The sequence below is a fragment of the Bacillus sp. JZ109 genome (assembly GCF_053903135.1).
Genome location: NZ_CP096388.1, coordinates 864,051 through 1,094,736, shown reverse-complemented (window position 1 = coordinate 1,094,736; position 230,686 = coordinate 864,051). Strand labels below are relative to the sequence as shown.

The 230,686-nt window shown below is 45.2% G+C and carries 222 protein-coding genes, 22 tRNA genes, 3 rRNA genes, 2 pseudogenes and 3 riboswitches (2 of these 252 only partly in view); of the genes and pseudogenes, 70 read left to right on the top strand and 179 right to left on the bottom strand.

Translation table 11 applies throughout. The features are described from left to right. The 6 genes from menC to M1D94_RS05580 form a co-directional block, all read right to left on the bottom strand. A protein-coding gene (menC, locus tag M1D94_RS05605; protein ID WP_103803288.1) for an o-succinylbenzoate synthase crosses the window boundary here: on the bottom strand, positions 1–353 show its beginning. 763 nt of this gene lie to the left of the window's left edge; 353 of the gene's 1,116 nt are visible here — the first part of the coding sequence; the start codon lies at positions 351–353; the stop codon falls past the left edge of the window. Next, a complete protein-coding gene (locus tag M1D94_RS05600) occupies positions 350–1,810 on the bottom strand; it encodes an o-succinylbenzoate--CoA ligase (RefSeq protein WP_165634478.1) in 1,461 nt (486 codons plus the stop codon). Before M1D94_RS05600 ends, menC begins: the two co-directional genes overlap by 4 nt. A 90-nt stretch (positions 1,811–1,900) precedes the next feature. Next, entirely contained in the window at positions 1,901–2,716 is an 816-nt protein-coding gene (gene menB / locus M1D94_RS05595; RefSeq protein WP_003229054.1) for a 1,4-dihydroxy-2-naphthoyl-CoA synthase, read from the bottom strand. Positions 2,717–2,750: 34 nt separating this feature from the next. Beyond that, positions 2,751–3,575, bottom strand: a complete 825-nt coding sequence (gene menH / locus M1D94_RS05590) for a 2-succinyl-6-hydroxy-2,4-cyclohexadiene-1-carboxylate synthase (RefSeq protein ID WP_041851135.1) — start codon at positions 3,573–3,575, stop codon at positions 2,751–2,753. After that, a complete protein-coding gene (gene menD, locus M1D94_RS05585) occupies positions 3,563–5,305 on the bottom strand; it encodes a 2-succinyl-5-enolpyruvyl-6-hydroxy-3-cyclohexene-1-carboxylic-acid synthase (RefSeq protein ID WP_456270449.1) in 1,743 nt (580 codons plus the stop codon). Before menD ends, menH begins: the two co-directional genes overlap by 13 nt. Continuing rightward, positions 5,302–6,717: an isochorismate synthase gene (locus tag M1D94_RS05580; protein ID WP_021480367.1), complete on the bottom strand. Its 1,416-nt coding sequence runs from the start codon at positions 6,715–6,717 to the stop codon at positions 5,302–5,304. Before M1D94_RS05580 ends, menD begins: the two co-directional genes overlap by 4 nt. 289 nt (positions 6,718–7,006) lie before the next feature. Here M1D94_RS05580 and M1D94_RS05575 point away from each other — a divergent pair, with 289 nt between their 5' ends. Beyond that, on the top strand, positions 7,007–7,726 hold the full coding sequence (locus M1D94_RS05575) for a yteA family sporulation protein (protein WP_003229046.1): 720 nt from the start codon (positions 7,007–7,009) through the stop codon (positions 7,724–7,726). A gap of 8 nt (positions 7,727–7,734) precedes the next feature. On the opposite strand, the gene M1D94_RS05570 is transcribed toward M1D94_RS05575, so the two are convergent. Then, the gene (locus tag M1D94_RS05570) at positions 7,735–8,553 is read right to left on the bottom strand and encodes a UTP--glucose-1-phosphate uridylyltransferase (RefSeq protein WP_038829931.1); all 819 of its coding nucleotides are present in this window, start codon (positions 8,551–8,553) and stop codon (positions 7,735–7,737) included. Between the two features lie 171 nt (positions 8,554–8,724). Between M1D94_RS05570 and M1D94_RS05565 the strand changes: the two genes are divergently transcribed. The 3 genes from M1D94_RS05565 to M1D94_RS05555 are packed head-to-tail and all read left to right on the top strand — an operon-like array spanning position 8,725 to position 12,184. Then, complete coding sequence (locus M1D94_RS05565; RefSeq protein WP_070547675.1) at positions 8,725–10,011, top strand: UDP-glucose dehydrogenase family protein; 1,287 nt, start codon at positions 8,725–8,727, stop codon at positions 10,009–10,011. After that, positions 10,008–10,958 carry an NAD-dependent epimerase/dehydratase family protein gene (locus tag M1D94_RS05560; protein WP_456270448.1) on the top strand — a complete coding sequence of 317 codons (951 nt, stop codon included), beginning with the start codon at positions 10,008–10,010 and terminating at the stop codon, positions 10,956–10,958. Before M1D94_RS05565 ends, M1D94_RS05560 begins: the two co-directional genes overlap by 4 nt. A gap of 2 nt (positions 10,959–10,960) precedes the next feature. Further along, on the top strand, positions 10,961–12,184 hold the full coding sequence (locus tag M1D94_RS05555; protein WP_015714581.1) for a glycosyltransferase family 4 protein: 1,224 nt from the start codon (positions 10,961–10,963) through the stop codon (positions 12,182–12,184). A gap of 73 nt (positions 12,185–12,257) precedes the next feature. Here the strand turns inward: M1D94_RS05555 and M1D94_RS05550 are convergent, their stop codons facing one another. From M1D94_RS05550 to cotSA, 3 genes are read right to left on the bottom strand one after another with little or no spacing between them, the layout of a single operon-like run. Then, complete coding sequence (locus M1D94_RS05550) at positions 12,258–12,689, bottom strand: hypothetical protein (protein ID WP_015714582.1); 432 nt, start codon at positions 12,687–12,689, stop codon at positions 12,258–12,260. Between the two features lies 1 nt (position 12,690). Continuing rightward, positions 12,691–13,746 (bottom strand): spore coat putative kinase CotS, encoded by a 1,056-nt coding sequence (gene cotS, locus M1D94_RS05545; protein WP_015714583.1) that lies wholly within the window; start codon positions 13,744–13,746, stop codon positions 12,691–12,693. Positions 13,747–13,760: 14 nt separating this feature from the next. Further along, positions 13,761–14,894, bottom strand: a complete 1,134-nt coding sequence (gene cotSA / locus M1D94_RS05540; protein WP_064670850.1) for a spore coat protein CotSA — start codon at positions 14,892–14,894, stop codon at positions 13,761–13,763. Between the two features lie 189 nt (positions 14,895–15,083). Between cotSA and cotI the strand changes: the two genes are divergently transcribed. Next, positions 15,084–16,157, top strand: a complete 1,074-nt coding sequence (gene cotI / locus M1D94_RS05535; protein ID WP_072175886.1) for a spore coat kinase CotI — start codon at positions 15,084–15,086, stop codon at positions 16,155–16,157. Positions 16,158–16,236: 79 nt separating this feature from the next. Further along, on the top strand, positions 16,237–16,704 hold the full coding sequence (locus tag M1D94_RS05530) for a TspO/MBR family protein (RefSeq protein WP_160244693.1): 468 nt from the start codon (positions 16,237–16,239) through the stop codon (positions 16,702–16,704). A 30-nt stretch (positions 16,705–16,734) separates the two neighbouring features. On the opposite strand, the gene glgP is transcribed toward M1D94_RS05530, so the two are convergent. The 29 genes from glgP to M1D94_RS05385 all read right to left on the bottom strand — a co-directional run bounded on the left by glgP (position 16,735) and on the right by M1D94_RS05385 (position 31,717). Next, positions 16,735–19,131 (bottom strand): glycogen phosphorylase GlgP, encoded by a 2,397-nt coding sequence (glgP, locus tag M1D94_RS05525; protein ID WP_153256999.1) that lies wholly within the window; start codon positions 19,129–19,131, stop codon positions 16,735–16,737. Next, complete coding sequence (glgA, locus tag M1D94_RS05520; protein ID WP_456270447.1) at positions 19,118–20,572, bottom strand: glycogen synthase GlgA; 1,455 nt, start codon at positions 20,570–20,572, stop codon at positions 19,118–19,120. The genes glgP and glgA overlap by 14 nt, the downstream gene beginning before the upstream one ends. Continuing rightward, a complete protein-coding gene (gene glgD, locus M1D94_RS05515) occupies positions 20,569–21,600 on the bottom strand; it encodes a glucose-1-phosphate adenylyltransferase subunit GlgD (RefSeq protein ID WP_077671471.1) in 1,032 nt (343 codons plus the stop codon). The genes glgA and glgD overlap by 4 nt, the downstream gene beginning before the upstream one ends. Positions 21,601–21,623: 23 nt before the next feature. Continuing rightward, entirely contained in the window at positions 21,624–22,766 is a 1,143-nt protein-coding gene (locus M1D94_RS05510; RefSeq protein WP_003229018.1) for a glucose-1-phosphate adenylyltransferase, read from the bottom strand. Next, positions 22,763–24,646 (bottom strand): 1,4-alpha-glucan branching enzyme, encoded by a 1,884-nt coding sequence (gene glgB, locus M1D94_RS05505; RefSeq protein WP_032726483.1) that lies wholly within the window; start codon positions 24,644–24,646, stop codon positions 22,763–22,765. The genes M1D94_RS05510 and glgB overlap by 4 nt, the downstream gene beginning before the upstream one ends. A 232-nt stretch (positions 24,647–24,878) precedes the next feature. Beyond that, positions 24,879–24,950: transfer RNA gene (locus tag M1D94_RS05500), tRNA-Glu, on the bottom strand. A 25-nt stretch (positions 24,951–24,975) separates the two neighbouring features. Further along, positions 24,976–25,066, bottom strand: a tRNA-Ser gene (locus M1D94_RS05495). A 3-nt stretch (positions 25,067–25,069) separates the two neighbouring features. Next, positions 25,070–25,144 (bottom strand) — tRNA-Asn (locus tag M1D94_RS05490). A gap of 10 nt (positions 25,145–25,154) precedes the next feature. Further along, positions 25,155–25,231 (bottom strand) — tRNA-Ile (locus M1D94_RS05485). Between the two features lie 15 nt (positions 25,232–25,246). Then, positions 25,247–25,320, bottom strand: a tRNA-Gly gene (locus M1D94_RS05480). A gap of 10 nt (positions 25,321–25,330) precedes the next feature. Then, positions 25,331–25,406 (bottom strand) — tRNA-His (locus tag M1D94_RS05475). Between the two features lie 17 nt (positions 25,407–25,423). Next, a tRNA-Phe gene (locus tag M1D94_RS05470) sits at positions 25,424–25,499 on the bottom strand. Positions 25,500–25,511: 12 nt separating this feature from the next. Continuing rightward, positions 25,512–25,588, bottom strand: a tRNA-Asp gene (locus tag M1D94_RS05465). An 11-nt stretch (positions 25,589–25,599) separates the two neighbouring features. Beyond that, positions 25,600–25,676, bottom strand: a tRNA-Met gene (locus tag M1D94_RS05460). 17 nt (positions 25,677–25,693) lie between these two features. Further along, positions 25,694–25,786 (bottom strand) — tRNA-Ser (locus tag M1D94_RS05455). A gap of 6 nt (positions 25,787–25,792) precedes the next feature. After that, positions 25,793–25,869, bottom strand: a tRNA-Ile gene (locus M1D94_RS05450). A 2-nt stretch (positions 25,870–25,871) separates the two neighbouring features. Next, a tRNA-Met gene (locus M1D94_RS05445) sits at positions 25,872–25,948 on the bottom strand. Positions 25,949–25,968: 20 nt separating this feature from the next. Next, positions 25,969–26,041: transfer RNA gene (locus M1D94_RS05440), tRNA-Ala, on the bottom strand. Positions 26,042–26,046: 5 nt separating this feature from the next. Continuing rightward, positions 26,047–26,123 (bottom strand) — tRNA-Pro (locus M1D94_RS05435). 15 nt (positions 26,124–26,138) lie between these two features. Beyond that, positions 26,139–26,215, bottom strand: a tRNA-Arg gene (locus M1D94_RS05430). A gap of 9 nt (positions 26,216–26,224) precedes the next feature. After that, positions 26,225–26,310: transfer RNA gene (locus M1D94_RS05425), tRNA-Leu, on the bottom strand. Positions 26,311–26,324: 14 nt separating this feature from the next. After that, positions 26,325–26,399: transfer RNA gene (locus M1D94_RS05420), tRNA-Gly, on the bottom strand. Positions 26,400–26,404: 5 nt separating this feature from the next. Continuing rightward, a tRNA-Leu gene (locus M1D94_RS05415) sits at positions 26,405–26,491 on the bottom strand. 10 nt (positions 26,492–26,501) lie between these two features. Beyond that, positions 26,502–26,577: transfer RNA gene (locus tag M1D94_RS05410), tRNA-Lys, on the bottom strand. Positions 26,578–26,614: 37 nt separating this feature from the next. Next, a tRNA-Thr gene (locus M1D94_RS05405) sits at positions 26,615–26,690 on the bottom strand. Between the two features lie 32 nt (positions 26,691–26,722). Continuing rightward, positions 26,723–26,798: transfer RNA gene (locus M1D94_RS05400), tRNA-Val, on the bottom strand. A gap of 22 nt (positions 26,799–26,820) precedes the next feature. Beyond that, positions 26,821–26,936: ribosomal RNA gene (gene rrf, locus M1D94_RS05395) — 5S ribosomal RNA — on the bottom strand. 133 nt (positions 26,937–27,069) lie between these two features. Then, positions 27,070–29,997 (bottom strand): 23S ribosomal RNA (locus M1D94_RS05390). A 170-nt stretch (positions 29,998–30,167) separates the two neighbouring features. Then, positions 30,168–31,717: ribosomal RNA gene (locus M1D94_RS05385) — 16S ribosomal RNA — on the bottom strand. Together the 16S, 23S and 5S rRNA genes with 21 tRNA genes alongside form the textbook arrangement of a ribosomal RNA operon. Positions 31,718–32,181: 464 nt before the next feature. After that, a riboswitch (TPP riboswitch) is annotated at positions 32,182–32,283 on the top strand. Between the two features lie 99 nt (positions 32,284–32,382). Here M1D94_RS05385 and thiT point away from each other — a divergent pair. Continuing rightward, on the top strand, positions 32,383–32,961 hold the full coding sequence (gene thiT, locus M1D94_RS05380) for an energy-coupled thiamine transporter ThiT (RefSeq protein WP_003228966.1): 579 nt from the start codon (positions 32,383–32,385) through the stop codon (positions 32,959–32,961). Positions 32,962–33,002: 41 nt separating this feature from the next. On the opposite strand, the gene M1D94_RS05375 is transcribed toward thiT, so the two are convergent. The 3 genes from M1D94_RS05375 to M1D94_RS05365 are packed head-to-tail and all read right to left on the bottom strand — an operon-like array spanning position 33,003 to position 35,616. Then, a complete protein-coding gene (locus M1D94_RS05375) occupies positions 33,003–33,524 on the bottom strand; it encodes a GNAT family N-acetyltransferase (protein ID WP_038828481.1) in 522 nt (173 codons plus the stop codon). A gap of 17 nt (positions 33,525–33,541) precedes the next feature. Further along, positions 33,542–35,071 carry a flotillin lipid rafts scaffold protein FloT gene (floT, locus tag M1D94_RS05370; protein ID WP_015384468.1) on the bottom strand — a complete coding sequence of 510 codons (1,530 nt, stop codon included), beginning with the start codon at positions 35,069–35,071 and terminating at the stop codon, positions 33,542–33,544. Between the two features lie 20 nt (positions 35,072–35,091). Beyond that, a complete protein-coding gene (locus tag M1D94_RS05365; protein WP_031315315.1) occupies positions 35,092–35,616 on the bottom strand; it encodes an NfeD family protein in 525 nt (174 codons plus the stop codon). Positions 35,617–35,783: 167 nt separating this feature from the next. On the opposite strand from M1D94_RS05365, the gene M1D94_RS05360 reads away from it, so the two are divergent. Further along, entirely contained in the window at positions 35,784–36,272 is a 489-nt protein-coding gene (locus tag M1D94_RS05360; protein WP_003242867.1) for a DinB family protein, read from the top strand. A 5-nt stretch (positions 36,273–36,277) separates the two neighbouring features. On the opposite strand, the gene M1D94_RS05355 is transcribed toward M1D94_RS05360, so the two are convergent. The 3 genes from M1D94_RS05355 to betB form a co-directional block, all read right to left on the bottom strand. Continuing rightward, a complete protein-coding gene (locus tag M1D94_RS05355; RefSeq protein WP_124047983.1) occupies positions 36,278–36,856 on the bottom strand; it encodes an MOSC domain-containing protein in 579 nt (192 codons plus the stop codon). Between the two features lie 87 nt (positions 36,857–36,943). Beyond that, positions 36,944–38,152, bottom strand: coding sequence for a choline dehydrogenase (gene gbsB, locus M1D94_RS05350; protein WP_014477776.1), 1,209 nt, complete (start codon positions 38,150–38,152; stop codon positions 36,944–36,946). A 16-nt stretch (positions 38,153–38,168) separates the two neighbouring features. After that, the gene (betB, locus tag M1D94_RS05345) at positions 38,169–39,641 is read right to left on the bottom strand and encodes a betaine-aldehyde dehydrogenase (RefSeq protein ID WP_277708925.1); all 1,473 of its coding nucleotides are present in this window, start codon (positions 39,639–39,641) and stop codon (positions 38,169–38,171) included. Positions 39,642–39,839: 198 nt separating this feature from the next. Here betB and gbsR point away from each other — a divergent pair, with 198 nt between their 5' ends. From gbsR to ktrB, 4 genes are all read left to right on the top strand, one after another. Next, positions 39,840–40,382 (top strand): transcriptional regulator GbsR, encoded by a 543-nt coding sequence (gbsR, locus tag M1D94_RS05340; RefSeq protein WP_015251366.1) that lies wholly within the window; start codon positions 39,840–39,842, stop codon positions 40,380–40,382. 197 nt (positions 40,383–40,579) lie between these two features. Continuing rightward, positions 40,580–41,125: a biofilm surface layer hydrophobin BslA gene (gene bslA, locus M1D94_RS05335; RefSeq protein ID WP_003243556.1), complete on the top strand. Its 546-nt coding sequence runs from the start codon at positions 40,580–40,582 to the stop codon at positions 41,123–41,125. A gap of 144 nt (positions 41,126–41,269) precedes the next feature. Beyond that, positions 41,270–41,418: riboswitch (cyclic di-AMP (ydaO/yuaA leader) on the top strand. Between the two features lie 72 nt (positions 41,419–41,490). Then, the gene (gene ktrA / locus M1D94_RS05330; protein ID WP_003228942.1) at positions 41,491–42,159 is read left to right on the top strand and encodes a potassium uptake protein KtrA; all 669 of its coding nucleotides are present in this window, start codon (positions 41,491–41,493) and stop codon (positions 42,157–42,159) included. A 6-nt stretch (positions 42,160–42,165) separates the two neighbouring features. Then, positions 42,166–43,503, top strand: coding sequence for a Ktr system potassium transporter KtrB (gene ktrB / locus M1D94_RS05325; RefSeq protein WP_103804294.1), 1,338 nt, complete (start codon positions 42,166–42,168; stop codon positions 43,501–43,503). A gap of 35 nt (positions 43,504–43,538) precedes the next feature. Here the strand turns inward: ktrB and M1D94_RS05320 are convergent, their stop codons facing one another. The 3 genes from M1D94_RS05320 to M1D94_RS05310 all read right to left on the bottom strand — a co-directional run bounded on the left by M1D94_RS05320 (position 43,539) and on the right by M1D94_RS05310 (position 46,455). Beyond that, on the bottom strand, positions 43,539–43,802 hold the full coding sequence (locus M1D94_RS05320; RefSeq protein WP_003222348.1) for a YiaA/YiaB family inner membrane protein: 264 nt from the start codon (positions 43,800–43,802) through the stop codon (positions 43,539–43,541). Positions 43,803–43,910: 108 nt separating this feature from the next. Then, positions 43,911–44,759 (bottom strand): exo-glucosaminidase LytG, encoded by an 849-nt coding sequence (gene lytG / locus M1D94_RS05315; RefSeq protein ID WP_031315317.1) that lies wholly within the window; start codon positions 44,757–44,759, stop codon positions 43,911–43,913. Between the two features lie 160 nt (positions 44,760–44,919). After that, positions 44,920–46,455, bottom strand: coding sequence for an MFS transporter (locus M1D94_RS05310; RefSeq protein WP_072175128.1), 1,536 nt, complete (start codon positions 46,453–46,455; stop codon positions 44,920–44,922). A gap of 502 nt (positions 46,456–46,957) precedes the next feature. On the opposite strand from M1D94_RS05310, the gene cdoA reads away from it, so the two are divergent. Then, positions 46,958–47,443, top strand: a complete 486-nt coding sequence (gene cdoA / locus M1D94_RS05305) for a cysteine dioxygenase (RefSeq protein ID WP_173614269.1) — start codon at positions 46,958–46,960, stop codon at positions 47,441–47,443. A gap of 106 nt (positions 47,444–47,549) precedes the next feature. Here the strand turns inward: cdoA and M1D94_RS05300 are convergent. The 3 genes from M1D94_RS05300 to M1D94_RS05290 form a co-directional block, all read right to left on the bottom strand. Then, a tRNA-Ala gene (locus M1D94_RS05300) sits at positions 47,550–47,622 on the bottom strand. 106 nt (positions 47,623–47,728) lie between these two features. Further along, the gene (locus tag M1D94_RS05295; RefSeq protein WP_014477785.1) at positions 47,729–48,559 is read right to left on the bottom strand and encodes an undecaprenyl-diphosphate phosphatase; all 831 of its coding nucleotides are present in this window, start codon (positions 48,557–48,559) and stop codon (positions 47,729–47,731) included. 92 nt (positions 48,560–48,651) lie between these two features. Further along, the gene (locus M1D94_RS05290) at positions 48,652–49,818 is read right to left on the bottom strand and encodes an AI-2E family transporter (protein WP_021480467.1); all 1,167 of its coding nucleotides are present in this window, start codon (positions 49,816–49,818) and stop codon (positions 48,652–48,654) included. A 181-nt stretch (positions 49,819–49,999) separates the two neighbouring features. On the opposite strand from M1D94_RS05290, the gene iolU reads away from it, so the two are divergent. Next, positions 50,000–50,986: a scyllo-inositol 2-dehydrogenase gene (gene iolU / locus M1D94_RS05285; protein ID WP_041850599.1), complete on the top strand. Its 987-nt coding sequence runs from the start codon at positions 50,000–50,002 to the stop codon at positions 50,984–50,986. A 40-nt stretch (positions 50,987–51,026) separates the two neighbouring features. On the opposite strand, the gene rhaA is transcribed toward iolU, so the two are convergent. The 9 genes from rhaA to mcpB all read right to left on the bottom strand — a co-directional run bounded on the left by rhaA (position 51,027) and on the right by mcpB (position 65,525). Continuing rightward, a complete protein-coding gene (gene rhaA, locus M1D94_RS05280) occupies positions 51,027–52,301 on the bottom strand; it encodes an L-rhamnose isomerase (RefSeq protein WP_172861345.1) in 1,275 nt (424 codons plus the stop codon). Between the two features lie 25 nt (positions 52,302–52,326). Further along, complete coding sequence (gene rhaM, locus M1D94_RS05275) at positions 52,327–52,641, bottom strand: L-rhamnose mutarotase (protein ID WP_021480470.1); 315 nt, start codon at positions 52,639–52,641, stop codon at positions 52,327–52,329. 17 nt (positions 52,642–52,658) lie between these two features. Next, positions 52,659–54,116: a rhamnulokinase gene (rhaB, locus tag M1D94_RS05270; RefSeq protein WP_070547688.1), complete on the bottom strand. Its 1,458-nt coding sequence runs from the start codon at positions 54,114–54,116 to the stop codon at positions 52,659–52,661. A 4-nt stretch (positions 54,117–54,120) separates the two neighbouring features. Beyond that, positions 54,121–54,897 carry a rhamnose catabolism operon transcriptional regulator RhaR gene (gene rhaR / locus M1D94_RS05265; RefSeq protein ID WP_009968057.1) on the bottom strand — a complete coding sequence of 259 codons (777 nt, stop codon included), beginning with the start codon at positions 54,895–54,897 and terminating at the stop codon, positions 54,121–54,123. A 56-nt stretch (positions 54,898–54,953) separates the two neighbouring features. After that, positions 54,954–57,023: a bifunctional rhamnulose-1-phosphate aldolase/short-chain dehydrogenase gene (locus M1D94_RS05260; RefSeq protein WP_038828462.1), complete on the bottom strand. Its 2,070-nt coding sequence runs from the start codon at positions 57,021–57,023 to the stop codon at positions 54,954–54,956. Between the two features lie 135 nt (positions 57,024–57,158). Then, positions 57,159–59,147, bottom strand: coding sequence for a methyl-accepting chemotaxis protein TlpB (gene tlpB / locus M1D94_RS05255; RefSeq protein ID WP_038828460.1), 1,989 nt, complete (start codon positions 59,145–59,147; stop codon positions 57,159–57,161). Between the two features lie 113 nt (positions 59,148–59,260). Beyond that, positions 59,261–61,246 (bottom strand): methyl-accepting chemotaxis protein, encoded by a 1,986-nt coding sequence (mcpA, locus tag M1D94_RS05250; protein WP_032726775.1) that lies wholly within the window; start codon positions 61,244–61,246, stop codon positions 59,261–59,263. 125 nt (positions 61,247–61,371) lie between these two features. Next, on the bottom strand, positions 61,372–63,360 hold the full coding sequence (tlpA, locus tag M1D94_RS05245) for a methyl-accepting chemotaxis protein TlpA (protein WP_003243846.1): 1,989 nt from the start codon (positions 63,358–63,360) through the stop codon (positions 61,372–61,374). Positions 63,361–63,536: 176 nt separating this feature from the next. After that, on the bottom strand, positions 63,537–65,525 hold the full coding sequence (gene mcpB, locus M1D94_RS05240; protein WP_003243461.1) for a methyl-accepting chemotaxis protein McpB: 1,989 nt from the start codon (positions 65,523–65,525) through the stop codon (positions 63,537–63,539). 157 nt (positions 65,526–65,682) lie between these two features. On the opposite strand from mcpB, the gene M1D94_RS05235 reads away from it, so the two are divergent. Further along, the gene (locus tag M1D94_RS05235; RefSeq protein WP_003228904.1) at positions 65,683–66,420 is read left to right on the top strand and encodes a protein-glutamine gamma-glutamyltransferase; all 738 of its coding nucleotides are present in this window, start codon (positions 65,683–65,685) and stop codon (positions 66,418–66,420) included. 13 nt (positions 66,421–66,433) lie between these two features. Here M1D94_RS05235 and M1D94_RS05230 read toward each other — a convergent pair whose 3' ends face one another. The 7 genes from M1D94_RS05230 to M1D94_RS05200 form a co-directional block, all read right to left on the bottom strand. Then, positions 66,434–66,688: a hypothetical protein gene (locus M1D94_RS05230; protein WP_003244393.1), complete on the bottom strand. Its 255-nt coding sequence runs from the start codon at positions 66,686–66,688 to the stop codon at positions 66,434–66,436. Between the two features lie 257 nt (positions 66,689–66,945). Continuing rightward, positions 66,946–67,344 (bottom strand): secondary thiamine-phosphate synthase enzyme YjbQ, encoded by a 399-nt coding sequence (locus M1D94_RS05225; protein ID WP_003243483.1) that lies wholly within the window; start codon positions 67,342–67,344, stop codon positions 66,946–66,948. Further along, positions 67,304–67,438, bottom strand: a complete 135-nt coding sequence (locus M1D94_RS05220; RefSeq protein WP_003243642.1) for a hypothetical protein — start codon at positions 67,436–67,438, stop codon at positions 67,304–67,306. Before M1D94_RS05220 ends, M1D94_RS05225 begins: the two co-directional genes overlap by 41 nt. 25 nt (positions 67,439–67,463) lie before the next feature. Then, positions 67,464–69,128, bottom strand: a complete 1,665-nt coding sequence (locus tag M1D94_RS05215; protein ID WP_456270446.1) for a glycoside hydrolase family 13 protein — start codon at positions 69,126–69,128, stop codon at positions 67,464–67,466. Between the two features lie 126 nt (positions 69,129–69,254). After that, positions 69,255–70,544 (bottom strand): hemolysin family protein, encoded by a 1,290-nt coding sequence (locus M1D94_RS05210; RefSeq protein WP_456270445.1) that lies wholly within the window; start codon positions 70,542–70,544, stop codon positions 69,255–69,257. Between the two features lie 43 nt (positions 70,545–70,587). Further along, positions 70,588–71,265, bottom strand: a complete 678-nt coding sequence (locus tag M1D94_RS05205; RefSeq protein ID WP_003228889.1) for a zinc metallopeptidase — start codon at positions 71,263–71,265, stop codon at positions 70,588–70,590. A gap of 41 nt (positions 71,266–71,306) precedes the next feature. Next, positions 71,307–71,570: a hypothetical protein gene (locus M1D94_RS05200; protein WP_003243434.1), complete on the bottom strand. Its 264-nt coding sequence runs from the start codon at positions 71,568–71,570 to the stop codon at positions 71,307–71,309. A 46-nt stretch (positions 71,571–71,616) separates the two neighbouring features. On the opposite strand from M1D94_RS05200, the gene mstX reads away from it, so the two are divergent. Together mstX and kbfO are read left to right on the top strand one after the other, a co-directional pair. Beyond that, the gene (gene mstX, locus M1D94_RS05195) at positions 71,617–71,949 is read left to right on the top strand and encodes a biofilm formation protein MstX (RefSeq protein ID WP_003228886.1); all 333 of its coding nucleotides are present in this window, start codon (positions 71,617–71,619) and stop codon (positions 71,947–71,949) included. Beyond that, complete coding sequence (gene kbfO, locus M1D94_RS05190) at positions 71,946–72,932, top strand: potassium channel protein KbfO (protein ID WP_003228881.1); 987 nt, start codon at positions 71,946–71,948, stop codon at positions 72,930–72,932. Before mstX ends, kbfO begins: the two co-directional genes overlap by 4 nt. On the opposite strand, the gene M1D94_RS05185 is transcribed toward kbfO, so the two are convergent. From M1D94_RS05185 to M1D94_RS05165, 5 genes are all read right to left on the bottom strand, one after another. After that, complete coding sequence (locus tag M1D94_RS05185; RefSeq protein ID WP_003228878.1) at positions 72,929–73,333, bottom strand: YugN-like family protein; 405 nt, start codon at positions 73,331–73,333, stop codon at positions 72,929–72,931. The two genes, kbfO and M1D94_RS05185, sit on opposite strands and share 4 nt — an antisense overlap. Positions 73,334–73,392: 59 nt before the next feature. Next, entirely contained in the window at positions 73,393–73,764 is a 372-nt protein-coding gene (locus tag M1D94_RS05180; RefSeq protein ID WP_124047990.1) for a hypothetical protein, read from the bottom strand. A gap of 58 nt (positions 73,765–73,822) precedes the next feature. Then, on the bottom strand, positions 73,823–75,175 hold the full coding sequence (locus tag M1D94_RS05175; RefSeq protein ID WP_003243401.1) for a glucose-6-phosphate isomerase: 1,353 nt from the start codon (positions 75,173–75,175) through the stop codon (positions 73,823–73,825). Positions 75,176–75,286: 111 nt separating this feature from the next. Further along, complete coding sequence (locus M1D94_RS05170; protein WP_032726782.1) at positions 75,287–76,459, bottom strand: iron-containing alcohol dehydrogenase; 1,173 nt, start codon at positions 76,457–76,459, stop codon at positions 75,287–75,289. Between the two features lie 102 nt (positions 76,460–76,561). Continuing rightward, a complete protein-coding gene (locus M1D94_RS05165; protein WP_003228869.1) occupies positions 76,562–77,725 on the bottom strand; it encodes an iron-containing alcohol dehydrogenase in 1,164 nt (387 codons plus the stop codon). Between the two features lie 229 nt (positions 77,726–77,954). On the opposite strand from M1D94_RS05165, the gene M1D94_RS05160 reads away from it, so the two are divergent. Then, entirely contained in the window at positions 77,955–78,191 is a 237-nt protein-coding gene (locus M1D94_RS05160) for a DUF378 domain-containing protein (RefSeq protein ID WP_003220771.1), read from the top strand. A 78-nt stretch (positions 78,192–78,269) separates the two neighbouring features. Here M1D94_RS05160 and yugI read toward each other — a convergent pair whose 3' ends face one another. The 3 genes from yugI to M1D94_RS05145 all read right to left on the bottom strand — a co-directional run bounded on the left by yugI (position 78,270) and on the right by M1D94_RS05145 (position 80,525). Then, on the bottom strand, positions 78,270–78,662 hold the full coding sequence (gene yugI / locus M1D94_RS05155) for a S1 domain-containing post-transcriptional regulator GSP13 (RefSeq protein WP_003228864.1): 393 nt from the start codon (positions 78,660–78,662) through the stop codon (positions 78,270–78,272). A 201-nt stretch (positions 78,663–78,863) separates the two neighbouring features. Further along, positions 78,864–80,024: an aminotransferase gene (locus M1D94_RS05150; RefSeq protein ID WP_003228862.1), complete on the bottom strand. Its 1,161-nt coding sequence runs from the start codon at positions 80,022–80,024 to the stop codon at positions 78,864–78,866. After that, positions 80,025–80,525 carry an Lrp/AsnC family transcriptional regulator gene (locus tag M1D94_RS05145; protein ID WP_009968070.1) on the bottom strand — a complete coding sequence of 167 codons (501 nt, stop codon included), beginning with the start codon at positions 80,523–80,525 and terminating at the stop codon, positions 80,025–80,027. It lies immediately after the preceding gene. Between the two features lie 147 nt (positions 80,526–80,672). On the opposite strand from M1D94_RS05145, the gene M1D94_RS05140 reads away from it, so the two are divergent. Then, positions 80,673–81,494: an alpha/beta fold hydrolase gene (locus M1D94_RS05140; protein ID WP_072173682.1), complete on the top strand. Its 822-nt coding sequence runs from the start codon at positions 80,673–80,675 to the stop codon at positions 81,492–81,494. 24 nt (positions 81,495–81,518) lie between these two features. On the opposite strand, the gene M1D94_RS05135 is transcribed toward M1D94_RS05140, so the two are convergent. Continuing rightward, positions 81,519–81,779, bottom strand: coding sequence for a YugE family protein (locus tag M1D94_RS05135; protein ID WP_032726785.1), 261 nt, complete (start codon positions 81,777–81,779; stop codon positions 81,519–81,521). An 86-nt stretch (positions 81,780–81,865) separates the two neighbouring features. Between M1D94_RS05135 and patB the strand changes: the two genes are divergently transcribed. The 3 genes from patB (at position 81,866) to kapB (ending at position 84,873) form a co-directional block, all read left to right on the top strand. Beyond that, positions 81,866–83,029, top strand: a complete 1,164-nt coding sequence (gene patB, locus M1D94_RS05130) for a cystathionine beta-lyase PatB (RefSeq protein ID WP_456270444.1) — start codon at positions 81,866–81,868, stop codon at positions 83,027–83,029. A gap of 125 nt (positions 83,030–83,154) precedes the next feature. Continuing rightward, positions 83,155–84,441 carry a sporulation sensor histidine kinase KinB gene (gene kinB / locus M1D94_RS05125; RefSeq protein ID WP_015714613.1) on the top strand — a complete coding sequence of 429 codons (1,287 nt, stop codon included), beginning with the start codon at positions 83,155–83,157 and terminating at the stop codon, positions 84,439–84,441. A gap of 45 nt (positions 84,442–84,486) precedes the next feature. After that, a complete protein-coding gene (gene kapB, locus M1D94_RS05120; protein ID WP_456270443.1) occupies positions 84,487–84,873 on the top strand; it encodes a kinase-associated lipoprotein KapB in 387 nt (128 codons plus the stop codon). A gap of 26 nt (positions 84,874–84,899) precedes the next feature. On the opposite strand, the gene kapD is transcribed toward kapB, so the two are convergent. After that, the gene (gene kapD, locus M1D94_RS05115; protein WP_014480688.1) at positions 84,900–85,517 is read right to left on the bottom strand and encodes a 3'-5' exonuclease KapD; all 618 of its coding nucleotides are present in this window, start codon (positions 85,515–85,517) and stop codon (positions 84,900–84,902) included. 75 nt (positions 85,518–85,592) lie between these two features. Beyond that, positions 85,593–85,796 (bottom strand): hypothetical protein, encoded by a 204-nt coding sequence (locus M1D94_RS05110; RefSeq protein ID WP_003243502.1) that lies wholly within the window; start codon positions 85,794–85,796, stop codon positions 85,593–85,595. On the opposite strand from M1D94_RS05110, the gene M1D94_RS05105 reads away from it, so the two are divergent. From M1D94_RS05105 to M1D94_RS05095, 3 genes are all read left to right on the top strand, one after another. Next, entirely contained in the window at positions 85,699–86,907 is a 1,209-nt protein-coding gene (locus tag M1D94_RS05105) for a multidrug efflux MFS transporter (protein WP_371929879.1), read from the top strand. The genes M1D94_RS05110 and M1D94_RS05105 overlap by 98 nt on opposite strands. A gap of 92 nt (positions 86,908–86,999) precedes the next feature. After that, positions 87,000–88,874, top strand: coding sequence for a transglycosylase domain-containing protein (locus M1D94_RS05100; protein WP_010886602.1), 1,875 nt, complete (start codon positions 87,000–87,002; stop codon positions 88,872–88,874). Positions 88,875–88,894: 20 nt separating this feature from the next. Further along, entirely contained in the window at positions 88,895–89,308 is a 414-nt protein-coding gene (locus tag M1D94_RS05095; protein ID WP_015384506.1) for a thiol-disulfide oxidoreductase DCC family protein, read from the top strand. A 223-nt stretch (positions 89,309–89,531) separates the two neighbouring features. On the opposite strand, the gene M1D94_RS05090 is transcribed toward M1D94_RS05095, so the two are convergent. Continuing rightward, complete coding sequence (locus M1D94_RS05090; RefSeq protein ID WP_003228837.1) at positions 89,532–90,089, bottom strand: YufK family protein; 558 nt, start codon at positions 90,087–90,089, stop codon at positions 89,532–89,534. A gap of 177 nt (positions 90,090–90,266) precedes the next feature. Between M1D94_RS05090 and maeL the strand changes: the two genes are divergently transcribed. From maeL to maeN, 7 genes are all read left to right on the top strand, one after another. Beyond that, a complete protein-coding gene (gene maeL / locus M1D94_RS05085) occupies positions 90,267–91,868 on the top strand; it encodes a two-component system sensor histidine kinase MaeL (RefSeq protein WP_003228835.1) in 1,602 nt (533 codons plus the stop codon). Further along, positions 91,861–92,568 (top strand): two-component system response regulator MaeM, encoded by a 708-nt coding sequence (gene maeM / locus M1D94_RS05080; protein WP_014477821.1) that lies wholly within the window; start codon positions 91,861–91,863, stop codon positions 92,566–92,568. Before maeL ends, maeM begins: the two co-directional genes overlap by 8 nt. Positions 92,569–93,041: 473 nt before the next feature. Next, entirely contained in the window at positions 93,042–94,121 is a 1,080-nt protein-coding gene (nupN, locus tag M1D94_RS05075) for a guanosine ABC transporter substrate-binding protein NupN (protein ID WP_015384509.1), read from the top strand. Between the two features lie 75 nt (positions 94,122–94,196). Beyond that, positions 94,197–95,729 (top strand): guanosine ABC transporter ATP-binding protein NupO, encoded by a 1,533-nt coding sequence (gene nupO / locus M1D94_RS05070; RefSeq protein ID WP_282627066.1) that lies wholly within the window; start codon positions 94,197–94,199, stop codon positions 95,727–95,729. Further along, positions 95,722–96,768, top strand: a complete 1,047-nt coding sequence (gene nupP / locus M1D94_RS05065; RefSeq protein WP_029725865.1) for a guanosine ABC transporter permease NupP — start codon at positions 95,722–95,724, stop codon at positions 96,766–96,768. Before nupO ends, nupP begins: the two co-directional genes overlap by 8 nt. Further along, positions 96,769–97,728, top strand: coding sequence for a guanosine ABC transporter permease NupQ (gene nupQ, locus M1D94_RS05060; protein ID WP_014480697.1), 960 nt, complete (start codon positions 96,769–96,771; stop codon positions 97,726–97,728). A 154-nt stretch (positions 97,729–97,882) separates the two neighbouring features. Next, positions 97,883–99,229, top strand: coding sequence for a sodium/malate symporter MaeN (gene maeN / locus M1D94_RS05055; RefSeq protein WP_021480493.1), 1,347 nt, complete (start codon positions 97,883–97,885; stop codon positions 99,227–99,229). A gap of 35 nt (positions 99,230–99,264) precedes the next feature. Here the strand turns inward: maeN and M1D94_RS05050 are convergent, their stop codons facing one another. Then, entirely contained in the window at positions 99,265–99,480 is a 216-nt protein-coding gene (locus M1D94_RS05050; RefSeq protein WP_015483630.1) for a hypothetical protein, read from the bottom strand. A 230-nt stretch (positions 99,481–99,710) separates the two neighbouring features. Between M1D94_RS05050 and M1D94_RS05045 the strand changes: the two genes are divergently transcribed. From M1D94_RS05045 to mnhG, 7 genes are read left to right on the top strand one after another with little or no spacing between them, the layout of a single operon-like run. Beyond that, complete coding sequence (locus M1D94_RS05045) at positions 99,711–102,116, top strand: Na+/H+ antiporter subunit A (protein ID WP_019712489.1); 2,406 nt, start codon at positions 99,711–99,713, stop codon at positions 102,114–102,116. After that, positions 102,109–102,540: a Na(+)/H(+) antiporter subunit B gene (locus tag M1D94_RS05040; RefSeq protein WP_003228819.1), complete on the top strand. Its 432-nt coding sequence runs from the start codon at positions 102,109–102,111 to the stop codon at positions 102,538–102,540. The genes M1D94_RS05045 and M1D94_RS05040 overlap by 8 nt, the downstream gene beginning before the upstream one ends. Next, on the top strand, positions 102,540–102,881 hold the full coding sequence (locus M1D94_RS05035; RefSeq protein ID WP_003220730.1) for a Na(+)/H(+) antiporter subunit C: 342 nt from the start codon (positions 102,540–102,542) through the stop codon (positions 102,879–102,881). The genes M1D94_RS05040 and M1D94_RS05035 overlap by 1 nt, the downstream gene beginning before the upstream one ends. Then, complete coding sequence (locus M1D94_RS05030; RefSeq protein WP_424934941.1) at positions 102,874–104,355, top strand: Na+/H+ antiporter subunit D; 1,482 nt, start codon at positions 102,874–102,876, stop codon at positions 104,353–104,355. The genes M1D94_RS05035 and M1D94_RS05030 overlap by 8 nt, the downstream gene beginning before the upstream one ends. Before the next feature lie 5 nt (positions 104,356–104,360). Then, complete coding sequence (locus tag M1D94_RS05025; protein WP_003228815.1) at positions 104,361–104,837, top strand: Na+/H+ antiporter subunit E; 477 nt, start codon at positions 104,361–104,363, stop codon at positions 104,835–104,837. Then, the gene (locus M1D94_RS05020; RefSeq protein WP_003228814.1) at positions 104,837–105,121 is read left to right on the top strand and encodes a Na(+)/H(+) antiporter subunit F1; all 285 of its coding nucleotides are present in this window, start codon (positions 104,837–104,839) and stop codon (positions 105,119–105,121) included. Before M1D94_RS05025 ends, M1D94_RS05020 begins: the two co-directional genes overlap by 1 nt. After that, a complete protein-coding gene (mnhG, locus tag M1D94_RS05015; protein WP_014477830.1) occupies positions 105,105–105,479 on the top strand; it encodes a monovalent cation/H(+) antiporter subunit G in 375 nt (124 codons plus the stop codon). The genes M1D94_RS05020 and mnhG overlap by 17 nt, the downstream gene beginning before the upstream one ends. A gap of 38 nt (positions 105,480–105,517) precedes the next feature. On the opposite strand, the gene M1D94_RS05010 is transcribed toward mnhG, so the two are convergent. From M1D94_RS05010 to degQ, 6 genes are all read right to left on the bottom strand, one after another. Next, entirely contained in the window at positions 105,518–105,898 is a 381-nt protein-coding gene (locus M1D94_RS05010; protein ID WP_424934940.1) for a hotdog fold thioesterase, read from the bottom strand. Positions 105,899–105,916: 18 nt separating this feature from the next. Continuing rightward, positions 105,917–106,561 (bottom strand): two-component system response regulator ComA, encoded by a 645-nt coding sequence (comA, locus tag M1D94_RS05005; protein WP_003220716.1) that lies wholly within the window; start codon positions 106,559–106,561, stop codon positions 105,917–105,919. An 80-nt stretch (positions 106,562–106,641) separates the two neighbouring features. Next, complete coding sequence (locus M1D94_RS05000) at positions 106,642–108,954, bottom strand: histidine kinase (protein ID WP_077671126.1); 2,313 nt, start codon at positions 108,952–108,954, stop codon at positions 106,642–106,644. Positions 108,955–108,969: 15 nt separating this feature from the next. Further along, positions 108,970–109,191 (bottom strand): competence pheromone ComX, encoded by a 222-nt coding sequence (comX, locus tag M1D94_RS04995; RefSeq protein ID WP_014480704.1) that lies wholly within the window; start codon positions 109,189–109,191, stop codon positions 108,970–108,972. A gap of 1 nt (position 109,192) precedes the next feature. Beyond that, positions 109,193–110,056 (bottom strand): polyprenyl synthetase family protein, encoded by an 864-nt coding sequence (locus M1D94_RS04990; protein ID WP_043858576.1) that lies wholly within the window; start codon positions 110,054–110,056, stop codon positions 109,193–109,195. Between the two features lie 184 nt (positions 110,057–110,240). After that, positions 110,241–110,381 carry a degradation enzyme regulation protein DegQ gene (gene degQ, locus M1D94_RS04985; RefSeq protein ID WP_003220708.1) on the bottom strand — a complete coding sequence of 47 codons (141 nt, stop codon included), beginning with the start codon at positions 110,379–110,381 and terminating at the stop codon, positions 110,241–110,243. Positions 110,382–110,602: 221 nt separating this feature from the next. On the opposite strand from degQ, the gene M1D94_RS04980 reads away from it, so the two are divergent. Together M1D94_RS04980 and M1D94_RS04975 are read left to right on the top strand one after the other, a co-directional pair. Beyond that, a complete protein-coding gene (locus M1D94_RS04980) occupies positions 110,603–110,728 on the top strand; it encodes a hypothetical protein (protein ID WP_161621781.1) in 126 nt (41 codons plus the stop codon). Positions 110,729–110,841: 113 nt separating this feature from the next. Then, complete coding sequence (locus M1D94_RS04975; protein WP_038828672.1) at positions 110,842–111,210, top strand: hypothetical protein; 369 nt, start codon at positions 110,842–110,844, stop codon at positions 111,208–111,210. Here the strand turns inward: M1D94_RS04975 and pdeH are convergent. From pdeH to M1D94_RS04940, 7 genes are all read right to left on the bottom strand, one after another. Further along, positions 111,186–112,415, bottom strand: coding sequence for a cyclic di-GMP phosphodiesterase (pdeH, locus tag M1D94_RS04970; RefSeq protein ID WP_003243525.1), 1,230 nt, complete (start codon positions 112,413–112,415; stop codon positions 111,186–111,188). The genes M1D94_RS04975 and pdeH overlap by 25 nt on opposite strands. A 136-nt stretch (positions 112,416–112,551) precedes the next feature. Next, positions 112,552–114,024 (bottom strand): nicotinate phosphoribosyltransferase, encoded by a 1,473-nt coding sequence (locus tag M1D94_RS04965; RefSeq protein WP_003228788.1) that lies wholly within the window; start codon positions 114,022–114,024, stop codon positions 112,552–112,554. A gap of 15 nt (positions 114,025–114,039) precedes the next feature. Beyond that, positions 114,040–114,591 (bottom strand): cysteine hydrolase family protein, encoded by a 552-nt coding sequence (locus M1D94_RS04960; protein ID WP_014477836.1) that lies wholly within the window; start codon positions 114,589–114,591, stop codon positions 114,040–114,042. A gap of 96 nt (positions 114,592–114,687) precedes the next feature. Continuing rightward, complete coding sequence (locus M1D94_RS04955; protein WP_014480710.1) at positions 114,688–115,086, bottom strand: YueI family protein; 399 nt, start codon at positions 115,084–115,086, stop codon at positions 114,688–114,690. Between the two features lie 71 nt (positions 115,087–115,157). Then, positions 115,158–115,406 (bottom strand): YueH family protein, encoded by a 249-nt coding sequence (locus M1D94_RS04950; protein ID WP_003228783.1) that lies wholly within the window; start codon positions 115,404–115,406, stop codon positions 115,158–115,160. Between the two features lie 72 nt (positions 115,407–115,478). Continuing rightward, positions 115,479–115,700: a spore germination protein gene (locus M1D94_RS04945; RefSeq protein WP_015384524.1), complete on the bottom strand. Its 222-nt coding sequence runs from the start codon at positions 115,698–115,700 to the stop codon at positions 115,479–115,481. Positions 115,701–115,759: 59 nt separating this feature from the next. Continuing rightward, on the bottom strand, positions 115,760–116,869 hold the full coding sequence (locus M1D94_RS04940; protein ID WP_014480712.1) for an AI-2E family transporter: 1,110 nt from the start codon (positions 116,867–116,869) through the stop codon (positions 115,760–115,762). Positions 116,870–116,983: 114 nt separating this feature from the next. On the opposite strand from M1D94_RS04940, the gene M1D94_RS04935 reads away from it, so the two are divergent. Then, positions 116,984–117,373, top strand: a complete 390-nt coding sequence (locus M1D94_RS04935) for a DUF2283 domain-containing protein (protein ID WP_015714629.1) — start codon at positions 116,984–116,986, stop codon at positions 117,371–117,373. A gap of 40 nt (positions 117,374–117,413) precedes the next feature. Here the strand turns inward: M1D94_RS04935 and M1D94_RS04930 are convergent, their stop codons facing one another. The 9 genes from M1D94_RS04930 to M1D94_RS04890 all read right to left on the bottom strand — a co-directional run bounded on the left by M1D94_RS04930 (position 117,414) and on the right by M1D94_RS04890 (position 129,569). Continuing rightward, complete coding sequence (locus M1D94_RS04930) at positions 117,414–117,650, bottom strand: YuzF family protein (protein ID WP_003220677.1); 237 nt, start codon at positions 117,648–117,650, stop codon at positions 117,414–117,416. Positions 117,651–117,827: 177 nt separating this feature from the next. Next, the gene (locus M1D94_RS04925; RefSeq protein WP_077671124.1) at positions 117,828–118,358 is read right to left on the bottom strand and encodes an HD domain-containing protein; all 531 of its coding nucleotides are present in this window, start codon (positions 118,356–118,358) and stop codon (positions 117,828–117,830) included. 197 nt (positions 118,359–118,555) lie between these two features. Next, positions 118,556–119,287 (bottom strand): (S)-benzoin forming benzil reductase, encoded by a 732-nt coding sequence (locus M1D94_RS04920; RefSeq protein ID WP_038828669.1) that lies wholly within the window; start codon positions 119,285–119,287, stop codon positions 118,556–118,558. A gap of 62 nt (positions 119,288–119,349) precedes the next feature. Continuing rightward, a complete protein-coding gene (essA, locus tag M1D94_RS04915; RefSeq protein WP_072175169.1) occupies positions 119,350–119,805 on the bottom strand; it encodes a type VII secretion protein EssA in 456 nt (151 codons plus the stop codon). Positions 119,806–119,836: 31 nt separating this feature from the next. Next, positions 119,837–123,052: a type VII secretion protein EsaA gene (esaA, locus tag M1D94_RS04910; protein ID WP_153257007.1), complete on the bottom strand. Its 3,216-nt coding sequence runs from the start codon at positions 123,050–123,052 to the stop codon at positions 119,837–119,839. Then, complete coding sequence (essC, locus tag M1D94_RS04905; RefSeq protein ID WP_456270442.1) at positions 123,049–127,536, bottom strand: type VII secretion protein EssC; 4,488 nt, start codon at positions 127,534–127,536, stop codon at positions 123,049–123,051. The genes esaA and essC overlap by 4 nt, the downstream gene beginning before the upstream one ends. 60 nt (positions 127,537–127,596) lie before the next feature. Then, positions 127,597–128,952 carry a type VII secretion protein EssB gene (gene essB / locus M1D94_RS04900; RefSeq protein ID WP_024573120.1) on the bottom strand — a complete coding sequence of 452 codons (1,356 nt, stop codon included), beginning with the start codon at positions 128,950–128,952 and terminating at the stop codon, positions 127,597–127,599. A 14-nt stretch (positions 128,953–128,966) separates the two neighbouring features. Further along, positions 128,967–129,206: an ESX secretion system protein YukD gene (gene yukD / locus M1D94_RS04895; RefSeq protein ID WP_003228763.1), complete on the bottom strand. Its 240-nt coding sequence runs from the start codon at positions 129,204–129,206 to the stop codon at positions 128,967–128,969. A gap of 69 nt (positions 129,207–129,275) precedes the next feature. Further along, complete coding sequence (locus tag M1D94_RS04890; RefSeq protein ID WP_003220661.1) at positions 129,276–129,569, bottom strand: WXG100 family type VII secretion target; 294 nt, start codon at positions 129,567–129,569, stop codon at positions 129,276–129,278. Between the two features lie 521 nt (positions 129,570–130,090). Here M1D94_RS04890 and adeR point away from each other — a divergent pair. The 3 genes from adeR (at position 130,091) to M1D94_RS04875 (ending at position 133,387) form a co-directional block, all read left to right on the top strand. Then, positions 130,091–131,359 carry a sporulation transcriptional activator AdeR gene (adeR, locus tag M1D94_RS04885; RefSeq protein ID WP_050496054.1) on the top strand — a complete coding sequence of 423 codons (1,269 nt, stop codon included), beginning with the start codon at positions 130,091–130,093 and terminating at the stop codon, positions 131,357–131,359. 102 nt (positions 131,360–131,461) lie between these two features. Beyond that, entirely contained in the window at positions 131,462–132,598 is a 1,137-nt protein-coding gene (gene ald / locus M1D94_RS04880) for an alanine dehydrogenase (RefSeq protein ID WP_032726798.1), read from the top strand. A gap of 111 nt (positions 132,599–132,709) precedes the next feature. Then, complete coding sequence (locus M1D94_RS04875) at positions 132,710–133,387, top strand: YukJ family protein (RefSeq protein WP_003228755.1); 678 nt, start codon at positions 132,710–132,712, stop codon at positions 133,385–133,387. 43 nt (positions 133,388–133,430) lie between these two features. On the opposite strand, the gene M1D94_RS04870 is transcribed toward M1D94_RS04875, so the two are convergent. The 8 genes from M1D94_RS04870 to M1D94_RS04835 all read right to left on the bottom strand — a co-directional run bounded on the left by M1D94_RS04870 (position 133,431) and on the right by M1D94_RS04835 (position 147,307). Beyond that, positions 133,431–133,640: an MbtH family protein gene (locus tag M1D94_RS04870; RefSeq protein ID WP_003228753.1), complete on the bottom strand. Its 210-nt coding sequence runs from the start codon at positions 133,638–133,640 to the stop codon at positions 133,431–133,433. A 15-nt stretch (positions 133,641–133,655) separates the two neighbouring features. Then, positions 133,656–140,792 (bottom strand): non-ribosomal peptide synthetase DhbF, encoded by a 7,137-nt coding sequence (dhbF, locus tag M1D94_RS04865; protein WP_456270441.1) that lies wholly within the window; start codon positions 140,790–140,792, stop codon positions 133,656–133,658. A 19-nt stretch (positions 140,793–140,811) separates the two neighbouring features. Then, complete coding sequence (locus M1D94_RS04860; RefSeq protein WP_070547710.1) at positions 140,812–141,750, bottom strand: isochorismatase; 939 nt, start codon at positions 141,748–141,750, stop codon at positions 140,812–140,814. Between the two features lie 27 nt (positions 141,751–141,777). Then, positions 141,778–143,397: a (2,3-dihydroxybenzoyl)adenylate synthase gene (locus tag M1D94_RS04855; RefSeq protein ID WP_070547711.1), complete on the bottom strand. Its 1,620-nt coding sequence runs from the start codon at positions 143,395–143,397 to the stop codon at positions 141,778–141,780. A gap of 28 nt (positions 143,398–143,425) precedes the next feature. Beyond that, positions 143,426–144,622 (bottom strand): isochorismate synthase DhbC, encoded by a 1,197-nt coding sequence (dhbC, locus tag M1D94_RS04850; protein ID WP_021480516.1) that lies wholly within the window; start codon positions 144,620–144,622, stop codon positions 143,426–143,428. 25 nt (positions 144,623–144,647) lie between these two features. After that, positions 144,648–145,433: a 2,3-dihydro-2,3-dihydroxybenzoate dehydrogenase gene (locus tag M1D94_RS04845; protein ID WP_031315322.1), complete on the bottom strand. Its 786-nt coding sequence runs from the start codon at positions 145,431–145,433 to the stop codon at positions 144,648–144,650. A gap of 194 nt (positions 145,434–145,627) precedes the next feature. Beyond that, positions 145,628–146,497 carry a ferri-bacillibactin esterase BesA gene (gene besA / locus M1D94_RS04840; RefSeq protein WP_032726802.1) on the bottom strand — a complete coding sequence of 290 codons (870 nt, stop codon included), beginning with the start codon at positions 146,495–146,497 and terminating at the stop codon, positions 145,628–145,630. Between the two features lie 213 nt (positions 146,498–146,710). Continuing rightward, positions 146,711–147,307, bottom strand: coding sequence for a sulfite oxidase-like oxidoreductase (locus tag M1D94_RS04835; RefSeq protein WP_003228739.1), 597 nt, complete (start codon positions 147,305–147,307; stop codon positions 146,711–146,713). A gap of 100 nt (positions 147,308–147,407) precedes the next feature. On the opposite strand from M1D94_RS04835, the gene M1D94_RS04830 reads away from it, so the two are divergent. Beyond that, the gene (locus M1D94_RS04830) at positions 147,408–148,010 is read left to right on the top strand and encodes a biotin transporter BioY (protein ID WP_003228737.1); all 603 of its coding nucleotides are present in this window, start codon (positions 147,408–147,410) and stop codon (positions 148,008–148,010) included. A gap of 53 nt (positions 148,011–148,063) precedes the next feature. On the opposite strand, the gene M1D94_RS04825 is transcribed toward M1D94_RS04830, so the two are convergent. Together M1D94_RS04825 and M1D94_RS04820 are read right to left on the bottom strand one after the other, a co-directional pair. Then, a complete protein-coding gene (locus M1D94_RS04825; protein ID WP_003228736.1) occupies positions 148,064–149,392 on the bottom strand; it encodes a Na+/H+ antiporter family protein in 1,329 nt (442 codons plus the stop codon). A 146-nt stretch (positions 149,393–149,538) separates the two neighbouring features. Further along, complete coding sequence (locus M1D94_RS04820) at positions 149,539–151,041, bottom strand: leucyl aminopeptidase (RefSeq protein WP_161986405.1); 1,503 nt, start codon at positions 151,039–151,041, stop codon at positions 149,539–149,541. Positions 151,042–151,198: 157 nt separating this feature from the next. On the opposite strand from M1D94_RS04820, the gene M1D94_RS04815 reads away from it, so the two are divergent. Then, positions 151,199–151,675, top strand: coding sequence for a divergent PAP2 family protein (locus tag M1D94_RS04815; protein WP_003244337.1), 477 nt, complete (start codon positions 151,199–151,201; stop codon positions 151,673–151,675). Positions 151,676–151,704: 29 nt separating this feature from the next. On the opposite strand, the gene spsC is transcribed toward M1D94_RS04815, so the two are convergent. The 4 genes from spsC to M1D94_RS04795 all read right to left on the bottom strand — a co-directional run bounded on the left by spsC (position 151,705) and on the right by M1D94_RS04795 (position 154,374). Then, positions 151,705–152,349: a stationary phase survival protein SpsC gene (gene spsC / locus M1D94_RS04810; protein WP_041850620.1), complete on the bottom strand. Its 645-nt coding sequence runs from the start codon at positions 152,347–152,349 to the stop codon at positions 151,705–151,707. Between the two features lie 114 nt (positions 152,350–152,463). Continuing rightward, on the bottom strand, positions 152,464–152,784 hold the full coding sequence (locus M1D94_RS04805) for a YuiB family protein (RefSeq protein WP_003243877.1): 321 nt from the start codon (positions 152,782–152,784) through the stop codon (positions 152,464–152,466). A 53-nt stretch (positions 152,785–152,837) separates the two neighbouring features. After that, positions 152,838–152,981 (bottom strand): YuiA family protein, encoded by a 144-nt coding sequence (locus M1D94_RS04800; RefSeq protein WP_003243733.1) that lies wholly within the window; start codon positions 152,979–152,981, stop codon positions 152,838–152,840. Positions 152,982–153,153: 172 nt separating this feature from the next. Beyond that, a complete protein-coding gene (locus tag M1D94_RS04795; protein ID WP_010886605.1) occupies positions 153,154–154,374 on the bottom strand; it encodes an NAD(P)/FAD-dependent oxidoreductase in 1,221 nt (406 codons plus the stop codon). Positions 154,375–154,705: 331 nt separating this feature from the next. On the opposite strand from M1D94_RS04795, the gene yumC reads away from it, so the two are divergent. After that, on the top strand, positions 154,706–155,704 hold the full coding sequence (gene yumC, locus M1D94_RS04790) for a ferredoxin--NADP reductase 2 (RefSeq protein WP_003220618.1): 999 nt from the start codon (positions 154,706–154,708) through the stop codon (positions 155,702–155,704). A 37-nt stretch (positions 155,705–155,741) separates the two neighbouring features. Here the strand turns inward: yumC and M1D94_RS04785 are convergent, their stop codons facing one another. Then, complete coding sequence (locus M1D94_RS04785) at positions 155,742–155,882, bottom strand: hypothetical protein (protein ID WP_456270440.1); 141 nt, start codon at positions 155,880–155,882, stop codon at positions 155,742–155,744. Between the two features lie 278 nt (positions 155,883–156,160). Between M1D94_RS04785 and guaC the strand changes: the two genes are divergently transcribed. Continuing rightward, positions 156,161–157,141, top strand: coding sequence for a GMP reductase (gene guaC / locus M1D94_RS04780; protein ID WP_041850572.1), 981 nt, complete (start codon positions 156,161–156,163; stop codon positions 157,139–157,141). 73 nt (positions 157,142–157,214) lie between these two features. On the opposite strand, the gene paiB is transcribed toward guaC, so the two are convergent. The 6 genes from paiB to M1D94_RS04750 all read right to left on the bottom strand — a co-directional run bounded on the left by paiB (position 157,215) and on the right by M1D94_RS04750 (position 161,724). After that, the gene (paiB, locus tag M1D94_RS04775; protein WP_014480733.1) at positions 157,215–157,838 is read right to left on the bottom strand and encodes a protease synthase/sporulation negative transcriptional regulator PaiB; all 624 of its coding nucleotides are present in this window, start codon (positions 157,836–157,838) and stop codon (positions 157,215–157,217) included. Positions 157,839–157,861: 23 nt separating this feature from the next. Then, on the bottom strand, positions 157,862–158,380 hold the full coding sequence (paiA, locus tag M1D94_RS04770) for a spermidine/spermine N(1)-acetyltransferase (protein ID WP_003244000.1): 519 nt from the start codon (positions 158,378–158,380) through the stop codon (positions 157,862–157,864). A gap of 337 nt (positions 158,381–158,717) precedes the next feature. Next, positions 158,718–159,080, bottom strand: coding sequence for a HesB/IscA family protein (locus M1D94_RS04765; protein ID WP_003244166.1), 363 nt, complete (start codon positions 159,078–159,080; stop codon positions 158,718–158,720). 78 nt (positions 159,081–159,158) lie between these two features. Then, entirely contained in the window at positions 159,159–160,013 is an 855-nt protein-coding gene (gene dapF, locus M1D94_RS04760) for a diaminopimelate epimerase (protein WP_085185920.1), read from the bottom strand. 123 nt (positions 160,014–160,136) lie between these two features. Then, the gene (locus M1D94_RS04755; RefSeq protein ID WP_003228710.1) at positions 160,137–161,351 is read right to left on the bottom strand and encodes a NupC/NupG family nucleoside CNT transporter; all 1,215 of its coding nucleotides are present in this window, start codon (positions 161,349–161,351) and stop codon (positions 160,137–160,139) included. A 136-nt stretch (positions 161,352–161,487) separates the two neighbouring features. Beyond that, a complete protein-coding gene (locus tag M1D94_RS04750; RefSeq protein ID WP_003222913.1) occupies positions 161,488–161,724 on the bottom strand; it encodes a YuzB family protein in 237 nt (78 codons plus the stop codon). A 262-nt stretch (positions 161,725–161,986) separates the two neighbouring features. Here M1D94_RS04750 and M1D94_RS04745 point away from each other — a divergent pair, with 262 nt between their 5' ends. After that, the gene (locus M1D94_RS04745) at positions 161,987–163,054 is read left to right on the top strand and encodes an NAD(P)/FAD-dependent oxidoreductase (RefSeq protein WP_003228707.1); all 1,068 of its coding nucleotides are present in this window, start codon (positions 161,987–161,989) and stop codon (positions 163,052–163,054) included. Positions 163,055–163,079: 25 nt separating this feature from the next. Here the strand turns inward: M1D94_RS04745 and M1D94_RS04740 are convergent, their stop codons facing one another. Beyond that, positions 163,080–163,406, bottom strand: a complete 327-nt coding sequence (locus M1D94_RS04740; RefSeq protein WP_021480530.1) for a YuzD family protein — start codon at positions 163,404–163,406, stop codon at positions 163,080–163,082. A gap of 99 nt (positions 163,407–163,505) precedes the next feature. Between M1D94_RS04740 and M1D94_RS04735 the strand changes: the two genes are divergently transcribed. Beyond that, on the top strand, positions 163,506–163,841 hold the full coding sequence (locus M1D94_RS04735) for a NifU family protein (protein ID WP_010886606.1): 336 nt from the start codon (positions 163,506–163,508) through the stop codon (positions 163,839–163,841). Positions 163,842–163,883: 42 nt separating this feature from the next. Here M1D94_RS04735 and M1D94_RS04730 read toward each other — a convergent pair whose 3' ends face one another. The 5 genes from M1D94_RS04730 to cotNH all read right to left on the bottom strand — a co-directional run bounded on the left by M1D94_RS04730 (position 163,884) and on the right by cotNH (position 170,471). After that, entirely contained in the window at positions 163,884–165,857 is a 1,974-nt protein-coding gene (locus M1D94_RS04730; RefSeq protein WP_282627072.1) for a S9 family peptidase, read from the bottom strand. A 108-nt stretch (positions 165,858–165,965) separates the two neighbouring features. After that, on the bottom strand, positions 165,966–166,895 hold the full coding sequence (gene thrB, locus M1D94_RS04725; protein WP_003228699.1) for a homoserine kinase: 930 nt from the start codon (positions 166,893–166,895) through the stop codon (positions 165,966–165,968). Beyond that, entirely contained in the window at positions 166,892–167,950 is a 1,059-nt protein-coding gene (gene thrC / locus M1D94_RS04720) for a threonine synthase (RefSeq protein WP_282627220.1), read from the bottom strand. Before thrC ends, thrB begins: the two co-directional genes overlap by 4 nt. Continuing rightward, positions 167,950–169,251 (bottom strand): homoserine dehydrogenase, encoded by a 1,302-nt coding sequence (locus M1D94_RS04715; protein WP_003228694.1) that lies wholly within the window; start codon positions 169,249–169,251, stop codon positions 167,950–167,952. The genes thrC and M1D94_RS04715 overlap by 1 nt, the downstream gene beginning before the upstream one ends. A 200-nt stretch (positions 169,252–169,451) precedes the next feature. Then, the gene (gene cotNH / locus M1D94_RS04710; protein ID WP_101501428.1) at positions 169,452–170,471 is read right to left on the bottom strand and encodes a spore coat-associated protein CotNH; all 1,020 of its coding nucleotides are present in this window, start codon (positions 170,469–170,471) and stop codon (positions 169,452–169,454) included. Positions 170,472–170,623: 152 nt separating this feature from the next. Between cotNH and M1D94_RS04705 the strand changes: the two genes are divergently transcribed. Then, entirely contained in the window at positions 170,624–171,124 is a 501-nt protein-coding gene (locus tag M1D94_RS04705; protein ID WP_003243814.1) for a phosphatidylglycerophosphatase A family protein, read from the top strand. A 26-nt stretch (positions 171,125–171,150) separates the two neighbouring features. Here the strand turns inward: M1D94_RS04705 and nucF are convergent, their stop codons facing one another. The 3 genes from nucF to M1D94_RS04690 are packed head-to-tail and all read right to left on the bottom strand — an operon-like array spanning position 171,151 to position 172,683. After that, entirely contained in the window at positions 171,151–171,921 is a 771-nt protein-coding gene (gene nucF, locus M1D94_RS04700; RefSeq protein ID WP_021480535.1) for a 5' nucleotidase NucF, read from the bottom strand. A 28-nt stretch (positions 171,922–171,949) separates the two neighbouring features. Then, positions 171,950–172,384 (bottom strand): DUF86 domain-containing protein, encoded by a 435-nt coding sequence (locus tag M1D94_RS04695; RefSeq protein WP_021480536.1) that lies wholly within the window; start codon positions 172,382–172,384, stop codon positions 171,950–171,952. A gap of 23 nt (positions 172,385–172,407) precedes the next feature. Then, positions 172,408–172,683: a YutD family protein gene (locus tag M1D94_RS04690; RefSeq protein ID WP_003228682.1), complete on the bottom strand. Its 276-nt coding sequence runs from the start codon at positions 172,681–172,683 to the stop codon at positions 172,408–172,410. 113 nt (positions 172,684–172,796) lie between these two features. On the opposite strand from M1D94_RS04690, the gene M1D94_RS04685 reads away from it, so the two are divergent. Next, positions 172,797–173,429, top strand: a complete 633-nt coding sequence (locus M1D94_RS04685; RefSeq protein WP_167568492.1) for a YhcN/YlaJ family sporulation lipoprotein — start codon at positions 172,797–172,799, stop codon at positions 173,427–173,429. A 15-nt stretch (positions 173,430–173,444) separates the two neighbouring features. Here M1D94_RS04685 and lipA read toward each other — a convergent pair whose 3' ends face one another. Further along, complete coding sequence (gene lipA, locus M1D94_RS04680; protein ID WP_003222888.1) at positions 173,445–174,341, bottom strand: lipoyl synthase; 897 nt, start codon at positions 174,339–174,341, stop codon at positions 173,445–173,447. Between the two features lie 234 nt (positions 174,342–174,575). Here lipA and lytH point away from each other — a divergent pair, with 234 nt between their 5' ends. After that, complete coding sequence (lytH, locus tag M1D94_RS04675) at positions 174,576–175,556, top strand: L-Ala--D-Glu endopeptidase (RefSeq protein ID WP_187001888.1); 981 nt, start codon at positions 174,576–174,578, stop codon at positions 175,554–175,556. Between the two features lie 27 nt (positions 175,557–175,583). Here lytH and yunB read toward each other — a convergent pair whose 3' ends face one another. The 7 genes from yunB to M1D94_RS04640 form a co-directional block, all read right to left on the bottom strand. Next, complete coding sequence (yunB, locus tag M1D94_RS04670; RefSeq protein ID WP_015483652.1) at positions 175,584–176,351, bottom strand: sporulation protein YunB; 768 nt, start codon at positions 176,349–176,351, stop codon at positions 175,584–175,586. A gap of 72 nt (positions 176,352–176,423) precedes the next feature. Continuing rightward, on the bottom strand, positions 176,424–176,729 hold the full coding sequence (locus M1D94_RS04665; RefSeq protein ID WP_019712942.1) for a YunC family protein: 306 nt from the start codon (positions 176,727–176,729) through the stop codon (positions 176,424–176,426). Positions 176,730–176,793: 64 nt separating this feature from the next. Beyond that, positions 176,794–178,182 (bottom strand): bifunctional metallophosphatase/5'-nucleotidase, encoded by a 1,389-nt coding sequence (locus M1D94_RS04660; RefSeq protein WP_456270439.1) that lies wholly within the window; start codon positions 178,180–178,182, stop codon positions 176,794–176,796. Positions 178,183–178,201: 19 nt separating this feature from the next. After that, positions 178,202–179,023, bottom strand: coding sequence for a sulfite exporter TauE/SafE family protein (locus tag M1D94_RS04655; RefSeq protein ID WP_003228670.1), 822 nt, complete (start codon positions 179,021–179,023; stop codon positions 178,202–178,204). Between the two features lie 17 nt (positions 179,024–179,040). Further along, positions 179,041–179,889: a DUF72 domain-containing protein gene (locus M1D94_RS04650; protein WP_003243895.1), complete on the bottom strand. Its 849-nt coding sequence runs from the start codon at positions 179,887–179,889 to the stop codon at positions 179,041–179,043. Positions 179,890–179,926: 37 nt separating this feature from the next. After that, positions 179,927–180,274, bottom strand: coding sequence for a YunG family protein (locus M1D94_RS04645; protein WP_014480757.1), 348 nt, complete (start codon positions 180,272–180,274; stop codon positions 179,927–179,929). A gap of 96 nt (positions 180,275–180,370) precedes the next feature. Next, positions 180,371–181,711: an allantoinase gene (locus M1D94_RS04640; RefSeq protein WP_456270438.1), complete on the bottom strand. Its 1,341-nt coding sequence runs from the start codon at positions 181,709–181,711 to the stop codon at positions 180,371–180,373. A 174-nt stretch (positions 181,712–181,885) separates the two neighbouring features. On the opposite strand from M1D94_RS04640, the gene pucR reads away from it, so the two are divergent. The 6 genes from pucR to yuzJ all read left to right on the top strand — a co-directional run bounded on the left by pucR (position 181,886) and on the right by yuzJ (position 188,669). After that, the gene (gene pucR, locus M1D94_RS04635; protein WP_456270437.1) at positions 181,886–183,481 is read left to right on the top strand and encodes a purine catabolism transcriptional regulator PucR; all 1,596 of its coding nucleotides are present in this window, start codon (positions 181,886–181,888) and stop codon (positions 183,479–183,481) included. A gap of 144 nt (positions 183,482–183,625) precedes the next feature. Then, positions 183,626–184,975, top strand: coding sequence for a uric acid permease PucJ (pucJ, locus tag M1D94_RS04630; protein ID WP_163182213.1), 1,350 nt, complete (start codon positions 183,626–183,628; stop codon positions 184,973–184,975). Positions 184,976–184,980: 5 nt separating this feature from the next. Continuing rightward, positions 184,981–186,273, top strand: coding sequence for a uric acid permease PucK (gene pucK / locus M1D94_RS04625; protein WP_456270436.1), 1,293 nt, complete (start codon positions 184,981–184,983; stop codon positions 186,271–186,273). A 12-nt stretch (positions 186,274–186,285) separates the two neighbouring features. Then, on the top strand, positions 186,286–187,770 hold the full coding sequence (gene pucL / locus M1D94_RS04620; RefSeq protein ID WP_101501434.1) for a factor-independent urate hydroxylase: 1,485 nt from the start codon (positions 186,286–186,288) through the stop codon (positions 187,768–187,770). Beyond that, complete coding sequence (gene uraH, locus M1D94_RS04615; protein ID WP_038829788.1) at positions 187,770–188,114, top strand: hydroxyisourate hydrolase; 345 nt, start codon at positions 187,770–187,772, stop codon at positions 188,112–188,114. Before pucL ends, uraH begins: the two co-directional genes overlap by 1 nt. Positions 188,115–188,537: 423 nt before the next feature. Continuing rightward, entirely contained in the window at positions 188,538–188,669 is a 132-nt protein-coding gene (gene yuzJ / locus M1D94_RS04610) for a YhzE/YjcZ family sporulation protein YuzJ (protein WP_038829787.1), read from the top strand. Between the two features lie 207 nt (positions 188,670–188,876). Here yuzJ and pucE read toward each other — a convergent pair whose 3' ends face one another. The 7 genes and pseudogenes from pucE to allC form a co-directional block, all read right to left on the bottom strand. Then, a complete protein-coding gene (pucE, locus tag M1D94_RS04605) occupies positions 188,877–189,398 on the bottom strand; it encodes a xanthine dehydrogenase subunit E (RefSeq protein ID WP_038829786.1) in 522 nt (173 codons plus the stop codon). After that, a pseudogene (gene pucD, locus M1D94_RS04600) lies at positions 189,389–191,625 on the bottom strand (xanthine dehydrogenase subunit D). The gene pucE and the pseudogene pucD overlap by 10 nt, the downstream one beginning before the upstream one ends. Further along, positions 191,626–192,459 (bottom strand): xanthine dehydrogenase subunit C, encoded by an 834-nt coding sequence (gene pucC / locus M1D94_RS04595; RefSeq protein WP_038829784.1) that lies wholly within the window; start codon positions 192,457–192,459, stop codon positions 191,626–191,628. Beyond that, a complete protein-coding gene (gene pucB / locus M1D94_RS04590; protein WP_021480548.1) occupies positions 192,456–193,073 on the bottom strand; it encodes a xanthine dehydrogenase accessory protein PucB in 618 nt (205 codons plus the stop codon). The genes pucC and pucB overlap by 4 nt, the downstream gene beginning before the upstream one ends. Then, the gene (locus M1D94_RS04585; RefSeq protein WP_120028548.1) at positions 193,070–194,062 is read right to left on the bottom strand and encodes an XdhC family protein; all 993 of its coding nucleotides are present in this window, start codon (positions 194,060–194,062) and stop codon (positions 193,070–193,072) included. Before M1D94_RS04585 ends, pucB begins: the two co-directional genes overlap by 4 nt. A 226-nt stretch (positions 194,063–194,288) precedes the next feature. Further along, on the bottom strand, positions 194,289–195,539 hold the full coding sequence (gene pucG, locus M1D94_RS04580; RefSeq protein ID WP_151870063.1) for a (S)-ureidoglycine--glyoxylate transaminase: 1,251 nt from the start codon (positions 195,537–195,539) through the stop codon (positions 194,289–194,291). Positions 195,540–195,555: 16 nt separating this feature from the next. After that, complete coding sequence (gene allC, locus M1D94_RS04575) at positions 195,556–196,794, bottom strand: allantoate deiminase (RefSeq protein WP_456270435.1); 1,239 nt, start codon at positions 196,792–196,794, stop codon at positions 195,556–195,558. Positions 196,795–197,016: 222 nt separating this feature from the next. Between allC and M1D94_RS04570 the strand changes: the two genes are divergently transcribed. After that, positions 197,017–197,154, top strand: coding sequence for a hypothetical protein (locus M1D94_RS04570; RefSeq protein WP_139020861.1), 138 nt, complete (start codon positions 197,017–197,019; stop codon positions 197,152–197,154). 81 nt (positions 197,155–197,235) lie between these two features. Then, positions 197,236–198,102 carry an endonuclease I family protein gene (locus tag M1D94_RS04565; RefSeq protein ID WP_042974677.1) on the top strand — a complete coding sequence of 289 codons (867 nt, stop codon included), beginning with the start codon at positions 197,236–197,238 and terminating at the stop codon, positions 198,100–198,102. Between the two features lie 33 nt (positions 198,103–198,135). Here the strand turns inward: M1D94_RS04565 and M1D94_RS04560 are convergent, their stop codons facing one another. After that, positions 198,136–199,239, bottom strand: a complete 1,104-nt coding sequence (locus tag M1D94_RS04560; RefSeq protein WP_064671609.1) for an ABC transporter ATP-binding protein — start codon at positions 199,237–199,239, stop codon at positions 198,136–198,138. Between the two features lie 181 nt (positions 199,240–199,420). On the opposite strand from M1D94_RS04560, the gene frlR reads away from it, so the two are divergent. Further along, positions 199,421–200,149 carry a transcriptional regulator FrlR gene (gene frlR, locus M1D94_RS04555; RefSeq protein WP_014480777.1) on the top strand — a complete coding sequence of 243 codons (729 nt, stop codon included), beginning with the start codon at positions 199,421–199,423 and terminating at the stop codon, positions 200,147–200,149. 24 nt (positions 200,150–200,173) lie between these two features. On the opposite strand, the gene frlD is transcribed toward frlR, so the two are convergent. From frlD to M1D94_RS04520, 7 genes are all read right to left on the bottom strand, one after another. Then, positions 200,174–201,028, bottom strand: coding sequence for a fructosamine kinase FrlD (gene frlD, locus M1D94_RS04550; protein ID WP_003228626.1), 855 nt, complete (start codon positions 201,026–201,028; stop codon positions 200,174–200,176). Between the two features lie 13 nt (positions 201,029–201,041). After that, complete coding sequence (locus M1D94_RS04545) at positions 201,042–201,944, bottom strand: carbohydrate ABC transporter permease (protein ID WP_046160823.1); 903 nt, start codon at positions 201,942–201,944, stop codon at positions 201,042–201,044. A 3-nt stretch (positions 201,945–201,947) separates the two neighbouring features. Beyond that, a complete protein-coding gene (locus M1D94_RS04540; protein WP_014477910.1) occupies positions 201,948–202,826 on the bottom strand; it encodes a carbohydrate ABC transporter permease in 879 nt (292 codons plus the stop codon). 57 nt (positions 202,827–202,883) lie between these two features. Further along, complete coding sequence (locus tag M1D94_RS04535; protein ID WP_038827818.1) at positions 202,884–204,152, bottom strand: ABC transporter substrate-binding protein; 1,269 nt, start codon at positions 204,150–204,152, stop codon at positions 202,884–202,886. Between the two features lie 80 nt (positions 204,153–204,232). Then, entirely contained in the window at positions 204,233–205,219 is a 987-nt protein-coding gene (frlB, locus tag M1D94_RS04530) for a fructosamine deglycase FrlB (protein WP_015251278.1), read from the bottom strand. Positions 205,220–205,434: 215 nt separating this feature from the next. Further along, on the bottom strand, positions 205,435–205,809 hold the full coding sequence (locus tag M1D94_RS04525; protein ID WP_003228617.1) for a nucleotide excision repair endonuclease: 375 nt from the start codon (positions 205,807–205,809) through the stop codon (positions 205,435–205,437). A gap of 102 nt (positions 205,810–205,911) precedes the next feature. Further along, on the bottom strand, positions 205,912–207,030 hold the full coding sequence (locus M1D94_RS04520) for an NAD(P)/FAD-dependent oxidoreductase (protein WP_070547734.1): 1,119 nt from the start codon (positions 207,028–207,030) through the stop codon (positions 205,912–205,914). A 158-nt stretch (positions 207,031–207,188) separates the two neighbouring features. On the opposite strand from M1D94_RS04520, the gene sspG reads away from it, so the two are divergent. Both sspG and M1D94_RS04510 read left to right on the top strand, forming a co-directional pair. Continuing rightward, positions 207,189–207,335 (top strand): acid-soluble spore protein SspG, encoded by a 147-nt coding sequence (gene sspG / locus M1D94_RS04515; RefSeq protein ID WP_015384584.1) that lies wholly within the window; start codon positions 207,189–207,191, stop codon positions 207,333–207,335. Beyond that, positions 207,335–207,607: a hypothetical protein gene (locus M1D94_RS04510; protein ID WP_072175944.1), complete on the top strand. Its 273-nt coding sequence runs from the start codon at positions 207,335–207,337 to the stop codon at positions 207,605–207,607. Before sspG ends, M1D94_RS04510 begins: the two co-directional genes overlap by 1 nt. 64 nt (positions 207,608–207,671) lie before the next feature. Here M1D94_RS04510 and glxB read toward each other — a convergent pair whose 3' ends face one another. The 21 genes and pseudogenes from glxB to M1D94_RS04405 form a co-directional block, all read right to left on the bottom strand. Beyond that, a complete protein-coding gene (glxB, locus tag M1D94_RS04505) occupies positions 207,672–208,055 on the bottom strand; it encodes a methylglyoxalase (protein WP_003240869.1) in 384 nt (127 codons plus the stop codon). 109 nt (positions 208,056–208,164) lie between these two features. Then, a complete protein-coding gene (locus tag M1D94_RS04500) occupies positions 208,165–208,443 on the bottom strand; it encodes an ArsR/SmtB family transcription factor (RefSeq protein ID WP_015251274.1) in 279 nt (92 codons plus the stop codon). 279 nt (positions 208,444–208,722) lie between these two features. After that, a complete protein-coding gene (gene sufB / locus M1D94_RS04495; protein ID WP_003228608.1) occupies positions 208,723–210,120 on the bottom strand; it encodes a Fe-S cluster assembly protein SufB in 1,398 nt (465 codons plus the stop codon). Between the two features lie 20 nt (positions 210,121–210,140). After that, on the bottom strand, positions 210,141–210,584 hold the full coding sequence (gene sufU / locus M1D94_RS04490; RefSeq protein WP_003222809.1) for a Fe-S cluster assembly sulfur transfer protein SufU: 444 nt from the start codon (positions 210,582–210,584) through the stop codon (positions 210,141–210,143). Then, positions 210,574–211,794 (bottom strand): cysteine desulfurase SufS, encoded by a 1,221-nt coding sequence (gene sufS / locus M1D94_RS04485; protein WP_015714668.1) that lies wholly within the window; start codon positions 211,792–211,794, stop codon positions 210,574–210,576. Before sufS ends, sufU begins: the two co-directional genes overlap by 11 nt. After that, entirely contained in the window at positions 211,794–213,107 is a 1,314-nt protein-coding gene (gene sufD / locus M1D94_RS04480; protein WP_014480787.1) for a Fe-S cluster assembly protein SufD, read from the bottom strand. Before sufD ends, sufS begins: the two co-directional genes overlap by 1 nt. Before the next feature lie 17 nt (positions 213,108–213,124). Then, positions 213,125–213,910, bottom strand: coding sequence for a Fe-S cluster assembly ATPase SufC (sufC, locus tag M1D94_RS04475; protein ID WP_014477918.1), 786 nt, complete (start codon positions 213,908–213,910; stop codon positions 213,125–213,127). A gap of 193 nt (positions 213,911–214,103) precedes the next feature. Further along, positions 214,104–214,241, bottom strand: a complete 138-nt coding sequence (locus tag M1D94_RS04470) for a hypothetical protein (RefSeq protein WP_003228600.1) — start codon at positions 214,239–214,241, stop codon at positions 214,104–214,106. 193 nt (positions 214,242–214,434) lie between these two features. Beyond that, complete coding sequence (locus tag M1D94_RS04465; RefSeq protein ID WP_014477920.1) at positions 214,435–214,812, bottom strand: carboxymuconolactone decarboxylase family protein; 378 nt, start codon at positions 214,810–214,812, stop codon at positions 214,435–214,437. A gap of 84 nt (positions 214,813–214,896) precedes the next feature. Continuing rightward, complete coding sequence (gene metQ, locus M1D94_RS04460) at positions 214,897–215,721, bottom strand: methionine ABC transporter substrate-binding lipoprotein MetQ (RefSeq protein WP_456270434.1); 825 nt, start codon at positions 215,719–215,721, stop codon at positions 214,897–214,899. A gap of 13 nt (positions 215,722–215,734) precedes the next feature. Further along, entirely contained in the window at positions 215,735–216,403 is a 669-nt protein-coding gene (metP, locus tag M1D94_RS04455; RefSeq protein WP_003228593.1) for a methionine ABC transporter permease MetP, read from the bottom strand. After that, the gene (metN, locus tag M1D94_RS04450; protein WP_003242531.1) at positions 216,396–217,421 is read right to left on the bottom strand and encodes a methionine ABC transporter ATP-binding protein MetN; all 1,026 of its coding nucleotides are present in this window, start codon (positions 217,419–217,421) and stop codon (positions 216,396–216,398) included. Before metN ends, metP begins: the two co-directional genes overlap by 8 nt. A 105-nt stretch (positions 217,422–217,526) precedes the next feature. Further along, positions 217,527–217,633: riboswitch (SAM riboswitch) on the bottom strand. A 114-nt stretch (positions 217,634–217,747) separates the two neighbouring features. Continuing rightward, positions 217,748–218,092, bottom strand: a complete 345-nt coding sequence (locus M1D94_RS04445; RefSeq protein ID WP_003228587.1) for an SCP2 sterol-binding domain-containing protein — start codon at positions 218,090–218,092, stop codon at positions 217,748–217,750. Positions 218,093–218,198: 106 nt separating this feature from the next. Further along, a complete protein-coding gene (locus tag M1D94_RS04440; protein WP_014480792.1) occupies positions 218,199–218,519 on the bottom strand; it encodes a thioredoxin family protein in 321 nt (106 codons plus the stop codon). A gap of 1 nt (position 218,520) precedes the next feature. Further along, positions 218,521–218,882: pseudogene (locus tag M1D94_RS04435) on the bottom strand (toprim domain-containing protein). Between the two features lie 77 nt (positions 218,883–218,959). Further along, positions 218,960–219,196, bottom strand: a complete 237-nt coding sequence (locus tag M1D94_RS04430) for a YusG family protein (RefSeq protein ID WP_003228581.1) — start codon at positions 219,194–219,196, stop codon at positions 218,960–218,962. 55 nt (positions 219,197–219,251) lie between these two features. Beyond that, positions 219,252–219,635, bottom strand: a complete 384-nt coding sequence (gene gcvH / locus M1D94_RS04425; protein WP_003222781.1) for a glycine cleavage system protein GcvH — start codon at positions 219,633–219,635, stop codon at positions 219,252–219,254. Positions 219,636–219,701: 66 nt separating this feature from the next. After that, a complete protein-coding gene (locus M1D94_RS04420; RefSeq protein WP_003222779.1) occupies positions 219,702–220,058 on the bottom strand; it encodes an arsenate reductase family protein in 357 nt (118 codons plus the stop codon). A gap of 109 nt (positions 220,059–220,167) precedes the next feature. Beyond that, on the bottom strand, positions 220,168–221,952 hold the full coding sequence (fadE, locus tag M1D94_RS04415) for an acyl-CoA dehydrogenase FadE (protein WP_095315018.1): 1,785 nt from the start codon (positions 221,950–221,952) through the stop codon (positions 220,168–220,170). Positions 221,953–221,966: 14 nt separating this feature from the next. Continuing rightward, entirely contained in the window at positions 221,967–223,142 is a 1,176-nt protein-coding gene (locus tag M1D94_RS04410) for an acetyl-CoA C-acetyltransferase (protein ID WP_029318441.1), read from the bottom strand. A gap of 10 nt (positions 223,143–223,152) precedes the next feature. Continuing rightward, on the bottom strand, positions 223,153–225,522 hold the full coding sequence (locus tag M1D94_RS04405; RefSeq protein ID WP_253137163.1) for a 3-hydroxyacyl-CoA dehydrogenase/enoyl-CoA hydratase family protein: 2,370 nt from the start codon (positions 225,520–225,522) through the stop codon (positions 223,153–223,155). Positions 225,523–225,696: 174 nt separating this feature from the next. Between M1D94_RS04405 and M1D94_RS04400 the strand changes: the two genes are divergently transcribed. Continuing rightward, positions 225,697–225,843: a YuzL family protein gene (locus M1D94_RS04400; RefSeq protein WP_003240817.1), complete on the top strand. Its 147-nt coding sequence runs from the start codon at positions 225,697–225,699 to the stop codon at positions 225,841–225,843. Between the two features lie 24 nt (positions 225,844–225,867). On the opposite strand, the gene M1D94_RS04395 is transcribed toward M1D94_RS04400, so the two are convergent. After that, a complete protein-coding gene (locus M1D94_RS04395) occupies positions 225,868–226,776 on the bottom strand; it encodes a proline dehydrogenase family protein (RefSeq protein WP_038827828.1) in 909 nt (302 codons plus the stop codon). A 93-nt stretch (positions 226,777–226,869) separates the two neighbouring features. Between M1D94_RS04395 and M1D94_RS04390 the strand changes: the two genes are divergently transcribed. The 4 genes from M1D94_RS04390 to mdtP all read left to right on the top strand — a co-directional run bounded on the left by M1D94_RS04390 (position 226,870) and on the right by mdtP (position 229,708). Beyond that, complete coding sequence (locus M1D94_RS04390) at positions 226,870–227,115, top strand: hypothetical protein (protein WP_277709017.1); 246 nt, start codon at positions 226,870–226,872, stop codon at positions 227,113–227,115. Positions 227,116–227,127: 12 nt separating this feature from the next. Then, complete coding sequence (locus tag M1D94_RS04385) at positions 227,128–227,460, top strand: spore coat protein (RefSeq protein WP_003222766.1); 333 nt, start codon at positions 227,128–227,130, stop codon at positions 227,458–227,460. Positions 227,461–227,618: 158 nt separating this feature from the next. Next, complete coding sequence (gene mdtR, locus M1D94_RS04380) at positions 227,619–228,086, top strand: MarR family transcriptional regulator MdtR (RefSeq protein ID WP_014480800.1); 468 nt, start codon at positions 227,619–227,621, stop codon at positions 228,084–228,086. Then, the gene (gene mdtP / locus M1D94_RS04375; RefSeq protein ID WP_003228559.1) at positions 228,083–229,708 is read left to right on the top strand and encodes a multidrug efflux MFS transporter MdtP; all 1,626 of its coding nucleotides are present in this window, start codon (positions 228,083–228,085) and stop codon (positions 229,706–229,708) included. Before mdtR ends, mdtP begins: the two co-directional genes overlap by 4 nt. 35 nt (positions 229,709–229,743) lie before the next feature. On the opposite strand, the gene M1D94_RS04370 is transcribed toward mdtP, so the two are convergent. Then, positions 229,744–230,127: a tautomerase family protein gene (locus M1D94_RS04370; protein WP_015251261.1), complete on the bottom strand. Its 384-nt coding sequence runs from the start codon at positions 230,125–230,127 to the stop codon at positions 229,744–229,746. An 18-nt stretch (positions 230,128–230,145) separates the two neighbouring features. Then, positions 230,146–230,686 carry the 3' portion of an SDR family NAD(P)-dependent oxidoreductase gene (locus M1D94_RS04365; protein WP_456270433.1) on the bottom strand. It continues 200 nt past the right edge of the window, so only the last 541 of its 741 coding nucleotides appear in the window; its start codon lies beyond the right edge, outside the window; it ends in the stop codon at positions 230,146–230,148.

Here is a 230,686-nt window from a genome sequence, read left to right as displayed (position 1 = left end):
CCCTTCTTTTTGGCATAGATATCCCAGACAGCCGATTCAAGTCCCGCTTTTGCCATCCGGTTTCCTTTATAACGCGCCAGGCTGTCCGGCACTTCTGAAGGGTGATTGAATTCACGGCCGACCACATTTGGGATAAAAAAATCTTTTAGCATATGCAAGCATGTTCCAATGGTTTCCTCGGTGTACCAAGGCGAAGAGAAAGCGGAAACTTCTCCCCAGCCTGTGACACCTGTTGTATCAATGGCTTCCACGATCAGAAATTTACGCTCTTGAAGCGTTTCGATACTGTTTTTAAACGGTTTCTTTAAGTTCATGCTCAAATGGTAAAGCGTGATTTTTTCTATTTCGATCATAGCAGTTCTCCTTTACGCGCATCCTTCAGCTGATTTCGCAAGAGCTTATTAGACGCATTGCGCGGCAGGCGGTCAAGCACAAAGAATTTTGCCGGAATTTTATACTTCGCCAAGCGTTCTTTGCAGTAGTCAGTCAATTCTTCTGCGCTCACAGGCTTGTGAAGGACAAGATAGGCGTGAGGCACTTTCCCCCATTTTTTGTCCTCAGCCCCTGAAACCCCGGCTTCGGCCACAGCGGGGTGTGAAAGCAGCACTGACTCCACTTCGGCCGGATAAATGTTTTCTCCACCGGATATGATCAGATCTGAACGTCTGTCTAATACATATAAAAAGCCTTCGCTGTCCAAATAACCAAGATCACCTGTTTTCAGCCAGCCATTTTGAAAGGAAGCTTCGTTTGCGCTCTCCCGGTTAAAATAGCTTTTCATGACATTCGGGCCTTTGACCATGATTTCACCGTGTTCAAACGGTTCACATGCCTGTCCGTCCCGCTCTATTTTGATTTCACACGAAAACAGCGGTTTCCCCGCAGATCCGAGCTTTTCCATACTGAATTCCGGCGACAGGGTAACAATTTGCGAGCATGTTTCTGTCATTCCATATGACTGAAAGACAGGGAATCCTTTCTCACGGCATTCCTCAAGCAATGGCAGCGGTGCAGGGCCGCCGCCGAGAAGAATGCATCTGATGGATTCAGGGCAGCGGCTTGTTTCTTCCAAAAGACTGGCCAGCATAGTCTGCACCGCAGATATCATTGTCACTTCATGCCTGTTGATAGAATCCAGCACATCACTTACGGAAAAACGCTGGTGAAGCACGACAGTCATTCCATAGATGACAGATTTAAATAATGCGGACAAGCCGCTGATATGAAAGAGCGGCAATGCGATAAGCCAGCGGTCTTGTTCTGTTATACCCAAATTAAGCGCGGACGACACCGCACTGAAATAGTGGTTTCCGAACGTTTGCTGAACTCCCTTGGGCTTTCCTGTCGTACCCGACGTATACATCAGCGTTGCCGTTGCATCCATTTGCATATAAGCTTGGATCTCAATTTCCTGTGCTGCTTCTTTCATCAATTCATCCACATCAATCGTTTGAACGATGTGTTCATACTCTTTCTTGTTAAAGCTTGAATCTGTCAGTAAAAAGCCGGATCCGGAATCCTCCAGCTGAAACAGCCTTTCATGTGTTGACAGCTTCGTATTCAAAAGCACCGCCTTAACACCAAGCAAAAAACAAGCGTGAACGGCGTATACCATTTCCGCACGGTTTTGGAGCAAAATAGCCGCAGTATCCCCTTTCCGAACCGAATGAGCGGCAAGCTGTGCCGCCATTCGTTTAGACGCGGCAAATAATTCTGCAAATGTCACGGTTTGGTCTCTATAAATGAGAGCGATTCTCTCAGGTGTCAGCTGTGCCCGCTGCATGAGCCAGTTGGGCTGTTCTGTCAGCATGTCATCATCTCCGAGGTAAAATGTCTGTATTGAAAAGAAAACAGCTTGGACCGCAAAGTCTCAAGCTGTTGGTTTACTAAGTATTGCTGATCACGGGAAACGAGGGAACTGTCCGAAATCAGGTTTGCGTTTTTCCTTAAAGGAATCACGGCCTTCTTTTGCTTCATCTGTTGTGTAGTAAAGAAGGGTAGCATCCCCTGCAAACTGCTGAATTCCAGCAAGTCCGTCTGTGTCCGCGTTAAACGCAGCTTTAAGAAAGCGCAGTGCGGTCGGGCTTTTTTCAAGCATTTCTTCACACCATTTAATCGTTTCTTCTTCAAGCTGTTCCAAAGGAACGACTGTGTTGACAAGACCCATGTCCAGTGCTTCCTGTGCGTTGTACTGACGGCATAGGTACCAGATTTCACGTGCTTTTTTATGTCCTACAATTCGAGCCAGGTAGCCAGAACCGTAACCTGCATCGAAGCTTCCCACTTTAGGGCCTGTTTGTCCGAAAATTGCGTTGTCCGCAGCAATTGTCAAGTCACATACGATGTGAAGCACATGGCCTCCGCCGATCGCATATCCGGACACCATCGCAACAACCGGTTTCGGGATGACGCGGATTAAACGCTGAAGATCCAATACGTTAAGACGCGGGATCTGGTCGTCTCCTACATATCCACCGTGGCCGCGCACTTTTTGGTCTCCGCCAGAACAAAATGCCTTGTCCCCTGCACCGGCAAGCACGATAACCCCAACGTTTTGGTCGTCTCTTGCGTCAGCAAACGCATCAATCATTTCAGCAACCGTTTTAGGGGTAAACGCATTATGTACCTCAGGTCGGTTGATTGTTATTTTTGCAATGCCATTATACGTTTCATACAATATCTCATCGTATGTCCGTTTTGTTTTCCATTCAGCCATATGATGACCTCCTTTTATTCTCTATGTGAATGAGTCAGATGCTTGTCAAAAACTCACTCACTATTTTACCAAACAATCGCGGCTGTTCCACATGGACTGTATGTCCTGCTTTTGGAACAATCTCTATTCTACTAGAAGGAAGCATCTTATGCACCTCTTGATTGATGGCGCAAAATTTTTCGTCCCACTCCCCGCAGATAAGAAGCACAGGAACATCTATTTCCTCTACACGGCTCCACAAGGAAGGCTGTGAACCGGTGCCCATGCCGGTTAAACTGTTCGCAAGCCCAATCTTATTGTTCCGCAGACGGCCCGATCGTATCCTGTGCCGAATATCTTCAGCCAGCCTCTGCTGAGATGAAAACAAAGGGATATTCTCCCAATACGCAACAAACGCTTTGAGCCCGTCTCGTAAAATAAAATCAGCAAGCTTCCGGTCCCGCATGATTCGTTCCCGCCGTTCCCCAAGTGTTTTGAGCCCCGGCGTCGTGCTTTCAAGCACAAGTGCCGATACCCGCTCGGGATATGTCATCGCAAAAGAGTAAGCAAGCCTTCCTCCCATAGAATACCCAATCAATTTCACTTTGTGAAGTTTTAATTGATCAAAAATCTCGGCAAGGTCAGAAACTTGCCGGCTTGTGCTGTATCTTTTCCCATTCAGCGGGGCATCGGTTTCCCCATGCCCTAAACAATCAATTTTGATCAAACGGGAATCAGGCAGCATTTCATCAAGAAAAGTCCATGATTGTTTGCTGCCGGTAAACCCGTGCAGACAGACGATGGCTTCGGAAGCATTCGGTCCCTCGTCTGCCACTGCATATCGGACACCATCTGATACCGTTATGTTTACAGTTCCCATTGTTTTTTCACTTCCCGCACAGCCTCATTCAGCATATCGCGATGAAGCTGGACTCTTGATTGGCGATCCGTTTTGATTTCAATCAAATGGAGTCCGGGCTTGTCTGCCTGCGGCGCGTAAGCTGTTTTGAATTCATCCCAAGAAGCCGGGCATGAATACGTTCCGCCGTAAAGTGCAGCCGCATGCTTGAAATCGAGCCCTGTCGGTGTGCCGAACAAATCTTCAAAGTGTGTCTTCTCAGAAGCCTGCGGCAAAAAGGAGAAAATCCCTCCTCCGTCATTATTGACAAGAATCACAGTAAGAGGAATACCCAGCTTTTTGGCCGCCAGCAGGCCGTTTAAATCGTGATAAAAAGATAAATCTCCAATCACAAGGGTAACAGGCGCTTTTGTTCCTTCACATACCCCCATGGCAGAGGAGACGACACCGTCTATCCCGTTTGCTCCCCGGTTTGAATAAATCCGGAAAGGGCGGTCCTGCTTTTCAAAAAACGTATCAACATCCCTGATCGGCATGCTGTTTCCCACAAACAGCGAGCTGTTTTCAGGCACAAGATGCTGAAGGATTCGATAGAGATTACCTTCAAACGAAACATCTTCACTGCTGATTGTTTGCAGATGCTCGCGGAACCGCCCATTGACAAACTGCCACTTTTCCAGCCACTCTGAGGATCTGGTGGCAGCAGTAAGGCCTGCCATGATCTCCTCAGCAAAAACAGACGCATTACAATGAATCATATGCGCGCTTGCCTGTGTCGGGTCTCTCCACCCTCCATCCTCGTCAATCACGATTTGCTGAATCGCCGGATCATCCTTAAGCCATAAGAAAACCGGTTTTGAAACAGGCATCGGCCCAAACCGAATGACAACATCAGGACGAAGTTTCCGCTTCAGCTCATCATCTTTTAAAAACGAATCATACGCATCAATAACAGTGCTTTTATCATGAACACCATTCCGCAGATTAGACAGCGGATCCGCTAAAATTGGATACTGAAGCGCTTTTGAAAGCGCAATAATGTTTTCCTTGTCCGCATCACTATGGAGCTCTCCGCAGACGATCATTCCTTTTTCAGCCTCTGCGAGCATCTCAGCCACATCAGACAGGGACTCGCGGTCAACAGACTGCGTACCCGTTTTCACAGACACATGACGCCCTGTTCTCATTCTTCCAAACGGCTCATCTGAAAGATCCGGCATCAGCGGTTCGCGCAGCGGCACATTCACATGGACAGGCCCCATTGGGCGCTTTTGTGTTTCTCCGGCAGCGCGGCTTGCCAGCGTTCGGATGTATCTCAGCATTTGCGGAGACTCTTCAGGAAGAGCAGAGTCTGTGAAAAACTTAACAAAGTTACCGAATAAGAAGTGCTGATTAATAGCCTGCGGTGCGCCTACTTCGCGCAGCTCATGAGGCCGATCAGCAGTTAACACAATAATTGGCACCCTTGAATAATGGGCTTCAACCACAGCCGGATAAAAATTGGCCGCGGCTGTTCCTGATGTGCAGATCAATAGTACGGGACGCTGCTTCGCTTTTGCCAATCCTAGTGCAAAAAACCCAGCCGATCTTTCATCAATTTGGACATGGACGCTAATATCGGGGTGCGCGGCAGCAAGAATAGCCAGCGGAGTGGATCTTGAGCCGGGACAAACGACGGCGTCCGTAATTCCGGAAAGGGCGAATTCATCAATAAAACTTCCGATGTAATGAGTAATCGGGTTGACAGTCAACGCCTCTCACCTCCTAATGCAGAGATCATCGGCTTCAATTTAATCTGTGTTTCTTCATATTCCGAGATTGGTTCCGAGTCTTCCACAATACCGCACCCGGCAAACAGCCTTGCTGTGCTTCCTTCGATGAGCCCTGAACGAATGGCTACCGCGAATTCCCCGTTATCCTGGCTGTCAATCCAGCCGATAGGGGCCGCATACCAGCCGCGGGACATCGGTTCAATCTCCCTGATCACGTCAACAGCTTTTTCCTGAGGTGCTCCCCCAAGCGCCGGAGTGGGATGCAGCTTCTCAATTAAGTCAAAAATCGATGCTGACTCGCGCAGCTGTCCGACAATCGGCGTAAACAGGTGCTGAACGCTTTTTGTTTTGTACAAAACAGGTCCATCAGGCTTTTCAACCTCTGAACAGCTTGATACAAAAGCATTATGAATCATACCTACCACAATATCATGCTCAAGCAGGTTTTTCTCATCGTTTAATAATTCAAGGCCTATCCGGCGGTCGTCTTCTTCATTCACGCCTCGTTTAATGGAGCCTGCCAGACAGGAAGACATGACAGTGCCGCCGTCTCTTTTAATCAGTCTTTCCGGAGACGCGCCGACAAAGGTTTTGCCTTCTTGTTCAATTGCAAAAACATAGCTTGTCTGCTGATCGTCCAGAAGGGTTTTAAGCACCGGTTCAATTTGGATTGGACCGTCAAACGTGAGCAGCAGCTCTCGGGCAAGAACAACCTTATCATATTGTTTCTCTTTAATTTGGCTTGTAGCTGTTTCGATTGCTTTCAGCCAATTATCCTTATCCAGCTCTTCGGCTGCTGCAATCACAGCCTGATCTTCTTGCTTGAAATCGGGAACCATAAATTCCGCCGCAAAAGCTTTTAAGCCTTCTAAAACAGCTTCTGCGTCTTCTCCTCCGCTTACCCATCTGTTAACTGTTAAGAACGGGCCTTCAGCAGTCATCGTCAGCATAAGCGCAGGCACAAAGAAATCCCCTTCCGAGAAATGGTCCCATTGTGAACCTCTTTCTTCGCAAGGGTCAAAAGAAAATCCTCCGAATAACACAGGTCCCACTGCAGAATGCTGCAGCTTTTCTTCTTCATAAATATGAAAAGCCGTCTTTTTAAAGCGCTCCCATTGTTCAAAAACCTCACGATACCGCTCGCTGTTTTTTTGATTTGTCTGGAAAACCGCTTCTTTGCCAAGACCGACTATTGTCAATTCACTTTCAGGATCTGACCAAAAAAATCGATTGCCTGTATATTTTTTTGCTCCGTAATTGAAAAATGATAGAGGGTCAAGAGACTCGATTTGTCTCGAATAGCTTATTAAGACAGCATGGTTGACTTCTTTGGCTTTATGTAATGCATGTAGAACTTCCTTTCGGAACGTACGCTGCACCGTTGTCACCATGAGACATTCCTCCATAATCCTTAAAATGCTTTTAATACCATACACCTGTGTCTCCTTTGTGTCAAACACAGATCATGCAGTCCAAATGGCCTGCCTTACCTATTATAAACCTAATTTCAGAAATGAAAAAGAAACAAAGCTTAAATTTCTTTCTACACTGATAGCAAAGGTTGTATCCGCTTACCATAAAAGGAAAACCTCCTATATTCCTCCACCCGCCATTTATGAAAGTTCTCAGGCGATCTGTTCATACTAAAGGTATGCATCACAGAGAAACGAGGCGATCACATTGCTTACGAAAGAACAGCTTCAGCATTTAAAAAATGAACTGGAACAAACGAAAAAAGATATCTTAAACCGTTTCAAAGACAATGATCATTTTCAGCTTAACTCAGCATTTCCTTATGATTCGTGGGGTGAGCTTTCGGCATACGACAACCATCCCGGCGATCAGGCGACAGAACTTTACGAGCGTGAGAAAGACATCGCTCTAGACTTGCATGAGCGAGAGCACCTTCGGGACATTGAGCATTCATTGAAGGCGATAGAAAACGGTACGTATGGCATTTGTGAAGTCAGCGGAAAGGAAATCCCTTTCGAACGACTTGAAGCGCTTCCGACTGCCACAACCCTCGCGGAGTATTCTTCACAGGACGTGGTTTCCAAAGACCGTCCGATTGAAGAAGAAACACCATTCGGGCAATTTGAATTTGATGATGATGAAGAAATCAGAGCGCCATATGACAGTGAGGATTCCTATCAGGATGTCGAAAAATATGGGAACTCACAAACGCCGCAGGATATGGAAAACCCTCCGCTCAGCTATGATGATATGACGATGAATGCCGAAGAGAATATCGGCAATACGGAGTCTTACGAAAATTTCATCGCTACAGATATCACTGGAAAAGAAATTACCGTTTATCAAAGCAGAGCCCATGAGCGCTATGAAGAAGAACTTGACGAAGAGGGAATCATGACCACATTCGGCGATCTCCACGCTGATTGAACCCCCGATTATTGGGGGTTCTTTTCCGTTTTCAGCATATCGTAAATCAGCTTCAGATAATCCTTTTGCAGGCCGATGTCATACCGCTCGCCCTCTAGCAATTTCCCGTATACGGTACATGCCCCGAGCGAAGCTTTTATCGCATCCGTTACCTGCACTTCTCCTCCGCTATCAGCTTCTAATGCCTCCAGCTCATTAAAAATATCCGGTGTGAAAATATAACGCCCTGCTGCGGCAAAATGAGACGGAGGGTTTTGTTTAGGTTTTTCCACAATATCCTGTATGCGATAAAGCCCTTTTTCAACAGACTCCCCCCTTATCACACCGTAATGATGTAAATCCTCCGTTTTTGTTTCTTTTAAGCCGATCACACTGGACTGATATTTCGTATACACTTCAATCAGCTGCCCCAAAGCCGGCTGATTGGCGGAAAAAATCAGATCATCAGGCAAAACGACGGCAAAAGGCTCTCCGCCTGCAAATTGCTTTCCGAAAGAAATGGCGTCGCCAAGACCCTTTGCATAAGGCTGCCGCACATAGTGAATCCGTATATCCGGAATGGGATGCTCACTAAGCAAATGCAGTTTATTCTTAGAGGCCAAAAAAGCCTCAAGTGCCAAAGAGGAATCAAAATAGTCGACAATCAGATTTTTATGGCTCGATACAACCATCAAAATGTCCTCAATGCCTGACTCCTTTAATTCTTCAACAAGATAATGAATCACAGGCTTAGATCCTACCGGAAACATTTCTTTCGGAATCACCTTCGTCACCGGCAGATTTCTCGTGCCGAATCCGCCTGCAGGAATGATCGCTTTTTTTATCATGTTATTTTCCCCTCAGCTCATGTTTATTACATGATATTCCAAGAGCGCATCCCGATGTTTGTACATCTGAAATTAGGCGGAAGCAACTGGGCAGAAAGCGGAATCACGAACCAGCCCTTTTTTAATAGGATATTGATATATGACCAGTAATCTTGTAAAGGAGCTCAGGTGATGAAAATTTGTGTGGTTGGCGCCGGGTATGTCGGTTTAACCCTATCAGCGGCACTGGCATCCATCGGACATGACATGATATGCACAGACAAAGACGTCAAAAAAATCGGGCAGCTGAAAAAAGGAGTCATTCCCTTTTACGAGCCTGGGCTTTCAGATGCAATACTTCGTTGCGGCAATCTCTCGTTTTCTTCTGAAGTGAAATCGAGCATGGAGGAATGTCCCGTTATTTTTATCGCAGTCGGAACCCCGCCGCGTTCGGACGGATCAGCTGATACGAAAGCCCTGCAGTCCGTCATCGGTGATTTAAGAGAGGCAATCCGATCGTATAAAACCATCATTACGAAAAGCACTGTTCCGCCCGGGACAAATGAAAACATAGCAAAACAGCTGATTGCCTCCGGAGTGTCTAAAAACCTCTTTAATATCGTATCCAATCCTGAGTTTCTGCGGGAAGGCAATGCCTTATATGACATGCTGCATCCTGACAAAACAGTCATCGGTGTTCAGGAAGAAGATCACGTATCGGCAGCCATCGTCAAATCCATTTACAAACACATTGATACCCCTTTTATCGTTACAAGCTTAGCGGGAGCGGAGCTGATCAAATATGCCAACAATTTCTTTTTAGCAGCCAAAATTTCGTTCATTAACGAAATGGCCCGCATATGTGAAGCCTATCAATCAGATATCTCAGATATTTCCCGCGCTATCGGTCTAGACCCAAGGATCGGGGAGCACTTTTTGCAGGCAGGCATCGGATACGGAGGCTCTTGTTTTCCAAAGGATCTGCAGGCGCTGCAATTTGCTGCCCAGAAAAAAAACACGGAGACCTTCCTGCTCCAAGCCGTGCAGCACATTAATGACACCCAGCTCGGCCTGTATATCAAAAAAATACAGTCATTCTTCGAAACACTTCAAGGCAAGAAAGCGGCTGTACTCGGCATTTCCTTCAAACCGAATACCGATGACATCAGGAATTCTCAGGCTGTCAGACTGATGGAAAGGCTGGCGGAGCTGGGATGTGATGTTCATGCATATGATCCTGAAGCTGTACTTCCAGAACATTTGCGGCAGCATGTAACTCAGCATTCTCAAGCTTTTGATGCGATCGAAGAAAGCGACTTTTTATTTTTGGCGACAGAATGGCCCGAGTTTTTAGCGTTTGATTGGAAAAAGGCTGCAGGCATCATGAAAGGGCGTCTTGTGATTGACGGACGCAACGTATTAAAAAAAGAACTGATCGAGGCTTGCGGCCTGATCTGTACGGGAGTTGGCCGTCCATGAAAATACTCGTCACAGGAGCAGCGGGCTTTATCGGCTCCCACCTCTGCGAAGAATTACTAAAAGATAAGAAACATAACGTTATCGGAATCGATGACTTTATCGGTCCTACTCCATTTTCCTTGAAATTAAAAAACCTTAAAAACCTGCTGCCGGAAAAGCGATTTACGTTCATAAAGGAAAATCTGCTGACAGCGGATCTTGCTCCCTTACTGGAAGGAGTGGACGTCATCTTTCATTTGGCGGCCATACCGGGTGTCCGCTCAAGCTGGGGCAGTCATTTTCACCCATATGCCGCACATAATATCCAAGCGCTCCAAAGGCTCCTCGAGGCGTGCCGGGAACATTCTATTCAAACGTTCGTCTTTGCATCCACCTCTTCCGTCTATGGTGAAAAACAAGGAAAAGTCAGCGAAAACACGTCGCTTTCTCCTTTATCTCCGTACGGGGTAACAAAGCTTACGGGAGAAAAGCTTTGCCATGTGTATCAACAAAGCTTTGGCATTCCAATTGTGATTCTCCGTTTTTTTACCGTATACGGGCCAAGACAGCGGCCGGATATGGCTTTTCACCGGCTCATTAAGCAGCACCTTCAGCAAAAGCCGCTTACCATCTTCGGTGATGGGCAGCAGTCAAGAGATTTCACTTATATCAGCGACTGTGTCAAAGGCATCACCGCTGTTCTTGGGAAACCCCACCTTATTGGTGAAACAGTAAATATCGGCGGTGCTGAGCGTGCCTCAGTCTTAAAGGTTGTCTCCCTCATTGAGGATATTTCCAGTAGAAAAGCAACACTGCACTTTTCGGACAAAATAGCAGGGGAACCGAGCAACACGTGGGCGGATATTTCAAAAGCAAAGCAGCTCTTGCATTATGATCCCGCCACATCCTTAAAGGATGGCTTGACCAACGAAATCGCCTATTTATCGTCGCTGTATCAGGGGGAATAAAAATGAAGCTTGCCTTTATCTGTACAGAAAAGCTGCCGGCGCCCGCAGTACGCGGCGGCGCTATTCAAATGATGATTGACGGTGTCACGCCCTATTTCAGCAGCAGGTACGACCTGACCATTTTTTCAATTGAAGATCCATCGCTTCCAAAAAGAGAAACAAAAGACGGCGTACATTATATCCATCTGCCAAAAGAACATTACCGCGAGGCGGTAGCCGAAGAGCTGCGAGCCTCTTCCTTTGACCTCATTCATGTGTTCAACAGGCCTTTAAATGTCTCTTTATATAAAAAAGCCTCACCAAACAGCAAGATCGTTCTGAGCCTGCATAACGAAATGTTTTCTGAAAAAAAGATGACCTTCGCGCAAGGAAAAGAAGTACTCGACAATGTCTCCATGATCACAACTGTGAGCGAATTTATTAAACAAACCGTCATTGAACGTTTCCCTGAAGCAGAGGACATCACAAAAGTTGTGTATTCCGGCGTTGATTTAAACTCTTATCCGCCCGTCTGGACGATGAAAGGCTCGGCTGTCAGAAAAACATACCGGAAAAAATACGGTATTGAAGATAAAAAAGTTATTTTATTCGCCGGCCGCTTAAGCCCGACAAAAGGACCTCACCTTCTCATTCACAGCATGAGACGGATTTTGCAGCAGCACCCTGATGCTGTACTGGTCATAGCAGGCGGGAAGTGGTTCAGCGATGACAGCGAAAACCAATATGTAACCTATCTGCGTACGCTGGCGCTGCCATACAGAGACCACATAATTTTTACAAAATTCATTCCCGCTGACGACATCCCAAACCTTTTTCTGATGGCAGATGTATTTGTGTGCAGCTCTCAGTGGAACGAACCCCTCGCCCGTGTGAATTATGAAGCAATGGCGGCCGGCACGCCCTTAATTACCACAAACCGGGGCGGAAACGGAGAAGTCGTAAAAGACGAAGTCACCGGCCTTGTCATCGACAGATACAACAAACCTTCTTCATTTGCAAAAGCAATTGACAGAGCCTTTACAGATCAAGAATTAATGAGCAAAATGACAAAAAACGCCCGACAGCATGTAGAAGCTTTATTTACCTTTACCCATGCGGCCAAAAGGCTCAATACTGTTTACCAATCCGTTCTCACTCCGAAAAACAAACAATTTCCGCCGCCTTTTCTGACGCAAAATTTTGATTTATCATCTATCAATCAGCTTTTTGTGAAAGCAAAAACATAAAACCTACAGCTCGTGTTGCAAAACGGGCTGTTTTTTTGCTGCAGAGAACATGAAAAAAGGCATAAATATGACTTTATGCCTTGCGCTTTACGGTTTGAGAAAACCATGGAGCTGGTTTAGATTCACTTGGAAGAATGATGATTTCCACTCTAGCTTCCTCCGCTAAGTCTGGTTCTTCATCTTCATCCTCTTCTTCATATGGGGGCACTGAGCGTTTCGAATCACGTTCCTCCTCAGGCTCTAGAATGGTTTCGAATTTCGTTTCTTCTTCATCATCGACGATTTTGTGATCTGTTTCCTTTTCCTTCGTTTCTTCTTGATATTCTTTCGGTGCATTGATGTGAGGGAGCTCTCGAATGCTGCCCACATCTAAATGCTTCTCCTCTTCTTCCTTCTCAGCTGAGATTGAGTCATGAGCCTGCCATCCCATCGGTCCAGGCGGTGTAAATACGAATTGGTCGAGATCCAGTTTAGAAATAGAGGCTTTTTGTCTCGATGACCTCATGTCAATTCGCCTCCCGATACGCTTTTATCTTTTTATACAGTTCCGGCAGTTTATCCAAAAACGAATCTTTAGATTCTTCAACAGAAATCATGTTTTGCAGCGCCCAGTTATACTTCTCATCTGACCACGTTTTCTTTTGCTTCAAATAATATTTGTGCCCGATTGCACAGAACAAATGCGGAAACGCGAGATCAATCCAAAGTACCTCGTACTGTTTTTCTGTGAGTGGATACACTGCGTCGTAGGACGCAAGCAGTGCAACCATGAAATCAGTATCCCATACAGAAAGCTTAACCATCACTTTATTCAGCAGAATACGAAGGTCTCTTGACGGCAAATCGTAGGTAATCGAGTGAAGCTCCTTTAAAAAAGGCTCCCCTTCGATCTCTGTCAAACGTGCCAATGTAAAATCCTGAAAACAGAATCCGCCATGCTCGAGCGTTTCTTTTGTCCAGGTTTCGTATTCTGAGTCATCAAGCGCCTGAAGAGCTTCTTTTCCTCTTGCCAGCATTTTATCAGCATGTTTTAAGAAAGTTTGCGAAAATACGTCATCAGGATAGGATGCCGCGATCTGCATATTCCCTTCAAGTTCCTGCAGCTTCCATCGGTACAATTTGTGCCATTTTCCCAGCCTGCTTCTCTTCTTGCTTTCATCTGTGCAAACATATCCTTTTGAGGCATGATGAAAATGGCCGGCAAATGACATGACTTTTTTCATTTGCTCTGCATCATAGTAAATCATTTCTTTTCCTGTCACTTTGTCATATAAGCTGTAAGAAACCTGATCCGTGCCCAAGCAGCTCCCGCCATTTTTTGTTTGATGAATCGGCGCTATCGGCAGCCCTTTCTCTTGTAAATGGGCGTGTGCCTGAGTGATAAAAAGCATCCGCTCCGGTTTCATTTGCGCTTCTTTTAGCAGCTTTGGGCCATGATCAGTTTCGACTTCCCAGATTTTGCGTCCGCTTTTGTTCGATTTCAGCGCCACATTGTCAATATGAAAAGGATAATAGCTGAGAATTTCGGACACAATCTGTTCTTCATGCTCTTTTTGGTACACTCTGTTCACCCCTTCTATCTGTTCTTTTCATAGACGCTGAGCAGATTTTCAGCCACCCTCTGCCAGCCAAATTTGTTTTCTGCCTCACGGCGGCTGTATTTCCCAAGCCGTTCCCGCTTTTCAGAGCTGCTCAGCAAATCATTGATGCGTTCGGCATATTGTTTAGGATTTTCAAAGTCATGAATGATGTAGCCGTTTTTCCCTTCCTCTATGACCTCTGGATTGCCTCCCCGATTGCTTGTAATAATAGGAAGTCCCGCAGCCATCGCTTCATAATGCACCCTTGCTAAAGGCTCCTGCCATTGCGAAGAGCATACAAATACATCTGACATGGTATAAAGGCGCGGAATGTCCTTTGGCTTCACAAATTGAATAAATGTGACATGATCCTTTTGCATCGCACCAAGGGTATGAAGATGTTTGACATAGTTATTTAATTCATTATCTCCGAACCATTTTGACCCGATAAACACCATCATGACATCGGGGTGCTCCTCAATGATGTCCGGCAAAGCCTGCAATAATATGTGCGGGCCTTTGACTTTGCTAAGCCGGCCGACAAACAAGACGATTTTTTTGCCGTGAAGCCCCAGCTCGCTTCGCATCTCTTCGCGAGCTCGCTGCCCTTCATTCGTCCAGTGAGGGTGGTACGTTTTTAAATCCACACCGGAATACACCGTTTTTGTTTTTGATCGTGCTGACGGAAAACGGCTTGTGATCGTCTGTCCGATATAATCGCTGACCGTAACAATCTGCGCTACGGAGTCGATGCAAATCTCGCCTTCCGCCTGGCTGATTTTATCGTAAGCGAACATTTCATTGTGAACGCTTAAAATAAAAACAGCATCCGGCGCCTGTTTCTTCAATTTCGGAACCCAGCTTGGGCGATTACAAACATGCACAAGATCAAAACGGCTCTTTTTCAGCTCTGCTCCAACGGCTTCTTCATAACGGTCTTCATCCAAATGCACATAATGGACACCGTCTACCTTCTCTCTATCAGCGAGATTCGGATCTTTAATAGAAAACACAGTCACCTCATGTTTTTTTGCAATTAAAGGGGCAACCGCTTCGAGGTAGATTTGAATGGCGCCTCCTCGAACCGATGGGACAGGAAGCTTCTCTGTGGCGATCAGTGCTATTTTCATACATAGCCTCCATTCCTGCATGATTTTTAACTAGTTAGAATCATGATACGGCTGAACAAGCAACTTGTGCGGAATGGGACTGCCCTAAAAACAAAACGGGTAAACAACCAGATTCATCTATTAAATATAGTCAAATAACTCAATCATTTTTTCCTTTTGATTCATAAGGTAGGAGTAAAACAGGTAAGGATGTGTCCTTTAATGGCAGAAAACCATGAAGTCATTGAGGAGGGGAATTCATCAGAGCTTCCTTTATCAGCAGAAGATGCAAAAAAATTAACGGAGCTGGCTGAAAATGTGCTTCAAGGATGGGATGTGCAGGCTGAAAAAATAGACGTCATTCAGGGAAACCAGATGGCGCTTGTCTGGAAGGTCCACACAGACTCCGGCGCGGTTTGTCTAAAACGAATACACAGGCCAGAAAAGAAAGCGTTGTTTTCCATTTTCGCGCAGGACTATTTAGCAAAAAAAGGCATGAATGTTCCTGGCATACTCCCAAACAAAAAAGGCAGCCTATATTCTAAGCACGGCTCATTTCTATTTGTCGTATATGACTGGATCGAAGGAAGACCGTTTGAGCTGACTGTAAAGCAGGACTTGGAGTTTATCATGAAAGGCCTTGCTGATTTTCATACAGCTTCCGTCGGATATCAGCCGCCAAATGGCGTTCCCATATTTACCAAATTAGGTCGCTGGCCGAATCACTACACGAAACGATGCAAACAGATGGAAACGTGGAAGCTGATGGCGGAGGCGGAAAAAGAAGATCCTTTCTCACAGCTTTATCTTCAGGAGATAGATGGCTTTATTGAAGACGGGCTGCGCATCAAAGACCGGCTTTTGCAATCGACCTATGTTCCATGGACTGAACAGCTGAAAAAAAGCCCTAACCTTTGCCACCAGGATTACGGAACCGGGAATACACTCTTAGGAGAAAATGAACAGATTTGGGTCATCGACTTAGATACCGTATCATTTGATCTGCCTATTCGCGATTTGCGCAAAATGATTATTCCGCTTTTGGATACGACGGGTGTTTGGGATGACGAGACATTTCATGTCATGCTGAACGCATACGAATCCAGAGCCCCATTAACTGAAGAACAAAAACAAGTCATGTTTATAGATATGCTGTTTCCTTATGAGCTTTACGATGTCATTCGCGAAAAATACGTCCGCAAGTCTGCTTTACCGAAGGAAGAATTAGAATCAGCTTTTGAATATGAACGCATTAAATCAAACGCATTGCAGCAGCTGATTTAACCCCATCATTTCCCCCGCATATCGGGGGTTTGATCTTTATAAGATAAAGGGTAAATAAATACATGCGGAGGTTGCAAATATGAAAAAGATTGTCGGCGCTTTAGCCGTTTTTGTGATTACATATGCGCTGTTTTCAGCCGCGGGCTACCTGTTTCCTGTGGACCAAGAATGGTACAATTCATTGAAAAAACCGGACTGGACGCCAAGCGGAACTGCGATCGGCATCATTTGGGCCATCCTGTTTGCCCTGATTTCCCTTTCAGCAGCCATTGTATATGCTGCGTTTTCATTTAAAGGTGCGAAAAGCTTTTGGTTTACACTTTTGATAAATTACGTGCTCAATCAAGCCTTCAGCTATTTTCAGTTTACGCAAAAAAATCTGCTGGCTGCATCGCTTGACTGCCTGCTTGTCGCCATCACAGCAATCGTATTACTGATCATTGCCAAAAAATACAGCAGAGCCGCAAGCTATGTTCTTTTGCCTTATTTTTTATGGAGTGCATTTGCGACGTTCTTATCCTTTACAATCAATTCAATGAATCTGTGAACAAAAAAAGCCGCTTATACAGCGGCTTTTTCACATCATCGGCTTGATGCCCCAAATGTCCTTCGCATATTCCCGGATTGTGCGGTCGCTGGAGAAATATCCTGAATGAGCAATGTTTACAATCGAACGCTCAGACCATTTCCTTCGCTCTCGATAATCAGCTTGAATTCGCTCCTGTGCATCTGCATATGAGCTGAAATCCTTCAGCACAAAATACTCATCATTATGCGGAAGCAGCGAGTCAAAGATCGATTCAAATTCATCTGCTTCTCCTTCAAAAAAACCATTGATCAGCTGATCAGCTACCTGCCTGATTCTTCTGTCATGCTGATAATATTCCCTCGATCTATAGCCGCCGTTTTCCTGATACGATAGAACCTCATCCGCCTTTAAGCCGAACGTGTAAATACAGTCAGGGCCCACCCGCTCAAGGATCTCGATATTTGCGCCGTCATGCGTGCCGATCGTCAAAGCCCCGTTCATCATAAACTTCATATTCCCTGTACCAGACGCTTCCTTGCTTGCGGTTGAAATTTGCTCACTTACGTCTGATGCCGGAAAAATTCGCTCAGCCATAGAAACTCTATAATTTTCTAAAAAAACAACTTTGATCAGCTGTTTGACCGCCGGATCATAATTGACTTTTTCTGCGACAGAATGGATCAGCTTAATGATTTTCTTGGCATAATAATAGCTTGGTGAAGCCTTTGCCCCGAAAATAAAGGTTTGCGGGTAGATTGAAAACCCCGAATCCTCCTTGAGGCGGTTATACAAATACATAATGTGAAGAACATTCAGCAGCTGCCGTTTATATGCATGAAGCCGTTTCACCTGTACGTCGAATATGCTCTCAGGGTTCACAACCACCCCGGCCGTGCAAAAAATCAAATCGGCAAGCTCTTGTTTTTTCTTGCTTTTGTTGTTTTGAAACTGTTCAATAAATGCAGGATCAGTGGCGTACGGTTCTAAACGGATCAGTGATTCCGGCTGTTTGACCCATTCATCGCCGATCGCCTCTGTAATGATGGCAGACAAGCCCGGATTCGCTTTTAACAGCCAGCGCCTGTGGGCAATTCCATTCGTCTTATTGTTAAAACGATTCGGAAACAGCAAGTGAAAGTCGCGCATCTCCCTTTCCTTTAATATATCGGAATGTATTTTTGCAACGCCATTTACACTGTAGCTGCCTACTATGGCCAGATGAGCCATTTTGACAACACCATGCGCTGTAATCGCCATGTTCTCTATCCTTTTCCAGTCTCCCGGATACTTTTCCCAAACTGCGCGGCAAAACCTCTCATTGATCTCTTCAATAATCATGTACATTCGCGGGAGCAGCGGCTTAAACAAATGAATCGGCCATTTCTCGAGCGCTTCTGACAATGTTGTATGATTTGTATAAGAAATCGTATGTACAGTGATATGCCAAGCTTCTTCCCAGCCCATGTTCTCTTCATCGAGCAAAATCCGCATCAGCTCAGGCACCGCAAGCGCAGGGTGAGTGTCATTAATATGAATGCTCACTTTTTTATACAGGCCGGATAAAGATTTATGTGTTTTACGGTAATTGTTCACAATGCTTTTTAAGCTTGCGCATACTAAAAAATACTGCTGCTTCAGCCGTAAAATTTTCCCCTCATCATGGGTGTCATCGGGATATAAGAATTCAGAAACCGCTTCTGTTTCCCGCTTATAAGACAAAATATTACCGCCGTGATAATGCGCATAGGGCTCGGCGTTCCAGAGCCTTAACGTGTTGACAGTGCCCGTTTCATAGCCGATGATCGGGATATCATAAGGAACAGCGGTAACAATTGTCGCTTGCTCGTGGCGAAAATGCAGGCGCCCGCTTTTTTCTGTCATATGGACTTCGCCCCAAAACGGCACGTCCACTGCTTGATCCGCATTCCTTACTTCCCATACGTTCCCGTTTTTCAGCCATTGCTCAGGCAGCTCCACCTGATGTCCGTCTACAATTTTTTGCTCAAACAAGCCATGCTTATAACGTATGCCCATCCCGTGCCCTGGCAGGTTCAACGAAGCAAGAGAATCTAAAAAGCAAGCGGCCAAGCGGCCAAGCCCGCCGTTGCCGAGACCTGCATCGTTCTCTATCTGAAGAATTTCCTCTAAATTGATGCCGATTTCCTTTAAACCAGCTTCTACAACATCACGAACACCAAGATTCATTAAGTTTTGCTCAAGGAGCTGACCGAGCAGAAATTCGATTGATAAATAATATGTCTGCTTCCCGGAATTTGATCTGCTTTTTTCATTCGTTTCGATCCAATCAGCGCTGATATACTCTCTGACCATATTGCCCAACGTTTTATATTGATCCAGCTTGGCAGAATCTTTAAAGCTTTTTCCGCACGTCATTTCCAGACGCTTTAAAAATAAGTCTGCAAAGCGTTCTTTACTCGAGAACATCCCGTCCACTCCTTGTCACCTGCTCGAAAATACGCTGATACTCTTTAGCCGACTTCCCCCAGCTGTAATCTGCATTCATAGCGGTCTTCACGATGCTCTTCCATACATCCTGTTGGCGATAAAACGACAGCGCCCTTTCTATCGTAAATTTCAGATCATGCGCATTAAAGGCGGAAAACGTAAAGCCATTGCCCGTTCCCTCTTCCTCCTGATAGGCACGGACAGTGTCGTAAAGACCGCCCGTTTCCCTGACAATCGGAATGGCGCCATATTGAAGAGCAATGAGCTGCCCCAAACCGCACGGCTCAAATTTAGACGGCATCAAAAACATATCAGAGCCCGCATAAATTTGATGGGCTAGCGGCTCATCAAACCCGATATAAGCCCGGCACTTCTCATGAAAAGCAAATTCTGCATACCGGAAATAATTTTCAAATTCACGTTCTCCTGTGCCTAGCACAACCAGCTGTATGTCTTGCTCCTCAAGAAGTTCGTGCATAATTCTGCGGACAAGATCAAGCCCCTTTTGTTTAGTGAGCCTTGTCACCATACTGATCAGCGGAATATCGTTTTTCTCTGGAAGCCCCATCCGCCGCTGAAGCTTCGTTTTGTTTTCCAACTTGCATGCAAGATCCCCTGAATCGTATTGCGCCTCTATATAAGGATCGCTTTTCGGCTGATAGAACGTATCATCAATGCCATTTAATATGCCGGTTACATCATCTTCCCTATATTGCAAAACCTGTTCCAGCTGCTCACCATAATACGGCGTCATGATTTCATTTCTGTAAGTGGGGCTCACAGTTGTCACATGATCAGCCGCAATGATGCCCGCCTTCATAAAATTAACAAATCCGTTGCATTCTAACCTTTCATAATGAAAATGATCCATCTCAAGACCCAGCAAGTCATGTGTGACATCAGGAGGGAATATGCCTTGAAACTGCAGGTTGTGGATCGTGAGCACGCTTTTCATACGTTCATAAAAAGGATGTTTTCTGTACTCCTCTTTCAGCAAATAATTGACCATCGCTGTATGCCAATCGTGAGTATGAACAATATCGGCTGGAACATTCACAACTTTGGCAGCCTCCAGCACAGCTCTTGAAAAAAAGGCAAACCGCTCACCGTCATCATAATGCCCGTACAACGAATCCCTGTTGAAATAGTACTCATTGTCGATGAAGTAATAATTCACATCATCTTCGTCCATATGTTCAATTCCGCAATATTGCTGCCGCCAGCCGACAGCTACGGTGCACTCAGCCTTTTTCTTCATACGCTTTTTCCACGGCTCAGGTATTTGGCTGTACTTCGGCAGCATCACATATACTTCATTGCCTAATCGCGCAAGCGCCTTCGGAAGAGCGCCTGCTACATCGGCAAGACCTCCTGATTTAACAAATGGGGTGCATTCAGACACAGCAAATAATATCTTCAAGAATTCATCAGCTCTCCTTGCACCAAACCTTTTCTTAATACAAGCGGCTGGTCAGCTGTTCCAGCAGCTTCCGTCGCCTTGCCGATTTTAACGTCCTTATCAGAAATGACCTGCTCAAGAAGGCAATCCTCGCCAATCTGCGTTTTTTGCATAATAATGCAGTTTTTCAGCTTCGTTCCCTTTCCGACATGGACCGCCCTGAACAAAATGCAGTTTTCAACCTCTCCTTCAAGCACACAGCCGTTTGCCACCAAAGAATTTTTGACAGTGCTGTGTTTTCCGTATTTCGTCGGCGGTTCATCCTTCACTTTTGTGTAGATAGGCTGCTGCGGCAAAAACACCTGCTGCCAAAAACGGGGCTGAATGAGTTCCATACTGTGGGTATAATATTTTTCCACCGAATCAATAACTGCGGCATAACCTGAATATTCATAAGGGCAAATGGTCAAGGCGGAAGATTCCTTTTCAACAGCCTCCTGAATGGTTTTATAGCCTTTTTCGCTATGTCCGTGGATCAGATCCTTTAAAAGCGTTGTTGACATGATATAGATTTGCAGCGACTGGCCGTCCTGAAATACCTCGGTGACGTCGCAGCCAACCTCCTGGTGGCGTTTCAGCACATATTGAAATTGAATGTTGCATACGGTATGGCTGTTGGAGATAACAGCATATTGCTGAGTGCTTCTGTGGAAGTAATCTAGATGGTCCGAAAACTGGCGAAAGGAACCGAATTCATCGTATTCGTGATGAAGATGGGGAGACGGGAAAAAAAAGAGGCCGTCCTTTTTCCGGTGCAAATCCCATTCCTTACCCGCCCCAAGGTGATCCATGAGCGAACGGTAACGATACTTCGGAAAAATTGCAACACTCCTAATATCCGCATTCACCATGTTGGAAAGCATAAAATCAATCAGTCGGTACCTGCCGGCAAAAGGGATCGCCCCGAGCGACCGCTGTGCTGTTAAATCCTGAAGAGAATGCTTATATGTGGTTTCATCTATAACACCTAACATTTGATTATTGAACACTGACTCTGCCCCCTCTTCAGTAATTAAATCAATTCTTTTTCTACAAATTCCTCTGAAACGAGCAGCACCTCTTCAATGTCTTTTTCGGAGCGAATCACTGCGCCATCCGGCAGCACCATCCCATTAGGAACAATGGCATTTTCAATGACTACATGCTCCCCAATCGTCACATCCGGCATTATGACGGATGATGTAACAGTCGTATGCTTACCGACAGTCACACCTTGAAAAAGAACGGAGTGAGACACATTTCCATATACAACACAACCTTCGTTCACAAGCGAATCTTGAACCTGCGCATCAGATGAAATAAATTGCGGAGGCTGATTTGGATTGACGGAGTAAATTTTCCATTTGCGTTCAAACAGCTTCAGCTCCGAGTCCTCTTTTAACAAATCCATATTGGCTTCCCACAAGCTCTGCACCGTTCCGACATCCTTCCAATATCCCTTGAACGGATAAGCAGAAAGCTTCTTTTTCTCCTCCAAAAGCAGAGGAATAATGTCTTTGCCGAAGTCGTGGCTAGAATAAGGGTTTTGATCGTCCATCTCAAGATACTGTTTCAAAAGCGGCCAATTGAATATATAAATTCCCATTGAGGCAAGATTGCTCTTAGGGAATTTGGGCTTTTCATCAAAATGTGTGATCGTCCCATCTGGATTGGCCTTCATGATGCCGAATCGGCTTGCTTCCTCCCAGCCCACTTCGATGACAGAGATGGTCACATCTGCTTTCTTTTCAATGTGATAATCAAGCATTTTGCCGTAGTCCATTTTGTATATGTGATCTCCTGATAAAATCAGTACATACTCAGGATCATACTGATTCAAATAATTGAGATTTTCATAAATGGCGCTTGCCGTCCCTTTATACCATTTGACTTCTGATGACTCGGCATAAGGGGGTAAAACCGTCACGCCGCCATTATATCTATCCAGGTCCCATGCACTGCCGATCCCAATATAGGAATTCAGCTCAAGCGGCTGATATTGTGTTAAAATCCCGACTGTGTCTATGCCTGAATTAGAACAGTTGCTTAGGGTAAAATCAATAATCCTGTATTTTCCCCCGAAAGATACAGCCGGTTTGGCCATATTTTTTGTTAATCCGCTGAGACGGCTGCCCTTCCCGCCGGCAAGGAGCATGGCTACACATTGTTTTTTCATCTTTTTATCTCTCCTCTTTTTTTAACCGCCCGTAAAATCGAGATGCCGTAAGGGGGGATGGTCATCGTGATATAACACGGTTTATGATGAAGTGCTCCCTTTTTAGCCGATAACGGCTTTTTGTTGATTTGCCCTGAGCCTCCATATGTTTCACTGTCACTGTTAAGCACTTCAATGTATTGAGTGAAAAAAGGAACTCCAACATCATATTGATGATAGACCACGGGTGTAAAATTACAAATGATGACAAGCGCCTCACCGTGCTTTTTGCCATAACGAATAAAAGAAAAGATTGATTGTTCGTCATTATGGACATCAATCCATTCAAACGATTGTGCACGATGGTCATGCTCATAAAGGATTTTGCTTTTTTGGTAAAAGCGGAGAAGATCTTGCGTAAAAACGCTGGCTTTCTGATGCATGGGGAAGGAGTCCAAAAACCAATCAAGCTGTTCTGTATCTTTCCATTCATCAAATTGGGCAAACTCTGATCCCATAAAGATCAATTTCTTTCCGGGATGCACTGTCATATAGCCCAGCAAAAGCCGATACTGGGCAAATTTCTGCCAGTAGTCGCCAGGCATTTTATTGAGAAGTGATTTTTTTCCGTATACGACTTCGTCATGAGAAAACGGCAATACAAAATGTTCACTAAACGCATATAGTAATGAAAAAGAGATAAGCTGATGACAATGCCGCCTTTCTTCGGGCGGCGTCTCCATGTATTTCAGTACGTCATTCATCCATCCCATATTCCATTTATAATGAAAACCAAGCCCCCCTTCCTCAACGGCACCTGTCACTTGAGGCCATTCTGTAGAATCTTCCGCAATCATCATCACATGTGGATATGCCTCTCTCATGGTTTGATTGAGTTTTTTTAAAAAATCAACAGCATATGGATTCGTGTGGCGTTCATCCTGATTTGGCCAATACAGGATATTAGCCACTGCATCAACCCTAAATCCATCTATATGATAGAATTCCGCCCAGTACAACGCATTCGAAATTAAAAAACTATGAACTTCCGGTTTCCCCAGGTCAAAGTTTGCCGTACCCCATAACCAGTTCTCCCGATCACGTTCTTCTTTGTATTCATAAAGCGGTTCTCCATCAAACATATAAAGGCCATGTGCATCTTTACAAAAATGTCCGGGGACCCAATCCAAAATGACTCCGATATTTTGTTGATGACATTCATCAACAAACTTCATCAGATCATGCGGCGGGCCAAACCTGCTTGTCGGGCTGTAATACCCCGTTCCTTGGTACCCCCATGAACGATCATATGGATGCTCATACACCGGAAGCAGTTCAATATGGGTAAACCCATGCTCCTTGATATAAGGGATAAGCGTCTGACTTAATTCTTTATAGGAATAATGCCTGCCATCAGAATGCTTCTTCCAAGACCCAAGATGCAGTTCATAAATGAAAACAGGTTTTTCATACAGCGTCTTAGCCTTCTGTTTCTTTTGCCATTTTTGATCTTGCCAGCTGTACCCTTCCAAATCGTAAGTAAGTGACGCTGTGTTTGGTCTGACTTCTGAATAAATAGCGTATGGATCTGCCTTCAGCCTGATCTCACCGTTATTCGTCACGATTTCATATTTATATCGTTCCTTTTCTCCTATACCTGGAATAAATAACGTCCAAATGCCATTATCATTCACTCTGTGCATCACATGCTCTTCTCCAGACCAGCTGTTAAAATCTCCAGCCACTCGTACTTCCGACGCATGAGGCGCCCACACACAGAATTCATATCCGCTTTTGCCATTCAGCTCGCGGTAATGCGAGCCAAACAGCTGATAGCTTTTAAACAGACTGCCTTCGTGAAAAAGATAAACATCATGTGCTGTCAGGCTGGCAGCGGCCATGTAATCATCCTTTCTGACATCATAGTTTTCATTTATAGTATTTATTCGAAGAAATAAAAAAAAGCCCTTTCCTGAAAGCGCTTATACTTATAGACAATTAACTTCATTTTCTGAAGAAAAACGAAATATATGGAGATTTTTGTAGTCTGTTTTTAAAATAAAGAACAAAATCTAAGACATATCATGATTTATAAAAACAAAAAAACCTTGCAGGATATGCAAGGCTTCTGGATGACCCGTACGGGATTCGAACCCGTGTTACCGCCGTGAAAGGGCGGTGTCTTAACCGCTTGACCAACGGGCCGATAATTATGATATCTGTAATCATATGGCGGAGAAGGAGGGATTTGAACCCTCGCGCCGCTTACACGACCTACACCCTTAGCAGGGGCGCCTCTTCAGCCACTTGAGTACTTCTCCATTTGGCTCCACAGGCAGGATTCGAACCTGCGACCGATCGGTTAACAGCCGATAGCTCTACCACTGAGCTACTGTGGAACAAAAGTCATGGTGGGCCTGAATGGACTCGAACCATCGACCTCACGCTTATCAGGCGTGCGCTCTAACCAGCTGAGCTACAGGCCCATGACGACATAGAAATGGAGCGGGTGATGGGAATCGAACCCACGACATCAGCTTGGAAGGCTGAGGTTTTACCACTAAACTACACCCGCAATTTTTATTTGGGGCGATTGATGGGAATCGAACCCACGAATGCCAGAGCCACAATCTGGTGCGTTAACCACTTCGCCACAACCGCCAAAATATATTGATAAATGGTGGCTCGGGACGGAATCGAACCGCCGACACACGGATTTTCAGTCCGTTGCTCTACCAACTGAGCTACCGAGCCTAAGTATTTAAATGGCGGTCCGGACGGGACTCGAACCCGCGACCTCCTGCGTGACAGGCAGGCATTCTAACCAACTGAACTACCGGACCATTTTAAAATTTGGTTGCGGGGGCAGGATTTGAACCTGCGACCTTCGGGTTATGAGCCCGACGAGCTACCGAACTGCTCCACCCCGCGATGATTAGGAATATGTATGGCGGAGGAAGAGGGATTCGAACCCCCGCGGGCTTTGACACCCCTGTCGGTTTTCAAGACCGATCCCTTCAGCCAGACTTGGGTATTCCTCCGTATAGTGGTGGACCTTGTAGGACTCGAACCTACGACCGGACGGTTATGAGCCGTCTGCTCTAACCAACTGAGCTAAAGGTCCATTGGTAGCGGCGGAGGGGATCGAACCCCCGACCTCACGGGTATGAACCGTACGCTCTAGCCAGCTGAGCTACACCGCCAAATATTTTTTGAAATCAAGTGGAGCCTAGCGGGATCGAACCGCTGACCTCCTGCGTGCAAAGCAGGCGCTCTCCCAGCTGAGCTAAGGCCCCAAGAATGGTCGGGAAGACAGGATTCGAACCTGCGACCCCATGGTCCCAAACCATGTGCTCTACCAAGCTGAGCTACTTCCCGATTTCATATAGATCATGGCGCGCCCGAGAGGAGTCGAACCCCTAACCTTTTGATCCGTAGTCAAACGCTCTATCCAATTGAGCTACGGGCGCAACACTTAATGCCGAGGGCCGGACTTGAACCGGCACGGTAGTCACCTACCGCAGGATTTTAAGTCCTGTGTGTCTGCCAATTCCACCACCCCGGCGTGGATGGTATAGTTGGAGCGGAAGACGGGATTCGAACCCGCGACCCCCACCTTGGCAAGGTGGTGTTCTACCACTGAACTACTTCCGCAGAAATGGTGCGGATGAAGGGACTTGAACCCCCACGTCTGTAAAGACACTAGAGCCTGATTCTAGCGCGTCTGCCAATTCCGCCACATCCGCAACATGTAAATGGTGAGCCATGAAGGACTCGAACCTTCGACCCTCTGATTAAAAGTCAGATGCTCTACCAACTGAGCTAATGGCTCTTCTTACAAGAGACTTGAATATTATATCATATAAAAGTGGTGCCGGCAAGAGGACTTGAACCCCCAACCTACTGATTACAAGTCAGTTGCTCTACCAATTGAGCTACACCGGCATATATGTAAAACCGATATGTATAATGAAAAATGGTGGAGGATGACGGGCTCGAACCGCCGACCCTCTGCTTGTAAGGCAGATGCTCTCCCAGCTGAGCTAATCCTCCATACTTGCACTAACGTGCAATTGCTTGGCGGCGTCCTACTCTCACAGGGGGAAACCCCCGACTACCATCGGCGCTGAAGAGCTTAACTTCCGTGTTCGGTATGGGAACGGGTGTGACCTCTTCGCTATCGCCACCAAACAAATGCCTTCAGGATGAAGGTACTGGGCGTTTCTCACAGGATGTGAGAGCCCTTAGCGGAGTTTCCTTACCTTCCGCCTTTAGAGAGGTGTTCTCTCAAAACTAGATAACAGGTGTGACATCATTCAAAAATATGGTTAAGTCCTCGATCGATTAGTATCTGTCAGCTCCATGTGTCGCCACACTTCCACCTCAGACCTATCAACCTGATCATCTTTCAGGGATCTTACTTCCTTGCGGAATGGGAAATCTCATCTTGAGGGGGGCTTCATGCTTAGATGCTTTCAGCACTTATCCCGTCCGCACATAGCTACCCAGCGATGCCCTTGGCAGAACAACTGGTACACCAGCGGTGCGTCCATCCCGGTCCTCTCGTACTAAGGACAGCTCCTCTCAAATTTCCTGCGCCCGCGACGGATAGGGACCGAACTGTCTCACGACGTTCTGAACCCAGCTCGCGTACCGCTTTAATGGGCGAACAGCCCAACCCTTGGGACCGACTACAGCCCCAGGATGCGATGAGCCGACATCGAGGTGCCAAACCTCCCCGTCGATGTGGACTCTTGGGGGAGATAAGCCTGTTATCCCCGGGGTAGCTTTTATCCGTTGAGCGATGGCCCTTCCATGCGGAACCACCGGATCACTAAGCCCGACTTTCGTCCCTGCTCGACTTGTAGGTCTCGCAGTCAAGCTCCCTTGTGCCTTTACACTCTGCGAATGATTTCCAACCATTCTGAGGGAACCTTTGGGCGCCTCCGTTACCTTTTAGGAGGCGACCGCCCCAGTCAAACTGCCCACCTGACACTGTCTCCCCGCCCGATAAGGGCGGCGGGTTAGAAGGTCAATACAGCCAGGGTAGTATCCCACCGATGCCTCCACCGAAGCTGGCGCTCCGGTTTCCAAGGCTCCTACCTATCCTGTACAAGCTGTACCAACATTCAATATCAGGCTGCAGTAAAGCTCCACGGGGTCTTTCCGTCCTGTCGCGGGTAACCTGCATCTTCACAGGTACTATAATTTCACCGAGTCTCTCGTTGAGACAGTGCCCAGATCGTTGCGCCTTTCGTGCGGGTCGGAACTTACCCGACAAGGAATTTCGCTACCTTAGGACCGTTATAGTTACGGCCGCCGTTTACTGGGGCTTCAATTCGCACCTTCGCTTACGCTAAGCGCTCCTCTTAACCTTCCAGCACCGGGCAGGCGTCAGCCCCTATACTTCGCCTTACGGCTTCGCAGAGACCTGTGTTTTTGCTAAACAGTCGCCTGGGCCTATTCACTGCGGCTCTCTCGGGCTTGCACCCTAACAGAGCACCCCTTCTCCCGAAGTTACGGGGTCATTTTGCCGAGTTCCTTAACGAGAGTTCTCTCGATCACCTTAGGATTCTCTCCTCGCCTACCTGTGTCGGTTTGCGGTACGGGCACCTCTCACCTCGCTAGAGGCTTTTCTTGGCAGTGTGGAATCAGGAACTTCGCTACTATATTTCGCTCGCCATCACAGCTCAGCCTTATGGGAAACGGATTTGCCTATTTCCCAGCCTAACTGCTTGGACGCGGATATCCAATACCGCGCTTACCCTATCCTCCTGCGTCCCCCCATTGCTCAAATGGTGAGGAGGTGGTACAGGAATATCAACCTGTTGTCCATCGCCTACGCCTTTCGGCCTCGGCTTAGGTCCCGACTAACCCTGAGCGGACGAGCCTTCCTCAGGAAACCTTAGGCATTCGGTGGAGGGGATTCTCACCCCTCTTTCGCTACTCATACCGGCATTCTCACTTCTAAGCGCTCCACCAGTCCTTCCGGTCTGGCTTCACAGCCCTTAGAACGCTCTCCTACCACTGTTCGAAGAACAGTCCGCAGCTTCGGTGATACGTTTAGCCCCGGTACATTTTCGGCGCAGAGTCACTCGACCAGTGAGCTATTACGCACTCTTTAAATGGTGGCTGCTTCTAAGCCAACATCCTGGTTGTCTAAGCAACTCCACATCCTTTTCCACTTAACGTATACTTTGGGACCTTAGCTGGCGGTCTGGGCTGTTTCCCTTTCGACTACGGATCTTATCACTCGCAGTCTGACTCCCAAGGATAAGTCATTGGCATTCGGAGTTTGACTGAATTCGGTAACCCGGTAGGGGCCCCTAGTCCAATCAGTGCTCTACCTCCAAGACTCTTACCTTGAGGCTAGCCCTAAAGCTATTTCGGAGAGAACCAGCTATCTCCAGGTTCGATTGGCATTTCACCCCTACCCACACCTCATCCCCGCACTTTTCAACGTGCGTGGGTTCGGGCCTCCATTCAGTGTTACCTGAACTTCACCCTGGACATGGGTAGATCACCTGGTTTCGGGTCTACGACCACGTACTCATGCGCCCTATTCAGACTCGCTTTCGCTGCGGCTCCGCATCTTCTGCTTAACCTTGCACGGGATCGTAACTCGCCGGTTCATTCTACAAAAGGCACGCCATCACCCGTTAACGGGCTCTGACTACTTGTAGGCACACGGTTTCAGGATCTCTTTCACTCCCCTTCCGGGGTGCTTTTCACCTTTCCCTCACGGTACTGGTTCACTATCGGTCACTAGGGAGTATTTAGCCTTGGGAGATGGTCCTCCCGGATTCCGACGGAATTTCACGTGTTCCGCCGTACTCAGGATCCACTCAGGAGAGAACGAAGTTTTGACTACAGGGCTGTTACCTCCTATGGCGGGCCTTTCCAGACCTCTTCGTCTACCTCGTTCTTTTGTAACTCCGTACAGAGTGTCCTACAACCCCAAGAGGCAAGCCTCTTGGTTTGGGCTAATCCCGTTTCGCTCGCCGCTACTCAGGGAATCGCATTTGCTTTCTCTTCCTCCGGGTACTTAGATGTTTCAGTTCCCCGGGTCTGCCTTCTCATATCCTATGAATTCAGATATGGATACCACTCCATTACGAGTGGTGGGTTTCCCCATTCGGAAATCTCCGGATCAAAGCTTGCTTACAGCTCCCCGAAGCATATCGGTGTTCGTCCCGTCCTTCATCGGCTCCTAGTGCCAAGGCATCCACCGTGCGCCCTTTCTAACTTAACCGTTAAAAAGAATCACTATGTGATATCTTGTCTTACTAATTGAATGTGATGTCTACTGTTATCTAGTTTTCAAAGAACACGTTTCGAAGGAATGATCCTTCAAAACTAAACAAGACAGGGAACGTTCTGTTTATAAGACCCAAGGTCTTATATTCCGTATAATATCCTTAGAAAGGAGGTGATCCAGCCGCACCTTCCGATACGGCTACCTTGTTACGACTTCACCCCAATCATCTGTCCCACCTTCGGCGGCTGGCTCCTAAAAGGTTACCTCACCGACTTCGGGTGTTACAAACTCTCGTGGTGTGACGGGCGGTGTGTACAAGGCCCGGGAACGTATTCACCGCGGCATGCTGATCCGCGATTACTAGCGATTCCAGCTTCACGCAGTCGAGTTGCAGACTGCGATCCGAACTGAGAACAGATTTGTGGGATTGGCTTAACCTCGCGGTTTCGCTGCCCTTTGTTCTGTCCATTGTAGCACGTGTGTAGCCCAGGTCATAAGGGGCATGATGATTTGACGTCATCCCCACCTTCCTCCGGTTTGTCACCGGCAGTCACCTTAGAGTGCCCAACTGAATGCTGGCAACTAAGATCAAGGGTTGCGCTCGTTGCGGGACTTAACCCAACATCTCACGACACGAGCTGACGACAACCATGCACCACCTGTCACTCTGCCCCCGAAGGGGACGTCCTATCTCTAGGATTGTCAGAGGATGTCAAGACCTGGTAAGGTTCTTCGCGTTGCTTCGAATTAAACCACATGCTCCACCGCTTGTGCGGGCCCCCGTCAATTCCTTTGAGTTTCAGTCTTGCGACCGTACTCCCCAGGCGGAGTGCTTAATGCGTTAGCTGCAGCACTAAGGGGCGGAAACCCCCTAACACTTAGCACTCATCGTTTACGGCGTGGACTACCAGGGTATCTAATCCTGTTCGCTCCCCACGCTTTCGCTCCTCAGCGTCAGTTACAGACCAGAGAGTCGCCTTCGCCACTGGTGTTCCTCCACATCTCTACGCATTTCACCGCTACACGTGGAATTCCACTCTCCTCTTCTGCACTCAAGTTCCCCAGTTTCCAATGACCCTCCCCGGTTGAGCCGGGGGCTTTCACATCAGACTTAAGAAACCGCCTGCGAGCCCTTTACGCCCAATAATTCCGGACAACGCTTGCCACCTACGTATTACCGCGGCTGCTGGCACGTAGTTAGCCGTGGCTTTCTGGTTAGGTACCGTCAAGGTACCGCCCTATTTGAACGGTACTTGTTCTTCCCTAACAACAGAGCTTTACGATCCGAAAACCTTCATCACTCACGCGGCGTTGCTCCGTCAGACTTTCGTCCATTGCGGAAGATTCCCTACTGCTGCCTCCCGTAGGAGTCTGGGCCGTGTCTCAGTCCCAGTGTGGCCGATCACCCTCTCAGGTCGGCTACGCATCGTTGCCTTGGTGAGCCATTACCTCACCAACTAGCTAATGCGCCGCGGGTCCATCTGTAAGTGGTAGCCGAAGCCACCTTTTATGTTTGAACCATGCGGTTCAAACAACCATCCGGTATTAGCCCCGGTTTCCCGGAGTTATCCCAGTCTTACAGGCAGGTTACCCACGTGTTACTCACCCGTCCGCCGCTAACATCAGGGAGCAAGCTCCCATCTGTCCGCTCGACTTGCATGTATTAGGCACGCCGCCAGCGTTCGTCCTGAGCCAGGATCAAACTCTCCGATAAATGGATCACAGATTAAGTTCACCGCTTCCTGCGGCGACACCTGTGTGACCTGCGTCGTGCAGGCCCTAGTTTGACTGACTACGCACATCGCTGTGCGATTTATAAAAATGAATTAACAGGTACGTTTTGTCTTGTTTAGTTTTCAAAGATCATTTCGTTACTTCTCAATGAAGCAGCTTTACTAATATAACATTCAGCTTCTTTTTTGTCAACAACTTTTTTCAAGTTGTTTTGAAGCATCTAGTTTGTGTCCGCTGTGCATCAGCGACGTTTAATAATATAACACCTGTATTTATTTATTGCAATAGTTTTTTTAAAAAATCTATAAAACAAATAAACTATAATCCTCGCCATGATTTCTAAAGCGTGTGTATCATATTACTTTCTTAAAAGAACATATACATCAGTCATGTGATCTTGTTGTTTTTTTCGTTTTCTTGTATAGTAGAAACGAACTAAATACTGATGACCACAAGGGGAGCATTAAAGCTGAGAGTGAGCGGTTTCGTTCTGACCCTTTGAACCTGTTAGTTAACGCTGGCGTAGGGATGTGGCAAAGTCAAATGAATTGCAGATCGTAAAGCAGTGCGTGGAACTTTTCTCATCCTTCCGCGTGCTGCTTTTTTGTTGTCCTTTTGGTTGTCTGTCAATGGAAGGAGATAGATATGAATCAATCTAAGCAACTAGTTCGCCTTATTGAAATTGCCATTATGACAGCGGCAGCCGTTATTTTAGACATTGTCTCAGGAATGTTTCTTAGCATGCCTCAAGGAGGCTCGGTCTCCATCATGATGATTCCGATCTTTTTAATTTCGTTTCGCTGGGGTGTCAAAGCAGGTCTTACTACAGGTTTGTTGACAGGTCTAGTACAAATAGCAATCGGAAACTTGTTTGCTCAACATCCTGTACAGCTATTGTTAGATTACATTGTCGCTTTCGCAGCAATCGGCATAAGCGGCTGTTTCGCTTCTTCAGTCCGTAAAGCCGCTGTATCAAAAACAAAAGGGAAATTGATTGTTTCAGTGGTCAGCGCAGTTTTTATCGGCAGTTTGCTGCGCTATGCCGCGCATGTCATTTCAGGAGCTGTGTTTTTCGGCAGCTTTGCTCCAAAAGGAACACCGGTATGGATTTATTCTTTAACTTATAATGCGACTTACATGGTACCTTCATTCATTATTTGTGCAATTGTCCTATGTTTATTATTTATGACAGCACCCCGTCTGCTTAAAAGTGACAAAGCGTAAAAGTAACAATCCCCCAGCGAATTCCGCTGGGGGATTGTTCGTTATCTGTTAAGAAGTGTTTTTAAAGCTGAAAGATCCGGCCAGCCAAGACCTACTTCTTTCAACCTTACTCCGGCAATTTCAAAGTTGTCCTCCGCTACTCTTTCAGGTGAATAGGCCTGATAAAATATAATCGAGGGATTCTGCTCAATAACCCAAACAAACATACTTGAAAAGCCATGTTGAAGCAAATACTCCGCTCCTTTTGCTAAGAGCGCCCTGCCTGCACCTTGCCGCTGGCGCTCTTCCAGAAGATAAATAGCGTATAACTCGCCGTCATAGCCTTCTTGTTCAGAGCGAATAGGTCCAAATGAAGCAAAGCCGAATACTGAACCCATTTCGTCCTGAGCAACAAATACTCCTTTTAACGAGCGACTTTTCCATTTGTCTTCAAATTCCTTATAGTTCAGGCTGTTTAAATAATCAATCGGGATAGTTTCGTGGTATGTTGTCCTCCAGCTGTCTACATGCACTTTTGCAATGTCCTTTATATCCTCTAACTTCGCTTCACGTACAGTTACCATACGGTTCTGCCCTTTCCTTACTCTGATTTTTGGATCGTTTTGGCTTCTTTGATTTCATTTGTTAATTCATTAATGCTTTGTTTTACGTTTCCTTTTCCTGAAAAGTTCTCAAGCATTTCTTTTACATCAATTCCTGAGGATGCTTTTAAACTTTCTTGCAAACTTGACATTAAGTTCGTCGCATAGCTGGTTACTTTGTTTGCTCCGCTTGATTCACCGCTTCCTCCTGTATCGACAACGGTGATTTTATCAATATTTGAAAGAGGTGCCGCTGCTTGTTTCGCGTATTCCGGAAGCATTTTGACAATCATATCGAAAATCGCCGCCTGCCCGTACTGTTCAAAAGCAGCCGCAATTTTCTCTTTTGCTTCCGCTTCTGCAAGACCTTTCAGGCGGATAACCTCTGCCTCTGTCTCTCCTTTCGCTTTTTCCGCTTCTGCTTTTGCTAGCCCGTCAATTCTTACTTTTTCCGCCTCAGCCTTTGCCATTGCTTCTATACTGTACTTCTTGGCATCGGCTTCCGCGAGCTGTTTGGCTTTCTCAGCTGCTGCGGACTGCTCAACAGAATAACGGTCTGCATCGGCTTTTTTCTTTACCTCTGAGTCGTATTGACGTTCACGGCGAAGAATTTCTTTTTCTTCTAGTTCTATTTGTTTTTGGCGTTCGATAATTTTAACCTGCATTTCCTGCTCTGTGACTTGCTGGCGCGCTCTGGCAGTCTCTAAATCATATGCTTGGTCGGCATTCGCTTTTGCCGTATCTTGTTCTCTGCGAAATTCAGCCATTTTGAGCTGATTGAGTTTTTCAGCTTCAGCGATTTCCGTCGCCCGTTCAAGTTCTGATTTTTTTGCGTCTTTATCGGCTTCTGCCCGCTTAATTCGGGTTTCTTTATCAGCCTCTGCTGTTGCGATATCAGCATCGCGTTTTACTTGGGCAATTCTCGGTTTCCCTAATGATTCAAGATAACCGTTTTTATCACGAACATCTTTAATGGTAAACGAGACGATTACAAGCCCCATTTTCGCGAGATCCTGTGAAGCGACACGCTGCACCTCTTGAGAAAATTTCTCCCTGTTTTTATAGATTTCTTCAACTGTCATTGAGCCGAGAATGGAACGAAGGTGGCCTTCTAAAACCTCCCGCGCTTCCTGCTCACGGTCGTCTTTTGATTTCCCTAAAAATTGTTCGGCTGCTGTAGCGATTTCTCCTATAGAACCGCCGATTTTAATAATCGCAGTTCCATCGGCCATTACTGGCACTCCTTGTTCTGTATAGACTTCAGGTGTCGAAACATCGAGTTTGCTTGATAATAGGCTTAGCGGCTCTGCCTGCTGGAAGACGGGAAGGACAAAGGTTCCTCCGCCGCGGACGATTTTAATACGGTTGCCGCCTTCATCGACATGAACATTTTTATTGCCCAGATAGCTCCCCGTTACAATTAACGCTTCATCAGGCCCTGCTGTACGATACTTCGTAATAAACACAGCTATTAGTGCAATTAATAAAAAGAATACAACTCCGATGATCATTATAATCGGCATTGTCATATCAAATTCCTCCTTGTATATTAAATGGGTTCATGCGGAGTAACCGAAAGAACTCCGTTGTTAATATCTACGACTAACACCGTTGTCCCGTAACTGATCTGCTGATTATCAAAACTGACCGCTGACTTTGAAATGGTCCCGCCTATCCCTTCTATGACCACTTCACCAAACCCGTCAACCGGCACAGCTGTAATCACTTTACCGAGTCTTCCTCTGAGATCATCTTCTCTATATGCCAATGATTCTTCTGCAGATGATAATGGTACCAGTACAAAGATGTGAAGCAATATCACCATCAGGATCGAAAGGATGCAAGATAAAAGCGCAATCAGCAAGCTTGACAGAGGCAATACAAGTTCACCTATATATCCGCCCGCTGAAAAACATGTGAAAAATGAGAGCACTAATGTCGGATTAAGAAACGGAATGCCTTCTGACAGTCCTGCAAATACATCTCCGAAAAACAGGAATAATAGCGTAAGGCTGCCCGCAATAATAAGCGTATAAAGATAAATTGTTTGTATAGGTACTCCAAATAACTCCAATTTCCTCATCCTTTCTTCATCAATGCATTGATGAACGGCCGCCGTTACCATTTATACGAGACACCACGGGAAAGGTTTCAAAATTTTAAGACAAATAACCCATTTGAAGTGCTTTATAAATGATAATTGGTTATATATATGGTAATGTCATTTTAGGAGGAGATATGATGAGTATCTTTAATGAAGCCAGATTAGAAACGTGGAACGAATTGAAAGGACTTTCTGACGAAAAGCTGAATCAAAAGCCTTCTGCTGAAGAATGGAGCATACGGGAAGTTCTTGACCATTTGAAAAAAATCGATATGACCGCACAAAAAATGTTGAAGGAACGTGTAAAGGACGCTCCGATTAAAGAAATTGAAGAAAAACCGCTTGAGGTAGCACAGGACAGAAATAATAAACGGAAAGCCCCGAGTCATCTTGAGCCTGCGCATGATTTTATTTCAGGCAGCCAAATGAAACGTGAGCTTGATGTGGTAAGAGAGCAGCTGACTGCTGCGATTGCCTCTCTGAAAGAAGAAGATTTTGAAAGAGTGCTTCCGCATCCTGTGTTTCAAGAGCTGACTGTCAGACAGTGGATCGATTTTATCGGCCATCATGAAAAACGGCACCTCAGCCAAATGAAAGAAATTAAAGAAAAGATAGAAAGGGCCTGATTTCATCAGACCCTTTCTGCTTTTCGTTTGACTTTTCGCTGATAGGAATGAACTTCTATTTCATCACCTGTGTAAACAGCACCAGGTCTTTCCACAATACAGACAATCCCTCTAATGCCCAGTGCGTGGCGGACGAAAGCCGGCGCCAGCTTCGGTTGGTCCGGATAATAAGACTGAATGACTTCTCCCGGCTGGATACACGGATCATTTTCGCCCTCACACAGCAGAGCCGCTCCGCTCGGAAAAATAATCCGGCTTCCTTCTTTTAATGAAGTAAGATCTTGCATACCGCTGACTGCCACATTCGCCCCGAGCCATTCCGGCAAAATTCTCGGCACTCCCATTTTTAAAGCGATTTCGTTGCATTCCTCTATTGAAACAATTGAAATTTGTCTGCGGTTGAAAATTTCAGTCCCTCTTGAAAACATTGGTTCTCTGGCTCCCGCTTTTTTGGTCAGGCCAAAATGCAAATCGCCGGGGATGCCGCCATAATCAAAATCAAGCTTGTCCATTTGCTTTGTTACGAAGCTTTCTGTATCTGCGATATATAAGCCTTCCGCTTTTGCAGTCATACGCTTCCACATCAGCTGGCACCTTCTTTCTTATCTAAAATTTCCACCTATGCTTCATTATCCCAAAAAATCCCGCTCTGTAAAGGAGCGGGATTTTGATTATACCGTTTTAGGCGTAAGGTTAAAGCAGCGCTTGTAGATCCAGTTGTATGCTTTTTCATTTAAATCTCTAGGGTTTCCGAAGGTTTGCGGATCTTTCATAGCTTCTTTAGACAAGCGTTCGATCATATCAGGTGATACTCCCTGCTCTTCTAAAGTCGGCACTTCTAAATCTTCGACCAGATCATACATCCAATTGACAGATGCTTTCGCAGCTTCTTCTGTTGTCATCTTGCTTGTATCAATACCGAACGCTTTCGCAATACGCGCAAACTTCTCAGGATAGCCCTTCCAGTTGTATTCCATGACAGGGCCCATCATCGCCGCTACACATTGGCCGTGAGCGACTGGGATAATACCGCCAAGCGTTTGGCTCATCGCATGAGCCGCGCCCGCTGATTCACTTCCGTAAGAAAGACCGGCAAGCATCGCAGCCTGCGCCATTCCGTACCTTGCTTCCAGATCCTCTCCGTCAGCAAATGCCCTCTTAATGTAATGAGCGGCATACTCAATCGCCATTAAGGCAACCGCATCCGTGATTGGCTGTGCAAATTTCATTGTATAGCACTCAATGGCATGGGCGAGCGCATCAATTCCCGTCATAGCTGTTACATGCGGAGGCATTGAAACATGAAGCTCAGGATCAATGATGGTCAAGTGCGCTGCAATCAGCGGACCGCCCGTGTTGAATTTGAATTCTCTTTCTTCATCTGTGATAACCGCCCATTGGGTTACTTCTGATCCTGTTCCAGCTGTAGTGGGAATTGTCGTCAGCGGAGGAATGCGGTTTTCCAGCGGTTTTTTCCCATCTGCCGCTTCATAATCAAGCACGCTTCCTTCGTGAGTTGCTTCTACTCCGATTGCTTTTGCTGTATCCATGGAGCTTCCGCCTCCGACTGCCACCAAACCATTACAGTTCTCTTTTTTGTAAAGCTCAGATCCTTCATTCACCAGACGGACAGGCGGGTTTGGCTCAACTTTATGAAAGAGCACCACTTCAATGCCTGCTTCTTTAAGTGATTCGATTACAGGATCAGCAACACCGGCTTTATAAATCCCTGGGTCTGTGACAAGGAGCGCTTTTGAAACACCCAGTGCAGCTACTTCCTCACCCGTATGCTTGATGGCTCCGATTCCATGCTTAATCACAGTCGGAATTTCAAATGTGTGGAATTTCTGCATGCTTTCTACCTTCATATTTAATGTCATCATCAATCTCCCCCTCTTATGAATTAAACCAGTTAACCGCTGCCGGTTTTGTATTGCGGTATACATGTTTGACTTCTGTGTATTCTTCAAGGCCTATTTTTCCAAGCTCGCGTCCGAACCCGGATTGCTTATATCCGCCCCATGGCGCTTGTGCAAAGTACGGATGAAAATCGTTGATCCAAACGGTTCCCATTCTCAAGCTGGCTGCTACCCGTTCGCACTTTTCAATGTCTTTTGACCATACCGCTCCAGCCAAGCCATAGATGGTATCATTCGCAAGCTCGATTACCTCTTCTTCAGAGCTGAAGGTTTCGACTGTCAATACAGGACCGAAAACCTCTTCCTGAACGATTCTCATGTCAGAATTACAGTTTGAGAAAATAGTAGGTTCATAGAAAAAGCCGTTTTGAAGCTCAGGATCTTCCGGGCGTTTGCCTCCTGTCTCCAGCTTCGCGCCTTCCTCTATTCCGATCTCAACATATTTTTCTACCTTTGCCCTGTGCTCCGCCGAAATAAGCGGACCGCTTTCTGTCTCAGCATGAAAACCGTTTCCGAGTTTTATGCGTTTTGCCCGTTTGACCAGCTCCGCCAAAAATTGATCATGAATGGCATCCTCAACAAGCAAGCGGGAACCTGCAGAGCATACTTGGCCGGCGTGGAAAAATACAGCGTTTAAGGCCTGATCAACCGCAACTTCTAAATCCGCGTCCTTGAAAACAATATTTGGGTTTTTCCCGCCAAGTTCAAGGGCGATTTTTTTGACGTTTCCGCTTGCCGCCCGCATGATTTTTTTGCCTGTTTCAATTCCGCCCGTAAATGAAATCAAATCGACGTCTCTGTTTACTGCAAGCTCGTCGCCCACTGTGGCTCCCGGTCCAAGAACAAGATTTGCGACACCTTTTGGAACACCGGCTTCTTCCATCAGCTTAAAGACTTTGATTGTCGTCAGCGGCGTAATCTCACTCGGCTTCATGACGATTGTGTTTCCTGCAGCCAGTGCAGGGGCGATTTTCCAGCTCGCTTGAAGGAGCGGATAATTCCATGGAGTGATCTGGCCGCAAACCCCGATTGGCTCCCTAATAATTTTGCTTTCTGAATCAGGAATCGGAGATGAAATGATCTCTCCGCCATCTTTGTCTGCCAAGCCGGCGTAATATTGAAAAACATTGGCGATATCGTCCATATCGGCCTTGCTTTCTTCGAGTGTTTTTCCTGTATCAAGAGATTCAAGCTCAGCCAGCTCCTCAAGATCGCGTCTGATTAATTCCGCAATTTTCAGAACAATTTTTCCGCGTTCTAGCCCGGATAGCGATGACCATTCTCCTTTGTCAAATGCTCTGCGTGCGGCTGCGATTGCTTTGATGGCGTCCTCTCGCCCTCCCTCGCTTACAGTTGCAATTTCTTCTTGATTAAATGGGTTGATAATACTGCGGATCTGTTCTTTTTCGGCACTGATCCATTCTCCGTCAATGAATAATGTTTGACTCATATAAGCCTCCTTGACGTAAATAAAGTTTGTTAAATAAAAATTTAATGTTTTTAACAACCTTAATCTAACATATGGTTTTTAAACTGTCAAAGTCCCATTTTGATTTTTCTTTTTGACTTTTCCTCATGTTTCGTTAAGATAAAGAACATAAAGAAATAACTTAACGGATTTAATTTTCTAAAGGAAAAGAGGGTCAGTATGGATGAAAATCCAGAATTTGCAGCTATAGAACAGGCTCGGGATCTTGTTATTGACTCCATTGCTGAAACGATGGATCTTTACGGAATTACCCGCAGTGTCGGGATTTTATATGGGACGATGTATATGAGGGATGAGATGACGCTTGACGAAATGCGTGAGGAGTTGCAAATGAGCAAACCAAGCATGAGCACTGGCGTCAAAAAGCTTCAAGACTTAAATGTAGTGAAAAAAACATTTCACCGGGGCATCCGCAAGCATACATTTGTGGCTGAGAAGGATTTCTTTAAATTTTTCACAAATTTCTTTCCACCTAAATGGGAGCGGGAGGTTCAAGTGAATGTAACAGCGATCGAGGAAGCACAAGCTGATTTACAAAAGGTTTTAAGCAAGGAAGATCTCGATGAGGATATCAAAAATGAAGCACTGCAGTTATATGATCAGCTGGAAAGCTCTAAAGCTTACTATGACTGGCTGAAACGGCTTGCTGAATCGGTGCAGACCGGAGAAATTTTTAAATTTATACCGATCGAAACAAAGTAAAGCAGAAAACGCCTGGGAAACCAGGCGTTTTTTTGATATAACTACTACAAATTTGAAAAATACGGGAAAAACACCCCATTTACTTCCAAAATATTTGATGGTAATTTTATGTAGGTAAAATTTGTATTTGGCCTTTCAGAGGAGGTGAAAAGCGGGCAGGCCTGTTTAATTTATCATTTTTTAGGGGGAATTTTGTTATGAAACGCAAATTATTATCTTCTTTGGCAATTAGTGCATTAAGTCTCGGGTTACTCGTTTCTGCACCTACAGCTTCTTTCGCGGCTGAATCTACATCAACTAAAGCTCATACTGAATCCACTATGAGAACACAGTCTACAGCTTCATTGTTCGCAACAATCACTGGCGCCAGCAAAACGGAATGGTCTTTCTCAGATATCGAATTGACTTACCGTCCAAACACGCTTCTCAGCCTTGGCGTTATGGAGTTTACATTGCCAAGCGGATTTACTGCAAACACGAAAGACACATTGAACGGAAATGCCTTGCGTACAACACAGATCCTCAATAACGGGAAAACAGTAAGAGTTCCTTTGGCACTTGATTTGTTAGGAGCTGGCGAATTCAAATTAAAACTGAATAACAAAACACTTCCTGCCGCTGGTACATATACTTTCCGTGCGGAGAATAAATCATTAAGCATCGGAAATAAATTTTACGCAGAAGCCAGCATTGACGTGGCTAAGCGCAGCACTCCTCCGACTCAGCCTTGCGGTTGCAACTAATGTAAAAGACCGGTTAACGCCGGTCTTTTTTGCGTTTTACCCTCCCCTTTTTCTCTAATCCCCGTTATCTTTTTTCTGGTTTAAAATTTAAATTGACAAACACTAGAAACAGGAGTAAATTCTTGAGTGTTCAATTTCATACAGTCTCTTTTACCGCTTAATCAAACACGAACGGGGGAACCAACGATTGGCTGTTTTATTAACAGCCTTGGGGTGAATCTTACTAAGTAAGAGGGGGTACTCTGAATCCCTAATCCGACAGCTAACCTCGTAGGCGTATACAGAGAGGAGGTCTATTATCGGCCATTCTTTGCAATGGTCTTTTTTGCTTCAAAAACGTTAATTCACTAAGGGAGATATGAACATTGGGAAGAATTAAAAATAAGCAATTTGCCGTGATCGGGCTGGGCCGGTTTGGCGGCAGCATTTGTAAAGAACTTCATAGAATGGGGCATGAGGTCCTTGCGGTTGATATCAACGAAGAAAAGGTCAATGCATATGCTTCTTACGCCACTCATGCGGTAATTGCCAACGCCACCGAAGAAAACGAATTGCTTTCATTAGGAATACGCAATTTTGAATATGTAATTGTTGCCATCGGAGCAAATATTCAAGCGAGTACGCTGACCACCCTATTATTAAAGGAGCTTGATATTCCAAATATTTGGGTGAAGGCTCAAAACTATTATCATCACAAGGTGCTTGAAAAAATCGGCGCTGACCGGATTATTCATCCTGAAAAAGATATGGGAGTTAAAATCGCACAAAGCCTTTCAGACGAAAATGTTTTGAATTACATTGATCTATCTGATGAATACAGTATTGTCGAGCTGTTGGCTACGCGCAAGCTTGATTCAAAATCGATTATTGACCTGAATGTAAGAGCAAAGTACGGCTGCACGATCCTGGCCATCAAACATCATGGAGATATCTGTCTTTCCCCCGCGCCTGAAGACATCATTCACGAGCAAGATTGCCTGGTGATCATGGGCCACAAAAAGGATATTAAACGTTTTGAAAACGAAGGGATGTAGACAAAGGTGACACTTCAAAAGGATAAAGTGATCAAATGGGTTCGGTTTACACCGCCTCAAGTGCTTGCCATTGGTTTTTTCCTTACCATTATCATCGGGGCTGTCCTATTAATGCTTCCGATTTCCACTACGAAGCCATTGTCATGGATAGATGCCCTTTTTACTGCGGCTTCCGCTACAACTGTTACAGGGCTTGCTGTTGTCGATACCGGTACTCAATTTACGGTATTCGGGCAAACAGTAATTATGGGGCTGATTCAGATTGGCGGGCTTGGATTTATGACATTTGCGGTCTTGATCGTCATGATATTAGGAAAAAAAATCGGATTAAAAGAACGAATGCTCGTCCAGGAAGCCTTAAACCAGCCGACAATCGGCGGTGTCATTGGCCTTGTCAAAGTCCTGTTTGTGTTTTCGATCAGTATTGAATTGATAGCAGCACTCATTTTATCCATCCGGCTTGTACCTCAATACGGCTGGTCATCCGGCTTGTTTGCAAGTTTGTTTCACGCAATATCTGCTTTTAACAATGCCGGGTTTTCGTTGTGGCCTGATAATTTGATGAGCTACGTTGGCGATCCTACAGTGAACCTCGTGATTACTTTCTTATTTATTACAGGAGGGATCGGATTTACGGTTCTGTTTGATGTGATGAAAAATCGGCGTTTTAAAGCTTTTTCTTTACATACAAAGCTCATGCTTACAGGAACGCTGATGTTGAATGCGATTGCTATGCTTGCGATCTTTATTTTAGAATACAGCAACCCCGGCACGCTTGGCCACCTGCATATAGTGGATAAACTGTGGGCGTCCTATTTTCAGGCAGTGACGCCGAGAACCGCAGGCTTCAATTCTCTAGATTTCGGCAGCATGAGAGAAGGAACAATTGTATTTACTTTATTATTGATGTTTATCGGAGCAGGAAGCGCATCAACGGCGAGCGGCATTAAGCTGACTACGTTCATCGTGATTTTAACATCTGTTATTGCTTACTTGAGAGGTAAAAAAGAAACGGTTATTTTCCGCCGTTCCATCAAATATCCGATTATCATTAAAGCTTTAGCTGTGAGCGTCACCAGTTTGTTCATCGTGTTTTTAGGGATTTTCGCCCTGACGATGACAGAACAAGCGTCATTTCTTCAAATTGTGTTTGAAACCTTTTCCGCATTCGGAACTGTCGGCCTTACGATGGGGCTTACTCCTGAACTGACAACAGCTGGCAAGTGTATCATTATTGTCATCATGTTTATCGGAAGAATTGGTCCTTTAACGTTCGTGTTTTCATTCGCAAAAACAGAGCAATCAAATATCCGTTACCCTGACGGCGAAGTGTTTACAGGGTGATATCAAAAAATCCGGCGTGCAGTCGCCGGATTTTTTTATGATTCGATATGAGATTGATTTTGTCTTTTTTCCTGTTCCGCGATGATTTCGTTATCCTCCGCGTTATCACGGGTCACTTTTTGTGTAAGAATCGCACCAACTGCTACAAGTATCATAACAGCGATGTAATAACCTTTTTCATTGAGTTCCAGGTTATCAGCATTATAGAGTCCGATACTAAACAAAAATACTCCCGCAAAAAAAGTGAAATAAGCTAATACTGTAAAGGCAACCGTGTTTCTGCGTCTATATTTCTGCACCTTTGTTCCCTCCCGAAAGCATAGTTAAAAAGTGATAACTTCCGTGGAATATTATACCTCAAATTCCCCGTAATGGAACAAAGAATTAAAAATACCAGTAAAAAGGGCTTAGGTTGCCTCCTTTATTTCAACAGCTGAATCATCAATCCAGCCGATAAGTTTATCATTGATTTGGAATTGGTACCATACAGACTGGCCTTTCTGTTTTCTAGACACAACCTTTATGTCTTTGCCGACGTAAGATTGGGCAGAGGTAAGCCTTATGGACCGATCATCAGTAGAGGGCTTGGACCATACGTCTTGAACGGCACTGTCTTTAATAGAGGCGTTTAAATCCACAGATTTGAGGGATGGATTTACCTCATCGTACTCATCTAAATCGTATTTTTCCACAATAGCGCTGATTTTGTCAGCATAGTCAGGATCTGTAGCATATCCTGATGTTTGCAGGGCGGTTGCCGCTTCCTTATAATTCCCTGCCTCAAGCACCGGTTTATACTTCTTTTTATTCCACGATGTGCCACGAACGAACAATTGGGCGTGATCATCCATAGATTCAAAAAACGTGCTGTATTTTCGAAACTTCGCGCGAATGGTTTTTCTTTTCCCTTTTTCAACTTCGTCCGTTTCCATCGTGACATGATGGCCTTTATAATTCCCTTTTACGCCAAAAAGGTTGTTGGCCTTAGCAGCCAGTTCACTGTTCCCCCAGTCCGATTCGAGAATGGCCTGAGCAATTGTGATGCTGGGGAGAACATGGTATTTTTCATACAAAATTTGGGCATGTCCGGACAGACTGTCTATAAATACTTGCTGTTCATCGATTTCTTCAGTTTCTTTGGATGTTTCAATCGGTTTTGATAAAGTTGTCGCTAAAACAAACAGAGCTAGCGGAATCGATACAATGAAAAATAGTGAAATCAAGAGTTTACGTTTTTTAAGTTTTTTACGGGCCATGAAAACCTTCCTTCGAATTAAAAGATTACGAATGTAAAAGAATCTACCTTTTAGAATTTTACTTGCACTTCTAATATTTTTCAATTCTTTAGGGATAAAGTTGGGAAAAGATTGCAAAATAAGAACCTTTTCGCTCAATGAAAAGGTTTTTACCATGTTTCTATTTTTGTAAATTTCTGAGTGCATTACGATATTCCGTATCATTTATTACTTTATATGATTTGACAGTTGCCTTCGACAAACCTTCTGCTGAAACGGCCGGTTTTTCCGGAGCTGTTTTCGCTTTATCATGTGGTTTATGTGCCAGCTTGTGCCCCATTCCAGTGGCATTCATACAAAATGACAGGCAGACGAGCAGCACGCTAAGGATAAAAGAAATGAAGAAGAGATCATGATAAGCAGTCATCATAGAATCCTGTACCGAACCGCTTTGTCTGGCAGCATCTTTTTTCGTGAAAAAGCCGATGAGAATAGGAACTCCCATATAGACAAACAATCTTAAAAACTGAACAGCTGTCATTCTCTTGACCAAATCAGGCAGCGGGCCTCCCATGGCAGCTCCCATCAGCCCTGCGGCGACTGTCAGGCCTGTTCCCGCTGCAAGCATGATAAACAGTGCCGCGAACATATAAAGAGATGATCGATCCTGCATATGCAGCCATTGAAAATTCACAAAGACGAGAATGAGTCCGCCGATAATACCGAGCATCCCTGGTCCGACTTTATCGTATAACAGAGCGCTTAAAATGGCCGCGATCGCCACTCCGATTAAAAGAGTCAAGTTTAAAAATATGAGATGCTCCTGAGAAATATCATACATTTGACGGAGCAAGCCTTGAAAAGCAGACAGGCTGACAGCTACCGTTATCGTCCCTGCAGCTATGATCAATAAGCCAAGCACCGGTTTTGGCAGCAGCATCAGTTTAATAGATATGAATGGGTTTTTCACTTTATATTCCACAATCAATAGACCAATGAGCAAACATAACGTCACCCCGAAACCAATCCATACATAACCCGATGACAGCCCCCATTTTTGCAGAAAAATGAATGAAACCGCTGAGGCTGCGGCAAGGAAAACAGATAAAAGAATTCCCGCACGATCAAGCGGCTGTTCTTGATCCGACGCTCCGTGATGCTCGTCATGAAGAAAGAAATAGCTCACCGCGACACCGATCAGGGACAAGGTGCCAAAGATGAAAAACAGCCATCTCCAATGCCCGCAGCTTGTTGCAATGGTTCCGAGGATTGTGCCGATGATAACAGAACCATAGAATCCCCCGATTAGCACAAGCAGTGCATAGTTCCTGCGTTCAATCGGGAATGACAGTACAAGCATTGGAATCATAATCATCAGCATGACGCCTGTTGCCGCTCCCTGTAAAAAGCGCCCTGCCGCCATCCATGCAATATCGCCTGAACATGCGATGAGCAGTGAGCCTAGTATAAAAACAGGTAATGAAGCCAGATAGACGGGACGAGCACCGAATTTTTTCCTCAGCAACGGTCCTGCCGGAACTAACAAGGCAAAGGCCATATTGCCGATCAATATCGGATTTACTGATGTGAAGACACTTGTTCCAACCGCTTTCTGAACAAGGCCTTGAACTGACGACAATGCCGTGTTAGACATCAATCCCGGCCCGACCGCTAAGACGGCGAGCAAAGAAATCACCCAATAGTGTTTTGTCTTCATGTTGTCATTCCTTCCTATATGAATACATGCGAAACACATCATTTTTTGAAAACAAAAGAAGCTAATAGATTTTGCATACCATTAGCTTTCATTCTAATATTCTCCCTTTCAGGGGAAATGATATTATTTTATTATAATTATGTGAATGAATGAGCATATAATCAAATATTATTTCAAATCGATTGTGTTTTGTCAATGGAGTAAATTTCAAGCACAACATAGAAAGCTTGAAAGCTTTTCCCCGATATTGTGTCTAGAACTGCACTTATGAATCCCTGCTCGTTCCCTCAAGCGAATTAAAGCAGGCCGTTTTAATCCTTTCAATCCACTATTCCAACTAATAAACTCAAATAAGTTGGTGATAAGACAACATTTTGGCCGCACATTTTTTTGTGTTTACTGGGCGTTTGCCGCCTCTAAATTGTATATGGGTAAATACCATGAATTAACCTATGAAATACCAATGTAAGGAAATTCTAAATATTCCGGGAGGCAAAAACGAATGGAACTGTATGAGTGTATCCAAGACATTTTTAGCGGCTTGAAAAATCCATCGGTTAAAGATTTAGCAACGTCTTTAAAACAAATTCCAAACGCAGCAAAATTGAGTCAACCGTATATTAAGGAACCAGACCAATACGCTTACGGCCGAAATGCCATCTATCGAAATAATGAATTGGAAATTATCGTGATTAACATTCCGCCAAACAAGGAGACAACAGTACACGATCATGGTCAATCCATTGGTTGTGCAATGGTGTTAGAAGGAAAGCTTCTTAATTCTATTTATCGCTCAGCCGGCGAACACGCAGAACTCTCCAATTCATACTTTGTCCACGAAGGAGAATGCCTTATTTCAACCAAAGGTTTAATTCACAAAATGTCCAATCCAACATCTGAACGAATGGTGTCTCTTCATGTCTACTCCCCTCCTTTGGAAGACATGATGGTCTTTGAGGAACAAAAGGAGGTATTGGAAAATTCATGATTGACAGATAAGCTGCTCACTTTGACTTCGCTCAACTGGAGGATTCAGAGAATGAAACCTTTTCCTCAAAACAAAAAAACCCTTATAGAATAAGGGTTTACAGGTATGGAGCCAAGGGGGCTCGAACCCCTGACCTCTACGCTGCCAGCGTAGCGCTCTCCCAGCTGAGCTATGGCCCCGTATGTAACGTCATGTTTATTATAGATGATTTTATTTTGAAAAACAAGCTGTTTCCTCTTGAATTGACAGAAAAAATAAGGCTCGTAAAAGAGCCTTATTTTCGACTTACATCATGATCAAAAGTAAAATCACACCGAGAATAATTCGATAGATTGCAAATGGGACAAGTTTGATTTTGTTAATCAGCCTTAAGAAGAAACGGACGACAAACAGTGCGACCACAAAGGCACAGATAAAGCCGACGATGAAAAACGGCATCAGATCCGAGCTTAAGCTGTCCCAATGCTTCACAAGGCTTAGAAAGCTGGCTCCCATCATGATCGGCATCGCCATAATAAACGTAAAGTCGGCTGCAGCTCGGTGGTTTAATCCGAGAATAACACCGCCGGAAATGGTTGAACCCGAACGCGAGAAACCCGGCCAAAGGGCAAGACATTGGAATAAGCCGACGGCTATCGCCTGTTTATAGGAAATGCGGTCGAGTGTGTCTGTCGCTGTTTTCCGTTTATTGACCCAGTCAGCAAAAAGCATCAGGATTGCCCCGGCAATTAAACCGATGGCCACAGTTTTAACGGAAAATAAATATTCATCAATGTAATCTTCAAACAAAAAGCCGAGAACAGCTGCAGGCACGAGTCCGACGGCAATTTGGGCAATGCTTAATTTATGTCCCTGCTCCTGGTCGCTTGTAATATTTTTTTTCAAGCCCAGTAAATTTAAAATTCGGTCTTTAAACACGATAGCTACTGCTAAAATGGAGCCTAGCTGAATAACCACCTTGAATGAGTTAGCAGCTTCTTCTGACATCAGATTACTTGATTTAAGCCAGATGTCGTCTACTATGATCATATGTCCTGTCGAAGAAACCGGCGCGTACTCTGTTAATCCTTCTACGATTCCTAAAATGGCGGCTACAAACAATTCCCATAGAGTCATGATTTTGATTCTCCCCATTAGACATTTATTTTTTTACATAACGGGAGCTTTCCATAAATGGAAAGCCCGTCTTATATAACTATAAACGAAAATCACACTTTATGACCCGACGTATTTTCATTTTTTTCTTCATCGTATAAATGTGACTGCATTTTAAACCAGTCAAATAAATGTGTCGTAATGACTTTGGCAACTGCATAGCCAGGAATGGCAAGAATGATTCCAACAACACCAAACAGCTTGCCGGCTGTTAACAGCAGAAAAATAATCGTAATCGGATGGATGTGAAGGTTTTTTCCCATAATTTGCGGAGAGATCAGCTTCCCTTCAATCAGCTGAACAATCGTCCAAACGATCACCAGCTTAAGCAGCATGAGCGGCGATGTCACTATGGCAATGATAATCGCAGGCGTAATGGCAATCGTTGGCCCTAAATATGGAACGATGCTTGTGCAAGCCGCAATGACTGCAAGCAATGAAGCATAATCCAGCCCGATAATCAAATAACCGATAAACAGCAAAAACCCGATACAGAAGCTGACAATGATCTGGCCTCTGATATAAGAGCTTAACCGATGATTCATTTCGCTTAAGACTGTATATGTCTGTTCTTTCAATCGAGTCGGCACAAACTTCAGTATGTAGACCGGTAATTTTCTTCCGTCTTTTAGCAAATAAAATAGAATAAACGGAACCGTGACGATCGAAATGATAATCTCAGTCAGTGCGCCGATAAAATTCCCAACACCGGTAAAGGTGCTGTTCACGATCGTCGCTGCCTGATCCGAAACCTTTGTAGCAAGATCAGATATATTAATGTTCATCGTTTGCTGGGCCTGATTGACGAAGTTGCTGCCGATCAGCTGTTTCGTCTGATTTTCTACGACGTCCACATATCTTGGGATATTGTCAATCAAACTCATAATTTGTTCTTTTAAGAAGGGAATGATCGACACGATCGTGATCGTGATCAGCCCGATAACCAATAGATATAGCAGCAATATAGAATAGATTCTTCTTATTCTTCTTCTCTCCAGAAAATCGACGACTGGGTTTAACAGATAAAAAACAATGCCTGTCAAAATAATCGGAAGTGATATCGTTTTGAGCAGAACAATAATCGGGGTGAAAATAAATGATGTTTTTGTAAATACTAGAATATTTAAACCAATCAGCAGCAGCACAAGCAAAAATAAAACAAACTTATTATCCAAGAAGAATCGCTTGAATCTGCCGCTCCATGTTTGCAACGTCTCCACTATCGTTCCTCCGTCATACATAGTTTAATTAAATTGTACACTATCGTCCCTATAATGAAAAATAAAAACCGTTAATTGCTGGAAAAGCTTTCTCGGTTTTAACATTCTATTTATATCTATCATGTGATTTTGTTCTTTTTAAGCTATAATTTAGCTATATCATGCAAAAGGAGCGATACGAGTGATACGTTTTGCAATAATAGGAACCAACTGGATTACAGACCGCTTTCTTGAGTCAGCAGCGGATATCGAAGATTTTCAGCTGACTGCTGTTTATTCAAGATCGGCTGAACGCGCTGGCGAGTTTGCTGCTAAACACAACGCTGCGCATGCCTTCTCAGACCTTCAGGAAATGGCGGCGAGCGATTGCTTTGATGCCGTATACATAGCGAGCCCGAACGCTCTTCACAAAGAACAAGCCGTTCTCTTTATGAACCATGGCAAGCATGTGCTTTGTGAGAAGCCGTTTGCTTCGAATACAAAAGAAACAGAAGAGATGATCTCAGCGGCTAAGGCAAACGGTGTTGTTCTCATGGAAGCAATGAAGACCACTTTCCTGCCGAATTTCAAAGAGCTGAAAAAACACCTGCATAAAATCGGCACTGTCCGCAGATTTACCGCAAGCTACTGCCAGTATTCCTCACGATATGACGCGTTCAGAAGCGGAACTGTTTTGAATGCGTTTCAGCCTGAGCTTTCCAATGGGTCATTAATGGATATTGGCGTCTATTGTATTTATCCGGCTGTTGTGTTGTTTGGCGAGCCAAAGGATGTAAAAGCAAACGGATATGCTTTATCTTCCGGAGTGGACGGAGAAGGAACTGTCATTCTGTCTTACGACGGGTTCGAAGCCGTTCTGATGCATTCCAAAATCTCTACTTCCTATGCCCCAGCGGAAATCCAGGGTGAAGACGGGACGATTGTAATCGATACAATTCACCGGCCTGAACGTGTTGAAATCCGCTACCGGGACGGCCGCCTTGAAAACATCGCGATCCCTGATCCTAAACCGGCGATGTTCTATGAAGCAGAAGAATTTGTCACACTCATAAAAGAGAATAAGCTGGAATCTGAAGAAAATACATTTGAACGGTCTTTGACCACCGCAAAAATTATGGAAGAAGCAAGAAAGCAAATGGGGATTGTATACCCTGCTGATCAAGCTTAAAAAAATCCGCCCGCGTGCAAATGCCGCGGCGGATTTTTTATTAGACAATCGGAGAAGATGCCTTCCTTTTTAAAAGCACCTGTTGCTCATATTCTTTGATGTCATGAAGCCATGCCTCTTTTACCGGAACGCCCATTTGCTCACAGTAGGAATCCCAGATGGCTCCGAAAGGATATGTTTTGAATTCCTCCATCAGGGCCAGCCTTTCTGTATAGCGGCCCTCTTCCTGCAATTGTTTTAAATATCCGTTCGGGAGAAGCAAGGCATACAATAAAGCTTTGATCATATTTCTCGTTCCGATGGTCCAGGCGGCTACACGGTTAATGCTGGCATCGAAAAAATCCAGACCGATGGCGACCTTCTCAAGAGCATGATTTCGTACAATTTCAAGAGCGATTTCTCTCAATTCATCATCCAAAACCACTACATGGTCGCTATCCCAACGAACAGGCCGCGATACGTGCAAGGCAAGCTTGTCTGTGTAAAGCAGCATGGACGAGATTTTGTTCGATACCGTCTCAGTCGGATGGAAATGGCCTGTATCAAGTAAACAAAGCTTATGATTCGTCAAAGCATAAGCTAAATAAAATTCATGAGATCCGACAACATATGATTCGGAGCCAAGCCCGAACAGCTTGCTCTCGATTGAATCAAGATTGTATTGTTCACTGATCTTCTCTGCGAAGATCCGATCCAGTGATTCTTTTAGTCTTTTACGCGGTGTCAGCCTATCACTCGGGATATCCTTATAGCCATCGGGAATCCAAATATTCGTCAAGCAAGGTGTGCCTAATTCTTTCCCGAAGTATTCCCCGATACGGCGGCAAGCGATGCAATGCCTGATCCAAAATTCTCTGATGTCCGGATCAGGGTGTGAAAGGGTGAGTCCGTCAGCCGCTTTCTCATGCGAAAACAAGGTTGGATTAAAATCTAAACCGAGACCAAGGTTTTTTGCCCATTTCACCCAGTTTTCAAAATGCTGCGGCTTCAATTCGTCACGTTCTACCGCTTCCCTGTTTGTTTCTGCGTATATCGCATGCAGGTTTACGCGGTGCTTTCCAGGAATGAGAGAAAGAGCCTTCTCCAAATCTCTTCTTAATTCTTCAGGAGTTTGCGCTTTTCCGGGATAATTGCCAGTCACGTCAATTCCGCCTGAAAGCTCGCCCTTATTTACTTCAAAGCCTTCAATGTCGTCACCCTGCCAGCAATGGATCGAAATGGGCACTTGCTCTAATTGCCGAAGCGCCTCTTCAACATCAATTCCCCATTTTTCATATGCCTGTTTTGCACTGTCATAATTGGCTTTTATGGTCATACGGCTCTCTCCCTTTATCAGTTTTTTAATCCAAATAAAAAACTTCCTTTAGATCTATCGCAACAGGACTGAAATCCGAATTTGTTTTCATTAATGGCGCCATCGATTTCCACCATCTTTGGCAAACTTCCGTGTCCGCCATCTTTCTCCATTTCTCTTCATCCTCTATTTCTAAATATGCAAAAAGCCTGCCTGTTTCCTCGTCTAGAAAAATGGAATAATGGTGTGCTCCATGAGCTTTGAGTGCTTCTGCCATCTCTGGCCAAATGTCATCATGCCGCTGGTTGTATTCTTCGTACTTGTCTTGATGGACAAACATGATACTGGCTTTTCTTTTCAAACCTTTTCACCTCTTCATCATTTAGATAGCGCTTTCAAAACGGTTTGCTGAAAGGACTGAATGATGGTGCTTCTGTCAATGTCTTTAGGTGTAAACACTTTGATCGGAAAGGAATTTCTGACGACTTGCCGGGCTTCTTTTATGTCTTTGACTTCTTTGGCAGCAATCATTTGCATCAAAAGATTTCCGGTGGCAGTTGCCTCTATCGGCCCTGCATATACCGCTTTTCCACTCATGTCTGCCGTTAATTGATTTAAGAAATCATTCCGGGCTCCGCCGCCGATGATATGAAATTGCTCGATCGGTTTTTCTGTGATTGTTTCGAGCTCTTTGATGGCTATCGCATAGATGATGGCTAAATTGCTGTAGATGCAGCAGGCAAGTTCGCCTGCAGTGCGGGGAATCTTTTGGCGGGTTTGTCTGCAATAATGTTGTATTTCCTTTATCATGTTTTCTGGATTCAGGAATCGTTTATCATTTAAGTTTATAAATTGCTGGAATGGTTCTGTTTTTTTGGCTTCTTCTGCAAGCTGCTGGAAAGAGTAATCTGCTTGTAACTGCTGTCTGACTTCTTGTATCGCCCACATGCCGATAATGTTTTTGAGAAAGCGAATGGTGTTGTTTGCGCCGCGTTCATTTGTATAGTTGTTTTCTAAAGCCAGATCAGTTATTATCGGTGTTTTGTTTTCAACCCCGATTAACGACCATGTTCCGCTGCTGATATACGCCCAGCCATCATTTACGCCTGGCGCCGCAATGACGGCCGAGGCCGTATCATGTGTTGCGACTGTCATCACCTTGCACGCCGGGAGATCATAATCCGGGAACCACTCATTTCTTAGCTTCCCGAGTTCACACCCCGGTTCAGTGAGCGGCGCAAATTGCTGTTCCAGAACAGACACGGCTTCAAGCAATTCAGGATCAAGATTTCCCGTTGAGACGTTTAAAAGCTGTGTTGTGGACGCATTTGTGATTTCCGTTACAGCTTTTCCGGTTAAACAATAGCCTAAATAATCAGGAATCATCATAATTTTGTCTGTCTTTTTCAGCAGCTCACGGTCTTCTTCAAACAATTGATAGATCGTGTTGAAAGGCTGAAATTGTATTCCTGTTTTTTGATAAATTGCGGCTTTTGAGAGGGTATGTTCCAGTTTGTCTATTGTGTGATCTGTTCTTCTATCACGGTAGGAGATTGCTTCCCGCAACCGATCGCCTTTTTCGTCCAGTAAGACATAATCAACTGCCCAAGTATCAATGCCTACGGTGCAGTGTTCATACCCAAGCGTCTTTACTTTTTGCAGTCCTTGCAGGATTTGTTTTAGCAAATGATCAATATCCCATAAGCAATGCCCGTCTCTTTGACTGAAACCGTTAGCGAACCTGTGAATCTCTTGTATGTCAAGCTTCCCTTCATTCAGTTCACCTACCATGATTCTCCCGCTTGATGCGCCTACATCAATGGCAGTATAAATCATCCTTTCACCCTCTCTTCGAAAGAGGAACAGCTGTCACCTTCACCTTTTTGTCCTCAAGAGCTTTTACCGATGCCGGATCAAGTCCAGAATCCGTAATAAGGCGGCTGACATCTTGCAGCGAGGCGATATGTGAAAACTCGCGGTTCCCCCATTTGCTTGAATCGGCCATCAAAATGGTCTGGTCCGACCTTTCGATCATCCGTTTTTTGAGCAGCGCCTGCCACTCATTTGAATCACTCATCCCGTTGTGTACGTCAAATCCCTTACATGACAGAAAGGTTTTATTGACATGATAGGTCTCAAGTGAACGCTCTGCTAACGGGCCGGCAAATGATAATGATTTTTCCAGCAAAATGCCGCCTGTTGAAATGACTGATATGTTTTCTTTATTACTGAGTTCAATAGCTGCTTTCATTGAGTTTGTAATCACGGTGAGCTCAATGTCAGGGAGTATTTTTGCCATGTACCAAGCGGTTGTGCTTGCATCGAGAATGATTCGGTCTCCGCTTTTTACATATTTGGCCGCTTCGTGAGCGATGGCTTTTTTTTCGATGACATTCGTGATTTCCCGTTCAGAAAAATGAATTTCTGATTCCTTCTGCTGAATACTGACCGCTCCTCCGTGGCTCCGGCTCAGTTTATGTTCTTTTTCAAGCTTTTCAAGATCACGCCGAATGGTTTCCTCTGTGACTGAAAAAATGTCACTTAATTCGGAAACGCGGATGCTTGAACGCATATTTACTATTTCCACTATTTTTTGCTGCCGTTCTGCTACTAGCATCGGTAACGCCCTTCCTCATATCGTAGTCCGTCTTATATTTTTATCATAGCATATATCTAACGCGTAAAAGCAGCAGGGACGCCGCCGTCTACCGTGATCATGCAGCCCGTTGTTTTTTCGGCTTTGGAAGAAGCGAAGAATGCAATGGCTTCGGCAATATCCTCCGGGTAAATATTGACGAGCAATGCTGTCCGTTTCCGGTAATGTTCCTCCAGCTGATCCGGTTCAATCCCGTACGCCGCGGCTCGTTCCTCACGCCAGCTTGAACCCCAGATTGCCGATCCTTGAAGAACTGCATCAGGCAAAACGGAGTTGACCCTAATGCCGAATTCTCCGCCTTCTGCTGCGATGCATCTTGCTAAATGGGTTTCAAGCGCCTTAACAGAGCTGTAGGCAGAGGCGTTTTTTCCCGCATAAACCGAATTTTTCGATCCGACAAATACCATGCTTCCGCCTCTATTTTGATGTTTCATCTGTTTAAACGCTTCACGGGCTACAAGGAAATAGCCTGTTCCTAAAACATTCATATTAAGATTCCATTCTTTTAGACTTGTTTCGTCAAATGGGCTTGATGTGGCCAGCCCGGCATTATTGACGACGATATCAATGCCGCCGTAAGCAAGCGCCGCTCGTTCAAAAGCTGACTGTACGTCTTCCTCCTTTGTCACATCCATTTTGACAGCCATTGCCCGTCCTTTTCCGTATGCATCGTTTATTTCCCCGGCAATTTTCTGTGCGCCTTCTATATTCAGATCAGCTACGATCACGTGCCCTCCCTCAGCTGCAAATCGGCGGCATGCCGCACTGCCGATTCCGCCGGCTCCTCCAGTTATCAGCGCTACTTTTCGGGAAAATTCTGCTTCCGGCGGGGCCAGCGTGAGTTTATATAGTTCGAGCGGCCAATATTCGACATGGTAGGATTCATTTTCATGTAAAGAAACAAATTGCCCCAGAGCGGTTGCTCCTTTCATTACGGCGATGGCCCTCCGATATAAAGCCCCGCTTACTTTAGACATCGCATAACTTTTTCCTGTATTCACCATTCCGATTCCAGGAATCAATATCACCCGCGGGGCGGATTCAAAGATTTGATCCCCATCCTGCTGATTGCGTGTAAAGTAAGCCTGATACTCTGATGTAAAGGTCTCGACTCCTGACTTGATCAGATCCGCAAGCTTGTGCACATCTTGAGTTTCCGGATTCCAATCAATGTACAGCGGAACCCGTTTTGTGTGAACAAGGTGATCCGGGCATGCCGCACCGATTTGCGAAAGTGCTGGCGCTTGGACACTGTTTACAAATTCCAAGACATCGTCATGATCATCATAGGAAAGGATCATTTTCTTTTCTTCACTTACTGCTCCTCTGATCACAGGCATGATGCCTGCCAAGATTTGTTTTCTTTTATCCTCCGGCAGCGGCTGATACCTTTTGCCTCCGAATACCTCATGCTGATTGATACGATCGTTAATATACTGCTCGGCTTCTTGAATGATGGATATCGTTTTTTGATAACATGTTTCAGACGTCTCTCCCCAAGTGACTAAGCCGTGTTTCTCCATTAATACAAGCTCGGCGTGGGGATTGTTTGCTACGCCTTCAGCGATCATTTTAGACAAAGTAAATCCAGGACGGACGTATGGCACCCATACAAACCGATTTCCGTAAATGTCTTCAGCGATTTGTTTTCCATTATCCGCACAGCATATGCTGATAATCGCATCTGGATGGGTATGGTCAACATGTTTGTATGGCAAAAAAGCGTGTAATAGCGTTTCAATTGAAGGGCGGGGATGTTTGCTGTCTGTCATACAATGAGACAGGTAGTCTACCATTTCTTCATCGGGCATTTGGTCCCTTTTAATCAGCGGGCGGATATCATCTAATTTCAAACCGGAAAAGTTATGCGCTTTCATTGTTGCCAAATCCGAACCGCTTCCTTTTACCCACATGACTTCTATTTCACGGCCTCTAAAATCCTTTTCCGTTGTTTTCATAGATGTATTCCCCCCGCCCCAGTTGCAGACAGTGCGGTCTGACCCGATCAGATTGGACCTGTACACCAATTCCTCTACACCTTTAGGCAGCTGTGCAGCTCGCTCTGAATCCCATATATGTTTCACCATATTTGATATTCCCCCATACCCTTTTATTTATATCCGTTTTCATTATATATGATTTCTGTTTGTTTTTGAATTGTTTTTGTTTATTTTTGTTTTCGACAAAAAAGAAAGCAGCAGATATGCCGCTTTCTTTTTTTATTAAGATTCAATTTTAAATTTCTTCGTAATGTCCTGAAGTTCTTCCGCCATGTTTGCCAACGTTTCCGCTGAAGAGCTGATTTCTTCCATGGACGCAAGCTGTTCTTCCGCCGAAGCTGCGATATCCTGAATGCCTGCTGAGCTTTCTTTCGCCACTGCTGAAATATCTTCAACAGCACTTGACACTTCCTGTGATCCGGCTGACAGTTGTTCAACCGTCGCGTTCAAGTTTTGCAATTCGCCGGAAATTTGGGTTGTCATCTCATAGATTTGTTTAAAGCTTTCCGCTGTTTGATCCGTAATCTGCAAGCCTTCTTTCACTTCATGATTCACGGATTGGAACATTGTAAGTGAGGTGCTGATTTCCCTGACAATCTCTTGAATTAATCCTTCAATTTCCTTGGCGGAGTCTGCTGATTGTACAGCAAGTTTTCTAACCTCTTCCGCAACTACTGAGAAACCTCTTCCGTATTCTCCCGCTCTTGCCGCCTCAATCGCAGCATTTAATGCAAGCAGGTTGGTTTGATCAGCAATGCCGTTAATCACATTCAAGATGCTTGTGATGTCTTGCGATTTTGTTTCAAGGCCCTTCACAACCGCTTCCGCTTTTTGAACGGATTGGTCAATTGTTTTCATCTGGCCGACTGTATGCTCCACCAGCTTTTCTCCGCTGCCCGCTGCCTCAGAGGACTGAATCGATGATTTCGTAATGGTTGAAGAGGCCTGAGCCACTTTTGAAATCCCCTCGTTCATTTGAGAAAGATGATTTGAGCTTGTTTCCAGTTTCTCGCTTTGTGCCTCGTTGCCATCTGAGAACTGTTCGATGGCAAGTGTAATATGTTCAGTTGCCTTGCTTGTTTGGGCTGCGCTTGCCGTCAGCTCCTCAGAAGATGAGGCGACGTTTTCTACAGACGTTTGAATAACGCCGATTACAGAACGCAATGATGCAGACATTTCATTAAAGCTTTCGCCAAGCTGGCCAAACTCGTTTTTCGAGTGAATGTCAATGACTTCTGTGAGATCTCCGCTGCTGATTTTTGCAGACGTTGAGACAAGTTTTCTTAACGGCTTGGTGATGGCACGGATAATATAGAGTATGAGTATGCCGCCGATTACAATCGACACGCATAGAATGATAACCGCAGTGTTCAGCACCGGGCTTGAAGCATCTTGCAATTCACTGACAAAATATGTGCCCGCGATTTTCCAGCCAGTCAGTTTATTTGTCGTAAAGGCCATTTTCTTTTCTTTGCCTTCGAATGTATATTCAAATGAACCTTCTTTTTTGGAATATACTTGGTTTGTCCAATCGCCGGAACCGGTTGTCCCCGGCTTAATGGTCGGATGGGCGATATATTTTTTGTTGCCAGTTGTAATAAATGCAAAGCCTTCTTTACCGATTTTGATTCTTTTTGATGCAGTAAGCACTTCATCCAGGTTTAAATCTAGCGCTATAACCCCTGAACCGTCTTTTAATTGTTTTGAAATTGTGACAACGATATCTCCTGTCGCTTCATCGGTATACGGCTCTGAGAAAACAGCTTGTCCTTTTTCCGCAACCGCCTGTTTGTACCAGTCACGTCCTGTCGGATCAAAGCCTTTCGGAACACCGCTATCCGGATATTTATAAAGCTTCTTATCTTCTGAGGCAGCATAGATTGCGCCTACATCGTCGTTAAGTGTCGTGTACTGCTTAAATTTCTCTTTCAGTAATGTTTTGTTTTTGCCTAACAATATGTCTTTATCGACTGTCTCACTATAATAATCTATTGCTTTTACTTTATCTTCTAATTTATTTTGCAGCGTACTGTTTAGTTCTTCAACATTTCCCTTCGCACTGCTTATGAGCTCTCTGTCTAACGCGTTCCAAGCTGATTGATAACTGAAATATGCTAAAACCCCAACCGGCAAAATAAGCACTGCCAGAAACGCAGCGATTAGCGGTTTGCTGATCGATGGCTGTTTGATCCATTGTATGAATTTTCCCATTCTTATTGACTCCTCCTTTAAGATAAATCTAATATCGTCAAACTAGGATAAAAGGTTTAATAAAAAAACTAAAAAAAACACCCAAGCGCAACAAGCTTGGGTGTTAAGGCTTATTATTCAATTTTAAATCGTTTGGTCATATCCCGAAGCTCTTCCGCCATAGAGGAAAGGGTCTCTGCAGACGAGCTGATTTCTTCCATGGAAGCTAGCTGCTCTTCAGCTGACGCCGCGATATCTTGTATATGCGCTGAGCTTTCTTTTGAAATCGATGCAATGTGCTCAGACGCTCCCGAAACTTCTTCGGAGCTGGCAGAAAGCTGCTGAACCGTCGCACTCATATTTTGCAGTTCGCCGGCGATTTGGTTCGTCATTTCAGAAATGCGTTTGAAGCTCATTTCTGTTTTATCTGTGATGTCAAGTCCTGTCTGCACCTCTTGATTGACAGATTGGAACATGCCGAGTGATGTATTGATTTCCTTCACAATTTCGATGATTAATCCTTCAATCTCTTTTGCTGAATCTGCTGACTGTACTGCCAGTTTTCTTACTTCTTCCGCTACAACGGAGAAGCCGCGGCCGTACTCGCCTGCGCGCGCTGCTTCAATTGCTGCGTTTAAGGCAAGCAGGTTCGTCTGGTCTGCGATGCCGTTGATCACACGCAAAATGTTTGTAATATCTTTCGATTTCGTTTCCAATCCGCGCACGACTTGCTCCGCTTCTTTAACGGACTTGTCAATGACATTCATTTGGCCGACGGTTTGATGAACAAGCTTGCCGCCTTCACTTGCAATTTCTGTCGATTGAACAGATGAATCAGTGATCACTTCAGAAGCTTGAGCCATATTCGTCAACCCGTCATTCATTTGATATATGTGCTCTGCTGCCGTTTCAATGTTTTCGTTTTGTTTTTCATTGCCGTTAGAAAATTGTTCAATCGCCAATGTAATGTGCTCTGTTGCCTTGCTCGTTTGCGCAGCTGATGCAGTGAGCTCCTCAGAGGAAGCGGCAACATTATCTACCGAATCCTGGATGGCGTGTATGAGAGAACGAAGTGACGATGCCATATTGTTAAAGCTATTGCCAAGCTCGCCCAATTCATCTTTTGAACGGATATCAATGGTTTCCGTCAAATCTCCCTCGCTGATCCGCTTAGAGGAACCGACAAGCTGTTTCAGCGGTGTTGTAATCGACCGAATGATCAAAGTCATGACGATAATCCCTATGATAATAGCTGCGGCCAAGACAATTAAAGCAAGGTGTAGGACAGGCTGGGCTGCCTCATGGATTTCATCCAAATACATGGTGCCGCCGATCTTCCATCCCGTCAACTTGTTTGTGTCAAAGGCCATTTTTTTCTTATCGCCATCCATGGTGTATTGAAAATCGCCTTTATCAGCACTCAACATCTTATCGAGCCAGTCGCCTTTTAATTCAGTTCCTGATTTTTCATTCGGGTGTGCGACAACTTTTTTGTCCTTCGTCATGATAAATGCGTAGCCTTGTGTGCCGATGTTGACTTTTTTGGTTGTTTTCAGCAGATTTTCAATCGTCATGTTGATTGCGATAACGCCTGAACCATCTTTTGTCTGCTGGGCGATTGTCACAACCATCGTATTTGTCGACGCGGTTTTATAAGGGTCTGTGATCACGACTTTCCCTTTATTTGCAACCGCTTTTTTGTACCAGTCGCGTTCAACCGGATTATAGCCGCTTGGCATCGGAAGATCCGGATAGCGGGTAAAGTGCCCTTTTGTGTCACTTGTATAAATGGATTCTACATCCTTGTTAATGCTGATATATTGTGAGAATTTCTCTGCAATGCTTGCATTGCTTTTTGCATTGTATTTCTCTTTTGTCAGCCATTCGCTGAAATAATCAGCACTGTTTTCTTTTTCGCCGATGCTGGTGTTAATGATTTCGTTTAATTGCTGTACATTTTCCAATGCGCTCCCCATCATCTGTCTGTCGAGTGAGCTGCTAGCCGATTGATACGCAAAGATCGCCAATATGACAACCGGTATGATGAGGATCGACAGAAAGGAAACGAGAAGCTTCCGTGTAATTGATCTTTGTTTTATGAGTTGGAGTATTTTTTTCATCATTCATTTCTCCTTTTTTATGCTACCCTTCATATCGGCTGGAAATGGGTAAATATATACAGCAAAAAAGAAGAAATTTAACAAAAGTAACTAATTTCCCATAAATAAATAGTATTTTAGACCTATTATTTATCTACTTTAAATTGTTTTGTCAGATCACGGAGTTCTTCAGACATTCTTTCAAGCGTCAGTGCAGATGAACTAATCTCCTCCATGGAAGCCAGCTGTTCCTCAGCTGAAGCGGCGATATCTTGGATGCCATCCGAGCTTTCCTTAGAAATGGCTGTGATATCATTTGAAGCTGCGGAAATTTCTTGAGCTCCCGCTGACAACTCCTCAACCGTCGCATTCATGTTTTGCAGCTCGGAAGCAATTTGATTGGTCATTTGCGATATATGTTTGAAGCTCTGTTTAGTTTCATCCGTCATGACAAGCCCTGTTTCAACTTCTTTGTTTACGGACTGAAGCACGTTCAGTGATGTGTGAATTTCTTTTACTATTTCACTGATCAGCGATTCAATTTCTTTTGCTGAGTCAGCCGACTGTACCGCGAGCTTTCTCACTTCCTCAGCGACGACTGAGAAGCCCCGGCCGTATTCACCCGCTCTGGCAGCTTCAATGGCGGCATTTAAAGCCAAAAGATTGGTTTGATCCGCAATGCCGTTGATGACACGCAAAATATTCGTGATATCCTTTGATTTGATCTCCAGCCCTTTCACCACTTGTTCCGCTGCTTTTACGGAATGGTCAATTGTGTTCATTTGGCCGGCTGTTTTCTGGACGAGTGTCTCCCCTTTGCTTGACACTTCGGTTGAATCTGCGGATGTTTCTGTAATCACTGCTGCAGCCCGCGCCAGCTCTGCCAATCCGTCATTCATTTCATTAATTTGTTCGGTTGTCGTTTCTATTTTCTCGCTTTGGCTTTCACTGCCGTTTGAAAATTGCTCGATAGCCATCGTAATGTGCTCAGTGGCTCTGCTTGTCTGGTCTGCCGATGCAGTCAGCTCTTCAGACGAGGAGGCAACGTGTTCTACTGAGTCTTTGATCCCGTGAATGAGCGAGCGAAGCGAGTGTGCCATATGATTGAAGCTCTCACTCAGAACGCCGAGTTCATCTTTTGAATTGATTTCAATCGTTTCGGTTAGATCGCCTTCACTAATTTTTTCAGCGGATGCGACAATGCGTCTCAATGGCTTTGTGATGGATCGAATCACAAAATAAATCGCCGTCATTCCAGCTCCGATGGCAATCGCCAGAACGATTGAAGCCATGATCAGAACCCTGCTTGCAGCATCGTGAATCTCGTTTGCATACATCGTGCCGCTGATTTTCCAGCCTGTTGTTTGGCTTGTTGCAAATGCCATTTTTTTCTTTTTGCCTTTGTACGTATATTCAAAGTCCCCGCTTTTATCCTTGTAGAGCTTATCAACCCAGTCCCCTTTTAGCTCTGTTCCCGCTTTTTCTCCGGAGTAGGCGATGACTTTCTTGTTTTGGCTCAAAATAAAAGCATAGCCTTCTTTTCCGATATTGATTCCTTTCGCGGTAGTGACTAAGTCATCAATTTTCATATCAATGGCGACAACGCCTGACCCATCCACCGTTTGACGGGCGATGGTGACGACCATTTTTCCTGATGAAATCGATTCATAAGGCTCAGTGACAATTGTTTTGCCTTTATTGGCCATTGCTTCTTTGTACCAATCTCGTTCCAAAGCATTAAAGTCGCTTGGCATGTCAGCGTACGGATAACGTGTGAAGTCCCCGTCTTTGCCGCTTGAAAATACCGCAGCGACATTATCATTCATTTGGATAAATTGTTTAAATTCCTGTTTCAGCTCTGTTTTCTTTTTATCCTGAAATTTTTCTGCTGTAGCCCAATCGCTGAAATATGCGAGGCTTTTTTCAGTAGTGCTGATTTTATCATCAATGATGTGATCTAATATCTGAACATTTTCCTTTGCGCTTTGCGTCATCTGTACATCAAGTGAGGCAACTGCTGATTGATAAGCGCTAACCGAAAGGGCGGTTATCGGAACAATTAAGATCAGCAGGAAAGAAATAATAAGTCTCCTTGCAATTGATGATCTGCGAATAGTGGTGAGTGTTTTTTTCATTTCCTTTTGAACCTTCTTTCAATAATTTACAAATTATATCGACGGATCTTCCTTTAAATTACATTGAAAATGGAGGAAAAAATGAAAAATAGTTCTAAATTCACCTGTTAAACTAGGACTTTATTATTGTTTACCATATAAAAAAACAGCGCTTTGATAGCGCTGTTTTTCGGTTTTTACTCGATTTTAAATTGTTTCGTCAGATCGCGAAGCTCTTCTGCCATCTGCGCAAGAGTCGTCGCTGAGGAACTGATTTCTTCCATGGAAGCAAGCTGTTCTTCAGCTGATGCGGCAATGTCCTGGATGCTTGCCGAGCTTTCTTTCGACACGTCTGCAATGCCGCTGACTGCTGCTGAAACATGCTGTGAACGGTCTGACAGCTGCTCGACGGTGGAATTCATCGTCTGCAGCTTGCCCGCGATTTCGTTTGTCATGCTGAAAATGCTCTGGAAGCTTTCTTTTGTATTGTCTGTGACAACAAGTCCGGACTGTACTTCCTGATTGACCTCTTTAAACATGTGAAGAGAGGTGTCGATTTCTGCGACGATTTCTTGGATCAGCTTTTCGATTTCTTTCGCTGAATCGGCTGATTGGACAGCCAGCTTGCGCACCTCCTCCGCTACGACAGAGAAGCCGCGTCCTGACTCTCCGGCACGCGCCGCTTCAATGGCTGCATTTAGTGCAAGCAGATTTGTTTGGTCAGCGATTCCGTTGATGACTCTCAAAATGCTTGTGATGTCTTTTGATTTTCCTTCTAAGCCTTTGACAACAGCTTCAGCCTGCTGAACAGATTGATTAATCGAGTTCATTTGTCCGACTGTCTGCTGCACAAACTTCTCACCCGTTCCGGCGATTTCCGTTGATTGGATAGATGCCTTTGTAATATCTGACGATGTTTGTGAGACTTGCTGGAGTCCTTCATTCATTAAGTTCAGCTGATGAGAGCTGGATTCAACCTTTTCGCTTTGCTCCTCGTTTCCGTTTGAGAACTGCTCAATCGCCATCGTAATATGCTCGGTGGCTTTACTCGTCTGCCCGGCAGATGCGGTAAGCTGTTCGGAAGATGCGGCCACATTGTTCACCGAGTCCTGAATAGCGCTGATCAGAGAGCGGAGAGATTGTCCCATTTCATTGAAGCTTTCCCCAAGCTCTCCAAGCTCATCCTTTGAATGGATTTCGATCGTTTCGGTCAGATCCCCCCTGCTGATCGTTTTCGATGATTGAACAAGACGTTTTAACGGTTTTGTAATCGAACGAACGATAAACAGAATTAAAATTCCGCCTGCCACAATGGAAGCAATCAGCACAATCATTCCTGTTGTCAGCACAGACTTTGAGGCATCCTTAATTTCATCCATATACATTGTGCCGGCTATTTTCCAACCAGTCAGTTCGTTTGTAGTATAGGTCATCTTTTTATCTTCGTTATTAAGAGTATACTGGAGTTCACCGCTGTCATTCGCATACATTTTGGCTACCCAGTCGCCTGAAAGCTTTTCTCCAGCCTTATGGTTCTTGTGAGCGACATAGGTTTTGTTTTTTGTTGCAATGAAAGCATAACCTTCTTTTCCGACCTTGATTTGTTTCATTTGTTCTAACAATTTATCAATGGTAATATCCATGGCGACAACGCCAGATCCGTCCTTCAGCTCCTGTGCAATGGTAATGACCATGCTTCCGTCACTCGCAGCCACGTAAGGATCTGTCACGACAATTTCACCGCCGGCCTTCATCGCATCCTGGTACCAAGGCCGTTGTCTCGGGTCGTATCCTTCCGGCAATTTTTCTTTTGGCGCTTGTACATAAGTGCCGTTATCTGCGCCCCCATAAATTCTGGCTACTCCTTGATTAATAGATACATATTGTGAAAATTTAGCTTTGATCTCTTCTTGATTCGATTTCCCTTTGAATGCGGATCTTTTAAGAGATTCACTGAAAAAGGTGACTGCTTTCGCTTTTTCTCCCAGATCATTTGTAACAGTTGTATTAAATGTATCGACACTGTTTTTCGCATTTCCCATAATTTCCTGATCCAGCTTTCCGCTTGCGCTTCGGTAAGAGCTAAATTCTAATATAAGAATAGGGATAATGAGAATCGCAATAAATGAGACGATTAATTTCTTTGAAATAGACGGTTTCTTCAGCCAATTGATAAAAGTCTTCATGTCACTTGCTCCTTCAGGTTTGATACAGTATATATCGGCTGCTTAAAAAAGTTTTAAAATAAAAAATGGAAGAAGTTCTTTTTGGCTGTCTTCTGCCTTTTTAACTTTCATTGCCCAAGCTCTTTGCATATCTTATAAAAAACAAGGGGGGCTAAACATGATTATTGTATCAGGACAATTGCTCCGTCCCCAGGATATTGAAAATTGGCAGATTGATCAAAATCTGAATCCGCTCTTAAAAGAGATGATTGAGACGCCTGTTCAGTTTGATTATCATTCAATTGCTGAACTGATGTTTGAGCTTAAACTGCGGATGAATATTGTAGCAGCGGCAAAGACGCTGCACAAAAGCGGGGCGAAGTTTGCCACTTTTTTAAAAACATACGGGAATACAACGTATTGGAGGGTTTCACCGGAGGGCGCCTTGGAGCTGAAATACAGAATGCCGCCTTCAAAAGCGATTCGTGACATTGCAGAGAACGGCCCGTTTTATGCGTTTGAATGCGCAACCGCAATCGTTATCATTTATTACTTGGCCTTAATCGATACAATCGGAGAAGATAAATTCAATGCCAGCTTTGACAGAATTATTTTATATGACTGGCATTATGAGAAATTGCCGATCTATACGGAAACAGGACACCACTTTTTCCTTGGAGATTGTTTGTATTTTAAGAATCCTGAATTTGATCCGCAAAAGGCGCAATGGAGAGGCGAAAATGTGATTTTACTGGGGGAAGATAAATATTTTGCCCATGGTCTTGGAATCTTAAACGGAAAGCAAATTATTGATAAGCTGAATTCTTTTAGGAAAAAAGGAGCCTTACAGTCAGCCTACCTTCTGTCTCAGGCGACCAGACTGGATGTTCCGTCTCTTTTCCGCATCGTCCGCTAAAAAGCCCCATCGCCTATTTTCCGGACGATGGGGTTTCAAATGCCTTTCGTTTTCGATAGAAGGGGGCTGTGCCGAAATATTGGTTCGCAGCCCACTCCATTTTTTCAAGGTCATTTCTTGTCACGATTGGATCCTGGCTGCTCCATTTGATAAAGCGGACAAAATAGTAGCCTTTGATAGGAACCATTGTAACTTTTGAGTGAGGCCAGCCTTCAAATACAAACTCAATTTTCCCTCTTTTTTTATAAGAATATTGAAGAATGTTCATATCTGTCACCTCAATTTATCAAGTTACGTTCGGCAAAGCTCGGTACGTTTACATCCATTGATTAACTATCCCTCATGCAGGCTTTCCTGAAAACAAAGGGTGAGGCGCGTGTCTCTTTCCCTCGCTTTTTATTTCGCATATGGACGAATGCCAAGCACGCCTTCATTCGATAAAGCCGCAGCGTGGGCGGGTGTGACAAGCCCACCGGCTATCGGCGTTTGTTCAGCGATCATGCTTTTGTCATAAAAAACAGCCTATTATCCCATCATTTTGATATAGCATGTCCGGGTGCGAGGCCCGTCAAATTCGCAGAAATAAATGCCCTGCCACGTTCCAAGAATAAGCCGGCCGTTTTCCACAATGACATGCTGTGAAGCTCCGACTGTACTCGACTTCATGTGTGCAGCTGTATTGCCCTCCATATGGCGGTCCAGCTCATGTTCCCACGGATATACCTCATCAAACCTTCTGAGCATATCTTTTTTGACGTCCGGATCGGCATTTTCATTAATTGTAATGCCCGCAGTCGTATGCGGACAGTAAATCAGCGCTGCGCCACTCGTTATACCTGTTTCTTGAAGAAACGCTTCCACCTCCCGGGTGATATCAATCATTTCATCTCGTTTGGTTGTTTTGATTTGCAGTGTTTTCAGCATTTGTTTCTCCTTTCGTTTGTCCGCTCTCATCGCTTAATTCGTTCTGTGTTCTTTTTTTTCCTGTTAAACCGCTCTCATAAACCCGATAAAACAAAAAAACTCCAGTCTAAGGCTGGAGTTTAGCACCATAGATATATTCTTGCTTCATACGGCTTTAAGAGTACTGATGTCATATGCTTGTGCGGCTCTGTTTCAATATTTGACAAGACGAGTGCATCTGATGACAATGGCAATCCAGAGTGCCTGAACAACGCCGGTGTTCCTGTCAGATTGGCCGCAATCAGTGCAGTATGGCTCTCGTTTTTCCGAAGATATGCAAAGATTTGCTGATCTTCCGGTAAAATGAGCTCGTATGTCCCGTTAATAAAAACATCATATGTTTGGCGCAGCTTGATCAAGCTTTTGTAAAAATGGTAAACGGATGTTTTATCGTTTTTTTGCGCCTCGGCATTCAGCCATTTGTAATTCTCATTGATTCCGATCCACGGTTTGGCCTCAGAAAATCCGGCGTATGGACCAGCATTCCATTGCATCGGCGTTCGCGAATTGTCTCTTCCCTTTTTCCAGACAATCTTCATCACATCCTCGTGTGATGTGCCTTTCGCTGTTTTTGTTTCATACAGGCGTTTCATCGCGACATCATCATAGTCATCAATAGATGGAAAAGCCACGTTCGTCATCCCGAGTTCCTGTCCCTGATAAATAAACGGTGTGCCTTTCATGAGAAAATAAACAGCGGAAAGCGCTTTTGCACTTTCTTTCAGGTACACTCCGTCGTCTCCCCACACAGAAACTGAACGGGGCTGGTCGTGATTCTCCATAAACAAAGCATTCCAGCCGATCCCTTCCAGACTGTCCTGCCAGTCAGTTAAAATTCGTTTAAATGCAACGATATCAATACTTTCATTGATCTCTACATCCCACAGGCCGAGATGCTCAAATTGAAAAATCATGCTGAATATGCCGTTTTTTTCTCCAGCCCAATCAGCTGCTTCTTTTGCAGCGACGCCGTTTGCTTCACCAACTGTCATAATCGGATAGCGGGAAAATGTGTTTTCCTTCAGCTCTGTTAACAAATCCATAATGCCGTCAGCATTCATATGATAAGGAAAGGAAGGGACATAGTCCAGCCCCTTTGGATTCGGCATGTCGGGAAGCCCTTCTTTTTTCTTAATATGCGTAATGGCATCCACCCGAAATCCGTCAATTCCTTTATCAAGCCACCAATTGATCATGTGATAAACGGCATTCCTCACCTGTTCATTTTCCCAATTCAAATCAGGCTGTTTTTTATCAAAAAGGTGCAGATAATACTGGCTTGTCTCTTGATCATACTCCCAAGCCGGCCCGCCGAAAATGCTTTCCCAATTGTTGGGCGCTTTTCCGTTTTTGCCGTCTTTCCAAATATACCAGTCGCGCTTTTCCGAGTGTATGGATGAACGGGATTCTATGAACCATGGATGTTCGTCGCTTGTGTGGTTCACAACGAGATCCATAATCAGCTTCATCCCCAGATCATGAATGTCACCAAGCAGTTCATCAAAATCTTCCATGGTGCCAAACTCGCTTAATATGTTTTGATAATCCCGGATATCATAGCCATTATCAGCATTCGGTGAGTCATACAGCGGGCAAATCCATATGACGTCAGCGCCCAGCTCTTTTATGTAAGAAAGCTTGGATCTGATTCCTTGAATATCCCCAATTCCGTCGCCATTTGAATCTTTAAAACTGCGGGGGTAAATTTGGTAAACAACGGCTTCCTTCCACCAAGCCTTTTTCATACAGCCACTCCTTTCCAGTGTACCGGTCTTATATATCCTATGTAGAAAAAAGGCTACACAGCATTGCTTTTTAAGAAATGACTTGATGACACAAAAAACAGCCGTTCGTTCCCCGGCTGTTTTTTATTAAAAATCAGTTTTTTTAATTTCTACAAAACGGATGTGATGATCTTCGGCGTCGAGGATTTTAAATTCACAGCCCTCCGCGTGTATCACATCTCCTGCTTTCAGCTCCATTTTTTGCGTTAGAAGCCAGCCTGCAATCGTATCAATTTCTTCATTTTCAATCGCAATGTCGAGAAGGTCATTCACTTCGTCTATTAGCGCTTTTCCATCCATCACATAATGGTGCTCGCCCTTTTTCAGGATGTGCGGTGTTTCATCCTGATCATACTCATCGCGGATTTCACCGACGATTTCCTCTATAATATCCTCTACAGTGACAAGCCCCGCCGTTCCCCCGTATTCATCTACGAGAATCGCCATGTGAATCCGCTCCTTCTGCATGCGGATTAAAAGCTGCTGAACAGGAATGCTTTCAATGACTCTGATAACGGGCCTCATGATTTGATTCAGCTTTATCGGCTGGCCGAGGAAATAAGCTTTAAACATATCTTTGCTGTTGATGATCCCTAAAATATGATCCTTGTCATCTTTGATGACAGGGTAGCGTGTATACCGTTCATTAATGATGTGATGAATTGCCTCTTCAAGCGACTGCTCCAGAGAGATAACCGCAATTTCTGTCCGCGGAATCATAATCTCTCTCGCTACCCGGTTGTCAAATTCAAAAATCTTATTTACATAGCGGAATTCAGACTGATTGATTTCTCCCTTTTCATAGCTTTCAGAAAGGATCAGCCTTAGTTCCTCTTCGCTGATGACAACCTCATGCTCCTTTACTGAATGAAAGCCAAACAATTTCACAAGAAAGCTTGCAGAGCCGTTTAATGCCTTAATAAACGGGTACGTGATTTTATAAAACCAGATCAGCGGCTTTGCAATCCATAAGCTTACAGCTTCAGCTTTTTGAATAGAAACCGTTTTCGGGGCAAGCTCCCCCATCACCACATGCAAAAAAGTGACGATGATAAATGCAACTACAAATGTGACAATGTGGTTAAACGGTTCCGGCATGCCTGTCATTGTTAATAAGGGATGAAGAAAACGTTCAAATGTAGGTTCACCAAGCCACCCAAGGCCGAGGGCTGTAATCGTAATCCCGAGCTGGCAGGCTGATAAATACTCGTCAAGATTGGAGATGATTTTATGTGCGGCTAGTGCTCGGCTGTCACCGCTTTCGATGAGCTGATTGATTTTTGAACCTCTGATTTTGACGATCGCAAATTCCGCTGCAACGAAAACAGCCGTAATGCCAATCAAAACAAAAATGGCGATCAATTGTAAAATAAGCAAAAAAAGCCCTTACCATAAATGGTAAGGGGCCACCTCCTTAACGTTAATTCTCATCACGACCGTTTAAGAAAATCATCACAAAACGAAGTAGTTCAAACAGGGAAACCAGGGCGGCGGCCACATACGTTAAGGCAGCAGCACTCAGCACTTTATTTACCCCATTTTCTTCATTGTTTCGGATGAATCCTTCTGACACAATAATCTGCTTCGCACGTGAACTTGCATTGAATTCGACAGGCAATGTAATCAGCTGGAAAAAGACAGCCGCTGAAAACAGTATGATGCCAAGCCCGATCAAATTCAGGCTGCCGAGAAGCATGCCTCCTAAGAAAAGCAAAGGAGCTACACCGGATGCAAAATTCACGACTGGGAAGATTTTATGTCTCAGCACAAGCGCACCATATGACTCCTGATGCTGCAAGGCATGTCCGACTTCATGGGAAGCTACGGATATGGCGGAAATTGAGCGGCCGTAATAGACCGGCTCAGATAAACGCACCACCCGTCTTGTCGGGTCGTAATGGTCTGTTAAAGTGCCTCTTACCGGTTCGACCGGCACGTCGTAAAGACCGTTTATATCTAAAATCCGTCTTGCCGTTTCTGCCCCTGTACGTCCGCTTGAGGCTTCCACTTTTGAATATTTTTCAAAGTTGCTCTTTACTTTAAATTGTGCCCAAAACGACAATCCCAATGCGGCTATTGTTAAAAATATAAACAGCATTTTTTCATCATCCTTTTTCCATGATCATTTCTCTATTACGATTATTTTAATGAGTTTTCTTTCTCGTGTACAGAAATGCGCTTTTTCTTCCGGCTTGGAGCACACAATCCAATCAGCAAAAAGAACAGGCCTGCTGAAAACAAATAAAAGGCGAAACTGCCGGCCAGTTCTTTCAGAAAATGAAGCCAGGAGAAGCTTCCGGAAAAGTGATTATATGAATTCAAATCGAAAATAAACAAAATCACCGCGGATGCCGCCAGCTGCGTACCGATTAAAACCACGATCGTTCTTTGAAAGATCGTCATCTTTTTCATCCTTTTTGTTTTAGTTTATGGAGAAATCCGGTTTTATATGTTTTGTACATTTTTTGAAAAACATCACCGGAAGTGGGACATACTGTTAGAAAAAAGCACGGGTGTGATGGAAGCTATGAAAGTGACGAGTGAGGAAAAGGAACAGCTGAGCACAGCAATCGACCGAATGAATGAAGGACTGGACGCGTTTATCCAGCTGTATAATGAATCGGAAATTGATGAACCGCTTATTCAGCTTGATGATGATACAGCCGAGTTAATGAAGCAGGCCCGAGATATGTACGGCCAGGAAAAGCTAAATGAGAAATTAAATACAATTATTAAACAGATTTTATCCATCTCAGTATCTGAAGAAGGAGAAAAAGAATGAAATCAAATCGGATATTTATTTCATGGCTCAGGTGGCCGTTATTTATCCGAATCGGGGTTATTATTTTATGTCTGATTCTTTTGTTCGGCCAAATCATTTATATACTTGAGCCTAAGCAGTTCACTTCGGTATTCGAAGGTATTTGGTGGGCTGTCGTTACGGTTTCTACAGTCGGTTATGGAGACTATGTGCCGCACACTCCGCTGGGACAGGCAGCCGGAATACTGCTGATTTTGAGCGGAGCAAGCTTTGTCACAGCGTATTTCGCAACGTTATCAGCGGCCGCATTCAGCAGACAGCATCGCTACATTGAAGGAAAAGTTGCTTACAAAGGCCGGGACCACATCATTCTGATCGGGTGGAATGAAAAAACAAACCGGCTTTTGAAGGACCTTCAGCTTGCCGCCCCTTCCAAAACAGTCGTACTAATCGATGAATCCTTAACAGAAGGCCCGCTTATTGAAAACGTTCATTTCATACGCGGGCACGCTGCCGATGATGGGACACTGAAACGGGCCAATATTACTGAAGCGGAATCAGTGATGATTACTGCCGATCAGTATAAAAGTGAAACTGATGCTGATATGCTGTCAGTGCTGACTCTTTTATCTGTTAAAGGTCTTAATCCCCTTGCTTACTGCATCGTCGAGATTTTAACTGACCGTTTTGTCACCAATGCGGAACGGGCAGGCGCAAACCAAATCATCGGAACTTCAGAATTTATCAGCCGGGCGATGCTGCAGCATTACCAAGTCAAGTTACGGCCGTCTAAACAGCAGAACGGAATCAAGCTGACACTTGATCAGCATGTGGAGCTTCTTGCTGTTCCTGACGAACTAAAGGGAGCGGCTTACAAAACCTGTGTTCTCTATTTCCTTGATCACAACACAACAATTATAGGCGTACAAAAAAAGGAGGGACCGATGCTTTCCCCTCCTCTTACATACAAGGTGCTCGAAACAGACCAATTCCTTGCCATCTAGTGTAACAGAACATCCTCCAATTCTTTCACGAGAGAGGCGCCGATATCCAAAAATGCCGGATCAATTTCCGCGTCCCGCCTTTCCGGTTCGGAAAATTGATTAAACAGTGATTGGAAAGGCCCTCCCTCGGCGTGATCGTCAACATCCGCCTGAAACACCTGTCTCAGCATAAATGGCGTTCCGATCCGGACGGCCGCCCCTCGTTCATCGAGACTGCCCTGTACCGCATTGACGGGAATTCTTAAAAATAAATAGCCGTCTCTATCATCAATTTTATAATCAAAGTAGCCATGATCGTATTCCCAGCCGCCGTTTATCACATAACCGAGCGGCTTCATCACTTGTTCCAGTTCTTGAAGCAGAAAAGACTGCCCATCTATCGCGGAAGGTATTGGTATCATCAGAATGCCCCTTTTTTCACTTATCCTGTCCCGCCGAACAAGACTTCATTCAGAGGCGCCTACATGGAAATCGTTGTTTCTTTCGCGCGGCCAACAGGAAAGAAAGCGCATTCAATTAAGAAGTAAACAGCCATTGCCGCTGCAAGCCATGCAGCTGAATCCCAAGACACATAAACAACCGTTGCATAGAGTCCTAATTTAGTGAAAAGAGTATGGGTTCGTTTTAAATGCAAAATCCGATGTACCGCATCGGTAAAAAGGGCAAGCGGCAAACCAATGAGAAGAAAGGCGTGGATGAAAAAATGTGACAGCGTGCCGCCAAAGCTTGAAGAAAACTCTGTATACACGGCATCAAAGGAGATAAGGAAACTTAAAATAGCTGCAGAAAAACCGGCAATGATGAGATGTTTAACCAATTGTTTCATGAACATCAGCACCTTTCTGATTTTATAAAAAGCCGACCGGCAAATGCCAGTCAGCTTTCTCACATTAATCTTCCAGACGTTTTTCAAGCTCTGCTTTTTTCTCTTCAAAGCCAGGTTTGCCGAGTAACGCAAACATATTGACTTTATACGCTTCTACACCAGGCTGGTCAAACGGATTGACGCCAAGGAGGTAACCGCTCATCGCGCAGGCTTTTTCGAAGAAATATACAAGGTATCCAAAAGTATATGCATTCAGCTCAGGAATGTTAACGATTAAGTTCGGAACATTTCCGTCTGTATGGGCAAGCATTGTACCTTGGAATGCTTTTTTGTTAACGAAATCAACAGTTTTACCGGCTAAATAGTTCAAGCCGTCAAGATCGTTATCCGCTTCCTCAATTGTCAGTTCATGTTTAGGCTTCTCTACGTTCAGGACCGTTTCGAATAAATCTCTGCGGCCTTCTTGTACATACTGGCCCAAAGAATGAAGGTCTGTTGAATAGTTCGCTGAAGAAGGATAAATGCCCTTCTCATCTTTCCCTTCGCTTTCTCCGAACAGCTGCTTCCACCATTCCGCAAAGTATTGAAGCGCCGGTTCGTAGTTGATGAGCATTTCAATTGTTTTGCCCTTATTATAAAGGACATTGCGAACAACCGCATATTGGTATGCTGGGTTATCTTCCAGTTCAGATGTTGCAAAATCTTTGCTCGCATCCAGGGCGCCTTTCATCATGTCGTCAATGTTGACGCCGCTGACAGCAATCGGCAAGAGACCTACAGCTGTTAAAACTGAATAACGGCCGCCGACATCGTCAGGAATAACGAATGATTCGAAGCCTTCTTCGTTAGAAAGCGTTTTTAATGCGCCGCGCTCTTTATCAGTTGTTGCATAAATCCGCGCTTTCGCTTCTTCTTTACCGTATTTCTCTTCAAGAAGCTTGCGGAAAATACGGAAAGCGATTGCAGGTTCAGTTGTCGTACCTGATTTAGAAATCACATTAATAGAGAAGTCAACATCTTCAAGAAGATCCATGACGTCTCTCATATAAGATGAACTGATGTTGTTCCCGATAAAAATGACTTGCGGATTGCCGCGTTTTGCTTTTGGCAAAGTGTTATAAAACGCGTGATTCAGCGCTTCAATCGCTGCCCGCGCTCCAAGATAAGAACCGCCAATGCCGACAACAAGCAAGACATCAGAGTCAGATTTAATTTTTTCCGCACTTTTTTTGATGCGCGCGAATTCTTCTTTATCATAATGTTCAGGGAGGTCCACCCAGCCTAGAAAATCGCTGCCCGCGCCTGTTTTTTCATGGATATTATGGTGTGCTGTTTTTACAAAGTCCCGCAGATATGTAAGTTCATGTTCGTTGAAGAAAGTCAACGCTTTTGAGTAGTCAAAGCGTACATGCGTCATTGCTTGTCCCTCCATAACGGTATAATGTTTTCATCTTTCACTTTATATGAACTTATCTGTGAAATCAAGTCAAGAAGAAAGGGCGGAATGACTGGATTCCGCCCTTTGAGTTTATAGAGACGCGCGAAGGATGGCAAGCACGTCATCTTTGTTCAATTTTTGGAAGTTGCCGAAGCCGCCGTGTTCCATTTCCTTGGCTGCGATATCAGCAATCAGCTCAAGCTTTTCTTCTCCAATATTGTAATCAGCAAGACGAGAAGGTGCACCGAGGCTTGTCCAGAACGCAGACAGTTTATCGATTCCTTCAAGCGCAATTTCTTTATCTGTTTTGCCTTCAGTATCAATGTCAAACATGTTGAGCATGAGGTTTTTGAAGCGGCCTACATTTGTATCAAGCGTGTATCTCATCCAATTTGGGAACAGTATTGCCAAACCGCCCGCGTGCGGAATATCATATACAGCTGAAACAGCGTGTTCCATTGTATGAGAAGCCCAGTCACCGAAGTATCCCATTTGGAGCGTGCCGTTTAAAGCAATTGTACCAGCATACAAAATCGTTTCACGAAGTTCGTAGTTTTCCAGATCTTCAAGAAGCTTAGGAGCTGTTTCGATGACCGTCTGCAAAACAGCAAAGCACATTCTATCCTGAAGCGGCGTGTTTTCAACATTGTGGAAGTATTGTTCGAATACGTGGCTCATCATGTCAACCATGCCGTATACTGTTTGATTTTCTGGAACGGTGAACGTATTTTCAGGGTCTAAAATAGAGAAACGCGGATGAGTGACATTGCTGCCCCATACAAATTTCTCGTTTGTTTCCCAGTTTGTAATCACGGAATCAGGGTTCATTTCAGACCCTGTTGCAGCAAGAGTTAAAACAGTGCCAAACGGCAGCGCATCCTCCGCTGTTACTTTTTTGCTGAAAATATCCCAAGCGTCGCCATCGTATTTGACGCCAGCTGCGATTGCCTTTGTACAGTCAATCACACTGCCTCCGCCGACAGCAAGCAGAAAATCAATGTTATGCTCTCTGCAAAGTCCTATGCCTTTTTCCACTGTCGCAAGACGCGGGTTCGGCTCTACACCTGACAGCTCATGAACAACAGCGCCCTCTTCCTTTAAAATGCCTGTGACTTGATCATAAAGGCCGTTGCGTTTAATGCTGCCGCCCCCGTAAACAAGCAGTACATTCTTGCCGTATCGTTTGAATTCTTTTCTTAATTGTTCAAGCTGACCTTTTCCAAAAATCAGCTTTGTCGGATTATAATAAGTGAAATTTTCCATAGTAAAACCTCCAAATGATGCTGGTAAAAAACAGATTTTCCATTGTAACATAAGTTGACAAAAAGAAAAAGGGAAGCAGCCAAACGGCTATTTCCCCTTTTTTTATAGAGATGCTTTCAAAATTGACAGCACATCTTCTTTGTTGAGTGATTTAAATTGGCCGAATGTACCGTTAGCCATTGCCTTGTCAGCAATTGTGTCAAGCTGCTCATCATTAATATCATAATCAGCAAGACGGTTCGGAGCGCCAAGGCTTGTCCAGAATGCGGACAGCTTATCGATACCTTCAAGGGCAATTTCTTCATCCGTTTTACCTGCTTCTTCAACATCAAACACGCGAACTGCAAGCTGTTTCATGCGGGCAGGGTTTTCAGACAATGTGTGTCTCATCCAGTTCGGGAACAAAATTGCCAGTCCGCCGGCATGCGGAATATCATAAACGGCTGATACTGCATGTTCAATATTATGAGTAGCCCAATCCCCTCTTGCCCCCATAGAAAGCATGCCGTTTAATGCGATTGTTCCTGTGTACAGGATCGTCTCACGCAATTCGTAATTTTCGAGATCATTGATCAGCTTAGGCGCTGTTTCAATGACTGTACGCAAAAGTGATTCACACATGCGGTCCTGATACGGCGTGTTTGATACATGATGGAAGTATTGTTCGAATACGTGGCTCATCATGTCAACCATCCCGTAGATCGTGTGGTTTTTAGGTACGGTGAATGTATTCACCGGATCAAGAATCGAGAATTTAGGGAATACGAGCGGGCTGCCCCAGCCGTATTTTTCTTTTGTTTCCCAGTTTGTAATAACAGATCCTGAGTTCATTTCTGAACCAGTTGCAGCGAGAGTCAATACCGTTCCGAATGGCAAAGCATCTTTTGGCTGATGCTTTTTCGTAACGATATCCCACGCATCACCATCATACTTCGCTCCTGCGGCAATCGCTTTTGTACAGTCGATTACGCTTCCGCCTCCGACAGCCAGCAAGAAATCAATGTTTTGTTCTTTACAGATGGCAACACCTTTATTAACAGTCGACACACGAGGATTCGGTTCCACACCTGCTAATTCATGCACGGTAGCTCCGGCTTTATTCAGCTGTTCAATCACTTGATCATACAGGCCGCTGCGTTTAATGCTGCCGCCTCCGTACACAAGCAATACGTTTTTTCCGTAAGGTTTGAGTTCCTCCGGAAGTCTTTCCACTTCGCCGCGCCCGAAAATTAATTTGGTCGGATTCCAGTATGTAAAGTTTTGCATGACATCTCCTCCTTAGATTTTTTATTATGCAGAATGTCCTCACCACATGTAAAGCAATCAGCTCTCACCGATCAGCATACCAGATGGTTTTATTTTGCAAGGTGCTGGGAAAGAAGCTGATATAAGCGAGGGCAGGCCAGCTTCCCTCATATGGAGAATGCATGTATAGATTCTCCAATATGTCACAATCTATAACTGTTTTAATAATTCATGGAGGAGGTTGCAAAACATGAGTACCATTCAAAGAATTTGTCTTGTATTAACCATCATTGGCGCCATTAACTGGGGACTGATCGGATTTTTCCAATTTGACTTAGTAGCGGCTATCTTCGGCGGCCAAGGGTCAGCTCTTTCCCGAATCATTTACGGACTTGTCGGAATCGCCGGCTTAATCAACCTCGGTCTGCTATTTAAGCCAAACGAGGAAAGATCACGTGAAGAAGCAGCTAATCCTGAAATGCGATAGGATATCAATCACGCTGAAATAGGATTTTGCATGAAATCAAAAGCACCGAACATTCCTGTCCGGTGCTTTTTTTCATGCTTATTTTTTGATAAGGTCTTTGCGGTTGGACATTTCGATCCACTCTTCAAGCTTATCTTTTAATGTGTTGAAACCTTGTGGTGTAGAAGCTTCTTCGCTTACTTGAGCAGCTTTAGGTTTTCTTGGTTTGCTTTCTTTTTTCTCAGGCGCAGCTTGTGTCGCACGAATTGAAAGGCTGATTTTGCCTTTTTCTTCATCAACAGCAAGTACTTTTACTTGTACTTCGTCGCCAACTGAAAGGTGCTCGTTGATATCTTTTACGAAACCGTGAGTCACTTCAGAAATGTGTACTAAACCTTGAGTTTCTTCATCTAATGCAACAAACGCACCATACGCTTGTAATCCTGTAACTTTACCAGTGTAAACACTGCCCACTTCAAATTTTGCTGCCATTCATAACAACTCCTAAGTTAAATTAAATATCTGTTTATACGCAATTTAAAATTATATCACACATGTCTTATTTCCGCAAAGAAAACTTTTTTATAAAAAATCAGGTTTATGCACAGCAAAAAGGGGGTAAACTGAAAATACCAAAGGCTTTCTAGTATTCCCCCCTTTTATTGGATGCGAACAAAAGGTTCGTATCTTTTTTTATGTTGTTTTGTGCAGGAAGCGTTTCATTCTGACTAACGCTTCTTGAAGCTGTTCAATCGAGGTTGCGTATGAACAACGGATATATCCCTCACCGCTCGGACCAAACACACTTCCAGGAACAACTGCCACTTTTTCCTGCGTCAGTAGCTCCTCGGCAAACTGTTCTGAACTCATTCCCGTGCTTTTAATAGATGGAAAAGCATAGAAAGCGCCGCCCGGATGATGACAGCTGAGACCGATTTCATTGAGCGATTCTACAAACAGATTCCGTCTTCTTCGATAGCTTTTTTTCATTTTTTCTACGTCTTCCATGCCGTTCTTCAGGCCTTCAAGGGCGGCAAACTGCGCCATTGCGGGCGCGCACATCATCGCATACTGATGAATTTTAAGCATGGCATCCCGAAGCAAGGATGGTGCCGCGGCAAAACCGAGCCTCCAGCCCGTCATTGCAAATGCTTTTGAAAAGCCTGAGATGACTACCGTCCGTTCCTTCATTCCCGGTAATGCCGCTATACTTGTAAATTCCTCATCATATGTCAGCTCCGCGTAGATCTCGTCGGCTAAGACTATGACATCATGTTTTTTGGCAAACTCAGCAATCTCATTCAGCTCTTCCTTCGAATAAACCGAACCTGTCGGATTCGATGGTGAGCAGATGAGAATGGCCTTTGTTTTTTCAGTGACTGCCGCTTCAAAATCAGCAGCCGTTGCTTTAAATCCTTTGTCTGCCGTTGTATGAACGTGAACCGGGATACCGCCTGCCAAAGAAACAAGCGCATCGTACGCCACAAAACACGGCTCAGGAATGATGACTTCCTCACCTGGATTCACAATGGCGCGGATCGCAATATCCAAAGCCTGACTTGCCCCCACTGTCACAATCAGCTCATTATCTGGCGAGTAGCTAAGATCAAACCTGTTGCTCAAATAACGGCTGATTTCCTCCCGCAATGAGTATAAACCCGCATTGGCCGTGTATGACGTATATCCTTGTTCAAGAGAGAGAATGCTTGCTTCGCGGACATTCCACGCGGTAACAAAATCAGGCTCGCCGACGCCTAAAGAAATGACGCCTTCCATCGTTGCCGCCAAATCAAAGAATTTGCGGATGCCGGATGGCTTTATTTGTTGTACATAGTCTGATAAATACGAAGTCATTTACGGTGACACCACGATTCTTTTGTCGTCGTCTCCTGTTTCAAACACTTTGCCGTCATGCTTGTATTTTTTCAGGATAAAATGGGTTGTCGTAGATACAACTGAATCAAGCGTTGACAGTTTATCCGAAACAAAACGCGCTACGTCAGACATCGAATTGCCGCGAATCACGACAGACAAATCGTATACGCCTGACATCAGGTAAACTGATTCAACCTCTTGGAATCGGTAAATCCGTTCCGCCACTTCATCAAAACCGACGCCCCGCTTCGGCGTTACTTTGACGTCAATCATGGCCGTAACGCCCTCATGTCCGTCGACTTTTCGCCAGTCAATCATAGCGGAATAATCGATAATAACCTTTTCTTTCTCCAGTTTGTCAATAATTGTTTTTACTTCATTTACAGGGATGCCCGCCATCTTTGCGATTGTTTCTAAATCGGCGCGGCTGTTTTCGTCTAAAATTTCTAATATTTCTGTTTCTTTTTCTGTCAATTTCATTTGATTCACACCTTTGCAATGTCAAGAAATCTCATGACATTATATCACGTTTTTTGACGAATGCTAAGAAAAAACGAGGAGAAACTTCCGCTAGAATTGACAATTTCAGGGCATAATACAACCATCAAAAAAAGGGAGTGACACAGAATGGAGGCGGTTTCACCAATAAGGCGGTTTACGGTCGATGGAGTCAATGTATACTACGAACATTATCAAAATCCCGGCAGGCAAACGCTGGTCTGCGTACACGGTTTTTTATCATCTGCATTCAGCTTCAGAAAAGTTATTCCTCTCCTTCGGGACAAGTACGACATCATCGCGCTTGATTTGCCTCCTTTCGGCCAATCTGAAAAATCAAGAACGTTTATCTATACCTATCAAAACCTTGCTAAGCTTGTCATTGGGATTTTGGAGCACTTGCAAGTGAAACAGGCTGTGCTTGTCGGGCATTCTATGGGCGGGCAGATATCGCTGTCTGCTGCTCTCCAAAAACCTGAGCTTTTTTCAAAGGTTGTGCTGCTTTGCAGTTCAGGGTATTTAAAACGTTCACACCCGACGATCATTTTCGGGACCCATATCCCGTATTTTCATCTTTACATCAAACGCTGGCTCTCGAAAGAAGGCGTGATGAAAAATTTATTAAATGTGGTGCATGACAAATCGCTGATTGATGAGAAGATGATCGACGGCTATGGCAGACCGTTTCAGGACGAGCAGATTTTCAAAGCCATGACAAGGTTTATCCGCCACAGAGAAGGAGATTTAGAACCCGAGCAATTGAAGAAAATGAACAAGCCTGCTCTATTGATTTGGGGCGAGGAGGATCGAATTGTCCCAATGGAGATCGGTAAACGGCTGCACGCGGATTTGCCTAATTCCGAGCTGTACTCACTTGGCCAGACCGGACATCTGGTGCCTGAAGAACGGCCTGAACTTGTTTCTGAACACATTGCTCATTTTATCAATTAAAAAACCGGTGCTGAACCGGTTTTTTTAAGGCGTGCAGGAGCTGCTGTTTTTAATGAATAAAAGCTGGCCAGCCACTTCCCGGCAGCTGGCGATCGGCAGCGTTTGTTCAAAAGAAGTTTCAAATATTTGCTGAATGCTTTTCGCCAGCAAGTCGGGATCGTTTTCATCATAGACTGCCTGCACGACATCAACAGCCTCCGTTTCGTAAAACTCTTCTCCATATTTAAACGGGTCCCATTTGGCAATAATCTTAATCATTTCCCTGACCGCTTGACTTTCTTCCATATTCATCACCGCTTATAATAAAATTTGCAGTTCTATCTTATCATAGTGAAGCTTAGAAAAATAAACATACATGAGGGGGTAACAGAATGAACTTTGATAAACGAGAAGAACGCCTTGGCACCCAATCGGTGAAATGGGACAAAACAGGCGAATTATTTGGCGTGACAGACGCCCTCCCGATGTGGGTGGCAGATATGGATTTTCGCGCCCCGGAAGCGATAACTGAAGCGTTAAAAGAGCGTCTTGACCACGGTATTTTTGGTTATACAACTCCAGATCAAAAAACGAAGGATGCTGTGTGCGGATGGATGCAAAACAGGCACGGCTGGAAGGTAAATCCGGAAAGCATCGCATTCAGCCCCGGCGTTGTAACGGCTTTGAGCATGGCGGTACAAGCTTTTACGGAGCCTGGCGATCAAGTAGTTGTTCAGCCTCCAGTTTATACGCCTTTTTACCATATGGTGGAGAAAAACGACCGGCACATTTTACATAATCCGCTGCTAGAAAAAGATGGCGCTTATGCAATGGATTTTGAAGATTTGGAGACGAAGCTTAGTGACCCAAGCGTTACATTGTTTATTTTATGCAATCCTCATAACCCTTCTGGGCGTTCATGGGGCCGGGAAGATTTACTGAAGCTAGGCGAATTGTGCCTTGAGCATGGCGTCACAGTTGTATCGGATGAAATCCATTCCGATTTAATGCTGTACGGACATAAACACACGCCGTTCGCTTCGCTCTCTGACGATTTCGCTGATATTTCCGTGACATGTGCTGCTCCAAGCAAAACATTTAATATCGCCGGATTGCAAGCTTCAGCGATCATTATTCCGGATCGCCTGAAGCGCGCCAAGTTTTCCGCAAGCCTTCAGCGAAATGGTTTAGGCGGACTGAACGCGTTTGCCGTCACTGCAATCGAAGCCGCGTATTCAAAAGGCGGACCGTGGCTTGATGAATTGATCACTTACATTGAGAAAAACATGAACGAAGCGGAAGCCTTTTTGAGCACCGAGCTGCCAAAGGTCAAAATGATGAAGCCGGATGCATCATACTTGATTTGGCTCGACTTCAGCGCTTACGGCTTGTCCGATGCAGAGCTTCAGCAAAGAATGCTAAAAAAAGGAAAAGTTATTTTAGAGCCCGGGACGAAATACGGGCCTGGCGGAGAAGGATTTATGCGCCTGAACGCGGGATGCTCTCTTGCAACCCTGCAGGACGGCCTGCGCCGCATCAAAGCCGCATTATCGTAAATATAGCTGTAAACGCCTTTACGTCTTCATTTGTAAAGGCGTTCTTAATAAAGGAATTTTATATTTTACTTCTAATATTTAGTGTTATAATAGATTCATATTTTATACGAAAGGATTTCACACGAATGGAAATTCTAAAAGACTATCTTCTGCACATCTGCTTTATTTTGTTTCCTATTCTTCTTTACCAAGTGTTTTGGCTTGGAAAACCTGCGATTCTTGTGCCAAAAATAAACAGCGGTTTGGTCACGCTCTTCGCCTGCGGCGCCTCCGTTTTATGCATTATTTTCCCGATTCATGAAATGGACTACATACAATACGGCCTTCAGATGATTCCCGTTATCATTTGTTTATTTTACATTAGTACCGCTTCCGGACTTACAGTCGCCGCATCTGTCCTATGTTTTGAACTGCTTTTTTACGAACCTTCCGCAATGTTTGTTTTCACTTTGCTGCCTTTTCTTATCATTATCCCAATCTTATTTCAGAAAAAATGGCCATTCATGTCCAAAGCGAAAAAACTGCTGCTGTCTTTATTGATCAGCTGCGTGGAGATTTTCCTATTTTTCGCCTCAAGCTGGATTCTTTCCGCCTTGAATATTTTAAATTTTCAAAAATCAGGAATTTTCGTTTACGAGGCGGCAGTCTCAGGGCTTTTCCGCTCCAGTGTTCTTCTATTAAGCATCTATATTATCGAAAGCATCGCCGAAAATATCGCCCTGCGCTCACAGCTTATCCATTCTGAAAAAATGACGATTGTGAGTGAACTGGCAGCGAGCGTCGCCCATGAGGTCAGGAATCCGCTGACAGTTGTCCGCGGGTTTGTCCAGCTGCTTTTTAATGATGAAACCCTACAAAACAAGTCGAGTGCAGATTACAAAAAGCTTGTACTGTCAGAGCTTGACCGGGCGCAAGGCATTATTACAAACTATCTCGATATGGCCAAACAGCAATTATACGAAAAAGAGGTTTTTGACCTATCAGCCCTTATCAAAGAGACAAGCTCCCTTATGGTGTCGTACGCCAATTACAAGTCAGTAACCGTCGAGGCTGAAACAGAACCGGACCTTTTGATATACGGAGACGCAACAAAGCTGAAGCAGGCTGTCATCAACCTGATGAAAAACAGTATTGAAGCGGTTCCTCACGGGAAGGGTGTGATCCACATATCAGCCAAAAGAAACGGCCATACGATCATGATTAACATCACAGACAATGGGGTCGGGATGACAGACCATCAAATGCAAAAACTCGGCGAACCTTATTATTCCTTAAAAACGAACGGAACGGGACTCGGCCTCACCGTAACCTTTTCCATTATTGAACATCATCACGGGACCATTTCATTTAACAGCAGCTTCCAAAAAGGCACTACGGTGACCATTAAGCTTCCCGCTGATCTTCCTCACTAGCAAATCGATTGGAACTTTAATAGAATGAATGCGAGGTGATGACAGATGAACACGTTTGAGACAGGCTCTATCGTTAAAGGATTTTACAAAACAGGTGTATACATAGGAGAAATCACGGCTTGCAGGCCGCAGCACTATTTAGTGAAAGTGAAAGCGGTTCTTACCCATCCCTCTCAAGGAGACCTTCATCATCCAAAACAGGCGGATGTGCCATTTTTTCATGAGAGAAAAGCGCTCGCATATGGTGAACAGACCAATATCCCCCACCATATGGTGAAGCCTTATGACGGTGAAGTGCCGGATTATACCGAATCTCTGCGGGAGGCGACAGCACAGCTGAGAGCCAAATTGAATGAGGATGGTTCGGAGTGGGCAAAACGCTCCCTTCATAATCTGGACATTTTAGAAAAAGAATATTTTAACCGGCCATAACCCAGTCTGACAAAAGATTGGGTTTTTCACGTCGCGCGCTTGAACAGTTCGGTTAAATCGATTCTTTCGCCGATTGTGGGCGGTTTCGGCTTTTCGAGATACTGCTTATCCTGCTCAACAAGCTTAAAAAGTTTATATGCTGTGAGAGCATCATCAAGCGCTTTATGATGGGTGCCGGTTCCGGAATCTCCATACTCTTCGGCAGCTTTCCATAAACCCGTCAATGTCCGGTCTCCAAAAAAGTTTTTGTATTCAAGCGATAAATCTCTCATTTCTCCCTTAAACGGGAAAGGGATATGGTTAAACATACAGTTTTGCTTCAGCACTTTCATATCCATGTTTCCCCACGTAATAATTGTGCTGTTTTTCTCAGGATCCAGCTCGTTTAGTTTACGGATGAAATCCTCGAATCTCATTCCTTCGTCTACCTGTTTTTGGGTTATTTTTAAAAATGATTTGCAGCGTTTCGTAAGCTTCGGGAACTTTTTCGGTCTAACATAGCTAGAAAACGTCTCAACCACTTCATCATCAATCGACTTTACAATTCCGGCTTCAATGATTTCCGGGAAGAAGTTTTGAGGACTGTACTTTCCATCAGGCATTGTAAATTCGAAATCAATAATGAGTAAGCTGTTTGTCGTCACCTTTTTACACCTGCCTTTCCTCCGATCAGAAAATGCTATCTTTATAGTATATCAATTCCCCTTCTCGACATTTCTTCATTTTCTAAAAATAATGAATTTTCCCAGCCGCTTCGTTTCTTTTAAATTGTGAATCGTTTCTTTATAATTAGTAAGGAACCCGAAATAATAAGAAGGTGATGTTATTTCTATCCGTAAGAAAAACTTTGTCATTGTGTGGCTGGCGAACTTTTTTGTCTCCGCTAGCACAACGATGATCGTTCCTTTTCTCTCCTTATACATTGAGACGCTCAGCTCTTTTTCAAACGGCTTTGTGCAAAGGTGGAGTGGCTATGTGTTCGGCATTACATTTCTCATGGCGTTTTTGGTATCCCCGTTTTGGGGACGGTTCGGAGACAAACGCGGATACAAGAAAATCCTTATGGCAACCGGAACGGGCATTGCCCTCAGCATTTTCTTCATGGGCTTTGTTACATCGGTGTACCAATTGTTTTTTCTGCGTATGGCAATGGGTCTTGTAACCGGATTCATCCCGACTTCTCTTGCGATGATTTCGGCACAGACTCCGAAGAGCTCAGCCGGCAAAACACTTGGCACGCTGCAAATGGGGCAAGTGTCCGGAAGCTTGTTCGGCCCGCTTTTGGGAGGCATGCTTGCTGATCGTTTCGGCTTTACGTATACCTTTTTTATCACATCCTTTGTGATTTTCTCGTCTGTTCTTCTCGTGTTATTTGGTGTCAAAGAAAAGCCTCTTGCAGAGAAAACAGCCAAACGTACGTCTTACTCGAGAAAAGAAGTGCTCTCCTATATTTTTCACCATCCGGCGCTGTGGGTCATGATGCTGTTAACCATGCTGATTCAAACAGGCAATTTCAGTATCCAGCCCCTGCTCGCTTTATATGTAAATGAGCTGCACGGACCTGTCAATCTTGCCTTTTTCTCCGGCATGGCATTTTCAGCAACGGGGCTCGGAAGTTTGCTGCTGGCTAGAAAATGGGGTGATCTGGGCGACCGCTACGGCCACCGCCGCATTTTAATCGGACTTTTGCTCGCCGCCTCTTTCTTTTTTATTCCGCAGGCGCTCGCGTCCTCACTCAGCGTGCTCCTTGTTTTCAGATTTTTATTCGGAATGGCGATGGGCGGTTTGCTGCCATGCATTACGGCAGCGATCCGCGTTCAGGCTCCCGGCAGCATTCAAGGTGAAGTTCTCGGCTACAATGTCAGCTTTCGCTTTTTAGGCAACGTGCTCGGGCCTCTGCTGGGCGGAATCATATCGAGCCATTTTACCATTTCGGCCACCTTTTACGTCACGGCGTTTCTCTTTTTCGCCGGCGCCTGCATGCTTTGGATCATGCAGAAACTTCGGAAAGATTCTTATGCCAAAGCAAGCTGATTCCGAGAAAAAACTGAGGAATCTTCTAAATTTAACCTTCTCGTAATCTCAAAAGAATGGTACGATATGGCTAGAATTTAGGAGAAAAGAGAGTGACCATGTTACGAAAAATAATCGGATGGATTTTGCTCCTTTGCATAATCCCATTGTTTGCATTTACAGTTATCGCTTCCGGAAAAGAAGTAAAACAAATGAAGTCCCTGGATCAGGTGCTTGATAAAAATATTGATCTGAAAGATATCAGCCTTGTTCAGAACAGCTACATGTATGACAGGGACGGCTCCCTTGTCTCGGAAATCGTTAGCGACCACGAAAACCGTGTGCTCGTTCCATTTAACAAGATTCCCGAGGAAGTCAAACAGATTTTCTTAACATCTGAGGACCGCCATTTTTACGAGCATAAAGGCTTTGACTTTATGGGAATGGTGCGGGCTACTGCTTCTAACGTAAAAGACAAGAAAATTGACCAGGGTGCCAGCACCATCACACAGCAGCTTTCAAGAAACTTGTATTTGAGCCACGAACGCTCCTTCAGCCGCAAGCTGACAGAGCTCGCGTATTCCTATCAGCTGGAGAAAAAATATACGAAAAATGAAATTCTTGAAGCTTACTTAAATACCATTTATTTCAACAACGGTGTTTACGGCGTCGGTTCAGCAGCTCAATTCTATTTCAGCAAACCGCTGAAATCTCTCACAGTGGGAGAAATGGCTTTTATCTGTGCTATACCTAATAACCCTACATTATATGATCCTCTCAAGCATTTTGACTACACGAAAAGCCGTCAAGAACGTTTGCTTAAAGGGCTAAAAGATGCCGGGGTCATTACGGACAAAGAGCTGAAAAAAGCCGTAAAACAAAAAATCAAACTGGATGTTGAAAAAAGAGAAGACAAATATCCTGACTACGTTTCCTACGTCAATGATGAATTCACTCAGCTGGTGTCTGAATCAGAAGGCTTTGATAAACGCCTTCAAAAAGCATCAGGAAAACAAAAAGAAAAGATCGAGAACGAGCTGTCCGCAAGAGTCAGCACGCTGATGAAAGACGGCGTGAAAATTTATACTGCACTTGATCCGTACATGCAAAATCAAGTTGTGGCACAAATGAATTCCAAGCTCCCGTATGCGGACGTACAGGGCGGAGCGGCTGTGATTAATCACCAGACGCATCAAATCATCGCTCTATCCGGCGGGAAAAACTATCAAAAATATGACTTTAACCGCGCCTACCAGGCGTACAGGCAGCCGGGTTCATCCATTAAGCCGCTTCTTGATTACGGCCCTTATATTGAACAGACCGGCGCGACAACAAGCAGCACCATTGATGCCAGCAAGTTTTGCAGCAAAGACTACTGTCCGCAAAACTACAATAACCGCACTTACGGCACAGTGACGCTTGATACGGCGTTTAAAAATTCATATAATACCCCGGCTATTAGAATGCTCGACCGCGTCGGCATCCAAAAGGCATTCAGTTATATTGAGCCGTATCATTTTGCCAAACTTGTCGACAGTGACTATCTTCTTCCGGCGGCGCTTGGCGGATTTACAAACGGCATGACGCCTCTTGAGATGACAAAGGCTTATACGACATTCGGAAACAGCGGAAGCTATACGCCGAGCCATGCGATTACAAAGGTGACAGACCTTAAAGGAAAAACGCTTTATAAATGGAATGATAAAGCGACTCAAATATTCAGCGTCCGCACGAACATGCAGCTGAAAAAACTGATGTCTTCCGTTGTGAAAAGCGGAACAGGGAAAAAAGCATATTTCAATGCGCCTTACATCGGCGGTAAAACCGGAACATCAAATGATTATCACGATATGTGGTTTGTCGGCCTGACTGATACGTATACAATGGGTGTCTGGGTCGGAAAGGATACACCGACCAGCGTTGAATATCTTCACAGCATCAGCCCTCAGCTTTCCATCTGGAAAGGAACGCTGCAAGCGGCTTATTAAAGGATCGGAGGGGATATGGAGTGACTTCAGAACAAATTCCAAATCGCGTTTTGCTGTTTGACGGTGTCTGCAATTTATGCAATGGCGCCGTGCAGTTTATCATTAAACGTGATCCGGACGGATTGATTTCTTTCACATCGCTGCAGTCGGAAACAGGACAGAGCCTGCTGAAAAAAAGCGGGCTTCCGACTGATCGGTTTGACAGCTTTGTCTTTATTGAAGACGGCCAAGTGTACACAAAGTCAACTGCAGCCATTAAGGTTTTCAGGCATCTGCGAGGCCCATGGCGGCTCTTCGTCCTGTTTTTCGCAGTGCCGAAGCCTGTCAGAGATATGGTCTATTCTTTCATTGCCAACAACCGCTATAAGTGGTTTGGCAAAAAAAATGAATGTATGCTCCCCTCCCCTTCTATTAAAAAAAGATTTTTACCGTAAATAAAAAATGGCTAGGAAGCTAGCCATCACAGATTGTTGACAAAATCCTAAAACGGCTTCGTTTTAGGATTTTGTCATCTTTTCAGCGTGATTGAAAACTTTTGAAGTCGATGAAGAGCGAACATTGGATGTGAAACGGCGGAAACCTGAGAATCTAGCCGCCGTTTTATTGCGTATAGAGCACGAAGCGCAAATCTGACCACCAAACGCTGAAATGGCTAGCTTACACAGGTAAGCTAGCCATTATGCTATTATAAAGCTTGATAAATATGAACAGAATACCGATAACAAAGGTAAACCAAAACAGCAGTTCCAATAGAATGAACCCGACTAATGACATGAGAGAAAGCGTCGAATAAATCCGGTATACGGTAAACACAAAGTAAGCGAGCGTGACGACCGCAAACCAGATCACAATCCAAATGACATTTTGCAAGAGCACAAAGGATAAAATCCCGCCGCCCAAATAAATCATGGAACCCATTCTGAGTTTTTTCAGGTTGTTCCCTTCCGGATCATTAGCAAAAAACAGCAATGACAGCTCGGTCACGGTATTTGCAATCAATTTCAGAGCGGACAGAACCATAAAATATAAAAGTGCAAAGGCAGCAAATAACGCAAGCCTGATTCCTTTCTCTGAAAAATAATCGAGCATTCCATCATACATTCCAAATGAAGACAGCATCTTCAACGCATAAAGTGAAGTTGAGATGGATAAGGACGAACTAAAAAGCAGGATCGCAATCAGCGGAAAATATCCTGTCAAATAAGTATTTTTCATATAAAAAAGTCCCTTTCTATAATCTACCTCATTTATTATGGAGGACTTAAAACACATTGACAAGATAAATTATTCCATTTTTTCTCCTTTTTACGAATTACGGTCCCAAATCTTCACAAAGCAGCATTTTGAGAGTAAAGTAGTACGCAGGAATCATAAAACGTAAGGAAGTTTTATATGAAAAAAACATTAAAACTGCAAACCAGACTCACCATATTTGTTTGTATCGTTGTATTAATCGCATTGCTCATTACGTTTTTTACAGTCGGTGCCCAAACCACCAAACGAATTAGAGATCAGGAAAAGGCCACTGCGCTGCAGACTGCTGAAATGGTAGCTGAAGCGCCGATGACAGCCGCTGCTTTAGAAAGCGGAAAAAAACAAAAGGAACTGCAGAGCTACACAAAGCGGGTTCAGAAAATTACCGGCACGGAATTTGTTGTCGTCATGGATATGAACGGTATCCGCAAAACTCATCCTGACCCGAGCAAAATCGGAAAAAAATTCAGAGGCGGTGATGAGTCCGAGGTATTAAAAGGGCATGTCCATATCAGCACAGCCTCTGGCACGCTCGGGAAATCGCAGAGAGCGTTCGTCCCTGTCTACGCGGAGAATGGAAAACAGGTCGGTGCAGTCGCGGTCGGCATCACCGTAAATGAAATTGATGAAGTGATCAGCCATAGCTTACGGCCGCTTTACTTTATTATTTGCGTCAGCATCTTCGTCGGTGTGATCGGAGCCGTTATCGTCGCCCGTACAGTGAAAAATATCATGTACGGACTTGAACCTTATGAAATTGCGACTCTGCTTGAAGAACGGAGCGCGATGCTGGAATCGACGAAGGAAGGAATACTCGCTGTCGATGAACATGGCAAAATTAAACTTGCCAACGCGGAAGCAAAACGTCTATTCGTCAAAATGGGCATCAACACCAATCCCATTGATCAGGATGTAGATGACATCTTGCCGAAAAGCCGCTTGAAAAAGGTCATTGAGACAAAAAAACCCCTTCAAGACAGAGACGTCCGCATTAACGGGCTGGAGCTTGTGTTTAATGAAGTTCCTATCCAGCTGAAAGGACAAACTGTCGGAGCAATTGCGACATTCCGTGATAAGACCGAGGTAAAACATTTAGCTGAACAGCTTTCCGGTGTTAAAATGTATGCAAACGCACTGAGAGCGCAGTCTCATGAATTTATGAACAAACTGCATGTGATATTAGGGCTCGTCCAGCTGAAAGAGTATGACGATCTTGGAGATTATATTAAAGATATTGCCATACAGCAAAAATCAGAAACAAGTGAAATTATAAATGATGTCAAAAGCTCCGTACTGGCCGGTTTTCTGCTTGGAAAGCAAAGCTTTATACGTGAGCAGGGCGCAAATCTTGATATTGAATGCAACGGTGTCATCCCGAACGCGGCAGACCCTTCTGTCATCCATGAACTTATTACAATCATCGGAAATCTCATCAACAATGGCTTAGACGCCGTTGCCGATATGCCGAAAAAACAAATCACCATGTCCATGCGCTTCCATAACAGCATACTTGATATTGAAATTACCGATACTGGAGCAGGCATGTCTGAAGAAGACCAAGCCAAAGTATTTGAACAAGGCTATTCAACAAAGGGCAAAAACCGGGGATTCGGCCTTTATTTCACACAGCAAAGCATCGAAAATTTAAAAGGCCAAATGATCCTCACAAGCGAAAAGAATGAAGGAACGACATTCAGTATTCGCATCCCGTACGAACCGAAGGAGGAAAATCATGATTAATGTACTAATAGTTGAAGATGACCCCATGGTGGGTGAATTAAATAAACGATACTTAAGCCAAATAGATGGCTTTCAGCTGAAAGGCATCGCTTCTTCCTTTCAAAGCGCTCTGCATATTTTAGGCGAGCATCATATCGACCTCATTTTGCTTGATATTTATATGCCGGGAAAAAACGGGCTGGAACTGCTGACGGAATTGAGAGCCCAAAATGAAGCGGTTGACGTGATTGTCATCTCAGCGGCCAGCGAGCTTGACGTGATCAAGAAAACACTTCGGTACGGAGCTGTTGATTATTTAATCAAACCGTTTGAATTTGAACGATTCCAAACGGCTCTGTCTGATTACAGACGAAAACAAAAGGTGTATTCAACCCATCGCAACATGAGCCAAAAAGAACTGGACGCCGAGCTTTTTCAAAAGAAAGAAGCAACAGAAAAAGTGCAGCTTCCTAAAGGCCTGACAAAAAGCACGCTGAAGCTGATCTGGTCCAGTATCCAGTCATTTGAAAATGAATCTTTTACGACAGAAGACTTGGCAAAGCACACAGAAATCTCTCAAGTATCCATACGAAAATACTTAAAGTTTCTTGAAGATATACAGGTTCTGAATGTAGAAATGGCGTACGGAACGATCGGAAGACCTGTGTTTCAGTACAACGTCAACAACAGTAACCTTAACGGAATAAAGCAATATCTATAAGAAAACGCACTGCTTGTTTTGAGCAGTGCGTTTTTCTGTCATATCTCTTGCCAAGATGCTTGATTCTATTGTTGAAAAGTTATACAAGAATAACAAAGGGCCTTTCAACATTTTTAAGCAAACAATTCTAAAAATAGATACTTTTTAAAAAATTATGCGAAATTCTATTTATTTCTTATTAGTTAAATGATAAATTATGATTGGTAAGTTGATCCCGAAAAACTAAGTCATAAGTCTTACTTCAGAAAACGATGTCACGGTTTTCCGCCCGGAACGCCTTCCGCATCCTTCTCTTCCCCGCCTTTCGAAGGAAATACTCACACCACGCTTATTCAGGGAAGAATAGAACTGTCTCAGCGCATTCCATTTGTTATTATCAGAAAATTTTATCGATTCTAAGAAATTGTTCAGGACAGCCCATCACATGACTGGCCGGATCAGCTTTGAACCAAATTTTTCTGGGGGGTTATATCTTGAATAAACGAAAAATCGGATTGGCGATGTCACTTGTGATCGCAGCAGGCACCATATTAGGAGCATGCGGAAACAGCGAAAAAAGCAGCGGCTCAGGCGAAGGCAAAAACAAATTCAGTGTGGCGATGGTTACTGACGTAGGCGGAGTGGATGACAAATCCTTCAACCAATCAGCCTGGGAAGGCATCCAAGCCTTTGGGAAAGAGAATGGGCTGAAAAAAGGCAAAAACGGTTACGACTATCTTCAATCCAAATCAGATGCAGACTATACAACGAACTTAAATAAATTGGCGCGTGAGAATTTTGACTTAATTTACGGCGTCGGCTACTTAATGGAGGATTCAATCAGCGAAATTGCTGACCAGCGCAAAAATACAAACTTCGCGATTATAGATGCTGTTGTCGATAAAGACAACGTCGCAAGTATTACGTTTAAAGAGCAGGAAGGCTCATTTCTCGTCGGAGTGGCCGCAGCCCTATCAAGCAAATCAGGAAAAATCGGCTTTGTAGGCGGCATGGAATCAGAGTTAATCAAAAAATTCGAGGTCGGCTTCCGTGCCGGCGTGCAAGCAGTTAACCCTAAAGCCGTTGTAGAAGTGAAATACGCAGGAGGTTTCGATAAAGCCGATGTCGGCAAAGCAACCGCCGAAAGCATGTATAAATCAGGCGTAGATGTTATTTATCACTCTGCGGGCGCCACTGGCACAGGCGTCTTTACTGAAGCGAAAAACCTGAAGAAAGAAGATCCAAAACGCGATGTCTGGGTCATCGGTGTCGATAAAGACCAATACGCAGAAGGCCAGGTAGAAGGAACAGATGATAACGTCACCCTCACTTCCATGGTGAAAAAAGTAGATACAGTCGTTGAAGATGTAACGAAAAAAGCGAGTGACGGAAAGTTCCCGGGCGGCGAAACACTTACCTACGGGCTTGATCAAGACGGAGTCGGCATTTCTCCATCTAAACAAAATCTATCGGATGATGTGATCAAAGCGGTCGATAAATGGAAGAAAAAAATCATCGACGGATTGGAAGTCCCGGCAACTGAGAAAGAGCTGAAAACCTTTAAAGCTGAATAAGAATCGCAGGGATAAGGAGGTCGAGCCCTTATCCCTTGTTTTTCTTTTATTTTGAAATAAAGGAGCGGTCAATCAATGGAATATGTCATTGAAATGCTCAATATCCGCAAGGCGTTTCCAGGTATCGTCGCCAATGACAATATCAATCTTCAGGTCAAAAAAGGCGAAATACACGCGTTGCTCGGTGAAAACGGAGCGGGGAAATCAACATTGATGAATGTCCTTTTCGGGCTGTATCAGCCGGAGCGGGGTGAAATTCGGGTGCGCGGCGAGAAGGTGCACATCAACAGCCCGAACAAAGCGAATGACCTTGGAATTGGAATGGTGCACCAGCACTTTATGCTTGTTGACACCTTTACAGTTGCTGAAAATATTATTCTCGGGAAGGAGCCAAAGAAGTTTGGCAGAATTGACCGGAAGCGTGCTGGCCAAGAGGTGCAGGACATTTCCGATCGATACGGCCTGCAGATCCATCCTGAAGCAAAAGCAGCTGACATATCAGTCGGTATGCAGCAGCGCGCAGAAATATTAAAAACCCTCTACCGCGGTGCCGACATTCTGATTTTTGATGAACCGACGGCTGTTTTGACGCCTCATGAAATTAAGGAACTGATGCAAATTATGAAGAACCTGGTCAAAGAAGGGAAGTCCATCATCTTAATCACCCATAAGCTGAAAGAGATTATGGAGATTTGTGACCGCGTTACGGTTATCCGTAAAGGAAAAGGCATCAAAACCCTTGATGTCCGTGATACAAACCAAGACGAACTCGCCAGTCTAATGGTCGGCCGTGAGGTATCGTTCAAAACCGAAAAGAGAGCTGCTCAGCCGGGAGCGGAAGTGCTTGCGATTGACGGCATAACTGTAAAGGATACCCGCGGAATAGAGACAGTCAGAGATTTGTCTCTTTCAGTCAAAGCGGGAGAAATAGTCGGCATAGCAGGCGTCGACGGAAACGGGCAATCTGAGCTGATCGAAGCGGTGACAGGACTCCGCAAAACAGATTCAGGAACAATCACCTTAAACGGAAAACAGATCCAAAACCTGACGCCAAGAAAAATCACTGAATCCGGGATCGGCCATATCCCTCAGGATCGCCATAAACACGGTCTCGTCCTTGATTTTCCAATCGGAGAGAATATCCTGCTGCAAAGCTATTACAAAAAGCCGTATTCAGCATTGGGCGTTTTACATAAAGGCGAAATGTACAAAAAAGCACGCAGCCTGATCACTGAGTACGATGTCAGAACGCCGGATGAATATACACACGCTCGGGCATTGTCAGGCGGAAACCAGCAAAAAGCGATTATCGGGCGGGAAATAGACCGAAATCCTGATTTATTAATTGCCGCCCAGCCGACTCGCGGCCTTGATGTCGGAGCGATTGAATTTGTCCATAAAAAGCTCATTGAGCAGCGTGATGCCGGGAAAGCCGTTCTTCTCCTCTCGTTTGAGCTTGAAGAAATTATGAATCTCAGTGACAGAATCGCCGTTATTTTTGAAGGACGCATTATCACCAGCGTTAATCCGCAGGAAACCACTGAACAGGAGCTTGGTCTCTTGATGGCAGGAAGCACGCAAAAGGAAGCGGGGAAAGCAAATGGTTAAACGACTCTCTCATTTACTCGTGCCGCTCATCGCAATCATACTTGGTCTTGCGGCCGGCGCGTTGATTATGCTTGTGAGCGGCTACAGTGTGGCCAGCGGATATTCGGCTTTGTGGAATGGGATATTCGGAGAAATCTATTATGTCGGAGAAACAATCCGGCAAATTACGCCTTATATTTTATCCGGATTGGCTGTCGCCTTTGCATTCCGAACCGGACTCTTTAATATCGGCGTCGAGGGCCAGCTGCTCGTCGGCTGGACAGCAGCGGTTTGGGTCGGTACGGCGTTTGACGGACCGGCATATATTCACTTGCCGCTCGCATTGATTACAGCAGCAGCTGCAGGAGGATTATGGGGGTTTATTCCCGGCATTTTGAAAGCGCGATTTTACGTTCATGAAGTCATTGTCACCATTATGATGAATTATATCGCGCTGCACATGACCAATTACATCATTTCAAACGTCTTGACAGATCATCAGGACAAGACGGGGAAAATTCACGAATCCGCCTCCCTCCGCTCTCCTTTTCTTGAACAGCTCACCGATTACTCACGGCTGCATTTGGGAATCATCGTTGCCCTTCTCGCAGCAGTTATCATGTGGTTTATCATCAACAAAACTACAAAAGGATTTGAGCTCCGGGCGGTCGGATTTAACCAGCACGCTTCCCAGTATGCCGGCATGAGCGTGCGGAAGAATATCATGACCTCCATGCTTATCTCCGGCGCTTTTGCAGGCCTTGCCGGAGCCATGGAGGGCCTAGGAACATTCGAATACGCAGCAGTGAAAGGCGCATTTACCGGCGTAGGCTTTGACGGTATCGCTGTCGCTCTTCTTGGGGGAAACACAGCCGTCGGCGTTGTACTGGCGGCATGCCTGCTTGGCGGGCTGAAAATCGGCGCATTAAATATGCCGATTGAATCAGGCGTTCCATCAGAGGTCGTTGATATTGTGATTGCCATTATTATTCTGTTTGTGGCTTCAAGCTATGCGATTCGTTTCGTCATGGGCAAATTGAAGAAAAAGGGGGCGAACTAAGTGGACATTGTGCAGATTTTATCTATCATTGTCCCTGCAACACTCGTCTATGCGGCCCCGCTTATTTTAACTGCTCTCGGCGGCGTGTTTTCCGAGAGATCAGGTGTGGTGAATATCGGCTTAGAAGGCCTCATGATTATCGGGGCGTTCACCAGCGTGTTATTTAATTTATTTTTTGGTCCGGAATTAGGTGCCGCCGCACCTTGGCTTTCGCTCCTTGCCGCCATGGCAGCAGGCGCCCTGTTTTCACTGATTCACGCGGCAGCGGCGATTTCGTTTCGCGCCGACCAGACAGTCAGCGGTGTCGCCATTAACATGCTGGCGCTTGGGGCAACTTTATTTATCGTCAAACTGATCTACGGCAAAGCGCAGACAGACAAAATTCCAGAGCCTTTTTATAAGACGAAAATCCCCGGTTTGGGCGATATTCCCGTCTTGGGAAAGATCTTCTTTTCGGATGTCTATTATACGTCTATTCTTGCAATAGCACTTGCCTTTATTTCCTGGTTTATCTTGTTCAAAACGCCGTTCGGCCTTCGTATCCGTTCTGTCGGAGAGCATCCGATGGCGGCCGATACGATGGGAATCAACGTATATAAAATGCGCTACATCGGCGTGATGATCAGCGGATTGTTCGGCGGTCTCGGCGGCGGCGTATATGCCTCTACAATTGCGCTTGATTTCACGCACTCTACCATCTCCGGGCAAGGCTTTATCGCCCTGGCAGCGCTTGTATTCGGAAAATGGCATCCGATCGGAGCACTGGGGGCCGCCTTGTTTTTCGGATTCGCCCAAAGCTTAAGTATCATTGGATCGCTGCTCCCTCTTTTTAAAGACATACCAAATGTGTATATGCTGATGGCTCCTTATGTCTTAACGATTCTCGCTTTAACCGGCTTTATCGGGCGGGCAGATGCGCCAAAAGCCAATGGCGTGCCTTATATTAAAGGAAAAAGATAAAACATTCTCCCCTGGGAAGACGATTCTCAGGGATTTTTTTCTAATCCAAAAGACCCCCTTAATTTAATTGTTTATTAGTTTTTTAACTTAAAAAAATATGAAGTGTTAACGCTTTCTTGTAGACTGTAACAAACAATACATGGGGGTGTATGACATGGGAGCAATTCCAAAAACGGGGACAATTTCACCTGAGCAAAAAGACTCACAGGGGAAAAACCTGTTTCAAAAAATCTGGTCTTGGGAAATCGGTGTGATTCCTCTGCCATTATACACAGTATTAGCAGTTATTATTATTCTTGCAGCCTATTACAATGAGCTGCCGGCAAATATGCTTGGCGGGTTTGCCATCATTATGATTCTTGGTGTGTTTCTCGGAGACATAGGCCAACGCATACCGATATTGAAGGATATTGGCGGCCCTGCTATTTTATCTTTGTTTGTTCCTTCATTTTTAGTCTTTTACAATGTACTGAATTCAACATCTTTAGACGCTGTAACCAACTTGATGAAAACGTCTAACTTCCTTTATTTCTATATCGCTTGCCTTGTTGTGGGAAGTATCCTCGGTATGAACAGAATTGTTTTAATACAGGGGTTTATCAGAATGTTCGTTCCACTGGTTGCAGGAACGATCGCGGCCGTTGCAGCCGGCATCCTTGTCGGATTTATTTTTGGCTATAGTGCCTATGATTCCTTTTTCTTTGTTGTTGTCCCGATTATTGCCGGGGGAATAGGTGAAGGGATTTTGCCGCTTTCAATCGCCTATTCACAAATACTGGGCTCATCCGCTGATGTATTTGTGTCTCAGCTGGTTCCAGCCGCAATTATAGGAAACGTCTTTGCTATCATATGTGCAGCCTTAATGAAAAAGCTTGGCGATAAGCGTCCAGATCTAAATGGGAACGGACGTCTCGTAAAATCTAAAAAAGCAAATGAGATTTTCAATCAAAAAGAAGCCGAAGCAAAAATTGATTTTAAACTAATGGGAGCGGGAGTTCTGCTCGCGTGTACATTCTTTATTTTTGGCGGGTTATTGGAGAAATTCATCTTCATCCCGGGCGCGATCTTAATGATTATTTCAGCTGCGGCTGTCAAGTATGCGAATATTCTTCCGAAAAAAATGGAAGAAGGCGCTTACCAGCTTTATAAGTTTATTTCTTCAAGCTTTACATGGCCGCTGATGGTCGGTCTCGGCATCCTCTTTATTCCGTTGGATGACGTAGCGTCTGTGATTTCTATTCCGTTTGTCATCATCTGTATTTCAGTTGTTATCGCGATGATTGGTTCTGGATATTTCGTAGGCAAGCTGATGAACATGTATCCGGTTGAATCCGCAATCGTTACCTGCTGCCACAGCGGCCTCGGCGGAACGGGTGATGTTGCCATTTTATCGGCATCAGGAAGAATGGGCCTTATGCCGTTTGCCCAAATTTCTACCCGTCTCGGCGGTGCAGGCACAGTTATTTGCGCGACAGTGCTGCTTCGTTTTTTCACTTCATAAACAGAAAGAGTTCCGTTTTATGCGGAACTCTTTTTTTATTTATTCACAATCCGAATATACTCTCGGGGACCAAACGGCAGATCCTTTGATTCCGTCTCACTCATTCTGGCTGACAGGTGGTGCTCCAGTAAATACAGCTCCCACTCATCACTAGCCGCCACACCGCTGCGCCCGTCATATTGATTCAACATGAATGCCCCTGCAAATACTGAGCAGAATAAACCTGAGCACATCACGACTTTTCTTTTCACATGACCAGCTCCTTTCCTTCAGCTTGATCAGGATTGATTTTAAATATACAAATAACCTCTTTTTTGTTAGACTTATTTTGAGGTCAAAAGAACTCATAAAAACCCATTACAGCAGTTCGAAGCGTGGCAGCTTGCAGAAAAGTGCGATATAATTTGGACTAGGTCGTTTGACCGTATATTTCATACATAGCGCATTTTTCAATTGAGAACGAGAAAAGGAGGTCTTATCTTTGCAGCTCTTACATCTTGCTATTTTATCGCCTTTTTTATTTGCTTTTATCATTCCCTTCTTGGCAAAATACGCAAAAAGAGTGCATACGGGCTGGTTTGTGTTGATCTTGCCCGTCTTGCTGTTTATATACTTTCTCCCAATGATCAGGATGACACAATCTGGAGAAACACTTCGATCGGTATTAGAGTGGATTCCGTCACTCGGCATTAACTTTACCGTTTATATAGACGGCCTCGGGTTATTATTCGCCTTACTGATCACAGGCATTGGCTCTTTGGTCACTCTTTACAGCATTTTTTATTTATCGAAAGAAAAAGAACAGCTTGGGCCCTTTTATGTCTACTTATTGATGTTCATGGGCGCCATGCTCGGCGTCGTTCTAGTAGACAATGTCATGGTTCTCTACATGTTCTGGGAGCTTACAAGCCTTTCATCCTTTTTGCTGATCGGCTATTGGTATAAGCGGGAAAAGTCGCGCTATGGCGCAGCCAAATCACTTTTGATTACGGTCAGCGGCGGGCTGTGCATGCTCGGCGGATTTATTCTCCTTTATTTGATAACGGATTCCTTCAGTATTCGAGAGATGGTTCATCAGGTTCAATTAATTGCCGGCCACGAATTGTTTATCCCGGCTATGATTCTCATTTTATTAGGGGCTTTTACGAAATCAGCGCAATTTCCTTTTTACATCTGGCTCCCTGACGCGATGGAAGCTCCGACGCCTGTCAGCGCTTATCTCCATTCAGCTACTATGGTAAAAGCCGGCATTTATGTGATTGCGAGATTCAGTCCTATTTTCGCCTTTTCAGCTCAGTGGTTTTGGATCGTGTCCCTCGTTGGCCTTTTTACGATGGTTTGGGGTTCATTCCATGCCGTGAAACAAACTGATTTAAAATCGATTTTGGCGTTTTCAACCGTCAGCCAGCTCGGCATGATCATCTCCATGCTCGGAGTCAGTGCTGCGGCCCTTCATTACGGACATACAGAATATTATACAGTTGCCGCTATGGCTGCCATTTTCCATTTGATCAACCACGCAACCTTTAAAGGAAGCTTGTTTATGGCAGTCGGGATTATCGATCACGAAACAGGCACACGGGATATCCGGAAGCTAGGAGGCCTGATGGCGATTATGCCGATTACATTTACCATTTCCTTAATCGGGACATTTTCAATGGCCGGCTTACCGCCGTTTAACGGATTTTTGAGTAAAGAAATGTTTTTCACAAGCATGCTTCGCGTGACACATTTTGACCTGTTCAACGTGCAGACATGGGGCGTTCTGTTCCCTCTTTTCGCCTGGATCGGAAGTGTATTTACGTTTATCTACAGCATGAAATTGCTGTTTAAAACATTCAGAGGAAATTACCAGCCTGAGCAGCTTGAAAAACCGGCTCACGAGGCGCCTGTCGGCATGCTCGTACCACCGGTCATTCTTGTCGCTTTGGCTGTCAGTCTCTTCTTTTTCCCGAATATATTGTCGTACAGCCTGATAGAGCCTGCGATGAACTCAATCTATCCGACACTGCTTGCCGGCCATGAGAAATTCCACGTTCACATTTCACAGTGGCATGGGGTTACAACGGAATTGCTCATGACTGCGGGTATTGTTGTGATCGGAACAATTGGTTATTTGTCGCTGAATAAGTGGAAAGGAATCTATAAACTGTTTCCTTCGAAACTCACACTCAACCGGTTATACGATAAGCTTTTGACTCTGATGGAGAAAGGCTCTTACCGGGTCACAAAACAATATATGACCGGGTTTTTAAGAGATTATTTGCTGTATATCTTCGCTGGTTTCATCATTCTGATAGGCGGAGCTTTTGCCATTAAAGGCGGATTTTCATTTAAAACGGAAGGCATGGCTAAAATCGGTGTATACGAAATCATTTTGACGCTTGTCATGATCAGCGCCACAGTGGCGACTGTTTTTGCTAGGTCAAGACTGACGGCGATCATTGCACTCGGTGTTGTCGGTTATACGCTTGCATTGTTTTTTGTCATTTTCAGAGCGCCGGACTTGGCATTGACTCAGCTCGTCATTGAAACGATTTCTGTGGCACTGTTTCTGCTTTGCTTCTACCATTTGCCGAAACTGAGGCTGAAAACAAAAACGAGAACGTTCCGGATGACGAATTTTATCATTTCTTTAGGCGTCGGTGTTATCGTTACTCTGCTCGGCATCGCATCGTCAAGCCAGCGGACAAAAGACAGCATTGCGTCCTTCTTTGTCAAACACAGCCACGATCTCGGCGGAGGGGATAATGTCGTCAATGTCATTCTTGTTGATTTCAGGGGATTTGATACAATGTTTGAAATTACGGTATTAACGATAGCCGCTCTCGGCATTTACAGCATGATTAAAACAAAAGTAAAAGAGGAGGGGAAAAGCGGTGAATGAACAAAAAACAAATGACTTGATTCTTCAAACTGCGACAAAGCTTGTATCCTTTATCATTTTGCTTTTCTCTTTCTATTTATTTTTATCAGGGCATAACGCGCCCGGAGGAGGCTTTGTCGGCGGACTGATCACGTCCTCTTCCATCGTTCTCTTGCTTCTGGCATATGATTTAAAAACCGTGCGTTCCCTTTTGCCGGTCAATTTCATTTATGTCGCGGGAGCCGGCCTTCTGCTCGCTGTATTAACAGGCGTTGGCTCCTTTGTCTTCGGGGCTCCTTTTTTAACCCACACATTCGGATACTTTCAGCTGCCGATCCTTGGGAAAACGGAGCTCGCCACAGCGACGATATTTGATTTAGGCGTTTATCTTGTTGTCGTAGGCATAACGATGACCATTATTCAAACGATTGGAGAGGAAGAATAATGGAAATCTTAATGGCTGTATTAGCCGGTATTATTTTTATGGCTGCCACGTATTTGCTGCTGTCTAAAAGCCTGCTTCGCGTCATTATCGGAACAGCACTGTTAAGCCATGGCGTTCATTTAATGCTTTTGACTATGGGAGGATTAAAGAAAGGCGCCGCTCCGATTTTGAGCGAGCATGCCAAATCATTTGTCGATCCGCTTCCGCAAGCCCTGATTTTGACCGCAATTGTCATTTCTTTTGGCGTTACGTCATTCATCCTCGTCATGGCCTTTCGCGCTTATCAGGAATTGAAATCGGACGATATGGATCAAATGAGGGGAAATGATCAACATGAATAATTTTGTTATTTTGCCAATCCTGATCCCGCTTTTGTCGGCTATTCTTCTGATTTTCATGACGAAGAATCTTATGCTCATGAGAATCTTCAGCACGGCGGCATCGGCCATCGGGATTGTGATTAGCGGCATACTTGTACAGACTGTCTTCACAAAAGGCATCCAGACACTCAGCCTAGGCGGATGGAATGCGCCGTACGGCATTGTGCTTGCCGCAGACCAATTCGCCAGCCTTCTCGTTCTCACAACAGCGATCATCGGTTTATTGGTTGGGCTTTATTCCTTCCGTTCTGTCGGTGAAAAACGGGAGCGCTCCTTTTACTACTCCGGCGTTCAGTTCTTGCTTGCCGGCGTCAGCGGAGCGTTTTTAACAGGCGATTTATTTAATATGTACGTATTTTTTGAGCTTCTGCTTATTGCTTCCTATATGCTGATTGTATTAGGCGGCACAAAAATTCAGCTGCGCGAATCCCTTAAATATATTGTGTTTAATATCGTGTCGTCTGCCCTGTTCGTCATAGGGGTCGGTTTTTTATACGCTGTAACCGGTACGTTAAACATGGCGGATCTTAGCGTGAAAATCAGCGAATCAGGACAAACCGGGCTGATCACTGTGATTGGTGTCCTGCTGCTTTTGGTATTTGGCATGAAGGGCGGAATTTTCCCCCTCTACTTTTGGCTTCCAGGCTCTTATTACGCGCCACCGGCGGCAATCTCCGCGTTGTTCGGCGCTTTGCTGACAAAAGTCGGGTTATATGCGATTGCGAGGGTTTTCACATTGATTTTTATTCACGATACAGCCTTTACCCATCAGCTGATGATTTGGCTGGCGGCGCTGACTGTGATTTTCGGTGTGATCGGTTCACTCGCTTATTCGAATGTCATGAAAATTGTGATCTATAACATTATTACCGCTGTCGGCGTGATTTTGTTCGGTGTGGCAGTACACACCCCCGCATCCATTCAGGGCGCGATCTACTATCTGATTCACGATATGCTGATTAAGGGCGCTTTGTTTATGCTGGCGGGTACGCTGATCGCATTGACTGGAACTGCAAACCTGCATAAAATGGGCGGGCTGATCAAACGCTATCCTGTTCTTGGATGGATGTTTTTCATTTCCGCTATTTCTCTTGCAGGCATTCCGCCACTGAGCGGATTTGTCGGCAAATTTAAAATTGCAGAGGGCGGCTTCGCAGAAGGTGAATTTACGATATCCATGCTGATTCTGCTTTCGAGTCTGCTCGTACTGTACTCTGTGCTGAGGATCTTTATACATGCGTTTTGGGGCGAAGAAAAAGAAACGCCAAAACCAAATCATCGAACAGCTAAAGGACTTCTTTATCCGGCAGCTATTTTTCTCTTGCTGTCTCTTCTCTTCGGGTTGGGTACAGAATGGGTGTCGCCTTACGTTGATCAAGCGGCCGAGACGCTGCTGAATCCGGAAAAATATATCGAAGCTGTTCTGAAGGAGTAGATCGCATGGCATTTCAAATTTTATTAAATGTGTTTCTCGCTTTTTGCTGGATGTTCTTAAGCAACAGTCCAAGCGCCGCAGGATTCATTACAGGCTATATTCTGGGAATGCTCTCTCTCTTTTTCTTCCGGCGCTTTTTCACTCGCCAGTTTTATCTATGGAAATTGATTTCTATTATCAAGCTCTGTTTCATTTTTATAAAGGAACTGTACCTTGCCAATGTCAGTGTGATGAAATCAGTCTTATCTCCAAAACTGAATATCAGACCGGGTATTTTTGCTTTTAAAACTGAACTGACGAAGGACTGGGAAATCACCCTGCTCTCTCTGCTCATTACATTAACACCGGGAACCTTGGTGATGGATATTTCAGATGACAGAACAATACTTTATATTCATGCAATGGATATCGAGGATGCGGAAAAAGCGATTTTTGATATTCGGGAATCATTTGAAAAAGCCATACAGGAGGTGAGCCGGTGATGTTTACACTGATCCTGCAAATCGCGCTCGGCATTATGGCAGTGTCTACCTTTTTGTATGTCATTCGTGTCATTAAAGGGCCGACTGTGCCTGACCGGGTGGTGGCTCTGGATGCAATCGGCATCAATCTGATCGCAATCACGGCGCTTGTCTCCATTTTGCTGAAAACAAGTGCGTTTTTGGATATTATTTTGTTGCTGGGGATTTTATCGTTTATCGGAACGATCGCATTTTCCAAGTTCCTGGAGAAAGGAGAGATTATCGAAAATGATCGAAACCGCTAAAGTTGTTGTGGCTGTATTCATATTGCTGGGAGCTCTTGTATGCCTCATTGCTTCATTTGGCGTACTTCGCCTTCCCGATGTGTTTACACGCGCTCATGCTGCTTCTAAAGGCTCAACATTGGGTGTCAATATGATTCTGCTCGGTGTCTTCTTCTATTTGTGGTTTGTGACGGGGGAGCTCTCCGCTAAAATCCTGCTTGGGATTCTCTTTATCTTTATTACGTCGCCTATCGGCGGGCACTTGATCTGCCGTGCTGCGTATAACTCCGGCGTCAAGCTTGATGAGAGAAGCGTGCAGGATGACTATAACGGAATCAGAAACTTTGTGATTAAACGAAAAGAGGATTCTTATTTATAAAAATAAGCAGCCGGACAGGCAGAGTTCCGGCTGTTTTTTTATTTCTTGATGACAGCCAGCGTGCATCTGGATATACAGATCAGCCTCTCTTGCTCGTCATATATGTGAATATGATAGACAATCGTCGTTCTGCCGATATGAACGGGCTCGGCTACCGCCTTTACCGTTCCTTCCTTTACAGATTTTAAATGGTTGGCGTTAATCTCCAAGCCGACACAAGCCTGTGTTGAATGATCAATCAAGTTCTGTGCACCTGCGCTCGCTGCTGTTTCCGCCAGGGCCACTGAAGCGCCCCCATGCAAATATCCGAACGGCTGAACCGTCCGATGATCCACCGGCATGACCGCAACGCATCGTTCCGCTGTGTTTTCAATAATCTCTATACCAAGCGCTTCAAGCAATGTGTGTTTCGTATCCATCATCTACACCCCCAACATTTAAAGTACACCGTCTGATTTCGCAATCAAAACCGCTTCCGTCCGTGAACCGACATTCAGCTTATTGAAAATCGATGTCAAGCTGTATTCAATGGACCGCTTGCTTAAATGAAGGGCATCTGCGATTTCTTGGTTTGTAAATCCCTTTTCAACTTCTTGAAGAATCAGGCATTCTCTAGGTGTGAGCACATCTTGTTCTTTTTGAGAGGAAGGAGCCGGCTTTGTTTTTTGCTGAGTCATCAGCTGTTTAAAGTAAGCAAAATCGACTAGAATTTCTCCGTTGAGTACGTGGTATATGTATTGGGTGATCTTTTCTTTAGATTCCGTTTTGCTGATGGCACCGTGCAGACCCGCACGAATCGCTTCCTCGAAATAATCCTCGACCTCATAACCGGTATACACGATAATTTTACAATGAGGATTCTCTTGTAAAATCTGTTTAGAAAGCTCCATCCCATTGACCTCGCCACCTAAATTCAGATCCATTAAAATAAGATCATATGACGAGAAATCATGCTGCTTGATAAACTGTTCGCTCGGTTCAGGACTGAGACAATCAACAGACAAATTCGAATCCGTTTCCAAAATTGTCTTGGTGCCTTCCATGACAGCCGGATGGTCATCAATCACTAGTATCTTTTTCATGTTTTCCTCCCTTTTACTCACTCTTTTCCATTTTATAAAAAAGACTTGGCCTGTGCCAAGTCGTTTCCGTTATAAATCCATTACAATTCGATTTCAATATCAGCCTTAAAGCCCTTTCCTTCACTTGTTTCAATCCGAAGGCGCCCATCTAAAGCCCTGACTCTCTCCTTAATGCCAGAAAGCCCCATGCTCATGGAATGCTCAGTATTCTTTTCCTGATCAAACCCAACGCCATCGTCCTCATAATGAAGAACGATTTTGTTTTGAATACTAATGAGCATAATCAGCACATCCGTCGCCTGAGAGTGCTTAACCGCATTAGACAGAAACTCTTGAATGATCCGGTATAAATTCAGCTGCGAATCCAGATCAAGGGAAGCCGTAAATCTGCCGGTATTTAAACGGATATGAAACGGAACCCGCTCCTGCTGCTGCGCCACCAGCTTCGACAACGCCTTCACCAATCCAAGATCATACAGAAGCTGCGGCCGCAGCTCATGACACGTCTCCCTCGTCATCGAAATCACATCAGACATCTGCTCATTCATCTGTACAAGCTTGTCCTGCACCTCTTCACGGCACGGATTATCACCCTTCTTAAAATCACCCAAAAACAGCTCACACTGGCGTTTTAAGGAAATCAAATCCTGAAGAACCGAATCGTGGAGATCGCGGGCGAGATCGGAGCGTTGTTTTTCCTCGATCGTGTACATGAGTTTTTTGAGCCATACGGGGTTGGATTCTTGTTGTTTTAAATCCTCAAGATGCACCATCAATTCCTCTATTTTCATCACGTTTTCCAATGAAACATTTGTATAAAACGCTAATGTTTGGAGCCATGCAATTTCATCTCTTGTTAATTTAAAAGTATTATAACTTGAGAAACAGAGTACTAAAAATGATTTGTCTCCTCGTTCACCTATTTTAATAATAAAACCTTGTTTAAACTCTTTAATTTTGCCGATATCACCAGTAAAATTTTTCACATATTGCTCATGATTTTTATAAGTGAGATCTTTAAAGTTATTCTTGCTAAGGAGAGTAATTTCTCCTTTTGAATTATCATACACACAAGCATTATCTATATTTAATACATCTAAGATTGTATTCTTAAAGTGATTAAGTACTTGATCTACTGATGATGCTTGCTTTATTAATTGAGTAAATTTAAAAATCCCATCTTGATAATTAAATTTTTCAGTAAATCTTTTTAACTTGAAACGAAAGTCAATAATCTCTTTAAAGTAAAAAACGGCAAACATAAGCACATATATTGCAATTGTTAGTTTAACTAAATAAAAGATATCCTTTGGTTGCTGAATGTAATTAAAGATGGTCACTACGATAATAGTAGGTGTAATGGCTAAAAAACCGTAGTACTTAAGCCGCCCCACAACAAAGTCGATATTATAAAGTCTATTAGTCATAAATTGATATACTAAAGAAAAAGGTATAACAAGTGTAAAAGCAGCCAAACTAAAAGGTGAGACATACTTCTCCAAAAACACATATGGAACAGCAAAAAAGACAATAAACGGACTGAAAGAAAAGATATTTGTATAAGCAAGGACTTTCAAAATTGACTTTTGCTCTTTTTGTTTAAATTTTCTTATCCCTTTATGGATAAGAATCGATACAGTAAGAACTAGGACAAAAAATGAAATCAAATTCAGATTAGACAAAAAAGCCGAAGATTTTAATCTATTACTCAGAACGTCCTCTAATAAAAGATTTATTAGCGGGAGCATATACATAATGATTAAAATCTTCTTTTCGAATAACTTTGTTCCTAATTCTATAAAGTATTTATATATAAAATGAATATATAACACCGGACAGCTGACTAAAGTAAGAACAAGCAGGTAAGTGCTTATCTCTTCACCTCTTCTTGCCCCGCATGCACTTACATACGCTACTGATACAAATAACAAAAATAATATTAAAATATAAGCAGAAGTTGATTTTCTTACTTTATTTATTCTATAAATAAAAAATATACAAAATAAACAGATTGAATAAGATATTACAGGAATGAGATACATAAATAAATTTTCTTCACTGATTAGGCTTACATTTTGTAAATGAAATGATTTATTATCTCTCTCAACAATTAAACTTTCTACATTGACCAATCTTCCACTTTTTAATTGAATATCACTGCCTTTCTCCCCATTTACTTCAAGAATGATATCTCCCTTTTTCACACCTGAATAATATTCATCTGTATAATCTAAAACATTAGTGACCTCTAACTTACCCTGTTCATTTATCTTTACATCCGCACCTACGAAGATGTTAAAAGCAAAGCTATACGAGAGGTATATAACATAAATAAAACTTAAAATGATAAAAACTAGAGACAAATATTTATAGACGTTAATATATCTGTACATCACATCATCCCGTAATTAAATCAAACTTTTTCTTTTATCATCCTCAAAAAAATTACTAATAGCTTCTATTGGAGGCCACTTGCTTGTTCTTGGCACCTCTCCTTGTTCAAACGCGTATAATATTGCTTTCTTTTCTTTTTCATTTATATTTAGCAAGGTTAAGTTACCATTCTTAAATTGATCAAACGCTTCCGGGTTGTTTACTAGATGGCTAATGATTTTATCAATATGTTTCAAATTAAATCCCCCTTAATAATTGAATAAGTAATTTATTTTTTCTTTGTTCATCTAATCTCAGTTTTTTGAATGATTCCTTAAAATTTTCCACTGCTAAATTTTTTATAACATTCAAATATTGTATTACACCTGATTCTCTTAACTTTCCCTTCAAATCTTCCAAATTATTTATCATATGATTTTCTTGCGCATAAAAATTTAATAAGTCAATTGATGATTGGTTAAATTTATTTTTAAGATAATTGAAGGCAAGCGTATGTCTAGTTTTGAAGTCATTATTGTTAGGGTAATAAAGTCCATAGTGATCATTTGCAATTTGCTCGACTACACCTAAATAACGTGAATACTCCTCAACTGTTTCATTACATTCTCCAGTTGCCAGATATACACCAAGAATACTGGGCAATGTTACCAGAGAACCCGACTTAAGTTTAATCATTTCAATATACTCTGATTCTGATGAGGCTGTTAAATTCAAATCTACATGTTGTCCTTGTAAAGATTGGAGTGAATATTGCAAAGTAAGGCTTAAAAGTTTTGGATGATTTGAGACTGAACCTATTACCTGCAGACTTAATGTATAAAGTGCGGTAGCTGCGTTAGTTGCTATAGAAGGATCTAATTTCATCCAAGAAGCCTGAAGATTGTCCTTATCCTCAATATCGTCAAAAATGTCCGCAGATAAAATTAAAAGTTCTATACCTGACGCCAATAACTCAATTGCTTTGTCGTTTTTTCCATCAAATGCTATGTAATGGTAATAAGCTAGTTCTGCAAATGAAAATTGTTTTTTTTCTTCGATAAAAGAAATGAGCTTCACTTTTAAGTCCTCATTTAAAATATTTTCATCCACAATCTCCTTCATTTTCTCCTTGATCCGGACAGAATCTAAACATATCTGCTCAATAACGACTTCCCCCCTCCCATTCCATTTTACTAAATGGGACATTTAAAGGACAGCAGGTTTTTCGTTTTTTAACAATCATATAATACTTTATCCATTTATTGTATCGGTAGAACGAAAAAAAAGACTTGTTTCCAAGTCTTTTTCACGAAATTTTCATTGCATAATTGTATTTATCGAGTTGATCAATGCTTTTGTTAATGTTTCGTAATGAATCTGTCGTTTCTTTAATATCAAGTTCGAGTCGGAATAACAATTGTTTTACTTCTTCAAGTTTCTTTTCCATCGTTTCCACACTCCTTTTTTTGAAAGATCAATGAATTGTGTATGGTGAACGAGTCCTAGGTATTTGATCTGTTACTAATAGTGTATCTGCTTTCGGCTCATTTTTCACCGAAAAGTATGCAAAAAGATCCTGCGTGACACCGCAAATATCAATAGGCCCTTATACTCAAAGAGATCACAACAAGAACGGGACTATTTTTCTATGTGCAGAAGCGTATTTTTCTGCTCAAATTGAGAAAGATTCTTAACTCCCTTGATTTTAACGTGTTTCGCATTTTTACTAAGCAAGACTATAGTCCTTCATACCGTATTTTCAAAATTGAATATGCGATTATTGGCGTTTCCTGACCGACAAACACCGAAAAAGACCGCAACGCTAAAGTTGTGGCCTTTTCGCTTTGTCATATTCGGCAATTAGGGATCTATACATATAGAAACATCCTTTTTTGCGAGGTGCTCTCATGAGATATCGTTATCCCTGGTTTTACGTGTATCCGTATGAGGTACGCCGTCCGCCCGCTCCTGCCAACAATATTGATACCTTTATCCGTTCAGCGAAGCAGGCCGGAGGGATATTTGCGGATGCCCAGCTTGTTCTCAGCCGCATTGCGGGCTCGCGGGAGCTCTCGCGCCGCATTCTGACCGCAGCCGAGCAGTCCGATAAACAAACCATCAAGCGCCTAATCAAACAAATGGGCGTCCGGCATGAAGTGGATACGGTCTTTAATCCCGACGGCATCTATATCAGCCTTATCGGAACGCAAAGCCGAATGATTCTTGCTTTGCGGTGGTCAGAGGACCGCAATCATTTTGCGTCCATAAGATTATGACACCATTCCAGAGCCTCTAAATAACATTCATACGCTTCTTCTTTGTCGAGTTGATTGCCTAATTCCGAGCAAGTGTCCCAGTTGTTGCTTTCAATTAATTTCACAAGCTCAAGCATTTGGTAGTAGTCGTTTTGATGGCCTAATAATGCTTGCCCGACTTCATCTTTTAAAGGCAATTCTTGAACAATTTCCTCTATTTCTCTATGCAGGAGGGTGTCTATGAGAGAAAACATTCCGATCAGCATATAAGAAGCAGGCTGCGGCCGGGATGTCTTTCTCGCCAGCAGTTCGCAAAGCTTTGCTCTTATCAAAGAAATCTTAATGATTTCGTGCTTGCTGGAATGCCCTTTCCTGCTTAAATCCTTAAAGGAAAGAATATATATCCACCGTTTGATTTCATTAAATCCCAACAGCATAATGGCCTGTTGAATGCTTTCAATTTTCTGGCTCAAACGGCTGTGGGATGAGTTTAAAAATTTTAAAATCTGATAGGACAGTGATAAATCCCGCTCTATGTACTCTGTCACACGCTTTATGTTAGGCTGCTCTTTGCTCAGTTCGTTAAGCAGTTCATAGTAAGAATAGAAATGAGTCGATAGGTCATGCCCGCTGATGATGCGCGGCTCGCTGAAAAAGTAGCCTTGGAATAATTGAAAGCCGTCTTGGACCGCCTGTTTATATTCTTTTCGGGTCTCTACTTTTTCCGCTAAAAAAATCAGGCCGCGGCAGCCGTAGGTTTGCAAAATTGTTCTGCGTTCCATTCGTGTTGTTTTGAGAAAATCAATTTTCAATATATCAATATAGCTCATGAGTTTTTCCAGTAAGTCCTCATCTTGCGGGTTTATTGCATAAAAATCATCAAGCGCCAGCATATACCCCATTTTTTTCAATTCTTTGCATCTAGAAATGAGGGCCGGCGTGATCGGTATATCTTCAAGGATTTCAATGACAAGCTGTTTCGGATTGAAGGAGGTGGGAAGATTCGAAAACATCAGGCTTTCCGTAAAATTAACAAAACAGCGTTTCCCTTCCGTCAGCTTCTCAATTCCGATGTTTAAAAAGCTGTTGATCACCAAATCTGTTGTTGCCTGATCGCCGTCTTTAGCGCTATACACGTTCTCTTCGCTTTCTCTATACAGCAGTTCATAAGCAACAACCTGTTCTTTTCTATTAAAAATAGGCTGTCTTGCAACAAACACCCTCATTGATTTATCCCCCTTACAATACGCGCGGCTTTCACCCCTAAGTATATCAAATAATTTGACGAAAATTGTCTAAACATGAAAAATAATATATACATAAAGAAAACTGGCCCCTCGCGAACGAAAGGCCAGTTTTTCTTTATTCTTCCTCAAGCTCTTCTTCAATTCTGCTTTTCACTTCGTGGATCCGCTGCATTTTATTGCTCCAGCAGTCCTCGCTTAAATCAACCGGGTATTCCTCCGGCTTGCTGATTCTCTTATATTCCTCCCAAAGCAGGCTGAGGTTATCCTGCACATACTGCTGTATGTCTGAAATCTCAGGGTTTTGGTAGCAAAGAATACCCTTCTCAAAAATCAGCTCATGAAGATCCTTCGCATAAAAATTCGTGACAAATTTGCTGATGAATGTATGAACCGGGTGGAACATTCTGAGCCGCTTCTGATCATTCACCTGCTCATCATAAAGCGCAATATAGTCGCCTTCAGAATGATGGTTGGACTGGTTAATAATGCGGTAGACTTTCTTTCTGCCCGGTGTCGTCACTTTTTCAGGATTGGACGAAATTTTGATCGTGTCAACCATTTTCCCGTCCTCTTCAATGGCAACGAGTTTATAAACTGCGCCGAGAGCCGGCTGGTCATAGGCAGTGATCAGCTTCGTACCGACACCCCAGACATCAATGCGCGCTCCCTGAGCCTTTAAATTCATAATGGTGTGCTCATCCAAATCGCTTGAAGCAATCACCTTCGCATCTGTAAATCCTGCTTCATCAAGCATTTTCCGGGCTTTTTTTGACAGGTACGCCAAATCGCCGCTGTCCAGACGGATGCCAATGAAATTAATGCGGTCGCCGAATTCCTTGGCAACCCTAATCGCGTTCGGCATGCCTGAACGAAGCGTGTCATACGTGTCAACTAAGAAAACGCAATCCTTATGTGTTTCCGCGTATTTTTTGAAAGCTGTATATTCATCGCGGTAAGCCTGCACAAGCGCATGCGCATGTGTGCCGGAAACCGGGATATTAAAGCGCTTTCCGGCTCTTACATTGCTTGTCGCGCTAAAGCCGCCGATTAAGGCTGCTCTCGCTCCCCACATGGCCGCATCCATTTCGTGTGCCCGTCTTGTTCCGAATTCAAGCGCAACTTCATCACCAATGACGCCTTTAATCCGGGCAGCCTTTGTTGCGATTAATGTTTGATAGTTCACAATGTTGAGCAAAGCTGTTTCAATCAGCTGCGCTTCTACCAGGGGTGCCTCCACCCTCATAATCGGCTCATTGTTAAAAACGAGCTCTCCTTCTTTCATGGAGTAAAGTGAACCTGTAAAAGATAAGCCGCGCAAATATTCAATAAAATCTTCATGATACCCGAGTTCATCCTGTAAATAACTCAAATCGCTATCCGTAAACTTGAAATTTTCCAAGTATTCAATGGCTTTTTCCAAGCCCGCAAATACGGCATAGCCATTTTCAAACGGAAGCCTTCTGAAAAACAGCTCAAAAATCGCTTTCTTTTCATGAATGCCGTCTCTCCAGTACGTTTCCGCCATATTGATCTGATAAAGGTCTGTATGTAATGACAGGCTGTCATCTTTAAATCCGTACTCTAACACTGTTTTTCCCCTTCCTTACTCTGCCACTTGCGCTCCGATGCTGTTTGCAAAATGGGAAAGAGCCCATGCGTGCCCCTCCTGATTAAAGCTGGCAACAGCTTGTTTATGCACAACAATCCGAAAACCTTTGTTATATGCGTCAACAGCTGTATGCAACACACAAATATCTGTGCAGACACCGGCAAGGTGCAGTTCGCCAATCTGCCGCTCTCTGAGTTTGAGCTCTAAATCAGTTCCCGCAAAAGCAGAATATCTCGTTTTTTCCATGTAGTAAACATTAGGTTCATGTTCATGTTTCTGATATAGAGGCAAAAGCTTTCCGTACAGATCTTTTCCTTCCGTGCCTTTTATATTATGCGGAGGAAAAAGACGGGTTTCAGGGTGATATTGATCCCCTTCATCATGAGAATCTACTGCTAATACGACGTAATCACCGTTTGTGATGAATTCTTCAGTTAAATTGACGATCGCCTCTTCAATCATTCTGCCGGGCTCCCCGCAGGTCAATTTTCCGTCACTCGCCACAAAATCATTCGTATAATCAATACAAATAAGTGCTTTTTTCATAGCCGGCCTCCCCGCCATCAGTATGAGAACATTATATCTTATCTCCAGTTGTAAGTGAATTGCCATGAACAAAAAGACAAACGGTCCGTTTGTCTCTTAAGATTTCAGCACTGACCGATTATAAATGTCGTCCTGAATATATATCAATTCACGATTCACAGCGATGTCAGCCGCAATAACGAGGCCTAAAGGCGTATGAAACTGAAGATCAGATACAATCTTGAAGGGCACTCCGTACCGGTTCGCCATTTGGATATAAGGAGAGTAAGACTGATACTGAAGCTCTCCATTAACCAAAAGGGTGACGTTATGGCTGTTTTTCAGCTCGTGCTCCGCCTCTTTATACGGTTTACTTCTAAGCACCTGTCCTTTCGTCAGTGCCAAAACGACTCTTTCTCTTAAAGAGCCTAAAAACAAATGGCGCTCGTCAGGCTTTGTCTCCAAAGGCCCATACATTCCTTGCTGCAAATACAGATCCATTTTATCTTCACTCAAAAGCCTGTCCTCCCGTCTTGTTTGTCTTCATTATCACCTGATCAGGCAGGAGCTAAACTTTCAAGCGCCGCTTACATTTCTGTTACCCAATGAATGATTTTTTTGGCCAGCTCACCAGCAGGGGTTTCCTCTGTATGCCGGCGCAACGACGCTTCCAGCCGTTCAGGCAGAGTTGCTTTATCTTCTTCATAGGAAATGATCGTGCTCCACTCCAGCTGCGGTACCGCTACAAGCGTGCGCAGTTCTTTTCTGTTTTCATGCAGATACACGTCCGTGATCATTCCGGTTTGCGTATTGATATTTGCTTTTCTGATTTTCATAACATGACCTCTCTATTCAAAGACTACCCATATTATACAATAAAAAAGCAACAGCCTCTTGTGAAAAGGCTGTTACCCGTTAAACGAAACTGTTTCATCAGTGATATCGGCATCTTTGAAAAGAGTTTTACTCGTTTGGTTGTTAATCTTCACAAAATCACCAAGCTGAAAAGCGCCTGACCCCGCCCCTGAATGAGCGACGCTTTTGGGCGAAATCGCAAATACGTCTCCAAAGCTTGCCGCGGCATTACCCGTAACTGACATGATATAAATCGGCCCCACAATTGCAGGCATTTCCCCACCTCCGCATTGATTTACAGCATCATATGCAAAGAGCCGCTAATGGTGCCCGCCTATTCAGCTGGCTTTGCGTTTTCCTCGAGTCGTGACCGCTGGCGCAGCTTGATCAAGCGGACAATATTCAGGAAGAACGCCTTCACTACCGCATAAACCGGCACCGCTAAAATCATGCCGAGAATTCCGCCGAAGCTTCCCGCTCCGATTAATAGCAAAATAATCGTAAGCGGATGGGTATTCAGCCGCTTTCCGATCACAAGAGGAGACAGCAGGTTTCCGTCCAGCTGCTGAACGATGACGACCACAATAATCGCAAACAGCGCTTTGGCCGGCGAGTCCATAAAACCGACAATGACAGCCGGCGCGGCACCGAGAAAAGGCCCGACATAGGGAATGATATTGGTAATCGCCATGACAATCCCGAGAATCAGGGCATACGGCAGTCCGGCAATTAAATAGCCGATAAAACACGCTGTTCCGACAAAAAGACAGATTAACAGCTGCCCCTGGAAATATGCCGCAAGCGTATCGGATAAATCTTTAAAAATCTTTAAGCCTTCTGTCCGATAAGAAGCCGGTAGAATTTTTACTGCCAAATGCGGAAAGCGGTGTCCGTCTTTCAGCATGTAAAAAAGGATAAATGGAACAGTAATAATAACAAGCGTGATGTTTGTCACGACGCCAAACACCGCAGATAAACTGGACGTGATATTTTGCGGCAGGTTTTGGAGAAAACTTGTCAATGACTGTTCAATTTTTGATATCGATACATAATCCTGGTTCATCATCCAGGTAAACCATTGAGAATGGGACAAATCCTTTGTCAGCGCCTGAATCTGTTTTATATAATCAGGAAGGTTGTTAAACAGCCCTGTCACCTGTGAGGTGATGATAGGTCCGACTGACGCTGAAATAAAGGCAAGCAAACCGATAAACAGTAAATAGATCAATAGAATGGATAATGTCCGCGGAATTTTTTTCTCAAGCAGGCGGACCACCGGATTAAATATGAAATACAAAATTCCCGCAATTAGCATCGGGAAAAACAATGTCGAGATAAAAACAATAAACGGCTGAAATACAAATGAAACTTTTGTTGCTACAAAAATAATCAGCAAAACAAATAAAATCTGCAATGTCCAAAAATGGACTTTTGATTTCAACAAGCTTTGTTCCTCCTAGTTTTTCTTTGTCTGTCAGATAAAAGAACTTATACCCCATCATTGTAACAAAAATGAACTCATATCAGAACTCTTAATATAATGAAAGGAGTGTTGGTGATGAAGGCCGTGACATACGATACAAATTCAGAACTAGCTTATATCTATGTTCTTCCTCCGAAAAAGAACAGGAATGTACGGACTGAGGAGCTCAGAGTCAATGATTGTCTCCTGCTGGATATCAGTCAAGACGGCAAAATCGCCGGATTCGAATGTTTTGGTGAGGCAGCACACCTCTGTGCCCCATTTGCCGGGAAATCCCGGCTATATGTAAAAGATTCAGACGGTTATCATTTTCGGGTCTGCCAGCATGCTTCAGTCCGTTCCTGCTATACGGTGTACGGTGTCACTTTCTGTTTTTCAGATGGTGACTATCAGGAATTTGCCGGCTTTGACCTTGATGGAACAATGTATCATAGTGCGTTTTTACAGCGCTTAACTGAAAAATAGGACGTCCCGGTGTACGCCTATTTTTCATGCGCAAGCACTGTTAGACCCGCTCACTGTAATCTGGGGTGACGGAAATCATGTGCTGGATTCTGATCAAACAAACAGAATTTCGGGCTCCTTCAATTGTGATATGGTCAGGTTTTACATCGATCAGTCTGCCTCTGACCGTATCTCGTACTGTCTGTATAACGAACCTTGAGCCGATGAGCTTTTTAATGGTCTGATAGACATAAGGATCGACTAAAGAGACCAGTTGCGGACTACCTTGGTTGACCATACTTTTATCCCCTTTGTGTGTTTTATCTCAGCTTATGCCGCGCTTATGGATAATGACACAGGCTTACCTGATAAAACAAAGGGGTGCGGAGATTTTAGGAGAATACGTTTGGAAGCGGGTGTAAAGGAAGTATCGATGAAGCGGAGACAGCGAAGAAAGCTGGGCGCTGTTCCGTACTTATACAGGCTTTATCACGGGTGCCTGGGCTTGATCGATTAATTGGTCCAGCTTTTCTATTTTTTTTCGTGCGGTTGAAGGATCAATTTGGCGGTAATGATGGTGGCCGCCCGGCTCTTCATCCAGTTCGTCCGCTTTTTTGACAATCTGCTGCAGCGTGTTTTTATCTAATTCGCCTTCAGGCAAATAGGAATCTGTATGAAGCAAAATGGCTAGTGCAATCTCTTTTGCCGCTTTCGGTTCCTCGCCAAGCCGAATCAGAAGCTTATGCGCGCGTTCCGCCCCTTTAATGGCATGAATGTCATTTCTTTTGTATTTCTCATAATCCCACTTTCCGTCTGTATACCATTCATAATGGCCGATGTCATGAAGCAGTGCCGCTTTTGCTGCTAAATCAGGATTAATGTCAGCCTTCACAGACAGCCTGTATGCATGATAAGCGCAGGCAATCGCATGTGCCACGCCGGAACGCTGAAGATATTTTTGTGCAATTGGATGGGTGAAAACATCCATTAATGTAACCTTTCTCATGGAAACCCCTCCTTTAGATATTTTTAGAATCCTAACATAATTTGCAGAGAAACTCAATTCTTATGTCACATCATTTTGATCTTCTTATCATCATTGTTATACCCTAAAAGCAGCGTTTCAGTCAGTATATGCGGCTGTTCAATAAAATGCGCTGGCTGTAGCCTTTTGTATAAAAAAAAGAGCAGAAAATATCTGCTCTACAAAAACTCTTTAATATCATAAATGCGGCCGTTTTCCGTCCCTTTTTCTAGTAAAGAAAGCAGCGTGCCGGCAATAAAGTCCGGACTGCGAAGGCTTCCTGTTTCATTTAATTTCCGGAATCGTTCAATGTGGTGGAAATCCTTTTTCGATGAAGAACGGATGACGGCCTGCATCTCAGTGTCCATCACTCCAGGTGAGAACGAAATCATGTTCACCGGCAGCTCTTCATCCTCCTGTTCAAATCCGAATGTCCTCGTAAACATGTCGAGCCCGGCTTTTGAACTGCAATACGCGCTCCATCCCTTATATGGATTTTTGGCGGCTCCTGAAGTAATGTTGACAACCGTCTTTTTGCCGCTGTATGAAGCAAACCGTTTTGTAAACAGCTGACTCAAAAGCACGGGCGCAGTCAGGTTCAGCTGATAATGGCGCTGAAGCTCGTCAAGAGACGCTTCGCCGGCACGTTTGATCGGCGTTACCATTCCGGCGTTATTGACCAGGGTAATACCAGAATAACGATCTGGATCGATGGATGAGAGCAATGTTTCAAATTGCTGTTCAGCTTCTTTGAGATTGATGAGGTCTATTTGATGCTGCGTTAGTTTTTCATGAGAGACATCCGTTTTCGTTCTGGATAAGGCATGGACTTCATGCCCCTTTTCTAAAGCCTGTAATGCAATGGCTTGACCCAGCCCTTTTGACGCTCCGGTGATGATATAAAGTTCCATTGGAAACCTCCTTTTCCGTTATTATTGTACGGCACCGCTTTTACACAACACAAGCACGCGGCCTATGCCTTCTTGTTTTCCTGCGCTGTGACTTTTGGGATGAGGAACACGATGCCTGCAATTCCGAGCAGGATCAGTACGACATAGATCATCGGCAGCAGCAATGATGATGTTTCTTCTTCATCTTCTGTTTCCGTTGATGATGTCTTTGTTATTGGTTTTTCTGCAAATGTAATTCCAAGCTGTTTCGACTGGGCCGCAATCGTGTTGGAATCCTCGGCATTTGTTGATGTAAACAAATCTTTTATCAGCTCGGCGTCCTTGTCCTTCGGTTTATCAAAAGTGATATCCTTCTGTTCCTCAGGCAGTTCTGTTTTTTCTTCATAGTAGGTATCTTCATGCAAATAATTCGTATCGATTTCGATGTCTTTTTTCTCATACTGGTTTGGCGCGACATCTGTATTTTCTTCAGTTTGGGCAGCAGCTGCAGAGGGTATGAAAAGGGAAAAGGAGAGCATACAAATCATGATCCCCTTTTCCATGCTGCGATTACGCTTCATACGTTTCATCGCTTTCTGCTGTGTGTTCAGCCATCAGCCGGATAATCAGCGGCAGAGCCGCGGCAATCACCGTGATGATCAGCAGAACTGTTATTCCCATTGTAAACAAGTGCCCAGTACCGTACTGGATGTCGATATATACTTTCGAAACCGGATCTTCAAATGTAAAGTTCGGCATGATCAAATCAATAAGCGGTGCGACATAGAATAGAATCATTGCCGCTGAAGCAACCCAGCCAGGGATTGATCCGAATCTGAATGCCGTCCGGATGAAGGCAGAGCTTGCGACCAGCAATAGAATCGTAAACACCGACCACTTAATCGTCTGATCGTCCGGCAGTGAATAAATATTCAAACCGAACAAGCTGATCATAAGTCCGACAAGGATATTCAGAATTCCGAATAACGCTCCTTTGACGAGAAGCGGTGCGTTTTGGTAATACGAGCTGAAATAGCCGATTAACAGACTGCTGATCAACACAATGACAAGGATGACAACCGGAGGTACCGTCTGAATTTTTTCTTCCGGAACCTCTCCGCTGATTTTAAGCGGATTCGCTAAGTAATCATATACATAGCCATTGTTTTGCCCGTCTACTAATGTATTTCCGAGTATGCCGTATACGTCATTTCGCACGAGTTTCGTGGAGGCTACATTTTTCCCCCAGTTGTTGTTTAAGGTGTCGGCTTTCGCTTGAACATCATTGACGCTTTGCTGCATGTTGGTTGTGTAATCAATGATGCCTGACTGGCGATCAGACAATGAACCCATCATGTCTGACATTTGCAGCACTTCCTGGCCGACCGTATCTTGGACACTCAGTGCCATGGTGCCAGACAGCCCATCGTTGCTGAACGTCGCAGATTCCTGTGTTGCGCCCGTTACAAGCTGTTCTGACGCTTTTGCGGCACTTTCAGAGATTTTCGTCAGTTCGTCGAGAACACCTGCTTGAGAGTCACGAATAAAGCCGCTGTAGTCGTCCGCAAATTTGGTCATTCCGTCGATGAAGCTGTTAATGTCTTCGTCAGTTTGCATCGTGTTGTTTTTGAGAGCTTCCCAGCTGGCTGATTCTTCAGGTGAGAGAGCCAGGACTGATTTGACGTTGCCCTGCTGGCCGTTAATGGCGCCGGCTTTTGCAGCACTGTCAATCGTACCGGATAATACAGAGTCATAAACAGACAAATATTTATAGTATCTCATTAAAGCGGAGATGCTTTCTGTATTGATGTCTCCTGAGAATTGAAGCTGATCTTTATTTTCAAGCTCGCGAATCGCACTGTAAATCCCTTCAAACTCCCGCTTCCGTTTCGCTTCGAGATTTTCAAGTTTACCTTCGAGCTTTTTCACTTTGTCTTTCAGGTCATCAATTTCATCAGTGAGACCATTCATTTGCTCTGTTAGTTCCTCTAACTTCTTTTTCAACTCTTCATTATGAGCAGTTTCTTTTTCTTTGAGCTCTTCTTCAATTTGCTTGATTCGCTCAGACGCTTTGCTGAGCTGTTCTTTTGCTTTTGCAATATCAGAAATGTCGTCGTTTCCTGGTTGATCTTCATTTCCTGGCTCAGTCGTGCCACCGTCGCCTCCTGAATCTCCGGTACCGTCTTCATTTGCCAGCTTGATAAATTGAAGGGCTGAGTCAGATGAAGCAGTCTGTTCGACAGATGTGCCCGTTTCAGTTTTTCCGCTGTCTGACGCATCGCTGGGCTGCTCCTGACCGTCTGTTCCCTTCTGCTGGTCTTGATCCTGAGTACTGCCGTCCGTTTGTCCGTCATTACCGGTATCACTGCTGTTATTATCGTTCCCTGTGTCGCCCTGTGTATCATCGGGATTTGTACTGCCCCCGTCATCAGGTTTTTCTGGGTTATCAGTGGACGGATCGTCTGGTTCAGTACCCGGGTCCTCCGGTGTTGGATCCTCTTTTTCAGGCTCCTTCAGATTGTCTGAAATATCCTGAATATCAGCAGCGATATTTTTCAGTTCTTCACGCTGTTTTTCAAGATCAATTTTGAGTTCTTCAGGATCTTCTTCTTTAGGGTCTTTATCTTTATCATTGTTGTCAGAACCATCGTCTATGACTGGGTCGTCCCCTTTCGCAACTGTCAATGCCTGACGTGCCGGGACAAGCAATTCATACACCTGATTTAGTGCAGCCTGTCTTGATGCGGCCTGATATTGTTCGATTAAATTACTTTGGATTTTTGCCATGCCAAGTTCCTGCTGGGACACTTGCCCTTCCCTAATTTGCTGGGCGTTTGCCAGCACATTGCTGGTTTGTCCGAGCTGTGTCTTCGCTTGGCTGATCCCAGTTGCCAACCCGCTCATGCGTTCGCTGAACTGATTCGCCTTTTGCTGTGCCTGGATGGCATCCAGACCTGTCCGGATTTGCTGCTGTGTTGAATCCTGGGCTGCCAAAAGCAGCTTTTTCTGATTTTCTTGATATTCCTTGTATCTTTCAACTGTATCAATGAATTCTTTCAGCGTATTTTTGGCTTCTTCCGCTGTAGAAGCTTTTTCTTTTGTCGTGCCTTGCGCTTCATTCATTGATTTCTTCAGCTCATCGATTAAGTCTTTTTGCTGTTTGATTTCACCTGCTAAATCATTAGAGCTTGGTTTGTAAAAGTTGTACATGACATTCTGGAATTCAGATTCTTTATTGACGATCTTGTCAAATTCTCCTCTGATGTTGTCCACTTTTTGTGAAACAAAATTCCAGTATAAGGCCGACATTTTTTTGTTCATTGTCTTTTGGGCATCCTCAAGCTCACGCTGAACTTTTTCTTTGTTAACCGCATTAAGGTTATCTTGAATGCTGAATTCGAGCGTTGCTTTTTGAGGATGGTCTTTGTCATAGCTCAAAATGTTTTTTGAGAAGTCTGAGGGAATGTAGACAATCGCATCGTATTTCTTTGAAGCGAGACCGGTCTCGGCCGCGCTTCGGTTTACGACGGTCCACGAATAATCAGGACGTTCACCCAGAACGGCCGCTACTTCCTTGCCGAACTGGGCGGATTTGTCCTCTTCATCAGACTTTACCTCATCACTCAATACGCCTGTGTCTTCATTCACCACCGCGATTTGCCGGGTGGAATTGACTGCTTTTTTCGTTGGGTCGTCTCCGATAAATCGGAAAAACAACACCGGCAGCAGCAAAATGATGATGACGGCGGATATTAACTTGATCAAGCTTTTTCGTTGTTCTGTCATCTAGCACTCTCCCTTTCAGCAGAACATAAAGGAATTTGAACTTTTTGCTCCTTCCCGTTTTCCACAACATATCCGAAGCCCGGCTGAATCTCAGGCTCCTGTCTTTGGTACGGGAGAGGAATGACATTTTGCTCAGACTTTTTCATCAGCAGAATCGCGTGGCGGATTTGCTTCATCTCAGTCGTCAAGGAGTCATAGCCTTTTGAGAATTCGCTGTGATTTCCGCCCGGGATAAAGCTGAACCCAAGATGAGCGTATGATTTCATGAAGTTAGCGAGACGGTCTTGTATTCTCGTATCAATCGTCTGCTGGAATCTCGTTATCCCGTCAATCATCAGCACGACTTGTGAGAATCGCAGATTTTGTGCGTCTCCTTGGCGGACGGCTTCTACATACATGGCCTCTCTTGTTTTGAAAATGTCTTCAGCTGTTTCAATCCACTGCTCAATATCTTCTTTCGTTTCCAAATATGAAACAGCTGATTCCTTCGCATAATGAGATAAGCCGCGGTCAATCGAGTCAAACAGGCCGATCATTTCAGTTTCATCATCAATCAGATGTTCGAGCATTACTTTTAAGACGTTTGTTTTCCCGCGCTGAGTCTGGCCTAAAATCAGGCAGTGCTTATGCTTGCCTAAATCAAAATAGACTGGGCTGACTGTTTCTTCATGAAGCCCGATCGGTACAGATAAAGGCTTGCGTTCCAGCTTGAAGCGGATAGAAAATTCTCTCGTAGACAAGCTCTCAGGCAGCATCGGAATCGGTGCCGGCTGCTCCATTGAAGCAAATCGCCCTTGAAGTTTCTGTACGTCTGATTTCAGCTCGTTGAACATGCCGATATCATCATCGGCGTCAACAGGCAGGAACATTTGCGCGAAATAAAGCTCTTCCTTTTGAATGATGACGCGTCCCGGAATCGGCTCAAGATTGAATTTCGGACGGCCGTAAATGGAATATCCTTCTGATTGATCCATGAGATAATGGACAACCTTTGTTTTCAAGTTATTTAACAATGACTGGCGGACAGCATTCACCCGCGTTGCTGTCAGCATAAAGTAGATACCCAAGCTTTGTCCGTCTCTGGAAAGCTGGACAAATTCCGATTCAAGCTCATGCATCTCATCCTTGACAATGTCAAAGTTGTCAATGGTGATAAAAATGAATGGAAGCTCTTCTTCGCTCAGCGCATTGTACATTTTGATGTGGCTGATTTCTTTTTCCCGGAACAAACGTTTACGGCGGTCAATTTCTTCTTTGATGCGAATCATGAACTTTTCAATTTTTCTTGACTGGTCCATCAGGAAGTAATCCGCGGTATGCGGGAGCTTCGCTAATGGCAGCAGCGTTCCGTTTCCGAAATCAAAGATATAGACATGAAGCTCTTCAGGTGTGTATACGTCCGCAAAACTCATCAGGAACGTTGCGGCTGCAATCGATTTTCCGTAGCCCGAAGAGCCGAAGATGCCGATATTTCCATCTTCCATCATCTTATAAGCAATTGGCGCCTGTCTTTGCAGATCAGGTTCATCGACATACGCAAAGTGGAAATGGTCTTTTTCGTTTGAAGGGAAAAGAGTGCGCGGAATACGTTCCGCAAGCGGCGGCAGCCAAGGGCTTGGCAGCTTCTCGATTCCCATTTCATCTTGGATGCGTTCAATTTCGTCAACTACAGCTTCGATTTCGGTTTGAACGTCTTTTTTCGCGTTATCTTCGGTATCAACCTCAGAAAGCGGGATCAGACCCGTATCTGTAACAATCGCGATTTCATCCTCAGTACCGTAGACTTCCTCTAAGTAAGGCGCCCCGCTCCATGCAGATTGGAACAGCTCATACACTTCATTGTTTCCGACCTGCAAATAGCCGCGGCCTGTTACGGTAATGTTTGCGGCATCGCTGTTTTTCAAAATTTCTTTACTGTCGGTGGCATCCTGGACCTTGAGCGCTACTTTAAAGCGCGAGTTACTCCAGATCTGGTCGTCGATGATGCCGCCTGGCTTCTGTGTCGCCAAAATCAAATGAACGCCGAGGCTTCGTCCGATACGCGCGGCACTGACAAGCTCCCTGATAAAATCAGGCTCCTCGCTTTTCAGCTCGGCAAACTCATCAGAAATTAAGAACAAGTGAGGCATCGCCACTTCTGCTTTCCCTTGCTTGTATAGCTTTGTATAGTCATTGATGTGATTGACTTGATACTGGTCAAACAGGCGTTGCCTTTTTTTCAGCTCGCTTTTAATGGAAGCAAGCGCACGCATACTGAAGTTTTTGCTTCCTTCAATATTTGTGATCGTGCCGAGGAGGTGGGGAATGTTGCGGAACGGCTGCGCCATTCCTCCGCCTTTATAGTCAATTAGTAAGAAAGCCGCTTCATGCGGATGAAAATGCACTGCAAGTGACAAGATGTAGGTCTGGAGAAATTCACTTTTCCCTGATCCCGTTGTCCCCGCAAGCAAGCCGTGCGGACCGTGTGCTTTTTCGTGAAGGTTCAGATACACAATGTCATCTTTCCCTTTATAGCCGATCGGCACTGACAGCGACTTCGACGATTCACTTGTCAGCCATCTTTGCTGAATGCCGATTTCTTTTACTTCCTTCGCATGAAAAAGCTCCAGGAACGATACCGTTTCCGGAATGGAATTCGTAATGCCGACCTGGTGGTTCAGCGTCCGCAGTGTGCGTGAAAACCGTTCGTTGTCCTCACGCTGATGATGATCGAGACGGAACGGAATTCTTACCGCTTTTTTCTTTTGTATTAAAATGTCGCCTTCATGCTCATTGATGTAGCGGACAAGAGTTGTAATGTTTTCCGACAAGCTTTCCTTTGTTTCCGCAGCGACAATTGTCGAGATGCCCAGATGCTCATGCTGTCCTTCTAAATATTCGAGAATGACATGCTCGGAGATCAGCTGCTGATTCGTGATGACAAATACAAAATGCGGTTTGAACTGCAGTTTTTCTTTGTCATCTTCGAGATCACGCTCTCTGATCAATTCGTAAAGTGAAGACAGGAGCTGATCTCGCGTTTGCTCATTATAAATAAATCCCTTTGCATAAATATGGGGCATTTGAAATTGCGGAAGCCACTTCATCCACTCCCAGTCTTTATACTCATCTTCATGAAAAATAAATACAAAACGCAAATCGTGATAGCTGTTAAAGAACGACAGCTGTCCGATCAGCTGGTGAATCTCATTTTTCACAATTTGTGATTTACCGACAAGCCCCATCGGACCTTCTGCCAAATCGACCGTCACCGGCGCATTGCGGATATCTTTATAGACGCGCTGCATGTGCTGCGATTTCTCCATGAGATCATCGATATCACGATTCGCCAAGTCGTCGCCGCTCATATTGATTTCATAGCTTGACGGAACTGTTCCCGTCCCAAGCCGCAGCTGGAGATAATCCTTGCTTTCAAGGGATTTTTCCCAGATCCTGTCACTGATTTCACTTGTTAAGTATTTCATTTGTTCAAATGAAGGAAAGTGAAATTCAAGAACCTGCTTTTGTTTTTCAGCAAGTGCCTGAAGCTCTTTCCGCTTATTGTCTAAGTAAAGCTTATATACACGCTCCCGTTTTTCCTCGCGTTTTTTCCGCTGGTTTTTATCCCGGAAATATTGCACTGTAGAGGTAATGAGAGTCATCATAAACATCGCCAAAGAAACGAGTATAAATATGCCGCGCGGCTGGATGATGGCAACTACGCCCATCACGATCAGCATCACAAGCGGAGGCAGGATGACGAGCCACAGCCCTCTGTTGGTTTGATCGCTCTCCTGAGAGGGAAAACTGAAAGAAACGCGGTCATCCGGCAGATCGTATACCATCCGCGGCGTTCTTCTGTACTGCGGATATTTTTTCTGCATCTCTGTACTCGGTTTGACCGTTTCTGTTAACGCTGTTTCAAACTGGGCATAATGAACAATTTCTAAAAGGTCTTGTTCCGTCACCCTCATTTGCGTGAAGTTCCAGAATATTTCGTCCCCCGGCTTAAGCGGCGTATTGGCGTTGATTTTCTCTCCGTTCAAGAAGATAGACCCGTTTTCAGGGCGGACCGACCAGCTGCCGCCTGAACGAAGCAAAGAAAACGTGCTTTGTTCTGCAAATGCAAAGTCTTGCGGATTCAGATAAATATCTGCATTCGTTTTTTCTGAGGAACATACAATTTCATCCCGGTTTCCCGTAAAATAAACGGATTTCTCAGGTTCACTGCCCGTCAATATCAAGCGTATATCCTGCTGATCCGTTTGGAGAGTAAATGATATATCCGCCTCAATCGTGCCGAGACAATCATTTCCCAGGAAAACTTCGTATTGGCCGCCGGATTCCTTTCTTTTAAGAGAAATCACTCCGCTATTAAATGGAATGGAGCTGATCGTAACAGAATCCTTCACATCAGGCCCTATGGTCACCGGATGAGACGACGGGAGGTTAGACAGATTTAATTTTTGAACGTTATTTTGGTAAAAAACCCATAATAGACTCAAATGGCGAACCCCCTTACGGCCGAATGGCAGCATGCGATGACCTGTGCTTCATGTCTCACGTTATTTGTCATCTTTTTTCTCATCTTTCTTTTCTGTTTCTTTTTTCTCGTCTTCTTTTTTCTTCTGTTCTTCTTTTTTCGCTTTTTCCTCGGCTGCGGCTTTTTCTTCTGCCGCTTTCTCTTCTGCTTGTTTTTCTTCGTCTGTTTGTGTCTGTTCTTCGCTTGTATCGACTAACGATGTTTCAGAATTAGACTGTTTATTTTCTTGACGTTCTTTTTGGGCTTTTTCAAGCTCACTATTTACTGAGTCAAGTTCTTTTTGTATGTCTTCATCATTTGTATCCTCAGATAAAAGCTGCTGTTTATATTTAGCTAGGGCAAAGTAAATATAATCATTGTATTCAAGCTTACGGCCGATACTGATCGCTTCTTTGTATTCTCCTCGACCATAATCAATCCAATACAAGAAATGCTGAGGGTCTGATTGAAGGGTGACTAAGTTATTTTCTATATTTTTGGTTTTTGCACTCCCCAGGTTTTCGACCTCAACATAGGACGTCGCCAGCTGATACTGCACCGATTCAGGCAGGCTTTCCGCATCGTACTTGGACAGTGTGCTGATGACTTCACTGTACTGCTTGTTTAAGAACGCACGGTTGCTGTCCACTATCGCCTGGTGCTTTGGCTGCGCGAAAAATAAGGCGTACATCGAATAAATAAGTGCCGGTACAAGCAAAACAATGAGCCCCAGGCCGATATATCGCTGGATGTTCCACTTCTTTCTCGGGATATGTATGTATGTTTTTGCTTTGGCTTCGAGCTCATCAATATGGGTTTGAATCAGCTCGAGCAAATCATCATAGGATTCAGCATCTAATATCGCCTTTGCCTCTGCGGAGAACGTCAGCGTTTCATTGAATTTCAGGTAGTCTTCAAACGCAAAAGCGCCGTCAACTGCCAAAGCCGCTGCCGCTTTCAGCTCCTGCCATACTCTTTCCTCATCACGCTCGTAAGGAGGAATGCTTTCTTTTACTCCATAATGGAGAAAATAAGGCGTAAGCCCTTTATCGAATACAATGTTTTCAGGAGCGACAATCAAATTCAGCCTCGACAGATTGTGCTGCTGTACGGCTTGAACAAGCTGATAGGCAAACTGCCATTTACTTTTTTTATCCTTAGCTTTCATGAAGCGGAATGCTTTATAGGAGGAGGGAGGTTGGATTGTGATGATTACTTCATCATCCGTCACATCGATTTCTTTATGAAAAAATGGATTTATATCTTTGATCACGTTAGCTTCAAGACCGTCGAGAAGCTTTATTTTTTCCCGTTGAAAGGTAAATGTATAGCCGGCATCTGTTTTCTCGGCAACAGCTTCTAATTGGTTTTCTAAATATGATTTTTGTTTACCTGACATTCAACCAGATCCTTTCATAATATTTCAAGCCGGTCTCCGTTTGTAATGCCGCAATCAGACAGCTTGCATTCTCCGGAAAACACCTTATCCTTGTTCACCACTCTGATCCAGTGCCCTTCGCGCGGAGGCATAGATACGCTTTGGGCCTGCCAAGCAATATCAATTACTTTTTTCACCGGGTGGTAATCTGACAATCTGAGATCAAAGACACTGCCGTTATAATGTTTCAAATCTATTGTAATATCAATATACATTTAGGATCACCCTTACATAGAAAGAGCGCCGTCTTCTTTTGAATCAGGCGCTCCTTCCCTTTCATACTGTTATCCGCGGATTTGATTTGCGATGTCTTGGTCAGTAGACTCAAGTGTATTTGCTGTTTGATCAAGCTGCTGATTCACATCTTGAAGCAAATCTGACATTTTGATAAATGAAGGTTTGAGCTGCTCGTATTGATCTGCGAACGCTTCGCTTGAAGCACCTTCCCACATGCTTTTCAAATCAGAGATCATTCGGTTTAAACGATCAACCTGATTTAATACTTCTTGGCTTTCAACGCCGTATTGCTTCGCCATCGCTCTTAGCTCTTCGGGTGTGACACGAATTAATCCTGCCATATTCCTCATTACCTCCTGTGCCATCAGCCTAAATATGGGCTAATTCACTTATTTTTAGAACGTCATTATTATAAAAACAGTTTTTCGGCATAGTCAAACAAATATGTTTTAATTTTACAAAATGAGTCCAATGGTTTACCCCGAATCACTTAAAAATGACATATAATGTAAAGTAAATAGGTTTATTTTCTTAATCTCCTCTTCATTCTCCGAATAATCCAAAAGACCCAAATAACGCTCCAACTCCCAAAAAAAACCTTTCAGAAAATTTGATGCTACAGCACCATTTCTGAAAGGTTCAGTTTTTTCTTTCCTTAATTAGTCTCGCCTCCGATGACTTTCTTAGAAGATTAATAGGATAAGCTGTCGTATTATATGAGGCATACAACTGTCCTGCAAAAAGGCGATTACACCGCCAAATGTATATAGAACGTTTCTCTCATGAAATTGTTTTTTTGCTTCTGTTCTTTGTTGTTGATTTTCACAAACAACAACAATCATAATAAAAGGAAGGGGATGAGATGTCAAAGAGAAATCAAGCACGAAAAGTAGGGAGATTTATGACCATGCCGAATGATCCGTTTAAATATAGTTTTGACAGACTTGAAGATGTTGCTGATCATATCAGCGACGTTCTGCGGTGCCCGATCACCATAGAGGATGTTAACCACAAACTGCTTGCCTACAGTACACACAGCGACTGCACAGACCCTGCCCGGACGTCTACCATTATTGGCAGAAGGGTACCGGAGAAGGTGATTAACAAGCTGTGGAAAGACGGGACAATTCCTGCTCTCTTAAAAACGGACCAGCCGATCAGAGTCAAGCAAATCGATGAAGTCGGGCTGAGCAATCGCGTCGCTATTTCGATTTGGAAAAACAAGCAAGTACTTGGCTTCATATGGGCGCTTGAGATCCAAAAAACATTGTCCGATGAAGATCTGCTGACATTGCAAATGGCAGCAAAAGCAGTGAAAAACAAGCTTCTCAAACTTCAAATCAGAAAAACGAAAAATGAAGAACGCAGCCAAGAATTTTTCTGGAAAATGCTGACCGGACACATCCATCAGGAGGATGATATGGCGGATGGGTTCCATAAGCTTGGAATGGTTGTTCCTTCAGAGTTTTCCGTTATGATCATCCGCATAAATGGCGAGCTGACTGAAAAAATCGAACAGCAGCTGCAATATTTACAGGAAACGACCCAGCAGGTTTACGTGCTGCTGGCGACCGTAGATTCCAATGAACTTATTATATTAACCTCACCCAAAACAGATCATCCTTTTCAAGATTTAAAACAGTTTGCTTTAAGTACGCAAAAACAGCTGAAGGAGCGGTATAAAATAGAAGACGTTTCTATCGCTTTTGGCGGAATATACAACTCTATTTCTTTTGTCTCCCGCTCCTATCAGGAAGCATTGTCCGTCTTAAAAACGAAGGAACGGTTCACTGAAGAGACCAAACATCTTTTCAGCTTTTCTGAGTTAGGCATTTATCAATACTTAGATGTCTTATATGAAAAACGGAAACAGGCGGGCCATTATAATTACTCGCTTTCCAAACTGGAACAATATGACCGGGATCACCAGTCAAATCTGGTAGAGACGCTAGAGCGCTTTATTGAAGCGGACAGCAACGTGAATACCGCTTCCAAGCTGTTAAATATACACGTTAATACGTTGAATTACCGACTCAAGCGGATCAGCCAGATCGCTGAAATTGATTTGAAAAATGTGAATCAAAAATTCACCATCTATTTAGATATCAAACTTCGGCACATGGATTTGTGAAATTTCACAAATCCATGTTTTTTTATTTTCTTAATCAAACAAAGAATTTTCCAAAATATCAAGCTACACTAAAAATATCACAGGATACAGGAGGAGACAGATATGATCATAGGGGTTCCTAAAGAGATAAAAAACAATGAAAACCGTGTCGCATTAACACCCGGGGGCGTTTCTCAGCTCATTTCAAACGGCCACCGGGTGCTGGTTGAAACAGGCGCGGGCCTTGGAAGCGGATTTGAAAATGAAGCCTATGAGTCAGCAGGAGCGGAAATCATTGCTGATCCGAAGCAGGTCTGGGACGCCGAAATGGTCATGAAGGTAAAAGAACCGCTGCCGGAAGAATATGTTTATTTCCGCAAAGGACTTGTGCTGTTTACGTACCTTCATTTAGCAGCTGAGCCTGAGCTTGCACAGGCCTTGAAGGATAAAGGAGTAACTGCCATCGCATATGAAACGGTCAGTGAAGGCCGGACATTGCCTCTTCTGACACCTATGTCTGAGGTTGCGGGCAGAATGGCGGCGCAAATCGGCGCTCAATTCTTAGAAAAGCCTAAAGGCGGAAAAGGCATTCTGCTTGCCGGGGTGCCTGGCGTTTCCCGCGGAAAAGTAACAATTATCGGAGGAGGCGTTGTCGGCACAAACGCGGCGAAAATGGCTGTCGGACTCGGTGCAGATGTGACGATCATTGACTTAAACGCAGACCGCTTGCGCCAGCTTGATGACATCTTCGGCCATCAGATTAAAACGTTAATTTCTAATCCGGTCAATATTGCTGATGCTGTGGCGGAAGCGGATCTCCTCATTTGCGCGGTATTAATTCCGGGCGCTAAAGCTCCGACTCTTGTCACTGAGGAAATGGTAAAACAAATGAAACCCGGTTCAGTCATTGTTGATGTAGCGATCGACCAAGGCGGCATCGTCGAAACTGTCGACCATATCACAACACATGATCAGCCAACATATGAAAAACACGGGGTTGTGCATTATGCTGTAGCGAACATGCCAGGCGCAGTCCCTCGTACATCAACAATCGCCCTGACTAACGTTACTGTTCCATACGCGCTGCAAATCGCGAACAAAGGGGCAGTGAAAGCGCTCACAGACAATGCGGCACTGAGAGCGGGTTTAAACACCGCTAACGGACACGTGACCTATGAAGCTGTAGCAAGAGATCTAGGCTATGAGTATATTCCTGCCGAGAAAGCTTTACAGGATGAATCATCTGTGGCGGGTGCTTAATTCACATTGAGCTTGCAGAAAGATTTCTGCAGGCTTTTTTATTTTTTAAAAGGAAAAAAGAGACCATTTCACGAATTATGACTATGAAGTTGATCATAAAGGAGGATTCATATGGCTGTTCAGCAATATGGCGTGTTAAAAGGCATAGTCTTAGACATGAAGCGGGAAACAGATGATGACAGTCCTCATTTCCAAGTCAAAATGCTCGGTGAAGAGAATACGTATTACAGGTGCGCCATCAATGTGATGTCCAGTTCTGAGGAATCTGAAGTATTGTATTTGGCTGACGATCAGTTTGATTCGGGCTCAATTACCATCCTTCCGAACATGCCGTATGGATATACAAGGATCAATGAAGCAAACCGTGAAGTGGCACTGGATTATGTGCGGGGCAATTTGTTTGACCCGCGGGAAATGAAGCCTTTGCCTCATGAAATCACAGGACCTGATAATGATTTAAATGATTTTATTGAAACCTATATGAAGAAAGCACAAGATGAGAAAGCGCCGGTTTATATATTCGGTTCAAAATTCGGCCCTGAACAGGCTGCAGATAAAATATTCGGCTTTACCCCGACTAACGGAATGCACAATATCCATATGAATCAAGGGAATGCAATGGATACCCGCTGGAAAAAAGACAATGGCTCTTGGCATGACGGGGGTATTCTGATTCAGTTTGCAGATCAGTGGGCCGCTGTGTTTTTAGCGTTTTTATCCCAATCTTGGTGTACAGATGAAAACGGAAACCCGGTCAGGGATTGTGATCATACCCAAACGTCTGCGTAAGATAGAAAAAGAGACTGCGGCGAGCAGTCTCTTTTTGATACGATTACACATTTTCAACAGTCTTTAGGCTGTTTGGCCTCATATCGCTCCAATGCGATTGGATATAGTCCAAACAAGCTTCACGCCCTTTTTGCTCATGAACGACTGTCCAGCCGCTCGGCACATCTATAAAACCGGGCCATAGGGAATATTGGCCTTCTTCATTGATCAGCACCAAATACGTGCCATCCGCATTTTCAAAAGGATTTGCCATTCTATTTCTCCTCCCTTATTTATTCAACTCTTCCAATTTGACAGCGAGAACCTTGCCGATTTGAGCCAGAGGTTCCGGCTGACATAAATCTTTATGACGGCAGTCGATGTCAATTTGTTCAATCTGTCCGTTAATATAAGGCTTCCACGAATCAGGTTCAATCGGATCAAACCATTCAGGAATGATTGTTGATCTGAAAAACAAAACATTTCCACGGAAGGTTTTCGGCTTATAGGAGCCTAAAATGCCGACAGAATTGACATACGTATTCTTCAAATTTAAAATGACCGTTTCATCCAAGCTCGCAAGCGCACTGCCGTCACGGCGAAGAATCTCAATCGCTGCTTCAAAATCTAGCGGTTTGTCCCCTAAGCTGTCCGGATCGTACCCGCCTAACGCCAGAAGGGCAATAAGCGCTTCCTCATCATCCGGCGCCTCTTTTATAGGAAGGAAGTGGTTCGGATAGGCGTCCAGCATCACCAACAGGGATACTTCTTCTCCTTGATTTTGCAGCTGGGTAGCCATCGCTTGAACGACATTCCCGCCCAGGGACCAGCCCAGCAGATGGTACGGGCCTTTTGGCTGGACCGTTCGGATTTGTTTAATGTAATCGGCAGCCATGTCATCAAGTTGTTTCGGAAGCTCCTCGCGCTGCCCGATTCCCCGTGCCTGCAAGCCGTAGATCGGATAATCTGTTCCTATATTGGTCATCAAACCGGCATAACACCAGCTGAGCCCCCCTGCCGGATGAACACAGAATAAAGGAGGCTTGTCTCCGCTTGTTCGGAGCGGCAGCAGAACGTCAAGAGCGCTTTGGCTTGATCCCATTTCAAGTCTTTCAGCGAGCCCGGCTACAGTAGGTGCTTCGAACAAGTTGCCGATGCTGAGTTCAACGCCGAGCGCTTCACGAATGCGGCTCATGAGCTGTACAGCAAGCAAGGAATGTCCGCCTAAATCAAAGAAACGGTCATCAATGCCGACACGCGGCAAGTGAAGCACCTCCATAAAGAGGTCACAGAGAATTTCTTCCTGCGGCGTTCTCGGTCCTCGTCCTGTCACTGCCGCTGCGAAATCCGGAGCGGGCAGTGCTTTACGATCAAGCTTTCCATTCGGTGTCAGCGGCAATTCTTTCATCGTCACAAAGGCAGCAGGCACCATGTAATCCGGCAGTCTCTCCGCAGCATATTTGCGCAGTTCCGCCGTATCAAATGTTTCTTCCGAAGGGATGACATAAGCTGCTAACCGTTTATCTCCCGGCTGATCCTCACGAACGATCACTGCCGCATCTTCAAGCTGCGGATGCTGAACAAGCGCGGCTTCAATTTCTCCCAATTCAATCCGGAATCCCCGAATTTTCACTTGATGGTCTGCACGGCCGACATAGTCGAGAGAACCGTCAGCGCGGAGGCGGGCCACATCCCCAGTGCGGTACATCCGGGTGCCTGGAGGACCGAACGGATCAGCTATGAAGCGTTCAGATGTTAAACCAGGCCGGCCTAGATAACCTCGTGCTAACCCCGCTCCTGATACATACAGCTCTCCGGCAACACCCGGCGGGACCGGCTGCAGGCGTTCATCCAGCACGTATACACCAAGATCGGGAATGCCGCAGCCGATCAAGCTGTTTGCCCGTAAAGCTGCCATGCTTCGGTCTAATTCGATATAGCTCACATGCACCGTCGTTTCTGTAATACCATACATATTGATAAGCTGCGGTCTATTTTCAGGGTGGCGGTTGTACCAATCCTCTAAACGGCTGAGTTCAAGCGCTTCTCCGCCAAAAATGACATAGCGCAGACTGAGTGCCTGTCCGAGATCCGGCTGTTCCCGTTCCGCCTGCATAAACTGATAGAAAGCAGACGGTGTCTGGTTCAGAACAGTCACCCCCTCTTTGACAAGCAGGCGCAGAAACGCTTCTGGCGATCTGCTGACGTGGTGAGGCACGATCACAAGACGTCCGCCATGCAGCAGAGGACCCCAGATCTCCCACACCGAAAAATCAAACGCATAGGAATGGAACATGGTCCAGATATCGTCTGAGCTGAAACGGAACCAGTGCTCGGTCGCTGCAAATAAACGTGTTACATTTTGGTGAGGAATCATCACACCTTTTGGAACACCTGTTGAGCCGGATGTATAAATGACATACGCCGTATTCAAAGGCGAAAGCGGCTGAGTCCTGTCCTTATTTTTTGGATTCTCTGCAGGGTACGTGTTTAGTTTCTCTGCCAGCTCGGGATCATCCAGCACGATTTTCGGCACGTTTTCAACTGGCGGAATGTGATCTGCAGCTTTAGTGTTCGTCATGATAAACGCAGGCTGGGCATCTTTTAGCATAAAAGCAATTCGATCAGCCGGATAATCCGGATCAAGAGGGAGATAAGCTGCCCCGGCCTTTAGCACCGCCAATAGGCCGACAGCCATTTCCAACGATCGGGGCAGTGCCAATGCCACAAATTGCCCCGGCCCGACACCTTCACTAATCAGCATTCGGGCAAGCCGGTTTGCTCTTTCATTCAGCTCTGCATAGTTCAGTGCCTGATTTTCATATACAACGGCAATGGCATCAGGACGTAAAGCAGCCTGCTTCTCAAATTGCTCTGGCAAACATGCGTGCGGAATCTTTTCAGATACACTTTGCCAATCAGTCACCATGCTGCTGCGTTCCTCTGGTGCAAGAATATCCAGATTTCCGATTTGCTCGTCAGGATCAGACTCGGCAGCCTCCAACAGGCGCATCAATCGGTCAGCAAGAGCCTGAGCAGTTTCCCGCTTGAAAAGATCGGTGCTGTATTCAAGCAGTCCTTCCATCCCGTTTGGTGTCCCGTCAGCAAGGCGATCTTCACTGATTTCCAGCGTCAAATCAAACTTGGCAGAACCGACACTGTTGATTCGCAGGCTGCTCTCCATATCAGGAAGATGCAGTTCAGCGTCCGGTGTGTTTTGGAACGCAAGCATGATTTGGAATAAAGGATGCGTCGCACGCGAACGAGCCGGATTGAGCACCTCTACAAGTCTCTCAAACGGCAGATCCTGATTGTCATAGGCGGCCAGATTCACTTTCCGTACTCTGTCTAGAAGCTCACGAAAGCTTGGGTCACCGGACGTATCAGTTCTGAGCACCAATGTATTAATAAACAGCCCTACAAGATCGCCCAGCGCATCATCATTCCGTCCCGCGATCGGACTGCCGATCGGAATGTCGGTGCCCGCCCCGAGCCTTGTCAATAAAGCGGCGAGACCGGATTGAAGCACCATAAACAGGCTCACCCTATTTGTGCGAGCCAGCTCCTGCAATCGCTTGTGAAACTCGGGCTCAATACGAAAATGAATCGTATCTCCATCATGACTCGGCTCAGCCGGACGTGAATAATCGATTGGCAGTTCAAGCTGATCAGGCAGGTTTTTCAAGGTTTCTTTCCAGAAAGCAAGCTGACCGGCAATCAAGCTGTTTGGATTATCCTCGTTTCCAAGCAGTTCTTGCTGCCAAAGCGCATAGTCTGCATACTGCACAGCAAGAGGCGCCCATTCGGGAGATCGTCCGTGGCAGCGAGCCGCATAAGCCGTCCCAAGGTCTCGGGTCAGTGGTGTTAAGGACCAGCCGTCCCCGACAATATGATGGACGAGAAGAAGCAGCACGTACTCGTCAGGACCGATCACAAAAAGCTCGGCACGAAAAGCAGGTTCAGCTGCAAGATCAAAGCTGTAGCGTACAGCTTCGGCAAGCCGATCAGAAAGCTCCTTCTCAGCAATTTCAGTAACATGTAACTCGGGACAGGCTTGATCGGCATCTAAAATATGCTGATAGGATGTCCCCTGTGATTCAGGGAAGATCGTCCGAAGACTTTCATGACGGCAGACGAGGTCATAAAGTGCCGCTTTCAGCAATCCTTGATCCAGCTCACCTGACAAACGGACAGCAACCGGAATATTATAAGTAGGACTCGGTCCTTCCAGACAATGCAGGAACCATAGCCGGCGCTGGGCAAATGATAGCGGGATCTTTTCAGGCCGCTCAGCTCTCTGCAAAGCGGGACGTGCACTCTGCGCCAAATCAAGATGGGCAGCGAGTCCGGCTACTGTCGGTTCGTCAAAGAGCTTGGCGATACCAAGTTCGGCTCCCATTACCTCGCGAATGCGGCTCATCAGACGGGCTGCAAGAAGAGAATGGCCCCCAAGCTCGAAGAAACTGTCATCGATACCGACGCGTGCCAAACCGAGAACCTCTGCAAACAAGTCACACAATATCTCTTCCTGAGGAGTCCGCGGGGACCGATCACTGACAGATGTGCTGAAGTCTGGTGCCGGCAGTGCTTTCCGGTCAAGCTTGCCATTAGGTGTTAATGGCAGCTCGTCCATCTCCACAAACGCCGCCGGTACCATATAATCAGGAAGACTAGCCCCCATATAACGACGAAGCTCTGCAGTATCAATAGCACCATCAGCGACTACATAAGCCGCCAATCGTTTGTCTCCCGGCTGATCTTCCCGTACGACAACCGAGGCCTGTTCAATGTGCGGATGATTGGCAAGCACGGCATCAATTTCTCCAAGTTCAATTCGGAATCCGCGAATTTTGATTTGATGATCCGCCCGCCCGATATAATCCAAAGACCCATCGGCACGCCAGCGGGCCTGGTCTCCGGTCCGATACATCCTAGTTCCCGGCGGTCCGTATGGATCTGCAACGAAGCGCTCCGCCGTTAAATCAGGGCGATGGAAATAACCTCTGGCCAAGCCGGTGCCTGCAATATAAAGCTCTCCGACAACGCCCGGCGGCACCGGCTGCAATCCATTATCAAGCACATACACCTGCGTGTTCCAAATCGGTTTCCCAATCGGAGGAACGCCCTGCAACCCTTCTTCAAGAAAAGCTGCGGCAGACCAAATCGTTGTTTCAGTGGGACCGTATAAGTTCGTGACTGAACAATGAAGGTCTTGAAGCGCCTGCAAAAGACCGCTCGGCAGCGCCTCGCCTCCTACAAGCACTCTAAGCCCCCGAAGTTTCTCAGGTTCACTCGTTACCAAAGCGTGCCACAGTGTCGGTGTCGCCTGCATGATGTTAATATCGAAATTTTCAATCATTTGAGCTAATGCCTGCGGCTCACGGATCGTTTCTTTCTTTGCGATCACAATTTGCGCTCCGCTAATCAGCGGAAGATATAACTCCAATGCTGAAATATCAAAAGCGACAGTCGTCACAGCCAACAGCCTGTCTTCTTCTCCTAGAGAAAATGCCTCCTGCATGGACAGCAGAAAATTGCTTAAGCTTTTCTGTGTCACAACGACTCCCTTCGGTCTTCCTGTTGATCCTGAGGTATAGATGATATACGCGGGATGGTCAAGAGAAACCGATACATCCGGATTTTCCGGCGAATAGCGTTTTATAATCTCCTGTGTAACAGCCTGATCAAGCACAAGCTCCGGTACAGCCAGGTTATCAGGCAGACTGGCTGCTATTTCCTCAGTCGTTATGATGCATGAAGGTTTCGAATCCTCCAGCATGTAAGAAATGCGGTCGGCTGGAAACTCCGGATCAAGGGGGAGATACGCCGCACCAGTCTTGAGCACACCAAGCATTGAGGCCACCATCTCAGGGGAACGCGGCAGCGCCAAAGCGACAAATTGCTCCGGACCAATCCCTTTTTCGATCAACAGACGCGCGAGGCGGTTTGCCTCTTCATTGAGCTTTCGATAGTTGACTTGAATGTCATCACACATGAGAGCGATACGTTCTGGCGTAAGAACTGCCTGCTTTTCGAACATGTCCTGAAGGCTGACCAGCTTCTCGGATGTTGCCGTCTCATTCCATTTAGAAATGACTTTTTCTTTCTCCTCTGGCAACAGAAGCTCCATTTGCCCAATCAGCATGTCCTCTCCGGCAGAAGCCGTTTGCAGCAGCTGCAGGATACGCTGCTGATGAAGATTAATATCAGACTCACTGTATACCTCGGGATTCGCATCAACATCAATTCGCAGCCCGCTGCCGTCTGTTCTGTCATATACATTGATTGATAGATCATCAACAGGACCGGCTGAAAGATTATGCGTTGTGCCCCGGGCGCCGGCAAAGTCGAGACCGTAATCAAACGGCATAAGATTGATTTGAGGGCCAAATAATCTATGATTTTCTCCTATCAATTTCAGATCGCGCCGAAGCTCTTCATGGCGATACTTATGATGTCGCCGAATACTGCGGATTTCCCGGGAAATTTGCTGAATCAGTTCAGAAAAGCTCATCGAAGAGCTTACCGTCAGCCGGAGCGGGAGAAGGTTCATCACCATAGCCGGTACATTCAGTGACGCGGACCCTATCCGACCCATCATGGGCAGGCCGAGCACAACATCCTCAGAGCCGGTCATACGGTGCACATAAACAGCTGACACCGCAATCATGACTTCATGCCAGCTTCCTGAGAAATAGCGCGCCGCTTCTTTTAACGCGTTTACATCAGACGGAGGCAGATATGCCGTATGACGAAGAAAACTGTTAGATGTTCTTGGCGCCCGATCAGCCAAGCTCACAACTTCAGGTGCATCTGCAAAACGGTCCAGCCAGAATTGACGATCCTTCTCATACTGCTCTGATCCGCGATAATCTGTATCCTCTTCCAAAATGGCCTGGAGAGACCCAAAGGAACGGCCTTTAGCTGTTTGTCCTTTTATAAGCGCAGTATATGTACTTGCCACACGTTGGGCTATCAGGGAAAAACCGAAGCCGTCGATCGCTATATGGTGAATGCGCTGATACCAAAAGAAACGATCAGGCCCGGCAATAAACAGAGCTTCATTGAACAAAGGGTCATACCCTAAATCAACCGGCTTTGCTAAATCAGCTTTCATCCAGTTTAATGCTGTTTTTTCCGGATCAGGCTCAGAGCTGACGTCAATGACGTGCAGCTGTACATCCGGAGACGGGTTTATCATCTGCCAAGGCCCGTCCATATTTTCACCGAAGCGGACATGCAGCGATTCCGCTTCCTTGATCACGTACCGCAAAGCTTCTTCAAAAAGAGCAATATTGATTGGTCCATTGATTTCTATATATTCCGCTGTATTGTAGATTGGATTGTCCGGATCAAGCTGCTGAGCAAACCATATGCCAGTTTGCGCCCCGGTCAAAGAATATTGAAGATCTTTTGTATCAGGCATCCGTTTGTTTACCCTCCTTTTATAAATAATCCGCGTTTGGCAGCACTTGCTGGCTGCGGGTTGTGAGCAATTTCTGCCATTCTTCGACCGTTGGGCGTTCAGCCAATTCCACGAAAGTCACCTCTGCCCCTTCACGGCGCCATTGTTCCACCAATGTCATGATCCTTACCGAATCAAGACCACGATCGAGCAAATCCTCTTGATCTGTGATGTCTTCCGGTGTTTCTTGTAGAAGCTCAGCAATTTGTTTACGGATATTCTCACATGTAAACACATTCTTTTTGCCAGTGTTTGCTGACGTTTTTTGAACGTCTGCCGGCGCATTCTGCAGCTGATCAAGAAGACTGTCAGTCATCACGGTAAACGCACAGCGTCCAGCCGCATAGTCCAGCGCCATTTGATGTTTTTCTAATGAAAAATCAGCAACTGCATCTCCCACAAAAAAGGCTTTAATATCCTCCATAAATGCTTCACATGCTGTAACAAGACAGCCGATATGGGCGTAAATTCCTGTAATGATCAGCTGATCGCGTCCCTCTTTGCGCATCATTTCAAGCAGATTCGTTCTCTTAAACGCGCTGTATCTCCATTTTGTCAGCACAAGATCATCATCCTCTGGTGCCAGCTCGGTTATAATTTTCTCCTCATAAGGACCGCTGTTTAATCCCGGGCCCCAAAAATCTGTCAGCAGCGCACGGTCATCCGGATTTTGGCTTCCCGGCTGTGCGGTATAGACAACAGGAATCCCAAGCTGAACACATTGATTCTTCAGCTTTCGTATATTCGCTGAAAGCTCTGTTACCGGAGACGCTCCTGCTGTGAAAGCATCGACAAAATAGTTTTGCATATCGTGAATTAACAAGACAGCCCGATTCGGATCAGGCACCCATGATACTTTGTTTTGCGGCATATCAGATGCTGTCGGCATTTGATACGGCTGAATGGCAGGTATAGCCATATGAACACTTCCTCTCAAATTGTTGATTTATTTTTTTGACCCTGCAAGAAGTTTCTCGGAAATGGCTTCACGAAGAGCCTTTTTGCTTACCTTTCCTACCCCTGTCTGCGGAAAGGATTCGACAAATTCAACTCGGTCAGGGATTTTATATGCCGCCAGTCCGCGCTCTCTCAAAAATGCTTTAAGCTCTGCGGCTTTTGGGTCTTCATCTCGGGGAATAATGAACACACAAGATCTTTCGCCAAGAAATTGATCAGGCATGGAGACCATTGCCGCATCATGGACAGCCGGATGCGCCAGCAGATGATTTTCTACCTCTTCAGCCGCAACCTTTTCTCCTCCACGGTTAATTTGATCCTTCGCCCGGCCTTCAACGACAATATAGCCGTCTCGTGTCAGCCTGACGATATCACCCGTACGGTAAAAACCATCCTCAGTAAATGAAGCGGCATTATGCTCTTCCGCCTTATAGTAACCTCGAATTGTATATGGTCCCCGTGTCAGCAGATGTCCTGTTTCACCAGGTTTTACGTCGCGATCATGATCATCCCAAACACGCACTTCATCATATGGGGACATCGGTTTTCCTTGAGTGTTGACAATGATCTCCTCAGGATCATCCAATCTCGTATAATTGACGAGACCCTCTGCCATTCCGAACACCTGCTGCAGCGTGCAGCCGAAAACAGCTTTTACCCTGCGCGCGGCTTCAGCGCTAAACTTGGCACCGCCGACCTGCAGCACTTGAAGGCTGGATAAATCATCACGGCGTGAGGATGCCGCATCCATCCATACCATCGCAAGAGGCGGAACAAGAGCGGTTATCGTGACCTTTTCCCGTGCAATCAAAGGAAATGCGTCATCTGGACTTGGAGAAGGAGATAATACCACTCTTCCTCCAGCGTATAATACGCCGAGAACGCCAGGTGAGCTCAGCGGATAATTGTGTGCCATCGGCAGCGCGGCCAAGTACACCGTGCTGTGGTCGAGCCAGCAGACCTCCACACTCCGCTTCAGGCTGTATATGTAGTCATCGTGGGTCCTCGGAATCAGTTTTGATAGCCCGGTGCTCCCGCCAGAAAGCTGGAGGAACGCCACATCTGAAGATTTGACTTCAGGCAGTTTTACAGGTTCTGTATGCAAATCCTCCAGCGGCAAAAATTCCTCTGCCTCACCTGCGACAATGACGTGTTTCAAAGTCGGCAGCTTGCTTTGAACTTGTCTGGCAAGCGTACGGTAGTCAAAACCGGAATAAGCGTCGGGAATGATATATGCAGCCGCTTCAGCAAACTCGCAAAAATATGTAATTTCACTGCTTCGATGAGAAGGCAGTGCGAAGACTGGAAGCGCCCCCAGACGGAATAGCGCGAAAATAACTTCAAAAAACTCTTTGATATTTGGCAGCTGCACCACGACACGATCCATCTGTTGAATGCCGAGCTTCTGAAATCCGGCAGCCAAACGATCAACCCTTGTGTCAAGCTCTTGATAGCTCCAATGGGTGTTCCCGCATGTAATCGCAATGCGGTCGCCATATTTGGCTGCCCGGTCTCTTAACAAATCTCCAAACGTCTCGCCGGCCCAGCAGCCATTCTTTCGATAGGTCTCAGCTAACTCATCAGGCCAAGGCGTAAATCCTTTCAGCATGTTGCATCCCTCCAGCAATTCATTCTGTTCATATGTGATCCACGCCCATTGCCCGCAGCATTGTCCGAAACTTTGCGGACGTCTCCTGAAGCTCGTCCTCGGGCTTTGAACCGGCCACAACACCAGCTCCAGCATACAGGCGGAGTGAGCGTTCTTCTGCTTCTGCACAACGGATGGTCACGATCCATTCTCCGTCACCGGCATCGTCACACCATCCGACCATGCCGGTAAAGAAACCGCGGTCAAATGGTTCAATGCTGAGAATCGCTTCTCTTGCAAGATCAGTCGGTGTTCCGCAGACTGCTGGCGTCGGGTGGAGAGCCGCCGCCAATTCAAGTGCGGTTACAGACGGGTCGGAAAGCTCTCCCTTAATCACGCTGGACAGGTGCCACATCGTTTCCGTTTTGATCAGTGAAGGCTTCTCCGGAACCTCCAGCGTCCGGCAGAAAGGTCTCAGCGCTGCCGCAACCGCGTCAGCGACAACCGCGTGCTCATGAAGATCCTTTGCGGAAGAAAGCAATTCAGCTGCCCGGCGCTGGTCTTCAACAGGATCATTACTGCGCGGCCTTGAGCCGGCTAATGGGTTGGAAACAACCTGTGTTCCCATCCTTGAAACGAGAAGCTCCGGACTTGCTCCGAGCAATGTTCGGCGGGGAGACGTTTCCTCCTGACTGGACACGTCTGCGGCAAACGTGTAGCCATGCGAGTTATGCTGAGCCAGATGGCGAAGCAATTCATCCGTCTGAATCGGTTCAGGCGATGTCAAATGCAGCGATCTGGACAGGACGATTTTGCTGAGTGTTCCATCGGCAATGCGTGTCAGCCCTTGTTCAACACCATTTTTATAATCCTCAGGTTCAGGAACAGGCTTTATGTGGTATGTATGCCCAGCCTGCTGTTCCTTTTCCTCATGATCAAATTGAAGCGGTCCTGACCAGCGCACTTCTTCAGGTACAACGAGCCGCGCTGCTTTTACTTGATCAAAAGGAACGGCCCCGACAACAAGCGGCCGGCTTTGCCCTGATTGTTTTGCCTGACGTAACGCCTCTGCAATTCGGCCAGAAAGGGTTTCCATTTGGTTTTGCCCGTCTGCCTCCGGTACGATTTCACATATGCCTTTCGCTAACAGTACACGATGAGGAGACGCTAAGAAAAAGGCGCCCGGCTGATATTCATGAAGCAAATGCTCCGCTTTTGTTTCTGTTATAACGTTTTGATCCAACATTCTCATGAACCTCCTTTAAATTCAGTTACACGCCTAAGGTCGCGCCGCCATCTACGCATAAATTATGCATCGTAATATGCCCTGCCTGGCCAGAAACCAAAAAGAGCACCGCATCCGCAATATCCGAAGGCTTGGCTAGTTTTTTGAGCGGAATCCCTGTTTTAAATGTCTCAAGTGATCCTTTTATGACTTGCTCCGCTCCATTCTCGTCGGCCCATAATGACCACTGCATGTCTGTTTCCGTTGATCCGGGAGATACAATGTTGCAGCGAATATTGTATTCTGCAAGCTCAAGGCCAAGGCATTTCGTAAACATCACAGCCGCAGCCTTTGAAGACGCATATGCCGCCATAGATGTTCTTGGTATACCGGCAGCATTCGATCCGACTGTTACAATCGAACCCGATCTTCGGTCCATCATATATTTGCTGACTGAACGCGAGGCGTTAAATACGCCAGTCGAATTCACTGAGAACGTCGCCTCCCATTCCTCATCGCTAAGCGAATGGATCAGTCCCGGGCGAAGGACACCCGCTACATTCACTAAAATATCAATCGGCCCCATTTCACGTTCGATGCGCGCCGTGATCTCATCAATCGCCGCGCTGTCTCTCACATCCGCAGGAAAAGCTTCTGCATGGCGGCCTTCTGCTTTGAGGCTGCTCACAACCTTTTCCAGCTTTTCAGGATTATAATCAACTGCCGCAATATGTGCGCCTTGACTGGCAAGCGTCCGCGCAACAGCTTCGCCTATTCCTTGGGCAGCCCCTGTTATAAAAGCAATTTTTCCCTCTATACTCTTTGCATTCATATCATCAATTCCTTTCTTCGCTCTAAATGCCGAACAGACATCCAGCGAAAAAGACTGCTGCGCCTTGAAAAACGCAATCCATTGATAATGATTATCATTATCAATTATAAAAATAATCATATCCAAATGTCATGTGACAGTCAAATATAATTTCAGTGACAAATATTTTTTTAGAGGGCAAGGCTGAGTATGTCTCAGCCCATTGATAGATGCGGTCCGTCAGGGTGAAGCGCAAAACGCAGCGCCCGGCTGACCAAAACTGGAAGAACTGAAATATGTCCTTCTCCTGAAAACTCGCAAAATTCTGCTCGTATGCCTTGTTCAGATAAAACGGCCAGCCGCTCATAAAGCTCCCTTGCATTATCATTCATCCGGCTTTTATGATGCTGCTCCAATTCTCCTGCGGCAAGCAGGATATTGATAGGCTGAGTGTTTTTCTTGGTGAGAGAGACGAAATGGTCCGTTTTCTCGAGAATAAACGGTTTATTCCAATGAATGGACGGACTTCCCGCGATATACGTTTGAAACGCATCGGGCTTTGTTAGCAGCACCTGCAGCACGAAAAGCCCTCCGAGCGAATGGCCAAAGATTGTTTGTCTTTTTTTATCAATCTGGTAATCTCGTTCTATCTCCGGTTTTAAATCCTCTTCAATAAATCTGAAAAAGCCCTCCGCTCCGCCATGCTCCGGCCATTCTCTGCCGTCGGGCCTTTCCGGCAGCTTCGATTGGGCTGTTGGCATTGTAAAATCCCGGTGGCGTGCTGAGGAGAACGGCTCCGCTGTCTCATAGCCAATGCCGACGATCACTGCAGGGATCACCCCGGTTTTTTCGGGTCGGCGTCCCTGTATTCGAACGGCTTCCGTCATCGTTCCGAAGACAGAATTGGCATCCAGCAGATAAATCACAGGATAACCAGCGGGTGGCGGCGGCGTACTAGGTTTCGAGATAAAAATGTGATAGGTACGGTTTTCATTGCGTGAAGACATCATACGCACTTCCGTACCAGGAATCGTAAATACGTTTGATGTCCCGCCATTTGTCCGGTCTGTTGTTTGCTCTTTCATGCAGTACGACATTCCTCTCTTTAAACTAAACCGCAATGTATGATAATGATTTTCACTATCAACTAGACACCTCAAATAATAGGTTTTCTTCCAAAGAAAGTCAACTTTTTCCCGAATAAAAAAGGCACCTTGATCAAATAAGGTACCTGCAGACTATCAATATGGAAGTAAAAACCCAATAAAGATGCGGATTGTCCTATTTGAAATAGAACCTTAATCCCATGTAAACCTTTGATTTTGCCAAGGGTCGCCTCTCATGTGATAGCCATTCCGCTCCCAAAAGCCAGGGTGATTTTCTTTCGTAAATTGGATGCCGCGCAGCCACTTGGCGCTTTTCCAAAAATACAGATGCGGAAATACACCCCGCAGCGGAAAGCCGTGTTCAGGGGTTAAAGGTTCGCCATTATGCGCATAAGCCAGAAGGGAAGTTTCCGCTAAGAAATCATCAAGCGGCAGATTGGTCGTCCAGCCCTCTTCAGCATGTAAAATGACGTAGCCCGCTTCTTCTTTTACACCCGCTTTTTCCGCTATATCACAAGCCCGCACGCCTTGCCACACATTATCAAGCCTTGACCATCCCGTGACACAATGAATGTCATTTTTCGATTCATACCGTGGAAAGGCTTTGACATCTTCAAAGCTTAGCAGCATCGGATGGTCAACCAAACCGTATACTTGAAGATTCCATTTCGTCATATCTTCGTAATATGGGACATCTCCGGTATGAAGCACAGGAAATGAAGTGGTGACGTTTTGATTTGGCGGCACTCTTCCAGATTGATCGGACTGTCTTGTTTTTCCGAAATACATATGGGCCTCCTTTTTGTTAACCTAATTTAAAATCATGTTGACAATCTTTTTGTTCTTTATTACTCTATGATTGTGTATGTCAACCTAAGGGGGAACAACGATGAAACAACGTAAACTTCGTGCGGGAGATATGGCGCTGATTGGCATGTTCGCCGCACTTATGGCTGTCGGGGCCAACATTACATCAGTAGCACCCTTTTTACAAGTAGCTGGCATTCCGCTTTCGATGCAGCCGTTTTTCTGTCTCTTGGCAGCTTTGCTTCTTGGCAGCAAACGAGCAGCGATTGCCATGATTGTATATGCACTTGTCGGATTGGCCGGAGCGCCTGTGTTTGCTCAATTTTCAGCAGGCTTCGCACCGTTTGCAGGGAAAAGCGGCGGGTTTATTATCTCATACATTCCGGCAGCATTTGCAGCGGGGTGGTTTTTAGAACGAAACATTCAGCCAAGTAAAATTCGATTTCTCATTGCTTCACTTATCGGAACGGCGATCATGTATCTCATCGGCACTACCTATATGTATCTTGCACTGAAGCTGTGGATTCATACGCCAGTGAGCTACGGCACGGCTTGGGGCTTTATGATTTGGTTTATGGTAAAAGATACAGCGCTGGCTGTGATACTGTCGTTTATCGCACCAGCAATCTACCGCTCTATTCATAAAGCAACCGGCTTTAACAGAAATCACATATCATCTACGTAAACGTTTTTTTATCATAACGAGAAAAGGCTCCCCAGTAAAGGGGAGCCTTTTTCCTATAAAACAAGCGCTGCAATCCAGCCAAAGATGACAAGCGGAATATTATAAAATATAAACGTCGGCACACAAGTATCCCAAATGTGGTGATGCTGGCCGTCCGCACTCAAACCTGAAGTCGGCCCAAGCGTACTGTCACTGGCAGGTGAACCGGCATCGCCGAGGGCAGCAGCAGCTCCGATAATCGCAATCGTTGCCATCGGGCTGAATCCAAGCTGCATGCATAGAGGCACGAAAATGGTTGTGATAACAGGAATCGTCGCAAAAGAAGATCCGATCCCCATTGTAATTAATAAGCCGACAATGAGCATCAGCAATGCGCCCAAGGACTGACTGTGTCCGATAAAACCAGCTGACGTTTTGACCAGTGACTCGACATCTCCGGTTTTCGTCAATACGTTTGAAAATCCGGCTGCAACAAGCATGACAAAGCCGATAAAGGCCATTAAAACCATTCCATCAGTAATCAGTGAGTCCGCTTCATCACGCTTCATCACACCGCTGACAAACAGAACAATCAGACCAGCGAGCGCCCCCATAATCATTCCTTCTACTCCCAAAGTCTGAGATAAGTAAAGCTGGACGCCGAGTGACACAACAATGGCTAGAACCGCGATACCAATGCTTTTTCTCGTATATGGCGATGCTTCTGCACCTGAAATGTCTTTTGTTTCATATTGTTTCGGTTTACGGTATACGATCACTGATAAAATAAGGCCGACAACCATACCTGCAACTGGAATAATCAGTGCGTACGGAATGTCAGCAAGCGGAACGTTTAACCCGGCATCCGCCATATTGTCCTTCAGCATGCCTTGGAAGATTTGGCCGAAACCGACCGGAAGCAAAATATAAGGAGCCGTTAAGCCAAATGTAATTACACACGCAATCAGACGGCGGTCCATTTCAAGTTCATTAAAGATTTTCAAAAGCGGCGGAATCAGCACCGGGATAAACGCGATGTGAACCGGAACGACGTTTTGCGAAAAACAAGATACAATTAAAATAATCAGCACAATCAGCACCTTAGACAGTGCTTTTTTTCGAGAATCTTCTTTATTTCCGATTAATTTAACGGAGGCTTCCACCATTGCGTCCGGAAGACCCGTTTTCGTCAAAGCGGCGGCAAACGCGCCAAGCATGGCATAGCTGACTGCAACGGTGGCATTTCCGCCGAGACCGTCTGTGAAAGCTTTAACCGTTTCGCCAAGACCGAGCCCGCCTGTTAACCCGCCGGCCAAGGCGCCTATAATTAATGCGATAACAATATTGACACGCAGCAGGCTTAATACAAGCATAAGCAGGACTGCGATGACGACTGCATTCATGATGATACCCCTCCAAAAATCCTTTAGTTTGCTAATGTAGTAGATAAATAAAGTACGAACGTATCGTATCATAACCGATCCACTTTAGTCAACTAAAGATTTCGGAAGAAAAAATCCCTGCCGCATCATACAGCAGGGATTTTTCATTACTCGTTTTTATCTTCTTCCAATGTAAATCGCTCCGCAAGTGTAGCCAGTGTTCTTGCCATAACGCCAGTAGCCCCGGCCGGCCCGAAGCAGGTTGCTTTATTGGCAGTCGCTGTTCCTGCAATATCAAGGTGAACCCAAGGTGTTGACTCAGCGAATTCACCAAGAAACGTTCCTGCCATAATCGCATGTCCCTCGCGTCCCGGTGAATTGTTGAGATCCGCCATTTGGCTGCTTTTCACGCGTTTTTTATCCTTCTCTGTTATCGGCAGCTGCCAGATCGCCTCTCCGCACTCTTGTGCAGCATCAGCTACCTGCTGGTAAAAGCTTTGATCATTTGTCATTGCACCGGTTGTTTCTGTTCCTAATGCCACAACGACGCCGCCGGTAAGCGTAGCTACATCGACAAGAACTGACGCGCCATGCTGTTTCGCGTATGTAATGCCATCTGCAAGCACTAGCCTTCCTTCAGCATCCGTATTAAGGATTTCTATTGTTTTTCCGCTTAAAGATACGATCACGTCATCCGGCTTCATGGCCCCGCCGGAGATCATATTATCGGTTGATGGAATAACGCACAGCACGTTTTGCTCAGGACGAAGCTCTCCGATCGTTTCCATAGCGCCGAGAACCGCAGCTGCTCCTCCCATATCTGATTTCATGCCGACAATTCCAGATTTCGTTTTAATGGAGTAGCCGCCTGTGTCAAAGGTAATTCCTTTCCCGACTAGTCCAACGACGTTTTCCCATTCCTTTTTGCCCTGGTATTTTAACACAATCATTTTCGGCGGTTCGGTGGAGCCTTGGTTTACCGCAAGTATTCCGCCCATACCGAGCTCTTCCATCTCTGATTTCTCCAATATTTCACACTCAAAATCATATTTCGCCGCAAGCTCTTCAGCATACGAAGCAAGGTCAGTCGCTGTCAGCATGTTTCCCGGCATATTCACAAGCGTTCTAGCCGAATTTGTCCCTTGTCCGTATGCCTGGCCGACGCGAAGCCCCGCCTGCACTTCCTGTGTATCTTCATCTGTTACAACATACACGGCTTCAATTTGTTTGTCAGGCTCATTTGATTTGTGCTTATAATCCTGCACCTCATAGGAAGCAAGCAGGCAGCTCTCAGCTAAAGCATGAGCGGCATCGGCTGGAGGCACGTCTTCCGAAATAAACGTATCAAGCAGGACAGCAGTTTCTTGTTTTCGATCTTTATGAATGGCTTGAAAAACATGAGCAAAACGTTCCTTCGCCTGTTCAAACGAATAATTTGCTTCTCTCCCCAGACCAACGAAATAAATCCGTTTCATACCCGCAGAAGATGGAGGGAATACTTTTGATACTTGATTCGGTTTCGCAGAGACATCACCCTCTTTTAAAAGCTGTGTCAGATGGCCTTCGAGCATTTCATCAATTTCCAACGCTTTTCCTGTCAGCTGGCTTTTTTGAAAAAGCCCGACCACAAGGGTTTCTGTATGCTCTGATTGTTGAACCGCATAAAACATGAGGCTTACACTCCTAACGTAATGGGTATTTGTAATGAACAATGGTATAATAGGAAAAACATTCTTTCCACTATACTTATTTTAACAAACAACAGTCTAAGACTTGCTTTTTTCTTTTGAAACACGAAGGATTTTTCAAATAGAAAGGATGTCGCCGATGGAACTTTTAACGAATTTTCCTTTATTATCAAGCCTGGCCGCAATTATTTTTGCTCAGGTCATCAAAGTGCCCATACAGTTTATCGTGTCCAGAAAACTGGACTGGTCGCTGGTCACAAGCACAGGCGGCATGCCGAGCTCTCACTCCGCAGCGGTCACTGCACTTTCAACAGGCGTAGCCTTGGAGCATGGATTAGACTCCTCACTCTTTGCGGTTTCCGCCATTTTCGCCGTCATAACCATGTTTGACGCAACTGGCGTCAGACGTCACGCCGGTGAGCAGGCAACAGTCATTAATAAGCTTGTCATTGATTTTAACCGTTTCGTAAATGAAGCGAAGGACTTCCCTAAGGCTGCAGAGAAAGAAAAGCAAAAAAAGCTGAAAGAGCTTCTCGGACATCAGCCGATCGAAGTCTTTTTCGGAGGACTAACAGGTATTTTACTGACATTGGTACTCGCTTACTTTTTCATGTAAAAAAACGCTCCTGCTTTCGCTGGAGCGTTTTATTCTTTCACAGTTTTATATTGATTTCTGAACACTTGCAAAGATTTTGTTTCATTGAGCTTCTCAAGCTCATCCTCGGTAATCTTTCCCGTTCCCTTTTTAATCACATATACATCAAGGGTTTTTTTGCCCCATTCATTGTATACATCTTTGACTGTCTCAAAGTACAGATCAAGGCGGTTACCCTTAATAGCCGATCCTGTGTCGGCCACAACTCCGAGACCGTAGTTCGGAATGAATAAAATTGTTCCGATCGGGAAAACGGACGGGTCAGCAGCAACCGTGGAATATAAATCCCGTTTCACTTTCACACCTGAATATGTAAGCCCGTATAATGGATCACCGGGATTTTTGCCCGTCGACTCAGCTCCTGCTGTGTAGCCTGTTGCTGTTACTCTTTGGACTGGATATTCATCCCAATCAAATGCCTCTTCTAACGGTTTTGTCTTATCCTCAGCCGCGGACGTGGTTTGTGTTTGTTTCTGCTGCAATGCTTTTAATGTCAGTCCTGCATGCTTCAAGTGCTTTTCCTGATGTTCCTGCACCCATTTTGACAAGTCCTTCGCTTCAATTCCTGACACTGATAAAAATGTCGTGCCAAATGCAAGCAGAAATAAACAGGTCATCAGCAAACGTCTGATCATATTCACATCATTCACCTCTCCTCCGAATCATTGTTCCCAAGTGGAGAGAGCATTATTCAAAATGATGAATGAGCTGAACGCATAAAAAAAGCTTTCTTTAGAAGAAAGCGGCATTTAAAACATTTGATATCCTCTTTTTCTGAGCATGTTGATCGCTATACCGGACACGATGGCGCCGGCCAAACCGCTGACTAAAATCAGCACATCGGCAGCCGCTAATGATAAGACACGATGAAACAGGCTGGCAAAGGATTCTCCCGGCGACTGGACATAGCTGATCAGCTTTTCTTTGCTGATAATGAAAAGGCATACAATCGGATAAATCACAGCCATAATCCAAGACATTCTCAGCAGCATGTTTAATAAGAAACCGATTCCAAAAAACAAGACAAAAAACAAAACAATTGAGATGATTACGACTGGCAGACTAATCAACCTATTCCACCCCCCTGCGTTGTTTTTAGTGTAACGCGGGGGTGGAAATAAAGTCAACGGCTGGAAAAAGAATGACTGTCTTTTCCTGTCCCCTGGCAAGACGGACAAGTCTCTGAACCACCGAGAATCAATTGAAAATATCCTTTTCCTGAACAAAATGGGCATGCATGTGAAGCGGTTGTCGTTGCAGTTTTCATCTAATCATCACCCTTTTTCTTAATTTTCTGATAATATACCATATCAAGCTGTCAACAATAAAGTCAGATCATGTGACAAATCTTTTGATGTAAGCGGAAACATACTTGTTTTCCTCTCGTTCTCTTTTTATTTTGGCGTTTTTTAATAAAGAAAACCCGCTTCCGCGGGTTTTTAGAAAAACTTGAACTTGCCTTTTTTCAATGTCAGTCCGAGTCCGCCAATCATAAACAGTGAGCGGTTATCAATGACTTTTTTCATAAACGAAGCAGGCGTGCCTTTCAGCTTTCTGCCATAAACAACCCCAACCGCGTTATGCTCGCCAAGAGAAGCCACTGTACCCTTAATGTCCGGCTTGAATTCCTCAAGCTCTCCGCCTTTAATAAGCCTGCCAAGGTTTTTAGCGACCGTTATGCCCTGCTGCATTGCAATTTGCGCAGTCGGCGGATACGGGCGCTCTGTATCTTCATTCATAAACAGCGAGCTGTCGCCGAGAATAAAGACATTGTCATGTCCTGGGGCGCGAAGATCAGGGTTGACTTTCACCCGGCCGCGCATATTTTCAAAACCGGCTTCCTCCACAATCGGATGGCCGCGGACACCTGCCGCCCAAACAACGGTTTGCGATTTGATCTGCTCTGGTTCCTCATCTTTTTTGCCGACTCTGACTCCTTCCGGTGTACATTCTTGTACAGCCGTGCCGATCTTGAACTCAACTCCGTTTTCTTCAAGATAATGTACGGCATAGTCAACAAGTTCCGGATCAAAGCCCGGCAAAACGGTCGGCGCTGCTTCCACACAAATGATGCGGACAAGGCTTCTGTCAACGTCATATTCCTTACAGAGCTCCGGCACGCGAGCAGCCAGTTCGCCAAGAAATTCAATTCCCGTAAATCCGGCACCGCCAACAACGATCGTTAACCTGTCCGGCCGTTTTTCCGCTTCCGTATTGTAAGTCGCAAACTGCAGCTCAATATGTTCCCGCAGCAGGCGCGACGTGTTGATGTTGGCAATCGGAAACGCATATTCTTTTAAGCCTTTAATGCCAAACGTTTCAGGCACGGCGCCGAGCCCGATGACTAAATAATCGTACTGCAGTTCTCCATTCGCAAGCACAACTTTTTTCTCATCAATTTTGATTGCCTTTACGGTATCCTGTACAAAATTCACCCGTGACTGGTTGATTACGTCTTTTATCTGATAACGGCAGCGGTCATGATGGAGCGTACCCGCGCTCGCTTCATGCATCCATGTCGTTTCATAATGATAATTGTGTTTATTTACAAGCGTAATGTCAGCATCATTCGGCCCGACATACTTCGTCAGCCTTGTCACCGTCATCAATCCGCCATATCCTGCACCTAAAATCACGATTTTGGGCTTATTCAATGCCATCACATCCACCTTCTCTTTTTTTGCTTTTGTTAGACCCATAATAAAATCATCATTTGTGTTAGCTTCAGCTTATTGGCGGGATTTTATGAAATATATTGAAAAGTTTTTTGTGAAGTCCTTACCCGTAGCACTATTATCATGTTTATCCGGCTGGCCCAAGAAACATTCAGAAAAAGATCATTTCATTTGGTTATTATCGTAGCGGCCTGCGGAAATATTTTCAAGAACGGATGGGCACGTTAGATCCTTACGATTTTTTCTGCTGACTCGTCAATTTGAACGGCAATATGGTATAATTAATAACAATTTTCATTTAGGAGGCAATTTTCGTATGCGAGAGGATACAAAGGTTTATGATATTACAATTATAGGCGGGGGACCGGTCGGCTTATTCACCGCTTTTTACGGCGGGATGAGACAGGCAAGCGTCAAAATTATCGAAAGCCTGCCTCAGCTCGGCGGACAGCTTAGCGCCCTATACCCTGAGAAGTATATATATGATGTAGCGGGATTCCCGAAAATCCGTGCGCAAGAGCTTATCAATAACCTAAAAGAGCAAATGGCAAAATTCGACCAAACCATTTGTCTGGAGCAAGCGGTTGAATCTGTTGAGAAACAAGCGGACGGCGTGTTTAAGCTTGTAACAAATGAAGAAACCCACTACTCTAAAACGGTCATCATCACTGCAGGAAACGGCGCATTCAAACCGAGAAAGCTGGAACTTGAAAATGCCGAGCAGTATGAAGGCAAAAACCTCCATTACTTCGTTGATGATCTGCAAAAATTTGCCGGCAGACGCGTTGCGATCCTTGGCGGTGGAGATTCCGCGGTTGACTGGGCGCTTATGCTTGAGCCGATCGCAAAAGAAGTATCGATCATTCACCGCCGTGACAAGTTCCGTGCGCACGAGCACAGTGTGGAAAACCTTCATGCGTCGAAGGTTAATGTCCTGACACCATTCGTCCCTGCGGAGCTGATCGGCGAAGACAAAATCGAACAGCTAGTGCTTGAAGAAGTGAAAGGCGACCGCAAAGAGATTTTAGAAATTGATGACTTAATCGTCAACTACGGTTTCGTTTCATCTCTTGGACCGATCAAAAACTGGGGCCTGGACATCGAGAAAAATTCCATTGTCGTGAAATCAACAATGGAAACAAATATCGAAGGCTTCTTTGCAGCAGGTGACATTTGTACATATGAAGGAAAAGTCAACCTGATTGCCAGCGGCTTCGGTGAGGCACCGACAGCAGTGAACAACGCCAAGGCTTACATGGACCCGAAAGCCCGCGTACAGCCTCTTCACTCAACAAGTCTTTTTGAAAATAAATAATAAAAAAGGAGCTTGTGTCTGCGACACAGCTCCTTTTTTATTTGAAGATATTTATATAATTCAATGCAGTTCCTACAACCAGCGCAATCAAAAGGGCTGCGACTACCCAGATCATTGCCATAATAATGCGGTCCTGAATCTTTTGGGACTTCGGTGTTTTTTCTTCGTTTTGGGCCATCTTATTCGCTCCTTTCCCATGTCCATGCCATAAAGAAAGCCTGGTGCTGAACGACCAAGCTTTGCTGAACGTATATCATTCGCGTTTTGATCCGCTCTCTAAGACCATTCGTTAAAACTATGATACCTAAACTCACCCTGCATGACAAGCTTCGGCACTTGCACCACACCTGCCAGCAAATCATAATGTTTGACATCCTAAATAAAACAGAGTACATTATAGAAGGCGAACATTTCATATATTATACTTTTAAATATTCGTTTTTAGGAGTGAAAACCATGGAAAACGTATTTGATTACGAAGATATTCAGCTAATTCCTGCAAAATGCATTGTAAATAGCCGTTCAGAATGTGATACATCCGTACGTTTAGGCGGACGTACATTTAAATTGCCCGTCGTCCCTGCCAATATGCAGACGATTATAGATGAAAAACTAGCGATTTCATTAGCCGAAAATGGCTACTTTTATGTGATGCACCGATTTGAACCTGAAAATCGGATTGATTTTATTAAAGATATGAACGCACGCGGGTTATTCTCTTCTATCAGCGTGGGCGTCAAAGATGAGGAGTATGAATTTGTCCGCCAGCTGGCAGAAGAAAATCTGACTCCTGAATACGTGACAATTGACATTGCTCACGGGCACTCAAATGCTGTCATTGAAATGATCCAGCACCTTAAAAAACATTTGCCGGACAGCTTTGTTATTGCTGGCAACGTCGGAACGCCAGAAGCAGTCAGAGAGCTTGAAAATGCGGGAGCGGATGCCACTAAAGTCGGCATCGGACCGGGAAAAGTATGTATTACGAAAATCAAAACCGGCTTCGGCACAGGCGGCTGGCAATTAGCAGCGCTGCGCTGGTGTGCCAAGGCTGCCAGCAAACCGATTATCGCGGATGGCGGCATCCGCACCCATGGTGACATCGCAAAATCAATCCGATTCGGCGCAACGATGGTCATGATCGGTTCACTATTTGCCGGACACGAAGAATCGCCAGGCCAAACGATCGAAAAAGACGGAAAGCTTTACAAGGAGTACTTCGGCTCAGCCTCTGAATTCCAAAAAGGCGAAAAGAAAAATGTCGAAGGCAAAAAAATGCATGTGGAGCATAAAGGCTCAATCAAGGATACACTGATTGAAATGGAGCAGGATCTTCAATCTTCTATTTCTTATGCAGGCGGAACAAAGCTTGACGCCATCCGCAATGTGGATTATGTGATTGTGAAGAATTCCATTTTTAATGGGGATAAATATTAATCATAAAAAAACGCCAAGTCAGCGGTTCTCCGCTTGAGTTGGCGTTTTCTGCTACTTCTTCAGCAAAGTAAGCTTATATTTGCTTTTTGAATTTATTTTCCATCAGTTCTGCCATTTGTTTTGCATTTGGATTTTCTTCATTTTGCAACTGTTCAATGATGTTCATATAATCCGTTTCATTTCGGTTCTGGCTTAATTTATATGCCGCTTGAATGTCTTCCACCTTAATCTTAAATCCAACGATACCTTTCAATTCACGTTCTAAGAGTTTTGGAGAAAGCTTATCCCATAAAACAGGATTGTCACGATGTTTTTCGTATTTCTCCAGCATGATTGTTAATTCTTCTGCTAATTCATCTTTCTCTAACATACTTGCTTTTCCATACATGTGGACAGCCTGATAATTCCACGTCGGAACATTTTCGCGCGAATACCAGGAAGAAGAAATATAAGCGTGCGGTCCCTGAAACATCACAAGCACATCTTCACAGGCTTCAAACGTTCTCCACTGAGGATTTCCATAAGCGAAATGCCCCGTAATATAGTAATGATCGTCTTTTTTATTGAATCCTAACGGCAAATGTGTGGCAATTGGTTTTCCTTGTTCTGTTGTGACAACCGTACCAAAGGAGTTTTCTTGTACAAAATTCCAAATTTCTTCAGCATTTGTGACCTTAAAATATTTTGGAATATACATCATCATCCACCCTTCGAAAAATGTTATATGAGTGTTTTAGCCATGATTAAATCCGTTTGCTCTTCATCACCCATATAAAAAGAGTGGGCGCCGGTCTGAACAAACCCCATTTTCTTATAAAAGGCGATGGCATTTTCATTTTTTTCCCACACACCTAGCCAAATGTTCTTTTTATTACGTTCCAGCGCAATTTCTATCGCTTTATTCAGCAGATGTTTGCCAAGCCCATGTTTTTGAAAGCTGTTCTTTATATAAATTCTCTCGATTTCAAGTGATTCAGCACCCATTTCTTCAGACTGAGCATCATCGATATTGACTTTTACATATCCAGCGATTTCATGATCAAAGTAAATAAAAAAGAATTGCGAAGACATATTGGATAACTCTTTTTCCAGCTGCTCAGTGTTAAATGCGCTTTCTAAATAGGCTTTCATATTTTCAGGTGAGTTCTGTTCCTTAAAAGTGTCATTGAATGTTTCAATACTCAATTGTTGAAGTGTTTGTAAATCTTCCCGGCTGCATTTTTTCATTTTTACACTCATTGTTCGGATTCAGCCCCTTTATTTTAAATTCAATTGTCTAGTGTCCCTTTTATATATTTAAACACGGAACAGATACTGGCCTTGTTACCAGTCCAAAAATCTTCTTCATCACCAACTCCCTATCATGTTTTTGTTGTAAATGCAATAAAATATACTCCGCATTAAATATAGCGTAACTTTGCTGTATTTACAACAAAAATCAAACAACAAAGCAGCGTTTCTCTTGCCGAAGTCCCCGGAACTCTCTGCATCATTTCCCCATAATAAAAACGCCTCCCTTAACGATGATTTATCGCTAAGAAAAGCGTCATTAATAGTTGCTATCCGTTTTTAGTGCCTAGCACTCTTCAGGCTTGCCTGCATTCGTTGCTGTTCTGAACGAAGAACCGCAGCCGCATGAAGCGATGGCGTTTGGATTGTCGATGGTGAAGCCGCCGCCGAGCATGGATTGTTTATAATCAATCACGGTGCCGTTCATGATGTCAAGGCTTTCTTTGTCAACTAGAACAGTGATGCCGTGCTGATCAAACACACTGTCTGATTCACTCTTTTCATGCTCAAAGCCCATGCCGTAAGAAAGTCCGCTGCAGCCGCCGCCTTTGACGCCTACACGCAGAAACGCGTTTTCTTCTTCATGCTCTTTCATCATATCTTTTATATGCAAAGCTGCTGCTTCTGTAATTGTTACCGGGTTGCTCATCATTGTGAACCTCCTTTTAAAAACCGGTTGCTGTCTTTTATTATAAACATGATCGTTCCAATTCTCAAACAAGGTGTTTTACAAGAAATAGACACCCTCACAAACGGTTTCAGCCGGCCCTGTCATCATTACATGACCGTTATCTTTCCAGTTTATCACCAAATCCCCGCCTGCTAAATGCACCGTGATGTCTTGATTTCGCTTTGATACGCCGTTTAAGACAGATGCGACGGCCGCTGCACATGCTCCTGTCCCGCATGCCTGAGTAATCCCTGATCCCCGTTCCCAGACGCGGAAATGCAATTCTTGTTCATTCACGGTTTCAACGAATTCCACATTGATGCCTTCCGGAAATCTCGGATCTTTCTCAATCACCGGCCCCAGTGTCGTTAAGGGTGCCTGTTCAATGTCTGCGATCGGAAAAACGATATGCGGATTTCCCATTGAAACGGCAGTGCCTGTTAGTTCTACTTCACCAAATGCCATCGTTTCATTGATTGTGTGCTCTTCCCCGCCGTTAAGCATCGGAAGCTCGGATTTTGTCAAGCGCGGTTCGCCCATATCGACAGTGACCACATTCACTTTTCCGTTTTCGACTTGAACCTCCGCTTTTACAAGCCCGGAGAGAGTTTCAATCAGAAAAGATGTTTCCTCAACCAGTTTATGCTCATATGCGTATTTTGCGACACAGCGCAGGCCATTGCCGCAGTTTTTCCCTTCAGACCCGTCATTATTAAAAATCCGCATTTTGACAGGCGCTTGGTCTGATGGGCATATCAGGATCATTCCGTCCGATCCGATCCCTGTATAAACAGAAGAAACCTGAATTGCAATCTCTGACAGTTTTTCTTCTGGAAGCTGTTCTTCAAATTGATTCACATAAATATAACTGTTTCCCAGGCCGTGCATTTTGGTAAATCGAAATGAGTTCATAGGTGCCTCCAACTTTTTTTTCTTTTTCTTAGTATAAAAGCTATTATAAGCGGACACAATACAATTATCCCCCGTTTTTCATACATAAAAGCTCCTTGCACTGACGCAAGGAGCTTTTATCGTTTATATAAACATGCCGGCAATGGCTGCGCTGAGCAGATTGGCTAATGTTCCTGCAAGAACAGCCTTCAGGCCGAGACGTGCGATATCTGAACGGCGGCTGGGCGCTAATCCGCCCAGCGTACCAAGCATAATCGCAATTGATGAAAAATTGGCGAATCCGCATAACGCGAAACTGATAATGGTAGCAGTTTTCTTAGAAAACTCGCCGATGTGCGGACCGAAGTTAGAATAAGCGACAAACTCATTCAGCACCAATTTCTGGCCGATATAGCTTCCCGCCTGCAATGCTTCATGCCAAGGCACGCCAATCAAAAAGGCGATAGGAGAAAACACATAGCCGAGAATGGATTCTAATGTTACGCCTTTTAAACCGAACAAGCCGAAAGCCCCGCCGAGAATACCGTTTACTACAGCGATTAACGCAACGAACGCAAGCAGCATCGCCCCAACGTTTAACGCAATTTGCAGTCCTGTTGACGCTCCCTTTGCAGCTGCGTCAATGACATTGGCTGCGCCTTCGCCTTCATCCATTTTGAAATCGCTTTTTACGGTTTGCGTTTTTTCCGTTTCGGGTATAATCAATTTACCAAAGACTAGTCCAGCTGGAGCAGCCATAAAGCTGGCCGCCAGCAAGTATTCAATCGGAATACCGAGAAGCGCGTACCCAAACAAGGTAGATCCCGCTACTGCCGATAGACCGCTCGTCATAATCGTAAACAACTCAGAGCGCGTCAGCCCGGCAATCAGGGGTTTGATCACTAACGGAGATTCTGATTGTCCTACAAAAATATTGGCAGCAGCCGCCAGAGATTCCGTTTTGCTTGTTCCAAGGAGCTTCGACAATCCGCCGCCAATGACACGGAAAACGAGCTGCATGATTTTCAAATGATATAAAACTGCAATCAGTGCTGAGAAGAAAATGATAACGGGCAGTACACTTAATGCAAATGCCGGACTGTCTCCGACCTTTAGAAGCGGTCCAAAAATAAAACTGATGCCTTCATTCGCATAGTCAATCAGAAGCTGTACACGGCTTGAAAACCATAAAAAAACAGCGCGTCCCGCTTCCCATTTCAACACGATGTATCCAAACGCCACCTGTGTGCATAAACCAACGATGACGGTTCTTATCTTAATATTGCTTTTCTTTTCTGAAAATAAAAACGCGATAGCAATGATCGCAACTGCGCCCAGCAGCCCCCACAGAACATTCATGAATACTCGTACACCTCTTAAATTTTATTTAAAAAAATATCTTTTATACGATAACAATAATATTTTTTGATGTCTACACATTTTTTTAGTTCTTTTGTACGGCAAAATAAAAAAGGGCCTGTCCAGGCCCTTTTCTTTAAAACATTGGATTTTCTTCAATAAAGGTATATATATTCTCAACAAGCTCAGCAGGCGTTTCACCCATGACGACTTCTCCGTTTACCAGAGCGAAAAGCGATTCCATGCATGTCCCGCAGTAGCTTAAGCAGCCATATTCAAGGACATCAAGGTTGGGATCCTTCTCCAAAATCGCCCGGGCTTCCTGAGAGCCGTGAGCCAGATTGCTGACACAAAATTCAATCATTGGATTCATGCGGTTTCACCTCACATATGTCCATTATCGCGAATTTTTCACTATTCGTCAAAGACAACGGATGATTCAAAATTTATTATCGTAACATATTATTTCTCAAATAACGTTTTACTAATTTGTGTTTTCAGGCTAAATTGTAGGTTATTTTGAAACTATTATTGTGATTTTAGATCAAATTCGATATAATTCTAGATGTTATTTTACATAGTTCGTATTTTCTTCAATGTATCTATCATACTCTTCGGATTAAAGGGGAATTCAAATGAAAAAATTGGTCTTGATCGGCGGAGGTTACGGGAACATGCGTGTTCTTCATCGCTTATTGCCAAACCAGCTGCCTGATGATGTTTCAATCACGTTAATTGACAGAAATCCTTATCACTGCTTGAAAACAGAATATTATGCCCTTGCCGCAGGCACAATTTCTGACCATCATATCAGAGTGTCATTCCCAGAGCACCCTCGCCTGGATGTCCAATACGGTGATATCACATCAATTGATATTGTACAAAAACAAGTGCTGTTCCAAGATCGTGAACCGATTTCTTACGATGACGCCGTAATCGGGCTCGGCTGTGAGGATAAATATCACAACGTGCCGGGAGCGCCTGAATTCACCTACAGTATTCAAACCATCGATCAGTCCCGCGAAACCTACCAAAAGCTGAATAATCTGAGCGCTAATGCCACCGTCGCCATTGTCGGAGCGGGCTTAAGCGGCGTTGAGCTTGCAAGTGAATTGAGAGAAAGCCGTGATGACCTGAACATTATTTTGTTCGACCGCGGTAATCTCATTTTATCAAGCTTTCCCGAGCGTTTAAGCAAATATGTGCAAAAATGGTTCGAAGAGCACGGTGTCCGCATTATTAACAGGGCAAATATCACAAAAGTAGAAGAAGGCGTTGTGTATAACCACGATGATCCGATTTCTGCAGACGCCATCGTGTGGACAGCCGGCATCCAGCCAAACAAAGTCGTCAGAGACTTAGATGTGGAGAAGGACGCACAAGGGCGTATTGTATTAACGCCTCATCACAATCTTCCAGGTGATGAACATCTGTACGTTGTCGGCGATTGCGCCAGCCTTCCTCATGCGCCGAGCGCCCAGCTGGCAGAGGCTCAAGCAGAGCAGATTGTCCAAATCTTGCAAAAACGCTGGAATGGAGAAGCCCTGCCTGAATCAATGCCGCAGTTTAAGCTGAAAGGCGTCCTCGGTTCACTCGGAAAAAAAGCCGGCTTCGGGCTTGTTGCTGACCGTCCGCTGATCGGCCGTGTTCCGCGTATGCTGAAATCCGGCTTGCTGTGGATGTATAAACACCATAACGGTTAATGATAGAGAAGAACCGCTGATCAAGTCAGCGGTTTTCTGTATACCCATGCTTCTCCATTTCCTCATAAACGTCTTTTAATTTTGGATTGCCTTCACCGACAATTTTGTCTTCTACGAGAACAAGCGGATAAAAATACTCGTCATTTCTGATTTTTTCCGCAAGCTCTTTCGCATGTTCATTGTCAGGCGGCTCATGAATATCGATGTACTGCATCTCAAAAGGCTGATTTGGATATTTTCTTTTCAGCGCAGCCTCAAGCCACTCGTATGTATCCTTGGCTGTCGGCATATTGACACAGCTCGCACAAACGGTCTCTGCCCCGTACACGCTTAGCATGACTGGTTTCATCACTTGTAAACGCCCCCTTCTCCTATGTAAGTCCTTTCTTTTAAGTATACAGAGCCAAAGGACGTTTTTATAGAAAAAAACCGTTTTTGTGTTGAAGTCTGAATGTGCTATAATAGAGAGAGCAACTTTGCAAACCAAACAATAGATTTTTATTGTTACACTGAATATAATGGTTTTATGACGACGAAAGGAGCGAATGTCATGACTGAAGTTGAAATGAAAGAACAGGTGCAGGAAGTACTGGACAAACTTCGTCCGTTTTTACTTCGTGACGGCGGTGACTGTGAGCTTGTAGACGTAGATGAAGGTATCGTTAAGCTTCGTCTTCTAGGCGCATGCGGCAGCTGCCCAAGTTCAACAATTACGCTGAAAGCCGGAATTGAGCGCGCTCTTCTAGAAGAAGTGCCGGGTGTCGTTGAAGTAGAACAAGTCTTTTAATAAAGCAGCCAGGCGGATATTTGATCAGCCTGGCTTTTTTTATTAGAGATATTGGTCAAACCATGAGCTGATATAATTCAGGCGCTTGATCCGCTGTCTTGGGTGTCCGGTGCGTGACAAATTGTGCGATGCATTCGGAAACCGGACAAGCATGGTTTCCTTGCCCATTTTTTTCAGAGCGATAAACAGCTGCTCCGCCTGCTCGATCGGGCATCGGTCATCCCGCTCGCCATGCAGAATCAAAAGCGGTGTCTCCACGTTTGCTGCGTATTTTAAAGGAGACCGGTCCCAGAGCTTTTCTGTGTCCTCAAACATGTCATGCTCAAGCTGCCAGTCTGTAAAGAAATAGCCGATATCACTGACGCCGTGAAAGCTGATCCAGTTTGATATCGAGCGCTGGGTAACGGCAGCTTTAAAGCGGTTCGTCTGCCCGACGATCCAGTTGGTCATAAAACCTCCGTAGCTTCCGCCCGTGACACCGAGCCGCTTAGGATCAATATGCGGATCTCGCTTGATAGCCTCATCCACAGCTTGCATCACATCGTCATAATCCTTTCCTCCATAATCCCCTCTGACCGCATTCACAAATTCCTGCCCGTAGCCGTGGCTTCCTCTCGGATTGATATAAACGACCGCGTATCCTTTCGCCGCCAGCACCTGAAACTCATGAAAATATGTATGTCCGTACATCATATGCGGACCGCCGTGTATGTTGAGAATAAGTGGATATGTTGTCTCACCTTCCATTTGTGCAGGCTTCATCAGCCAGCCGTTCACCGTCACGCCGTCTTCTGTAGCATATTGAATCTCTTCAGGTATTGATATCATATGCTCACTGACAAACTTGTCATTCGCGCCAGTCAGCTGTTTCTCTCCCTGTCCAAGCGGGATACTGTAAAGCTCACTCGGTCTGTCCGGCTTTGTCACACTGGCAATAAAGTGCTGTTCATCAGGTGAAAGAGAAAAGCTATTGATGTACTCTTTTTCCAGGCGAACTGGATACACAAGGCCTTCAATCGAAATATAATAGATGCCCGTACTGCCTTGATCTGTGCCGATGACATAAAACCCTTGGCTGTCCTTTGTCCAAATCGGGCGCTGTTCAGCACCACCGATCAATGAATCTCCAATCAGCGCATCCGCTAAATGAACGTCCAGCATCTCAGTCAGACATGTGAGGCGGCCTTGTTCGATATCATAGAGCCACGCCTTTGAGAGCGTTGCATTCTTATATTCCTTTTCATTTCCAAGCAAAGCAAGATACCTTCCGTCTGGTGAAAATGAACTAGATCCGAATGAGCCGCGATGAGGTGTAACCTGCTTAAGATCTCCAGACTCCAATGACATCATGTAAACATCATGCGGCTTGCTGGCATCATCTGTTTCAGTTAAATTAGCTGAGAAAACAAGCCATTTGCCGTCAGGAGAAAAAGCAGGATCACCATGATCAGCTTTGTGACTTGTCAGCTCCTTCATCTCACCCGACTTTACGCTGACAAGCACAAGCTGGGCATACACGCCTCTCGTCAGCCCTTTGCCGTCCCGTTTGTAGGAGAGGCTTTGCACTTCAACAGGTTCATAGCTGTCCTGCTCTGTTTTTTCTCGGTCATCAATGCTTTCTCCCTCTCCTAAACTGACAGTGACCAGAATCGATTCGCCATCCGGGGACCATATTGGCTTTGACACGCCATACGGGATATCAGTCAGTTTTCTCGCTTCTCCGCCTTCAGCGCTCATCATATACAGCTGTGCCGCATCGCCTTCTCGATCAGAAATAAAGGCAAGCGTGCGCCCGTCCGGAGACCATCTTGGGTCGGTGCTTCGCTTTTCTCCATGTGTCCAAGGAACAGATCCGCCCGTTTTCGTTTCATAGATCCATATATTTGATGTATACGAATCTTTCTCTTGATTTACTTGTGACTTTACATATGCGGCACGGGTGCCGTCTGGGGCGTATTGAGGATCGGTCACAGAGACAATCGCTGTGATGTCTTCTGCGGTTATCAGCTTTTTCATATTCATCTCCTCCTTTTTACATGTATTTCGTTTTTCTAAATAAAAACTCCTTTATCTCCAGCAAAAAAAAAGCGCCCTCCGCTGACGCTGAGGAACGCTTGGCATGATCTATACACTTTTTACTTGATATAAAGGATTTCGCTCTATTATACTTCCCTCTTTCGGAACGGTCAAAGCGTCTACTTCACAATGAGGGAAATGAAGCGCGAGCTGTTCTTTTAGCTCTTCTCCCTTTCCTTTTTCGGTCATGACGAGAATCGTTGGGCCTGCTCCGCTGAGAGCCGTTCCATATGCGCCCTTCATCTCGGCGACGTGCTCTACTTTTGACAGCTCAGGCACAAGCATCGCCCGGTACGGCTGATGGAACATATCCTTCTTCATGATTTTCCCGACAAGCGGCCAATCCTTCGACATGATCGCAGCAATGAGGATATTGCTGACAGCACTTGCTTTTACGGCATCGGCATATGGAAACTCCTTCGGAAGCACGTCTCTCGCGTCTCTTGTCAGCACTTCATAAAAAGGAATGACAACGACTACGTCAATGTCAGCATTCGGGACGCGGATCATTTGGGTCTCGTCATCCTCATGCAGGCCGATCACAAGTCCGCCGACGAGAGAAGCGCCAGCATTGTCCGGGTGTCCTTCTTCTAGACTGGCTAAATGCAGCTTGTCCGCTTCAGACAGCTTTAAGCCGCATAATTCATCAGCCAGTTCAATGGCCGCTACAATCGCCGCGGCGCTGCTGCCAAGGCCGCGTGCAAGCGGGATGTCGCTCCACACCTTCACATGGACAGGAGGCATTTCTTTTCCGTACAAATCTGCGGTCCGTTTAGCCACTTGATAGATCAGGTTATCTGTACCCGCCGGAATTCCGGCGACTGTTTCTGTTTCAGCCTCAAAAGACCATTTGTCGCTTTCAAAGACGGTCAGCTTCAAATATCTGCTGAGTGCCATTCCGACTGAATCAAAGCCGGGGCCTAGGTTAGCTGTGCTTCCGGGAACAGTGACAGAGAACAGCATGTCGGCTTCGTTCATACACGGGCCGCTCCTTTTACATATTCAAGGATGCTGTCTTCATCAGTCGGCAATGTGACAGGCTTGATTTCTGAAATGTCGACCGCTGTGTTCGGATCTTTCAGTCCGTTTCCTGTTAACACAGCTACGACCTTGCTGCCTTTCCGAATTTCTCCGGATTTCACCTGTTTCAGCACTCCTGCGATAGACGCGCAAGAACCTGGTTCTGCAAACACGCCTTCTACACGGGCGATCAACTGATATGCGTGAAGGATTTCATCATCAGTGACTTCGTCAATTTTCCCATTGGATTCCTCGGCTGCCTTTACAGCTTTGTCCCAGCTTGCCGGGTTTCCGATACGAATGGCTGTCGCTATTGTTTCCGGATTTTCAATCACTTCATTGCGCACGATTGCCGCCGCACCCTCAGCTTCAAAGCCGCGCATTTTCGGAAGGCCTGTGCCGTTTTTCTCATGATATTCCTTGAAGCCCTTCCAGTACGCAGTGATGTTTCCCGCGTTTCCGACCGGGATCGCTAAAACATCAGGCGCTTCCCCCAGCTGTTCGCACACTTCGAAGGCAGCAGTTTTTTGACCTTCAATGCGGTAAGGGTTGACTGAGTTGACAAGGGCAATCGGTGATTTCTCACAGATGGAACGGACAATTTTAAGCGCATCGTCAAAGTTTCCGTCAATTGCGATAATCTCGGCTCCGTACATGACAGCTTGAGCGAGTTTTCCAAATGCAATTTTTCCGTTCGGGATAATGACAATGCATTTCATGTTAGCACGGGCTGCATATGCTGCCGCAGCAGCGGAAGTGTTACCTGTTGACGCGCACATAATCGTGTCATTGCCTTCTTCTTTTGCCTTGGCCACAGCCATAACCATTCCGCGATCTTTAAATGATCCCGTAGGATTGACGCCTTCCGTTTTGACATGAAGCTCAATTCCGAGCTGCTCAGACAGCTTCGGCAGGTGAATAAGAGGTGTGTTTCCTTCATGTAAAGTTAGCGCCGGTGTTTGATCTGTTACAGGTAAAAATTCTTTATATTGATGGATAAGTCCTTTCCACATTAGCTCCAACCGTTCCCTTCTACACGATATGTGCTTTTGACTTCTTGAACGACTTCCAAATCATTTAGGTTTTGCAAAATATCACTGAAATCAGCTTCTGATGTATGATGTGTGACAATTACGATTTCAGCTAACTCATCATGGCCTTTAATTGGCAGCTGAAGGATTTTTTCAAAGCTCACGCCCCGCTCTGAGAACACAGATGTAATTTTCGAGAATGAACCAACCTCATCTTTTACATGAATTCTTAAAAACTGCTGTGCATAAATGTCAGACGGCGATTTCATGTTTTTCTCATATTGCGGTCCGACAAAGCTGTTGCCGGTTACACCGAGGCGCATATTTTTCATGACAGCGACGAGGTCAGAAACAACGGATGTCGCTGTCGGCATGCTTCCGGCTCCCGGCCCGTAGAACATCGTCTCACCGACAGCCTCGCCGTATACATAAACAGCGTTAAACTCATTATGAACAGCAGAAAGCGGATGGTGGTCAGGAAGCAGTGTCGGCTGTACGCTGACCTCGATTTTGCTGCCGTCACGCTGAGCAATCCCGATCAGCTTCATTGTATAGCCGAGGCGTTTGCTGAAGCTGATGTCCTCGTCTGTAATTTGGGAGATCCCCTTTACTTTGACGTCTTCCAAATCCACGTTCATCGAGAAGCCGAGGCGCGCCAATATCGCCATTTTCCGTGCGGCGTCAAGCCCTTCCACGTCAGAAGTCGGATCAGCTTCGGCAAAACCGAGATCCTGCGCTTCCTTGAGCACTTCCTCGTATGGGCTTTTCTCTTTGATCATTTTTGTTAAGATAAAGTTTGTTGTGCCGTTCACAATTCCCATCATTTTTGTAATTCGATCAGATGAGAGGCCTTCCTCTAACGTGCGCAGAATCGGAATCCCGCCGGCAACACTGGCTTCAAAGTAGATATCGCATCCATTTTCCTTCGCTTCAGCAAGCAGCTCGGAGCCGTATACAGCCATTAAGTCCTTGTTTGCTGTGACAACATGCTTTTTCGATCTCAGCGCGTCGACCAAATATTGTTTTGTCTGCTCAACGCCGCCGATCACCTCGATGACGACATCAACATCTGGATCATCAATGACATCATACACTTCTGTTGTAAGCACTTCTTTCGGCAAATCTACTTCTCTCTTTTTCTCTAAATCTTTTACAAGCACTTTTTTTATCGTAACCGGACAGCCGACCTGATGCATAAGCTTATCCTGATGGTCTTGAATAATTTTAACGACACCGCTTCCGACGGTACCTAAACCTAAAAGCCCTACACGAATCGCTTTCAAAAAAACTCCACCTTTCTTTTGATTGTCCTCTCGAAAAAGACAATTGTTAACTCAACACAGACATATAAGTTACAAACATTATATAAGCCCGCTCCTGTTTTGACAAGACAGCATTAGGCTGAATTTTGCGAATGTAAACGCTTAACGTATTGATATGACAAGATTCTTTATTTTCTAATTATTTTTGTAAGATTTTCTCCTCACCCTGAGCTGCCTTTGCCGAGCCAGCTGACGCGTGGAACAAACAGCTTCTGCGCCCTCATATTCATGAATTCCTGCGCTGTATTGAGAAATTGTTCATAACGCCCACAGTCATTAAGAATGAAGTCAAGCTGTTCTTCAAAATAATGCTTTTCTGATTCTGATGACATGTAATAGCTTTCCACGATTTCAAAATAATGAAGCGGGAAAAGCAGGCGGCTGTATAAAAGGCGTTTCGAAAATGAAGACAGCGGTGTGACTTGCTCGTATTCCTGTAAAAAGAGAAAGCCCTGCTGATTAAAATCTTGTCTGTGATGCAAAAACGTATGCCTCATATATTCAGCCAAATCACGGGAAGCGTGGTCAAACACCCAATCGGCCGGAATCCTGATCAATGATTCCGGTGACCATGTATGCCTTTCCATCCGCTGATGGCATATCGTTCCTGAATCAGCGGCTTGGGGCTTGTCATCCAGCTCAGTGTCCACTAAATATTGTATCGCGTTTTCTGACAGTCCTAAATAATAGGGAAATGATTCGATCATTTTTTTATCGAATGGCTCATGCGGAGGGGTCTGAACCTTTCTCTGCCAAAATGCTTCCAGCTGATCAATTCGTTTTCCCCACAGATCCTTCCACTGGCCGATTCTTCCGGCTGCCTTCACCTCATACGGATATCCTCGGCCTTTTCGGTGAAATTCCGCCAGCTCCGCTCCAATGGAGAACGCCCTGTTTGAATAAGGGGGGGCCGCCTTCAGCAGAGCGTACGTTTTTCCCTCATGTTCAAATGTCAGCTCACCTTCTTTTGTAAAGATAAAAACTGAAACGTATGGGTCACTTTGTTCTTGTAAATACTGACTCATGTAATAAAGCTCCGCCAGCTCTGTATCTGAGAATTGGGAAACGGGGACAATCAGAAAGTATGAATTAGGCGTCTGAAAGCATTGATATGTGTGCTGGTACATGGAAAGCTGCCTGATGTGAATGCCGTATTTTTCTTTTATTGTACCTTTCACCAAGATCACCTGCCTGTTGAATTAGGGCTCATCACATCGTAGTCATACACAGCCGGAATTATGAATACATATTTTAATCCGAAGAAGGCGCAAGAAAAAGTCGTAAACTTCTCAAGCATTTTGTATAAACTAGTAAAAAAGATTGGGTGAAGCTGATGTCAGAAAACGAACAATTCAGTCAGATGGAAGCTAAAGCAAGAGCACGGATGAAGGAGCGCGGCGTTGAGGTATCAGACATTGCCGAGCTTGTCTTTTTTCTGCAGAAAAAATATCATCCGGATCTAACCATTGATGAATGCACGCTGAACGTCAATCGTGTTCTCGCAAAACGCGAGGTGCAAAACGCGATTTTAACGGGCATTGAATTGGATGTTCTTGCTGAGCAGAAAAAACTGTCTGAACCGCTGCAAACGATGCTGGAAATAGATGAAAGCCTATATGGAGTAGATGAAGTTCTGGCATTTTCCATTGTGAACATTTACGGATCGATCGGGTTTACGAACTACGGTTACATCGACAAAGAAAAACCCGGAATCCTTAAACGATTGAATGATAAATCAACCGGTGAATGCCATACTTTTTTAGATGACATCGTCGGAGCGATTTCCGCCGCGGCTTCAAGCAGACTTGCTCACCGCGCGCGGCATACAGAATAAGGGCACCCTTTTAGGGCGCCCTTTTTTCAAATGTATGGAATCCATTCAGTCAGAGAGTCAATGGCGTGAGTCGGTTTTTCCATATCGTCTGTTATATGTTCTCTTTTCGTTACGCCTGTGTGAACGAGCAGCGTATCCATACCCGCGTTAATGCCGGCCATAATATCAGTGGCGTAGTTGTCGCCGACCATGAGTGTTTCAGACATATCAGTGCCGAGAACGCGCATCGCCTGCTCCATAATAATTGATTCCGGCTTGCCGATAAATACAGGCTGTACACCTGTAGATACGGTTAACACTGATGTCAGTGAGCCGTTTCCCGGCAGAAGCCCTCTTTCAGTCGGAATCGCAATATCTCCGTTAGTGGAAATAAAGCGGGCGCCATTTCTGATTGCCAGGCAGCCGACAGCAAATTTTTCGTATGTAATGGAACGGTCGATGCCAACAACGACAAAGTCCGCGTTTTCTCCGCCAAATGTCAGGCCATTTTCTTCAATCGCCTGGCGGATTCCTTCCTCCCCAATCACATACACAGACGCGTCTTTTTTCTGCTGTGCAATGTGCTGGGCAGTTGCCATGCTGGTCGTGAAGACCTGCTCTTCTGTTGCCGGAATATCAAAAGACACGAGCTTGTCCGCTACCTGCTTCGGTGTGCGCGAAGAGTTGTTTGTCACGAAAAGATAAGGAACGCCGCGATCTTTCAGCGTTCTGACAAATTCACACGCTTCCTCGATTTTTTCCGTGCCATTGTACATCGTTCCGTCTAAATCAATTAAATACCCTTTATATGTTTTCATATCCAACACTCCTGTGGCTTTCCAGTTGTTATTTAAACGCGGAAACAGGTCCTAGCTCTGTTTCCAAATAGCTTCTGATCCGTTTCGGGAAGTCCTGAAGAGCTGTTTGATGCGCCTTGATCAGCCTGTAAAGCTCGCCGCTGTCAGCGAGCAGATAGTGTTGAACCAACGTTTTGCGGTAGGCGATCAATTTCTTGAGCTCAGCACCCTCTTTTTCCGTGACAACTTTCTCATCAACAAGTATATCCATAATGTCGTCATAGCTGCCCGGGTCCCGCATAATAAAGCCGTCAATCATGTCATTGCCTGTATCCAAAATGCATTCGATTAACAGATGGCCTATACGCTGAAGTGCCAATTCCCCGATTTCAGACTGCCAGTCTGTTTGTGAGTCAAATAGCGCCAGCTGGTGCTCGAAGAACCCTAGTGTTTTCTCGATTTTGCTTCTGTCAACAAAATACATGACAGCATCCCCTTTGTGTATATTTATTTTCTGATCCGTTTCAAGACAAAATACGCACAGCCGAAATTGCAGTATTCGTAAATATATTCATCTAATGTGCTGATTTTCGTTTCGAAGGTTGCCTTTTGATTCTGGTCGTCAAAGAAGCCCTTGAGCCTTAACTGACCATATCCCCAGTCTCCCACAATATAATCGTATTTATTTAATATATCGGAGTAGCGGGCTTTAAAAGCCTCTTCGTTGAAGCCGTCTTTGAAATTGTGCACCAATTCAAATTCGGCATTTTGAATAAGAATCATGATCTCACCTCTTTTTCACTCATTCCTATCATAATTCATTGCCCCGTCCCCATCAATTGCTAAAGAATAAATCATGCGATTTGGCTACCCTACACATGAGGAGGGATTGATAAATGAAACGAACCGCTGTCAGCCTCTGCCTGCTGACCGGACTATTATCCGGGTGCGGAGGCGCAGGATTGGATAATGCCCAAAATGTCCGGAATCAGACGCAGAATCAAACCAAACCCATTCATGTGTCGGACCGCAACGAGGCTTTTAACAGGCATAATGAGAACGAACAATTTGGCTATGTCCGCTATCAAAAAGAACAATTTGACGGAGACCAGCAGAAAACGCCGGTGATGAACCGGGAAGAAACCGCTCACATGATATCAAGTTTAACGGTTCAGCTCCCCCATATTCAAGATGCTGCGACATTGGTGACTGACCGAGAAGCGCTTGTCGTATACAAAACCGATTCTAAAAACCGGGAGCTGACCGCCGATCAGGTGAAAAAAACAGCGGCTTCCGTGATACCGCGATACTATCACGTGTATATTTCCGATAATCCAAACCATATGCAGTCCGTCGAAAATTACAGCAATCTCGGCTCTGGTTCAAGGGATATCAGAGAGATCATGTCGGGGACGCTTCAAGAAATGAAAACCTCCCCGCAAGGAAGCCCTGTCTCAGAGAATGAAAATGCCAATGGAGAAACGCGTCAGGACATGAAAATCGATAGGAATGACAAAAACGCCAGATGATCTGGCGTTTTGGCATTATGCTTGGGCTTGACGCTTTTTAGATGCTTCGTTTACTTGTTCATCCGCATGGTAAGAGGAACGGACAAGCGGACCGGCTTCACAATGGCTGAAGCCTTTTTGCATCGCGATTTCTTTTAATTCTGCAAATTCATCAGGATGGTAGTATTTTTGGACTTTCAAGTGTTTCTTCGTCGGCTGCAGATATTGGCCGATTGCCATAATATCCACGTTGTTCGCCAAGAGGTCGTCCATTACTTCAATAATCTCTTCTTTTGTTTCGCCGAGCCCGATCATGATACTTGATTTTGTCGGAATGTCAGGCTGCATTTCCTTCGCACGGCGCAAAAATTCCAATGAACGGTCGTACGTCGCACGCGCGCGGACTCTTGGCGTCAGGCGGCGAACCGTTTCGATATTGTGATTCAGGATGTCTGGGCGTGTATCCATTAAGGTTTTTAGGTTATCGTAGTTTCCGCCCATATCAGACGGCAGCACCTCAATTGTTGTGAACGGGCTTTTTCTGCGGATCGCACGGACAGTTTCCGCGAAAATGCCTGCCCCTCCATCTTTCTGATCGTCACGCGCAACAGCCGTAATAACCGCGTGCTTCAGATTCATAAGCGCGACTGAATCCGCTACGCGTTCCGGCTCTTGCAGGTCAAGCTCAGTTGGAAGGCCTGTTTTGACAGCACAGAAACGGCATGCTCTTGTACAAACAGAACCTAAAATCATAAATGTCGCTGTACGTCTGACAGCCCAGCATTCATGAATATTCGGACATTTTGCTTCTTCGCATACGGTATGAAGGTTGTTTTCCCGCATGAGTTTTTTGAGCCCTGTATAGTTTTCATTTGTATTTAATTTAATTTTAAGCCATTCGGGCTTTCTGAGGTGTTCGTCTTTCTTTGCCAATTCCCATCATCTCCAATATCCAATATACTCAATTTCTGACACGAAACATTCTGAAAACGAGAAAGGTGCAGATTTTAGTTCTGCAACAAAAATAATGTTTTTCTAACTAAAGAAAGTCTTTTCTTTAGACACTTTAACATAGGAAAAATTTCTCGACAAGGGAAGATGATTACTGACATTTTTAAGCCGGGTTGCCGCAAACTATGTGTATTCAATATGAAAGGAGATTATTTTGTGAAAGTTTTGTTATCCGCTCTTCTTCTCCTTTTGTTTGCATTTGAGCCTTCTGCGTCTGGAAAAAAACTTTCAGATCCAGTGCTGTCGAAACGGATGGAATTATATCATAAAATCGAAGCTGTGACGCAGATCCCTTGGTATGCGCTCGCCGCTGTTGATCAATACGAAGAAAACGTGCGGAGCAACCGGAAAGATCTGCCTGAAAAGGCGGGAATCATCAGCATCTATATACCCGATGATATCTGGAGCGGGCCTGAAAACCCGAATCCGAAAGACGATGCGCCGTTAAGCATTAAAGTGTTTGACGGAATCGGAATGGATGGCGATGGAGACGGGAAAGCCGAGGTCAGCAACGATGAAGATATCTTGTATACGTTCAGCCAATACTTACTGTCGTATGGCACAGATGAAGACAACATCCGGATCGGGCTTTGGAATTATTACCGGCGTGATCAGACAGTGGGGATTATATCTGAATTCATGAAGCTGTTTAAAGCCTACGGCCATATTGATCTGGGCGAGCATGCATTCCCGCTTCCGATCAGAACCGATTACAGCTACCGAAGCACGTGGGGAGATGCCCGCGGCTTCGGTGGAAGGCGGATTCATGAAGGTACGGATATCTTTGCCCATTACGGCCTTCCTGTCAAATCCACATGTTACGGCGTAGTTGAAATGAAGGGCTGGAACCGCTTCGGAGGATGGAGAATCGGCATCAGGGACATTAACAATACGTATCATTATTTTGCCCATCTCAATGGGTTTGCCAAAGGGATTAAAACAGGACAAATCGTTGAGCCTGGCCAAGTGATCGGATCAGTCGGCAGCTCCGGATACGGCCCGCCGGGAACCGCCGGGAAGTTCCCGCCGCATCTGCACTATGGCATGTACAAAGATAACGGAAGAACCGAATGGTCATTTGATCCATACCCGCATTTGAGGGCGTGGGAGCGATATGAATACAAAAAAAAGAAGTAACAAAAAGCCGCCTCTTCGACAGGCGGCTTATTTGCTGCTTTTTTCTTTTTTTGAATCAGCACCGTCTTCTTCTTTGCTGCTCGGGAGCTGGACAGAAGGCGTGACACCCGAGCCGCCGCTTCCATTATAAAACTGCGGCACTTCGCCCTGCACTGCTTTAATCGATACAGGAACATTATTTGTGACGACAGCGGTTTTGCTGGCAAATGGAATGATGACCTTCACTTTAATTTCGACAAAGATGCTGATATCAATAAGTGCGTTATTTATGCCATACGGCTTGATTTTGGTTTTGACATCTGTAAAAGCGTCACCGATTAAATTGAACCGGACCGGGATTTTCGGCCCGAGGTTTCCAAGAAGGCTGTTGCCGGTTACCTGTCCCAGCGGAATGTTGATCATAATGTTTTCACTGGCGCCGCTGTGTCCGGTATGGGTTTCCATCTCTTTCAAATGAGCCTGAAGCTGCTTTGTCACTTTTGTTTTCACACTGTTTACAACCTGTGTATTAAAATCGATTGTCGTTAAGTTTCCGTTTTCATCAGAATTCATTTGAAACATATCTTTCATATTTTCACTGTCAGACATATAGTCCTCAATCGAATCCTGGATCACCTCTGTCGCTATACGCTTCGTTTCCATCTCGCCGATGTCCATTAAAACAGGTTTGATCGAGCCATTGATCATCCAAAGGCTGACCGTTGTTGACAGGATAAAAAAGACAACGGACAGGAGCATCACGTAACGGAAAGGCAAAGGTCCTCTCTTGCGAAAAGGGCCGCGATATCTTGGCAAGAAAATCCCCCCTTACATATCACAATGTATGCTTGTAAGAGGGGACATAGTAATAGCCGGGGCCAATTTATTTTATTTCACCATTTTTAAAAGCGCTTCTCTGCCGCTCATGCCGACTTTGATGCCAAGATCTTCCGCAGCGTACGTGACGGATTCTAAAGGTGCGTCTAACAGCTGGTCAATGGTGCGGACACCAACTGCGCGTCCCGCCACAATGCCGCGCTCCTTTAATTTTTCATTCAGCAGCGCCACATCCAGCGCACCGCACATAATATATCCGTGATCATTGGCGACGGCCATAAAATTCGTTTTGGGAAGCTTTACTGTCACAGCTGTAAAAGGCTGTCCTTCTATCATGATCGGTGTCAGGTTTACCACGTCAACCACTCCCTTCATTCATCACTTTATGATGAAGGGCACAGCTTGTTGTGGGCTGACTGCCTTATTGCACAAGCTTCCAAGCAAGCAGATCCCGCAAAAATTCCGGCATAAAATATTCTTTTTCTGCAGCGTCGCGAATCAACGGAAACAGTTTGCCGAGCGTAAACATATCAAGCACCGCAACGGAGTATTGTTTATGTTTTTTAATATCTTCCCCGTTCAGTGTGATCCGGGTGACGTGGGTGATCCCGTCATCGAGCCGTTTCGTTTCTACCTCCACGCCGGCATACACCATTTTCCCCATCACTTCTCCGCGAAAGCCAAGTCCTTTGATCCGGAGCTGCTCCATTTGTTCGGAAGCGGCATGGACAATGGTTTCCTTCAATTCTTCTCCCGTCAGGCGGACAGCCACCGGGTTGATCGGATGCGGACAGATGCGGTGCAGATCCAACTTTGTCACAGGACCTGCTTTTAGCGGACCGAGAATGACACCTGAATTGACCATACTGATGTCCGTCTCACACCATTCCTTTAAGGCGTATGCCAAAAGCAAAGGCAGCTCTGATTCTTCAAACCACTTCACCTCAGCATCTTGTGCAAGCTCTGCAACGGCATCGGACAGTTTCTCCTCGGCTTCACGTTCTTTTTCATTGAGAAACGCTTTTGTTTCTGCGGATTCTCCTGTCCATTCCGCCATGTTCTGCACAGAAGCCGTTTTGCTGATGATGCTTTGCTGTACGCTGTCCACCGTGATTTCTACACAGCCGACATAATGCCCGTATTTCTCGGCGCTGGCCAGCAGTACCCCATTCACCACTTGTCCATCTTCAAGCAAATGATGGGTATGTGATTCGAGGATTACATCAATCTCAGGTACCGCTTCAGCCACTGCCTGATCATCAAGAATGCCTAAATGTGACAGCAGAACGATAATATCAGCCTGCCCTTTCACTTCCCGAATGGTTTCCTTTATGCTTTCAAGAGCATCCGTTACTGTCCATCCCAGCTTGTCATATACAGGATAATACGGCACAGTTACACCTAAGAAAGCAATGGACATACCGTTTTTCAATGATTTGATATGGTAAGGCACCGCCCAGGACGGACGGTTTCCATTTTTATCAAACAGGTTAGAGACGATGACAGGAAATTCAGCATGATCATATAAGGCAGCAAGCTCTTCATGCGGAAGCGTAATCCCTTCGTTATTGCCGATCGCCGCTCCATCAATGTGAAGGCGGTTTAAGAGATCGACATTCGCTTTTCCGAATGTCGCCTCTGTCACGAATTGAAAACGATCAAGATGATCGCCAATATCAAAAACGAGCGTCTCTTCGCCGTCTGACTGATGCTCTTTTCTTTTCTGCTCGATATAATCTACAATTTTCGGCCAATTTTCAAAATGGCTGTGCAAATCATTTGTATGATATAAGCGGAGCTTCTCCTTCATAATATCTCTCCCTAATCGTTCAGCTGAAAATGCCTTCATAAATGAGCTGGCAGCCGATCAAAATCAATACGATCCGCATGATCATAACGATCGTTTTCGTCTGCATTTTTCTGTTGATGGCGGCGCCAAGCTTTCCGCCGAACCAAGCGCCGGGCACAAGCGCGAGGGCGTACAGCCAATTGACGTGCCCGGAAATCATATGTGAAACAGACCCTGTCATAGAAGACAGGAAAATAATAAACATGGACGTTGCCACCGCAACCTTCGGCGGAAACAGAAATAACAGCATCATCGCCGGAACCATCAGTGATCCGCCGCCTATACCGAAAAGTCCGCCTAAAAAACCGACAACAAAGGCAATGGCAATACCCACAGAGGCCTGATATGAGTACGTATAAGGCTCACCGGCATCATCCTGAAATGTCCGGATAATTCCTTTGTGCGCTTTGTTGATTGGCCGGGCTTTCGCTTTCAGCATTAAGGATAATGAAATCAGAATCATAAAAATGCCAAACCAAACGGAAAACGAGTTTGAATTGAACAGCTTTGACACGTAAGCCCCGATCATGCTGCCGGGACCTGAACCGATAAAGAAAATGAGCCCGCTCTTATAATCAACTGTTTTATATTTAATATAAGCCAAAGTTGAAGAAAGGCCCGTAAAAATAATGACCAAAAGCGAAGTTCCAATCGCAACCTGCGGCGTCACATCCTGAAACAGCTGCGTCACTGTGCTTAAAAACATCAGAGACGGCACAATGACAATTCCGCCGCCAAGCCCGATCAGACTTCCTACCGTACCTGCGATTAATCCCAGTACGACCAAAATCACAAACGACATCAATAAAAACCTCTTTTCTAAAATAAATCGAGCTGTCTCGGAGCAAGTCCGCTGTACTCGATATCAAGCAGTTCAAGCATCTGCTTGCCATTATCCGCAGCGTCACCGCCGGAATTATTGTTGAACAGGACAAAAACATCCTTACATTGCTGCTGCAATTCATTCAGGTGCTTTTTCCAATCCTCCAGCTCCTGTTGGTTGTAGCGGTATAAGTACCTGACCTCCCGCCAGTTTTTCCCGCCATCAGGCTTCATCCAGCCCTGCTTGTTGCGTCCGTGAAATCTGACGAGCGTTTTGTTTTCATCGGTCGCGCGCAGCACAGTCGGAACGCTGCCTTCTCCGATTTGTGGTTCATCACAGACACTGTGAATCCAGCCTTCCGCTTTCATAAATGAAAGCGTCTGCTCATAAAATGGCGGCGAGAACCAGGAACGGTTTCTGAATTCAAGCGCACAAGGGATATCTCCCATTTGGTGCTTGCACCATCTCAAATAGGCGACATTCTCCTTCTTGCAGTCAAACCACGGCGGAAATTGAAACAGCACCATGGCGAGCTTATTGCTATGTAAATATGGCGTTAAAGACACCTTAAACGCATCAAACATCTCCTCTTTTGAGTCAAAGGGAATTTCGCCGCGCTGATGCCCTGTCATGCCCTGATATGCTTTCACGATAAATTGGAAGGTTTCGGGCGTTTCCTTCACCCACTTTTCATTATTGCGCGCCGGCTGAATCGCGTAAAAGCTCGCGTCTAATTCCACGATCGGAAAATGGGAGGAATAGGCCTGCAATTTTTTCTGGCTGGCCGTTTTCGGCGGATAGATGCTGTCATGATCCCCCCACCCCGTCAGTCCGATATAAATCACACTCATTCACCTCTCTTCCAGTTTATCACACGTGTTTTCAGGTTTCCTTGGAAATGCTGTTCATATGGCGGGAAAATGCAGAACGAAGATGCTGATATTGTTCCTCATTCGTATCTAAAAACGCCTCTTCTCTTGAGGAAGGAATATGCTGATATTCAATAGGCGCCTGAAACTGCTCACTCGTAAAATCGTACATCACACCATTGATGCTGTTGTAAAAATGCCAGCTCTCACCGACTTTTGTTTTGAAAATCGTGCCGCCGAAATGGTCTTGAATCACCAATGCCGTCACGCCGCATTGGCCGCATGACGGGCATTCTTCCGTCCATTTAGAGCTCGAATGACGCGACCAGGATTGCTTAAGTATGTATTTGACATGCTCCATCGCCTCCGCCTCCTTTAAAAAAAGATACCACGTTGATGAGATTTTAAAAACTAGAACGGAGGAAATCAAAAAACCCGGCGGTAAAATCCGCCGGGCTTACGAAGGAACGACCAGAGCTCCGTCAATTTCAGTGATTTTTTCCCCATCATTGTACACGCACCGGCCTTTGCTGTAAGTGGCCGAAATGCTGCAGGGAAATGTATGTCCTTCGTAAATGCTTTTTTTATGCTTTGCAAACATCGATTCTCTTGTAACAGTGTACGGCTCCATGCTGACGAGCACGAAATCTGCATCACACCCCGCCTCAAGCCGCCCTTTTTTCTGAAGGCCGAATCGTTTTGCAGGGGCCGCCGCTGTCCATTCTGCGATGGTTTCAAACGGAATCTGATGCTCAAGCGCCAGTTCCAGCATTCCTAATAAAGTGAACTGCCCGCCGCTGATTCCGCCCCATGATAAAAACATGTTATCCTCCCGCTTCAAGGATGGACGGCAGGGGGAATGGTCTGAGGAAACCATGTCAATGTCCCCGGCAATGAGCGTCTCGATCAGCGTCTCTTTTGATTGCCGTAACCGGAGCGGAGGCGCGCATTTTGCGACAGAGCCCCTTTGCCGTAAATCGTCATGGCTGAACAAGACATAATGCGGGCATGTTTCAACCGAAACATTAAGACCTTCCTGTTTCGCCTCTCTGATCAGCCGGACCGCTTTCGCCGTGCTGATATGGACAAAATGAACCGGACAGCCTGTCACCTTCGCATACTGAATCGTGCGATACACCGCTTCAACTTCTGCTTCCTCCGGGCGGGAGGCGGCGTACGCATCCGCATCCACCTTTCCTTTATTGGCCAAAACCATCTGCAAGTAGCTTGTGATCGCGTCGCTTTCCGCGTGGAGAGCGAGGATTTTTCCTGCAGCCGCGATTTCTGCCATGCCTTTGAGCAATGTCCGTTCATCAACAGAGCGGAACTCATCAGTGCCTGACTTTGATAAAAACGCTTTAAACCCGATCGCTCCCGCTTCAGCCATCGGACGGATGTCCTCGATATGGCCTGGCACAAGGCCGCCCCATAGCGCAAAATCCACGGCAGATTTTTGCCTGCCTAGCTCAGCTTTTGCGAGAAGATGCTCTGCCGTCACGGTTGATGGAATACAGTTGAGCGGCATATCAAAATAGGTGGTGCAACCGCCTGCGGCCATCATTTGAGAACCTGTTTCAAACCCCTCCCAATCCTCCCTGCCTGGTTCATTAAAATGAACATGGCAGTCTATCACACCAGGAAACACGTATTTCCCGTCTGCCTGGATGATTTCCGTCCCGCTTGCTTCAATGTCAGAACCTATCTCGGCAATGACACCGTTTTGAACTGCAATCTCAGCTTCTATAACGCCATCTGGCGTAACTGCCTTCGCACCTTTTATCACCATATCGTAAGCCATATTGATCCCCCCATGTCAGGATGACGATTTTTCATGTCAGTTTATGTAACACAACCAGTTCTATTTTCAACAGTTTACTGCTACTATGATCGTATTACATCAGCAAAACCGCTAGAATTCCTATTGAAAATTATTCACCTTAACCAATGTTTTTATAGAAAAGGAGAATGCGCTATGAATATTTTTGATGTGATGAAAATACCGGCTTTTGAAAACGCCAATTTAATCGCTGGAAAAGCAGGAGGGGAAAGAGAGGTTCAGCATGTCAATATGATGGACGCTCCGGATATCGCAGACTTTTTGCATAAGAATGAATTGCTCGTCACCACCGCCTATCACCTGAAGGATCACCCGCATCAATTATCTGAACTGATTCGGCAAATGGCAAAACGCGGCTGCGCGGGCCTCGGCATTAAAACAAAGCGCTATCTGGAAGATATCCCGAAGGAAATCATCGAACTGGCCGATTCATATGCGTTTCCGATCATTGAACTTCCAGAACACATCCGCCTCGGCGATATTGTAAATGCCACACTCAGCCACATTCTCGATATGCGTTCTAACGAGCTGCAGCAAGCCATTTACGCGCACAAAAAATTCACAAACCACATTATGAGCGGCAAGGGGCTGCAATCCCTCCTTAAAAAGGTGTCAGACCTCCTTCAGCTTCCCGTGCTGCTGCTTGACCAGCATGCCAAAATGCTGTCTGCGTCTCATCAGATTTCAGTTGAGACCGAAAAGCTGAAAGGCACCCTGAATACCGTATACGGGCCATTTTTCACTTGTTTCTCTACAATCTCAGATCAGAAAACATATTCTGTCCTGCCTATTTATAATCACGAAAAAAACTGCGGCTACCTGCTGATACCGGACATGGTGCAGGCCGGCGATAAAGGATTGATCCTCACGATTGAACAAGCGGCCAACGTCATTTCCTTTGAACTGCTGAAGGAAAATGCGCTGAAGCAGTTCAGCCGGCGGGCTCGCAATGAGTTTTTCAACAATTTTATTGAACGGTCCTTTTCTTCAGATGACGAAATCAAAAACCGGGCGAAAGAATTCAAGCTGCGCTGGGATCAAAAATACATGTGCATTGCCGGCAAACTCGATCGGAATGATGAATCAATCAGTTTTACAGAAAATCAGCTCGCTTCCGACAGCGTATTCGAATTTCTTGAAGGTGAACTATCAGCCTTCCCGTTTCCGCCTCACTTCTTTATGAAAGGAAATGTCGGCATTATTCTAATCGAGGCGACAGACAGCTGGAGTGAAATGCACGCCTCGGTGATCAGCTTTTTAGAACAGTTTCAAACACAGGTCAGCGCTCAATTTAAACGAACCGTGTCCTTTGGCATCAGCAATATCTGCCAAAAGCTCATTGATGTTCCCGACGCTTTCACAGAAGCTTCTGATGCTCTGCAATCGGGGCATTTGTCAAGAAGCACCGCATTTATCCAGGTGTATCACGCCAAAGATGTGCCTGAGCTTCTGCGCTTGCTCCCGGTTGAGGATTTGAAGAAATTTTACAACTCCACGCTTCAGAGCCTCGCTGAAAAACAGCAGGAGGATCAAAGCCTGCTTCATACGCTTTCCGTCTATTTAGAGACACACTGCCAAATTTCAGAGACGGCAAAGCGTCTGTACGTTCATCGCAATACGGTCATATACCGCCTTGAAAAATGCGAAGAGCTTCTGGGTAAAAGCTTAAAAGATCCTGAAACAACGATGCGTTTGCGGCTTGCCTTACGTATGCAGCGGCTGATCAGCTAATGTTTGTTATATTTTCTTACAAAATGAATCATTTTTCGTCACTTTCAGCAATCACACCTGTCTTTTTCAGCTACTGTATCCAATGACACCCCTAGATCGGCACGATATCATGTTACTAAAGTTCACATACAGGGAGGGACTATGGTGAAAAAAAGATCGTTTAAGGTGTTTACGCTTAGCCTGCAGCATGTGCTCGCCATGTATGCAGGTGCGATTTTGGTGCCCCTGCTTGTCGGCAGGGCGCTGAATGTAACAACTGAACAGCTGTCCTACCTATTGGCGATTGACCTGTTAACATGCGGCGTCGCGACGCTTTTGCAAACCTTGCGCGGAGCATACATCGGCATCGGGCTTCCCGTCATGCTTGGCAGTTCATTTGTGGCCGTCACCCCGATGATTGCAATCGGAAGCAATTACGGCATTCACGCGATTTATGGTTCCATCATCGCGGCCGGTGTGTTCATCTTTTTGTTTGCGCGTTTTTTCGGCAAGCTGACTGTGTTATTTCCTCCTGTCGTAACAGGTACCGTTGTGACCTTGATCGGCCTTTCACTTGTTCCGACAGGTGTGAAAAATATGGCTGGCGGCGAAAAAATAAACGGCAGCGCCAACCCCGAATACGGTTCGCTCGAAAACCTTCTTCTCTCTGTCGGTGTCCTTGTTCTGATCTTAGTCCTCAACCGCTTTCTCAAAGGATTTGCCCGAACACTGTCCGTTCTGATCGGCATCGCCGCCGGAACAGCGGCAGCAGCGATCATGGGCAAAGTCAGCTTTTCTTCTGTTACAGAAGCACCGTTCTTCCAAATCCCGAAGCCTTTTTACTTCGGAGCCCCCACGTTTGAAATCGGTCCGATCTTAACGATGCTGATCGTCGGAATCGTCATTATTGTGGAATCAACCGGCGTTTTTTACGCAATCGGAAAGATATGCGGCAGACCTTTAACTGAAAAAGATCTCGTCAAAGGCTATCGAGCGGAAGGAATCGCCATTCTCATAGGCGGGCTGTTCAATGCCTTTCCTTATAATACCTTTGCGCAAAACGCCGGCTTATTGCAGCTGACCAAAGTGAAAACAAGAAACATCGTCGTTACCGCAGGCTGTATCCTTGTCTGTCTCGGACTGATTCCGAAGATTGCCGCCCTTGCATCTGCCGTTCCTGCTGCTGTACTTGGCGGCGCGACCGTCGTCATGTTCGGCATGGTGATTGCCTCCGGCGTCAAAATGCTGAGCACAGCGGATCTCAAAAATCAATACCACCTCCTGACCATCGCATGCTCAATCGCACTCGGCATCGGCGCCAGCACGGCCCCCGGGATTTTTGCTGAATTCCCCGCTCCGATTAGAATTCTGGTCAGTGACGGCATCATCACTGGAAGCCTGACCGCCATCTTTTTGAATCTATTTTTCAGCTTGCGCGACAAAAAAGAATTAACAGCACAGCAAACAGAACTTCCGGTATTAGAACATACACTCGTATTAGAAAAAGAGGTGTAAAAAAGATGAAGGAACAGCACAATGCCTTACAACTGATGATGCTGGGGCTTCAGCACATGCTTGCCATGTATGCGGGAGCCATTCTCGTTCCGCTGATCGTCGGAGCGGCGATCGGGCTGAATGCGGGGCAGCTGACGTATTTAATCGCGATTGATTTGTTTATGTGCGGGGCGGCAACTCTTTTGCAGCTCTGGAGAAACCGATATTTCGGCATCGGCCTTCCCGTTGTGCTCGGATGTACGTTTACCGCAGTCGGCCCGATGATTTCCATCGGCAGCACTTACGGTGTCCCAGCGATATATGGTGCCATTATCGCCGCAGGACTGATTGTCGTCTTAGCCGCGGGCTTCTTCGGGAAGCTTGTCCGTTTTTTTCCGCCTGTCGTAACCGGATCAGTCGTCATGATCATCGGCATCAGCCTGATTCCAACGGCAATGAATAACCTGGCCGGAGGTGAAGGAAGCAAAGAATTCGGCTCACTCGACAACGTGCTCCTCGGGTTTGGCGTCACAGCTTTTATCTTATTGCTATTTTATTTCTTTAAAGGCTTTATCCGCTCCATAGCGATTTTACTCGGTCTTATCGCAGGAACAACGGCTGCATATTTGATGGGAAAGGTCGATTTTTCTGAGGTCTTGGAAGCGTCTTGGCTTCATGTTCCGTCTCTGTTTTATTTCGGACCGCCAACCTTTGAGCTGCCGGCTGTTGTCACGATGCTTCTCGTTGCGATTGTCAGCCTCGTTGAATCGACAGGCGTTTATTTTGCCCTCGCTGATATCACAAACCGCAGGCTGTCGGAGAAGGATCTGGAAAAGGGCTACCGGGCAGAAGGCCTTGCGATTTTGCTGGGCGGCTTATTTAACGCGTTTCCTTATACAGCTTTCTCGCAGAATGTCGGCATCGTTCAGCTTTCAAAGATGAAAAGTGTCAACGTCATCGCCATCACAGGAATCATACTGGTCGCGATCGGCCTGGTTCCAAAAGCAGCGGCCCTGACAACAGTGATCCCCACCCCAGTTCTCGGCGGCGCAATGATCGTCATGTTCGGTATGGTCATTTCTTACGGGATCAAAATGCTATCCAGCGTTGACCTTGATTCGCAAGGCAACCTGCTGATTATCGCCTCTTCCGTCAGCTTAGGGCTTGGCGCTACAACAGTTCCCGCGTTGTTTTCATCTCTTCCGGGCGCGGCCTCTGTCTTGGCAGGAAGCGGAATTGTGATCGGCAGTTTGACGGCCATTGCACTGCACGCTTTTTTTCAAACCAAACAGTCGAATGGCGCAGACATAAAAACGTAAAGGAAGATGCCAATGTTCACAATGGATGACCTGAACCAAATGGACACACAAACACTGACAGACACACTTGGCTCTATTTTTGAACACTCTTCATGGATTGCGGAGAGATCCGCAGCACTACGGCCGTTTTCGTCGCTTTCTGATCTTCACCGCAAAATGACTGGCATTGTAAAAGCCGCGGATCGCGAGACACAGCTTGATTTAATCAAAAAGCATCCCCGGCTCGGAACAAAGAAAACAATGAGCAATGACTCGGTACGAGAGCAGCAGAACGCGGGGCTCAGCAAATTAGAACAGCAGGAATACGAGGAGTTTCTCAAACTGAATGAACACTATTATGATCGCTTCGGCTTTCCTTTTATTTTAGCGGTGAAGGGAAAGACGAAACAGGACATTCACCAAGCCCTTCTGGCAAGGCTTGAGAGCGAACGAGAAACGGAGTTCCAGCAGGCCCTTATAGAAATTTACCGAATCGCCCGCTTTCGTCTGGCTGACATCATCACTGAAAAAGGAGAGACGCAAATGAAAAGAACTATGTCTTATGGCAAAGGAAATGTATTTGCATACCGAACGTTTTTAAAACCGCTCACTGGAGTGAAGCAAATCCCAGAATCATCTTTTGCCGGGAGAAGCAATACCGTTGTCGGCGTTGATGTGACATGCGAAATTGGCGGAGAAGCCTTCCTGCCATCATTTACAGACGGAGACAATACTCTCGTCGTGGCAACGGATTCAATGAAAAACTTTATCCAGCGCCATCTCGCATCCTATGAAGGAACGACAACCGAGGGGTTCCTACACTATGTAGCTCACCGATTTTTAGATACCTATTCTCATATGGACAAGATCACTCTGACTGGCGAAGACATTCCGTTTGAAGCAATGCCTGCATACGAGGAGAAAGAGCTTAGCACAAGCCGCCTCGTCTTCAGAAGATCGCGTAATGAACGAAGCCGCTCTGTGCTGAAAGCAGAACGAAGCGGGAATACCATAACGATTACAGAGCAATACAGCGAAATCATGGATCTTCAGCTCGTCAAGGTGAGCGGCAACTCCTTCGTCGGCTTCATCCGGGACGAATATACGACTCTCCCGGAAGACGGCAACCGCCCGCTGTTTGTCTATTTAAACATCAGCTGGCAATATGAAAATACCAATGACGCATACGCTTTTGATCCATCCCGCTACGTTGCGGCTGAACAAGTCCGCGACTTAGCGAGCACCGTTTTTCACGAGCTCGAAACCCCTTCAATCCAAAACTTAATCTATCATATCGGCTGCAGAATATTAGCGAGGTTCCCGCAGCTCACTGATGTCAGCTTCCAATCTCAAAATCACACGTGGGATACGGTTGTCGAAGAAATCCCGGGCTCACAAGGAAAAGTCTACACCGAACCGCGCCCGCCATACGGTTTCCAACATTTTACCGTGACAAGAGAAGACGCCGAGAAAGAAAAACAGAAAGCCGCTGAAAAATGTCGGAGCCTGAAAGCCTGATGGGAAAACTGACAACCCATATTTTAGATTTAACCAGCGGCAAACCAGCGGCGAACGTAAAAATTGAAGTGAAGCGGCTGGGCGAAAGTATTTTGAAAGAGGTTTACACTAACAATGACGGCAGAGCCAATGTCCCTCTGCTGGCTGGTGAAGAGCTGGTTTCCGGAGAGTATGTGATGGAATTTTATGCAGGAGACTATTTTGCGAATAAAAACGTGAATACGATCGACCAGCCGTTTTTAACCATCGTCACCATCCGTTTTCAGCTTGCAGATCCAGATGCACATTATCATATCCCGCTCTTGCTGTCGCCGTTTGGTTATCAGGTGTATAGGGGGAGTTAAGAAGAAAGCCCGCCGGTAAGGCGGGCTTCTATTTGCACTTCAATAAACTTTTAATCCTAGGACAGTACTTGCAGTGATCCCACACTTAGTGAAACAACAGCTAGAATAAACATTCACCAATATTTTTCAGGATAATTGCCTACGAGAAAAATATCCTGTAGTCCTTTCATTTATAAATCGGGGTTTCAAACTAATAAGTCAGCTCTTAGAAGCCGAGCTCCCTTTTCCAATCCTATAAACAGACCGCGTTTTTTCTCGAAAAATTACTCTGAAAACAATTGCTGCGGTTTTAATAGTTTTGATAATGCGTTCTCTCTTACACCTTTAGACAAAATATTCATTTTTTCTTTTTTAGACTTAAATCTATGTCGAAAATGATCGTTTGGCATATCTTATACTATCTCCACTAAAGGAGGTGACATTATGGGATTCTACAATTCTGGTGGATACAATGGAAACTCTGGTTACTCAAACGGTTTCGGGAGCTCCTTCGCTTTGATCGTGGTGCTATTCATTTTGTTGATCATTGTTGGAGCAGCTATCTTTAATTATTAAGTTTAACTTTCCTTGCCTCCGCCGTATCCAACACCTCCCTGTCCGACAGACGCCATAAGAAGTTTTTATGGCGTCTTTGCTATGGATTCACTAATCATTTTCTAATCCAGAAGCTGTCAAGTTCTACGAGATTTATCGCGTGTGTTTTCCCACAACGCTTCTGCGTCTTGATCGCGCTGTCTGACTGAGGCTAAAAAAGTCCGGCTCTTAAAAGCCGGACTCCAGACTACCCCCGTTCAACTCTCTTCTAATCCTGCAAGCTGACCGCATAATCCCGCCATACCCGGTACACCGGCACAAGTTCCCCGCCAGCCCTTCTTCTATATCTTTGTCAGAAGGTTGAGGGGTTTCCCGAAACAGTGCTTTAAGCGCAATTATCATTCCTGGGGTACAGTAGCCGCATTGGAAGCCTCCTTCTTCCAGAAAAGCGGTTTGGCAGATATCCAGTTCCTCTTGTTGTACGCCCTCGATTGTTGTAATGGAGTGGCCGTCCACTTGATAAGCCATGGTCATACACGCATTGGCCAGTTTTCCGTCGATTAAAATAGAGCAGGCTCCGCAGCGGCCGATTCCGCAGGACACCTTTGTCCCGATCAGCTGAAATTCCTTTCTAAGCAAGTCACTCAGATGTGTCGTAGGAATGGCAGCAACCTCCCACTCCTGCCCATTCACGGTCATCCGGAACTGTTCCTTTTTTACAGGAAATGGCCCAGCCTCTTTTACGTCCATTGCTTCAGCCCTTTCTGTCGATCGCTTCAAGCAGCTCTTCTCTTGAAATTGGCAGCTTGTTTATCCAGCATCCGACCGCATCATGTACTGCCTTTACAATCGCCGGAGTGATGGCGATCGTTCCAATTTCGCCAACACCGCGTGGTCCATATGCATCACCCTTCATTAGTTCTTCTATTGCGATCACCTTCATGTTAGGAACGTCTTTGACTCCAGGGATCAAATAGTGATCTAGATTTTCTGCGGCATAACGGCCGTCCGTCATTTTCGCTTCCTCCATCAGCGTATAGCCGAGTGCCATGACAGCGCCGCCTTCAATTTGACCTCGATATCCCTGCGGACTGACAACCGGACCTGCCGCAATAGCGTGCTCACAATCTATCAATTTGACATCGCCTGTTAACAGATCTACCTCCACCTCAACGGCAGCCGCTCCAAATGAGTAGAGGAAATGGCCGCCCACCACAGGATCAGGCGTTGTTGGAAAGTCAAAGGCCGTTTCCTCTGCCAAAGGGCCTTTTTCAGCCAGCTCCTTATACGTCACCACGAGCGCCTTTGTGTTTTTGTCACGCAAGCCTGCAGCGCCGGGAATAAGGTTTTCCGCTGAACAGCCGTTCCATTCTGCTGCCCGTTTTTTCAACTGAGATAGAAACGGCTTCTTCAAACGCTGGATCGCGTGCCACACCATGCTTGTGCCGCGGGATGCTGTGGAGGAGCCTGACTTCGGCACTTTTGCGGTATCCCCAATAACAATGGAAATATCCTCTGCGGCACAACCTAACTCCTCCATGACAATCTGTTCAATCGCTGCTAGAATCCCCTGTCCGCATTCTTCAAATCCAAACGAAGCAGTGATTTTGCCTTCACTCGAAAGAGACAAACGGCCTCCTGCCGCATCCATTCGGCCAAACCCCAGCCCGCCGCCGTGCATTGTAATTGCCGCTCCCGTGCCTCTTTGCAGATACCCGCAGTTCCGGCTGGTTCTTGTAAGAATGGGAGATTTAGATATGGCATTCAACACCTGTGCCGCTCCGTCAGTCGATGCAATCCGATGCTCCAGCGGCCCCAAGTCATGCGGTTTTCTGATATTTTTTCTTCTCAGCTCCAGCGGGTCGATGCCGAGCATGCCGCTGAGACGATCGAGATGGGTTTCGAGTGCAAATGTGATTTGGTTGCCGCCAAAGCCTCGAAATTCACCCGCCACCCCGTTGTTCGTAAATACTGATATTCCTTCAGTCCGGATATTCGGAATACGGTACGGCCCCGCGGCATGCTCGACAGAAAAATCTAGAACGGCAGGCCCAAGCGTGGCGTAAGCGCCTGTGTCCGCCACAATTTTCACGTCGTGCGCCAATAGATTTCCCGAATGATCTGCACCCGTTTTTATCGTAATCTTCATCGGATGGCGCTTAATGCCAGAACGTACAGATTCCTTTCGTGTCTGATGGATTTTGACAGGGCGTCCGCTTTTCAGGGCCAAAAGCGCAGCATACGGCTGAATATTCAGCTCATCCTTCCCTCCGAACGAGCCGCCCATCGGACTTGACACAATTCTGATCTTCTCTTCAGGAATATCAAAAATACGGGCAAGCTGGAAACGGTCTTTATAGCCGTGCTGAGTTCCTGCATACATCGTAAAACCCCCGTCGTCTTCCGGAACGGCTACGCCTCCCTCCGTTTCCATATACGTATGCATCTGCCGCGGCAGCTCATAGGTTTCTTCAAGGACTGTATCAGATGCTTGAAACCCTTCTTCCACATCGCCGTTTGAAAAAAATGTGCGGTGCAGGATATTCCCGTCCTCATGCAGTCTTTGCGCATTCGGCCGAAGCGCTTTTTCTGGTGAATCTATGACTTCCAGCTCTTTATACTCAACTCGAATCAGCTCCAGCGCCGCTTCCGCGATTTCCTCCGTTTCCGCAGCAACTGCGGCGATCGCATCCCCGACATACCGCACCCTGTCCTCACATAAAACCGGCTGATCAGGGATGACAATGCCAAATCGGTTTAAGCCAGGAACGTCTTTATGCGTGACGATGGCTTGCACGCCTTCCATTTTCTCAGCTTTTATGGTGCAAACCGACACAATCTCTGCATGAGGATAAGCACTTCTCAGCACCTTGCCATACAGCATTCCCAGAAAGCTGAGATCGGTCATATATTTCAATTCCCCTGTGACCTTATCCCTTCCATCCGGCCTGACTCTTGACGGTTTGTTGATGATCATTTATTCCCCTCCCTCAGCCATCAGCTCTGCCATGATGACGTTGGCAGCGGCTTTTTTTCTGTATGCCGCTGACATAAAAGCATCTGAGGAAAACGGCAGCTCATGGATAAGTGTTTTGTACAGCTCATGCGAGTCCCACCCTGGTGCCATCCATTTCGCTTCGCTGTCCAATAATCTCCTAGGGGTGATATCGGCATGGCCAGCGGCGAGGCGAATGCCGCCGTCTTTCAAAAAACGTCCAGCTGCAACAGCAGCCGCTCCTGTAAAAGCCTGGCGCCTCCCAAGCTTGTGATAAAATACACGCTCTCCCTCCGCCCGCGGGATGATGACACGCGTGACGATAGCCGTTCTAAAGTCTTCCTCACTGAGCCAAGCGCCAAGCGGCAGCCTGATTAGCTCCTTTTGATATACGATAAGCTCAGCACCAAGCACAAGCAGAAGCGGAATGAAATCACCGATTTTACTCGCTATGTTGCCGCCAATCGTGGCACGGCTGCGGATCCCCGGTGCAGCGACAGCGGAAGCAGCGTCACTGAAACAGCCAAGCGCTCTCTTGATCAAAGGGTTCTTTCTGCATTCATTCAGTGATGTGAGCGCCCCGATCGACACGTGGGTGTCACTGGCGCTGATCCCTCGCATCTCGTCAATCCCTTCAAGGCTGACAAGGTGCTGTTTCGGCAGAGTTCCTTTGTCCCACTGAAGCTGAAGCAGCGTGCTTCCCGATGCGGCACACACATCCGGAGCAAGCTTCTCTAAAAGCGAATAGGCCTCATCAAGCGCTGTCGGCCTCCATAATTGAATATTCATCCTTGCTTTTGTCACTTGGCCGTTCAAGCCATCGCCCTCCTTACCATGTCATATTCCTCGGGTGTATCAATATCGTCCAACTCGCCGCTATCCTTTGCCTCCAAAACCGCTCCTGCTCCAAGCTGTCCGCTTTTCAGGAGCCTGCGAGCCCCTTCATCTCCCTTTAACCCCTTTACATAAGGAAAACATGTCGACGAGAAGTAGATTGGCGGGGTGAACGCCCCTAAAAACGATGACACGGCAAATGACTCAGGGGCCAGTGCCACAAGGGCATTGAGATGATCGACGGAAAGCTGAGGCTGGTCGGCTAACAAAATGACAACGCCGTCCGCCCCCATGCTTTCTGCTTTTCTCACCCCGCTGCCGACTGAATGCCCCTGACCCTTTTCTGCGTCTTGGCAAACGTGCAGGCTCCAGCGTTTTTGAAAAGGCGGAGCGTGATACGGCGCTCCTATCCACTCAAGGGAGGCATGTTCTGTCCGCTCGACGACCAGCACGTGATCAAGGCGGGACGACAGAGCAGTTTTCAAGGAAAGTGAGCCGATGTTTTCTCCTTTTAGCGGCAAAGCCAGCTTGTTTTGGCCCATTCTTCTGCTTTTGCCGGCAGCGAGAAACACGCCGATCAGATAGGGGTTTCTCATACAACCGCCACCCGTTTTCTTGTTTGAATAATTTCTGCAACTACACTTACCGCAATTTCCTCTGGACCTTCCGCACCGATTTTCAGCCCGACCGGACTGTAAAAGTGAGACGGAGGATGTTTTCCGTTCAGCAGCCGTTTCGTGCGGTTTGCCGAACCCAACAGTCCAATATAATGGAGGTTTTGAGAAAATAAGAAGTTGATGATCGTTTGATCGTGCTGATAATGATGGGTTGCCACAACAGCTGCATCATGCGGAAAAAATTGAAATTTGCTAAGCATTTGTTCCGGAAAAGCGGTAATCAGCTGATCCGCTTTTGGAAAAAGAGAGGATGTACAATAAGCGGGCCGCCAATCCGTCACGATAACAGAAAACCCTGTGTCAGCCGCCAAATTGGCCAGCGGTACAGTATCCGGACCCGCCCCAAACAGAATGAGGCGCGGCTTCGGTTCAATTCGCTGAATAAACATGTTAGTGGGTGGATCGAAATGCGGTAAATGAAGCGTTGAAAGAGTACGTTGAATATCTTGCAGAGGCGCGTCCGGCCAGTTGCCAAAATGCCCGTTCTCCGTCAGAAATAAATAATGGGAGGATCCAATCTTTGTAACGGAAGTGACAGCTTTGCCTGATTGAAGGCAGTCCCTCACTTTCTCATAGTGCCGCCTTTTTTCCTGAGTGATTCGCTCTGCATGAACATGAATAATGCCATTGCACCCGGCTCCCATGCCCCAAGAAAGATCGTCCTCCGACCGCATGTCGTAGGGAATCAGCGTTGGTGTGAGCTGATCGCCCAGCGCACTGATTCTTTGGAATACATCTTCTTCCACACACCCGCCGCTCAGCAAGCCAATCCGTCTGCCATTTTTCTTAAAGAGCATAGAGGCGCCTGCTTTTCGATACGCGGAGCCTTCCACTTGAACAATTGTCGCCAGTACAGCCTCCTCCTGGTCTTCCAGGAGCGCATCTAACATCGTGTGAAAATTCCCCAATGCCGCATCCTCCTCTCGAAAATTGCCGTGAGAAACAACTAGTTCAGCGTGATTTTATAGGTAACTTGTATAAAGAATAGACGATGGAAGAAAAAATGACTCATGATTTGTCAGAAAATGAAACACATAGAAAGAGGATTTGTAAAAAGAGTCAAACGAAGAAAATTAGATTGGAGAAAACACGAAATCATATCTAAAAAGCTTGCGGAGTTCCGCAAGCTTTTCTTTACACCGCTGCCTGGCGGCCAGCGTTTTCATACACATTCAGCGCTGCTTGGAGCGCTTTTCCTGCTTCGATTCCTGCGTTATGTCTGAGAAGCACAGCCTCTAACCCGGCAAGCACGAATAGCACGTTTTCTTTTCTGCAGCTGTACCCCATCGTGCCGATTCTCCAGATCTTCCCTGCGAGCGGGCCGAATGAGCTGGCGATTTCAATACCGAATTGTGCCAGCAGCATGCCACGGACAGACTCGCCGTCAATGCCGCCGGGAATTTCGACACAGGTGACAACAGGCATTTTGCAGCTATCATCTCCAAACAATCTTAGCCCCATTGCCTTTATCCCTGCTGCTAATGCGGCTTCATGGTGCCGATGCCGCTCAAAACGCGCCTCAAGGCCTTCTTCAAGCACCAGTCTGACTCCCTCACGTAAGGCGTACAGCATCGTCGTCGCTTCTGTATGATGATTGAGCCGTCTTTCGCTCCAATAATCCTCAAGCTGGCTCAAATCAAAGTAGTTGCTTGTGATTGGCCGATTTCCCGAAAGCGCTTCCCTGTCAGCTTGTGACGCAATCCCCCGCTCCACCTTTTTACGAGCTGCAATCACGTCCGCCACCCGCTCATTATATGTAATCGGCGCCATTCCTGAGGGCACAGACAAACACTTTTGCGTTCCGCCGATGGCAGCATCAATCTTCCATTCATCGACTTTAACCTCGCAGCCCCCAATCGTTGCGACTGCATCGACGATAAACAATGCATCCTCGGTGCGGCAGGCTTCGCCGATGGCTTTCAGCGGGTGAATCCGTCCTGTCGATGTTTCTCCATGCACCATTGCCACAATTTTCGGCTTTACTTTTTTTATCTCCCGTATGATGTCCTCCGGGTCAAAAACCGTTCCCCATTCGCACTCAAGCATATGAACATTTGCCCCATATCGCTCTGCGATTTCAGTCAGCAAATAACCGAAACGGCCGTAAATGGGAATGAGCACATCATCTTCCGGCTCTATCACACTAGCCAGCACTGCTTCAATTCCCGCCCTTGAAGTGCCGTCAATCGGGTATGCCCAGCGGTTTTTTGTTTGGAACAGCTCCCGAAGCATCTCCATCGTTTCATTCATAATACCTGTAAACGCCGGATCAAATTGGCCGACAACCGGGGTGCTCATTACTCTTAATACACGCGGATCAACCTCAACAGGCCCTGGCGTCATAATCGTTCTTAACGGGGTGCATAATTCTCTTCTGCCTGACACAGCCATTCCTCCTTTATCAGTAAGCCAGTTTGTATAATAAATCAGTCAGTGCGCGGACGCCGATCTCGAGCTGTCTGGCTGACGTATATTCCTTCGGTGAGTGGCTGACGCCGCCTCGGCTCGGCACAAACAGCATACAAGCAGGATAGCGCCTTCCGATCATTTGCGCGTCATGCCCTGCTCCGCTCACCATTTCCTCACAGCTGAAGCCGTTTTCTAATGCTGTTTCAAAAGCCGCAGCCTTCAGCCTTTCGTCCATCGGCACAGGCTCTATCCGCATATATTCATCAATCACGGCGCGAATTCCTTTTTGTAGGCAAATGCCGTTGATCAAAGCAACCATGTCTTGATGAAACTGCTCCAGCACATGCTGATGCTGATGGCGAATATCGATTGAAAACTGGACGCGGCCCGGTATGACATTGGCTACATTGGGCTCTGCCGTTATTTTTCCGCATGTCAGACGGAGCTCCTCCGGCAACTCCTCCGACCGCAGCAGCAGCTCATGAATGATACGGCTGCTGGCTGCGAGCGGGTCCTTGCGCCATTTCATGGAGGTGGTTCCCGCATGATTGCATTCCCCCTCCAGCGTGACGAGATATCGCCTCTGACCCGCAATGCTTGTCACAATCCCGAGATCCCGTCCTGACATTTCCAATGTCTGTCCCTGTTCAATATGGAGCTCAACAAAAGCGCTGATATCTGTCCGATATGCTGCCTGAAACACACCTTTGCCAAAACCGTTCTCATGCATCGCATGTTGCAGTGAGACTCCTGATTCGTCTCTTGTCTCTGCTCCATCCTGTAATGAAAAAACACCCGTCATATTCCCTGATCCCCAATAGGTCATTGGAAAACGGCTGCCCTCCTCCTCACATAAAGATACCGCTTCGAGTGTTTTTTTCGGCGCTCCATATGTCTCTTTGAGCCGCTTTATCGCAAGCATTGCCGCCAGAACACCATAGGCGCCGTCGTATTTTCCCCCATTGATGACAGTATCGATATGTGAACCGGTTACAATGACTTCATCCGGAGACTGGGTGCCCGAAAGCCTTCCAAACACATTGCCGACTTCGTCGAATCTTGTTTCAAGCCCGAAAGAAGACATTTCCGTTTTCACAGCAAGCTGTGCGTCCATCCACTCTTTTGTGTATAAAAGCCTCGTTACGCCGCCATCCGCAGACGCACCGTATTGGGCGAGCCATTCAATATAATCTGTGATGCTGTTTTTTACTGAAAGCTTCTGCTTTTCCATGTACTCCCCCCTCTGGCCGCTATGGTGACTTCATTATAGAAGGAGCAACATGATAGTTCATTGACAGATTAACCAAAAAAACGTTTATTTTTTAGTCACAGTATCCATCCAGCAACCAGATTCACCCTACATGTCACAACTATTTTGATGTAAAGGTCAAAAGAAAACACGGTAAGGAAGAGAGCCAGCAAGAGCGAAAAAGAGGGTCAAAATGCCTTTCATATGAACAAGCTAAGCTGGAGAGGCGATGTTCGCGGAACGGATGAAAACAGAAATGCCGGCAGCCCGCAAAAACAGGACCTAAAGGTATGGGAACAGGAGATTTCCGCCTCCTCCAAAGGAACTAATTTACAATTTTAATGAAAAATATACAAAATGACACTTCTATCCTTTATTTCAATTTTAGATAATAGACATGATCTGATAAAAGGAGGGCAAGTGATGACAAAAAAAGCATGGTTTCTGCCGCTCGTCTGTGTATTACTGATTTCCGGATGGCTTGCGCCGGCAGCTTCAGCAAGCGCGCAAACCGCATTAAGCCTTAATGACCGATTGGCGTCTTCCCCTTCAGGAACGGGAAGCCTTCTCTCATTAGCCGCCCCAGCTGCACCCTATGCTGACACAGATACCTATTATGAAGGGGCTGAAGGTAAAACAGGAGACTCGCTAAAAAGCACCCTGCACCGTATTATCAGCGGACACACGATGCTGTCCTACAGCGAAGTGTGGAACGCGCTGAAAGAAACGGATGAAGATCCGAGAAATCCGAATAACGTCATCCTGCTCTATACGAAAGAATCGCGGTCCAAAAACCTGAACGGCGGGAATGTCGGCGATTGGAACCGCGAGCATGTCTGGGCGAAATCCCATGGCGATTTTGGTACGAGCAAGGGACCTGGTACTGATATTCATCATTTGCGCCCGGCTGATGTTCAAGTTAACAGCGCCAGAGGAAATATGGATTTTGACAATGGCGGCACTGAATATGCGAAGGCACCCGGAAATTATTATGACGGCGATTCATGGGAGCCCCGCGATGATGTGAAAGGCGATGTTGCCCGCATGCTGTTTTACATGGCTGTCCGTTACGAGGGTGATGACGGCTATCCTGATCTTGAGCTTAATGATAAGACAGGCAACGGCTCAGCTCCTTATCATGGCAAACAATCTGTCCTGCTCGAATGGAATAAGCAGGATCCGGTTGACGACCGCGAGCGGAAAAGAAATGAAATCATTTATGAAAAATATCAGCACAACCGCAATCCATTTATCGACCACCCTGAATGGGCGGATGAGATTTGGCCGTAAGAAAAAGGTGCTCCTTTTTAGGAGCACCTTTTTCTAATACACAGCCTCTTCCGTTTCCACATCGAAAAAGACGACGTGGTCCATTTTCACTGAGAGCTGGATTAAATCACCTGCATCGATTCGCGTGTTTCCGTCCAGACGGACCTTGAGCCGCTCATCCCCAGCCATGACATGCACTATGAGCTCCGAGCCCAAATTTTCATTCACTTCCACCTTCGCTTGAAACACTGAATCAAACAACTGGTCATTTCCTGTCATTTGTGTGATGTGCTCCGGCCGTACACCGGCAATCATCTGTTCTCCGGCATATCCCTTTTCCTTCAGCCGCTTTGCTTTTTCTTCAGGAATATGAAGCCGGATCGAAGAATTTGTGAAAAACAGCTCGCCATGCTGCTGTTCTATGATGCCTTTCAAAAAGTTCATCCCAGGAGAGCCAATGAAGCCTGCGACAAACAAATTGGCCGGGTAATGATAAATGTCATGAGGTTTCGCCACTTGCTGGATTTCCCCTTCATTCATGACGACAATCCGATCTCCCATTGTCATTGCTTCGGTCTGGTCATGCGTGACATAAATGATCGTTGCCTCTAATCGCTGGTGCAGCTTGCTGATTTCTGTCCGCATCGTCACTCTTAGTTTTGCATCCAGATTAGAAAGCGGCTCGTCCATTAAAAAGACCTTCGGCTCCCGCACAATCGACCTGCCAAGCGCCACCCTTTGCCGCTGCCCGCCGGAGAGCGCCTTCGGTTTTCTCTTCAGCAAATGTTCAATTTCTAAAATTCTAGCTGCCGCATGAACCCGCTCGGCAATTTCCTGTTTCGCCATCTTTCTGAGCTTTAATCCAAACGCCATATTATCAAAAACCGTCATATGCGGATAAAGCGCATAGTTCTGGAATACCATCGCAATATCACGTTCTTTCGGCGGAAGATCATTGACCCGCTCCCCATCAATAAGAAGATTTCCTTCAGAAATGCTTTCTAATCCAGCCACCATCCGCAGCGTTGTTGATTTTCCGCATCCTGACGGCCCCACCAGCACCAAAAGCTCCTTATCCTTTACATCTAAATCAAAGTCCTTCACGGTTAATTGTGAGTGATATGATTTTTTGACGTGTTCAAATGTTAATGAAGCCATCAGAAAAGTCCCCCTATCTTTTGACCCGTTATTTCGTCACTGGAAACAACTTGGTCTTTCTGTTATTTTTAGAGTAATCGATTCCCATTTTTGCTATATTTCTAAAATAAAAAATGTAAATTTGTATTATAACGTCATAATACATTATAATATAAATAATAGGTTAAAAGGAGGCTACCCTTTGTTAAACAACGGAAGTTCTACACCTTTATACATTCAGCTAAAACAAATCATCACTGATGACATCAAAAAGGGCGTGTATTCCCCAACCGCCAAGCTGCCTACCGAAAACGAGCTTTGCACCAAGTATAACGTCAGCCGCATCACCGTCAGGAAAGCCATTCTCGATTTAGTCGAAGAAGGCTATCTGATCAGGCAGCAGGGAAAGGGAACGTTCGTTAAAAGCCCTAAATTAAAACGAGAGCTGATCGCTGTAAACGGCTACTCGGAATTTATGGAATCAACCGGCAAAAAACCGAAGCATCATGTGCTGTCCCATGACATCATTCCAGCGTCAAAACCCATCGCAGAAAAGCTTCAAATCCATCCCGAGAGCCCTGTCGTTGAATTAAAACGGATTTTATATAATGATGATCAGCCTCTCACCTTTGAAGTGACGCATTATCCGCTTGATTTGTTTCCCGGCATTGATACCTTTATTGCTGACGGCGTCTCCATGCATGATATTTTGAAACAGCAATACAAAGTTGTACCCACGCACAATACGAAGCTATTAAACGTTGTATATGCCCAACAGGAGGAAAGCAAATACCTGGATTGTGATATCGGGGATGCGCTGTTTGAAATTGATAAAACGGCTTTTACATCAAACGACCAGCCAATCTATTGCTCATTGTTTTTGATGCACACAAACCGTGTCACTTTTACCATCAACAGCCCCTACACATAACAGGCATAAAAAACGAGACACTGCTTATAGTATTCTCGTTTTTTCACTGCTTCCCCCGTCCTCCAAGCGATAAGGATAGCCATAGCCGAAAGCTCCGTACACACCGCATGTTTTCGCAGCCGTTTCAGCAGCCTGGCGCAAAGCATACGTTATATCCTGCTTCACGCAAAAGGCAGTCAAAAAGCCTGCTATAAAAGAATCTCCCGCTCCAAGTGTATCTATTATATCAGCTTCCACAATCGGCTGATGATAGACTCGATCACCCGCAGACAGGATTGCTCCTTGGCCCCCTCGGGTCATACAAACCATTTTGGCTCCGTACCCATGAGCTGTTTTGGCAAGCTCACCGCATTCCGACTCACTCAAATCGCTTCCTGAAAAAAACGCATACGTCACATAAGGACAGACCCTCCTCAAATAATCATCCTCCCGATTGGTTGAAAAATCAAATGAGACAGGGACCAGCCCGCACAGCTGCGGAAGATCGTTCTCAAGCCTGCTGTACACGCTCGTATGCAGCAAATCATGCCCGCTGATAAAAGATACATCTTTCTCCTGAAACGCGAGGCGAAGCCGGGACTGAATGCCGCCTTTATTTGATCTGACAAAAATGCGGTCCCCCTGTTCATCAAGGGTGACAATCGCCATCCCGTTTTCTCCGTGCGCCTGGCGGATATAATCTGCATTGACCTGCTCCAGCTTGAGAACGTTCAACAGATGCGCCGCGGCTTCGTCATTGCCGACGATTCCGATATAGGAAGACTCATGCCCGAGCCGCTTGGCAAGCACAGCAACGTTTAAGGCATTTCCTCCCGGGTAAAATGTTTCTTGATCCTGGTAATAATCTACAACATTATCTCCAACCGCAATCAATTTCATAGTGCTTCCTCCTTTATCCTTTTACACTGCCGCTTGCAATCCCGCGGACAAAATATTTCTGCATCAATAAAAATAGAATAATAATCGGCGCGGCTGAAATCGTTAACCCCGCCAGCAGGACGCCCCAGTCTGTCTGCAGCGCGTCTCTGAACTGCATCAGCCCGGCTGGAATGGTCCGCAAATTCTCATCATCTATGAAAATAATCGCAAACATAAACTCATTCCATGTATGGTAAGCCGTCAAAATGCCGGATGTCACCAAAATTGGCACGCTCATTGGTAAGAAAATTCTGAAAAATACTCCAAAACTTGTACACCCATCCAAATAGGCCGCCTCCTCCAATTCTTTGGGTATAGAAAGAAAATAAGAGCGGATCAAAATGATGGTGAATGGGATCCGATAAGCCGCATACGGCAGGATTAACGCCCAATACGTATTGTACAGGCCAAGCGACTGAATAATAGAATAAAGCGGCACAAGACTGACCTGCGGCGTCAGCATCAATCCGCCAAGACATAGCACCAAAAAGAATCCTTTTCCTTTAAACTCAAACCGGGAAAGACCATACGCTGCCCATGCACTGATAAAGACAGTGATCACACACGTCAGCGCCGTAACGATGACACTGTTCATAAAATAAGAAGAAATCCCCTGGTTCCAGGCGGAAACAAAATTTTCCGGATGCCACGAAGACGGCAGCGACCAGCTGTGCTCAAAAATATCGTCAGAGTTTTTAAAGGCGCTCATCACCATCCAGAGAAGCGGATAGGCAATCGCAATCAGATAAAGAAACAGAAAAACCCACACAGACGTTTCTCCGATATACCATTTTCGTCTAGGCTTATCTTTAACCTCAATGTGCTGGTCAGGCACAGGCTCCAATCTGAACGAATCTGTCTTCTTCTGAGGCAGCATCAGTTACTCCTCCTTTCCGGTTTTAAAGAACTTCATTTGCATGAGCGATAATGCAAGCGTAATGATTAACACGACAGTGGCAATAGCTGAGGCGTAGCCCATCATATCCTTTGTAAAGGCGCTTTTATATAAAAACGTGCTCAAGACTTCTGACGCGTTTCCCGGCCCGCCGCCTGTCAAAATGTACGGCTCATTAAAGACCGTAAAGGCCCCGGTCAGCGTCATGACCACCGCAACAAAAGACATCTCTTTCGTCTGGGGAACAGTAATATGAAAAAACTGCTGAATTTTACCCGCGCCGTCAAGCCGGGCCGCTTCATACAGTTCATCCGGTATTTTTTGAATCGACACGATGTACAGCATCGCAATATAACCGACAGATTGCCACTGGGACACAAAAATGACAGAAAGCATAGCTGTGCTGTCATCCCCGAGCCAGGCCCTCGTCAGCTGATCAAGACCGATGGCCTGAAGCAGCTGATTCAAAAGCCCTGTCTCCGGATTGTAAATAAAATCAAACAAAAGCGCGATCACCGTCATTGAGATGACAACCGGCAAAAAGAAAACGGTACGAAAAAACGGCGACCATTTTCTGACCAGCTTATCCTCAAGCACCGCCGCCAAAATCAAACCGCCAAATACCTGGCATACAATTGAGATCACTGCATAAAGCACATTATTGGTAAGTGCCTGATAGAAGACAGGATCATGAAATAATTCAACATAGTTTTTTAAGCCGATAAACGTTTTTTCCGGAGAAAATGAGCTCCACTGAAACAGGCTGAGGAATACATTCTCAAAAATCGGGATATAAACGAAAAGTAAAAAAACGAGAGCGGGCACCAAAAACAAATAGGGGATTATTTTATTCTGATTGACCAAGGGTATCTCATCTCCTTTATAAAAAGAAAAGGTGCGAAGCTTCACCTTTTCTTTGATTTATTCAGCTGACGCCCTCACCTGCTTTGCTGCCTTTTGAACGGCTTTCATCACCTGCTGCGGTGTCATGTCGCCGCCAAGCATTTGCTGGACGCCTGTTAGGTACGCATCTGCGACTTCAACATCGACATCCATATCAAACCATGGAACCATTGATTTGGCATCAACAATATGCTGAACGGCTTCACGCTGAATAGCTGTTGCATTTTCTTCAGTAGCCGTACCTTGCACTGCACTGTATTTCCCGACATCTTTCACGAGCTTTTCGCCCATTTTTTTCGACGTCAAGAACTGCAAAAATTCCATCGCTTCCTTCGGATGTTTTGTTCTTGAGGAAATCATGAATCCTTCCGGCGCTCCCGTTAACGCTTCTGAAGATCCTTTTTGCCCGCTGATTTTAGGAAATGGGAACATCCCGAGATTAACCGGTTCAACCAGCTTGATTTCCGCTGTTTCCGCATATATCATCGCCGACTTTTCGCTCTTAAATTGCTGTCTCACATATTCGTGGTCGACGGAGTTTACATGTTTATTAAAATAAGGCATCAGCTCCTGAAGCTTTTCAAGGGCTTTTACATAGCCTTCATCAGTAAATTCACCCGTTTTGGCGTTATAGTCCTTGTCTCGCGTTTTTTCATCGACCATCCGCTGATTAAGCGTGCCGATATAGTGCGAGATTGTCCAAGTCGCCTTTGTTCCGAAGCTGATCGGTGTGTAGCCATGTTCTTTCAGCTTTTTTGACACATCGATTAATTCATCCCACGTCTTCGGGGGATCAAGATTCAGCTTTTGGAAAATGTCTTTATTATAGAAGAATGATTTAGCGTCCATTTGCCACGGCACGCCATATTGCTTGTTTTCATAAGTAAATGGTGTAATTTGCGATTGAACGAGCTGTGATGACCAATCGGTGTCATTTTTGTAGTAGGACGAGAGATCAAGTGCTTTATTGCCTCTGATAAATTTAAAAGCAAACTCATCGCTCCAAGAGAAGTAAATGTCAGGAGGGCTGGTGGTTCCCAGCATGACCTTAATTTTATCTTTATAGGAGTCATTTAAAACGGCTTCAATTTGAATGTCGATATCCGGATGTTCTTTTTCAAATTCCTTAACAACCTCTTCAAAATAACTTTTTTCCGGCTCCTTTGGCCATCTGTGGAAAAATTTCAATGTCACCTTTCCGTCCGCTGAACTGCTTTGGCTCGAACAGCCTGCGATGGTGAGCATACTGACAGCTGCAATGATCAAGAACAACAACATTTTCTTCAAAGGGTTGGCCTCCTCTGGACATTAGACTATAATGTTATATAACATTATAGTCTAATGCATAATGGTTCTTCATTTTCAGATCAATACTCAACTTTCCACATGTATCTTCTGTGAGATAAAGGATGATTTCTCGCCTCTGCCAGCTCGTCTGCATAGCTTCTCAGCACACGATTGAGAACGAGCGGAGCAAGATAGCCTTTAACTGAATCGTCAATTGCAGTGAAGTCGTAAGATGCAGCATCAAGCACAGTGAGCTTTTTGCCATACTTTTTCGAGAAGGTAAGCGCCCGCTCTTCAAGAGGTCTTGTTTCATCTAAACCGAGCAGGATGATAAACGGCACGGATTCATCAATAATTTCAAACGGTCCGTGAAAATATTCTCCGGCATGAATGGCGTGGGAATGAATCCATTGCATTTCCATGAGAATGCAGATGCTGTAGGAGTAAGCGACACCGTAGTTTGCACCGCTTGCCATGGTATAAATAATGCTTTCTTTTTCATGGGCTTTTGCAAATTGCTTGGCGTTGTCAGCTTCCTGCTTAAGGGCTTTTTCATATACAGCCTGCAATTGATCTAAGCCTTCAATTGCTTGTTGGAATTTCGTATTGTTTTCTAATACTTGCAGGGTTCCAAAAACGATTTGATACAAAACGCCATAGTTTGTATTGATCGCAAGCGCCTCATCACCCCAATCGTACTGGGCAACATATTGCGCTTCCTGCGCTAAAGGAGACTCCGGTTTAAACGTCATCGCAATCGTAAGTGCGCCCTTACCCCTTGCAAACGCAGCAGCTTTGACTGTCTCCGGGGTATTTCCCGAATGCGAGCACAAAATAACAAGAGACTTTTCACCAAGCTGAACAGGGTTGCGCTGAATAAATTCGTTGGCGCTGTAGAGGTCGGAGTTTATTGATTTTGACTCTCTGTCAAACACATACTTACTCGGATACATAATGGCAGAAGACCCTCCGCATGCGACAAAGAATACATGATCAATGGTTTTCCCTTTCAAATCCTGCAAGAAAGCTTGAACCTCACGATTTACTTTTGCTGTGGCCTGACTCAAATCCTTCACTCCCCGTTTTTATTATATAACGTTATATAACATTATATATTGTTATATTAAAGTCCGCGGGTAGGATTGTCAATATTATTTTCTGAAATTTCTCATTAATTTATTCGAATGACAGACAAAGGGTCTATATGCGAAAAAATGCCCAAATCAAAAGCCAGAACTTGACTTAAGCTCTGGCTTCGCTGTTCAATCCGCAGACTGACGTCTTATTTAAAAAATACCTTGTCTATATTGTACTTCGAGTGCTGTGTATTGATGATATATGTTTCGTAAATCTCTCTTTCCATTGGATCATCAACTACACATACCTCAATTTTATAAACTTCATCTCTGTGATGTTTGATTGGTGAAACAGTGTCTTCGAAATGCTTCTTAATTCTCTGTCTTAACTTTCTGGCTTTCCCGACAAACAGCAGCTCGTCATGAATGTTGTAAAACATAAAAATGCCGCCTTTGTCCCTTGGGATCTGGTGAAAGTCGATGAATCCGTGAATCGGTTTTATCTTCGGCTCGTTATCATTAGCTGACTGCTGTCGTTCAGTGATGGTGACATTCGGTGCGGGTATATCAATTTTTATCAAAATCAGTTCACGTCCTCTTTTTCATTAAAGATAAATGCTAACACATACAGAAAAGAAAAGCTAGAACAGCTTTATTATATTTGTTTGTTATGCTCTTACTTATTATGCAAGTGCTCCGGCTGGATGATAAGGACTAAGGTCTAATTCTGTCTGCTTTCCAAGAACTAGCTTTGCGAGCTCTGCACCCAAGAACGGCCCCATCGTCAGTCCAGAAGCACCCAAACCGTTTGCAGCATATAAGCCTTGAACATTCGGCACGGCCCCTACGACCGGCAGAAATCCCGGTGTAAACGGCCTGAAGCCCACTCTTGTTTCAACAGCAGCCGCATCAGCAAGACCCGGTGCAACGGCTAACGCTTTGCTCAATACTTCGTGCTGGCCTCCGGCTGTCACACGAAGATCATCAAGACCGGCATCGTTTTCGTGTGTGGCGCCGGCTACAATTCTGCCGTTATCAAACGACAGAATGTACTGATCACTCGGCGGCATTACAACCGGCCACGATCCTGTATCTGCATCTGTCATTTCAAAATGCATAATCTGCGCTTTTTGAAATGACACTTGAAAATGAATGCCGAGAGGCTTCAATATCTCATTGGCCCATGCTCCCGCCGTCACAATGACCGCGTCAGCCGCAATCTGCTTTGTATCTGTTTGCACGCCGGTGACTGTTCCGTTTTCAAAAAGTAAAGATGCATTTCCTTTGATGACCGTTGCGCCGCGTTTCTCTGCAGCGCTTAAAAGCGACCGGCACAGCGCTCTTCCGTTCACACGGGCGGCACCGCTGATATGAACTGATTCATAGTCATCAGCTAAAATCGGAAACAGCTTTTTCGTTTCACTTGCGGACAAGCGGGTAATGTCGCCGATCTCCGGCGCATCCTCCCGTCTCTTATACGCCCGCTCCTCCATCTTATCAAGCTTTGACGCATCAGTATGAATGCTGATCGCACCAACACGTTTATATCCTGTATCCGTTTCTCCGTCCTCTTCCAACTGATTGATTAAATCCGCATAGTATCGCGCCCCGCCTTTAGCAAGCTGATACCAATCCTGATTGCGGCGCTGAGAGAGCCAAGGACAGACGATCCCCGCCGCCGCATCAGTCGCTTGTCCCGGCTCTTTCCGATCAATGACAGTAACGCGAGCGCCTGATTTTGCGAGATGATAAGCCGTCGACGCGCCCAGAATCCCTGCGCCGACGATGATGTACGATTTCATATGCAAACACCTTTTCTATTATAATGTCTATTCATTTTACCAAATAGAATGCTTTCCTTCGACCTTTTGCCCTAATGTGGAAAAACCGCGAAGTTCGTCCAATCTCTTTACTCTCCTAACGAATATCCTGTCACTATCAATAGAGAAAGGATGATACCATGAGCGAAAATCGTCATGAAAATGAAGAAAACAGACGCGATGCGGCAGTCGCAAAAGTCCAAAACAGCGGTAATGCAAAAGTCGTGGTCAACGTGAATACAGATCAGGATCAGGCACAGGCGCAGTCACAAGACGGAGAAGACTAATGAACGAAAACATCATTCCTCTCAACAGACATACTCAAGAGATACCCACTACTGAATCTGTTATCAAAAACAGCGGCAACTCAGAGGTCCATATCGACATTCACATTGATACAATGCCAATTGCTTTTGCTATATTATGCTCTGCATTAGCCGCAAAGCAGATGACAAAGGAAGAGTTCGACACTGCCTATACGCAATTACAAGAGATGAACAGGGATAACAGCAAAACATCTGTAAAGCAAATTATCAATCAAGAGACAGAAGAAGAGTAAAAAACCGCGGGCCCTGTGGCCAGCGGTTTTTCTTCTGCATACAAAAAGGACGCGACTGAATCGGTTACTTCTGTACAATTTGAATAAGGTTACCGCATGTATCATCGAAGACAGCAATTGTGACTTCGCCCATTTTTGTCGGTTCCATCGTAAACGTCACGCCTTTTTCCTTTAATCGGTTGTACTCTTTTTGAATATCTGCAACGCCAAACATTGTGGCCGGGAAGCCTTCGGAGAATATCTTCTTTTGATACTCCTTGGCGGCAGGATGTTCATTCGGTTCGAGTAAAAGCTCGGTTCCGTCTTGATCATCTGGAGAAACAAGCGTTATCCACCTGAATTTCCCCATGGGAACATCCTCCTTTTTTACAAACCCCAGTTTTTCTGTATAGAACTTCAGTGCCTTGTCTTGATCTTGCACGAATATACTAGTCACAATGATTTTCATATTGTTGTTTCCTCCTTTGATATTTATGGTGTATGGTACTGTGCAAACAATCCGGCTTCAAGCAAAACAAACCAACATTTTACAGAAAGTCAGTGCTGGTTTTATAAAATTACTCTATCCATCCTTTCAGCAAATTTTTAAGCGGTTCGTTGTTGAATATAAGTACTCGATATTTTCCCTTTCGTTTTGATGTTACGAGTCCTGCATCCTCCAGTACAGAAAGGTGTTTAGCTATCGCCTGTCGCGTAATAGAAAGGTCGTACTTTGTAATAAGACGTATCGTAAGTTCATACAACGTCAGCTCGTTGCGTTCAGATAATTCGTCTAATATAAGCCGCCGAGTCGAATCGCCGAGTGCTTTGAATATAGCGTCTTTGTTCCAATTCATATATTGAGTATAAGCAACTCATTAGTTGCATGTCAAGCATAAGCAACTGTATGGTTGCGTGATATAGAAACTGAACCTATCCGGCGCAGGTCTGAAATATTCTAATCGACTAGGACATAAAAACAACAACACAACAGCGGATACTTATTTTGATATCACTAAAAAATAAAAGAAGACGAACTTCAAAAGTTCGTCTTCTACAATCAAATTCGGCACGCCGACCATTTTAAAATTGATAACTATCTCTAACCCCCTTTATAAACAAAGGAGTTTTCATCATTAACCGATAGAACCTTCCATTTCGAACTTAATCAAACGGTTCATTTCAACTGCGTATTCCATTGGAAGCTCTTTTGTGAATGGCTCGATAAAGCCCATTACAATCATTTCAGTTGCTTCTTCTTCAGAAATACCGCGGCTCATCAAGTAGAAGAGCTGCTCTTCAGATACTTTAGACACTTTCGCTTCGTGCTCCAATGAAATGTTATCATTTAAGATTTCATTGTAAGGAATTGTGTCTGAAGTTGATTTGTTATCCATAATGAGCGTATCGCACTCGATGTTAGAGCGGGCGCCTTCCGCTTTGCGTCCGAAGTGGACGATTCCGCGGTACGTTACTTTTCCGCCCTGTTTTGAAATCGATTTTGATACGATTGTAGATGATGTGTTTGGTGCAAGGTGAATCATTTTCGCACCTGCATCCTGATGCTGGCCTTTACCTGCAAGAGCGATAGAAAGCGTCATACCGCGCGCGCCTTCGCCTTTTAGGATACAAGCCGGATATTTCATTGTCAGCTTAGAACCGATGTTGCCGTCGATCCATTCCATTGTTGCGTTTTCTTCACAGACTGTACGCTTTGTTACAAGGTTGTAAACGTTGTTCGCCCAGTTTTGGATCGTTGTATAACGGCAGTAGCCGCCTTTTTTCACGATGATCTCAACGACCGCACTGTGAAGTGAGTTTGTTGTGTAAACAGGCGCCGTACAGCCTTCAACATAATGAACACTTGCTTCTTCGTCAACAATGATCAGTGTACGTTCGAACTGACCCATGTTCTCAGAGTTGATACGGAAGTAAGCTTGAAGCGGTGTTTCAACCTTCACGCCTTTAGGCACGTAGATGAAAGATCCGCCGGACCAAACAGCTGAGTTAAGCGCCGCAAACTTGTTATCAGTCGGCGGGATTACTTTTGCCCAGTGCTCACGGAAAATATCTTCATTCTCTTTCAGCGCGCTGTCAGTGTCTTTAAAGACAATACCTTGCGCTTCAAGATCTTCTTTCATGTTGTGGTATACAACCTCAGATTCGTACTGAGCAGAAACACCCGCAAGGTATTTTTGTTCAGCTTCAGGAATACCGAGCTTGTCGAATGTTTGCTTAATTTCTTCAGGAACTTCATCCCAAGAACGCTCTGAACGCTCAGACGGTTTTACGTAGTACGTAATTTCGTCAAAGTTCAGTGAGTTTAAATCTCCGCCCCATTGAGGCATCGGCATGTTGTAGAAATGCTCAAGTGATTTCAAGCGGAAGTCAAGCATCCATTGAGGCTCTTCTTTCATGCGAGAAATTTCTTCTACGATTTCTTTTGTCAATCCGCGCTCTGAACGGAAAATGGAAACGTCCTTGTCGTGAAAACCATACTTGTATTCACCAATATCAGGCATTTTTTTAGCCATCCATTTTCACTCCAATCCTTTTAATTGCCGCCTTCTTCTTTCGCGACTCCTTTTTCAAGTGCTTTCCATGAGAGGGTTGCACATTTGATACGGGCCGGGAATTTTGAAACGCCTTGAAGGGCTTCAATATCCCCGAGATCTATAGAATCATCATACTCTTTCCCTTGCATCATATCCGAGAAAATCTTAGACATGGAAAGGGCAGTTTCAATATCTTTCCCTTTAATCGCCTGAGTCATCATCGAAGCGGATGCCATTGAAATGGAACAGCCTTCCCCTTCAAATTTCGCATCTTCCACGATGTCTCCGTCAAGCTTCATTGTCAGTCTGATGCGGTCGCCGCATGTCGGATTGTTCATATCCACGACGATGCTGTCATTCAAAACCCCTTTATTGCGCGGGTTTTTGTAATGATCCATAATCACCTGTCTGTACAATGTATCTAAGTTTGCATTAAAAGACATTTGTAAAATACTCCTTTGTCTTTTGAAGAGCTTCCACAAGCTTATCAATCTCTTCCTCTGTATTATACAGATAAAAGCTTGCTCTTGCAGTAGCAGTTACATCCAGCCATTTCATCAGCGGCTGCGCACAATGGTGGCCGGCTCTGACTGCGATTCCCTCCGCATCAAGCACAGTCGCCACATCGTGCGGATGAACATCATCAAGGTTAAATGTAACAAGCCCGGCACGCTCTTCCGGCCCGTAAACCGTTACGCCGTCAAGCTGGCGGAAGCGTTCAAGCGCATAAGCTGCAAGCTTGTGCTCATGGCGGGAAATCTCATCAAGACCGATTTCTTCGAGAAAATCAATGGCGGCACCTAGACCGATTGCTCCTGCAATAATCGGCGTACCCGCTTCGAATTTCCACGGAAGCTCTTTCCAAGTTGATTCATAAAGCCCGACAAAGTCGATCATTTCACCACCGAATTCGGCAGGCTCCATGTTTTCCAGCAGGGCTTTCTTTCCGTACAGCACACCAACACCGGTAGGTCCGCACATTTTATGGGAAGAAAGCGCAAAGAAGTCGCAATCGAGATCCTGCACGTCAATTTTCATGTGAGGCGTGCTTTGTGCACCGTCCACCACAATGACAGCCCCATTGTCATGAGCGATTTTCGCCATTTCTTTAATCGGGTTGACCGTGCCGAGGACATTAGATACATGAGACACCGCAACAATTTTTGTGTTGCTTGTGACCGTTTCTCTGACGTCTTCTAAAGAAATCGTTCCGTCTTCCTGCAGCGGAATATATTTTAATGTGGCGCCAGTTGCTTTTACAGCCTGCTGCCACGGAATGATATTCGCATGATGCTCCATGTAGGTGATGACCACTTCATCACCAGGTTCCAGGTTGGCGCGTGCATAGCTTAACGCCACCATATTCAGTGATGTGGTCGTGCCTTTTGTGAAAATAATCTCAGCCATTGACTTCGCGTTAATAAACTTGCGGACTTTTTCACGCGCTCCTTCATAACCATCTGTCGCTCTGGTTCCAAGTGTATGGACGCCCCGGTGAACATTGGAATTGTATTGGTTATAATACTTATCCAGTGTTTCAATGACAGCACGCGGCTTCTGGGAAGTCGCCGCGCTGTCGAGATAAACGAGATCATGTCCGTTCACTTGCTGATGAAGGATCGGGAACTGTTCACGAATATCTGTGATATTCATTACTTCACTTTCCTTTCGATAACAGAAACTAATTGTTTCTTAACGCCTTCAATCGGAAGTTCATTTACTACCGGTGCAAGGAATCCGTAAATGACTAAGCGTTCTGCTTCTTCTTTCGGAATTCCGCGGCTCATCAGGTAGTAAAGCTGAATAGGGTCCACACGGCCGACAGATGCCGCATGTCCTGCAGTTACATCGTCTTCGTCAATTAAAAGAATAGGGTTTGCGTCTCCGCGTGCTTTTTCGCTAAGCATCAGCACGCGTGATTCTTGCTCCGCATTCGCTTTAGAAGCGCCATGTTCGATTTTGCCGATTCCGTTAAAGATAGAAGAAGCGGAATCCTTCATCACACCGTGCTTCAAGATATAGCCTTCAGAAGCTTTACCGAAATGGATGATTTGTGTTGTGAAGTTTTCTGTTTGCTCTCCTCTTCCGACAACAACCGTTTTCGTATCGCCGTATGTGCCGTCACCGTAAAGGTTTGTTGTATTTTCGGAAATCGTGTCGCCGTCGTTCATCAGGCCAAGAGCCCACTCGATTTTGCTGTCGCGTCCGCGCGCAGCACCGCGGCGGTTCACATAAGTTGTCACACCGCTTGACAGATTATCCACCGCACCGTATGTCACGCTGGCATTATCACCTGTGATGACCTCACTGATAATATTGAAGACAGCGTCTTTCGGGTTTACAGTGCTGATGTAGTTTTCTACATATGTTACAGAGCTGTGGTCTTCAGCCACAATCAGCACGTGGTTGAATAGAGCTGTATCATTGCTTTCGTGGACATAAACAGCCTGAACCGGCGTCTCCACCTGAACATTTTTCGGAACATAAAGGAATGCTCCTCCGTTAACAAGAGCCGCGTGAAGTGCAGTTAACTTATGTTCGTCAACTTTCACGCCGTCCTTCATAAAGTATTTCTCCACCAAGTCGCTGTGCTCACGTGCAGCAGTCAGAATATCAGTGAAGATGACGCCTTTGTCTTTCAATTCTTGAGAAAGAGAAAGATATGCCGGCGTCTGGTCACGCTGTACGTATAATGTTTTATCTTCGTTTTCAACGTCGATCAGCGCTTTTACTTCATCAGTCAAATCTTCTAATGAAGAAAGCGGTTCGTTATCCACTGTATGCTTCGCGAAATTCGTGAAGTTCCAGTTTGTGATTTTTGTTTTGTCAGGTTTCGGCATCGGCAGATCCTCAGCTTGTTCAAGAGCCTGTAAGCGCAGGTTCTTCAGCCAGGCAGGTTCTTGGTGCTTTTCGGAAAAGCTTTTGAGATACTCCTGATCTACGGATAGTTTTGTACCTAGTGTCATATTAATCCCCCTAACGCTTACGCTTCTTGGCCAACAGTTTCGTCTTCAATGCCAAGTTCTTGTTTGATCCAGTCATAACCTTCTGCTTCAAGACGCTGTGCAAGCTCTGCACCGCCGGATTTTACAACGCGGCCTTGCATCATAACGTGAACAACATCCGGAGTGATGTAGTTTAACAGGCGCTGATAGTGAGTGATCATCAGGCAGCCGAAGCTTTCGCTGCGCATTTTGTTGATCCCTTTTGATACAACTTTCAAAGCGTCAATATCAAGACCTGAGTCAATTTCATCAAGGATGGCGATTTTCGGTTCAATCATCATTAATTGAAGGATTTCATTGCGTTTTTTCTCCCCGCCTGAGAAGCCTTCGTTAAGATAGCGCTGAGCCATTTCAGGGTCCATTTCAAGGAACTCCATGTTTTCGTCCATTTTGCGGATGAATTTCATGAGAGAAATTTCATCGCCTTCTTCTCTGCGCGCGTTGATTGCTGAGCGAAGGAAGTCGGCATTTGTCACACCGCTGATTTCACTTGGGTACTGCATCGCAAGGAATAAGCCTGCCTGCGCACGCTCGTCCACTTCCATCTCCAGTACATCTTTGCCGTCAAGCGTGATGCTGCCTTTTGTTACTTCATATTTAGGATGCCCCATAATAGCAGCTGATAATGTGGATTTACCAGTTCCATTCGGGCCCATTACTGCGTGGAATTCTCCACCTTTTATTTCAAGGTTTACACCCTTTAAGATCTCTTTCCCTTCGATTTCAACGTGAAGATCTTTGATCGTTAATGTTGAAGCAGCCATATCTATACCTCCAAAAATATATAATCATTATTCTCATTTTATTCTCATTCTAATTTTATAACAAATGAAAAGTAAATACAACTTTTTATCGTGCCTTGCACATTCCTCAAGTTTAACAAAGATCAGCACTTTATTAAAGCGATTGAAAAAGAAAAAGAGTGGATTCCCACCCTTTTTTAAAAGATTGATTTTCTCAATAAGCTCCCGCAGAAATCCGCTTGCTTTTTTCGTAATCAAGCTCTCTCTGCCGCTCTACTTTCATTCTTGTTTCCAGCCGGCGTCCATATTCCTCGTATCCAATTCCGTGTGACAGCTGCATCGCTTTTTCCATTTCTGACGTATAATCGAGGTTCAGTCTGTCCTGGCTGCTGCAAATAATGAATCAATCCCTTCATATATTTGCTTTTTATTGTACCAGTGCTGCGTTGGATGCCGCAAAAACGATTTGGCGTGAAATAGCGGCAGATGAGACGAAAGCATCCTTTCAGAACAAATGAGAATGGTTTTTCGGAATATTCCTTCTCTTAATGCGTGGTGTTTCCGAATTCCTCAATGCACTGTTGAACAACTGTCACGCCTTGGCTGAAAGCTGCGCCGCCTCCAAATGCCGCTGCCACACTGACGGCTTCGAGAATGTTTTCTTCTGTCGCTCCCTGATCGAGACAGCCTTTTGTATGATAGATCATGCAATATTCGTCCTGAGCATTGATGGCAATTCCGAGGGCGATCAGCTGTTTTTCTCTTTCAGTCAGAGAATTCCCGGCAAAGCACTGTTCAGTAAATTCGTTAAATTTCCTTCCCATCAGCGGCATCTTTTGTTCAAATGTACCTAAACCATGTTTATATTGTTTTAACGCGTCCTGCATGCTTCCTCTGTCTTGATTCAAAGAAAATCCCTCCATCTGTTTAACATTCCTTTTTATTATGAACAGCTTTTAGGAAAATACGCGAAAAAAACCCCGGATTTCTCATCCGGGGTTTCAGTCTTATTCAGATACAGGAAGCACAGCTCCGTCGTATTTTTTCTCGATGAAGTCTTTGATCTTTTTAGAGTGAAGAACTTCCATCAGCGCTTTGATTTTTGCAGAATCTTCTTCGCCTTTTCTTACTGCGATGATGTTAGCGTATGGGTTGTTTTTCGTTGATTCTACTTCAATTGCATCTTTTTTAGGATTTAATTTATTTTGGATCGCATAGTTTACATTGATGAAGGCCGCGTCTCCTTCTTTGTTTTCATATGCTTTTGCCGTTAATTCAGGCGCCACTTTTTTGAATTCAAGGTTTTTCGGGTTTTTCTTAATGTCTTTCAATGTTGCGTCAATTGTTTCTACCTTAGAATCAAGAGTGATTAATCCAGCGTTTTCAAGCATTGCAAGCATACGTCCTTGTTCAGCAACGTTGTTTGTCAGAATGATTGTCGCACCGTCTGGAAGGTCTTTCAGTGATTTGTATGTTTTAGAGTAAATACCGAATGGCTCTAAGTGAACAGCGCCGGCATTCACAAGTTTGTAATCTGTGTTTTCTTTCATTTCTTGCTCAAGGTAAGGAATGTGCTGGAAGTAGTTCGCGTCCACTTCATTATCAGCTAAAGCTTTATTGTACATTTTGTAATCACTAAGCACTTTCACTTTCAGCGTATAGCCTTTTTCTTTCAGCAATGGTTCAGCTTCTTTTAAAATTTCCGCATGCGGTGTTTTTGTTGCCGCAACGACAATTTCTTTCTTGCCAGATTCAGCGCCGTTATTCGAACTGCAGGCAGCCATGACTCCTGCAAATACAAGCAGTAATGCACCCAAAAATAGCTTTTTCAATGTAAATCCTCCCTTATCGTTTGTCTATAATATTTGTTATTAGATCACCGATGATTTGAATAATAAACACGATGATTAAAATAAACACAGTAGCAACGAAGGTAACATCAGCGTTATTAGACTGATATCCTTCTACGTACGCAAGGTTTCCAAGGCCTCCTGAACCAATGGCTCCGGCAATTGCCGTTGAGCCGATCAAAGCGATGGCAGTAACCGTAATGCCAGAAATAAGAGCAGGCATTGATTCCGGAATCAGCACTTTGAAAATAATCGTAGACGTTTTCGCGCCCATTGATTTAGCGGCTTCAATCACACCTTTATCCACCTCACGCAGCGCGATTTCAACAAGGCGCGCGTAAAATGGTGCCGAGCCGATTACCAGCGCCGGCAATGCGGCGTTTGGCCCTAAGATCGTGCCGACTAAAAATTTCGTAAAACCTAATAGTAAAATAATTAAAATAAGGAACGGAATCGATCTGAATATGTTAACAACGGCCGCAATCACAGAGTTGACCGCTTTATTCTGCCAGAGGCTTCCTTTGCTCGTCAGAAAGAGCAGCAAGCCGAGGATGACCCCGATGACAAAAGCAAACAGTAAAGAAATCAGCGTCATATAAAGTGTTTCATATGTCGCGTTCCATAATTCAGTTAAATCAACGTTCGGGAAGTATTTTTCAAACATTCGTGATCACCTCTGCTTTCACCTGTTTGTCATTAATGAATCGGATCACGTTTTGCACTTCTTCCTCGTCCCCGTCAATGTGGATGAACAGTGAACCGTAAGCCCCATCCTTCGTCTGCGAAATTTTCCCTTGCAGAATATTGACGCTGACATTGAAGTTTCTGATCATCTCTGTAATCAAAGGCTGTTCAGCTGACTCACCGACAAATGTGAGCTGAACCATTTTTCCTGATGCTGTATCATCAAGAAGGTGCTGAAGCGTCTCTTTCGTTTCTTCCGGCTCTGTCACCTGCTGAACAAATCGTTTTGTCATTTGTTCCTTTGGATTTTTGAAGACATCGAGAACCTCGCCTTCTTCGACCACCTTGCCGTTTTCCATGACGGCGACTCTGTTGCAGATTTTGCGGATGACATGCATTTCGTGCGTAATCAGCACAATCGTCAAACCGAGTCTTTCATTAATATCGGACAATAGATCCAGAATTGAATCTGTCGTTTGCGGATCTAATGCTGATGTCGCTTCGTCACAAAGGAGAACCTTCGGATTGTTTGCAAGCGCTCTGGCAATTCCCACACGCTGCTTCTGACCGCCGCTCAGCTGAGACGGATAAGATTTTTCTTTTCCTTCTAAACCTACCAGTTTAATCAGTTCATTGGCGCGCTTGATCCGCTCGCTCTTTTTCACTCCGGCAATTTCCAAAGGAAACATGATATTATCTCTGACAGTCCGCGACCAAAGCAAATTGAAATGCTGGAAAATCATACTGATCTCATGGCGTGCTTTTCTTAAACCGCGTCCATTTACTTCATTAATCTTGGTTCCCGCCACTTCCACGGTTCCTGAGGTTGGTTTCTCAAGGCCGTTCAGCAGACGGATTAAGGAACTCTTACCAGCTCCGCTATATCCTATAATTCCAAAAATCTCACCTTTTTTAATGGAAAGCGAGACGTTTTGGACAGCATTGACATCTCCATGTTTCGACTTGTAAACTTTTGAAACATCCTGAAGATTGATCAAAGCAATCACCTGCCTTAACACTATTCTAAGAAATCTTCCGGTTTTTTCTGCAAAAGAAAAGCCTTTCTGCACACTTGAGCAGAAAGGCTTATATAAAATGCCTTTCTCTCATCTTTCAAAGCTGAACGCTTCGTGTGAATTGGCACCATTTCAACAGCGTTGATGGTTGCCGGGCTTCATAGGGCACTTCCCTCCACCTCTCTTGATAAGAGAAATATATAGTCTTTTTCGTCCGGAAATTCTTAATGTAGAATAGCACGGCGAATGATTAAATGTCAATAAAATAAATGATGTCAACTTTTACTATTATAATAATTTATTATTTTTTAATTTTTTAAAATCCTCTGAAAAAATCCATTTGTCAGCCAGAGAATGGCTTCCAGTTTTAACAGGGCCCTGAATGACCCCTTTACTTTGAGGCTTCCGCTCTGAATCAGGTGCTGAAGGGAAATGTCTCCGTGCAATAAATCAATAATTTCCGTTTGGTTTCCGTAAAAGGTCAGGTTGGACGTTTGGGGCGGAGAAACTTTTTTCATTTCTCCCTGTTCGTTTATTGAGACGGTTAAGGCTTCTGCTTCTCCTTGGAAGGTAATGAGCAATGTTGAGGCATTCAAAAGGGGTTTTAAAAACAGATGCTGATACTCATCTTCTAAAACTTCCGCTTTCTCCATATGTACAACCTCCTATTTGTTGGTCATACATACACATTTCTCTCTTTGTCGCAAGAACCCCTTTATAAAACGAACGACAATTTCATTGGATATGCTGAGAAATATGTCATAAATGGGATGCGGAAGATGATTTTTGTTTGATCAGCTCATATAAATAAGAAACGGAATGAAATGCATATCCTCTTTCGACCACCTTTCCGCCTTTAAACAGCAGAAAACAAGGGACGCTTTCAATTTGATACGCTTTTGCGAATGTCGGAGAGTAATTGACATTGTTTTGATAGAAGGCGACATCCGGCAGCATTTCTTTCACCACTGTCAGCATTTTGCTTGCAAGCTGGCAGGTGCCGCAAAACGGAGTATATAAATATAGAAGGTACACATCATCTTCAATGTGATCAAGTTCGTGTTCTTGGAGTTCTTTCATGCTATACACCTCGGGACTTTCTTTCAAGAAAAATAGTATGGACATTCAGATTCGCACGCACAATACAGAAGCGATATGGTGCCTGGGCGCAGCCGCTACTTCCTTATAGGCTCTGTCGATATGGAGATGGCAGGCTTCATTAAATTCACGCTTCAGCTGTTTTCTCAATTTCTCACCTGATTCATCAGCATCAACTAATATATAGACGTCTTTATCATAAAGCTCGTCAGCCAATTCCTCGAGCCTCAGCTGGCTGATTGTTCCGTTTGTGCAGATAATGCGCACCGGTTCATTCAGGACGCTTTCGATTTTCTCTTTATCTGATTTCCCCTCGACAATCATAACCTTTTCCAGCTCATCCATCTTCATCTTGTTCACCTGCCGCGTCAAATTTGAAACGTTCAGATTGTAAAAGAAGGCAGTGAAATTCACCGCCAACATTAACACCAGCCGTTTTCGTAGTCACAATCTACATATTTTGCGTCGTCTCCAGAGACCACATCGGCTGTCTTATAAAATTTCTCATTTTCAAAGGAATAACCGGACTTAAGCTCATATTCATTCATGCTTGTCATTTGGCCGATCATCTCATTATCATGATATAACGAGAGCCGGCCATTTTGAAAGCGGCCTGTCACGTCATTGGTGACATCGAGCTTTTGTTTGTCGAAAGCCATATTGGACACCTCCCATAACGTTAGCGTGTCCAATTGCTTTTACGGCTATCCTGTTTTAGTCTTCTTGTGTCATCTCTTCGTATTGCTCTGCTGTCATCAGTTTTTCAATTTCAGAAGCGTCAGATGGCTCAACGACGATCATCCATGCTTTTTCGTACGGAGATTCGTTGACGAATTCCGGACTGTCATCAAGATCTTCGTTTACTTCCACAACCGTTCCGTTAATCGGTGCATAAAGCTCAGATACCGTTTTAACGGATTCAACACTGCCGAATGGCTCGTCCGCTTTGATTTCAGCGCCCACTTCAGGAAGTTCGACAAACACGATGTCGCCTAGTTCGGACTGGGCAAAATGCGTAATTCCGATTCTGGCTTTTTCTCCTTCAACTTTTACCCACTCGTGTTCTCCTGAGTAACGCAAATCTTTTGGTATGCTCAATTGAATCCCTCCATTTTTTACAGCACTACAATAAGAAGATACCACACTTTTCAAAAAAAATTTACATTAAGCCCAGTTTTCTTCAAATTGGTCTTCTTTAAATCCGACAGTCACTTTTTCGCCGTCTGTTGTAAGCGGGCGTTTGATCAGCATACCATCTGAAGCCAGCAGCTCGAGCTGTTCGTCCTCTGACATGTGATACAGCTTTTCCTTGAGATTGAGCTCGCGGTATTTCATGCCGCTCGTGTTGAAAAATTTCTTGAGATCCAGCCCGCTTTTTTCATAAAGCGCTTTTAATTCTTCTTTGCTTGGCGGCTGCTCAGCAATATGTATTTCGTTTATTTCTTTTCCATGCTCTTCAAGCCACTTCTTTGCTTTGCGGCACGTTCCGCATTTAGGGTACCAGTAAAAAGTTAACGACATCTTCTTCCCCCTCAATAAAATAATCGAGGTTATTTTAACACAGTTTGTTTTAAAAACCTAAAACAGTGCTTCTTAAAAAAAGCTCCGCGCATGCGGAGCTCTTGGCCAATCAGACAGTATATTTCTCAGCCTCAAAAATGCCTGCCGCCGCCTCGCGTTTTTTCTGAATCACGTTTTTAGGCGTTACGCGTGTCAGCTTGCGCAGAGCGGAAAGCATCATGCGGAGTGAATCTCCTTCTTCCATTGCGATAAGGGATTCCTTCGCATGCGCTTCAATTTCGTTAAAGGCCTCTTGAACGAAAATTTCTGTGTACAGCACCTTTTGCGCTGCTTTTTCGGCGCCTTGTGCGGCAATGGCCTTTTCCGTTCTGAGCACGGCTGATTCCATTGCGTATACATTGCTGACGATATCCGCTACGTTCACGAGAATTTCTTGCTCACGATCGATCGCTTTTCCGTATTTTTGCGCGGCTAGGCCGGCAGCAAACAACGCAATTTTTTTGGCTTGCTTGACGATATATTTCTCCTGCTCTAAGACGCCGCTTCCAGGCTCTTCAGGCATAAGCATCATGAGTTCTTCCTGCAGCGACTGCGCTTTTTCGAATAAAGGCAGCTCGCCTTTAAGCGCTTTTTTCAGGAAGGTGCTTGGCACGATTAACCGGTTGATTTCGTTTGTGCCTTCAAAAATCCGATTGATCCTTGAATCCCTATAGGCCCTTTCTACTTCGTATTCCTGCATAAAGCCGTAGCCTCCATGAATCTGCACGCCTTCATCAACGATATAATCAAGCGTTTCAGAGCCGAATACCTTATTCAGAGAGCATTCGATGGCGTATTCCGCAATCGATTTGGCGATTTGCCGGCCGTCCTTGAGATCTTCGGCCGTGAACTGGCTCATATTATCTTCAAACAGCCCGACGGTTCTGTATACAGAGCTTTCCATCGCATACAGCCTTGAGGCCATTGTCCCGATTTTTTCCTGTGTCAATGAAAAACCAGCAATCGGCGTTTTAAATTGGCGGCGCTGATTTGCGTATGCCGCAGACAGCTCGATGACGCGTTTAGATGCGCCGATTGTGCCAACCGCCAGTTTGTAACGGCCGATGTTTAAAATATTAAAGGCGATGACATGCCCTTTGCCGATTTCTCCGAGCAGGTTTTCCTTTGGCACTTCAGCTTGATCCAGAATGAGGGTTCTTGTCGATGATCCCTTGATTCCCATTTTCTTTTCTTCCGGTCCCGTGGAGACACCCGGGAACTCTTTTTCTACAATAAAGGCTGAAAACTTGTCGCCGTCTACCTTAGCGTAAACCACAAATACATCGGCAAAAGCAGAGTTGGTAATCCACTGTTTTTCCCCTGTTAATACATAATGGGTTCCTGCTTCATTCAGCACAGCTGTTGTTTTTGCTCCAAGTGCATCAGACCCAGAGCCAGGCTCAGTCAGAGCATAAGCGGCGATCTTTTCGCCTGAAGCGAGTCCAGGCAAATATTTTTTCTTTTGTTCTTCTGACCCGAAAAAGACGATCGGCAAGGAACCGATACCGACATGCGCGCCATAAGAAAGAGAAAAGCTTCCTGCACGCGAAAATTTCTCAGTGATGAGTGCCGAGCTGATTTTATCTAGGCCGAGTCCTCCGTATTCTTCCGGCACATCGGCGCCAAGCAGCCCTAGTTCGCCCGCTTTCTTCAACAGTCTGACAGAATGCTCGAATTGGTGGTTTTCGATATCATCTATATGAGGGAGAACATCTTGCTCGATGAAATCCTCCGTTGTTTTCGCAATCATTTTATGCTCGTCAGTGAAATCCTCCGGTGTATACATTTGATCGTATGTGACATCCTCGATTAAAAATCCGCCGCCTTTTTGTACTTCAGCCGCTTTTTTTGCCATTTGTTTTTCCCCCTTTAGCATAATTCAAATACACCGGCCGCTCCCATCCCGCCGCCGATACACATGGTCACGACTCCAAATTGCTCGTTTCTCCGTTTCATTTCATGGATGAGTGAGAGTGTAAGCTTTGTGCCCGTACAGCCAAGCGGGTGTCCAAGCGCGATTGCGCCCCCGTTGACATTCACTTTTTCTTCATCAATTCCCAATTCCCTGATTACTTGAATGGCCTGTGAGGCAAAAGCTTCATTCAGTTCAAACAAGCCGATGTCCTGCAGCTGAAGTCCGGCAAGCTTCAAAGCGCGCGGAATTGCTTCCACCGGTCCGATTCCCATCACTTCCGGCGGCACGCCGCCTACGGCAAAGGAGCGGAATTTCACAAGCGGCGCCAGGCCAAGAGCATCGGCTTTTTCCCGGTCCATCAGCATGACAGCCGCCGCTCCGTCACTCGTTTGCGAGGAATTGCCCGCAGTCACCGTCCCGTCAACGGAAAAGGCCGGGCGCAATGTCGATAAGATGTCTGCAGTCGTTTGCGGGCGAACACCTTCATCCTGAGAAAATACAAATTGTTTTTCCTGAGGCTTATGGTTTTCTCCAATTTCTGTCACCGTCACTTCTACGGGTACAATTTCATCTTTAAATTTTCCTTCTGCAAGGGCTTTAGCGGCGTTTTGATGGCTGCGAACGGCAAACGCGTCTTGATCCTCACGGGAGACGCCGTATTTTTTCGCGACTTGCTCGGCTGTGTGGCCCATGCTCATATAATATTCCGGTGCCTTTTCTGCCAAAGCAAGGTTCGGACGGGTAACATGCCCCATCATCGGTACTTGCGACATGGATTCCGCTCCGCCGGCGATCGCTGTATCGTAGGCGCCGAGCATAATTTTTTCTGCTGCATATGCAATAGACTGAAGGCCTGAAGAGCAATAACGGTTAACTGTAATCGCCGGAACTGTGTACGGCAGGCCCGCGAGCGCACCGATATTTCTCGCCATATTAAGCCCCTGCTCCGCTTCAGGCGTTGCACAGCCAATAATCAAATCGTCAATATTGCCTTCGTAACCGCCTGCACGTTTCAGTGTCTCTTTTACACAAATCGCTCCCAAATCATCCGGGCGAACGGTGGCCAACGATCCTTTTTTTGCTTTTCCAACCGGTGTTCTTGCACCTGACACAATGACTGCCTCTTTCATAAGCTCCCTCCTAATTCCGTAAAGGTTTACCTTTCACAAGCATATGCTGCATTCTCGCTTGAGATTTTGCCTCTCCTGCCAAACTCAAAAACGCTTCTCTTTCGATCTCCAATAAATACTCTTCATCAACCTCTGTACCAAACGGCACTTTTCCGCCCGCAATGACATAAGCGAGTTTTTTCGCGATCTTGAAATCATGCTCAGATATATAGCCGGACAGCTTCATCTGCTCAGCGCCAAGCAATAGTGCTGCATAACCGGTTTCTCCCGGCACCTTGACCTTTTCTTTTACAGGCGGCCGCCAGCCGGTATCGTATAAAGATGCGGCCAGCTGCTTCGCATCGTATAACAGGTGGTCTTGATTCACGCTGATGTGATCCGTTTCTTTTAAGATGTTCATCTCACGAGCCTCTTGAGCGGAAGCGGACACTTTCGCCATCGCAATCGTTTCAAATGTTTTCATTGCCGCATTCATCGGATCAAGGCCGCGGCGTAGATGATTGATGTACAGCTCTTTGTTTCCCCCTCCGCCAGGGATGAGGCCGACACCTGATTCAACAAGGCCCATATAGGCTTCGCTTGCCGCTTGAATGCGCGCCGCAGGCAGGCATACTTCCGTTCCTCCGCCGAGCGTCATGCCAAATGGCGCGGCGACGACCGGTTTCGCACTGTATTTGATCTTCATCATCGTCTCCTGAAAACGGCGGATCACAAAATCAACTTCCAAAAAGTTGTCATCTTGGACTTCCATTAAGATCATGGCGAGATTCGCGCCGACGCAGAAATTTTTCCCTTGATTGCCGATGACAAGGCCCTTGTAATTCCGCTCTGTTTCCTCTAATCCTTTGTTGATCATTTGAATGATATCGAGGCCGATCGCATTGCTTTTCGAATGAAATTCAAGAAGGGCGACATCATCTCCAAGGTCAATTAAGCTTGCTCCGCTGTTTTTCGCAATCACGCCTTTTGTTTCTTTAAGTGCTTGTAAATGAATTCGTTTTTTGTTTTCTTTCACGGCTCTGTATTCGCCGCGGTCATAATAAAATACCGTTCCGTTCTCTTTGATGTAGAAGGTTTCATTTCCTTTGTCCAGCATCTCTTTTATCCAGCCAGGCATATCTGCTCCAAGCTGCTCGAGCTTTTCCGCTGACTGCCTGAGGCCGATGGCGTCCCACATCTCAAAAGGTCCCAGTTCCCAGCCGAATCCCCACTTCATGGCTTGGTCAATCGCATGAATATCGTCGGCAATCTCGCCAAGCAGCTCGGCTGAGTAAAGCAGGGTTTGAGAAGTGATATTCCACAGCAAACGGCCGGCCCTGTCATCCGAATAAATAAGCGCTTTCATTTTGACTTTTGTCCCTTTTGCCTGTTTTGCCGCTTCAAGTGCCGGTGATTTCATTTTTGTCCGCTCGCCGTAAGTAAGCGTCACTGGGTCAAGCTCATAAATCGTTTTTCCTTCTTTTTTATAAAAGCCTTGGCCGGCCTTGCTTCCGATCCACCCTTTTTCCAGCATATCGTTCATGAAGCTTGGAAGGCGAAACACTTCTTTTTCATCGCCATCAGCTTTGTCATACACATTTCGGGCAACGTGGGCGAATGTATCGAGGCCGACCACATCAAGCGTTCTAAAGGTGGCGCTTTTCGGCCTGCCGATCAGCGGTCCTGTGATCGAATCAACCTCCCCGACCTGATAACCGCCTTTCAGCATTTCTTGGACTGTCACGAGAAGCCCGTAAGTCCCGATTCGGTTTGCGATAAAGTTCGGTGTGTCCTTTGCTGTAACAACGCCTTTCCCGAGGACATTTTCTCCGAAAGCTGTCATAAACTTTAAAATATCAGGATCCGTTTCCTTAATCGGAATGATCTCCAGCAGCTTTAAATAGCGTGCGGGATTAAAAAAATGCGTTCCGAGAAAATGGGCTTTAAAATCATCCGACCGGCCTTCAGCCATTTCCTGCACTGATATGCCGGATGTGTTGCTTGAGACGATGCTTCCAGTCTTTCGATGTTCATCCACAAGAGCGAAAATTTTCTTTTTGACTTCAAGGTTTTCGACAACGACCTCAATAATCCAATCTGCTTCTTTCAGTTTTTCTGCATCATCCTCCAGATTGCCAGGTGTAATATAGGAGGTATTTTTCGCTGATGTGAGGGGAGCGGGCTTTTGTTTCAGCAGTTTTTTCATCGCCTGCCGGCTCAGCCTGCTGCGCACCTCCGGACTGTCCTTCGTCAGCCCCCTTTTTTCCTCTTCCTTTGTCAAATCGTTCGGCACAATATCTAGCAGCAGGACAGGAATTCCGATGTTAGCCAAATGCGCCGCAATCCCGGAACCCATTACCCCCGATCCTAAAACGGCTGCCTTCCGAATGTGTTTGTGCATGAGATATCCCCCTTGAACATTGAATGAATAATCATTCATTTTTTGACCAAAAAAAATGAAACCCGTTTCTTCTTTCATCTTAAAAGATTTCCGGTTCGACTTCAATAGCTAATTTGTTATTTTTTTGTATGAAGCCTATAAAAGTCGGGCAACTTAAGTCCGGAGGTGAAGGGAATGGTACGAGAGAAAAAAAATCCGTCTTCAGCGGCAGTCAGCGCGGCGAGCGTAAAAGGAGATGCCGGTCCGACTCAGCATTACGGCGGCGGAAAACGGACAAGTCAAAATCAGCAGTATAAAAAACATAACATGGAACAATCATAATGCAGCTGCTTCCCGCGGCTGCTTTCACTTTTTCAAAATTCCTTTTAACACAAACGCTGCATTGGCAGGCCGTTCGGCAATTCTTCTCATAAAGTAGCTGAACCAGTCCGTTCCATATGGGACATACACACGCATTCTGTAGCCTTCCTTGGCGAGTTCCTTTTGACGCTCCGGCCTGATGCCGTATAGCATTTGAAACTCAAATTGCGACGCGGGGATTTGATGTTCGGCGACGAGCTGTTTCGTAAATTCAATGATGTCATCGTCATGTGTGGCGACAGCCGTGTAGTTCCCGCTTAACAACTGCAGCTTTATTAAGCTCTGAAAATGAAGGTCCGTTCCTCTTTTGTCGGGAAACGCTACGGCCGCAGATTCTTTATAAGCGCCTTTTACAAGTCTGAGATTCGGCTTTAAGTCCCGCATCTTTCTGATATCTTCTGCCGCCCGGTACAGATACGCCTGAATGACCGTGCCGAGCTTCTCAAATTCCTGTTTGCATTGCCTGTAAATAGAAAGTGTCTGTTCATAATGGGAATAGTCTTCCATATCAATGGTCACAGCAACATCATATTGCTTCGCAACGGAAAGAATGGCGCGCAAATGAGTAAGAGCAAGTTCTTCTGAAAGATCGAGCCCGATTGAGGTCAGCTTAAGTGAAAGCTCTGAGTCCAATTGATGTTCGGCAATGGCTTGAATGGCTTTCTTGCATTCCTCTGCGACTTGGTTTGCTTCTTTTTCCGAAGCTGCATACTCGCCTAAATAATCAATTGTTGCACACAAACCGGATCTGTTTAGCCTTTTGACGGTCTTAACCGCCGATTCAATCGTATCCCCTGCGACAAACCTTCGTGCTCCAAGCCGCGTTCCGTATGCTTTTGCGAACTTGGTAAGTGTTTTATTTTGAGATAAGAATAAAAACACATGTCTCAACATCCGACTCCCTCCCGCCGTCATCTTCAAAACCCTGTATATAACTCCCAGTCTGAAGGAAACTATAAAATGAACAGAAACCAAAGGAGGATCACAATGGATAATCAGCAGCAATCTCAAATGCCGCCTTCCGTTATTTCGACAAAGGATCATTTGTATCTCAATGACATGCTGAACTGGAATTTGCTCGCGATGAAAAAAGCGCATTTCATGGCGCAGCAGTGCCAGAATCAAACGTTAAAGCAAGAACTCGACCGCGTCGGACACATGCATCATGATCACTATCAAAGAATATTAAAGCACCTGCAGCCAGGCCAGCAGCAGTCCGGCTACATCCAATAAGGAGGCGCCAGAATGAATCAGCAAAATCAAAAAATCAGCAACCCGCAGACACCTGTACCGACAACATCGGAAATGAATGACAGAGATTTCGTCAACGAATTGCTGACAACCGAAAAATACATGACAACAGCTTATTGCACTGCTTTGCACGAATTCAGCCACGAGTCTCTTTATCAGGATATTCAATCCATTTTTGATGAGTCACAAAAAGCGCAAAGAAAACTATATGATCTCATGTTCCAATATGGATGGTATTCTGTTGAAGCGGAGGATGCACAAAAGCTGCAGCAGTCCTATCAAAAATTCCAGCAGACCATTCAGCAGCAGTCTCCTTATCAGCAATAACAACATTAGTAAAAAGGATACGATGTTCTTTCGGGCATCTATCCTTTTTTTGTGTAAAATCAGTTGACTTTTCATTTACGCTTATTTATATTTAATAAGCATTAACTATTTTGTCATTAAAATATATATACAGTGTATGTAACAGAGGGGAAATGAATATGAAGAGTGCGGATCAGTTAATGTCCGATATTCAATTATCGCTTCAGGCGCTCTTTCAAAAGATACAGCCTGAAATGCTGGAAAGCATGGAGAAACAAGGTGTCACCCCAGCGCAGCTGTTTGTGCTGGCCAGCCTAAAGAAACACGGCAGCCTCAAAATTTCTGAAATTGCCGAGCGTATGGAGGTGAAGCCAAGCGCGGTGACGCTGATGGCAGATCGCCTTGAACAAAAAAATCTTATCGCCAGAACACACAACACAAAAGACAGGCGAGTGATTGATCTCAGTCTTACTGACGAAGGAGACAGAAAGTTCGAGGAGGTTTTGGCAGGCAGAAAGGCCATTATGGCGCGCTACCTTTCCTTTTTGACGGAGGAGGAAATGCTGCAGGCGGCGCATATTACTGCAAAGCTCGCACAAGCAGCAGAAACGGATGAAAAGCAAAACATGAAAAGAGGAAACGGATGAAAATGAGTAAAGAAGGCAAACAATCAAAACGAACGTTATTAATAACAGGCTTAATTATTGCCATGTTTTTTTCAGCCCTTGACGGTACTATTGTCGGAACGGCCATGCCGAAAATTGTCGGTGATCTGGGCGGTTTGAGCATGATGACCTGGCTGACAACGGCATATTTGTTAACATCAACAACCATTGTTCCAATTGCCGGTAAACTGGCTGATTTATTGGGACGCCGCATTGTCTATGTATCAGGTTTGATTATTTTTATGGCCGCTTCTGCTTTGTGCGGAATGGCCAACAACATGACGGAATTGATTATCTTCCGTGGACTGCAGGGAATCGGCGGAGGCATCATGATGCCGATGGCGATGATTGTCATCGGTGACTTGTTCACAGGAAAACAGCGTGCTAAATTCCAAGGTGTCTTTGGCGCAATTTACGGGCTGGCTTCAGTGATTGGGCCGCAAATCGGCGGCTGGATTGTAGACTCGTTAAACTGGAAATGGGTTTTCTATATTAACCTGCCAGTCGGAATTATTGCGGTTATTTTTATTGCCAGGGGATTACAGGGACGCCAGCAGACTGGGCCGATCAACTTCGATATCGCTGGTATTTTCACAATGATTGTGGGTGTGGTCAGCCTCCTGCTCGCCTTAAGCTTTGGCGGAAAAGATTATGCATGGGATTCATGGCAGATTCTTGGGTTGTTCGCTCTCGCACTGATCGGCATTGTCAGCTTTATCATCGTAGAATCAAAAGCAAAAGAGCCAATCCTGCCAATGTATTTATTTAAAAACAGAACATTTACATTTCTAAACTTGATCGGCTTCTTTATGAGTATCGGTATGTTTGGCGCCATTACGTTTGTTCCTTTCTTTATGCAAGGAATTGTCGGTGTAAGTGCGTCTGAATCGGGTACAATTATGACACCGATGATGATTTCTATGATTATCACAAGTATCATCGGCGGACAGCTTGTTTATAAAATCGGGATTAAACCGCAAATCATTACAGGCATGCTGGTTATGGCCGGCGGATTCCTGCTGTTAACGACATTGGATCTCGACACGAGCAAGCTTGTCGCTACATCTTTTATGGCGATTATTGGTCTGGGAATGGGTCTTGTTATGCCGATTCTGACATTGGCTTTACAGGAAAGCTTTTCGAAGGAGGAGCTTGGAGTTGTCACTTCATCCAGCCAATTCTTCCGTTCTATCGGCGGAACATTCGGCATTACCATGCTGGGAGCCGTAATGAATGCGAGATCAGGAAATCTATTAACAGATAAATTGGTTCCATATTTAGACTCTCTTCCGGCACAGGCAAGCTCGTTTGCCGCCCAGCTAAAGGGTATGATTGATACAAATCCGCAAGGGCTGCTGCAATCACTGTTCAGTCCGGACGCGGTCAAACAAATCCCTGCGGCTTTCTCATCCCATATTGTGCCGATTTTAAAAACATCGTTGATGGATTCGCTCCACAGCGTGTTTTATACGGGCCTGATCTTTATCGCAGTCGGAGCCGTATTCACCTTGTTCTTAAAACCTATCAAGCTATCAAATAAGAAAGCGGAAGACCAACAAGAAAAAGAGAAGGCGGCAAAAGCCGTTGAATCACCTTCCCATTAATAGAGCACCCCGCGGGTATCAATCCGCGGGGTTTTTTATTCAATCATCTGGGCTCTTCCATTTCCGAAAGACCAATCCTCAGCCTGATTTCCGGCCAGCATGATAAACACATCTTCTTTTCTGACACCAAGCTCGGAATGAATCCGGCTCGCGATTGAGCGGTAAAGTGCTTTTTTCTGTTCAGTTGTTCTTGACTGTTTCAGTGTAAAATGAATGTATATCAGTTCATCAGTACGCTCGACTTGGAGATAAAATGGATCATAAAAAAATTCGCTTTTTTCATATTGTCTGATGACTTGAAAATAGTCATCTTCCGGCACATTGATTTCTTCAATCATCGATTGGTGGACAGTCCTGCTCAGTTTTTGAAGCCACGCTTCGCTTCTTCCCGACCGTAAATGAATCTGTACAAATGGCATCTCCCTGCACCCCTTTCTTTACAGCGTCTGTCCGCTGTCAATTGTGATAATTTGGCCTGTGAGTGATTCCTGTTCAATTAGTGAACAAATCAATTTGGCAACATCATCTGGTTCAGCAATACACTGCAGCGGCAAAGAGCCGATCATGCTTTTCATTTTTTCTTCCCGGCCGGCCCACCATCTCGTTGCCACAGCTCCTGGTGCTACACCGCTCACTCTGATTTCAGGCGCTAAGGCGTGAGCCAATGACTTCGTTAAACCGTGCACCGCCGATTTTGATACTGCGTAAGGCATAGATGAGCCCGCACCGGTTAACCCTGCGATGCTGCCGACGTTTACGATCGCCCCGGCCTTGCTTTTCTTCATGAACGGAGCCACTGCCCGCGCGCAGAAAAACATCCCTTTCACATTGACGGCATACAGCTCATCCCATATGTCTTCTGTCGCAGCCTCAAGATTATCCATTGGAATATGCCGTGTAATGCTGGCATTGTTGACTAAAATATCAATCGGGCCGTATGTTTTCACGATTGATTGAACCATATCCTGCACGTCGCTG

Bases quoted from the DNA above. Each gene is read 5' to 3' on its own strand.
- M1D94_RS05600 (WP_165634478.1), bottom strand. From the start codon at position 1,810: ATGCTGACAGAACAGCCCAACTGGCTCATGCAGCGGGCACAGCTGACA.
- menB (WP_003229054.1), bottom strand. From the start codon at position 2,716: ATGGCTGAATGGAAAACAAAACGGACATACGATGAGATATTGTATGAA.
- menH (WP_041851135.1), bottom strand. From the start codon at position 3,575: ATGGGAACTGTAAACATAACGGTATCAGATGGTGTCCGATATGCAGTG.
- M1D94_RS05580 (WP_021480367.1), bottom strand. From the start codon at position 6,717: ATGGTGACAACGGTGCAGCGTACGTTCCGAAAGGAAGTTCTACATGCA.
- M1D94_RS05570 (WP_038829931.1), bottom strand. From the start codon at position 8,553: ATGATAAAAAAAGCGATCATTCCTGCAGGCGGATTCGGCACGAGAAAT.
- M1D94_RS05565 (WP_070547675.1), top strand. From the start codon at position 8,725: ATGAAAATTTGTGTGGTTGGCGCCGGGTATGTCGGTTTAACCCTATCA.
- M1D94_RS05560 (WP_456270448.1), top strand. From the start codon at position 10,008: ATGAAAATACTCGTCACAGGAGCAGCGGGCTTTATCGGCTCCCACCTC.
- M1D94_RS05555 (WP_015714581.1), top strand. From the start codon at position 10,961: ATGAAGCTTGCCTTTATCTGTACAGAAAAGCTGCCGGCGCCCGCAGTA.
- M1D94_RS05550 (WP_015714582.1), bottom strand. From the start codon at position 12,689: ATGAGGTCATCGAGACAAAAAGCCTCTATTTCTAAACTGGATCTCGAC.
- cotSA (WP_064670850.1), bottom strand. From the start codon at position 14,894: ATGAAAATAGCACTGATCGCCACAGAGAAGCTTCCTGTCCCATCGGTT.
- cotI (WP_072175886.1), top strand. From the start codon at position 15,084: ATGTGTCCTTTAATGGCAGAAAACCATGAAGTCATTGAGGAGGGGAAT.
- M1D94_RS05530 (WP_160244693.1), top strand. From the start codon at position 16,237: ATGAAAAAGATTGTCGGCGCTTTAGCCGTTTTTGTGATTACATATGCG.
- glgP (WP_153256999.1), bottom strand. From the start codon at position 19,131: ATGTTCTCGAGTAAAGAACGCTTTGCAGACTTATTTTTAAAGCGTCTG.
- M1D94_RS05510 (WP_003229018.1), bottom strand. From the start codon at position 22,766: ATGAAAAAACAATGTGTAGCCATGCTCCTTGCCGGCGGGAAGGGCAGC.
- glgB (WP_032726483.1), bottom strand. From the start codon at position 24,646: ATGGCCGCTGCCAGCCTGACAGCACATGATGTTTATCTTTTTCACGAA.
- thiT (WP_003228966.1), top strand. From the start codon at position 32,383: ATGAATCAATCTAAGCAACTAGTTCGCCTTATTGAAATTGCCATTATG.
- M1D94_RS05375 (WP_038828481.1), bottom strand. From the start codon at position 33,524: ATGGTAACTGTACGTGAAGCGAAGTTAGAGGATATAAAGGACATTGCA.
- floT (WP_015384468.1), bottom strand. From the start codon at position 35,071: ATGACAATGCCGATTATAATGATCATCGGAGTTGTATTCTTTTTATTA.
- M1D94_RS05360 (WP_003242867.1), top strand. From the start codon at position 35,784: ATGAGTATCTTTAATGAAGCCAGATTAGAAACGTGGAACGAATTGAAA.
- M1D94_RS05355 (WP_124047983.1), bottom strand. From the start codon at position 36,856: ATGTGGAAGCGTATGACTGCAAAAGCGGAAGGCTTATATATCGCAGAT.
- gbsB (WP_014477776.1), bottom strand. From the start codon at position 38,152: ATGACATTAAATATGAAGGTAGAAAGCATGCAGAAATTCCACACATTT.
- betB (WP_277708925.1), bottom strand. From the start codon at position 39,641: ATGAGTCAAACATTATTCATTGACGGAGAATGGATCAGTGCCGAAAAA.
- gbsR (WP_015251366.1), top strand. From the start codon at position 39,840: ATGGATGAAAATCCAGAATTTGCAGCTATAGAACAGGCTCGGGATCTT.
- bslA (WP_003243556.1), top strand. From the start codon at position 40,580: ATGAAACGCAAATTATTATCTTCTTTGGCAATTAGTGCATTAAGTCTC.
- lytG (WP_031315317.1), bottom strand. From the start codon at position 44,759: ATGGCCCGTAAAAAACTTAAAAAACGTAAACTCTTGATTTCACTATTT.
- M1D94_RS05310 (WP_072175128.1), bottom strand. From the start codon at position 46,455: ATGAAGACAAAACACTATTGGGTGATTTCTTTGCTCGCCGTCTTAGCG.
- cdoA (WP_173614269.1), top strand. From the start codon at position 46,958: ATGGAACTGTATGAGTGTATCCAAGACATTTTTAGCGGCTTGAAAAAT.
- M1D94_RS05295 (WP_014477785.1), bottom strand. From the start codon at position 48,559: ATGACTCTATGGGAATTGTTTGTAGCCGCCATTTTAGGAATCGTAGAA.
- rhaA (WP_172861345.1), bottom strand. From the start codon at position 52,301: ATGACCATAAAAGCCAATTATGACAGTGCAAAACAGGCATATGAAAAA.
- rhaB (WP_070547688.1), bottom strand. From the start codon at position 54,116: ATGATTTATACTGCCATTGATGTAGGCGCATCAAGCGGGAGAATCATG.
- rhaR (WP_009968057.1), bottom strand. From the start codon at position 54,897: ATGCTAGTAGCAGAACGGCAGCAAAAAATAGTGGAAATAGTAAATATG.
- M1D94_RS05260 (WP_038828462.1), bottom strand. From the start codon at position 57,023: ATGGTGAAACATATATGGGATTCAGAGCGAGCTGCACAGCTGCCTAAA.
- tlpB (WP_038828460.1), bottom strand. From the start codon at position 59,147: ATGGGAAAATTCATACAATGGATCAAACAGCCATCGATCAGCAAACCG.
- mcpA (WP_032726775.1), bottom strand. From the start codon at position 61,246: ATGAAAAAAATACTCCAACTCATAAAACAAAGATCAATTACACGGAAG.
- tlpA (WP_003243846.1), bottom strand. From the start codon at position 63,360: ATGAAAAAAACACTCACCACTATTCGCAGATCATCAATTGCAAGGAGA.
- mcpB (WP_003243461.1), bottom strand. From the start codon at position 65,525: ATGAAGACTTTTATCAATTGGCTGAAGAAACCGTCTATTTCAAAGAAA.
- M1D94_RS05235 (WP_003228904.1), top strand. From the start codon at position 65,683: ATGATTATTGTATCAGGACAATTGCTCCGTCCCCAGGATATTGAAAAT.
- M1D94_RS05230 (WP_003244393.1), bottom strand. From the start codon at position 66,688: ATGAACATTCTTCAATATTCTTATAAAAAAAGAGGGAAAATTGAGTTT.
- M1D94_RS05225 (WP_003243483.1), bottom strand. From the start codon at position 67,344: ATGCTGAAAACACTGCAAATCAAAACAACCAAACGAGATGAAATGATT.
- M1D94_RS05215 (WP_456270446.1), bottom strand. From the start codon at position 69,128: ATGAAAAAGGCTTGGTGGAAGGAAGCCGTTGTTTACCAAATTTACCCC.
- M1D94_RS05205 (WP_003228889.1), bottom strand. From the start codon at position 71,265: ATGCTGTTTATATTTTTAACAATAGCCGCATTGGGATTGTCGTTTTGG.
- M1D94_RS05200 (WP_003243434.1), bottom strand. From the start codon at position 71,570: ATGACGATCTTTCAAAGAACGATCGTGGTTTTAATCGGTACGCAGCTG.
- mstX (WP_003228886.1), top strand. From the start codon at position 71,617: ATGTTTTGTACATTTTTTGAAAAACATCACCGGAAGTGGGACATACTG.
- kbfO (WP_003228881.1), top strand. From the start codon at position 71,946: ATGAAATCAAATCGGATATTTATTTCATGGCTCAGGTGGCCGTTATTT.
- M1D94_RS05185 (WP_003228878.1), bottom strand. From the start codon at position 73,333: ATGATACCAATACCTTCCGCGATAGATGGGCAGTCTTTTCTGCTTCAA.
- M1D94_RS05180 (WP_124047990.1), bottom strand. From the start codon at position 73,764: ATGTTCATGAAACAATTGGTTAAACATCTCATCATTGCCGGTTTTTCT.
- M1D94_RS05175 (WP_003243401.1), bottom strand. From the start codon at position 75,175: ATGACGCATGTACGCTTTGACTACTCAAAAGCGTTGACTTTCTTCAAC.
- M1D94_RS05170 (WP_032726782.1), bottom strand. From the start codon at position 76,459: ATGGAAAATTTCACTTATTATAATCCGACAAAGCTGATTTTTGGAAAA.
- M1D94_RS05165 (WP_003228869.1), bottom strand. From the start codon at position 77,725: ATGCAAAACTTTACATACTGGAATCCGACCAAATTAATTTTCGGGCGC.
- M1D94_RS05160 (WP_003220771.1), top strand. From the start codon at position 77,955: ATGAGTACCATTCAAAGAATTTGTCTTGTATTAACCATCATTGGCGCC.
- yugI (WP_003228864.1), bottom strand. From the start codon at position 78,662: ATGGCAGCAAAATTTGAAGTGGGCAGTGTTTACACTGGTAAAGTTACA.
- M1D94_RS05150 (WP_003228862.1), bottom strand. From the start codon at position 80,024: ATGACTTCGTATTTATCAGACTATGTACAACAAATAAAGCCATCCGGC.
- M1D94_RS05145 (WP_009968070.1), bottom strand. From the start codon at position 80,525: ATGAAATTGACAGAAAAAGAAACAGAAATATTAGAAATTTTAGACGAA.
- M1D94_RS05140 (WP_072173682.1), top strand. From the start codon at position 80,673: ATGGAGGCGGTTTCACCAATAAGGCGGTTTACGGTCGATGGAGTCAAT.
- M1D94_RS05135 (WP_032726785.1), bottom strand. From the start codon at position 81,779: ATGGAAGAAAGTCAAGCGGTCAGGGAAATGATTAAGATTATTGCCAAA.
- patB (WP_456270444.1), top strand. From the start codon at position 81,866: ATGAACTTTGATAAACGAGAAGAACGCCTTGGCACCCAATCGGTGAAA.
- kinB (WP_015714613.1), top strand. From the start codon at position 83,155: ATGGAAATTCTAAAAGACTATCTTCTGCACATCTGCTTTATTTTGTTT.
- kapB (WP_456270443.1), top strand. From the start codon at position 84,487: ATGAACACGTTTGAGACAGGCTCTATCGTTAAAGGATTTTACAAAACA.
- M1D94_RS05110 (WP_003243502.1), bottom strand. From the start codon at position 85,796: ATGTATAAGGAGAGAAAAGGAACGATCATCGTTGTGCTAGCGGAGACA.
- M1D94_RS05090 (WP_003228837.1), bottom strand. From the start codon at position 90,089: ATGAAAAATACTTATTTGACAGGATATTTTCCGCTGATTGCGATCCTG.
- maeL (WP_003228835.1), top strand. From the start codon at position 90,267: ATGAAAAAAACATTAAAACTGCAAACCAGACTCACCATATTTGTTTGT.
- maeM (WP_014477821.1), top strand. From the start codon at position 91,861: ATGATTAATGTACTAATAGTTGAAGATGACCCCATGGTGGGTGAATTA.
- nupO (WP_282627066.1), top strand. From the start codon at position 94,197: ATGGAATATGTCATTGAAATGCTCAATATCCGCAAGGCGTTTCCAGGT.
- nupP (WP_029725865.1), top strand. From the start codon at position 95,722: ATGGTTAAACGACTCTCTCATTTACTCGTGCCGCTCATCGCAATCATA.
- maeN (WP_021480493.1), top strand. From the start codon at position 97,883: ATGGGAGCAATTCCAAAAACGGGGACAATTTCACCTGAGCAAAAAGAC.
- M1D94_RS05035 (WP_003220730.1), top strand. From the start codon at position 102,540: ATGGAAATCTTAATGGCTGTATTAGCCGGTATTATTTTTATGGCTGCC.
- M1D94_RS05030 (WP_424934941.1), top strand. From the start codon at position 102,874: ATGAATAATTTTGTTATTTTGCCAATCCTGATCCCGCTTTTGTCGGCT.
- M1D94_RS05025 (WP_003228815.1), top strand. From the start codon at position 104,361: ATGGCATTTCAAATTTTATTAAATGTGTTTCTCGCTTTTTGCTGGATG.
- M1D94_RS05020 (WP_003228814.1), top strand. From the start codon at position 104,837: ATGTTTACACTGATCCTGCAAATCGCGCTCGGCATTATGGCAGTGTCT.
- mnhG (WP_014477830.1), top strand. From the start codon at position 105,105: ATGATCGAAACCGCTAAAGTTGTTGTGGCTGTATTCATATTGCTGGGA.
- M1D94_RS05010 (WP_424934940.1), bottom strand. From the start codon at position 105,898: ATGGATACGAAACACACATTGCTTGAAGCGCTTGGTATAGAGATTATT.
- comA (WP_003220716.1), bottom strand. From the start codon at position 106,561: ATGAAAAAGATACTAGTGATTGATGACCATCCGGCTGTCATGGAAGGC.
- M1D94_RS05000 (WP_077671126.1), bottom strand. From the start codon at position 108,954: ATGTACAGATATATTAACGTCTATAAATATTTGTCTCTAGTTTTTATC.
- M1D94_RS04990 (WP_043858576.1), bottom strand. From the start codon at position 110,056: ATGAAGGAGATTGTGGATGAAAATATTTTAAATGAGGACTTAAAAGTG.
- degQ (WP_003220708.1), bottom strand. From the start codon at position 110,381: ATGGAAAAGAAACTTGAAGAAGTAAAACAATTGTTATTCCGACTCGAA.
- M1D94_RS04975 (WP_038828672.1), top strand. From the start codon at position 110,842: ATGAGATATCGTTATCCCTGGTTTTACGTGTATCCGTATGAGGTACGC.
- pdeH (WP_003243525.1), bottom strand. From the start codon at position 112,415: ATGAGGGTGTTTGTTGCAAGACAGCCTATTTTTAATAGAAAAGAACAG.
- M1D94_RS04960 (WP_014477836.1), bottom strand. From the start codon at position 114,591: ATGAAAAAAGCACTTATTTGTATTGATTATACGAATGATTTTGTGGCG.
- M1D94_RS04950 (WP_003228783.1), bottom strand. From the start codon at position 115,406: ATGAAAATCAGAAAAGCAAATATCAATACGCAAACCGGAATGATCACG.
- M1D94_RS04945 (WP_015384524.1), bottom strand. From the start codon at position 115,700: ATGCCTGCAATTGTGGGGCCGATTTATATCATGTCAGTTACGGGTAAT.
- M1D94_RS04935 (WP_015714629.1), top strand. From the start codon at position 116,984: ATGAAGGCCGTGACATACGATACAAATTCAGAACTAGCTTATATCTAT.
- M1D94_RS04930 (WP_003220677.1), bottom strand. From the start codon at position 117,650: ATGGTCAACCAAGGTAGTCCGCAACTGGTCTCTTTAGTCGATCCTTAT.
- M1D94_RS04925 (WP_077671124.1), bottom strand. From the start codon at position 118,358: ATGAGAAAGGTTACATTAATGGATGTTTTCACCCATCCAATTGCACAA.
- M1D94_RS04920 (WP_038828669.1), bottom strand. From the start codon at position 119,287: ATGGAACTTTATATCATCACCGGAGCGTCAAAAGGGCTGGGTCAAGCC.
- essA (WP_072175169.1), bottom strand. From the start codon at position 119,805: ATGCTCTCCTTTTCCCTTTTCATACCCTCTGCAGCTGCTGCCCAAACT.
- esaA (WP_153257007.1), bottom strand. From the start codon at position 123,052: ATGACAGAACAACGAAAAAGCTTGATCAAGTTAATATCCGCCGTCATC.
- essB (WP_024573120.1), bottom strand. From the start codon at position 128,952: ATGTCAGGTAAACAAAAATCATATTTAGAAAACCAATTAGAAGCTGTT.
- yukD (WP_003228763.1), bottom strand. From the start codon at position 129,206: ATGTATATTGATATTACAATAGATTTGAAACATTATAACGGCAGTGTC.
- M1D94_RS04890 (WP_003220661.1), bottom strand. From the start codon at position 129,569: ATGGCAGGATTAATTCGTGTCACACCCGAAGAGCTAAGAGCGATGGCG.
- adeR (WP_050496054.1), top strand. From the start codon at position 130,091: ATGTCAAAGAGAAATCAAGCACGAAAAGTAGGGAGATTTATGACCATG.
- ald (WP_032726798.1), top strand. From the start codon at position 131,462: ATGATCATAGGGGTTCCTAAAGAGATAAAAAACAATGAAAACCGTGTC.
- M1D94_RS04875 (WP_003228755.1), top strand. From the start codon at position 132,710: ATGGCTGTTCAGCAATATGGCGTGTTAAAAGGCATAGTCTTAGACATG.
- M1D94_RS04870 (WP_003228753.1), bottom strand. From the start codon at position 133,640: ATGGCAAATCCTTTTGAAAATGCGGATGGCACGTATTTGGTGCTGATC.
- dhbF (WP_456270441.1), bottom strand. From the start codon at position 140,792: ATGCCTGATACAAAAGATCTTCAATATTCTTTGACCGGGGCGCAAACT.
- M1D94_RS04860 (WP_070547710.1), bottom strand. From the start codon at position 141,750: ATGGCTATACCTGCCATTCAGCCGTATCAAATGCCGACAGCATCTGAT.
- M1D94_RS04855 (WP_070547711.1), bottom strand. From the start codon at position 143,397: ATGCTGAAAGGATTTACGCCTTGGCCTGATGAGTTAGCTGAGACCTAT.
- dhbC (WP_021480516.1), bottom strand. From the start codon at position 144,622: ATGTTGGATCAAAACGTTATAACAGAAACAAAAGCGGAGCATTTGCTT.
- M1D94_RS04845 (WP_031315322.1), bottom strand. From the start codon at position 145,433: ATGAATGCAAAGAGTATAGAGGGAAAAATTGCTTTTATAACAGGGGCT.
- besA (WP_032726802.1), bottom strand. From the start codon at position 146,497: ATGAAAGAGCAAACAACAGACCGGACAAATGGCGGGACATCAAACGTA.
- M1D94_RS04835 (WP_003228739.1), bottom strand. From the start codon at position 147,307: ATGTATTTCGGAAAAACAAGACAGTCCGATCAATCTGGAAGAGTGCCG.
- M1D94_RS04830 (WP_003228737.1), top strand. From the start codon at position 147,408: ATGAAACAACGTAAACTTCGTGCGGGAGATATGGCGCTGATTGGCATG.
- M1D94_RS04825 (WP_003228736.1), bottom strand. From the start codon at position 149,392: ATGAATGCAGTCGTCATCGCAGTCCTGCTTATGCTTGTATTAAGCCTG.
- M1D94_RS04820 (WP_161986405.1), bottom strand. From the start codon at position 151,041: ATGTTTTATGCGGTTCAACAATCAGAGCATACAGAAACCCTTGTGGTC.
- M1D94_RS04815 (WP_003244337.1), top strand. From the start codon at position 151,199: ATGGAACTTTTAACGAATTTTCCTTTATTATCAAGCCTGGCCGCAATT.
- spsC (WP_041850620.1), bottom strand. From the start codon at position 152,349: ATGATCAGACGTTTGCTGATGACCTGTTTATTTCTGCTTGCATTTGGC.
- M1D94_RS04800 (WP_003243733.1), bottom strand. From the start codon at position 152,981: ATGAAAACTGCAACGACAACCGCTTCACATGCATGCCCATTTTGTTCA.
- M1D94_RS04795 (WP_010886605.1), bottom strand. From the start codon at position 154,374: ATGGCATTGAATAAGCCCAAAATCGTGATTTTAGGTGCAGGATATGGC.
- yumC (WP_003220618.1), top strand. From the start codon at position 154,706: ATGCGAGAGGATACAAAGGTTTATGATATTACAATTATAGGCGGGGGA.
- M1D94_RS04785 (WP_456270440.1), bottom strand. From the start codon at position 155,882: ATGGCCCAAAACGAAGAAAAAACACCGAAGTCCCAAAAGATTCAGGAC.
- guaC (WP_041850572.1), top strand. From the start codon at position 156,161: ATGGAAAACGTATTTGATTACGAAGATATTCAGCTAATTCCTGCAAAA.
- paiB (WP_014480733.1), bottom strand. From the start codon at position 157,838: ATGTATATTCCAAAATATTTTAAGGTCACAAATGCTGAAGAAATTTGG.
- paiA (WP_003244000.1), bottom strand. From the start codon at position 158,380: ATGAGTGTAAAAATGAAAAAATGCAGCCGGGAAGATTTACAAACACTT.
- M1D94_RS04765 (WP_003244166.1), bottom strand. From the start codon at position 159,080: ATGAGCAACCCGGTAACAATTACAGAAGCAGCAGCTTTGCATATAAAA.
- dapF (WP_085185920.1), bottom strand. From the start codon at position 160,013: ATGAACTCATTTCGATTTACCAAAATGCACGGCCTGGGAAACAGTTAT.
- M1D94_RS04755 (WP_003228710.1), bottom strand. From the start codon at position 161,351: ATGAATGTTCTGTGGGGGCTGCTGGGCGCAGTTGCGATCATTGCTATC.
- M1D94_RS04750 (WP_003222913.1), bottom strand. From the start codon at position 161,724: ATGAATCCAATGATTGAATTTTGTGTCAGCAATCTGGCTCACGGCTCT.
- M1D94_RS04745 (WP_003228707.1), top strand. From the start codon at position 161,987: ATGAAAAAATTGGTCTTGATCGGCGGAGGTTACGGGAACATGCGTGTT.
- M1D94_RS04735 (WP_010886606.1), top strand. From the start codon at position 163,506: ATGTGCTATAATAGAGAGAGCAACTTTGCAAACCAAACAATAGATTTT.
- M1D94_RS04730 (WP_282627072.1), bottom strand. From the start codon at position 165,857: ATGAAAAAGCTGATAACCGCAGAAGACATCACAGCGATTGTCTCTGTG.
- thrB (WP_003228699.1), bottom strand. From the start codon at position 166,895: ATGAACGAAGCCGACATGCTGTTCTCTGTCACTGTTCCCGGAAGCACA.
- thrC (WP_282627220.1), bottom strand. From the start codon at position 167,950: ATGTGGAAAGGACTTATCCATCAATATAAAGAATTTTTACCTGTAACA.
- M1D94_RS04705 (WP_003243814.1), top strand. From the start codon at position 170,624: ATGTCAGAAAACGAACAATTCAGTCAGATGGAAGCTAAAGCAAGAGCA.
- nucF (WP_021480535.1), bottom strand. From the start codon at position 171,921: ATGAAAACATATAAAGGGTATTTAATTGATTTAGACGGAACGATGTAC.
- M1D94_RS04695 (WP_021480536.1), bottom strand. From the start codon at position 172,384: ATGTATTTTGTTGACAGAAGCAAAATCGAGAAAACACTAGGGTTCTTC.
- M1D94_RS04690 (WP_003228682.1), bottom strand. From the start codon at position 172,683: ATGATTCTTATTCAAAATGCCGAATTTGAATTGGTGCACAATTTCAAA.
- M1D94_RS04685 (WP_167568492.1), top strand. From the start codon at position 172,797: ATGAAACGAACCGCTGTCAGCCTCTGCCTGCTGACCGGACTATTATCC.
- M1D94_RS04660 (WP_456270439.1), bottom strand. From the start codon at position 178,182: ATGAAGGAGAAGCTCCGCTTATATCATACAAATGATTTGCACAGCCAT.
- M1D94_RS04655 (WP_003228670.1), bottom strand. From the start codon at position 179,023: ATGTCGTTTGTGATTTTGGTCGTACTGGGATTAATCGCAGGTACGGTA.
- M1D94_RS04645 (WP_014480757.1), bottom strand. From the start codon at position 180,274: ATGGAGCATGTCAAATACATACTTAAGCAATCCTGGTCGCGTCATTCG.
- M1D94_RS04640 (WP_456270438.1), bottom strand. From the start codon at position 181,711: ATGGCTTACGATATGGTGATAAAAGGTGCGAAGGCAGTTACGCCAGAT.
- pucR (WP_456270437.1), top strand. From the start codon at position 181,886: ATGAATATTTTTGATGTGATGAAAATACCGGCTTTTGAAAACGCCAAT.
- pucK (WP_456270436.1), top strand. From the start codon at position 184,981: ATGAAGGAACAGCACAATGCCTTACAACTGATGATGCTGGGGCTTCAG.
- pucL (WP_101501434.1), top strand. From the start codon at position 186,286: ATGTTCACAATGGATGACCTGAACCAAATGGACACACAAACACTGACA.
- uraH (WP_038829788.1), top strand. From the start codon at position 187,770: ATGGGAAAACTGACAACCCATATTTTAGATTTAACCAGCGGCAAACCA.
- yuzJ (WP_038829787.1), top strand. From the start codon at position 188,538: ATGGGATTCTACAATTCTGGTGGATACAATGGAAACTCTGGTTACTCA.
- pucE (WP_038829786.1), bottom strand. From the start codon at position 189,398: ATGGACGTAAAAGAGGCTGGGCCATTTCCTGTAAAAAAGGAACAGTTC.
- pucB (WP_021480548.1), bottom strand. From the start codon at position 193,073: ATGAGAAACCCCTATCTGATCGGCGTGTTTCTCGCTGCCGGCAAAAGC.
- allC (WP_456270435.1), bottom strand. From the start codon at position 196,794: ATGGAAAAGCAGAAGCTTTCAGTAAAAAACAGCATCACAGATTATATT.
- M1D94_RS04570 (WP_139020861.1), top strand. From the start codon at position 197,017: ATGAACAAGCTAAGCTGGAGAGGCGATGTTCGCGGAACGGATGAAAAC.
- M1D94_RS04565 (WP_042974677.1), top strand. From the start codon at position 197,236: ATGACAAAAAAAGCATGGTTTCTGCCGCTCGTCTGTGTATTACTGATT.
- M1D94_RS04560 (WP_064671609.1), bottom strand. From the start codon at position 199,239: ATGGCTTCATTAACATTTGAACACGTCAAAAAATCATATCACTCACAA.
- frlD (WP_003228626.1), bottom strand. From the start codon at position 201,028: ATGAAATTGATTGCGGTTGGAGATAATGTTGTAGATTATTACCAGGAT.
- M1D94_RS04545 (WP_046160823.1), bottom strand. From the start codon at position 201,944: ATGCTGCCTCAGAAGAAGACAGATTCGTTCAGATTGGAGCCTGTGCCT.
- M1D94_RS04520 (WP_070547734.1), bottom strand. From the start codon at position 207,030: ATGAAATCGTACATCATCGTCGGCGCAGGGATTCTGGGCGCGTCGACG.
- sspG (WP_015384584.1), top strand. From the start codon at position 207,189: ATGAGCGAAAATCGTCATGAAAATGAAGAAAACAGACGCGATGCGGCA.
- M1D94_RS04510 (WP_072175944.1), top strand. From the start codon at position 207,335: ATGAACGAAAACATCATTCCTCTCAACAGACATACTCAAGAGATACCC.
- glxB (WP_003240869.1), bottom strand. From the start codon at position 208,055: ATGAAAATCATTGTGACTAGTATATTCGTGCAAGATCAAGACAAGGCA.
- M1D94_RS04500 (WP_015251274.1), bottom strand. From the start codon at position 208,443: ATGAATTGGAACAAAGACGCTATATTCAAAGCACTCGGCGATTCGACT.
- sufB (WP_003228608.1), bottom strand. From the start codon at position 210,120: ATGGCTAAAAAAATGCCTGATATTGGTGAATACAAGTATGGTTTTCAC.
- sufU (WP_003222809.1), bottom strand. From the start codon at position 210,584: ATGTCTTTTAATGCAAACTTAGATACATTGTACAGACAGGTGATTATG.
- sufS (WP_015714668.1), bottom strand. From the start codon at position 211,794: ATGAATATCACAGATATTCGTGAACAGTTCCCGATCCTTCATCAGCAA.
- sufD (WP_014480787.1), bottom strand. From the start codon at position 213,107: ATGACACTAGGTACAAAACTATCCGTAGATCAGGAGTATCTCAAAAGC.
- sufC (WP_014477918.1), bottom strand. From the start codon at position 213,910: ATGGCTGCTTCAACATTAACGATCAAAGATCTTCACGTTGAAATCGAA.
- M1D94_RS04470 (WP_003228600.1), bottom strand. From the start codon at position 214,241: ATGGAAAAAGCGATGCAGCTGTCACACGGAATTGGATACGAGGAATAT.
- M1D94_RS04465 (WP_014477920.1), bottom strand. From the start codon at position 214,812: ATGGAGGGATTTTCTTTGAATCAAGACAGAGGAAGCATGCAGGACGCG.
- metP (WP_003228593.1), bottom strand. From the start codon at position 216,403: ATGTTTGAAAAATACTTCCCGAACGTTGATTTAACTGAATTATGGAAC.
- M1D94_RS04445 (WP_003228587.1), bottom strand. From the start codon at position 218,092: ATGGAGAAAGCGGAAGTTTTAGAAGATGAGTATCAGCATCTGTTTTTA.
- M1D94_RS04440 (WP_014480792.1), bottom strand. From the start codon at position 218,519: ATGAAAGAACTCCAAGAACACGAACTTGATCACATTGAAGATGATGTG.
- M1D94_RS04430 (WP_003228581.1), bottom strand. From the start codon at position 219,196: ATGGCTTTCGACAAACAAAAGCTCGATGTCACCAATGACGTGACAGGC.
- M1D94_RS04420 (WP_003222779.1), bottom strand. From the start codon at position 220,058: ATGTCGTTAACTTTTTACTGGTACCCTAAATGCGGAACGTGCCGCAAA.
- fadE (WP_095315018.1), bottom strand. From the start codon at position 221,952: ATGGCAAAAAAAGCGGCTGAAGTACAAAAAGGCGGCGGATTTTTAATC.
- M1D94_RS04410 (WP_029318441.1), bottom strand. From the start codon at position 223,142: ATGAAAGAGGCAGTCATTGTGTCAGGTGCAAGAACACCGGTTGGAAAA.
- M1D94_RS04405 (WP_253137163.1), bottom strand. From the start codon at position 225,522: ATGCACAAACACATTCGGAAGGCAGCCGTTTTAGGATCGGGGGTAATG.
- M1D94_RS04400 (WP_003240817.1), top strand. From the start codon at position 225,697: ATGGTACGAGAGAAAAAAAATCCGTCTTCAGCGGCAGTCAGCGCGGCG.
- M1D94_RS04395 (WP_038827828.1), bottom strand. From the start codon at position 226,776: ATGTTGAGACATGTGTTTTTATTCTTATCTCAAAATAAAACACTTACC.
- M1D94_RS04390 (WP_277709017.1), top strand. From the start codon at position 226,870: ATGGATAATCAGCAGCAATCTCAAATGCCGCCTTCCGTTATTTCGACA.
- M1D94_RS04385 (WP_003222766.1), top strand. From the start codon at position 227,128: ATGAATCAGCAAAATCAAAAAATCAGCAACCCGCAGACACCTGTACCG.
- mdtR (WP_014480800.1), top strand. From the start codon at position 227,619: ATGAAGAGTGCGGATCAGTTAATGTCCGATATTCAATTATCGCTTCAG.
- mdtP (WP_003228559.1), top strand. From the start codon at position 228,083: ATGAAAATGAGTAAAGAAGGCAAACAATCAAAACGAACGTTATTAATA.
- M1D94_RS04370 (WP_015251261.1), bottom strand. From the start codon at position 230,127: ATGCCATTTGTACAGATTCATTTACGGTCGGGAAGAAGCGAAGCGTGG.